Here is a 172,441-nt window from a genome sequence, read left to right on the forward strand (position 1 = left end):
GCGACTGCGACGAAGTGTTGAACACTTCCGTGGGCCGGCCGGTCTCCGAGCACGACGAGGTTCGCCTGGTCGTGCCGGGTACGCAGGACGAGGTGCCCGACGGCGTCGCCGGCGAGGCGCTGTTCCGCGGCCCCTACACCATACGCGGCTACTACAAGTCGGAAAAAGAAGACGCCGGCCGCTACACGGATGACGGCTTTTATCGCTCGGGCGACCTGATGATGTCGCGGATCATCGACGGCAAGCGCTACTACTTCTTCTGCGGGCGCATCAAGGACGTAGTGGATCGCGGCGGCGAGAAGATCAATGCCGAAGAGGTCGAGAACGTCATCAACCTGCATCCCGATGTACTGATCAGTGCGGTCGTGGCCATGCCCGACAAGGTCTACGGCGAGAAGGTGTGCGCTTTCGTGATCTTGCGCGCGCCCGAACGCGGCCTGGATCTGCCGCGCCTTTGCGCCTACCTGGAAGAGGCCGGCCTGGCCAAGTTCAAGTGGCCGGAGCGTCTCGAGATCGTCGCCGAGTTCCCCCTGTCGGCCGCGGGCAAGCTCAGCAAGGTCAAGCTGCGCCAGGCCATCAATCAAACGCTGGAAGCCGAACGGGCTGCCGGCACAGCCACGAGTGTAAAGCCATGAACACCAATGCCATGCCCATCCCCGTCGAAGTGCCCACGCTGCAACTGCATGGCGTGCACCATACCGCCCGTCCCACCTGGAAGCTGGCCGAAACCGTGCACTTCTATCGAGACTTGCTGGGGCTGCCCCTGGTGCACGCCATTTCCGCCAAAGGCTGGGGGCCGGACGACCACGCCGATTTCCTGCACTTTTTCTTCGACAGCGGCAGCCACAGCACCATCGCCTTCTTTTATTACCTGGGCACCGAGCGGCCGCAGTGGCTCGAACCGCGCGAACACTACCAGCAACGCGCCACGCACACCGCATGGCGTGTGCGCGACGAACAAGAGCTGCTGCAGTGGCGCCGGCGTGTCGAGGCGGTCGGCATCCCCTTGCGCTACCAGATCCGCCACGAAGTCATCGAATCGATTTATTTCAACGACCCCAACGGCTACCCCATAGAGATCACCTGGCAGTTGCGGCCCTTCGACCCCCGCGACGGCACCGACGCCCAGCGCACCCTGGAGGCGGCCATTGCGCTGGAAGCTGCCCAGAATGAAGGCACTCGGTTGGCCTCGATAGAACAAGTCTGGCGCGCCAAGGCCGAAGCCCTGGGCGATCCGGGTGCTTCGAAGCGCCGGGCTTCGATCTACGTGCTCGATGTGCCGGAGTTTTCGGCCCTGGTCGAGGCCGCCCGCGGCAAGAGCGGCTATGCCGTTTCCCAGGCGCATGACGGCTATGTGCGCATCGATGGCGATCCTGGCATTTCGTTCCAGCGCAAGGAACTCGGATTCAAGCCGGCCGTCTGGTACGGCGCGCTGACCGGCGGCCTGCTGGGGCGGATCGAGCGCTTCGACATGGATGCCCTGGTTGTTGCTGCCGAGGAGCGGGCATGAAGATAGCCATTATGGGGGCCGGCCCTTCGGGCCTGTTTCTCGCCATTCTGCTCAAGCAGGGACTGCAGTCCGCCGATATTCGCGTGTACGAACAGAATCCCCGCGACGCGACTTTCGGTTTCGGGGTCGTGCTGGCCGACACCGGGCTGGCCAATTTGCAGGCCGCTGCACCCGACGTTTGCCGCAAGCTTATCCAGGCCATGCGCTTCAGCGGCAAGCACACGGTGGCGACCCGCGATCATCCCATCGTCATCCAGCGGCCAGGGCAGGGCGGGGGAGCGATTCCGCGCATCGCACTGCTGTCCATATTGCAAGAGCAGGCCGAGGCCTTGGGAATAGACGTAGCTTATGACAGCCGCTGCACCGCCTACGATCACCTCGATGCCGACCTGATCGTAGGGGCCGACGGCGTCAATTCGCATTTGCGCGAAAGCCACCTGGCGGCATTCGCGGCCAGCCGCTATTATCTGAGTAATCATTTCGCCTGGTATGGGGTGGGCAAGGCCTTTCCCAATCCCGCCCTGGTGTTTCGCAAGTACCGCGGGGGATACTTCGTCGCTCACTACTATCCCTATTCCGAGAACATGAGCACCTTCGTGGCCGAATGCGACCACCGCAGCTGGCAGGAACTGGGCATGGAAACCATGTCCGAAGAGGCGCGTAAGAGCCTGTTCGAAGAAATCTATGCGCCGGAACTGGACGGCCATGCACTGGTTTCCAATAACTCCAGCTGGCGCCAGTTTCCGGTGGTGCGCGCCGAAAACTGGTATGTGGGCAACAAGGTGCTGGTGGGCGACGCGTTGAACAGCGCCCATTTCTCCATAGGCTCGGGCACTCGCATCGCCATGGAGGACTCGATCGCGCTGGCGCACGCGCTGCAGGCCTGCCCGGGCGATTTGCAGGCCGCACTGCAACGCTACGTGCGCAGCCGCAAGCCGCAAAAGCAAAAGCTCATACGCGCATCCGAGGCCTCATTCAATTGGTACGAAAATGTGCGCCAGTGGATGGACACATATACTCCGTACGAATTCGTGCTGAGCTTCATGACCCGCACCGGCCGCGTCGATGCCGCGCGGCTGCGCAAGCAGTATCCGGAACTGGTGCGCCAGTTCGCCGAGGCAGGCATAGGCGGCAATGGCGAGCTGCCCGCATGATGCGGGTTCGCGATCAAAAAGATAAGGAGCGCAGCCCGGGCATTCCGTGCGCACCTTGCCGGCCGGGCATACGGCATCCGGCGCGGCAATATTTGTCAGGGCCTTAATTAGGCCTTAAGATCCATTCTGGTTCCTGTCCAGAGTATTTGCATATGCCATCGTCTTCCGCCCGGGACAAGCCGCCGGCCAGGCGCCGCGGCCGTCCTCCCAAGGTCGAGTCCCCCATCAATGCGGAAGCAACCGTCAGCCGCGCGCGCATCCTCGAACATGCCATCCAGATGGCCAGAACCACGCCGCTGGATCAGATCTCGATGGTACAGCTGGCCAAGGACTTCGGCGTCGCACCCGGTCTCATCCATTATTACCTGGGGGGCCGCGACAACCTGGTGTCGGGCGTGCTGAACGACTACTACCGCGAGCGCCTGTACCGGCTGCCCGCCCTGACCGGGCGCTGGCGGCACGATATCGAGACCATAGCGCGCGTCAGCTTCGAAGTGGCGGCGGATCACCCGGGTGTCAGCATCTATGTGTCGTCTCATAACCGCTACCGCTTGTTCCAGGATGTGCAGCCGGGCGAGGTCGACTACGGCACGGCGTTTTTCAATCATGTGGTGTCAGCCTTCATGCAAGGCGGCTTCAGCGCCGAACAGGTCGCGCTGGCATACCACCTGCTGGCCCAATACTTGTTGTCCGCCACCGTCGCCGAGGCGGCGCGGCAGCTGCCTGCCTATCACAAAGATTTCATCCTGCAGCGCCTGGAATCGGCGCCGGCCGAGCAATACCCGGGGGCACGCTATGTCAGCCGCGCCTTTGCCAATCTGGATTCGTCCTCCACCTTCGGTGCGGGCCTGAAGCTATTGCTCGACGGCTTCGAGTCCTGGCGCCCGGAGCGTCCCAAAAAATCCCGCCAGGCCAAGCCCGCGCGCGATTGACTCATGCCCTGCGGCATGCCTGCCGCGTCCATTGGGGATCGGGTCATGGGCGGGCAGTGGCTGCTTCAGAATTTAATTGACACTATATCAAATAGAAATTTATAATATTGAGATAGAGTCAATTAATGCGGGCGACGGGCAACTGAAAAGCGCCGGCCCCAAGCAATGGCCATGCCCATAGGCGGCCGCATCCACGGAGGAAGCTATGAAGAGGCGGACAATATTCAAAGGAGCGGCAATTCTTGCCTGCGCACTAGGCGGTCTGCCTGCGTATGCGGCAGGCTATCCCGACAAGCCCGTGCACATGCTGGTGCCGTCGATCGCAGGCAGCGCGCCCGACATCATCGCGCGTCTGCTGGCCCAGAAGCTGACGCTGGCCTGGAACGAAAAGGTCATTGTCGAAAACCGGCCCGGAGGCAATGGCATCGTGGCCATGCATGCCATGAACCGGGCGGCGCCCGACGGCTATACGTTCGGCCTGTTCCACGCCGCCGCCGCGGTGGCCACGCCGTTCACTTATGCGGCCGCCGACTTCGACATCGAGCGCGACTCCGAAGTGGCCGCCACCGTGGCCTACACGCCCATGCTCCTGGTGACCAAGTACGCGAAAAAATACGGAACGCTGGCCAACGTCGTCAAGGCCGGCGAGCCCGGCAGCGGGCAGGACATCGTCATCGGCAGCCCCACGCGCGGCTCGGTGCCCAATCTCACCATAGAAATGCTGCAGCAGCTGACCCATACCAAATTCCGCCAGGTCAGCTTCAGCGGCACCAGCCAGGCCATACAGGCGGCGGTAGAAGGCGACATTACGCTATACATCGACGGCTTCGCGCCGCTGGTACCGCTGATCAAAAGCGGCCGGCTCAGCCCGGTGGCGGTGACATCCGAGTCCCCCATCCCCGAATACGAAAACATTCCCCTGGCCAAAAGCGCGGTGCCGGGGCTGGTTTCGCTGGGATGGTTCGCCTTGTTCGCGCCCAAAGGCACCCCGGCCCCGATCCTGCAAAAAATGAACACCGAGGTGCGCAACATCCTGGCGCAACCCGACTTCATCGCTCGGCTCAAGGCCCTGGGCACTTATCCCATGGTGCTAAGCAGGGACGACAGCCGCAAGTTCGTCGATTCCGAAAAACACCGCTGGGAAAAGGTTATTACCAGCGCCGGGCTGAACATGCATCTTAAAAAGACCGCAGCCCAATAAATGGCGTAGCGGTAAATGGCGGGACGGGCAGCGATGGCTAGAACTGCGGCCCAGGGTTCGAGCGGCCTCGGAGTTCGAGCCGCCCGGGCGCAAGCCCGTCCGCGCCCGGGCCCGATCACCGCTTCGGCATGCTTCTGGACGGCGCGCAAGGCACAGGGCAGGTATTGTGTTCCTTTTCCTTCAGTCGGCCTGCCCGATAAAGCCGAACTGCACCGGCACCTTGGAATAGAACAGGCGCAGCTCGGGTTCGGCCTGCAGCTTCTGCATGATGGCGTCGCATTCGCTTTCCGAGACCACCATGGTGATTTCTAGCGGCTGGTCGGCAAGCTCGAAGAAGCGTGCGGAATGCACGCGGTGCTTGCTGCCCAGCCCTTCCTGCGCCGCGATGAGGGTGGCGCCGCGGATCTGCATCGATTGCGCCAGATCCAGCAGCCATTGGTGCAGGGCCTTGCCTTTGTGGCTGCGGCTTTGCTGCATGAAAAAGCTCAATTGATAACCGTTCATGGCGTTCCCCTTCAGGCCTGCGATGCGACGTATTGCACGATGAAAATGCCCAGCAGTGTAAGCGCCACGGAGCCTACGACATGCAGCCCGATCTCCAGCGCGGCTGCGCCGATCTCCCCGCCCTGTATCAAGGTGGCGGTCTCCAGCGAGAAAGTGGAGAACGTGGTCAGGCCTCCCATGAAACCGGTGATCACGGCCAGCCGCCATTCGGGCGGCAGGCCCGCGTGGTTGCGGAAGAATTCATTGGCGACCCCGATCAACAGGCCGCCCACCAGGTTGGCGACCAGCGTTCCCAGGGGGATGGTGGGCCACAGTGCATTCAGCGATATGCCCAGCACCCAGCGCAGCAGGGCGCCCAGCGCCGCGCCAATGGAGATGACGACGATCGCAGCGTTCATGGCAGCCTCCGGCCGGCGCTGCGCAGCATACCTTGCGTGCCGGGGTAGGGTGTCGAACGTGAAAATGCGCAACGACTATACGGGGTTGCGGGGAAAGGCCGAGGGAGCTGCCGCCCGAGCGTGGTCATGAAGCAAGATCCTTGTAAGTGCGGATCCCTGCCACGGTTCGGATTGGTGTGCATGCGCGCCCACAGCCCCTGTGGCCAGGAAACCTGTAGGCATCATCAGCCGGCGTACCGGCGGTTCAAGGAGGAATGCCATCTCCGTTGCGCGCAAAGTGTAGCAAGCGGCGCCATGCCGTGCAATTGCTCGGCCCGGTAACTCCAGCCTGTCTGGCTTCCGCACGGCCGGCCATCATATCCCGGCCGGGGCAACCCGCGCACAAGCCTGGCATCCGAAGGCAGGCCGTTCCATGGTTCCACATTGCGGATAGGTGACTACCCCAATGCCCGGCCATTGCTATTGTTGCCGGATAGCCCTTGTTTTATCATCGAGCCCGGATATGCGTCGGCACGCGATCGGGGTTCGTATCATGAACCCATGGCATGAACCGCGCCGCGGCGCCGTATCCGGCCCCACGCCCGCCCAGCCCACAAAGCCGGCGCTGGCGTTTTCCAGAAATCGAAGCGCAGTGAGCCAAAAGCCACTGTCTCTTTGCGAGGATTTACGCCATGAGCAGCAGAATCCTGGCGGTCGACGATATCGAGGTCGACTGCTTTCAATTGCATATCGCGGCAGGGCAGAGCATTTGGGCCGGTGTACACCAGGCCCTGCAACAGGCCGGCATCCACTGCGCGCAGATCGAATTCGCTTCGGCCTGGCTGCGGGCATCGGTCTACCATACCGCGCCGCCTGAAGCTTCGGGCACCACATTGGTCAAATACGGCGCCGGCATCGATGCCGGAGCGGCCTTGCTGCTGTCGGCCAATGCCACCTATGGCTACGGCAACGGCGGTGCCTCGCTGCTGCATTGCCATGGCCTGCTGCTGGCCGCCGACGGCCGCATGCATGGCGGGCACCTGGACACATCCCGCTGCATCGCCGGCACAGAGGGCCTGCGCGCCCAGCTCATGGCTACCCGAAACAGCGGTTTCGAACTCGGCCTGGACTGCACATCGAACATGCGCGTGTTCCATCCGGTACGTTGGCCGGAGGCGCGTCATGGAATCTAAGCTCGTCGGCGGCCGCTACGGCCGTGTGTTTTCCGCCAGGCTGCTGTGCAACGACGATCTGGTCGAAAGCGTGGAAGAGCTGTGCGCGAGCAATGGGGTGCGCAACGCCATCGTCAAGGGCGGCCTGGGCAGCTTGTTCAGGGCGCGGCTCGAGCAGGCCGCGGCCGATCCGTCCAGAACCGTCGACGTGCAGGGCTATGCGGTGGAATTGTTGTCCTTGACGGGCAGCGTGGCCATCGACGCCGACACGGGCCGGCCCGCGGCAGCGTTGTTCGGCATCGTGGCGGACAACAGCGGGGCTTCTTATGCGGGCAGATTCGTGCGCGGCGCCTCGCCCACTTGCGTGACGATCGAACTTACCGTGCAGGAATGGCTGCCCGAATCCGGCCCGGAAATGACTTCCATGCAATAGTGGCGCGCCGTCGTCGCGTACACGCCCCGGGGGCCGGCCGGCTCAGTTCTGCGACGCTTCCAGCTGGTCGAGATATTCCGGCAAGCCCTTGAGCGTGGTGGCCGTCTTGCGCGGCGGAGAATCCAGGCGTTCGATGGGCATGGCCTGGCGATTGACCCAATAGGGGCGGAACCCGTACCAGCCGGCGCCGGCGGCATCCCAGCCGTTGGCGGACACGAACACAATGCGTTGCGGCGGCAGATCGAGGCAGCGGCTGGCCAGTTCGTAGACGGCGGGGGCAGGCTTGTATTGCCGCACGGCGTCGACACTGAGCACGCGCGTGAACAGGTTTTCCATGTGCGCATTGGCGACCAGCGCCCGCAGCATGGCCGGGCTGCCGTTGGACAAGATGGCCAGGTGGCGCTGCGATTCGCGCAAAGCCAGCAATACTTCCATGGTTTCGGCAAAAGGCGCCAGCTCGTTGTAGGCCTGCATCAGGCGGTGCCGGGCACCGGGATCCAGAGGCAGCATCAGCGCGTCGCAGGCGTATTGCAGCGACGATTCGGTTATGGACCAGAAATCGACATAGCGCTCGCCGATGGTGCGCAGGAAGGTGTATTCCAGCTGCTTGCCGCGCCAGAGCTGCGAGAGTTGCGAGCCGCGTCCGGGGAATAGTCTTTCTATGGTCGATGCGGCGGAATGCACATCGAACAGAGTACCGTAGGCGTCGAAGACTACGGCGTATAGTTGTGCGGACGGCATGAAGCACCTTCGGAACTGCAGCAGAGCCACCATATTGCCTCAAGACGGCAGCCTGAGCAATCCCAAATGGCCGATCCCAAACGGCCGATCACCGTGCAGGCCGGGGTGGCCGGTCGCTGGGCCAGGCATGGCACCCGGATTGCGCTGGAAAATGGCCGCGGCATGACTTATGCTTTGAATAATGTCCGCCACGCTTGGCCGCCGGCCGGCCCGGCATGTCTGGCCCGGCCGGGCGGCTCTGGCCAGACATGCCGGCAAGAGCGCTGGAAATTTTTCCGACCTGGAGATAAACATGAAGTCGCATACCCAAACCATACAGGAGCTGTATACCCGCAAGGTCGGAGGGGAAATTTTTCGCTATGAACTGCGCTATACCCACGGCCATAGCGTCAAATGGAGCGCACACGTCTATCAAGACGAGATCCTGAAGGGAACGCCCCAGGGTGTCATCGAAGACCACGACATGGACGAGGCCGCCCTGCGCCAGTATCTCGTCAGTTATGTCGAGGGCGTAATAGAGCGGGGCATGGGTATTGCGGAATAAGGCGCCGGGCGCGCCTGCGGCAGGTCGATTCTACGGCGCGCGGCCGGGTGTGCCGGCCCGCGCCGCAGCCCGGCCCAGCCTTCGGGGCTCGGGTCTTAGTGGCCCGCCGGGTGTGCCTGCGCCCATTTCTTGACGGCCGCCATGGTATTGGCCACATGGCCGTCAGGGTTGGGGCTGCTGTACTCGTAGTAGACCTTGTGGTCGGGCGTGATCACATAGGAAATCCGGCTGGCCCTGCTGGCGTCGAACGCAGCTTTGGCGTCGTAGGCGGCAATGACTTTGGCCTGCGGGTCGGCCCCCACCGGAAACTTGCTGCGGCACTCGCTGACCGAGAACTTGCGCAACTTGTCGAGATTGTCGGCCGACACCCCCATTACTGTCGCGCCATAGCGCTTGTATTCGTCGACCGCGTCGGCGAAATCGTGGGCCTCTATGGTGCAGCCCTTGGTGAAGGCGGCGGGGTAGAAATACAGCACCACCGGCCCCTTGCGCAGTGCCTGGTCGAGCGAAAAGCCGAAAACCTTGCCGCCCAGCGTGGCCTGGACGTCGAAGCCGGGCGCCGGGCTGCCTACCGCCAGGGCGGCCTGGCCGGCCAGCGGTAATGCCAGCATCAGGCCGCAGGTGCCGTAAGCCGCAATGCGGGATAAACGTAGCGATGTCATGGTGTGCCTCGTAGCAGAAACGGGCCGGCCGATGCAGGCCGGCCCTGTACTGGATTAAAGCAGAGTCACGCGGTTCAGGGTGCGTTTTTTGCACTTTGGTTACAGCTGCGGCCGACGGCCATGGCCTATACGGCAACGGCCGATGCCGCACGATCCCCGGGCCGGGGTCCAGGTAGCGGCTACATGGGGCGTGCCAGCATCCGGGGCCGCGAATATCGCCGACCCCGGATCAATGGGCGATCTGCAGCGCCCTGAATTTCTTGCCCGCCAGGCTGGCCAGCAGTACCAGGCCGGTGGATATCAGGATCATGACGATGCCCAGCGCCGACAGCTTGCCCCACAGGCCGTCGTCGGCGAAGTTGAGGATCTGCACCGCCAGCACCTCGCTGCCGGGCCGCGACAGCACCACCGACACCGTCAGTTCGCGCAGGAACATCGTGGCCATCAGGATCCAGGCCGAGACGATGCCGGGTATCAGCAGCGGCACGATGATGCGCCGCAGGGTGGTAAGCCCGCTGGCGCCGCACACCAGCGACGATTCTTCCAGGTGCGAGTGCAGCTGCACGAAGGCGCTGGCCAGCGGCCGCACACCGTAGGGCAGATAGGTGGCGATATAGGCCAGCAGCAGCGCCGACAGCGTGGCGTACAGCGGCGTCTGCACGAAGAACCACATATAGCCTATACCGATGACGATGCCGGGAAAGGCGAAGGACAGGAAGCTGAGCGATTCCAGCAGGCCCGAGGCGCGGGTGCGCACCTTGACGATTACATAGGCCACGAAAATCGACAACAGCACGCCCAGCGTGGCGCCCACCACGCCCAGGAAAACACTGTTGCGCAGCGCCAGCAGCGACACCGGGTCTTCCAGCACCTCGGCCCAATGCTTCCAGCTCATAAGAGAAAACGCGTGGGCGCTGGGCACCATGGCGTATGGCACCAGCGAGGTGTAAAGCAGCACCAGCACGGGCAGCACCGCCATGATCAGGCTCAGCAGCGCCACCACGCAGAACAGTGGCCCTTTGGCACGCTTGAGCTCGATTATGGCCGGCCGGAAACCGCGGCCGGCCACCGTCACGAACTTGCCGCTGTCGGCGGTCAGCGCGCGGTACAGCACGATCAGGCCGATGGAGGCCGCCAGCACGCTCATGCCCAGGGCCGCGGCGCGGCCGTAGTCGGGCGCAAAGCCGGTGGAGATCATCTGGAACAAATACGTGGCCAGCACGTCGACCCGGCCGGGCGTGCCCAGCACGCGCGGCACGGCATACGAAGCCAGGCTGCGCACGATGCCCAGCACGAAGGCCGCCAGGATGGCGGGCCGCAGCACCGGCAGGGTCACGCGCACCAGCGTGCGCCACACGCCCGCGCCGAACACGCGCGAGGATTCTTCCAGGGCGATGTCGAAGGACGACAGGGCGGGGGCTATGATCAGATAGGCGATGGGCATGTTCAGCAGCCCCTCGACCAGAACCATGCCCGAAAGGGAATAGATATTGAATGGCGCGTGCTGCAGGCCCAGAACGTCTTTCAGGAAGCTGTTGAGCATGCCGTTGGACGGGTTCAGCAGCAGCGCCCAGCTTACTGAGAACAGCACGTGCGGGATCATCATCGGCACGATGGACAGCACCGTGAACAAGGGCTTGAAGGGGATGTCGGTGCGCGTGTTCAGATACGCCAGGAACAGCGCCAGCACCGTCGCCAGCAGTGACGAACCAAGCACGAAGACGACCGTATTGAACAACACGCCCAGCAGCGCCGGGTCGGTGTAGGCCGCCACGTATTTCATGTAGGTCAGCTTGCCGAAGGCCGTCAGGCCTTGCGAAAAACTGCCCGCCAGCAGCATGGCCACGGGACACAGGGTCAGGAAGCCGACGATGGCAATGAGCAGCCAGGTCAGTTTGGTGCGGGATGGGTTCATACTCAGGCCGAGAGCAGCATGCAGTGGGCGGGCGCTACGCTCAGGTCGACCGTGTCGCCTTCGCGCACCGGCACGTCGGGGTCGATGCGCGCCAGCAGAGTCTGTTCGCCCACGCGGATCTCGGCCTCGTAGACCTCGCCGACGAATTCCATGGACTGGATGCTGCCCTTGAGCGGATTGCCATCCGGGTCATGGCCGTCGCGCGTGACATGCAGGAATTCCGGCCGGATGCACAGTGTGGTTTCGCTGCCCGGCGGCAGGTCGCGCGGCTGGCAGCGCAGCACGCCCAGGCCGGATTCGACCACGGTGTGGCCGTGCTTGTGGGCCTGCACGCGCGCCGGCATCAGGTTGGCCCGGCCGATGAAATCGGCCACGAACTGGTGTTCGGCGTCGAAGTAGATCTTTTGCGGGCTGCCGATCTCGACGATATGCCCCTGCCGCATGACCGCGATGGAATCGGACAGGGCCAGGGCTTCCACCCGGTCGTGGGTGACGTAGACGGCCGTGATCTCGAGCGAGCCCAGGAAGCTGCGCAATTCCTTGCGGGTTTCCTCGCGCAGCTTGGCGTCGAGATTGGACAGCGGCTCGTCGAACAGAATCACCTTGGGCTCGCCCACCAGGGCGCGCGCCAGCGCGACCCGCTGCTGCTGGCCGCCCGACAGGCGCGTGGCCGAGCGCCGCTCGTAGCCTTCGAGCTGCACGAAGCGCAGTGTCTTGGCGACCTTCTCGCGTATGACGTCTTTGCTCAGCCCGCGGATCTGCAAGGGGTAGGCCACATTGTCGAAGACGCTCATGTGCGGCCAGATGGCGTAGGTCTGGAACACCATGCCCAGTCCGCGCTTCTCGGGCGGGACGGCGATGCCCTTGGCCTTGGACCATACGATGTCGCCGCCGATGCGGATCTCGCCCTCGTCGGGCGTTTCCAGCCCGACTATGCAGCGCAGCAGGGTGGTCTTGCCGCAACCGCTGGGCCCCAGCAGCGTGAAGAACTCGTTGGCAGGAATGATCAGGTCGACGCCGTCCAGCGCCTTGACCTTTTTGCCTTCCGAAACATAATGCTTGGTCAGGCCTTCGATGCGGATTTCCATGCTTATTTGGCGAAAATCTGGCCGAACTGGTGGCCCCATTTCTCGATTTCGGAATCAGGCAGGTCGCGCACCGGCAACACCTTGACCTTGTCTATGCCTTCGATGGGCGGATATACGCCGGGGGCCAGCACGTACTCGCCGACCTTGCTGGCCAGCAGCCCCATGGCCTTCTTGGACAGCCAGAATTCCAGGAACGCCTTGGCCGCGTTGGGGTGCGGCGGGTGCTTGGGCATGCCGATGGCACGCGGCGTGCCCAGCAGCGGCTGGCCCGAACGCGGCCCCCAGGCCAGCGGCGCCGGCGCCTTGGTGACGATGTACTTGGGCATGGAAATGCCGATCAGCTTTTCGCCGCTTTCCACCGGAGCAGGGGTTGGCCCGAACGAGGCCACGAACATGGGCTTGTTGGCTGCCAGCCCCTTCAGGTACTGCATCCAGTCGGATTCGGACTTGAACACCAGTTCTTTCAGGCCCACCAGCCACGAGATCGTGGACGAGTGGGTGGAAGGGTCGGCCATGACGATCTTGCCTTTCCATTTCGGATCGGTAAGATCTTCGTAGCGCTTGGGCGCATCGGCGTCCTTGACGTGGTCTTTGTTATACAGGTAGGACACATATTCGATGCCGAACATCGTCATATGCGGGTCTTTGCGCGCCCACTCGGGGTAGCCGGCGGCCGACGGCGGCTGGTAGGCGTCCAGCACGCCTTGCGCATTGAGCAGTTCAAGCATGGGGCGCGGCGCCTGCACCACGTCGGCCAGCAGCTTGCCGGCCGTGAATTCGGTAAGTATGGTGGGGATGAACTTCGAGCTGGAAATCCGCGTATATACGCCGTTAATACCGGTGTCGGCATCGAAGGCCTTCATGACGGACGACACCGAAGTAATGTTGGCGTAGAACACCGCCTTGCCTTCGGCCTTGCCCTTGGCAATGACGTCGCTTTCCGCGGCCAGTGCCGGCGTCAGGCCCGGAATGCCGGCCAGCCCGGCCGCACCCGCGAGTTTCAGGAATTCCCGGCGATCGATCTTGTTCATTGTCCTTTACCTCTTTGGTGGTTTTGATGGGTTTTGTCTCGTGCGGCGGCGCCCGTACCCAGGGCCGTCTTGGGCGAATCTTAGCCTGTAGAGCAGGTCGATACAAGAAAATACCTGGCCGCTCGCCGCTGTTGCCTTTCTTCGCATGGCGGCTGTGGCGGCGGAGCGGCCGGCGACTTGCCGGCCCGCGGCGCGCTTGCTCTCAGGCTGGCCGGCTGCGGCGCCGGGCGAGCCGGCGCACCGGCACCAGCAGCACGACGGCGGCCAGCTGTGCCAGCAGGCAGAAGGCGACGGCGGCGTATATGGAATAGTCGTAGAGAGCCCCGATCGCCACGCTGCCGGCGAACCAGAACACGCCATAACCTGCGGTGAACAGGCCGAAGGCTGTAGCGCGCAGGTGTGACGGCACCATCGGGGCAACCGCCGCGGGAATGATGGATTCATGCACTCCCATGCCCAGGCCCCACAGAATGGCGCCCGGCAGCACCAGCCAGAAATTCCCCAGAAACACCAGGGGCGCGAAAGCGGCGCACAGCGCGCTCAGGGCGATCAGCACCACGAAGCCGTAGCGGTCGAAAAGCAGCCCGAACAGCAGCGAGCCGGTGCCGCTGGCGGCCATGGCGATCGCGTACAGGGCCGCGACCCACATGCCGGGCGCCACATGGCTGCGGCTGAAGTGATAGGCAAGCAGCGGGTAGTCGGCAAAGCCGGCGGCCATCAGTCCGGCGGCAAGCAGGTACAGCCAGAACAGCCTGGGCAGCTGCCGGCGAGTTCCGGACTCGGCCGAGCCCGCGGCCATGTCCTGCGGCTGGGGATACAGCGTCCGCGCCAGCGCCAGCACGCACCAGTTGAGCAGCGCCGGAACCGCCAGCACTGCGAAGGCCACGCGGTAGTCGCCATGGCGCGCAAGCATCCAGGCCACCAGCAGCGGCCCGCACAGCGCGCCGAGCTGATCCAGGGCCTCGTGCAGGCCAAAAGCCCAGCCATAGCCGCCGATGTGCTGCCCGGCATACGAAAGCATCGCATCGCGCGGCGGGTTGCGCACGGCCTTGCCGATGCGTTCCAGGACGATCAGCGCCGCGGCTTCGGGCCAGGTGTGCGCCAGGGCCAATGCAGGCACGGCAGCCATCTGTACGAGATAGCCGGCGATGGTGATCAGCCAGAATCTACGGGTAGTGTCGGCGGCGCGCCCCGACACCCAGCGCAGCGCGTAGCCGGCCAGCTCGCCAAAGCCGGTCACCGCCCCGACCACCAGGGCGCTGGCCTGCAGGCTGGCCAGAAACGGGCCGAGTATGCTGCGCGCACCTTCGTAGGTGAAGTCGGCAAAAAAGCTGAGCACTCCGATCAGCAGCACGAACCGGTAAGCCAGCCGGCGCGCGGCGGCCTGGCCGGCACGCGGGTCGCTAGGCATCGGGATCCAGGCCTTCCAGATGCGCCGTATCGTTGATGCCGCGCACCTGCACACGGCGGCCCTGGACTTCGATGTAGTTGATGCAGCAAGGGCTTTGCGCCAGCAGCCAGTATGCCGACAGCGGCTGATCCAGCAACTGCAGCAGCAGCGCGCGGTTCACGCTGTCGTGGCCGACCAGCAGCACGACCTCGGAGTTGCCGGGGTGGCGCCGCAGCACCTCGCGCAAACCGTCGGCCGTGCGCGCCACCAGATCCTGCAAGGATTCGCCGCCCGGAAATCGGATCAGTTGCGGAGTGCCGCGCCAGCCCGCGTATAGATCGGGCCAGCGCTTCTTGACCTCTTCGTGGGTCAGGCCCTGCCATAGCCCGTAGTCCAGATCCTGCAGGCCGTGCAGCGGCTGTGGCTCTGTATTCAATAGCCGGGCCAGGGGTTCTGCGGTTTGCTTGCAGCGCCCCATGGGGCTGGTGTACAGCGCGGCGGCGCAGGAGAAGCGCTTCGCAACGCGGCTCGCCAGCCGCTCGGCCTGGCGCCGCCCCAGTGGACTGAGATCGAGTTCGGCTCGCCCGCGAAAACGCGCCGGAAGTATGCCGGCGACATGGCCGTGGCGCATGAGAATCAGTGTGGCCATCTTAGTCTTCCGGCTGCCCTATGGTGCCGAACTGCACCGGCGTCTTGGCATAGAACAGCCCCATCTCGGGCTCGGCCTGCAGCCGCTGCATGATGGCGTCGCATTCTTGTTCGGACACCACCATGGTGATTTCCACCGGCTGCTCGGCCAGGTCGAAGAAGTGCGCGGAATGCAGCCTGTGGTGATGGCCGACGCCTTCCTGGGCGATGAAAACCGTGACCCCGCGTATCTGCATGGACTGCGCGAGCTCCAGCAGCCACTGATGCATCGGTCGATGGTTATGAACCCGGTTCTGCTGGGTGAAGAAAGTAAGTTGGTATCCCTGCATCATGATGGCTCTCCCTTCTTTTATGGTTTACGCATCCGTTACCGGTGGTGGATCGGCTAGATGATGGACAGGCCTGGCGGCCTGTTGCGACGGCGCCGGCCGGCAGGCGCGGCGGCCATTCAGAAGCCGCGCGCCAGCAGGCGCACCAGCACCACGCCCAGCAGGGTCAGGCACACCGAACCCGTGACATGTATGCTGATTTCGAACGCCGCCGTGGCCAGCTCGCGGCTCTGGATCAGCGTCGCGGTTTCCATCGAAAACGTGGAAAACGTCGTGAGCCCGCCCATGAAGCCGGTAATGACGAACAAGCGCCATTCGGGAGCCAGCCCGCCGTAATGGCGGAAGAATTCGTTGGCCACCCCGATCAGCAGGCCGCCCACCAGATTGGCCGCCAGGGTTCCCAATGGGATCACGGGCCACACGGAATTCAGGGCCATGCTCAGCACCCAGCGCAGCAGGGCGCCGCAGGCGGCGCCGATGGCAATCGCAACGACGGAACTCAGCATGGCTCAGCCCCGGGCGCGCGATTTTTCCAGCACTAGCCAGGTAGGCGAGGCGCGCAAGCGGCAGGGCGATGAAGCAGAAGAGGGAAGGGCGGAAGTAGGGCTGCACGGTGTCATGGGGCCGGTTGTTTTCAACTTGACAATACAAACCGGCCGACACCGCGAGGCAAACAGTTTCCTGCAGTTCCGCACCGGGATCATGCAGGCATCATCATCCGGCTGAGCGCCGGCGTTTATCGGAGGAATGCCATCTCCGTAAGCAATTCATTGTATCAACGTGACTATGGCAGCGCAATTTGAAAATGCACGCACGCATGCCACTGTTGCGCAGATCTGTCGCAGCGCCTGCGACGCGCTTACAGCGCATTGCGCAAACGCAGACAGCCCTGTAAACTTGGCCGCAAAGGAGATGGCATTCCTCCTGTAAACCGCCACCATACCGGCTAATGATGCCTACCTGTTCTTGCCTCCCATACGGGAAAAGGATTGGTCATGCCGGTGTTCAATGTCCCCATAAGTCCCCAGTCTCCATGCCCACGCAGCGCTCGTCCGCGCGGCGTATTGCGCGGCAGCGCGTATTTGCGGCGCATGCCCTAAGCGGAGTTGCGGCATGGTACGGGACGTCTTGCTACAGATTGCTCAGGTTGCCACCGTCTTCATTTTCGCCCCTTTGCTGCAGGGCCTGATCCTGCAGTGGCAGGAACGGGTGCAGCGTGCGCAGGGGCCCGGCATCTGGCAGCCTTACCGCGATTTGTGGAAGCTGTTCCACAAGGAAATCGTGGTGCCGCAGACCGCCGGCTTCATCTACTGGCTGGCGCCGATACTGGCCTTCACCTGCATGCTGACGGTGCCGATACTGATACCGGTGCTGACCAATTACCCGCTGCCGCAGTCCGATATGGGCGACCTGCTGGGCGGGGGCTTCGTGCTGACGCTGGGTGCGTTCATGATTTCGCTGGCGGGCCTGGATTCGGGCAGCGCCTACGGCGGCATAGGCTCGTCGCGCTCGGTCATGCTGGGCATCCTGGCCGAGCCCACGCTGATCCTGGTGTTCGTCGGTATTACGCTGCTGGCCAAGTCCATGCTGCCGTTCGTGGTCAACCACCTGCTGGTGCAGCAGCCCGAAGTCTACTGGGGCCCGGCGCATCTATTCCTGGTGGCCGCCTTCTTCATCCTGCTGCTGGTCGAAACCGACAGGTTGCCCATTCATTCCAGTACCCACATCGAGGTCTACATGATCGAGGAGGCCCGCATCCTGGAGTATTCCGGCCCGCTGCTGGCGCTGCTGAAATGGGGCTCGATGATGAAGCAGTTCATCCTGTACACGATATTTTGCAATGTGCTGGTGCTGCCCTGGGGGCTTTCATACAAGGGCGAGGCGCTGGGCGTGCTGGGCGCGCTGCTGGCGCTGGGCCTGAAATTCATGCTGGTGTCGCTGGTCGTGGTGTTCGTCGAAACGGCCCAATCCAGGCTGCGCTACTACCGGTACCAGGAACCCTTGGCGGCATCGTTCCTGCTGGCCATACTGGCCATCGTCGCCAACCAGGTGAGGTGAAGCCATGCTTGCCGCCCATTTGCCGCCCCTGGCCGAATCGCTGTTCAGCCTGTTGGCGATCTGCAGCCTGCTGTTGGCCTTCGTCATGCTGGGGTCGCGCTGGCTCAAGGACTACCTCATCGCCTTTGCCGCCGAGTCCTGGCTGATCGCGATTCTTTCGGCGGCGGTGGGCTACTACGGGCATTACACCGAGCTCTATCTGATCGCCGTGCTTACCGCGCTGTTTCGCGGCGTGGTACTGCCGTGGATGATCCTGCGCGTGGTCGTGCGCCTGGACGTCGACCGTGAACTGCACGAACGCCTCTCGCCCAGCAAGAGCCTGGTCATAGGCGGGTTGTTGACTCTGTTCGCCTTCGTGGTGTCCAACCACCTGGCTCTGGATCTCGGCGTGACCGGCACGATCGCCGTGCTGGCCCTGACCGTGATGCTGTCGATGAAGCTGATCGGCTTCCTGATGCTGAGCGTGCGCGGCGAGGCCATCAGCCAGGTGCTGGGGCTGCTGGTGCTGGAGAACGGCATATTCCTGGGCAGCCAGATCCTGGTTCCGGGCATGCCTCTGCTGATCGAGCTGGTGATTCTGTTCGACCTGCTGGTGGTGGTGGCGTGTTTCGGCATTCTGGTGCGCTACCTGGCGGCACACGCGGGCGCCACCAATGCCCGCGCCTTGCGCAAACTGGTGGGGTGAAGGCCATGGGCATCGGGCTTTGCGTCGCCGTCATCCTGCTTGCACCGCTGGCCGCGGCGCTGCTCTGCACGATCGTGCGCCATGCCCGTGCCGCCGAGTTCATCAACCTGGCGGCGGCGCTGCTGGCATTCGCAGCCACGCTGCGGCTGCTGCCGCTGAGCCTGGCGGGGCCGCACTATCTGCTCTCCCGCTACATCGTGGTGGATCCCTTGGGCGCCTGGGTGGTGCTGTGCGTGGCCAGTGTGTATCTGCTGGGCTCCATCTATGCCATCGGCTACATGCGCAATGCCGGCGAAGACGCGCGCCTGCACCGCTTCTATGCGCTGTATGCCGGCTTCGGCCTGACCACGCTGGCCTGCCCCTTCATGAACAACGTCGGGGTGTACTGGATCGCCATCGAGCTGACCACCTTGGTGTCCACCTTCCTGGTGTGCTTCGAGCTGGACGGCGAGAGCATAGAGGCCGCCTGGAAGTACATCGTGGTCGTCTCGGCCGGCATCAGCCTGGCGCTGCTGGGCACTGTGCTCTATTACTGGGGCGGCAGCCTGGTGCTGGGGCCGACCTACGACATGACCTGGCAGGCCCTGCGCAGCGCTGCGCCGCATTTGAACCGGTCGATCGCAACGGCGTCGTTCCTGCTGGTCACCATAGGCTTCGGCACCAAGGTCGGGCTGGCCCCCATGCACACCTGGCTGCCGGATGCCCACAGCGAAGGCCCGGCGCCGGTTTCCGTAATGTTGTCGGGTGCGCTGCTGAACACCGCCATGATAGGCATCGCCCGCTACCTGCAGATCAGCGACGCCGCGCGTCTGGGCCCGATCCCCAGAACCGTGGTGGTCGTGCTGGGCGTGGCCTCGCTGTTCATCGCGGCGCTGTTCATCGTGCGCCAGACCAATGTCAAGCGCCTGATGGCCTATTCCAGCATCGAGCACATGGGCGTGCTGGCGCTAGGCTTCGGCTTCGGCGGCCCGCTGGGTGTGGCGGGCGCGCTTTACCACATGCTGAATCATTCGCTGAACAAGTCGCTGATGTTCTTCGGCGCCGGCAACGCGGTGCAGTCCTGGGGTACGCTGGACATCAAGTCCATACGCGAGGTGCCCAAGCGCTGGGGCGCGCCGGGCTGGCTGTGGCTGGCCGGTGCGGTGGCCATCACCGGCGCGCCTCCTTTCGGCCTGTTCCTGAGCGAGATCGTGATATTGCGTGCGGGCCTGGCAAGTAACAACGGCTGGGCGGTGTTCGCCATGGCGGTGCTGCTCATCGTGATCTTCGCCGGCTTCCTGAACCATTTCCGGGCCATGTATTTCAGCCGCTCGGCGCCCGGCCAGGCCGTATCCGGCCAGACTCTTGCCGCGGGGTATCAGTCCCGCGGCGCCCGCCCGGGCGGCGCGGGCAGCGGCGGGGCGCTCGCGCCGCTGCGCCTGTGGTGCGTGGTGCCGATGTGGCTGGCATTCGTCCCGCTGCTGGTCTTGGGGCTGTGGTGGCCGGATGCGATATTGCGCTTTTTCGCGGCAGCCGCGGCGGGCCTGGGAGCAGGGCCATGAACCCGCCGCGGATCGAAGACGTGGACACAGGCGAACTGACGGCTCGCTGCAAGCTGCTGGTGGAGCACAGCGGCACCATGCTGTTCGCCTATGCGTGGCTGCCGCCGCAGCGCGGCGGCCGGCCAGAGCTGCGCTATGTCGTGCAGGAAAGCACCACGGCGCCGCTGCGCATCTGGCGCTGCTGCCCGGATGCCCGCGGCGTGCCCAGCCTGGCAAGCCTACAGCCGCTGATGTCGTGGTACGAGCGCGAAATCACGGACATGTGTGGCCTGGCTTTCGAGAACCAGCCGCAGCCCGAGCCTTTGCTATTCCTGCCGGGCGCCAAGGTGGACGGCCCACCGCTGAATCCCTCGGGCCGCGAGCCACAATTGAGCTACCGCGCCGTGCCCTATGAGCTGCCCGAGATGTCGGGGCCGGATCGCGACGACATCCAGCAACTGCCGTTCGGGCCGGTGCGCGCGGGCGTCATCGAATCTGCGCAGTTCGTATTTTTCTATATTGGCGAGGCCATATTGCATTATCACGCCCAGCTGTTCTTCAAGCATCGAGGCATGGAAAAGCGCTTCGAAGGGCAATCGCCCGAGCTTGCGGTATTGCTGGCAGAGCGTGTGTCGGGCGTGGGCTCTGTGGCCCACGCCCTGGCCTACAGCCAGGCGGTGGAGGCCGCGGCCGGTTGCGTAGTACCCGAGCGCGCGCAGGCCCAAAGGCTGATTCTGGCCGAGCTGGAACGCCTCTACAACCACCTGCATTACCTGGCGCACCTCAGCCACACCACCACGCTCAAGGTGGGCGAGGCCGAAGGCCTCTACCTGGAAGAACTCGTCAAGCAGATCAACGGCAGGGTCTGCGGCAGCCGCCTGCTGCGCAGCGTGATTGTGCCCGGCGGCCTGCGCCGCGAGCTGTCGCTGCGCAACCTGGAGTCCGAGCTCGACGCGCTGCATAAACAAATTTCCACTTACACGCACATGCTGGAAAGCAGCACGCCGCACCTGGATCGGCTCATTACCAACGGCATCCTCAGCGGCCGGGCCGCCTACGACCAAGGTGCCACGGGACCCATAGAACGCGCCAGCGGGCGCGAACGGGACTTGCGCAGCGACCAGGCCTATGGCGGCTACGAGTATTGGCCGGTACGCGTGGCCAAGGCGGCCGCCGGCGATGCCCACGCCAGGCAGCAGGTGCGGATTGCCGAGATCGAGCACAGCCTGGAAGTGCTCAGCCACGCGCTGAACCAGATGCCGCGCGGGCCCGTGCGCAATCTGTGCGAGGCGCAGGCAGGTTCGGAAGGACTGGGCTGGGCCGAGTCGCCGCGCGGCGGCCTGTTCTACGCGGTGCACGTGGGCCGTGGCGGCCGCCTGGCGCGCGTCAAGATCAAGTCCCCCAGTTTTTCCAATTGGCGCGTATTCCCGTTTACCGTGCACGACAGCAACATGATGGATTACGCAATCAACGAAGCGAGCTTCGGCCTGACCATGGCCGGATGCGATCGCTGATTCGCTGTATCGGTGTGGCAGCGAATCACGAGACGTCGGCAGGGAAAAAGCGGGGCGCATTCCACACCGGCGGGCTCTGGACTACAGGAGAATGTCATGCCCTTGTGGACACTGTATGGCCTGATGCAAGGCAAGGCCAGCACGGCCTGGCCGCACTCCGGCGACGAAGGCCAGGAGGGCGTGCTGGGCATGCCGCGCTACGACCCCGCGCTGTGCGAGGACGGCTGCCGGCGCTGTGTGGATGCCTGTATGCCGCACGCCATCAGCTTGGCCGCCGATGGAGCGCAAGAACGGCTCGAGGTGGATTACGGGCGCTGCATCGTGTGCCAGGCCTGTGTCGAGGCCTGCCCCAGCGGCGCCTTCAGCGCTTCGGGCGACTGGGCTTTCGGCGTGCGCCGGCGCGCCGACCTGGTGTGGGCGCAGGCGCTGGCCTCGCACGAGGCGGGACAGCTCAGGCATGAGATCCGCCGCGTCTTCGGCCGCAGCCTGCACGTACGCCACGTCGATGCGGGTTCCTGCAATGGCTGCGAGTCGGAACTGCAGGCCTTGAACAACCCTTTCTACAACTTGCACCGGCTGGGCATCTTCTTTACGCCTTCGCCGCGCTTCGCCGATCTGCTGCTGGTGACCGGGCCGGTTACCTATGCCATGCGCGATCCCTTGCTGGAAACCTACGAAGCCATGCCGGCGCCGAAGTTCGTCATGGCCATGGGAACCTGTGCGGTGTCTGGTGGCATCAATGGCGGCGGCTATGCCTGCGGCAATGGGCTGGAAGGCGTGCTGCCCGTCGACATCTATCTGCCGGGCTGCCCGCCCAACCCGGCCGCCATCATCCAGGCCTTGCTGCTGCTGCTCGGGCGCGGCGCGCAGCAGGTGCATGCGGGCCGCATGGATAGAGGAGGCCGGGATGGCTGAAGGGTTTTTTATTATTTTCGTCCTGCTGGCCGCGGGCCTGCTGGCGGCGCTATGTAGCCAGACGACGGCGGCCCGCTGGCTGATCGCCGCCGGCGCCGCCTGGGCCGCGATTCAGGCCGCCTGGGCGCTGCATGCGGGCGCGCAGGGGTTCAGCCTGCCCATGGCGCTGGCCGGCCAGCCCCTGCGTTTCGCCTATTCCACCGATGCGCTCTGGCTGATGCTGTTCGGATTCGCGCCGGCCGCGCTGGCCGCGGCCTTGTGCACCCCGGCGCGGCAGGGTTCGGCCGGATGGCTGTTCGGGGTCGCCGTGTCTTTGCTCGGCGCTCTGGGCGTGTATGGCGCACAAGACGCCTATGCATTCCTGATCGCCTGGGAGCTCATGAGCCTGGGCGGCGCGGTGATGCTGCTGTCGGAATCGCTGTCGGCCCAGTCCGGGCAGGTCAGCCTGTTCATGCTGGCGCTGCTGGAAGTGGGCGCCGTGGCCTTGCTGCTGGCCTGCCTCATCCTGGGCCGTGCCGCCCATGGCGGCATGGACTTCGCGCAATTTTCCGCGGCCGCGCGGGGCATGTCGGGCGGCCTGGAGCTATTCGTGGGCCTGCTGCTGCTGGTGGGCTTCGGCGCCAAGCTCGGCCTGCTGCCATTCTATGAATGGTTCGCGGATGCCTACGCCGCGGGCAGCGGCGCCTCGGGAGCCATATTGTCGGGGGTGGTGCTCAATGCCGCCTTCTTCGCGCTGGCGCGCGGGCTCGTCCAATGGCTGCCCGGCAGCGGCCTGTGGCTGCTGGTGCTGGGCGCAGTGGTAACGGCGATCGGTGTGCTTTCGGCCATTTTTACCGTGCTGCACGCGCTGCAGCAAAACGATTGGCGCGCGCTCTTGTCGTTGTCCACGGCGGAGAACGCCTCGGTTGCGGTAACGGCCCTGGGAGCCTGCCTCATATTCCGCGAAAACGGCCATGCCGATCTGGCGGCGCTCGCCTGGACGGTCGCCTTTCTGCATCTGGCGGGCCACGCGTTGGCCAAGGGCGGGCTGTTCCTGTGTGCCGACGGCATATACCGTGCGGTCGGCCACTACACCATCGTGCAGCGCGGCTGGCTGCGCCGCGCCGGGCTGGCATTGGGCGTGGGCGCGCTGTGCTGCGCGATGAGCCTGGCCGCAATACCTCCGCAAATGGGCTTCGTCAGCGAATGGTTCGCGTTCCAGACCGTATTCCAGGGCTTCCATCTCGACGACTTGGGCAGCAAGCTGATCCTGGCACTTGCCGGCGCCGGGCTGGCTCTTACCGCGGCGGTAGCGCTTGCTACTTTCATTAAGCTGTTCGGGGTCGGCCTGCTGGGTGCGCGCCCGGCGGAGGATCGGCAGCCGTTCCCCAGGCGCTACGGCTGGTGTGTGCTGGCGCTGGGTCTGGGCGTGCTGGTATGCGCCGCCGGCCTGCCGATCTGGATCAGGGCGCTGGACGACGTCGACTTCGCGATCTTCGGGGCCCATGGCGCCGCGGCCATGGCTGACAACTGGATACTGGTGCCGCTGACCAATACCTTCGCCTTTATATCGCCGTCGAAGCTGGTGGTCGCCATGCCGCTGCTGGCCATCATCCCGCTGCTGTTGCTGTGGGTCGGCTGGCGCCGCAGGCCCAGGCAGGCGCGAGTCTGGTACGGCGGCATGATCGAAGACCCACAGCGCGCCGCCACCACTTCGCTCAGTTTCGCCAATGCCTTGCGCAACTATTACAGCTTCATATATCGCCCGGTGCAAAGCGCCGTGCGTACGCACGGCGCCAACATGTACTTCCTGCAAAGCCTGGATTTCCACCACGACGTGACCAATATGTTCGAAACATCGCTATTCGATCCGGCACGGAATTTCGTCTGGCGTCTGGCGGGCGGCTTGAGGCGCTTGCAATCCGGCGACTTGAATTTTTATCTATCGTTCATCGGCATCTTGCTGGCGGCGATACTGTTTCTGACTCTGTGGCAGTAGCTTGCGGCGCAAGGTTGCTGCGAGGGCCATTTCAGCGTTCATGCAACGGCGGCGCGTCGGGCTACGGAAGCAGCACTGTTGCGGCAGTATCTGGGTGCCGCAACAGTGCCATTTGGGTGCCATATTATCGACGGCGATGTAGATTCAATGTTAAAATGCGCACAAGGAGATGGCATTCCTCCTTCAACCGCTGATCCCATCGGCTGATGATGCCTACGAAGCTCTGACCAGGAGATCGTAATGCTTCATGCAGCCAGTCAATTCCAGTTCCTGTCCCATTCCCCATCGATTTTGTTCGGCTCGGCCTTGCTGCTAGTGGGGCCGTGGTATCGGCTTTTCAAATACTCCAGAACACGCAACTCCAAACGAGCATAGTGAACATGCCGTTCGCGTCGCCAAACCGGCGATTCGAGGGTTCGCGGCTGCGGCGTACTGCCTGTTTGCAGGGCGGGGCATGCCAACGTGTGTCGCCGACCTGGGCCTGAAGGGGAAAGGCTATGGATTTCAACAGCATACTGTTCCAGCAGGCTGATGCGGGCCTGCGGCTGCAGGCTTTGCCCGTGCCCGACTTTTTTACCGATCTGAGCTTGGACAAGATCGTCGCCACGGTGATTGCCGGCAAGGAAGCATACGACCTCGCGCCCTTTTTCCGCGCACCGCTGGACGACCTGGCGGCCATACGCTATCGCAACGAGATCATGCGGGATCTCGATGGCGGCGTGTTGATCGATCATGTACGCACTTTCGCGCAGGCGATGCGCGACATGCGCGAGCGGCTGCTGCAGGCCGAGAAGCTCTACTACAAGTACCAAAAGCAGTGGTGGTTTCTCGATGCGGTACGCGCATACTGCGACGGCGTTACCGCCTTCGCCCGCGATGTCGAAGCTGCGCAGCCGCAGTCGGCGGGCATGTCGGCCTGGCGTAATTACCTGGCCTCTTATGTGCAAGGCCCGGTCTTCCGATCCTTGCAGCAGCAGACGGCCGCGCTCATGATCGATCTGGCGGCGGTGCGCTACTGCATGCACATTCATGGCGATACGATCGAAGTCCTGCCTTATGCCGAAGAGCCCGACTACAGCGCAATCGTCGAGCAGACCTTCGAGAAGTTCAAGCTGGGCGCCGTCAAGGACTACCGCGTCAAGTTTCCCGCCTGGCCCGACATGAACCACGTGGAGGCGCAGGTGCTGGATCTCGTGGCGCAACGCAATCCCGAGGTGTTCGCGCGGCTGGATGCGTATTGCGAGTCGAACAAGGGCTATCTGGATGCCGTGGTTGCGCGCTTCGACCGCGAGGTGCAGTTCTATGTGGCCTGGCTGGAGCACCTCGCCCGCCTGCGTGGCGCCGGCCTGAAGTTCTGCTATGCCGAGATGTCCGACACCGATAAGTCGCTGCGCAGCGACGAGGGCTTCGACATGGCGCTGGCCTACAAGCTGGTGCAGGACGGCACGCCCGTGGTGTGCAACGACTTCCACCTCGAAGGCATGGAACGCATCTTCATCGTGTCGGGGCCCAACAACGGCGGCAAGACCACGTTTTCCAGGACATTCGGCCAGCTGCACTACCTGGCCAGCTTGGGCTGCATGGTGGCGGGTAGCCGCGCCAGGCTGTTCCTGCCGGATCGCATCTACACGCACTACGAACGGGAAGAAAACATCAAGAACCTGCGCGGCAAGCTACAGGACGACCTGGTGCGCATACACGGCATCCTGCAGAAGGCGACGCCGCGCAGCATTGTGATCATGAACGAAATCTTCACATCGACCACGACGCAAGACGCGCTGGCCCTGAGCCGCAGCGTGCTGGAGCACCTTATCGAGCAGGACATCATCGCGGTCTGCGTTACCTTCCTGGACGAGCTGGGCGCACTCAGCGACACCATCGTCAGCATGTCCAGCACGATCGTTCCCGACAACCCCGCGCAGCGCACCTACAAGGTCGTGCGCAAACAGCCCGACGGGCTGGCCTACGCGCTGTCCATCGCCGAAAAGTATCGGCTGACCTACGCCTTGCTGAAAGAGCGGCTGCCATCATGAAAGCCTTCCTCATGTACAAGGATCGGGACTTCGATCCGAACCAGAAGCTGCCGGCCAATGAATGGATCCTGACCCAGGATCTGGAACTCAACACGCTGTTCAGCGCCATGGCGCGCGACGACAAATTCCTGTTCGACGTTTCCCGGCATGCGATCCTTTCGGCCATGTCCAACGGCGTGGACACCATCCTGTATCGCCAGGCCGTGCTGCGCGATTGCCAGAAGAACGCCGAACTGGTGAAAAGCATTTACGCCCTGGCGCTGGATACGATCGAAAAAGAGAAAAAAGTTTATTACGGCTTTTTCGGGAAATATCCGGCGGCGGTGCTGAGCCGGGCCATCGAGGTGCTGCAGATGTTCATTGCTGCACTGAAAAGCCTGCGCGCGACCGCCGAACAGCATGCAGGCGAGTTCGAGTCCGAGGGTTTCAGGAACTTCTTTGCCATGCTCAAGCGCGAGCTCAGCGATGAATATTTCGAGGAGATCCAGGGGCACCTCAAGACTTTGAAGTTCCGCAACGGCGTGCTGGTCAGTGCACAGCTGGGGCAAGGCAACAAGGGCACGCATTATGTGCTGCGCCAGCCGGCGCACGACCGCCACGGCTGGCTCAAGCGGCTGCTGCCGCGCCGCAAATCGGCGTTTTCCATCACCATCGCCGAGCGCGACGAAAACGGCGCGCGGGCGCTGTCCGAACTCAAAGACCGCGGCATCAACATGGTGGCCAATGCCCTGGCGCAGTCCACCGACCATATCCTGAGCTTCTTTACGCTGCTGCAGGCCGAGCTGGCGTTCTACATAGCCTGCCTGAACCTGCACGACACGCTGTCGCGCAAGCAGGAGCCGCTGTGCCTGCCCATACCCGTGGGCAGCGCGCAGCACGTGCATGGCTTCCGGGGCCTGTACGACGTCTGCCTTTCACTGCACATGTCCAAGAGGGTGGTGGGCAACGATTTCGAGGCCGATCCGGAACACCTGTTAATCGTCACTGGCGCCAATCAGGGCGGGAAATCGACCTTTCTACGCAGCATCGGCCTGTCGCAGCTGATGATGCAATGCGGTATGCACGTGCCGGCCGAATTCTATACCGCCAATGTCTGCGACGGGCTGTACACCCATTACAAGCGCGAAGAGGACGCCACCATGAAGAGCGGCAAGCTCGACGAAGAACTGAGCCGCATGAACGACATAGTCGAGCAGATCACTCCGCATGCCATGGTGCTGTTCAACGAATCCTTCGCCGCGACCAACGAACGCGAAGGCTCGGAGATTTCCAGGCAGATCACCCGGGCTTTGCTGGAGCAGGGCATCAAAATCGTCTTCGTCACCCATATGTACGAATACGCGCACGACTTCTACGAACGCCGGCTTCCGGGCTCGTGGTTCCTGCGCGCGCAGCGCGAATCGGGCGGCGCCCGCAGCTTCAAGCTGGAACCGGGCGAGCCCTTGAAGACCGGCTATGGCGAGGATCTCTACAGCAAGATATTCAAAGCACCGCCATTGACGGCCGACACGGCGATGGCAGACACCGGAGATACAAATGGCTGAGCACAATCTGGCCAAGGACGGCACCCGCATTTTGTTCCTGGTGGCCCAGGAGATTCTCGATTCCCGCGGCTACCCGACGGTGGAGGTCTGTGCCGGCCTGCGCGACGGCACGGTGGCGTCGGCCGCCGTACCTTCTGGCGCATCGACCGGCCGATACGAGGCGGTGGAATGCCGCGACGGCGATCCGAACCGCTACGAGGGCCGCGGGGTGCTGGACGCAGTGGCCAATGTCAACGACACCATTGCCCCGGCGCTGGCCGGCATGGCCGCCGACGACCAGGCAGGCGTGGATGCGGCGCTGATAGAACTCGACGGCACCGAATACAAGCAGCGCCTGGGCGCGAACGCGATACTGGGTGTTTCCTTGGCCTGTGCCCGCGCCGCGGCGCAATCGCACAATCTCGGCCTGTATCGGTACCTGGGCGGTGGCGAAGCGCGCGTGCTGCCCGTGCCCATGTTCAATGTTCTGAATGGCGGAGCCCATGCACCCGGCGGTTCCGACATCCAGGAGTTCAAGCTGATTCCCGTGGGGGCATCCAGCTTTTCGCAGGCGCTGCGCTTCGGGGTCGAAACCTATCATTGCCTCTATCGAGTCCTGCAGGATGCCGGGCTGCCGACCACGGTCGGCGACGAGGGCGGATTCGCCCCGACGCTGAAGTCGAATGCCGAGTCGCTGGAATTGATTCTGCGCGCCATCGAGCGCGCCGGCTACCGTCCGGGCGAACAAATCGCCATCGGTCTCGATCCGGCAGCCAGCGGCATGCTCAAGGATGGCCGCTACCTTCTGAAACGCGACGGGCTGAGCCTGTCCAGCGATGAGATGACCGACTACTGGGAAGACTGGGTTGCCAGCTACCCCATCATTTCGCTGGAGGATCCCCTGGCCGACGACGACTGGGACGGCTTCAGGAACCTTACCGCCCGCCTGAAAGACAGGGTGCAGGTCATAGGCGACGACTTGTTCGTCACCAACCGCAAGTTCCTGCAGCGCGGCATAGACAGCGGGGCCTGCACCAGCGTGTTGATCAAGCCCAACCAGATCGGCACGATCACGGAAACGCAGCAGACCATCAGGCTGGCGCAACAAGCCCGCTACACCTGTCTGATGTCGCATCGTTCCGGCGAAACCTGCGACACCTCCATCGCCGACCTGGCGGTGGCCATGGACTGCAGGCAGATCAAGGCCGGCGCACCGGCACGCGGCGAGCGGGTCGCCAAATACAACCGGCTGCTGCGCATCGAGCGCGAACTGGGCGAGAAGGCCATGTATGCCGGCAGGTCGGCATTTCCTCATCTGAGCGGCACCTATACAGGGGCGCCGTGATCGGCCGACAACTGCGGGCCAGAACAAGCAACAGGGAAACACCACGCCATGGAAGATGGGCCAACCGACATCGAGACGCGGCAAAAGCGCAGCGGCTCGCGGGCGGCGAGCAGCAGCCCCGGTTCGGGCTGCGAAGTTTGCAGGCAGATGAGGGAGGCTCACGACAAGTACCTGGCACGCCTGCGCCGCGATGGCCGCGTGCGGCGCGGATTGACCCGGGCGTTGGTGTCCAGTATGGGATTCTGTCCCGGCCACGAGCAATTGCTGCGCAGCGATCCTGAATTGTGCGACTGGGTCGGCCTGCGCATCGACGAAGCCCGCAAAGAGTTCGCGCTGCTGCTGAACCGGGCTCGCCTGCAGGACGAGGTGCTGCAGGAAATTGTGTTCGGTGCCCGCAGACACTGCCCCGCGTGCCTGTATTGCCGGCGCTTCGCGGGGCAGTGCATCTCCCGCAAGCTGAGGGATATCCAGTCGGGGCGGGCAAGGGTGTCGACCCTGCTGTCCGGGCAGCTATGCTTCGAGCATGCGCGCCAGCTGGTTCAGCGCTGCGATAATGGTGACCTCAAGAAGCGCCTGTTACGAGCCTTGCGCCGCAAAGGCAAGGCCATAGTCGAGCGCATGCGGGCCGCTGAGGTTAGCGGAGCAGATGCAGGCGGCGGCCTAGACGGTTCGACGGTGGCATTGGTGGAATATGCGTTGGATACACTGCGAGCCGTGCCCGGTGCAACACAAGAGCCAAGTGCGGCCATGGCATCCAGCCAGAGCGAGGCTTTGGGCGAAGGCGGGGCGCCTGCGCCTGGCGGCGTGCCTATGTGGAAGCCCCCGTGCCCGATCTGCTGTGTGCTGTGGCACGCCCGGGCAAGCTGGCTGGACGCGGTGAGTTCCACCATACATCTGGAGCAGCCAGCATGGTTGGCGCTACCGACTTGTGCCGAACATCTGGAAATCTGCCTGCCCAGAGAAACGTCGGCCGGCCAGCTAATGCTGGTTCGTGTGTATATGGACGCTGCTTTCGCTGCCTGGCGCAAGCCAAAGACCGTCTCGGCGCCAGTGAAGAAACGCCCGCGCAGCTCCCTGCGCTGGTTCGACCCTCCTGCGCGACCTGGTGCCGAGACATCTGCCAGCACCTCTGTTGCGCAGAATGCGCCGCGGCCAACAGATGAGCGTGAAGAGCCTTTTTCCGACATGAGTTTGCGTTGCCCGGCTTGCCGGATCATGGACATTGCCGTACGTGGCGCCGTGGCGTCATGGCTGAGCACTTTCGCTTCGGCCTCGTCGGCAGGGCAGAGCGATCTGACGCGGCAGTTGTGCTTCAAGCACTTGGCCGAGGTTTTGATCTACGCGCCACAGCAGAGCCTGCAGACGCGCATTCTTTCATATTTGTGAGTGCTTTACGAAAGCATTGTTGCCACAAAGGGTGAGCCGGCACATTGGTTCGCGGCGCGGTTACATCGCGTGGAGCCGCTATGTGCCTCTGTCGGGCTGGGCACCCTGCGCGCGGCAGCGACGCCGCGCCAGTCCGCTCAGTGAATGATCAGCACTAGCGCCCCGATCGCCCAGCAGTAGAAAGCGAAGGGCCGCATGGCGTCGACTTCGTTGCGCTTGAACCAGCTCATCAGGGCCCAGACGCTCAGATACGCGACCACGCCGGCCACCAGCGCGCCGAGCAGGGCGGTGTACATGACCTGCGCGCCGGCCTGGTGCGCTAGCTTGGGAATTTCCAGGATGCTGGCCCCGGCGATGATCGGGGTGGCCAGCAGCATGGAGTAGCGGGCCGCGGCGCCGTGGTTCAGGCCGGCCCAGAAGCCGGCGACCATGCTGGCCCCCGAGCGGGAAAAGCCCGGTATCAGCGCGAGCGACTGGGCCAGGCCTATGCCCAGGGCCTGCGGCAGGCTGAGTTCGGTCAGTTCGCGGGTGCCGCGGCCGCGCACCTTTTCGCCCACGAACAGGATCACGCCGTTGACGATCAGGAACACGGCGGCGGAAGTCACGTCGGAAAATATGCCTTTCAGGGCTTTCTCGAAGATCAGCCCGATCAGCGCGGCGGGCACCGTGCCCACCACCACCAGCAGCAGTTCGCGCCGCGCCACGGGGTCGCGCCCGCCCAGGACGCTGCGGGCGAAGGCGATCCAGTCCTTGCGGAAGTACAGCAGCAGGGCGACGGCGGTACCCAGGTGCAGCATCACTACCACGGGCAGGAAATGCACCTTGAGAAATTCGGGCGTGAGATTCCAGCCGAAGGCCCAGGGCGTCAGCACCGCGTGGGCCACGCTGGAAATGGGGAACAGCTCGCTGATGCCTTGCACGATGGCGAGCAGAATGATCTGGAAATGGGACATGGGGCGGTCGGATGGATTCGGGTTGCGGCATTGTAGCGGCCCCGGGCTTCGCCAATTATTGCCGAAAGTAAATGGGTTGTTTCCCGTGGCCGGGTGGTCGATTTCCATCTGTGCGGCAGTTCAGGCGGCGTGTGCAGCGCTCGAGAGGCGCATACATATATAGATATATAGGCGTCGGCGGCCGCCCGTGCGAAGACTCGAGGCCGCAGGCCCGGCCCATGAGTCCCCTCAGGGTGTAAACGTACCCGTGTTTACCCTAGGGTTGGGCTTTCGCCGCACGCCTGTCATTTTTGAAGGCTACCCTGCTAAGCCGCACGGATATTGGCTCCGGGCAGTTTCCCACGTTTTCGCACATAATTTCACTAATGTTGCACGGATGTGCAATATCTCGTATAGTCGCCATGCGATTTTGCACGGTCATTTCCGCAAGAGCCCGTCGTTCCATGCCATGAGGGGGGCACGGGTACCGTTATTTCACTTACTGCCGGCGCACCCGGCCGCGTTGCGGAAGGGCGGGCCGGCGGCGTATGCGGCCCAGCCGCAAGTCACTCGCTACGCGCCGCCGCATCCTGGCGGGACTAGGCACAAGGAGACCTTCATGCGTTTCAATTTCAAACCCCTGGCAGCCGCAACACTGATGATGGCAGCCGCGGGCTCCGCACATGCCACCACCGAAATAACCTGGTGGTATTCGAACACCGGTGCGCTGAGCGACCGCATCCAGAACATGGTTGCCGATTTCAACAAGAGCCAGTCCGACTACAAGGTCAAAGCCATTTACAAGGGCGGCTACGACGAATCGATGTCGGCGGCAATCGCGGCCTACCGGGCCGGCAACGCGCCCAACATCCTGCAGGTGTTCGAGGTCGGCACCGCCACCATGATGCACGCCAAGGGCGCCATCGTTTCCGTCACCAAGCTGATGAAAGATGCCGGCGAGAAATTCGACCCGAAGGCTTATGTGCCGGCTGTGGCCAGCTACTACACCACCAACAAGGGTGAAATGCTGTCGCTGCCATTCAACAGCTCGACCACGGTGTTCTTCTACAACAAGGATCTGTTCGCCAAGGCCGGGCTCGACCCTGAAAAGCCGCCTGTCACCTGGAAGGACGTGGAGGCCGATGCCAAGAAGCTCAAGGCCGCCGGCGTCGAATGCCCGTTCACCACTTCGTGGCAGTCCTGGGTTCAGCTGGAAAGCTTCTCGGCCTGGCACAACGTCGCCTTCGCCAGCAAAGACAATGGCATGGGCGGCCTGGATGCGCGGCTGGAATTCAACAGCCCGCTGCACGTGCGCCATATCCAGAACCTGGCGAACTGGGCCAAGCAGGGCCTGTTCGTTTATTCCGGCCGCAAGACCGAGGGCGATTCCAAGTTCTACACGGGCAAGTGCGCGATGCTGACTTCGTCCAGCGCCACTTACGGCAATGTGGTCAAGAACGCGCAATTCAAGTTCGGCGTTTCGCCGCTGCCGTACTACGCCGACGTCAAGGGCGCGCCGCAGAACACGGTGATAGGCGGCGCCTCGCTGTGGGTCATGAGCGGCAAGAAGCCGGATGAATACAAGGGCGTGGCCAAGTTCTTCGCCTACCTGTCCAAGCCTGAAGTACAAGCGGCATGGCACCAGGGCACGGGCTATCTGCCGGCGACCATTGCGGCCTATGAGCTGACCAAGGAGTCGGGCTTCTACAAGACGCACCCGGGCACCGACGTCGCGGTCAAGCAGATGATCGTCAAGACCACCGACAAGTCGCGCGGCATCCGCCTGGGCAACTTCGTCCAGATCCGCGGCATCATCGACGAAGAGCTGGAAGGCGTCTGGGCCGGCAAGAAGACCCCCAAGCAGGCGCTGGACAGCGCCGTGGAACGCGGCAACAAGCTGCTGGTGCGCTTCCAGAAGGCCAACCAGTAAGCTCCGCGCCGCAGGCGCCGGCCACCGCCCCGCGCCGCCCATCCGGGCGGCGTGGCGCGCGCGGCGGCCCGGCGTCCGACGATACTTCGCGTCGCCGCGCTTTATTGAATATTCGCCATGGAAAAACGCGCCCGCTTCAAATCCCACTGGCTGCCGTACGCATTGGTCGCTCCGCAGATCATCGTATCGCTGGTGTTCTTCTTCTGGCCCGCTATCGAGGCCTTGTACCAATCGGTGCTGATGCAGGATGCGTTCGGGCTTTCCTCGCAGTTCGCCGGCCTGGATAATTTCCGCGACCTGCTGCAGGACAGCAGCTACCTCGCGTCGTTCAAGACCACGGCCATTTTTTCCGTATGCGTCGCATTTCTCGGCATGACGCTGTCGATGATCCTGGCGGCTTTCGCCGACCGGGCCTTGCGCGGTTCGGCGTTCTATCGCACGCTCTTGATCTGGCCCTACGCGGTGGCGCCGGTGGTAGTAGGGACGCTGTGGGCCTTCATGCTGTCGCCGGGGCTGGGCATCATCGCCGTGGCGCTGGAACACATCGGCATCCATTGGGACAGCGTGCTCAACGGCACCGATGCGATGATCCTGATCGTGATCGCCGCCATCTGGAAGCAGCTCAGCTACAACTTCCTGTTTTTCCTGGCGGGCCTGCAGTCGATTCCGAAGTCCCTGGTCGAGGCGGCGGCCATCGACGGCGCGGGGCCGGTGAAGCGCTTCGTCACCATCGTCTTCCCGCTGCTGTCGCCCACCACCTTCTTCCTGCTGGTCATGAACGTCGTCTATGCGTTCTTTGACACCTTCGGGATCATCGACGCCACCACGCAGGGCGGGCCACAGAAAGACACCCAGATCCTGGTCTACAAGGTGTTCTTCGACGGTTTCCGCGGCGGCGACATCGGCAGCTCGGCGGCGCAGTCGGTAATTTTGATGGCCGTAGTGATCACGCTGACGGTGCTGCAGTTCAAGTACGTCGAACGCAAGGTACAGTATTCATGAGGAATCGAGTCATGAAATTTTTATCGGTTCCATGCGGCGGCAAGGGGCTTGTGCGCCGCGCCGCAGGGTATGCAAGGCGGTTCGCCGCGCAGGGCAGGGCAGCATGATCGAACGCCGCCCCGTGCTCGATTTCGTCGGCCATCTGGTGCTGCTGTGCGGCGCCGCGCTGGTCGCGTTCCCTCTGTATATTGCATTCGTGGCCAGCACCCAGAGCGCCGAGCAGGCGGCCCAGGCGCCTTTGTCGCTGATACCGGGAACCCAGCTCATCCACAATTACGTGCAGGTGTTCGTCAGCGGCTCGTCGGGACACGTCGACGTGGGCTCGATCGGCCGCATGATGTGGGTCAGCCTGGTGTCGGCCCTGGGCATCGCGTTCGGCAAGATCGCAATCTCGATGCTGTCGGCGTTCGCGCTGGTGTATTTCCGCTTTCGCGGGCGCAGCGTGGTGTTCTGGCTGATTTTCCTGACCCTGATGCTGCCCATCGAGGTGCGCATCACGCCGACCTACCAAGTGGTGTCCGACCTGGGCATGCTCAACAGCTACGCCGGCCTGACGATACCGCTGATCGCCTCGGCCACCGCCACCTTTTTGTTCCGCCAGTTCTTCCTGACCGTGCCGGAAGAGCTGGCCGAGGCCGCGCGCATCGACGGCGCGGGCCCGATGCGCTTCTTCAAGGACGTGCTCTGGCCGCTGTCGCGCACCAATCTGGTGGCGCTGTTCGTCATCATGTTCATCTATGGCTGGAATCAATACCTGTGGCCGTTGCTGGCGACCACCGACCAGAGCATGTACCCCATAGGCGTAGGCATCAAGCGCCTGATCTCGGGCGGCGACTCGGCGGTGGAATGGAACGTGGTGATGGCCACGCTGATACTGGCGATGCTGCCGCCGGGGCTGGTCGTGGTGTTCATGCAGAAATGGTTTGTTAAAGGGTTGGTCGATTCCGACAAATGACATGGCACAAGTACATCTGAAAAACGTCACCAAGTCGTACGGCAAGGGCGACAAGGCGCTCGAGGTCATACACGGCATTTCGGTAGATATCGCCGATGGTGAATTCGTCGTGATGGTGGGCCCTTCGGGCTGCGGCAAATCGACGCTGCTGCGCATGGTCGCCGGCCTGGAAGAAATCACCGGCGGGGAAGTCCTGATCGGCGAGCGCGTGGTCAACGAGCTGGAACCCAAGGATCGCGACATCGCGATGGTGTTCCAGAACTACGCCCTGTATCCGCACATGAGCGTCTACGACAATATGGCCTATGGCCTGAAGATTCGCCGCTTTTCCAAGGCGGACATCGAGCAGCGGGTGCGCAAGGCCGCGGAAATCCTCGAGCTGGCCACCTTGCTGCAGCGTACGCCGCGCCAGCTGTCGGGCGGCCAGCGCCAGCGGGTGGCCATGGGCCGCGCCATTGTGCGCGAGCCGGCAGTATTCCTGTTCGACGAACCCTTGTCCAATCTGGATGCCAAGCTGCGCGTGCAGATGCGCCTGGAAATCCAGAAAATGCACCGCACGCTGGGCACCACCAGCCTGTACGTGACGCACGACCAGGTCGAGGCCATGACGCTGGGCCAGCGCATGATCGTCATGAATGCCGGCAACGCCGAGCAGATCGGCACACCGGTCGAGGTCTACGACAAGCCCACCAGCACCTTCGTGGCGGGGTTCATCGGCTCGCCGCCCATGAATCTGCTGAACGGCAAGGTCGAGAGCGACGGCAGCGGCTTCCTGGCGGGCGAGGGCAGTGTGATCCCGCTGGCGGCCGGCAGCCGGGCGCCACGGGGCCGCGAGTGCATACTGGGCCTGCGGCCCGAGCATCTGGTGCTGGGCCGGCCCGGCATGGCGCTGGTGGTAGAAATGGTAGAGGCGCTGGGCTCGGAACTGCTGGTGTACGGCAGGACGGGCGGGCAGTCCGTGGTGGTGCGTACCGCGGCCGGCACCCCTGTGGCCGTAGGCGACAAGGTTACGGCCGGTTTCGAACCCGCCAGCGTTCACTGGTTCGATCCGCAGACGACGCGCCGGCTGGGCTAGGGCCTGTTCACACTAAAAGGGGAGCCGCATGGCCACAAAAAAGCCTGTCCATCAAGGCGCGAAGCGCAGCCGTGGTGGTTCCACGGCGAGCATGAGCAACGCCGAGGGGCGGGCTTTTTTGTGGCCACCCTTCGGGCTGGTGGGCAAATGGGCGCCATGCGTCGTTGCAGGCTCGTTGCGTGGAGCGGCCACGCGGCCTCGCCCGCGCCTAGCCTGGCGCCCATTTGCTCACCAGTGCGGCTCCCCTTTTAGTGTGAACAGGCCCTAATCCTGCCGTCCGTATACGCGTGAGCACCCGCGAACACCAGCGCCGAAATCCGCCCGGCATACGCGCGGGCACCGGCAAACGACAACGCGACACGAGGCTGCTATGAATCGTCCGATACGCCACCTTACCCGCATCGGGCTGAGCCTGCTGGGCGCCCTGGTGCTTGGCGCCGGCGCAAAGGCGGCCATTCTGGGCACCGCGCCGACATACATCGCTGCCCAGGCCAGCGCCGTGCCCAATTCCCAGGCGATCACTACCATGATCTGGGCGCCCGGCCTGAACGACGGCTACGTGCCGCAAGGCATCACCTATGCCGATGGCCAAGTGCTGGTTTCCAGCTACCAGAGCGACAACCCGAAAGTCGGCGGCGGGCCCAGCCGGGTGTACCGGCTGGATCCCGCCAGCGGCCGCAGCACCGGCCAGTTCGACCTGCCGCCCACGGTCAGGCACGCAGGCGGCATGGCCTACGCGGGCAAGGGCATGCTGATCGTCTCCGACACCCGTCGCCTTTACCGCATCGACATGGCACGGGCATTTGCGGACGGCAATTCGGATCGTGCGCTGCGCGGCACGATCTCGCTGACGGGCGCGCTCAAGGGGTCTTTCGTCGATTTCCGCGAGGGCTCGATCCTTACCGGGGCCTACGACAAGCATGCGGACGGCTCCAGGGTATTCTATCTGCCATACAAGCTGTTCGACCGCGCCAGCGACGCCACGATCGACGAGCACGCCGCCACGCGCAGTTTTGCCGTTACCACCTTGGCGCAGGGCGCCGCGTTCGATGCGCAAGGTTATCTCTGGCTGGCCTTCAGCAATAGCAAGCACGGTCTGTTGCAGAAGGTCGACCCGGTGTCCGGCAAGGTACTGCAGCAGCACGCCATGGTCGACGGCATCGAGGACATGGGTTTCGATCCGCAGGGCGGCCTGTGGGCGGTATCCGAGGCCGGCTCGCCGCGCTGGACGAAATGGAAGACCGTGTTCCCTATCGTATTCAGAATGGACGTGAGCAAGCTGCAGTAGCGCCGGGCGGCTCGGGCCGGCCTTGACTGCCCGGACGAATATGCGAATATGCTTAACTTGAAGATACCCGCCTGCATGGGCATGCCCGAGCGTGGCGGGACGATGGGCGGCGCTACACTGCCGCGCTGCCCCAGGCGGCATGTACCTGCCGCGCCGTACCCAGCCCGGAGTTCTTTATGGATTCGATGACGCAAAGCGAGGCCGCGGCGGGCCGACCGGCCGACGAGACTGGCCTGTGGGCCAGCGCCATTACCGTTGCGCGCCTGTATTACTACCAGCAGATGACGACCACCGACATCGCACACGAGCTCGGCCTGTCGCGCTCCAAGGTGTCGCGCCTGCTCAGCTTCGCGCGCGACAATGGGCTGGTCGAGATCCGCATCCACGACCCGCGCGAACACCCCGGGCAGCTCGAATCGATGCTCAAGCAGCGCTTCGGCCTGCGCCGTGCGCAGGTGGTGTCGGTGCCCGAATCGGCCGGCGAGCTGGAATGGCTGCAGCGTGTCGCCAGCCATGCCGCGGCCTATCTGAACACGGTGGTCGGTTCGAACATGGTCATCGGCCTGGCGTGGGGCAACACCGTCAATGCCATCGTCGAGCGCCTCACGCCCAAGGCCACGGTCAATGTCGACGTGGTGCAGCTCAACGGGTCGGGAACGACGCAAAGCATGAGCAATGCGTTCAGCAGCAACATCATCATGCAGTTCGCGGCGAACTACGATGCGCGCCCGCAACCCTTTCCGGTGCCCGCCTTCTTCGAGTACCCCGAGACCAAGAAGGCATTGTGGCGCGAACGCAGCGTGCGCCGCCTGCTGGAAATGCAGCAGCGCGCCGACATCATGCTTTTCAGCATAGGGGCGCTGTCGGCCGCGGTGCCCAGCCAGATCCACAGCGGCGGCTATCTCGAGCCACAAGACCTGGAATCGCTCGCCGCCGACGGCGTGGCCGGCGATATCGCCACGGTGTTCTTCCGCGACGACGGCAGCTATCGCGACATTGCGCTGAACAAGCGCACCAGCGGCCCCGATCTGGCCCTGTTCCGCAAGGCCAGGCACTCCATCTGTGTGATATCGGGGCTTAGCAAGATAGACGCCATCCGCGCGGCGCTGCGCGGGCGCTTCGTCAACGAGCTGATCATCGACGAGCCCACGGCGCGGCTGCTGGCGGCTTCCACGCCGCAGCCCAAGTGATACGGCAGCCATGATGCAGGGCTATCGCTTCTTTCCGCCTGGTGCGGCCGGCCCGGCGGCAGCGGGTTCTGCGGCGGTGCGGCTTCGTGGCCGCTGCGCCGCGTGGTTTTCAGCGGTCTCTGGCCGCGGCTTGCGCGGCTTCGGACTTTCCTCCAACATTCTTTTTCCGGTTACCTATCATGTGGCCTTTTCCCAGGATCATCGCGCATCGGGGCGGCGGCACGCTCGCCCCTGAAAACACTCTGGCCGCCATGCGCTGCGGCCTCGAACACGGCTTTCGCGCCGTCGAATTCGACGTGATGCTGGCCGCAGACGGCATACCCGTGCTGATGCACGACCCGGTTTTCGGCCGCACCATCGCCGCCACCGGCAGCGTGCCCGAATCCACTGCGCAGCAACTGGCCGCCATGGACGCGGGAGCATGGTTCGATGCACGCTACGCGGGCGAACCGGTGCCGACCTTCCTGCAAGTCATCGATTACTGCAACGCCAACGGCATCTGGATGAACGTAGAGATCAAGCCCGCCCCGGGCTTCGAGGCCGAAACGGGACGCGCCGCAGCGCAGCTGCTGCGCCAGCACCTGCCCGAGGGCGGCCGCACGCCTTTGTTTTCCTCGTTCTCGGCCGATGCCTTGCGGGCGGCCAAGCAGGCCGCACCCGAGATCCCACGTGGCTTCCTGTCCAGCACGGTGCCCGACGATCTGGCAGCAATCATGCAGGACCTGGGCGCGGTGGCGCTGCACACCAACCACAAGCACGTGACGCCCGAGCAGGTGCGGGCGATCAAGACCCAGGGCTACGGGGTGTTTTGCTATACGGTGAACGAGCCCGAGCGGGCGCGCGAGATATTGTCATGGGGCGTAGATGCGTTCTGCACCGACCGCATCGACCTGATCGGGCCCGATTTTTCCTGATGGCGTGAAAACGGCACGCCCGACGTTGCCGGGCGCGCCGCTGTGGGCGATACCGGCTTTCAGCCGGCATGGCACTCATATGAATTCGCGATCAAAAAGATAAAAGTGCTGCCTCGCCTTGCCATGCTATTTGCCTTGTTCTACGGCTACGTGTCTTGTTTTCTCGATGCGCTTGCCGCTTTGATCGCAAACCTGCCTGTCAGCCTCGCGCGGCCAGCAGGCGGCGCGCCACTTCCACGAAGCCGTCGCCGCAGCGCCCCTGCGTGACGTAGGCCGGCGGGTGTGCGATATCGGCGGCGAACTCACCTACGTTGGCCACGCCGATGGACTTCGGAAAATAGCGGAACATCGGCGCATCGTTGGGCGAATCACCCACGAAGACATAGTCGCCGCGAGCGGCGTTCAGGTCGATGCCGTAGCGCTCTTGCATGAAAATGCGCGTCATCGTCAGCTTGTCGTACTGGCCGAACCAGCCATTGACGTGAATCGAGCTGACTTTGGCCGTCATGCCGGCTTCACTCATCAACTGCACGATGAGTTCCACGCTATGGCGCGGCAGCGGCGGCACGTCTTCGCAGAAGTCGATGGCGATGTCCGCGATCCGGCAGAATTGATCCGAGGCCAGCGCGCAGCCCGGCACCTCGGCAAGAATCTTCGCCGAGACCTCGGCCAGGCGGCGCGCGTTCTGCTCGCGAGTGGCGGCATCGGCCAGGAAGCGCTGGCGCAGCTTGCGCGCAGGCCCGTCGTAATAAAAATAGAAGGCGCCGTTCTCGCCGACGACGGCATCCACCGGCCACATCCGCGCGATGTGATCGCACCAGCCGGCCGGGCGGCCGGTGATGGGAACCACAGCCAGGCCGCTTTCGTGCAGCGCCTCGAGGGCCGAGTAGGTGGCGGCCGGCAGCTTGCCGCCAGTGGTCAGCGTATCGTCGATGTCGGTGAAAACGCCTTTGACGCCGGCCAGCGCAGCGTCAGACAATTCGCTTAGTGGAAGCATGGCCGAAGCAGGGGAGCGGTCGGAGGAGGCGTTCATGCGTACGCCTGTTCAAGTGCCGAGTCCTGCGCCTGCAGCCCCGGCATGCCGGCCAGGAAGTCGCCCAGTTCGGCGCGCTGCTGCGCATTCATGTGCAGCCCGGTCTTGGTGCGGCGCCACAGTATGTCGTCGGCCTCGTAGGCCCATTCGTGTTCGATCAGGTAGCGTACCTCGCGCTCGTACAGGCCGCCGCCGAAATCGCGCCCGAGATCGTCGGGTTCGCTGCTCTCGCCCAATACGTCATAGGCCAGAGACCCGTAGCGCCGCACCAGGTCTGGCAGCAAGGCCGCAGGCAGGCGCGGGTAGCGTTCGCCCAGGCGCGCCAACAGCCCAGCGGCTCCGCCCTGGCCCATGTCCGCGCCTGGCAGGCCTTCGGTTCCGGTCCATTTGCCGCGCCGCTCGCCCAGCCAGGGCTGCAGCTTGTCCATCGCCGATTCGGCCAGCCGCCGGTAGGTGGTGATCTTGCCGCCGAATATCGACAGCTGCGGCACGTTCTGGCCGCCGTCGTCCAGCACTAGGGTGTAGTCGCGCGTGACCGCCGAAGGGTCGCCCTTGCCGTTGTCGTACAGCGGCCGCACGCCGCTGTAGCTCCATACCACCATGTCGGGCGTTACCGCGTGAGGCGTATAACGGCTTACCGATGTGCATAGATAGTCGATTTCTTCGCGGCTGATGCGGACGCCGTCTGCAGCCGCGTCGACTGCCACGTCGGTCGTGCCTATCAGGGTGAACTCACGCTCGTAGGGGATCATGAAAATAATGCGCTTGCCGGCGTCTTGCACGATGTAGGCGTGATCCCCCTGGTACAGCCTGGGCACGACGATGTGGCTGCCTTTCACCAGCCGCACCTTGGCCGGGCCGCCGCCCTGGCCCAGCGTGCCGGCCACCTGGCTGACCCAGGGGCCGGCGGCATTGACCAACATGCGTGCGTGAAGCTCATGGTGTTCGCCGCTGCGCAGGTCTTCGAGGCGGGCGTGCCAGCGGCCCTCGACGCGCTCGGCGCCGCAGAAGCGCATGCGCGGCAGGATGTGGGCGCCATGCGCGGCCGCCGAACGCAGGTTCAGTATTACCAGGCGCGCGTCGTCGACACGGGCGTCCGAGTAGACAAAGCCCTTGCGGTATTGCGGCTTCAGGCCTGCGCCTAAGGGGCTACCCGGCAGGCGCACGGCGCACGATTTCGGCAAGGTGCTGCGTCCGCCCAGGCGGTCGTACAGGAACAGGCCGAGGCGGATCATCCATGCCGGGCGCAGCCCCTGCACGTGCGGCATGACGAAGCGCAGCGGATGCGCGATGTGCGGCGCGATGCCCAGCAGCACCTCGCGCTCGGCCAGCGCTTCCGCGACCAGCCTGAATTCGTAGTATTCCAGGTAGCGCAGGCCACCGTGGATCAGCTTGGTGCTGGCCGACGAGGTGGCGCCCGCAAAATCATTTTGTTCGCACAAGGCAAGCGACAGGCCGCGGCCGGCGGCATCGCGCGCAATGCCTGCGCCGTTGATGCCGCCGCCGACGACGAGTAGGTCAACTTCCGAGGGGACTTGCATTTTTGATATTGGTGCCTTTCGTGGCTAGGCCGCGCCGTGCCGAGAGCTGTGCGCCCGCCTCGACGGCATACCTGCCCGAAGAAATGTCGACTGGAGCAGGAAGGACTATAAGATATTTTGCACAAATGTTCAATTGCCTTGAATAAATGTGCAAAAGCCCAAAGCATGGGTGCCATATGGGTGCCTCAAGAAAGCAATAAGTCGAAAGAGTTGGCAGACGGCGAAACCCCCATACGGCTCAAAGTCATTCTTGCAGGCTGTAATGGGCTCAGATCTGGCTTAATTCAGATGTTTTCAAAATTCTGGAATTCTTGCTTCGAATTTGCCCAATTGCCTTACGTACGGGCCGGACTATAGACTTGTTCAGCAGTCTTGAGGAGCGTTGAAGCAGCCCCAAACCGCTGTCGTTGCGGCACTGCCGGCAGCGGGCGGCTTCGGGCTCTGAAGCAGTGAATGACCAAGAAGGGAGAATCGTGACGGTGAAGGTATATGACAAGCTGTTCATAGGCGGGAAGTGGGTCGTGCCATCGGGTTCGGGGTCGATCGATGTCATTCATGCGGGGAATGAAACGATCGTCGGCCAGATTCCGGATGGGTGTGTATCGGATGCCGAAAGCGCTGTTCACGCGGCCCGCAACGCCTTTGATGGCTGGTTCGCCACCCCGCCAGGCTTGCGCGCGAAATACATTCGAAGTATTGCCGATGGCCTGAAAGCGCGCAACAAAGAGTTGGCTCAGTTGATCGCATGTGAAGTGGGCATGCCGATCAAGCTGGCGCGTACGATTCAAGTTGATGGCCCCATCCAGAATTGGTTGCAGACCGCCCGCTTGGCGGAAGAGATTTCTTTCGAAGAAAAGGTGGGCAATTCGATTGTCTTGCGGGAGCCCGTCGGTGTCGTGGCAGCCATCACGCCATGGAACTACCCGCTATACCAGATCACGCTGAAGCTGGCATCGGCGCTCGCTGCAGGGTGCACTGTAGTGCTCAAACCTTCGGAAGTGGCGCCGCTGAACGCGTTCGTGCTGGCAGAAATCATTGAAGCCGCCGGCTTGCCGCCCGGGGTATTCAATCTCGTTGCTGGATATGGGGGGATTGTCGGCGAAGCATTGGCCGGCCATTCCGATGTTGACATGGTTTCGTTCACAGGCTCGACCCGGGCTGGCAAGCGAGTAGCCGAGCTGGCTGCGCAAAGCGTCAAGCGAGTTGCCCTGGAACTGGGAGGAAAATCTGCGTCGATCATTCTGGACGATGCCGATCTGGTGGCAGCGGTCAAAGGCACAGTCAGCTCATGCCTGCTAAATTCCGGACAGACTTGCTCCGCCCAAACCCGCATGCTGGTGCCCCGAGCCCGCTATGGTGAAGCCAAAGCCATTGCCAGGAAAATCGCCGAAGGTTTTGTGGTTGGCGACCCGTTGCAGGATTCCAGCCGCCTGGGCCCACTGGTGTCGGCTGCACAAAAAACTCGGGTAATAGACTACATCAAACGTGGAATCCGTGAGGGTGCCGAACTGGTCGCGGGCGGCCCCGAAGATCCGGAAGGTCTTGAAAAGGGTTTCTTCGTCAAACCCACAATACTGGGTGTGGCCGATCCAGCAACATGCATTGCGCAAGAAGAAATATTCGGCCCAGTACTTACGATCATCTGCTACGACACTGAAGACGATGCGATACATATTGCCAACAATAGTATCTATGGCCTTGGTGGCGGAGTGTGGTCTCGTGACGAAGCCCATGCCATAGAGGTTGCACGGCGGATCCGAACCGGACAGGTCGATATCAACGGTGGCCGTTTCAACCCTCAAGCACCGTTCGGCGGCTACAAGCAATCGGGCAACGGGCGCGAAGGAGGCAGATATGGCATTGAAGAGTTCCTAGAATATAAATCTCTTCAATTGAAGGACTCCGCGGTTTGACAGGCGATTTTCACTTGCACCGCATGGGCCCAAAAGAACTGATCCAGCCTTTTGCCTATCTGTCATACGCGATCAAGCCGCGATCAGGCAACTTCCGGAAACCCAAATGATTCCACTTTCCTCCATGCCCGGCTGCGGCCCGCTAGCTGGACTGAGAATTCTCGACATGGCCACTGTCTTGGCGGCACCGTCTGCGGCAGCTCTGCTTGCAGACTATGGCGCGGAAGTCGTCAAGATAGAGCTGCCCGGGGCTGGTGACACATATCGCAATCTGCCTCCATTCAAAGACGGCAAATCGCTTTGGTGGAAAGTCACCAACCGCAACAAAAAGATGATGAGTCTAGACGTGCGTAAACCCGAAGGGCTGGAGTTGTTCAAGCGCATGTTGCCCAACTTCGATGTGGTGATTGAGAATTTTCGCCCGGGGACGCTTGATAAATGGGGCCTCGATCTTGGCACGTTATGGAAAATCCAACCGGGGCTGGTGATCTTGCGGGCAACTGCCTTTGGGCAGACGGGGCCGTACCGGAGTCGTCCCGGGTATGCCCGAACTTTTGAGGCTATGGGCGGTTTGACCTACATTACCGGCGAGGCAGATGGCACGCCCATGCACACCGGCTATCCGATCGGAGACGCCATTGGCGGCCTTTTCGGTGCCCTTGGTGTTTTGGCTGCGTTACTCAAGCGGGCACGAGATCCCGGCGCGCCCGGCGAGGAGATCGATCTTTCGCTGACGGAAGGGGTTTTGAAGCTGCTGGAATTCCTGCCCATCAAGTATGCGATGCTGGGCCAGTCGCACGAACGATCTGGCAATTCCAGCCAGACTACCGCCCCGGCCGGGGTGTTTCTCACCCGAGACGCAAAATGGATATCGTTGGCGGGCAGCACCGATGCCTTGTTCGCTTCGAATTGCCATGCCATCGGCCGTGAAGAGCTCATCAAGCATCCGAAATTCTGCAATAACCGAGTACGTTGCGATCATGCCGAAGAGCTGAATCTGGTATTCAAAAAATGGTTCTCGGAACACGATCTGGAATATGCCCTGGCTAGCTTCGAGCGACATGGCGGTACGCTCGCGCCGATATATTCCGCAGAACAAATCTTCAAGGACCCTCACATCCAGGCGCGGGAATTCATCCGAACCGTGGCCGATCAGGACTTCGGTGAGGTTCCCATTCAGGGAGTAGTACCGCGCTTTGCACGCAATCCGGGATCCGTGCGCGTGCCGGGAGGCAGCGTGGGGCAGGATAACGATGAAATATTGGGAGACTGGCTCTCTCTCTCGGAGAAAGAACGCGAGGATCTACGGAACAAAGGCGTCATTTGAATGACGCGCAGTGTCGCAATTCTATAAACCCAGACATGGCCTCAGGCCAAAAAACCCAAGGAGATAATATGAATCGTCGCAAGTTCTCAGAAAAGACTATCCATGCAGCGCTCGGCCTGGCAGCCTCGACATTGCTGCCGACGGCAGCGCGTGCGGCTTCAGCATCCGGCCCCGCCTATCGCTATCCCGAGCATGTGATCCGGGTGATCGTCCCTTATCCGGCCGGTGGCATCGCCGACGTCGTGATCCGTGCCGTCACGAGCAAAATGGCCCTCATGGGCTCGCAGGCCATTGTTGTGGAGAATCGTCCGGGCGCCGACGGAAGAATAGGTGCGGAAGCTGTAGCGCGAGCCCAACCTGATGGCTACACGCTGCTCGAAGCCACACCGGCCCTGGCGGTCAACGAGACTTTGTATCCCGCTTTCAAGACCAGGGCCAGGGACTTTCGGGCAATTGGCGCTGTCGGTTCCACCTCCTCGGTGTTCGTAGTGAATAAAGATGTGCCAGTGAAAACCTTGAAGGAATTCGTTGCCTGGGCGAGGGGCCGGCCAGACAAGGTCAACGTGCCCAATCCCGGATCCGGCACGACCATGTACCTAGGGCAGGAGCTTTTCTTCCAAAAAACCGGATTGCATTTGACTACGGTGGGCTACAAGGGCCAGCCCCCGGGCGCCCTGGATCTCTCTCGGGGCTTGCTGCAATTTGCGCTGCTATCGGAAAGCATTGCGTTACCGATGATTCATGCCGGAAAATTGCGGCCACTGGCGGTCAGCTCAGACAAACGAACCCGCTCGCTGCCAGATGTGCCGACAGTCGTCGAGGCAGGGTTTCCTGATGTGGTGGTTCAGTCCTGGTATGGACTCGTCGCGCCTAAATCCATACCCGTAGCTGCACTGAAATACTTGAAGACCGTATTCGCGCAGGCAATCAACAGCCCCGAAGTTGGAAAGCAACTTGAAAGCTTGGGGTGCCAACGTTGGGCTATCGATGCGAGCCAGTTCGATCGATTCATAGAACAAGAGCGCGAACGCTGGGCGAGCTTGATGAAGTCTCGGAACATCGCGGCCAGCAGTTGAACGAGTGTATGGCACCCGCCCTTGGCGCGGCCGGCAATGTACATGCGCTACCGCCACGCGGCCAAATGGGTAAATCAAACGAACAAGGAAATATGATGACAAATCCGGCACTTCCTGCCACAAGAGCTGCTCAGTCGGCGGCCAGGAATAACCTTCCTCCGGAAGATGGGCAGGATGAACTGGACGTACGACGCGGGTTCATTGCGACATTTCCCGATGCAGAGATCCGCGATAGCAATGGCGAACTGGTGTGGGGGTTGTCGGACTACGCGTTCCTTGGGGTCGAAGAGGCTCCCGACAGTGTTCATCCCAGCCTTTGGCGCCATGCGCGATTGAACATGGCGCACGGTTTGTTCAAAGTGACGGAGCGTATCTACCAGATACGCGGATTCGATCTCTCGAACATGACCATCATCGAAGGGGACACCGGGTTGATCATTATCGACCCGCTGACTTGCTCGGAAACGGCAGCGGCCGGCCTGAAGCTGTACCTGAAACATCGCCCCCGCAAACCCGTCGAGGCCGTGATATACAGCCATAGCCATATAGATCATTTCGGCGGCGTCAAAGGGGTCATCGACGAGAGCGATGTCGAATCGGGTAAGGTATGTGTCATCGCGCCGGCAGGTTTCATGGAACATGCCATCTCGGAAAATGTGCTGGCCGGGCCAGCCATGACGCGGCGACTGCAGTTCCAGTTCGGCAATACACTCGATCGCAATGCCTGCTGCCAGATCGATAGTGGGCTGGGCAAGAACGTGCCTCGCGGGACGGTCACGCTCATAGCGCCGACCCGATTGATCGAAGACGAGGTCGAAAGGCACACCATTTCCGGTGTCGAAATCGTCTTTCAGCTTACGCCCGAAAGCGAAGCTCCGGCCGAGATGCATTTTTTCTTTCCCAAACTGCGCGCTCTCAACCTGGCTGAGAACGCCACGCGTACGCTACATAATTTGTGCCCGTTGCGCGGCTCCCAGGTTCGCAACGCCAAACTGTGGTCGCATTATCTCAATGTAGCTCTGGAGCGCTATGCGCGGGAAGCTGACGTGGCCTTTGCACAGCATCACTGGCCGACCTGGGGAACCGAGAGAATCTCCGGCTATCTTCGGCAACAACGCGATCTTTACAAATACATACACGACCAGACTGTCCGTCTGATGAATCATGGCTGCACAGCCATCGAGATTGCCGAGACCTTGCGCCTGCCTGAAAGCCTGGACAAGCAATGGCACGCGCGGGGCTACTACGGCACACTATCTCACAATGTGAAGGCGGTCTATCAGCATTACTTGAGCTGGTACGACGGAAATCCATCCAATCTGCATGCGCTGCCGCCTGAAGCCGCCGGAAGAAAGTATGTCGAATATATGGGTGGTGCAGAAGAGCTGCTAGAACGGGCCCAGGCTGATTTTGCCAAAGGCGAGTATCGATGGGTGGCCCAGGTAATGAATCATCTGGTGTTTTCCGACCCGTCAAACTCCGAGGCGCGCGAGCTGGGTGCGGCAGCGCTCGAACAGATGGGCTATCAGGCAGAATCGGCGACATGGCGTAACGCATTCCTGCTGGGAGCTCGCGAGCTGCGCATTGGAGCAAGGGGCAGAGAAGTCAAAGTGTCCCGGGGCGCCGATGTCGTACGCGCCATGACTGAAGAAATGTTTTTTGACTACTTGGCCGTCCGGATCAATGGCGAGAAGGCCGACGGCTTGTTTGTGCGCCTGAACTGGAATATTGAAGATACCGCAAGGCGATATGTACTGAACCTCGAGAACTGTGCTTTGACCGTCCGTAGCGGATCGGAAGAGGGTACGCACGTAACGATACATATGACGCGAGCCGTGCTGGAAGAAATTCTCACGCGCAAGACGGATCTTGCCACGGCCGTGGCCGAGCGCAAAATCCGTATCGAGGGCGATGAAAAGAAGTTCCAGGCATTCCTGGGTACGCTCGACGCATTCAGGCCCATGTTCAATGTGATAGAGCCGTGATCCTACGGCCTTTCAGGGCGTCGAAGAGGGGAACTCTGGCTTGCTCGGCAAGTTCCGCGATGACGCAATTTCAGGAGAAGCCATGAAGGCTGCCGTGTTGCACCAAGCTAATACATCTTTGGCCATAGAAGAAATTTCGATCGGCAAGCCAGGCCCGCATGAAGTACTGGTGAGAACGGTGGCCGTGGGGGTCTGCCATTCCGACTTGCATTTCATGAATGGCGTCTATGCTTACCCGATGCCGGTAGTGCTGGGGCATGAAGCAGCCGGGGTCGTCGAACAGGTGGGCTCGGAGGTGCGTACGGTCAAACCGGGTGATCACGTGATCAGTTGCTTGTCCGCCTTTTGCGGCCACTGTGAGCACTGCTTGACGGGCCGTTTGTCATTGTGCACTTCGAAAGACACCCAGCGCAAGAGCGGCGAGGCACCGCGACTACACTCGCATGGCGCGGCAGTCAACCAGTTTGCGAACCTTTCAGCTTTCGCTGAACAAATGCTGATCCATGAGCACACCTTGGTAGCCATTCGCCGCGACATGCCGCTTGATCGCGCGGCTCTCATAGGCTGCGCGGTGATAACCGGATTCGGTGCGATCATACATACCGGAAAGGTTCAGCCAGGCGAAACCGTGGCGGTCATAGGCTGCGGCGGAATCGGGCTGGCGGCCATCAACGGTGCGGCCATCGCCGGAGCCGGACGTATCATCGCAGTCGACCAGGTTCGGGGGAAGCTGGATCTGGCGAAGGCATTCGGTGCAACCGACGTCATCGATGTCAACAGCGGCGACCCCGTCGAGGCTGTTCGTACTCTGACTGGCGGTGGCGTGCATCATGCCTTTGAAGCCATTGGCCTGAAAAAGACGACCGAGCAGGCGTTCGGAATGTTGCGTCGAGGCGGGACGGCCACCATTATCGGGATGATCGCCCCGGGCACGAAGATCGAATTGAAAGGCACCGACTTTCTGGGCGAAAAACGCATTCAAGGCTCGATGATGGGGTCGAATCGGTTTCCGGTAGATATGCCCAGAATGGTCGATTTTTATATGGCCGGCAAGCTGAAGCTGGACGAACTGATATCGCGGCGCATGCCTTTGAAAGACATCAACGACGCGTTCGATGAACTCAGGCGCGGAGAACTGGCCCGATCCGTGATCATCTTTGAATGAACGGACGCAGAGCAGGCTCTGTTCAAAATTTCCAATCCAGGTTCCGGAGAAATCATGCTTTACGATGCATTGCGCGGTGTCAAGGTTATCGATCTGTCGCGCATACTGGCTGGCCCTTGGTGCACCCAGAATCTTGCCGATCTGGGAGCGCAAGTAATCAAGATAGAACACCCAGAGCGAGGAGACGATACACGCGGCTGGGGGCCTCCCAACCAGAGCTCGGCGGACGGCCAGATACATATGTCAGCCTACTTTATGGCCTGCAACCGAGGCAAGCAATCGGTGGCCATCGATTTCGCCAACTGGCAGGGCGCAAAGCTGGTGCGCGAACTGGTTGCCGACGCCGACATTCTGGTCGAAAACTACAAAAGCGGCAGTCTGAGCAAGTATGGCCTGGATTATGCTGCGCTGTCGGAGATCAACCCCAGGCTGGTGTATTTGTCCATCACCGGTTTCGGGCAGACTGGCCCGCTGGCAGGAAGGCCGGGTTATGACTATGTCTTCCAAGGAATGGGGGGACTCATGAGTTATACCGGCCAGCCTGCCGGAACTCCTGGAGCGGGGCCGTTGCGTACTGGTGTCGCGGTGGTAGACTTGATGACGGGCATGTACGCCACCTCGGCGGTGTTGGCGGCATTGCACCAGCGAGACCGAACCGGCCGTGGCATGCAACTGGATATCTGCCTGCTGGACGTGGCCGTGGCTCTCAACGCCAATCAGGCGGCCAATTACCTGGTTTCGGGCCACGTTCCACAGCGTACTGGAAATGCACATCCGAATTGCGCTCCGTACGAAGTATTTGCATGTGCCGACGGTTATTTCATTTTGGCTATTGGCAATGATGGCCAATTCGGGCGCTTCTGCACAGTTCTAGGCCACCCTGAATGGTCGTCGGATGAGCGTTATGCCACCAACAGCGCCAGGCTGAGCAACATGCAGAGTCTGCGGCCCCTGATTACCGGGATCCTGGCAGTTGAATCGCGCCGGCATTGGGCCGACATGTTCGACGCCGCCGATGTGCCCTGGGGACCTATCCATACCTTGGACGAAGTCTTCACACATCCCCAAGTTCAGCACCGGCAGCTGCTGCAGATTGTGCATCACCCGCTGCTGGGGGATATCAAGCTCGTCCGCAATCCTCTGCTCGCGGGTACGCCGCCAGAGGCACTGGCCACCGCCCCTCCATTGCTGGGTGAACACACCGCCGAGGTGCTAGCGGGATGCCATAGCTCAACAGCGACACAAGGGGCACGGCCATGAGCGAATCCTTCAACGTCGGGCTTTCTTATGCCCACATCGAAGTAGACGCGGATGGTATCGGCGTACTGACGATCACGGCAGCGGGCGCTCTGAATATCCTGAGCACGCCGGTGATATCCGATCTGCGCATCGCCCTCGAGCGCTTGGCCTGCAATCGGGAGCTGCGTACGCTGATTTTTCGAGGCAGCGGAGATAGGGCATTCGTGGCGGGAGCCGACATTGCCGAAATGGCGACGCTCAATGAACCGCGTGCCCGCCTATTCATTTCCAATCTGCGTGACTTGTGCAATGCAGTACGTCATTTTCCAGTGCCAGTGATCGCCCGTATCCCCGGCTGGTGCCTGGGAGGGGGCCTGGAATTGGCGCTAGCCTGCGATCTTCGTATTTGTACCGACCACGCGCAATTCGGCATGCCTGAGGTAAAAGTCGGCATACCATCTGTTATCCATGCGGCGCTCATGCCGCAGTTGATAGGTTCCGCAAGGAGCGCCTGGATGCTGCTTACCGGCGGCCTGATCGACGCACCTCAGGCATTGGCCTGGGGGCTGGTCAACGAAGCCGTACCCGTCCAGGCTCTGGATGAAGCGCTGCGCCAACAGGCCTTGGCATTGGCCGCATTGGGATCTGCTGTGATGCGGCAGCAGAAAAAACTGCTGCGCCGTTGGGAAACCAAGGACGTTGATGAAGCCATCGCCGACAGCGTGGCCGAGTTCGGGCTGGCGTTCAATACGGGCGAGCCACAGCGCTACATGAACGAATTTCTGGAGCAGAAGCGCGCTAAAGGCATGGCGGTAAGTTAGCTGGGGTCGCGGGTCGCTGCCACGATGGGGTCATCGAGCAAGTATTGAACGACTTGCTCGACGAAAGGCGATATTGGGGATTCGGCCCGCGACACCAGGGTCAGTTCTCGCAACGCCCACGGCTCGCTCAGTGACACGGCGGCGATGCGTTGATTCTGCATGGCCTTGGCGGCAACGCTGCGTGGCGCCAGGCATACGCCCACGCCTGCTTCCACCATGGACAGTGCGGCGTCGAAAGTGTGTGCATGAATCCGTATCCTGGGCATCCTCCCAGCCAACTTCGCCATATCGCGCAAGAACACGTAGTTGCTGCTGCTACGGCTTACACAGACGAAATCCAGATCCAGCACAGCCGGAAAGCGTACCGCCGCGTTTTCCGTGATGGGGTGATGCAGCGGAGCAATAATTACCAGTTCGTCCACCGCATAACGGGCCGCCTTGACGCTGGCTGATGTAGAAGAGCCGGCAAAGATGCCAATGTCTGCTTCTTGCCCTGCTATCGCAGCCTCGATTGTGTTGCTGGAGCGTTCTTCCAACTCGATATTGACATTAGGATTGGCGCTCAGGAACCGGCCTAGGCTGGGTACGATAAAACTATTCAGTGAACTGCTATTGGCCAATAGCCTGATATTGCCTGTTAGCCCGTTGGCGAAGCCGCTGACCTCGCCATGCATTCGAGTGACGCCGGCCAACAGTGAGCGAACGTGCTTGAGCATAAGTTCGCCTTCGACTGTCAGTTCCATGCCTCGGGACTCACGCTTGAAAAGAGAAACCCCTAAAGCAAGTTCTAGATTCTTGAGCCGATAACTGGCTGCAGAAGCAGTCAGATGCACTGTGTCTGCGCCGCCGGATAGGCTTTTGGCTTCTGCAATCGCCAAAAACAGCCTTAGGTCAGTGAGCTCGTAACGCATGGAGGTGTTCATTGGTGCATGGTATGCATGAATTCTAGCCGACCGAAATCAATCGCGCTCAGATGATAGTGCTCTGGTTGCTCCGCATTTGTGCCGTCCAGAGGCGCGGTGGCCTCTGGAACTTTCGTTGGCCGGCAAGGTCAACTTACCTTAATACGATATGCAATTAAGGTGCCAGCCATGAGTGTACATATTCGAGATTCTTCCCAGCTTCCTATAGATCCCGACGCTCGCCGCCGAATTCTGCTGGGCACCGCGGTGACCATGGGAACCGTGGGCGTCGTGGCCACGGCCATCCCGTTCGTGGATTCCATGACGCCCAGCGCACGCGCCAAGGCCGCGGCCGGCCCGGTGGAAGTCGACGTCAGCAAGCTTGCGGTCGGCGATATGATGACGGTGCAGTGGCGCGGCCGGCCGATCTGGATCGTGCACCGCTCCAAGGAAGAACTCGCCACGCTGCCGAAGATGGTGCCCTATCTGGTGGATCCGTACTCGCATCAGTCGCAGCAGCCTCCGGACATGGGCAATCTACACCTGCAGCAGGGCATACGCGCGGTCAATCCCGAGTATCTGGTACTGGTGGGCATATGCACCCACTTGGGCTGCATCCCCAGCTACATGCCCGAACCCGGTTCGGTGAGCGCACGCTGGCCCGGCGGCTTCCTATGCCCCTGTCACGGCTCGCAATACGATCTTTCGGGCAGGGTGCTGGCGAATTTCCCGGCGCCGCTGAACCTGCCGGTGCCGCCTTATTATTTCGAGACCGATACCTTGATCAAGATCGGCGTGCTCAAGGACGGCAAGGGCAGCGAGTGGCAGCCTAACACATGGTAGCGGAGTCGGGCCGGGCGGCCTCGCGCGCGCCCGGCTTGGCGCCTGTTTGCCTACTAGTGCGACATCTCTTTCAGGGTAAGCGGGCTGCGGGACTAGAACGCGATGGTCGTGCGCAGGCCCACCACGAATGCATGATTCAGTCCTTGTGTGGGGTCGTCGGGGTTCTGGCCGCCGTTGGGATGCATGATGTATTGCAGATCTGGCTGGATCGTCCACCATGGCGTGATGTGCGCCGTGTAGTTCAGTTCCAGCACGGTTTCGCTGCTGCGCACTGCATAGGGGGGGCCGCTGATCGCCAGAGCGTCCCGATCGGCGTTGACGGCGTCGTCGCTGATTTTGGCATAGGCCACGCCGAACGTCAGGGTGTCGTCGGGGCGGCCCGCAAACGGCCCCTTCCAGCCCAGGCCGCCGTCCACATAATAAGAAATGAGGTTGCGGTTGGACGGCGAAAACCCGCCGCGCACGAAAGCATTGACGCTGCTGTCGTGTCCGCGCCAGATCATCTGGTCGGCGACGCCGTACAGGCCCCAGTCGCCGCGGTGATTTTTAGCGCTGTCCAGCGACGGATCGGCAAGCGACACCGTGGCGCCGGCGGCATCCAGCCCGTAGCGCTGGTCGGCAAATTTGTTGTCCGAATACCAGGCACCCAGCTTGTAGGTGCCGGGCAGGCCCGTAGCGTCCTTGGCTTGATTGGCGCGATATTGCAATTCTCCCATCAACAAGGTGCCGCCATCGAGGGGAAACTTGGTGCCGTGCCGGTTGCACTTCTGCGGGTCGTCGTCGCAGTCTTTGCCCGCGGGGTCGCCGTTGAAGACGCCGACCAGTGCCGAGACCTGGTCGTTGGCCTGGAATTTCAGCCTTACCCCCGGTGTCGCGAGAGGGTAGGCCGGCCCGCCGTTGGTCATGTTGGCGGCCATCAAGCCCGCCCAGCCGAACGTTCCGTTGATCAGGCCCCCGGCCGTATCGCTGGTCAGAAATTCGTCGTCGGCGGCGAGCTGGCCCAGGCGTATGGAAAAACGGTCATTGAACAGGCTTTGTTCCAGCCATGCCGTGAACAGCCGTGTGGTGCGATACGCGTCGATATTGCTCGGATCGGCAATCGAGCCCACGTTCTGGGCGGCGTTCCTGCCGCCGTTGTTGATGTTGTAGATGGTGAAGTGCGCTTTGCCGCCTTCCCAGTTCATGAGCTTCTGCAGATCGGCGTCCACTGACAACTCGACGCGGCCTTCGTAGCTTTGCTCGCGACTGAGCCCGCCGGACAGCACGCCCAGCGTTTCACCGATGTAGTTCAGGGACAGGTCGACGCCGTGATCGGACAGGGCAGTGCGGGTGCCACCCCAGTCGCCCGTCAAGGTGCTTCGTTCCCAGATGGAAGGGGTGGAGGCTGCGGGCTGCCCGGAGCCCCCGGAGTCGGCCGCGAGCGCCGGCGCCGCGGCGCCGACCATGCCCGAAAGCGCCACCAGGGCGGCCGCGGCCGATCGATACAAGCTGGAGTCGTTCATAGGTTCACCTGTTTTTCAATCTATTTGTGCTTATTTCAGGCCCAGGATCCCGCGTAGTTGGGAAAGGTCTTCGGCAAGCAGCTGCACCGGGCCGACCAAAGCCTTCTTGTCCGATTCGGTCAGTTTGTCGTAGGTTTCGAAACTGCCATCGGGCTTGCGGTATTTGGCCAGGATCTTGTCTACGGTCGCGAAGTTGCTATTGACCTTTTCGAGAAAGGCCGGCTTCTCGCGCTTGATCAAAGGGGCGAGCAGCTTGACGATTTTCTGGGAGCCGTCGACATTGCCCTGGAAGTCGTAGAGATCGGTGTGGCTGTAGCGATCCTCTTCCCCCGAAACCTTGGTGGCCGCGACTTCTTCCATCAGGCCGGCGGCGCCGCCTACTACTTTCGAGGGAGGAAATACCAGCCCTTTGACCTTGCTTTGCAGATCGAGCACGTCCTTCATCAACCTGTCGGCAAGATCGTCCAGGCCCTTGGTGGTGTTCTCGGTATAGAGGGCGTATTCGATGCGATGAAAGCCCGTGAATCCGGGGTCTTTTTCGCGCTTCTCGTGGTCGTCGGCGCGCGAGTCTATGGAGGCATCCAGGTCGGAGAACAGCTCCGCAATCGGCTCTATGCTTTCATAGTGCACGCGAGTGGGCGCATACAGCGCTTTGGCCTGGGCGAGGTCGCCGCGCTTGATGGCGTCGGTGAATTTGTGCGTGCCGGCGACGAGCTGATCGACTTCGCTGATTACATACACTTTGTAGTCGGCAATCGGCTTGACGAGCTCGAGCGGCGTGACGGCTGCATGCACCGAAGGGACGAGCAGCGCGGCGCAAAGTGTGAATGCCGCAGACGAGAATTTGAAGTTCATGGGTTTCGCTCCAGGATATGGCGATTCGATTGGGATCAATCCGGCCCCTCGGCCGGATTTTCAACAGGCTGGTGAACTGGCGGTCGTGGCGATATTCGTGAATGAGTTGCCGGCGCATTGCGCCTCGGCGCTCGAAGCGGCTCGGCCATGCGAGAACCGGCGCAGCCGGCGGCGCTGAGTCCACGAGCAGGGCTGTTTTGCTGGGTCGATGATCTTCAAAGCCCCTCGTATTATTTTCAAAAGTGCAAATAGCAATGATTAGCAGTTCGAGACTCTACTCGCCAAAATAGTAGTCTGTCAAGTTCTACTATTTACTGATTTATCAATGATAAATAATTGATTTATATGTATTTATTATTTATTTCGATGAAAATAAAATGCGTGCTTTATGAGCGTATTTAGGGAAAACCCGCTGTCATGCTCGAGGCGGGCCCAAAAGCTTTACGACTCGGATTCCAGTACTATTCCCGCTATACGACAGCCCTGAATCCCTGACATGCTCGATTCCCTCATCGTGTTGACCCGCGAGACAGCCGAAGCATTGTTCATCATCGGCACCGTGTGCGTAGAGCTGCACAAGGCAGGGAAGGGCAGGCTCTTGCCCCTGGTGATCTATGGCGTGGTCGCCGGAGGCCTGGCGAGTCTGGCGCTCACCCTGGCGTGGCCGGGCAGGGCCCTGTCGGGCGAAGAACATGCGCTGCTGACCATTTTTGCGTCTTTGGCCATAGGCTTCATCATCATGGAATCGGTCGGCTCGGCCGCGGCCATCCGCAGGCGCACCTCGCGCGCGCTGGACGCCTGGGTGGACAGTGCAGCGCTGCCGGCAGCCCCGTTCGTTTTTTCGGCCTTCGTGGTTCTGCGCGAGTCGATGGAGGCGGTGTTCTTCCTGAGCCTGATCGCCGGTTGGGACGGCGCCTTCGACGCCTGGGCGGGGAGCCTGCTTGGCGTCGGAGTAATGGTCGGGCTGTGCCTGCTGTGGGCTATACGCAAGCGCATGCGCAGAGGCATGCAACTGGCCTTCCAGCTTTCATCGTGCCTGCTGGTGTTGATGTCGGTGCAGGCGCTGCTTACGGGCCTGGAGCATTTGTTCCGCAGCTATGCGGGCGCGCATGCCGACGCTCAGTGGGCAATGGCCGTCGCCCAGCTCTTGTCGAACCACATCTGGCATCTCGGGCTCTTGGCGGCCCTGGCGTTTGCCCCCCTGTTCCAGCTGGCTACGCGCTGGCGCAAGGAAGTATCTATATTCCGTTGATACGGCAGTAGTGTGCCAAGCACGGGGGCTCAGTGTGCCTGGTTTCAGTGTGGCTTGTTTCAGGGCGACTTGTCGACGCGCGGGCTGCGCACGCCGCCTATCTGGCCGCGCACCGCCTTCCAGAAATTGCGCGTGCCTTCCACCAAGCGCCAGGCGTCGGATCGGTGCGCCAGCATGCCCACTTCGGGCAAGACATCTTTAAGAGACTTGAGCCCGAGGATCTTCTGGTATTTCCTGACCGTATTGGGGCTGTGCACCAGCAGCAATACGCGCCAGCCATAGTAGCGCCCCAGCATCAGCATGCCGACGGCGCTTTCCAGCTCGTCCAGATTGCCGTCGTACTGATCGACGACCCGGTCGACGAGCCGCAATAGTTCTTCATCGCTCAAGGCCACACAAGGCTCCCGTTACTGTACCTGTTTGTCGGCATGAGGCCCGGCGGCAATCCCCGCAGATTGCTTGGACGGGCTCAAAGGCTCGCCGTGCGGCGGCCTTCGGCCAAACTATACTGCATCGTCCGCCGGTACCGTGTGCGGCATGCGCCCATCATCTCTCGAGGCCGGGTTCTTGCTTGTTTTTGGCCGGCTCCTTGCAAGACAGACAAACCCCGAGCATGCGAAGCACGCCAACAGGCTCAGTGGTAGGTGGCTTTCATGATTTTCTGTGCGTTCGACACATCCTGTTCATAGGTTTGCCGGAAGGCCTGCGGAGACTGAAGCTCTGGGACAATGCTGAGATTGGCCATGGCCTGTTGCGTCGACGGCGCGCCGAACGCCTGCTTCGTTGCCGCGTACAGTTTGGCCAATGTCGGCGCGGGCAGCTTGGCCGGTGCGAAAAAACCGTACCACACCACCGCAAGAAAATCCTTTTGCCCGGTTGCCTCTATAAGAGTGGGTACCTCGGGCAGCTGTGCAACGCGAACCGCCGAACCCACCGCCAGAGGCCTGAGCTTGCCTGCCTGCAGCAAAGGAATCGCCGCGGGAACCGATGCGAACGCCGCCAACACATTGCCGGCGGAAACGTCGATCAGTGATTGCGGAGTCGACTTGTACAGCACTTCTACAATCTTGATGCCCTGGCTGGTCTTGAGCCGTTCCATGGCAAGGTAGCCGGCCGAGCCGCTACCGGGCGACGCATAGTTTGCTATGTCAGGGTGGTTCTTGATGTATTCCTCGAACTGGGCAAAGTTCTTGATGCCGCTGCTGGCGGAAACGACCAGCACCATCGGTACGGTTCCCACCCGAGCGATGGGGGTGAAATCCCGCAAAGGGTTGTACAGCGGCTTTTTTTGGGTCAGCGGGTAGGTAATGAACGGAGGGTTTGCGTTGAGCATCAAGGTATGGCCATCGGGTGCCGCGCGGGCAACTGCCATCGAGCCAATAGCGCCATTTGCGCCTGCGCGGTTTTCCACGACGATGGCCGTGCCGAGCGCTTTTTCCAGTGCAGGTGCGAACCCGCGAGCCACGCCGTCCACACCGGTGCCGGCGGCGTGCGGCACCACCAGCGTAATGCTGTGGCCGGAGGCCTGCTCTGCCGCCTGTGTGCTGCTGCAAGCCAGCAGTGCCGGTAATGCCAAGGAGTAAATGGCCTTTTTCATCATTATGCTGTCTCCTGTCGGATCATGAGTCTTATTTGCGTACTCTCGCGTAGGCGGAATGCCAAGCGGGAAGAGGGGAAGTGGTCAAAATTGCAATACTTCTGCGAGAGGTTTAACGTCCGCTTCGTCGGGATTGAAACCCAGCGGGGCATACCAGGATCGCTCGAATTCAATGCGCGGCTTGCTGGCGTGGATGACGGTGCGTTCTACTTGAGCGCATACGGGCTCCGGCAGCGCCGAGGCTGCGCGGATGAAGGCACAGACCGATTCCGCCAGTGCCGCGCCGGCCTCGCGCAGGCGCGGCAAGGCGGGCGCCCGGCCCAGGGCATCCTGGCCGGCTTGAACCGCGCCAGACAGGCTCTGAAACTCGGATGACGCGCTTGCGCCGGCAACGGCCAGCAGCGCCTTGCCCATGGCAAGATGCTGGCGCAATTCGAACCGTTCGCGATCATAAAGATGGTCGATGCGTCCGGCCACGAATTCGATACAGTCTATGGCCAGCCGCAGTTGCTCTTGCGCCTGCGCATTGTGCCGATCCACGGCGGGCGCGACCACATCGGACAAGGCCCTGGCCACGGAACGCAGACTGACTTTGGTCTGATCCATCAGATGTGCTCCTCGAGCAGGTCGCTCAGTTCTTTGGCGATGACGGGAGCAATGCCCTTCAAGCGCGCAAGCAGGACATCCTGGTGGGATTTTCCCAGCTTCGCGACCCGGTTGGCCGTAGCCAGCACCGTCGTGATGATTTGATAGCAATTCAAGATTCGGTAGAACGTCAGCCGGTCTTGCAAAATAGGCAGCCCCGACGCCTTTGCATAGCGCTCGTTGAACTCGTCCAGAGGAATCAGGCCGCACACCAGATAGGTCTTCCCGTCCTCCGACACATGCCCTTTTTCTTTTTGTGTCAGCCACGCCAGGTCGCGATGGCGGTCGCCCAGATGTCCTCGCTCCCAATCCAGCCAGGCCGTTATCTTGCCGCTGGATTCATCGAACAGAAAATTGCCGCTGCGGTAGTCCCCATGAACCACGCTGACCCGATCCAGAATAGGCAGGTTTCGTTCCAGCCAATTGGCGGCAACTTCCATCAAGGGAAACGCTTCGGCGCGGTCTTCTTCCCATACCCGCCGCGCCCGGTTCAATTGCAGGCGGGCGCATTCATCAGTATTGACGGCAGGCGGCGCCATGGTGGTGAAGCTCATACGGGCCACATCGGCGGTATGAATGGCGGCCAGATGCTGAAGGAACTGCGGCGCCAATGTCTCGCGCAACGCCGGCCCGAAATTCGTGCCCAGCCCGACGATGCGCCCCGCTGTCCCGTGGCGTGGACGCGTGACGCCATGCACGAACGAATAGATGATCGCAGGCTCTGGAAACCACCTGCCTTCGGCGTCCAGCCAGAACACCTTGGGCACGGGCAGGATATCCTGGAAGGCATCTAGCAACTCGGCCTCCCTGACTCGGCTGGTCGTATTGGATGCCTCGGACGGATCCATGCGGATCACCAGATGGTCGTTGCTCGGGCCTCGAGCGGGATCCGTCCAGTTCAGCTTGAAGGCCATTTGCACTTTCGAGGCCCCGCCCGTGAGCCATTTCGGCTCCGCGATCTCGAACGCGCCGTGAATCACATCGGCCAGCATGTGCCGCAGACGCCCGATCATCTCGTCCAGCGTGATGTACTGGTATGGCGGGCCGCTGCGCCGCCGCATTTTCCTGACCAGCAGTGCGTCCGTTTCCGGGTCGGTCGGGAAGCGGCGCCTGAGCGCCTCGATGAATTCCGGCGTGGGATTGTCGCGCAGGTCGGCAGGCGCACTAGCGCCGCCGGCATGAATGGAAGAAATCATTGTTCTGCCTCCGCGCCCGACATGTGCCGTCCAAGATAGGTCTGGCCGAACAGCTTCCCGTGGCCGCCGTGGCCCACCTTGCCCCGCCATTGATAGCGCATCAGGGACAGGAACGCGGAAATCGACGGATTTACCGAGCCCATGGGACGCGTGCCTATCGCGCTGCCGTACAACTCGAAGCGACGGCCTTTGGCATCGACCACCACGATATGGTCATTCATGGCCAGCATGTCGACGGTGGTGGCGCGAACCGCGGCTTCGACGATAGGGGTGACCACACTGCCTTCGACGATGAATCCGCTGCGAGGCGTGTCGTAGGAAACTTTTCCGCCCGATGAAATGTTCAGCGGCATGGTCAGCCACATCGCCATTTCGTCACCAAAGTTCGCCGAGATATAGGCCGATGCCCGGTTGGGCGTTTCGTTGCGCGGGCCCCAACTGCGATCCATGCCTTCGTGGCAGTCTATCTGGTACGACTTGCCGTACAGCTCTAGGCTGCCGGTAATGCGTCCTTTCAGATCGAAGTGGCCGTTCGACCAGGCGTCTCCTACGCGCGGATCGGTATGCGGCGTGGCGCCCGACAAAGGATTTTCTGCGGGATCCGCGGCGTCGTAAGGGCGATGCGCTCCATTTAGTGTCAGGTCGAAGCGGCATGCGCCCAGCTGGTGCTCGTACGTGAAATGCCAGTCGGTCAAAGAGGACGCCTCCAGCGCCAGCCCGTTTTCCAGCTTGAAGCGCGAATAGGCAGCTGGGCAGGGCAGGTGGATCTGCGGGTCGCAGAAATCCACCTCGTGCGGATGCCGGCGGATGCCTCTGGCGATCACTACGGAAGACAAGGCAACCCCCATATTGGGGCGGGCCAATACGTAAAGAGTGCCTTGCAGGGCTGCTTCCGGCACGTTGAAAGCCAGATAGGTAGTTTCCGTCCAGAGGCGATTCGTCGGGGCATTGGGGTGAAACTCAATGTCATCGCTGGTAATCATGTTTGTGGTGTCTCCTGCTTGTGACTCTTTACGTTCATTCCGCGGCCGGGGCGGGCTGCAGCGCCGCTTTTGCCGGCGGCGGCATTCAGGGCATACCCGGGGCGGAAAGCCGCGGTGCGGCGTTCAACGGCGTCTGGCGCGAGCGGGCCGTGGCGCCGTCATTTGGCGCGCAAATTGGCTTGTTGCACCAATTTCTTGGATATTTGCAGTTCGTGCTGCATCGAGCTTGAGAAGTGCGCGGAGTCCTGCACGTCCCGCACCATGAACTGCCGGTGCAGGAAGTCCTGGATCTTGGCGCTTTCCGCAGCGTGCGCCACCTGGCGGTTGAGCATGGCGATTCTATCGCCAGGCGTGCCGGCCGGCGCAAGAAAGCCATACCAGACGCTCGCTTCGAAATCCTTCCGGCCCAGGGCTTCAGCCAGCGTCGGGACGTTCTGGAATCCGGCGATTCTTTGTGTCGATCCCACCGCCAAGGCTCGCAGCTCGCCATTCTCGATGTGTGACGCCGCCGCCGACATGGAAATAAGGCTCGTGAGCACGTTGCCGGCCATCACATCCAGCAGTGCCTGCCCGGTGGCCTTGTAGCGGATTTCTTGCATCTTTATGCCCATGGCCTGATTCAGCAGCTCGCCGTAGATCTGACCCGGAGAGCCTATGCCGGCGGACGCGTAATTGGCTTGCTGCGGATTTTTTACAGCGAATTCCTTGAGCTGCGCCACGTCGTGGATCGGTTGCTTGCTGCTGACGACAAGCACCAAGGGCGCGGTTGCGACACGGGCCACCGGAATGAACGACTTCAGGGGATCATAAGGCGGCTTCCCCACTGCAAGCGGTGCGGTCAGAAAAGGCGGGTTGGCGGTGAACAGCAATGTGTAGCCGTCGGCTTTTGCCCGCGCCGCATGCAGCGTACCGATGGCGCCGGCGGCGCCATCGCGGTTTTCCACGATAAACGGAACGTTCATCTGCTGCCTGAGCGCCTCCGCGAACTGGCGGCCCAGAAGATCCAGGCCGTTGCCTGGAGAGTAGGGGATGACGACCGTGATCTTGTCGGACGGGTAGGCATTTGTTTCTGCGGCTGTAGCGGTAGCGGCGACCGCGGCGCAGAACAATGGACAAAGCAGGAATTTCGATAGCGATTTCATGTTTTCTCTCGAAGAGCAGGCAATAACGCATCTTCGCTACTGGCGGCGCCGATGCCATGGATTCTATTGCGTGGCGGATAGCGGAAGAAATGACGCCACGCGTTTGTCTTTCATCGCCGCTACGCCTTCGCGGCAGTCGGGGTGCTTGAGCAGTTGCGCGGTAAGTTCTCTCGATTTTTCGATCGCGGCACCTGGCATGAGGTGCAGTTGTTCGGCATAGATTTGCCGTTTCATCGTCTTCACTGCTATCGGCGAGACCGCGGCGGCCATTTCCCTGGCCCTGGCAAGTACCTGCTGTTCAAAGTCTTCGCGCGGCAAGACGCCGTGCAGAAAGCCCAACGCGTGCATTTCTTCTGCCGGCACCACGCGCCCGGTGAGCAAGATGTCGACGGCTGGCGCCAGGCCGATAAGCCGCGGCAGTATCCACGACAGGCCATACTCGGCCGGCAGGCCCAGCCTGGCGGTGGAGGTGGTGATCTTGGCGCCCGCAGCGGCAAACCGCAGGTCGCAGAAGGCCGCCAGCGCCACGGCAATGCCGGCGCATGCACCATTGATGGCGGCGATGACCGGCTTCGAAAGGCCCCAATGCCAGATCAGTTCGTGGTCGAACTCGGGGTGTATGCCATGGCCGGGCGTCGCCATCTCGAGTTCGGCCGACGCCTGGATATAGTCTTTTTTAGAGTCCTGGTGATGCTCGAGCGCGCGGAAGTCGGCACCCACGCAGAACGCCCGGCCGGCGCCGGTCACCACGATGACGCGGACTGCGGGGTCGCGCTCGAACGACTCGATGATTTCTTTGTATTCCGCATTCATACGATGCGTCCACGAGTTGCCGCGCTCTGGCCGGTTCAAGCGCAGCAAGCCCACGCCGTCCTTGATTTCATGCTGGGTGACATGCAGTTCCATCTTTGCGCCTCTCAGTTCTTGAAGTGCTTGTCGCGTTCTTTGAAGGTGGCCGTGGTGCCTTCCAGGCTGCGTTCGCGCACGAAGTTGAATTCGTCGGGCTCCAGGCGCAGGCTGGTGCCCAGCGTGTGACCCACGTAGCCGCGGCCGAATTGCTCGGCGGCGCCGAGATTCTCCATGGCCATCTGGTGCATGGCCTTGCCGGTGACCAGCGCATCGCGCGCGTGCCGGGATATTCGCTGTGCCCAGTCTTCAACTGTGTCTTCGAGCTGCTCTGCCGGCACGGAACGGTTGACCAGGCCCAGGGCTTCGGCGGCCGGGCCGTTGAACTCATCGCCCAGCAGCATGAGCTCGCGGGCCTTTTTCGCCCCGTACATCAGGATCTGGCTGTTCATGTGCCAGGTATTGCCCGCCAGGCCCAGGCGCTGTTCCGCGTGGCTGAAGCGCGTGCCGTCTTCGGCGATGGCAAGGTCGACCAGTTCGACGATGTACATTCCGACCCCTGTGCAGTGGCCATGCACCTGCGCGATGATGGGTTTCATGGAATTCTGGAATGCCATGTAATTCATGCCCAGCTTGCGATCCCGCAGCAGGCGGGAACGAATACTGGGCCTGCGCGGCTTCGCTTCAGACCGCGCGGCGTCCAGCCCGTACAAACGCAAGGCGTCGTTGTAATCATGGCCGGCGCAGAAAGAAGGGCCGTTGCCCTTGAGGATGATTACTTTGATGTCGTCGTCGTCTTCGGCCGAGTGCAGGGCTTCGACCAGCTTGTCGAGGTCGTCGAAGCGCAGTGCATTATGTTTTTCCGGGCGGTTGAGAATCAAGCGGGCAATGCTGCCATCTTTCTCGACAATCACGCTGTCGGTCATGGGGCTGTACTCCGGATCTTAATGGATGACCCATTGTCCTCTCTGGCAAACTGGATGTCAATGCCGATATGCGGGGATTGTGCAATTCGGCGCGTATTTCCGACTGTCCGGAATTAAGGCGATAGGGAGAAATGAGGGTGCGCCCGATGCGGCAGGTTCGGGCCGTTGAAACCTGTCCGGCAGCCCGGATCACAACCCGCTGCAATGGTTTGCAGTGGGCAGGCAATGCGCACTTAGAGCAGCGCGCCGTCCGGTTCGACAGCGTCCCGCGGAAGCTTCGGGGGAAAGGTTTGCCGCGTCAGCGCGGCGCGGATGTCCGCGCCGGACGGGAACGAGGGCGCGAGCGGGCTGTAGCCTCTGCCAAATAGATCTTCTGTAGCCTGAGCAGGTGTTCCCGCATCTTCTCTGCCGCGGCGTCGGCGTCCTGAGCTTTCAGATCGGCCAAGAGTTTGTATCGAAATGGCATGACGGTGGCATCGGTGGTGCGCATGAATTCTTCTACGAATCGTTGCGTCATGGCCAGAACCGCATCGGTGATGATTTCCAGGAGAGGATTGTGCGTCATGCGCGCCAAGACCTGGTAGAACTCGAGGTTCACCTGAGTGCGCCGCTTGACGTCTCCGGCCTGCACCGCGGCTTTAGCCGCCCGCACATTGGCTTCGAGTTCTTCGAGTTCTTCGTCGGTGCGGCGCTCGCATGCCAGGCGGACGATTTCGACGCCGATGAGCAGGCGCGCCTCGGTAAGGTGGGTCGGCTGGATCGTGCCCAGCGAGTACAGATCCCCCAGGCCGGCTCGAACCGCGTCGCCGCCTCCATCCCTGATGAAAGCGCCGCCGCTGGCGCCTTTTTTTACATCGAGCAGGCCGCTGTCGGTCAATGAGCGCAGCGCCTGGCGTACAGAATTCCGGCTGACGGAAAATTGTTCGGCGAGATCTCGCTCGGAGGGCAGGCGGTCGCCGGCTTTGAGCGTACGCGAACTGATCATGCCGCGTATCTGTGCCTGAATGGCATCGGCGGGGCGGATGCCATCGTCGACCGGTTTGAACGCAATATGCTTGGTCTTGCGAACCCTGGGAGTGGCCCTGGTGGAAGAATTGCTCATGGATGATCTCTGCACGCTGTAGCTCAGTTTTAGGCCGGGTACGCTTGCGAAGTGTACTATGAGACACCAGCAGGTTCGGGCGGGCCAGGCTCCGTCTGCATGTGTACCGGCAAGCGTGGGCTCGTCGCGGCCCGATCCATGCGTGGCGTCAGTCCCCGGCCCAGTTCGCCCGCAGTTCCGACTTGGCAATCTTCCCAGAGGCGTTCGTTGGCAGTGCCTCGCTGCGCAGCCACCAGCGGGAAGGCACTTGGAATTTTCCGAGCCGGTTCAGCGCATACGCAGTCAACTCTTCTATGTCGGCACTGCATCCTGGGCGAAGCGCGACGACCGCCGCGACTTCTTCCCCGAGGTCGGCATGCGGCATCGGGATGACCGCCACTTCGCGAACGGCAGGGTGCCGGGCAAGGCATTGCTCCACATGCGCGCATGCCACGTTTTCTCCGGCACGGATCACAATGTCTTTCGAGCGGCCGCTCAGGTATAGAAAACCGTCCTGCAGCCACCCCAGGTCGCCGGTGCCGATCCAGCCTGCCGCATCCGCCACCGGCGTGGGGTCTGCCCAGCAGCCCAGGGTCGCGGTCGGCGTGCGAACTTTGATTTCTCCGATGCCGTCGGCATTCGGATTGGCAATCTTCATCTCGACCACGGGCAATGGCCTGCCCACGCAACCGGGGCGATTCTGCAGGTCGGTCGCGGAGCCGGCGGCGACGACACCGCCGGCCTCGGTGCAGCCATACAGGCTTCCAACGCTTTTCTTCACGCCCGGGAAGGCACGTTGAACCCGCTCGCGCAGGGTAGGGGAGATCGCCGCGCCTCCCATGGGAATCGATCGCAGCGTCGATACATCGAAGCGTTCGAGTTGTGGATGATCCAGGACACGCGAAACCATGGTAGGGATGCTGCCCCACACTCTGACGCGTTCGCGCTCGACCAGCTTCAGCACCGCCTCGGCCTCGAAGCGGCCTTCCAGCAGCACCAGCTTGCCACCCGACAACAATGTCGAGATACTGACCTGGACGCCCGCAAGATGGAATAGCGGTACGGTAAGCAGACTGACCGTGCCGGTCGCGTCAGCGGGCAGCTCATCGGGCAGCCGGCCCGTCAGAACGAGCAGGTTCTGGATATTCGCGATCAGGCCGCGATGCGACATCAGCACGCCCTTGGCGCGTCCGGTAGTGCCGGAACTGAACATGATGACCGACAGCGAGTCTTCGTCAACCTCCTGCGTGGAAAGCGGTTCGGGCTGCGTTGCGGTGTCGGCTGCAACGCGTAGCATTCCGATGTCCAGCACTGCGTCGGCTGGCGCAAGGCCGCGCTTGCCGGGTTGGTCGGCTACCACCAGGGCCGGCTCGATTTCTGTCAGCGCTGCCCGCACTTCTTCTGCACTCCACCAGGCGTTGGCGAGCACCGCTACACCGCCCAGCTTCTGGATCGCCCAGAAGGCGGCAAGCCACTCGATGCTGTTGTAGGCCAGCAGCACCACCCGGCTTTCCGGCCCGACGCCGCGGCTATGCAATACCCCAGCTGTTCGATCCACCGCGTTGGAGAATGCAGTAAAGCTCAAGCGGCGCCGGCCTTCGACGACGAATTCACGCGTGCCCCAGCGCTGGGCGGCATCCGCCAGCAACTGCGCGACGCAATGCGGCCGGTTTCGATATACCCGGCATGGGTTGCCACGCACTTTGGTTTGTTCAATTTCGCGGCCCCAGATGGAGCGATGGGCTTGTGTCATGCTTCACCTTCTTTGGATACCGCCTGCGCCAGCAATTGCTGGATCGTTTCTTCGGGGAGGCCGAATTCGGCCAGAACCTCGGCCGTGTGCGCCCCGGTGGCTGGCGCCCCTGGCGCACGCGAACGGCGGGCGAGATCGAAGCGTAGCGGGTTGTCGACGGATTTTTCTCCGTCGACTTCCACCCAGGCTCCAATTGCGGCGGCTTGCGGGTCGGTCAATACTTCTTCGGGGGTTTGAACCGGCGCCCACCAGACCTGATGCTCGTCGAACCGGTCTTTCCAGTAGCTCAGGGTCTGGCCGCCGAACGCCTTGTCGAGCAGCCGGATCAGTTCGCTGCTATGGGCGGCGATCGAACGGGGCGACTGAAACCGTACATCGCCGATCAGGTCTTCACGGCCGATGGCCTGCAGCACGTTGGGCAGGTGCCGCCGCGCTTCAACACCTACGAGAAAGAACCAGCGCTTGTCGGCGGTGCAGTATGAGTTGTACATCGGGGTTCTCGACTGCTCGCGCGGCCGGGGCGGCCGGGGATGTCCCCCAAGCGCCTGCTGCCCAAGCTCGCTGCCCAGCGCCCACATGCCGGTACGCAGCAGCGAAGCCTCGACGAAGCGGCCGTGGCCTGTCTTCTGCCGTTCGAGCAACGTGGCAAGAATCCCGGTTGCAGCGCTGAGCGCGGTGAAGGCATCGCCAATTCCCTGCAACAGGGCGGGCGGGGCTGTGCCCTCGGTGGTGATTTCGTGCGCGATGCCGGTTCTGCCGAAGAAGGCGGCAATGTCGTAGCCGGGACGATCCTGGTCGGGCCCGCCCCAGCCGTATGCGCTGACGGTGCAATACACCAGGTGGCCGTGGCGATTGCGTACGGCATCCGGGCTCAGGCCCAGTCGCTCCAGGGCATCGGGCTTCAGGTTGGTCAGCAATACGTCGCTGCCTTGCAGCAGCGTCTCGAAGGCCTGCCGGCCCTGTGGAGCCTTGATGTCGATGACGACCGACCGCTTGCCCCGATTGGCGAGCGTGAAGGCGGCGTTTGGCGTTCCATCACGCGCGCCCATGCGCGCAAAAATCGTGCGCATCGGCTCTCCGCCGGGTGGTTCGACCTTGATGACGTCCGCCCCCCAATCACACAACAAGCCGCCGGCCAGCGGGCCCGCCATCCAGTGGCCGAATTCCACCACCCGTACACCATTGAGCGGGCCGCCAGTTTTGTTCTCCCGGTGCGGCTCGGTTGAGGTCTTTTGCATTGTCGAAGTCCTTTGTGTTGCTAGCGGCAGGCTGCCATCCGGTTCCGATTGCCGCATCGTTGCGCGGGTTGTCGCTCCCGGCGACAACCCGGCGTTTTGCAGGCTAGCCTTGCTTGCATATTTGGGTCACCCATTAATTATTGCTTAAGCACATATGCTGCGTCAAACAAAAAAAATTTCGACAGACATGGTTGACTTTGTGCGCTCCAGCCTTGAAAATTGGGTGACCCATTTAAAAGACAACCTGTCAACTACATAGAACTCCAACGATGCAAGACATAACACTGACCAGCTCATACTGGGCATCCGGCGATCAACCGCCGCTATGGGAACTCAGCTTGGGCGAGCTGCTGGAAACGCTTGCGCGCGAGTGTCCCGATCGAATCGGCTTCGCCGAATCGCTGCCTGAAAAGACGCGTCGCTGGAAGTACAGCGAGCTGCTGTTGTGCGGGCAACGCGCCGCCCGGGCGCTGCTCGCGCATTTCAAGCCGGGCGACCGCGTCGCGGTCTGGGCGCCGAACAGCGCAGAATGGGTGCTGCTGCAACATGGTGCCGCACTGGCGGGCATAATCCTGGTGACCGTCAACCCCGCTTATCTGGAAGCCGAGGTCTGCCATGTCCTGCGGGCATCCGGTGCCGTGGGGATTTTTCACGCGGCCCAATACCGCAACACGGACATGGCAGCCATCGTCCGTAGGCTGCGGGCCCAGATCCCCAGTCTCGGGTATTCCTTCGATCTGGCGGACTGGGATGGCTTCCTGAACCTGGAAAACCCCGATTGCGAGCTGCCCCGCGTGGCGCCGCGCGACATCGTGCAGATCCAGTTCACGTCCGGAACCACGGGCAAACCAAAGGGGGCCCAGCTGCATCACCTGGGAATTATCAACGCCTCTCGCTTTGCCGCGCAGCGGGCACGATTCCCCGAAGGCGGCGTGTGGGCGACCGCCATGCCGCTGTTTCACGTCGGCGGCTGCGCCGGCAGTCAGCTGGGCGCCATGACTTCGCGGGGCACGTTCGTGCTGCAGCCGACCTTCGACGCCGCAGACATGCTGCGCATTATCGAACAAGAGCAGGTGCAGCACCTGCACGCCGTTCCCACGATGGTGATCCGCATCCTGGAACACCCCGACCGCGGCAGGCGCAATCTGGCCTCGCTGCGCACGCTGATGAGCGGCGGCTCGCCCTTGCCGGAATCGCTGGTGAGGCGTGCGCGTGAAGAACTGGAGTGCCGATTCACCATTACCTTCGGCCAAACTGAACTCAACGGCGTCGTATGCCAGACCTCTCCCGACGACACCGTCGAGCGCCAGACCAGCACGATCGGACGGCCTTCTCCCCGGATGGAAGTGAAAATCGCCGACCCGGCTTCAGGCGCAGTGCTGCCGCTAGACCAGCCCGGCGAAATCTGGGCCCGGGGCTACCAGGTCATGCATGGCTATTTCAATCTGCCTGAAGGATTGGACGGTTCGATCACCGAAGACGGATGGCTCAAGACTGGCGATGTCGCTTCGATGGATGCGTCCGGTTATTTGCGGATTCGCGGCCGCCTGAAAGACTGCATCATCCGTGGCGGTGAAAACATCTACCCCAGGGAAATAGAAGATGTGCTCGCCGAGCACGCTGCCGTGAAAGAAGTGAGCGTCGTCGGGGTTCCGGATTCCCAGTGGGGCGAAGTCGTGGCCGCCGTCATCAGATTGAACCCCGATGTGGCCCGCCCCGACGTACAAGAGCTGTTTTTTTATTGCCGCAGCCGGCTGGCCGGCTACAAAGCTCCCGTGCAATGGTTCTTCATCGAGCAAATGCCCACTACCACCTCGGGAAAGATCCAGAAATTCGCGCTCCGCGAAAAAATTTGCAGCGCCGGGCTCAGGCCCGAGCCGTTCGAAAAGCCGTCGCGCATACCCGAACCCTGACTTCGCAAGGCGCTGCCGGCAATCGGCAGCACTGACGTCCGAGGCCGCGTTCATGCGTAACGTGTCGTGACGAAGTGCCGCGTCCGTCTCCTGAAATCTCTCGAGTGACAAATGTATATGTGATGTTATAACATTGCATTTTCTACGGAGATTGCAATGAATCGATTCTGGATGCGAGTTGCGGCGCTCGTGCTGACTGGCCTGCCTTTACTCCCGGTCGGCGCCACGGAGCCGATCCGGATCGTGGCGGCCGAGAATTTTTACGGCGACATCGCCCACCAGCTCGGTGGCCCGCATGTGCAGGTCACCAGCATCCTGAGCAATCCCGAGCAGGATCCGCATCTGTTCGAAGCCAGTGCATCGACCGCCAAGGCGCTGAGCGGGGCGCGACTGGTGGTGTACAACGGCATCGATTACGACCCGTGGATGCACAAGCTGCTTTCCGCGTCCCCGAGCCCGGAGCGCAAAGCCATCGTGGCCGGACAGCTGCTGGGCAGGAAATCGGGCGACAACCCCCACTTGTGGTATGACCCGGCCACGATGCCCGCGGTGGCCAAAGCGATCAGCGCACAGCTGGAGGCCGTCGACCCGGCCAACCGGGCAGACTACCGCCGGCGCCTGCATGCCTTGCTGGAGTCATTCAAGCCCATGCGCGACAAGATCCGGGAGATCAAGGCGCGATATGCCGGCACTCCGGTGACCGCCACCGAACCGGTATTCGGCTATATGGCCGATGCATTGGGCCTGTCCATGCGCAACAACGGCTTCCAGCTGGCGGTCATGAACGATACCGAACCCAGCGCCAGCCAGATGGCGGCGTTCGAAAACGATCTGGCCACCGCCCGCGTAAAGATCCTGTTCTACAACAGCCAGGTGGTGGATCAGGCCGCTGAACGGGCCAGGCGCATCGCGCAACAGCATCATGTGGCGGTGGTGGGGGTGACTGAAACCCAGCCGGCCGGGAAAAGCTATCAAGACTGGATGATGAGCGAGCTGGCCGCGACTGAACGCGCCTTGTCCGGCAAATAGGCATCAGTCGCGATGGCTGCGCTTTCATTGACACACGTTTCGATCTCGTTCGGCGCGAGAGCGGTCTTGTCCGACATCTGCATGCAGATCGAGGCGGGGCGCTTCGTGGGAGTGCTGGGGCCCAACGGGGCGGGAAAAAGCACCTTGATGCGGGCGATCCTGGGGCTGGTGCGCCTCGAGCGCGGCGCGATCCAGGTGCTGGGGTGCGCCGCCACGCGCGGCAACGCCGCGATAGGCTATGTTCCCCAGACACGCAGCGCCGCGGCGCGCCAGCGATTGCGCGGCTGGGATCTCGTGGCCAGCGCCAGCAATGGCCATCGCTGGGGCTTGCCGATACTGGGCAAGGCGGCGCGGCGCGATGTGGGCCGCGCCCTCGATGCCGTGGGCGCGACGGATCTGGCGCGGCGGCCGGTATGCGAGCTCTCCGGCGGGCAGCTGCAGCGCCTGTTGATTGCGCAGGCGCTGCTGGGCCGCCCGCGGCTCCTGCTGCTGGACGAACCTCTCATCAGCCTGGATCCGCAACACCAGCGCAGCGTGGTGGAACTGGTCAAACACGTACAGCAGGAAACCGGCATCACCGTCTTGTTCAGCGCTCACGACTTGAACCCGCTTTTGGGCGCGGTGGATCAAGTGCTGTATTTGGGCGGCGGCCGCGCCGCGCTGGGTACGGTGGAAGAGGTCATCACGGCGCCGGTGCTGTCGCGGCTGTATGGCTCGCCGATCGAAGTGCTGAAGATCGAGGGTCGGATTTTCGTGCTGTCGGGCCGGATCGAGGTCGAAAGAGGCGCCCATGTCCACGATGCTTGACTATGACTTCATGCGTAATGCTTTTGCGGCCGGCGGCGTGGTGGCGCTGTTGTCGGGCGTGGTGGGCTATTTTCTCGTGATGCGCGGCCAGACCTTTGCGGGCCACGCCTTGTCGCATGTCGGCTTTGCCGGCGCGACCGGCGCCGCTTTGCTCGGGCTGACACCTCTGGGCGGGCTGATCGGCGCGACCCTGCTCGGCGGGATCGCCATGGGACTCATGGGAGACAGGCTGCAGGGCAGTGATGTCGCCATTGGCGCGATCCTGGCCCTGTCACTGGGGCTGGGCATGCTTTTCCTGCACTTCTACACGTCGTATGCCACCCGGGCGACGGCCTTGCTCTTCGGCAATGTGCTGGGGGTCGGCCTCGACACGGTACGAGCCTTGTTCGCCATTGCGGCGCTGTGCCTGGTACTGCTCGCTCTGATCGCCCGTCCTCTGGTGTTCGCCAGCCTGCAGCCGGAGCTCGCTGCAGCCAAGGGCGTGTCTACGCGGTGGATTTCGGTGCTGTTCCTGGCCGTTGTCGCGCTCGCTACGGCGCAATGCATTCAGATCGTGGGCGTCCTGCTCGTCTTCACACTGATGGTCGGGCCGGGTGCGGCCGCGCAGCGCCTGTCGAGCCGGCTCGGTTTTGGTGTCGCGCTGTCGGCCGGCCTGGCCGTCGCCGAGGCCTGGCTGGGCATCGCGCTCGCCTATTACACGGACTGGCCGACGAGCTTCTGGATTTCGGCGCTCAGCGCCGCAGGCTACCTGCTGGCCGCCTCGATGGGAAGACACACGTTTTTTTCCTTCAGACATATCGACAAGTTATGAAACCTTCCTCTATCGATTTTCCCCGCGCGGTGGCGGCGCTGCCTCGCAACATGCCGCGGCTTGCGGCGCTCGCACCCCTGACGCTGGCTATGGCGCTGGCGCAGTCCGCCCAGGCGCAAACGGATCCGGACGAGAATCGGCAGCCGGCCGTGCTCTCGCCGGTCGTCGTTACCGGCAATCCGCTGGGCAGCGACACGCTTTCCATGCCCTCGACCATACTGGATGGCCGGGATCTGGAGCTGCGCCGCAGCGCCACCTTGGGCGAGACCCTGAATGGCCTGCCCGGAGTGGCAAGCACCACATATGGCCCCATGGTCGGCCGCCCGATCATCCGCGGCATGGACGGCGACCGCATCCGGCTGCTGCAGAACGGGGTGGGCACGCTGGATGCGTCCTCGCTGTCGTATGACCATGCCGTGCCGCAGGATCCGCTGTCCACCGAGCGCATCGAGATCCTGCGCGGCCCGGCCGCCCTGATGTACGGCGGCAATGCCATAGGCGGGGTCGTCAACACCCTCGACAACCGGATTCCGCGCGAACCCATTGAGGGCGTGCAGGGAGGAATCCAGGGCAACTACGGCGGCGCCGGCAACGATCGCGACGGCGCGGTTCAACTGGAGGCGGGCAATGGGAATTTTGCCTTGCACGCGGACGCTTTCGGGCGCAAGACCAGCGAGCTGCGCATCCCGGGCTATGCAAGGTCGAGCCAGCAGCGCGCCAGCGACGGCCCCGGGGTCGAGCAGCCGCGCTACCGCCTGCCCAACAGCGACGGCAGCGACAGCGGCGGGGCACTGGGCATGTCATGGACGGGCGAGCATGGCTATGCGGGCCTGTCCTACAGCGGCTTCGACGCCGACTATGGCTCCGTGGCCGAAGACAGCGTGCGCATCAGGATGCATCAGGAACGCTTCGGCGCGGCCGGGGAAATCCGCGATCTGGCGGGGCCCTTCAAGAGCATCAAAGGCAATTTCGCCTATACCGACTACGAACACAAGGAAGTGGACGACGGAGAAGTCGGGACGATATTCAAGAACCGCGGCTACGAAGCCCGCATAGAGGCGCGCCACGCCGATATCGGGCCATTGCAGGGCGCCTTGGGTGTGCAATTCGGCAGCACGCAATTTTCCGCGCTGGGCTCAGAAGCGCTGGTACCCACGACGACCACCGATACGGCCGCCTTGTTCGCCCTGGAAGAGTGGCCCGTCGACGAGCGCTTCAAGCTCAGCGCGGGGGCTCGCTTCGAATACACCCGGCTGTCGCCATCGCCAGGGGGCAACGAACGCTTCAGCGGGTCGGACAAGGCCAGTTTCACCGCGAGCAGTTTTTCGCTGGGCAGCATTTATAAATTGACCGGCATCTGGACCCTGGCGGCCAATGCCTCATATACCGAGCGTGCGCCGACCTTCTACGAACTGTATGCCAACGGGCCGCACGAGGCCACCGGACAGTATCTGGTCGGCGCCGCCAACCTGAAAAAGGAGCGGGCCTATTCCGGCGACCTGGCCTTGCGCTTCAAAGACGGCCCGCACCGAGGCAGCGTGGGTGTGTTCTACAGCCATTTCACCAACTACCTGGCGGAGTTCAATACCGGCAGGTTCCGCGACGACGACGGCGATCTGGTCAGCGCCGACACCGACGATGCCTTGCCCGAGGCGCAATACCGGGCAGTGCCGGCGGACTTTTTCGGCTTCGAGGCCGAAGGCAGGTTCCGGATATTCGAGCGGGGCGGGCATTTGGTCGATTTGAATTTGTCGGGCGACTACACCAACGCGCGCAACAGCGACACGGGCGAGCCGCTGCCGCGCATCCCGCCATTGCGTCTTACCGCCGGACTGGGCTATACCCTCGGGCCCTGGGGCGCCGGTGTCAGCGCCACGCGCGCATTCGCCCAGCACCGCAAGCCGGACGACGATACGCCGACCAGCGCCTATTACAGCCTGGACGCCAATGCCACCTATCGTTTCAAGACAAATGGCGTGCAATGGCTGGCCTACGTACGCGGCAACAACCTGACCAATCAGACCATACGCTACGCGACCTCGGTCTTGAGAGATATCGCGCCCGAAGGAGGGCGCAGCATCATGGTCGGGATGCGCGGCCGTTTCTAGGCTTGTGTTTCCAGGCTTGTGTTTCCCGCGCCAGCCGCGCGGGCCGCCTGCGACGGCGTGGCCGCGGGCCGGCTCGGCCCGAGCACCCGCGTGCCGGGAAATCGTGGCAGGCAAGGGTTTCGCCGGGTGCGCGCAAGGGCGTCGCGCGTTGTAAACTGTGCGCGTGGCCAGCATATCCAAACCGACTTCCAAACCGTCAGGCTCCAAGGTCGCCTCGCAACTGGAGGCGGCCCAGGCGCATTGCCGCGTCCAGGGAAGCCGGCTGACGGCGCAGCGCAAAGAAATCTTCGAACTGCTGCTGCGGCGCGGCGGATCGGCCAAGGCCTACGACCTGCAGGACGACATGCGCGCGCGCCACGGGCGCGTTGCGCCCTCGACGGTATACCGCGCCCTGGAATTCCTGATGGCCCAGCACTTGGTTCATCGGGTCGACGCCCTGAATACATTCGTGGTGTGCACCGCCGAACACTCGGCGCATCATCCTTTGCTGCTGGTGTGCTCGCGCTGCCAATCCGTAACCGAACTACAGGACGACGCAGCCTACGAGGCCGTGCGCAAGAAGCTGCGGCAGGCCGACTCGGGCTTTGTGGAATCGGACATCGAGGTGAAGGGCGTGTGCGGCAAATGCAGGGCCCAGCTGCCCGCCGTCGAACAGTCCGCCACCGCACATATTTAAAGGCGCAGATACATGAACCACGCCGAACGGACGTCGAACCAGGAACCGATCGTCGAGTTCCGCGGGGTATGGAAGCGCTTCGGCGCGCTGGAAGTGCTGAAAGACATCAATCTGGCGGTCGGGCGCGGCGAGGTGGTCGTGATCATCGGCCCGTCGGGCGCCGGCAAGTCTACTTTGTGCCGCACCATCAACAGGCTTGAGATCATCGATGAAGGGTCGATACTCGTCGACGGCAAGCCCCAGCCGGTCGAGGGCAAGGAACTATACAAATTCCGCGCCGGCATCGGCATGGTCTTCCAGTCGTTCAATCTGTTTTCACATAAATCGATTCTGGACAACGTGACCCTGGCGCCGCGTAAAATCCTCGGCCAGGACAAGGCCCGGGCGCGGGACAACGCCTACCGCCTGCTGGACATGGTCGGCATCCGTTCGAAGGCGGACGCCATGCCGGCGCAGCTTTCCGGAGGCCAGCGCCAGCGTGCGGCCATCGCCCGCGCCCTTGCAATGGATCCCAAGGTCATACTCTTCGACGAGCCGACTTCCGCGCTGGATCCCGAATCGACGCAAGAGGTTCTGGCAACCATGCAGCAACTGGCCGGGCAGGGAACCACCATGATCGTCGTCACGCATGAAATGTCATTTGCCCGATCGTGCGCCGACCGGGTGGTGTTCATGGCCGACGGCGCCATCATCGAGACGGCAGGCCCGGAAGCCTTCTTCACCGAGCCCGAAAGCGAGCGCGCCCGCAGCTTTTTGGCCTCGGTGCGCTGAAAGACTTCGATTTCTTCAGCGGCCGTGCGCAGGTGCATGGCCGCTGCATCACAAAGCAGGTAAAAGGAGTGTAGAGACATGAAGTTCATAAAACCATCAAGAATCTTTCCTTGTCTGGCCGTCGCCGCGGCGTTGGCCCTGGGCGGCAGTGCCGGCGCCTTCGCCGCCTCGGCCGTCAAGCAGTATCCACCAGACACCACCATGGGCAAGATACAGAAGCGCGGCAAGCTGATCGTGGGCGTGAAGGTCGACTTTCCGCTGTTCGGGCTCAGGAACCCGGTAACCGGCAAGCTCGAAGGCATGGACATCCAGCTTGCGCACGGCATCGCCAAGGATCTGACCGGCAGCCCCGACAACATCGAGTTCGTCGAAGTCAATAGCGGCAACCGCGAGGTATTCCTGCAGCAGCACAAGGTGGACATCGTCATCGCCACTTATCCGCCCAACGCGAAACGCGTGAAGGCCGTCGATTTTGCAGGGCCCTACCTGATGAGCCCGATCGGCACCATGGTGAACAAGGACAACACCAGCATAAAGCAGGTGTCTGACCTCAACGGCAAGAACATCTGCGTGACCAAGGGTTCGGGCTCGGAAACATACGTACCCCTGAATGCGCCCAAGGCCAAGCTGACGGTGTTCAGCTCGATGACGCAATGCATGGAAGCGCTGGCGCAGCGGCGGGTCGACGGCGTAACCACCACGCAAAGCATACTGCTGGGGCAAATGAGCCAGAACCCCGGCAAGTTCAAGCTCGTGCCCACGGAATTGCTGAATACGACAGGCAAGAAGGCCTCGGACAATGATTCCATCGGCCTGCCCAAGGGCGACAAGGCGCTGCACGATTACCTGGATTCGTACCTGAAGAAAATCGCCGCCAACGGCGAATGGAAGAAGATCTACGACAGCACGCTGGGCACGGTGATGCCCGGCAATGTCAGCCCGCCTCCCATCCTGTACTAAGAAAACCCGCGGCCAGCGAGGCGACTGATGTCGGTTCTGCTTACTCACCTGGGTGAATTCGCATGGGGCGTCGCGTTCACCGTAGGGCTCGTGGTGCTGGGCTGGGTCGGCGCCCTGATCCTGGGCACGGTGCTGGCGATGATGCGCGTCAGCCCCATACGCACGGTGCGGGTCGTGGCCGCGGCCTATATTCTGGTGTTCCGCAATGTCCCCATTCCGGTGCAGATGGTCTTGTTCGTGTTCGGGCTGCCGCTGCTGGGCATCGTGTTCTCGCTGTTCTCCTCGGCGGCCATCGTGCTGGTCACCTACCATGCGGCATTCGTCTGCGAGACGCTGAGGTCGGGCCTGAATGCGGTGGCCATAGGCGAGCTCGAGGCGAGCCGCTCGTTGGGGTTCGGGCCGTTCGGCACGATGCGTAATCTGGTTCTGCCGCAGGCTTTTGCAGCCGTGGTTCAGCCCATGGGCAATGTGCTGATTCTGCTGGTGAAGAACTCTTCGGTGGCCGCCATCGTCGGGGTCGCCGAACTGACTTTCGTCGCGGACAAAGTCGCCATCGAGGAAGTGCAGGCTTTCGTCGTGCTCGGCGGGGCGGCGATCGCCTACGTCGTGATTTGTCTGGTTCTCAAGCGTCTCGTGGCCATGCTCGAGCGCAGGGTGGCTTTCAGCAAATGAATACCAGTCCCTTATTCGAAGAGCCCGGCCCGCGCGGCCGGCGCCGCTACCGCATGTTCGAGGCCCTGGCCTGGGCGGTCATTATCATCGTCGCCGGCCTGGCCGTCTGGACACTGGACAGGAACGGTGCGTTCGATGCCGCGGCCTGGAAGCCTTTTGCGCTATGGGGCGTGTGGCGGCAATTGGGCATAGGGCTGCTCAACAACATCCGGGCGGCCGTCGTCGGCATGCTGCTGTCCATGTTCTTCGGCTGCTTTCTTGGGTGGGGGCTGCTCTCGAAGCGGAAAATAATCCGCTACCCGTGCCGGGTGTTCACCGACGTGTTCAACGGCATTCCCGTACTGCTGCTGCTGTTCTTCACCTCTCTGGTGCTGCCCTCGTGGGGCCTGCCGCTGCCGGATTTCTGGTTTCTGGTGATCGCGCTGTCGCTCTACAGTACCGCCGTGGTCGGGGACCTGGTGCGCGCGGGCGTCCAGGCCTTGCCGCTGGGCGAGTCCGAAGCCGCCGCGGCGCTGGGGTTCTCCGGGCTGCAAAGCATGTGGCTGATACTGCTGCCGCAGGCGCTGCGCATGATGAGCCCGGGGCTGGTCAGCCAGATGGTGATCGTGCTCAAGGGCACTACATTGGCTTTCGTGCTGGGCGGCTACTTCGACCTGCTGCGTGCGGCGACGGTGCTGGGCGCCTATTTCAGCCGTTCATTGCTGCAGGTTCAGGTCATTGCCGCGATCGCATTCATGCTGATCAATATCGGCTTGTCGCAAATCGCCTCGGCCATCGATCGCAAGGAAAAGCAGCGCTACGGGGTTCAGCCCGTCGCGCTGGATGAATAATACGGGCCTATCAGATCAACGTAAACCCAGCGACGTAAACTCTGCATCATGCCGGATACCGAACTGCCATTGACCGACTTTGCCTCGCTGCTCGCGGCCGCGCGCCAGCAGGACGAACCACAGCGTTTGCTATTTGTATTTGCGCAGAAAGAGCTGCCCGACCAGCCCACTGCGCAGCAGCGGCGACGCTTTGAAAGCGGGCAGGGGGGTAGCCTGCGGCCTTGCCTGTGTGTAGACAAGGCCCCGGAAGACCTTACCAGCTTCGCGGCTTTGGCGGCTGAATCGGCGGCCACCGGGTTAGCATGGGACGTCGTATTCATCAGCAGCCTGGCCGGCCGCGGCGGCATTGCGCCGAATCCCGACCAGGCCGACCAGCCCCTGCACTTCATGGTGCAGGCGATCAACGACGGCCGCGTGGATGAATTCATAGCCTTCGATCGCAGCGGGAACACATTGAAATTTATTTGACAGCGGTTCCAACTGCGCGCTTACAGTTATATGATATTGCCAGAGCAACGCTGATCTCGACGTCTTTCATCGAGATCTCGGCCGGAAATACGGCTAGGCGAATCAGGCCGCCCGGCCAGCAAGTTCCCTGTTGTACGGATTTGCAATCAAAAAGAGCAAGGCGTAAAGCCGCAGGCAGTACAAACAGTGCGGCAAGGCAAAGCAACACCCTTGTTTTTTTGATTGCGGATCCGTGTCAGGCATACTATGCAGCACATAGGAGCGAGTCATGGGCCAATTCCTGGAGCGCTTGCGGTACTTCTCTCGGCCGCGCCAACCGTATTCCGAAGGCTGGGGCGAAGTGCGCAGCGAGGCGCGCCAATGGGAAGACGGCTATCGCAATCGCTGGGCGCATGACAAGGTGGTGCGCTCTACCCATGGTGTGAACTGCACCGGCTCCTGTAGCTGGAAAATCCATGTCAAGCAGGGCGTGGTCACCTGGGAAACCCAGCAGACCGACTACCCCCGCACCCGCCCCGACATGCCCAACCACGAGCCGCGCGGCTGTTCGCGCGGCGCTTCGTATTCGTGGTACCTGTACAGCGCCAATCGCCTGAAGTACCCCATGATACGCGGCCGCCTGCTGCAGCGCTGGCGCGAAGCGCGCAAGACGCTCGAGCCGGTCGAGGCCTGGGAAGCGTTGATGCAGGATCCGGATGCCAAGAGCTACAAGGCGGTGCGCGGCATGGGCGGCTTCGTGCGCGCGAAGTGGGACGAGGCCCTGGAACTGGTCGCGGCAGCAAACGTATACACCATCAAGCATTACGGGCCCGATCGCATTGCGGGCTTCTCGCCGATCCCGGCCATGTCCATGGTGTCTTATTCTTCGGGCACACGCTATGTCAGCCTGCTGGGCGGATCGGTGCTGTCGTTCTACGACTGGTATTGCGACCTGCCCGCCGCCAGTCCGCAGGTGTGGGGCGAACAGACCGACGTGCCCGAATCGGCCGATTGGTACAACTCCAGCTACATCATTGCCTGGGGCTCGAACGTTCCCCAGACCCGCACGCCCGACGCCCACTTCTTCGTCGAGGCGCGCTACAACGGCACGCAAACCGTCGCCGTCAGCCCCGACTATTCCGAAGTTTCCAAGCTTTCCGACATCTGGCTGCACCCCAAGCAGGGCACCGACGGCGCCATGGCCATGGCCATGGGCCACGTAATATTGCGCGAGTTCTTCCTCGACCGCCAGGTCGACTACTTCCAGGACTATTGCCGGCGCTTTACCGACTTGCCCATGCTGGTGACCCTGCGCCGCGACGGTGACCGCTGGGTGCCCGACCGCTACCTGCGCTGCAGCGACTTCGCCGATGCCCTGGGCACGCCCGAACGTGCCGAATGGAAAACCGTGGGCTTCGACCAGCAGGGCGTGCCGGTGGCGCCCAGAGGCTCCATAGGCTTTCGCTGGCCCGGCAAAGACAGCCCCGGCCAAGGCAAATGGAATCTGGAGCAGGCCACCGAAGACGGCACCGAAATCCGGCTGGAGCTCAGCCAGATCGATCACCGCGACGATGTCCTGGACGTGGCCTTTCCGTACTTCGGCGGGGTGGTTCACGAACATTTTCCGCACAACGAACAAGGCGACATATTGTTGCGGCGCGTGCCGGTGCGCAAGCTGGCGACACGCCAAGGCGAAACATTGGTTGCCACGACCTTCGACCTGCTTTGCGCGCACTATGGCCTGGATCGCGGCCTGGGCGGCACATGCGCCCGGGGCTATGACGACAACGTACCCTACACGCCCGCGTGGCAGGAATCCATCACCGGCACGCCCGCGGCCCAGATGATCGAGGTGGCGCGAGGCTTTGCCGACAACGCCGAGAAGACCCAGGGCCGCTCCATGGTCATCATCGGCTCGGGCATGAACCACTGGTTCCACCAAGACGTCAGCTACCGCGCCATCATCAATATGCTGATGCTGTGCGGTACGGTCGGCAAGCCCGGCGGCGGCTGGTCGCACTACACCGGTCAGGAAAAAGTACGCCCGCAAACAGGCTGGGCGGCGCTGGCGTTCGCGCTCGACTGGGTGCGCCCGCCGCGGCAGATGGCGGGCACCGATTTCTTCTATCTGCATTCCGACCAATGGCGCTACGAAACCCAGCACATCGACGACCTGCTCTCGCCCCTGGCCGACCGCAGCCGGCACACCGGCAGCGTGGTCGATTGCAGCGTGCGCGCGCAGCGCATGGGTTGGCTGCCTTCTGCCCCGCAACTGAACCGCAACCCCCTGGATATTGCGCGCGAAGCGCAGGCGTCCGGCAGCGATCCCAAGCAATACGTCGCCGACGCACTCAAATCCGGCCGGCTCGCGCTGGCCTGCGAAGACCCCGACAACCCCGACAACTATCCACGCAATCTGTTCGTCTGGCGCTCCAATCTGCTGGGCTCGTCCGGCAAGGGGCATGAATATTTCCTCAAGCATTTCCTGGGCACCGGCTGCGGCCTGCAGGGCAAGGATCTGGGCGAAGAGGGCGGTGCCAAGCCCGAGGAAATCACCTGGCGCGACCCGGCCCCCGAGGGCAAGCTCGACCTGGTGGTCACGCTGGACTTCCGCATGTCCACCACCGCGCTGTATTCGGACGTGGTCTTGCCGACTGCCTCGTGGTACGAGAAGCACGACCTGTCCACCACCGACATGCATCCGTTCATCCACCCGTTCACGGCCGCGGTCGACCCGGTGTATGAATCTAAAAGCGACTGGGAAACCTTCAAGGCCATTGCCAAGAAGTTCTCGGAACTCGCGGCGGGCAAGCTGGGCACGGTCAAGGACGTAGTGCTCACGCCTATTCTGCACGACACGGCGGCCGAACTGGCGCAGCCCTTCGAGGTGCGCGACTGGAAAAAGGGCGAGTGCGATTATGTGCCCGGCGTAACCGGCCCCAACATCAGCTTCATCGAGCGCGACTATGCCGCAGTGCATGCGCGCTACACTTCGGTCGGGCCGCTGCTCGACACGCTAGGTAATGGCGGCAAGGGCTTGCGCTGGGACATGCATCACGAAGTCGAAGAGCTCGCCAAGCTCAATTACACGGTGGCTGATGGGCCGGCAAAAGGGCGCCCGCGGCTCGCCAGCGACATCGACGCCGCCGAAACCATACTCATGATCGCGCCGGAAACCAACGGCGAAGTCGCGGTTCGGGCCTGGAAAGAGCTGTCCAAATCCACCGGGCGCAGCCACGCGCATCTGGCCGCCGCCCGCGAAGACGAAAAAATCCGCTTTCGAGACCTGCAGGCGCAGCCGCGCAAGATCATCAGTTCGCCGACCTGGTCGGGCATCGAAAGCGAACAGATCAGCTACAACGCCTGCTACGTCAATGTGCACGAACTGGTGCCGTGGCGCACGCTCACCGGCCGCCAGCAGTTCTATCTGGATCACCAGTGGATACGCGACTTCGGCGAGGCGTTCGCCATTTACCGCCCACCGATCGACACCCGCACGGTCAATCCCTTGCTTGGCAAGAAAAGCAATGGCCAACCCGAAATCGTGCTGAATTTCATTACCCCGCACCAGAAATGGGGCATACACAGCACCTATACCGACAACCTGATCATGCTTACGCTGTCGCGCGGCGGGCCGATTGTCTGGATCTCCGAGGTGGACGCCAAGAAGGCCGGCATCGTGGACAACGACTGGATCGAGTGCTTCAACCTGAATGGCTCGCTGACTGCCCGCGCGGTCGTCAGCCAGCGCGTGCACGAAGGCATGTGCATGATGTACCACGCGCAGGAAAAAATCGTCAACGTGCCGGGCTCCGAAATCACCGGCATGCGCGGCGGCATCCACAATTCGGTGACCCGCATCGTGCTCAAGCCCACACAGATGATAGGCGGCTGTGCGCAGTTTTCCTGGAGCTTCAATTACTACGGCCCGGTGGGCTCCGATCGCGACGGCTTCGTGATCGTGCGTAAGATGCAGAAAGTCGACTGGATGGATCGCGTCCAGCATGCCGCCCGCGAGGCGGAGCTGGGCGCCAAACTGGCATAAGGTGCACAAAGCCATGAAAATACGCGCACAAGTCGCCATGGTGCTGAATCTGGACAAATGCATCGGGTGCCACACCTGTTCGGTCACGTGCAAAAATGTCTGGACGTCCCGCAAAGGCATGGAATATGCCTGGTTCAATAACGTCGAGACCAAGCCCGGCCTGGGCTATCCGAACGACTGGGAAAACCAGGAACGCTGGAAGGGCGGCTGGGAACGCAAGGCCAACGGCAAGCTGGTGCCCAAGCAGGGCGGGCGCTTCGCCGTGCTGGCGCGCATCTTCGCCAACCCCTTCCTGCCGGAAATCGACGACTACTACGAGCCGTTCACCTTCGACTACGAGAATCTGCAGACGGCGCCCGAGCTGCCCACCGCGCCCGTGGCGCGGCCCATATCGCTGGTGTCGGGGCGCACCATGGACAAGATCGAGTCGGGCCCGAACTGGGAAGAAATTCTCGGCGGTGAATTCGACAAGCGCAGCAAGGACTACAACTTCGAGGCGATCCAGAAAGACATATACGGGCAGTTCGAGAACACCTTCATGATGTACCTGCCCAGGCTGTGCGAGCACTGCCTCAACCCCACCTGTGTCGCCTCGTGCCCGTCGGGCTCCATTTACAAGCGCGAAGAAGACGGCATCGTGCTTATCGACCAGGACAAATGCCGCGGCTGGCGCATGTGCGTATCGGGCTGTCCCTACAAGAAAATCTATTACAACTGGGTCAGCGGCAAGGCCGAGAAGTGCACCTTCTGCTATCCGCGCATCGAGGCCGGCCTGCCCACCGTGTGCTCGGAAACCTGTGTCGGGCGCATCCGCTACCTGGGCGTGTTGCTGTACGATGCCGACCGCATTTCGCAAGCCGCCGGCACCGAAAACCCGCAAGACCTGTACCAGGCGCAGCTGGACGTGTTTCTCGATCCGTTCGACCCTGAAGTCCAGCGCCAGGCCCAGGCGGACGGCATCCCGGCGGAATGGGTAGAGGCTGCGCAAAAGTCGCCCGCCTACAAGATGGCCGTGGAATGGAAAATCGCTTTCCCGCTGCACCCTGAATACCGCACGCTGCCCATGGTCTGGTACGTGCCGCCGCTGTCGCCCATTACCGCGCATGCCAATGCGGGCGCCATAGCCAGCAGCGCCAACGGCCTGCCGGATGTCGGCTCGCTGCGCATACCCGTGCGCTACCTGGCCAACCTCCTGACCGCGGGCAACGAGCCTCCCATCGTCACCGCTCTTGAACGCATGATGGCCATGCGCGCCTGGTTCCGCGCGCGCCAGCTGGGCGAGCCGCCGGCCCCCGATCTGCTGGCCAGCGTCGGGCTCGACGAGCCGACCGCCAAGGACATGCACCGCTACTTGGCCATCGCCAACTACGAAGATCGTTTCGTCATTCCCACCGCGCACCGGGAAGAGGCCGAGAACGCCTACCAGATCCGCGGCGGCTGCGGCTTCACCTTCGGCAACGGCTGTGACGGCATCGACGCCAAGGCCGGCCTGTTCGGCGGCAAGATGGGGCGGCGCCGTGTCGTGCCCATCCGCGAACTCGACGAGCAAGAGTGAGGCCGCCGATGTCCCGCAACCCGACCCTGCTGCTGCGCGCCTTGTCGGCCTTGCTGGCCTACCCTGACGCCGAGCTGCGCGCGGCGCTGCCGGAAATCGTCGAGGCCATCCGCGACTCGCGCGCGCTCGACGCGCAACATAAAGGCCAGCTGATTGCGCTGGCGGATGAAATTTCCAACAGCGGGGCGCTGGATGCCGAAAGCCGCTATGTCGAATTGTTCGATCACGGGCGGCGCACTTCCTTGAACCTTTTCGAGCACGTCCATGGCGACGGCCGCGAACGCGGCTCGGCCATGGTGGCCTTGCGCGAACGCTATCTAGCCGCCGGCATGGAGCCTGCCAGCAACGAACTGCCCGACCATCTGCCCCTGCTGCTGGAATACCTGAGCTGCCGCGACCTGGCCGAAACCAAAGACACCATCGGCGAGATCGCCCACATTCTGCGCCAGCTGGGCAACACGCTGCTCGCACTGAACAGCCGCTATGCGGCGGTCATGGCGGCGCTGCTTGCCCTGGGGCGCGAGAAAGGGCTCGACACGCATGCCGCGGCGCCACCGCCCGAAGACCTCGATGCCGCCTGGGAAGAACAGCCCGCATTTGCGCCGCCGGCCCCGAAGCCCGCGGCCCAGCCCATTACCTTCCATCCCCGAAGGCCGCAATCCGTCAATCCAAGCCGTTCCACAATCTTGCCGGAGGTGCCGCAATGACTCTGCCTGCGCCCTTGAACCAATTCCTGTTCGGCATCTATCCCTATATCTGCCTTACCGTACTGCTGCTGGGCAGCCTGATACGCTTCGACCGCGAACCGTACTCGTGGAAAAGCGACTCGTCCCAGATACTGCACAAGGCGGAACTCCGATTCGGATCCAATCTGTTTCACTACGGGGTGATCGTGGTCGTGCTCGGCCATTTCGTGGGGTTCCTGATGCCGGAACCGCTGGTGCTGTGGCTGATGAGCCCGACCCAGCACCAATTGCTGGCCATGCTGGTCGGCGGCGTCGCCGGAATCGTCGCCATCATAGGCCTTACCGTCCTGATACACCGCCGCCTGGCGTACCGCCGCATCCGCAGCAACAGCCGCAAGTGGGACATCACCATCGTCATCATGCTGTGGCTGCAGCTGGCGCTGGGCATTCTGACGGTGCCGTATTCGGCACAAGACATGTCCGGCGCGCACTTCGAGGTTCTGGTTCATTACGTGCAGGGCGTCGTGCTGTTCCATAATTCCGCGGCACTGCTGCAAGGCATGCCCTGGGTCTATCAGCTGCATATCTTCCTCGGCTTCACCATATTCCTGGTCTCGCCGTTCACCCGCATGGTGCACATCTGGAGCGGCGTCGGGTCGCTGGCCTACTTGTTCCGCCCCTACCAGCTGGTGCGCAAACGCGGCCGTTCGGAGGCCCGATGAACGTCACGGTCAATGACATTGAAGTCGATGTGGATGCATGGCCCACGCCGCAGCTGGCCGCCGTGCATGAATTGCTGCGGCAACGCGCCTGCGAGCTCGGGCTTTTGCCCGACGGCGCCGGTGAAATCGAGGTAGAAAGGGCGATAGAGCGCACGCTGGCGCAAGAGGTGGCGGTACCGGAACCCACGGACGAAGAATGCAGGCGCTGGTACGAGGCCAATGCGCAGCGCTTTCGCAGCGGCGACCTGGTTTGCGCGCGCCACATACTGTTCCAGATAACCCCGGGCTCGCCGGTGCCGGCAGTGCGCGGGGTCGCGGAAGCCGCGCTGCACGAAATCCAGGCGGATCCGGCTCTATTCGAAAAACACGCCCGCGAACACTCCAACTGCCCATCCGGGGCCAATGGCGGCAACCTCGGCCAGCTGCAGCGCGGCGAAACCGTGCCGGAATTCGAAAAGGCCATCTTTGGCGACGCTACGCTGGGGGTGCTGCCGCAACTGGTCACCACGCGCCACGGCTTTCATATCGTCGCGATCGACCAGCGCATAGAAGGCAGGCAGGTGCCTTATGAACTGGTAAGCGCAGAAGTCGCCGCTGAACTGCGCAAACGCAGCGAGGCCCGCGCCTTGTCGCAATATGTGCGCGTGCTGGCCGGCGGCGCCGACATTTCGGGCGTCGAACTCGATGCGGCGGCCTCACCGCTGGTGCAGTAGCGCGCGCCGGGTACAAGCCTGTTACTTCGGAAAGGCCTTTTGTTCAGGGCGGGTTCGTTCCAACAAGAGCGATTGCCCTTTTCATACGGCAGCCAGACTCTTCATGTAGACGTCCACAAACAGGTTCAGCGCTTCGGTGGACTGTGTCATGCGAGCCCGCATCACAGCCCCTTCCCAGCCTAGCCAGAAATAATGCGCGTAAGCATGGCAGTCTATGTCCTGTGCTATTTCCCCGCTTTGCTGTGCAAGAAGCAGGCACTGGGCTATTTTTTCAGACCAGCCTGAAAAAATATTATTGAGCAGCTCGCGATAATTGGGCGGAAGGACACCGAGTTCCTGGCCGAAGCTTCCGACCAGACAGCCACGGGTAAATCGATGTCGCGCCATACCCCGCGCCGCATCCATGACAAAATTTCGGATACGCATTAACGGGGCAGCAGACTCATCCAGCAGCCAACGATCCAGCTTGCGCTGGAAATAGTCGTCATATGTCGCCAGCACGGCCACACCGAAAGCGTCCTTGTTCCGGAAGTGGTGGTAGAAGGATCCCTTCGGAACTCCCGCTCGCTGCAAGATGGCATCCAGGCCGGTTGCGGCAAACCCGCGTTCGGTCAGTAATTCCATGCCACAACGAATCAGCACATCGCGTGTGCTGACATAAGGCAGGCCATGACCTTGGCTTGCCGCCGGGATCCTCTCGCCTGCAGAACGTTTAATGCCCATGTCGCCTCTACATTTGCGCTAGCGAGCCAAATTATACAGATCGGGCAGAGTGGTTTCTGTGTGCTGGCCGAGCGATATAGGGTGTCATATTAGACTCATATGACATGTGATGAAACCATTGCTCCTGCATTCCGGAAGCTGCTTGAGCCAGGTATCGCCCATAAGGTGCTCATGAAATCGACCTCATAAGCCGATTTGGCTTCGGTGGCGATCTTTGGCTACGGCTGCCAATCGGCAGCAGTTTTTTCCGAAAAACGCCGAGAAGCCATGGTTTTTATAGACCGATTAGTCTAGAATTTGCGGCAACCTGGCTATATGGTACCGCCCGCAGGTCCGATAGTGGGTATGGGATTAAATTGGAAAAGGATGGCTATGACGTATCGAGTCGCGGATGCGATTGTGGATAGTATGGTCGCGCATGGCGCGGATCGTGGGTTCGGCGTTCCCGGAGAAAGCTTTCTGGCGCTACTGGATGCGCTGTATGCGAGAGAAGACTTTGACCTGGTCACATGCCGACACGAGGGTTCCGCCGCCTTGGCGGCGATTGCGGACGCCAAGTTGACGGGGCGTGCCGGGATTGTCATGGCAAGCCGCGGGCCTGGGGCGTTCAATGCCGCGATTGGCGTACATGTGGCTGCCGAAGAGGCGATCCCGTTGATTCTCTTGATTGGGCAAGTGGATGCGCCGAGTTTGGGCAGAGGCGCGGTTCAGGAAATCGATTCCGCAAAAGCATTTTCGGGCCTGCTGAAATGGTCCGGGTGCATTGATAGAGCCGTCCAGGCGCCCGAGATCATGGCGCGGGCTTTTGCGGCTGCCTCCTCGGGGACGCCCGGCCCCGTCATCGTGGAATTGCCCGAGGACGTTTTGACGGAACCTGCGGAAGCGCAGCCGGCACGTGTCCACGGTGTGGCGCTTGCTCAAGCGAGAATCGAAGATGCGGCCCGTGTCTACGAGCTGCTTGCCAAGGCCAGCCGCCCGATCTTGATCGTAGGGGGGGAATGCCGAAGCGATGAGTTTCGCAAAGATCTTCAAGCGCTCGTCGATCAATGGGACATTCCCATCGCCTTGACCAACAAGAATCAGGATCAGTTTTCGAATTCAGACCCTCATTGGCTTGGTCAATTGAGCTTTTTTACTTCTCCGGCGCATACGTCTCTTTTTAGCGAGGCAGATCTGTTGATCTCGATCGGCAGCCGTATGGGCGATCTGTCGTCGCTGGGTTTCTCGTTTCCGCGGCAGGGAACCAATCCGCAGACACTGGTTCACGTGTATCCGGATCCAGCAGCGATTGGCCGCCACTTTCAGACCCAGCTGCCAATAGTTTCCACGGCGCACAGCTTTGTCCGCGCGGCGCTGCAGCACGGCCGGACTGCGGCGGCATCCGGGTCATGGCTGCAGCGTGCGCAAGCAGCGGCCAAACTGACACATGGCTGGGAGCCCAGGAACTTGGCACCAGAAGATGTCATGGGGCATACGATCGCGGCGCTCGCTCAAGTCGCCAAGCATGATGCGATCGTGACAACGGATTCCGGCAACTTCGCCTCCTGGGTTCATCGCATTTTCAAGATGACTCCTGCCAATCGTCTACTCGGTTCCGCCTGCGGTGCCATGGGATCGGGCGTGCCCGCCGGTGTGGCCGCCGGCTTGCGCTACCCGGGGCGGGAAATTCTCGCTTTTGCGGGAGACGGCGGATTTCTCATGAATGGCAATGAATTGGCCACTGCGGTGGGTAGAGGGCTGAATCTGCGGGTAATCGTGTCGAACAATGGATCGTATGGAACAATCCGTGCGCACCAGCAACGTCATTTCCCGAATCGTGTCAGTGGCACTGATTTGACGAATCCCGACTTCTGCATGCTTGCGCAAGCATTTGGCGCGCATGGGTTCAGGGTAGCCCATTCGGGCGAGGCGCAACGAATTGTGGAAAAAGCGATGAGCGTTGACGGGCCGGTACTCATTGAAGTACGCAACGATCCCGATGTCTCAATCGGATCTTCCCTCAAACAGAATTGAGCGGCGTCGGCTATCGCCTGTGGCGAGGGGAGGCGGCCGGCGGCGCGCACCCCGCGGCACTGTGGCCGACGGGGCGCGGCGTGTGTTGCCTATGCGTGTGTTGCCTATCCGCCTATATAACGTACAAATCCACGTACTCATGCACGGGCATGGCCTCGAGCGTCTTCTGGTCGAGCGAGGCCTCCAGAATGCGCTGCTGCTGGCGGGCCGGGAACTGGCGCGCCAGGTTGGTGCGGAACTTGGCCTCCAGCAGCGGGATGCCCTCTGCGCGGCGGCGCTTGTGGCCGATCGGGTATTCGCAGACGATCTCCTCCAGCTGGCTGCCGTCCTTGAACTCCACGGTCAGGGCATTGGCGATCGAGCGCTTGTCCGGGTCGTGGTAGTCGCGCGTGAAGGCCGGGTCTTCGACGCAGATGATTCTGTCGCGCAGCGCGTCGATGCGCGGGTCGGCCGCTACCGAGTCTTCGTAGTCGGCCGCGGTCAGCCGCCCGAACAGCACCGGCACGGCCACCATGTACTGGATGCAGTGGTCGCGGTCGGCGGGGTTGTTCAGCGGCCCCTTCTTGTCGATGATGCGGATGCAGGCCTCGTGCGTGCGGATGGTGATTCTCTCGATGTCCTCGGCCGACTTGCCCGCCGCCTGGAGCTGGCCGTGCAGCTGCATCGCGCATTCCACCGCGGTCTGCGAGTGGAACTCGGCCGGAAACGAGATCTTGAACAGCACGTTTTCCATCACGTAGCTGCCGTAGGGGCGCTGGAACGTGAAGGGCTGGCCCTTGAACAGCACGTCGTAGAAGCCCCAGGTCTTGGCCGTCAGCACCGACGGATAGCCCATCTCGCCGGTGCGCGCCATCAGCGCCAGGCGCACGGCGCGGCTGGTGGCGTCGCCCGCCGCCCAGCTCTTGCGGCTGCCGGTGTTCGGCGCGTGGCGGTAGGTGCGCAGGCTCTGGCCGTCGACCCAGGCCAGCGACACGGCGTTCAGCGTCTCGTCACGCGTCAGGCCCAGCATCTGCGAGACCACCGCGGTCGAGGCCACCTTGACCAGCACCACGTGATCCAGGCCCACTTTGTTGAAGGAGTTCTCCAGCGCGATGCAGCCCTGGATCTCGTGCGCCTTGATCATGCCGGTGAGCACCTCGCGCATGGTCAGCGGCGCCTTGCCCGCGGCCACCGCGGTGCGCGAGAGCCAGTCGGCCGTGGCCAGGATGCCGCCCAGGTTGTCCGACGGGTGGCCCCATTCGGCGGCCAGCCACGTGTCGTTGAAGTCGAGCCAGCGGATGATGGCGCCGATGTTGAAAGCGGCCTGCACCGGGTCGAGCTGGAATTGGGTGCCCGGCACCTTGGCGCCGTGCGGCACCACCGTGCCCGGCACGATGGGCCCGAGCAGCTTGCGGCAGGCCGGGTATTCCAGCGCCTCCAGGCCGCAGCCCAGGGTGTCGATCAGGCAGTTGCGTGCCGTTTCATAGGCCAGATCGCTCTGGATCGTGTAGTCGAGAACGTAGTCGACGATGTCGACCAGCACCTGGTCGGGCGCGGGCCGAACGTTCGAGATAGGCGAGGACATGGAGCAGGTTTCCTATTATTTGCGCTTTTCGATGGGCACGAACTTGCGGTCTTCCGGGCCTACGTAGTTGGCGGTGGGGCGGATGATCTTGTTGTCGGCGCGCTGCTCGAGGATGTGCGCGGCCCAGCCCGCGGTGCGCGCGATCACGAACAGCGGCGTGAACATGGCGGTGGGCACGCCCATCATGTGGTACGACACGGCCGAGAACCAGTCCAGGTTGGGGAACATCTTCTTGGCGTCCCACATCACGGTCTCGAGCCGCTCGGCAATGTCGTACATCTTGGTGCTGCCCTGTTTGCGCGAGAGCTTGCGGGCGACTTCCTTGATGACCTTGTTGCGCGGGTCGGAGACGGTGTAGACCGGGTGGCCGAAGCCGATGACCACTTCCTTGTTCTCGACGCGCCGGCGAATGTCGGCCTCGGCCTCGTCGGGCGAGTCGTAGCGCTTCTGGATCTCGAAGGCGACCTCGTTGGCCCCGCCGTGCTTGGGCCCGCGCAGCGCGCCGATGCCGCCGACCAGCGCCGAGTACATGTCCGAGCCGGTGCCGGCGATGACGCGGCAGGTGAAGGTCGAGGCGTTGAATTCGTGCTCGGCGTACAGGATCAGCGAGGTGTGCATGGCGCGCACCCAGTCGCCGCTGGGTTCGGTGCCGTGCAGCAGGTGCAGGAAGTGCCCGCCGATGCTGTCGTCCTCGGTCTGCACGTCGATGATGCGGCCGTTGTGGCTGTAGTGGTACCAGTACAGCAGCGCCGAGCCCAGGCTGGCCATGAGGCGGTCGGCGATGTCGCGCGCATCCGGCGCGTTGTGGTCGTCCTTCTCGGGCAGCACGCAGCCCAGCACGGAAGCCGCGGTGCGCATCACGTCCATGGGGTGGCTGGCCGCGGGCAGCGATTCCAGCACATTCTGCAGCTGGGCGGGCAGGCCGCGCAGCTTGCGCAGCTTCTGCTTGTAGGCGGCCAGCTCGGCCTTGGTGGGCAGCTTGCCGTGGATCAGCAGGTGGGCGATTTCCTCGAATTCGCAGGTGTCGGCGATGTCGAGGATGTCGTAGCCGCGGTAGTGCAGGTCGTTGCCGCTGCGGCCCACCGAGCACAGCGCGGTGTTGCCGGCCGCAACGCCCGACAGCGCCACCGATTTCTTGGGCTTGAAGCCTGTCGGCGCAGAAGATTTAGCCATGGCGAGTTTCCTTCACTTTAATTGATGCTCGTTGAAGCAAGCATGAAAGGATTCGCAGTCTACGCAACATAGCGCAGCTTGTCATGGGAAACCATGCGAATCTCCGTGAATTGCTGGTTGCTGGTTTGCGAATTTTGCGAATAACATGAGGCTCCAGAACTCCAATATCCGGGACTTTCCATGCGCAAGATCTTCATGGGCGTGAGGCTGCGCCGGCTGCGCGAGGAGCGCAAGCTGACACAAGTGGCGTTGGCCCGCCTGCTGGGCCTGTCGTCCAGCTACCTCAATCAGCTGGAACAGAACCAGCGGCCGCTGACCATGGCCGTGCTGCTGCGCTTGAGCGAAGTGTGTGGCGTGGACATACAGGCATTCTCCGACGATGCGGAAGCACGCATGGTGGCCGCGTTGCGCGAGGTCATCACGACTCTTCCGGCGTCCCCCGTGGGCGGGCGGGAGGAAGGGCGTATTTCGCAAGCCGAAATCCGTGAAATCGCGGCCAGCATGCCGGCCGTCGGACGAGCGTTGATCCAGCTGCATCGCCGGCATCGGGAAGCGGTCGAACGCCTGGAAACAATGGCGCAGATGGCCGACCAGCACGATGAGTCGCGACGCGGAGACCCCTTGGAGGCGCCCACCCAGCCATATGAAGAGGCGCGCGACTTCTTCTTCACGCACCACAATCACTTCGCCGAGCTCGATGCGCATGCCGAACGGTGCCATACGTCCTGGGGCCTGGCCGATGCTGCGCCGCCGGGCCTTGCGGATCGGCTGGCGCAGCGATTGTCCGAACGGCACAAGGTTGTCGTCGAAACGCTGCCTGTAGAGACGAGCCTGCAGCGTGTTTATGATCCCGCCCACAGGCGGCTCGGCATGTCGCCGCATCTGGAGCCAGGCCAGCAGGCGTTCCAAATGGCCACGCAACTGGCCTTCCTGGAATCCAGCGCCATGCTCGACCACATGGCCGACGCGCCGCGTTTTTCGAGCGATGCCGTACGCCGCCTGGTGCGTATCGGGCTAGCCAACTATTTTGCCGCGGCATTGATTCTTCCCTACAAACGCTTCCTGGAGGCGGCCGAGGCATTGCATTACGATGTCGACCTGTTGGGCCAGCGCTTCGGCGTCAGCTTCGAGACGATTTGCCATCGCTTGAGCACGATGCAGCGGCCCGAGGCCCAGGGCGTGCCATTCTTCTTCATCCGCGTGGATAGGGCGGGCAATATTTCCAAGCGCCAGTCCGCCGCGCATTTCCATTTTTCGCGCGTGGGCGGCGCCTGCCCACTATGGAACGTGTACGAAGCCTTCTCTCAGCCCGGGCGCATTCTGCGGCAGCTGGCGCGCATGCCGGATGGGCGTGTCTACTTGTGGGTGGCGCGCACGGTTTCGCACCAGGTAGGCGGCTTCGGCCAGCCAGGCAAAGTGTTCGCCGTGGCGCTGGGCTGCGACGTCGAGCACGCTCATCGGCTGGTATACGCCAAGGGGCTGGATCTGTATGATCCGGGCGCGCCCACGCCCATCGGCATGGGCTGCAGGGTGTGCGAGCGGCCGCAATGCCCCCAGCGCGCCTTTCCGTACATCGGCCGGAGGCTGGACGTGAGCGAGGACGTGAGCGGTTTTGCCCCTTATCCGATGGCTGGCTGACGCCGCATACTCGCGACGACGCCTGTCGAGATCCCTGCGTCGGCTTGAACCCATTGTGCGGCGGGGCGCGGAGAACGGAAGCGGCTCACTGCGCCCCGTGGGTTTGGCGGGCCCAGTAGTCAAACGTCGCCTTCACAATGGAGCGCTTGAGCAGATAGTCGTGCGCCTCGCTTGCCAGCTTATCGTCGACGGGAGTAAGCGGCCCGAATGCCTGGGCTCGAATTTGCATGCGTGCGGCGCGCTCCAGATATACGGAGAGGTAGGTGGCTTCTTCACAGGACGTGCCGGCTGTGAGGTAGCCGTGATGGGCGAGAATGATGGCGCGTTTGTTGCCTAGAGCCTCGGAAATAATGACCCCTTCTTGATCGGCGATCGGAACGCCAGGCCAGTCACCCAGGAAGGCGCAGTCATTGTGCAGGGGGGTCATGTCCATTTGAGCAATTACCAGCGGCTGTCGCGCCGCAGCCAGCGCAGAAGCCCACGGAGAATGGGTATGAATGATCGAATGCACATCGGGGCGGGCGTCATACACCCAGAGATGAAAGCGCGTGGCCGGATTGGCCATGCCGTCTCCGCTCAGGGTATTCAAGTCTCGGTCGACCTCAATGAAGTCCTCCGGCTTCGCCTCGTCGAAGCCAAGCCCGAACTTGAGCGTCCAATAGGCGCCCGGGCGCTCTGAACGCACGCTGATCTGGCCAGCCAGGCCAGCTTCTTGTTCCGTCATGGCGAGGATTCGGCATGCATAGGCCATGGTCTGCTGCGTGCTTCGTTCTACAGCCTGCAGGTGCTGGGCCATTTCCCGAGTTGCGCGCTGATCGAAGTAGGATTTTTCTCTAAGAGGTGTGTTCATACTGTTCTCCGGTTGTTTGCTTGTTGTGTTCACGGATCGCTTTCATTCGATCCCTGGCGGGCGCAATGGCTGCACCGATGCCTTCCGGCCCCATTGCATCTGGCATGCAAGCACGCTATGGCTCGATGAGAGATGCGGGGACGAGCAAACCACCGTGTTTTTGCCCGCCAGCCTGAAGAGGTGATGTGGAATCGACCCGATATCTGCAATTCTAGACCAATAAGTCTGTTTTTGTTATGAGTAATTTGGGAAAAAATTCAGACCAGAAAAACTTGAGAGCTTCGGGGTTGTATTTTATATATCATTGATATGTATGATAATAATCTAGAATAACGCAAACCTGCGTTATGGGCCTGATGCTTTCTCCCCATCATTTTTAGGGTTTATACTAAATGACATTTTGTGTCATATGAGAGCATTCTCTATCCCGTCGCGGACAATAACGATCCGCGAAGGAAAGGAAGAGGTGACATCTATGCAATCCAATTTTTTGCGATGCGTGTTCCTGGCGATACTGCTGTTCGCAGGAACCGCGGCTTCTGCAGCAGAGAGCTATCCCGACAGACCGATACGCTTGTACGTCGGGTTCCCGCCCGGCGGCCCGACTGACATCATTGCCCGCATCATAGGCAGAGGCCTGTCGGAAAAACTCGGCCAATCCGTCGTAGTGGAGAATCGCGGCGGGGCCGGCGGCATGATCGCGGCGCGCGCGGTGGCATCCGCGAAGCCCGACGGCTACACATTATTCGTGAGCGTGGAATCATCCCAGACTCGCGGAGCCGCGCTGCACAAGTCCCTGAGCTATGATCCGGTGAAGGACTTCACCTATATTGCGAAGATCGCCAAGCAGCGCAACCTGCTGGTGGTCAATCCAAGATTTCCGGCTTCCAATGTCGCTGAATTCCTGGCGTACCTGAAGGCGAACCCCGGCAAGGTGAACTTCGGGGGCACTTTCGGTGCCACGAGCCACATCGGCGGCATACTTTTCGATCTCGAAAACAAAACGCGCATGTCCTTCATCAGCTATCAGGGCGGAGCGCAGCCCATAACCGATCTGATGGCGGGTGTAACGCAAGTTGGTTTTTTCACCGAAGCCACTATTGCTTCTGCCGTCAAGGCCGGAAAACTCAAGCCCTTGGCAGTCTGCGCGCCGGAAAGGTCGCCCGAGTTTCCAAACCTTCCGACTATCGGAGAGGCCGGCGCCCATCCGATGGAACTGTCTCCATGGTTCGGGCTTGCCGGGCCGGCGCACCTGCCTCCTGCCATCGTCTCCCGGCTTGAACACGCCGTCGAGCAGCTGGTTTCCGACAAAACTTTCAACACACAACTCCAGCAGATCGGTGCGGTGTCCATCGTAGGCTCCAATGCAAAGAGCAACCAGAGCGATGTGGTTCGCGAGATCGCATACTGGAAGAAGTTCGTCGCAGATGCGAAGATCCCGATCAACCCGTAAAAGCCTTGTTGCGCAATTTCATTCAGCCTGGTGATCAAAGTATGTTCTTCGCCCAGATAGATCAATTGCTGTCGTCACGTGAACTCGAGCTGGTGCATCGCACGCGTGAATTCTGCGACGGCGCATTTTCCCTCGAGCTTCAAAGGTCGTTCATAAAAGGTGCGCCGTTTTCGGCGGACTGGATCGCCCAGTGGGCCGAACTGGGCATGCTCGGCCTTCAGGTGCCCCGGGAACTGGGAGGGCAGGGCGCTACCTTTGCGTGCAAGGTACGCATCGCTCAAGAGCTTGCCTTGCATGGGTTCGGCGCCGCTTTCGCCTTGAACAATCTGCAGGGATCCGTTACACGGCTTGCGCGTCACGGTACGGGTGAACAGCGCAGCCGGCTACTGGAAAAAATGCTCAAGGGGCGGATACTGGGCGCGCCCGTCATGACCGAGCCTACGGGCGGCTCGGATCTTGGTGCCCTGCGCACCACTGCGACAAAGGTCGACGGCGGGTGGCTGCTCGACGGCAGCAAAGCGTGGATAACGAACGGAACCCTCATAAATTGCCCACTAGTCCTGGCGCGAGTTGGCGAGCAGCCGGGTGCGGCCGGCATCGCGAGCTTCCTGGTGCCGATAGCCACCGACGCGACGACGGTAGAGCGCATCGCAATAAATGCCCCCGGGGCGCGATCCTTCCGTTCCGCAGCGTTGCACTTCCGCGGCCATTTTGTGCCGGACTGGTGTCTCTTCAATGCGGCCGGCGAAGCCTTCAAATTCAGCCTGGCATCCATCAATGCCGCCCGGGTTCATGTGGCGGCCATGTGCGTAGCTACCCTTTATGCGTCGCTGTGCGAGGCGGTTCAATATTGCGGCGAGCGCGTAGCCTTCGGTAAAAACCTTCTCGCTCACCAGGGGCTGCGGTGGGAGCTGGCCGAAGTCTCCACCCGGCTGGAGGCCGCATCCGCGCTGGTCGCTCACGCGGTAGCCCTGGCGCAGAACAGTGGATTGACTCCCGGCCTGGCCGCACAAGCGAAGAAGTTCGCAATCGACACCGCGGTATGGGGCATCGAACAATGCATCAGGGCCACCGGTGCCGTGGGCGCGACGCACGAGCTGCGCCTGGCCATGCATTATGAAGAAGTCCGGCTCGCCGCTTTTGCCGACGGCACCAACGAGATTCTGCAAGATCGTATCGGGCGGGGCCTGCAGGCCGCCTACACTCCAGAAGCCATTCAACCCAAAGAGGTCTTGCCGTGAGGAATGTCGTAGTCGATGGCGCGCAGTCGGCCGTGGCCGCGCTGCGCGATGGGAATACGGTCATGGTAGGCGGCTTCGGCGGGGCCGGATTACCCCGCACCCTGATCAAGGCCGTACTGGAGACCGGCGTGCGGGACTTGACCGTGATTTCCAACAACGCCGGTTCGGGCGGAGACGATCTGACGCTATGGTTCGAAGCCAGGGTCGTAAGAAAGGTCATATGTTCTTATCCACGCAGCGCCAAGGCATTTGCCGAGCAATACCGCGCCGGCGAGGTGGAGCTGGAGCTTGTTCCGCAGGGCACGCTGGTCGAGCGCATTCGTGCCGCGGGAGCGGGTCTCGGCGGCTTTTTGAGCCCTGTCGGCGTCGGTACGGTTTTCGAGCAAGGCAAGCGCAAAATAGAAATCGACGGCAAGGCGTATCTGCTGGAATTGCCGTTGCGTGCCGACTTCGCCTTTCTCAAGGGAAGGCGCGCGGACACGCTCGGCAATATCACCTACAACAAAACGGCACGCAATCACCAGCCCGTCATGGCCACGGCGGCCGCCACGGTGGCAGTGGAAGTCGATGAAATCGTTGCGGCAGGGGCTCTGGATCCCGAGGCCATCGTCACACCGTGTGTTTTCGTCGACCGTGTCTTCCTCTCAGGTGCCCTATGACTGCTTTGACTCGAGACGGGCTGGCCAGACTGGTCGCCCGCCAGCTCCCTCGCCAGGGTTTCGTCAATCTTGGAATCGGCGCGCCTACGCACATTGCCGATTACCTGCCTGCCGATACATCGGTAATACTGCACAGCGAGAATGGTATTCTGAACGTCGGGCCCAAGCCCCGCGAGGGTCACGAGGACTACGATCTCATCAATGCGGGCAAGAGCCCGATCACGATCGGTGTCGGCGGGGCGTTCTTCGATTCCAGCCTTGCTTTCGCGATGATGCGCGGAGGCCATCTGGACGTCGCGGTACTGGGTGCCTTCGAAGTCTCGGAGCGGGGCGACATCGCCAATTGGACCACGGGGCGCAATGATGGAGCCCCGCCCGCCATCGGCGGGGCGATCGACCTGGCCGTAGGGGCCAAGGAAATCTGGGTCATGATGGAGCACGTCACGAAAACGGGCGCTCCGCGCCTGGTTCAGCGCTGCACGTATCCCTTGACGGCCGCTGGCGTAGTCAAGCGGGTCTACACCAACCTGGCTGCCCTTCGCGTCAGTGAACAGGGCTTTGTAGTTGATGCCATGGTGGAGGGATTGTCGCTGCAGGAACTGCAGCAGCAGACAGACGCGCGTTTGTCACCCGCGGCCCATCTGGCTACGCTCGAACTCGAGTAGATCGGGGCATAACTGTCTTTTCGCCGAAGACGATTGAACGTGTGATCGGATATCGGCCCCTGTTTCCTGGCCGGCCCGAACGTAAAATTTTCAACTGAAGCACTCACCTAATATTCCGCCATGACCAAATCCGATACTTTTCAGCTCGACAAGGCTACTCTGGTTTCGCAGTCCACCAGCCAGATGAATCAGCAATTCCAGGACAGCTCCTATTCGTTACGCCAGAAGTTGGCGTTGACATGCAGAATCCTGTTCGACAACGGGCACGACTCCGGCCTTGCCGGACAGATCACGGGCCGCGCCGAAAACCCCGGCCAGTTCTACACCCAGCGGCTGGGCCTGGGTTTTGACGAAATTGCCGAGGACAATCTGCTGCTCGTGGACGAGGACTTGAACGTGCAGGAAGGCGACGGTATACCCAACCCCGCCAATCGATTTCATTCCTGGGTCTATCGGGCTCGGCCTGACGTGAACTGTATCGTGCATACACACGCCGTACATACTGCGGCTTTGGGCATGCTTGAGCAGCCGCTGATCGTGTCCCATATGGACAACTGCGTGCTATACGACGACGTGGCTTTCGTGGAGAAGTGGCCGGGCGTCCCGGTAGGAAACGAAGAAGGAGAGCTCATTGCCGGGGCGCTGGGCAACAAGCGTGCGCTGATGCTTTCGCATCACGGCCTACTCATCGCCGGCTCCACGGTGGAAGAGGCCTGCGTGCTGGCTATTGCCTTCGAGCGAGCCGCGCGCATGCAACTCCTGGCTAGCGGCGCCGGCCAGATCGAGCCTATCGAGCCGGCATTGGGCACCGAAGCGCATGACTGGATCTTGAGACCAAGGCGCAGCACGATCGCATTCGAGTATTACGCCCGGCGGTCTTTGAAAAACCCCAAAAACGCCGACTGCCTGGCTTCCTCCAGCTGAAGGGAGCCACATGGCCTATGCCGGCGAATTACATATCTCCGTCTTTCGAGGCAATCACCACCAGCACGGCGCTGGACGTGCCACCTACAGCGATGAGTTTGTGCGGAATCTGTGAGTCGAAGTGAACACAATCGCCCGCCGACAGGAACTCTTTTCTTCGGGCCAGGTGTAATTCGATTTCCCCTTCCAGCACATATAGAATCTCTTCGCCTTCGTGGTGGCTCATCAGCCTGCCCTGGCTGGCTCGACGGCTCGGACGAATGACGAAAGCCCGCATTATGCGACCCGCGTTTAAGCCGGCCACCATGTCCATCCCGTCGGGGGAGGCTCTCAGGCTTCTTTCAGAGGCTTTGGTAATGGTGATGGGCTCGCGGCCCTGTTGCTCGCGGCCGAACAGCTGATCGACACTGACGCCCAGCGCCTTCGCTATCGCCAGCGCAGACTCGATCGATGGCGTGGACAAATATCTTTCGACCTTGGACAAATAGCTGCGTGTCAAACCCGTCTGCTGCGCTAATTGTTCAAGAGTCAACCCGTTCTCGATACGGAGAATCTTGAGGTTGATGGCCAATGTCTATCCTAGTAAAGGTGAGCTCCAAGAGGCCCGGAAGCGCCTGGCGATCGGAGCCGAACACATGCAAATATAACCTGACTTTTTTTGCAACTGCTGGAGCTGTTCGGCAATAGCGGCGCGGCCTCATCCCGATTAGGGTGGATGCAATGGTCGCTGCGGGCTCAAAAGAGCAAGGAACATCGAGTCTAGGCCAGGGCCGCTGCGGCCTCCAGTTCCGATTTCAGGCCACTAAGAAAGTACCGCTTCAGCAGGAAACGCGGCAGAGCGCGCATGGCGCTGTTGCGCAGGGCGAACCCCCACGCCGAAGCGGGAACGTATACGGGAGCGAGTTTGCGGCTGCGCTGCTGCAACTGCATGATGATGGGGCGCAGGCGCGCTTCGTGTGCGCGCAGCGCGTGTTCTATATCCATAGGCCGGCGCTGTAGTTCCTGGGCCAGCACCGAGGCCGATGCCATGGCCATGCCCGCCCCTTGGCCGGATATCAAGGAAAGACTGTGGGCGGCGTCGCCCACCAGCGCGACGCGGCCTCGATGCCAGTTCGGCATGCGGATCATTGCCAGATCGTCCAGCGCAATAGGCGTATCCGTGGACACACCGGCCAGGATGCGCGCGGCGTCGGGATGGGTGCGGCCGGCGATGCCGGCAAGAAGCTCGCGGCGCATGGAGCCCGGCACCGATCCATGTTCGGTGCTGCGCCATACGTGCAGCGCCGCCAGGCGTCCGCCGCCCAGGCCGTGGTATTCCACCTGGTGGCCTACGGCTGCATAGGATACGAAGTTTTGCGTCAGACCCAGCGTGTCGTCGGCATCGTAGGCGGCATAGCGATAGCCCAATTGCTCCATGCGCCTGGATTCCGCATCGGCGCCGAATACGCGTTCGCGCAGTTCGGAGTGCACGCCGTCGGCGCCGATCAGCAGGTCGGCGCGCAGGGCTTCGCCGTTCGAGAGCGCAACTTCCACACCCTGTGCCTCGTTCCGGCAGGCGACAAGGCTAACGCCCAGCCGCAGTTCGCAGCGTCCGGCCACGGCTTCATGCAGGACCTGCACGAGATCGGTGCGCTTGAGAATGATCCATTCGATCTCCTTGAGCAGTTCGCGGTAGCGGATGCGCATCAGTTCGCGGCCGCGCCGGTCGCGGTAGACGTTCTCGCCGATTTCGCGTTCGACCGCGCGCAGGGCCGGCACAAGCCCCATGCGCCGCGCCGTATACAAGCCGGGGCCGGACAAGCCCATCATGTAGCCACCGTCGCGCAGGTGCGGCGCGCGTTCGGCCACGATGACGCGCCAGCCCGCGTTGGTCAGCCACCATGCGCAGGACAGGCCGGCCACGCCGGCACCTATGATGACGGCCAGGGGGCCGGCAGACGTGCTCATCGAAAATCTCCTGCGTGTGTCACATGCCGCGTGTGGTTCGCCGGTGCCTGCATGGCGTGTGCAAGCCACGGAAGCAGGGCGCAGGCGGCCAGCGCCAGCACCGCCGCCAGCCCGAAGCTGATCCCGTAGCCATAGTGCTGCGCCACGATGCCGGCGCCCAGGCCGCCCACGGCCGCGGTCGCCGCATCGGCGCATTGGAAGAGGGTGAAATCCACGCCGGCCTGCAGGGGCGAGGCGTAATCCATGAGATAGGCATAGAGGCTGACGAATCCCACGGTCGCGGCGGCGTTCTTCAGCAGGGCGCCGGCAAGCAGCCAGTCGGATGTGAAATGAGCAGCCGCGACGAGCCAGAACCCAAGCAGGCTGGCGGCCTGGAGGACAGTGGCGGCAAAGAGCGCGCGGCGCGCGCCGTATCGCTGCACCAGCCAGGCCCCGGCCATGGTGCCGGCCAGTCCCGTCATGACACCGCCGGCGCCATTGAGCCAGCCTATGGTCGTCAGGCTGACGCCCCGGTCGATGAGCAGCGGCCCGGTCATGCCGTAGGCCAGGCGCGAGCCCAGCTGGAACACGACCGTCAGCACCAGTCCCCAGCGGATCGCCTTGCGCCGCCATGCGGCGGCCAGGGACGGTCTATGCGCGGCGGGCGCGGGCCGCAACCCTTCTCGAACGGCGGCAAACGGCAGGGCGAATAGCAGGACGAGTATCGCCATGCCCGCCGCGGCCACAGCCCATCCATGGACAGCCAGAATCATGAGGAACAACCCCGCGCCGGCGAACATGCCCAGATAGCTGCCGCCGACCTGAAGCGCATTGCCCCAGCCGCGCCGCGCGGGCGGCAATTGCTCGACGGCGTAGCCGTCGCACGCCACATCCACGCTGGCGGCGAGCAGGGCGAGCACGGCAAGCAGGCCCAGCAGCGGGGCGGGCGAGAGCCGGGCGCCCCAGCCCAGCATCAGCAGCATCGCCGCCATGAGCAGTTGGCCCGGCACGACGATGCGCCGGCTGCGGCGCAGCGGCGAGCCGATGGGCAGGCGCACGCGTTCCAGCATGGGCGCCCAAAGGAATTTCAGCGCCCAGGGCAGTATCGCCAGGGACATCAGGCCGATTTCCTGGAGCGGGCGGCCGGCATCGCGCAGCACGGCGGGAATGGCCTGCAGGGTGATGCCGCCAATCACGCCCTGCGCGGCATAGACACCGCCCATCGCCAGCAGCGCGAAGCCGGTGCTCGAGCGCCTCACCTCAGTATTCGTAGGCGACATTCAGGCCCACCGTGCGTCCGGCATCGACCTGGGCATAGTTGCCCAAGGGGCCGAAGGCAAAACCATAAGTACGGTAGCGCTTGTCGGCCAGGTTGTTCACATAGGCGCTGATTTCCACGCGTGGACGAGGCCGCCACGCGAGGCCCAGATCGATCAGGGTATAGGCGTCCTGGCGCAGACTGTTGGCCACATCGAAGTATTGCGATCCCGTGCGGCGCACCGCGAGCGTGGGCCGCCATTGCCCGGCCGCAGTGTGGAAATTCCCTTGCGCCCGGGCGGTGAGCATGTACGCGGGCGAGAAGGGCACCCGGTTGCCGCTGCAGCCGGCGCAGACCCCGGCATCCAGATCGCGGAACTTCGCCTGCGTGTAGGCGCCTTCCAGGCCCAGCGTCCAATGCGGCGTGACATCCCAGGCGGCGTCGAACTCGATGCCGGTCGAACGGGTCTTGCCCACGTTTTGTATGTGCTGATAGCCGATCTGGTTGCTTACGTAGAGCTGCGCGTCGCGCGTCTCGATCCAATACACGGCGGCGCCCAGCCGCACGGTGTCGCCAGTGTAGCGGGTGCCGATCTCGTAGCTGATGGATTTTTCCGTGCCGAAGGGTTCGGCATCGGCGGCGCTGGAAGGCGCCAGGTTGTAGCCGCCCGGCTTGTAGCCCTGGGCGACATTGGCATAGACGCGCCAGGCGTCGGTCAGGTCGTAGCCCGCCGACAGGCGTCCCAGCAGGGTATTGCCGTCGACACTGCCGCGGCCGGCGAAACTATCGTAGCCGAAGGTGGAATAATTCAACGAGCGCCCGTCGAAACTGGTGCTGGCTTTGTCGTGCGAATAGCGCAGGCCGGCCGACAGATCCAGGGCCTGCGTCGCATGCCAGGTAAGGTCGCCGAAGGCGGCCAGCGATTCCGTTTCGTTGCGCGATTGTGTCGTCAAGGCGTTGACGCTAAGCGGCGCGTACAGATCATTGATGTAGTCGCGCGACTGGATGACGCGCTGGCGGTACAGGCCGAAGGTCGCGTCCACCGCGTGCCTGCCGGTCGTCGCCAGGCGCAGTTCCTGCACCTGCTGATTCCAGTGTTCCGGCTGTTGCGTGTAATAGGGGCCAATGGGGTATTCACGGCTGATGTGCAGGCCTTGCCAGGCGGCCATGGCCGACAGCCGCCAGCCGTCCAGGTCGTACTGGCCGGTCAGCGACTGGCTGTTGCCGCAGAGGCGTTGATAGAAATCGCTGCGGTCGGCCGGTATGCCCGGCATGATCACCGCCTGGCGGCTGTCGATGTCGTCGAACGGCACGTAAGCGTCCTGGCTGGCGCGCGTGCATTCGCCCGATACCGACAGGCCCAGTTCCCAAGGCTGGCCTTTGGGCGCCAGGCGCAGGTGTGCGGCGCCGGCATTGGTTCGAGAGCCTCCGATACCGTCGGCGCCGGTGACCGGATTGGTCAAACGTCCCGGGCTGTCTCCGGCGACCGCCGCGACCGACCCATAGAGCAGATCCTGCACCAGCGGCCCGCTGGCGCCGGCCTTGAACTGATAGCCGTCGCGGCTGGATACGCCGGCGCTGGCGCGAAAGTGCGGATCGTTGCCGGGCTGGCGCGAAATGATGTTGAGCACGCCGCCCTCGGCACTCTTGCCGTAAAGCGTGGACTGCGGGCCTTTGAGCAGTTCCACGCGATCGACGTCTACCAGTTGCTGGGCCGCGAAAGTCGGCAATTGCGACACGCCATCCACATAGACCGTGAGCGCCGGATTATAGAAATCCTGCGCGGACGTGATGCCGCGTACCGATACGACGGGAAACAGGAAGGAGCCGCTCTGCTCGAATTGGACACCCGGAAGCACACGCCCCAATTGCATTGTGTTTTCCACTTGCGCATCGCTCAGGGTCTGCGCCGGAACGACGTAGGCCGCGCCGTTGACGCTATCGAGCGCCTGATCCCGTTTGGACGCGGTTACCACGATAGGGGCCAGCTCGGCGGGCGCCGGTTCGGCGGGAGTTTGCGCGACCGCTAGGTTCGCGTGTGCGCATAGCAGCGTCAAGGCGGCCAGGCTGAAAAATCGGGCATCGGGATATTGCATATGGACGCGTGAGTTCAGGCTCGGTTAGAATACCAAATGAGAATGATTGCTATTAAATATTTAAATACTCGAAACGGCTAACGGTTTCGGGGCGGAAATTAGCGATTTCGGGGCTCAACTTGCGCAACATCACATCCGCGCCATCCGGCGCCATACACCTGCAGGGGCATCCTCTTTTGCCCGATGTGATGCTGCCCCTCGCCTGGTCGGGGCTGGTGAAACACGAGGACTTCGACGAAGACATCACGCTGACGGCCTGGCGCGGCACTCCCGCGGCTGCGCTGGACGTGCAGGCCGAAGGGCCGCCGATGCTGTGCATCGCCGTGTTCCTGGAAGGGCGGGCCAGCATGGCCATCGATGGCGGGCCGCCGCTGCTGGCCGAGCCGGGCACTGCAGTGATCCAGACGGGCGATCGCCCGGTGCGCGGCCGGTTCCAGATGGAGGGTGGCCAACCGGTTCGGTTCGTGGACATCCGCTACACGCCTGTCGGGCTGCTGCGTGCGGGCGGGCATCCCCTGGTGGCGCTGCAGGGCGATTTTCTGCAAAATCGCAGCGTGCCGGCGGCCGGCTCTTTGTTGGCGGGGTTCCCAGCGCCGCCGCCGCTGCTACGCGCTGCGCGGGATATTCTGGAATGCTCTTATCGGAATCAAATGGTTCGCCATCTATATTTGCGGGCCAAGGCGCTAGAGGCGCTGGCCGTGGTGCTGCAAACCGTGCAGCAAGCCGCCGATGCCCCCGTCGGCCCACGCGAGCGGCGCCAGCTGGCACAGGCGCGCCAACTGATCGACCAGCGCTATGACGAAGCCTGGACTGTTGCGCGGCTGGCGCGCGCCGTCGGGCTAAGCGAGAAAAAACTCAAGGCGGGCTTTCGCGCTTTGGCGGGCCACTCCGTGCACGCCTATCTGCGCGAAGTCCGGCTGGATGCCGCCGCGTCCATGCTAGCCGCCGGCCACAGCGTCACCGAGGTCGCGCTGGCGGTCGGCTATTCGAACCTCAGCCATTTCAGCAAGAGTTTTCGCGACGCCCATCGCATGCTGCCCAGCCAATGGGCCAAACGTTCGAGCCTGCCGTGCGCACAATGACCCCGCTGGAACGGCTCATGCTGGTAGGTGTGATCATCGTGCTGGCATTATTGATGGTGCCGTTGACGCTGCTGGCGCTGACCGAGCCGCTGGCATGACTTTGTAGCCACGCCTGATGGGCGAGGGCGCATTCATGAGGGCGGGAACCTGACCACCGTGCCTTAGCCGAGCCCTGCGGCTTCGGCTCGAAGGGCAGACTTGGCCCGATAAGAGACGATGGCGAGCGCCACTGCCGCGGCCAGCCCCAGCGCACCGGCAAGCGCAGCCGCAATGCCGAAGCCGTGTGCGTAGGCATCTTCGAGCAGTCTCTTGAACAGATCCGGCGCCAGGTACAGTGCCGCGGGCTTTTCGTGACGATGAACTGCGATGCCGGCGAGTGCGGCGGCATTGGCAATGCCCATTCCGGACAGCACGCGCTCCAGCGATGCGACGGCCCGCACGCTCATGAAGGTTCCCAGCAGCGCGATGCCTATGGTCATGCCGCCTTGCCGCAGCGCATTCATGGTTGCCGACGCGGCACCCGTGCGCTCGCGCGGCGCGCTGGCCATCGCGGCGGCCCCCGTCGCCGGAACCGTCAGGCCGAGGGCAATGCCCAGCAGCGCGAAGCAGGGGGCGACGATAGAGTAGGGCGTAGTGGACGTGAACGCGGCCATGGCCAGCATCGACATACCCAACAGGACATAGCCGATGAGCATCAGCCGGCCTGTGCCATAGCGCCTGGCGAGCCTGCCGAAAAACGGAGAAACGATCCCCATCGCCAGGAACACCGGCGCCATGCGCCACCCGGTTTGCGTTGCCGACCAGTCTTGCGCCTGCTGCAGGAACAGCGAAAAAAGGAAGAGGCTGCTGTAGCCCGAAAAACCGAGCACAAAAGAGGCGAAGTTGATGCAGGCGAAATCGCCGCGCCGGAACAGGTCGACCGGCAGCACCGGGCGGTTGGTGCGCAGCTCTACGACTATGAACAGCACGAACGCCACCGCGGCGCCAAGCAGCGCCGTGACCGTCGGCCCCGCATTCCAGCCATCGTGGCCGGCGCTGATCAGGGCATAGGTCAAGACGCCCAGGAAAACGACGGATAGCGCCTGGCCCGCGGGATCGAGCGCCGCGTGATCGGGATTCGCGCTTTCCTGCACGCCCCAGAACCCCAGGCCCATCGTCACGGCACCGATCGGCAGGTTGACCAGGAAGATGCTGGGCCAGCCGACATGATCCACCAGCAAGCCGCCCAACATCGGCCCGAGTATCAGTGAGATCGCGCTGAAAGACGACCAGCCACCGATGACGTGCGCGCGTTCGGCCGGATCCGGAAAGGCCTGCGTAAGGATCGACAGCGCACCGGGAATCACCAGCGCACCGCCGACCCCTTGCAGGGCGCAGCCGGCAATCAGTACGGCCAGCGACGGCGCGAGCGAGCAAATGGCCGAGCCGAAGGTGAACACCGCGACGCCGCTGAGCCAGATTCGCTTGCGCCCATACCGATCCGCCAGCGGCCCGGCTGAAAGCATGAACGCCGAAAGGCATAGCGTATAGGCGCCGACCACCCATTGCAGGCCGGACAGACTGACTCCCAGATCCGCCTGAATGGCGGGCAGCGCGACACTGACGATGCTGATGGCCAGCGAGGCCATGAAAGTGCCGAGATAGACGGCGGCGACGGCATACGGGCGGCGTGTAGTCATGAGTCGGCTTTCTGATTCCTGATGTCTGCTTGTCAAGCATCTTAGCTTTTAGACCGACCGTCGGTCAATAACTATAAGTGCTTGAAATAATGCTGTAACATCAACAAGATTGACTCAAGATCGAAATACATGGAGAGGGCCGGGAAAATGGTGGCTAAGGCAAAAACGGAAGGGCTCGCGCAAATTCGCCGCAGCCGAACCAGGCGCGTTCTTCCTGCAGAAGTGCGGGTGGGCGACCTGATGTCAGCGGCCGCGGCATTGTTCATTGCCAAAGGCATCGAGGCCACGACCGTCAACGACATCGTCGAGCGGGCCGGTGTCGGCAAAGGCACCTTCTATCATTATTTCGAAACCAAGGAAGATGTCATCGTCGCGCTGCGCGAGCGCTTTTCGCGGGATTTCACGGCTGAAGTGGCGCAGGCGGTCGCGTCCTGTCCCACGGACGACCATCGCGCCCGTTTCGCTGCCTGGCTGCGAGGCACGGTCGAAGCGTATATCGCCAATTACAAGCTGCACGATGTTGTGTTCCACGAGTTCCGTCCCGGCAACCGCAACGTGAAAGACAAGGAAATCGTCCTTGCGCAGCTCGGAGAACTTCTGGCTGCAGGCGAGGCGGCAGGCGCGTGGAAGCTGCCCGATGCGCGTACCGCCGCGATCGTGATCTTCGACGGCATGCATGGCGTGGTCGATGATGCGATTGCGGGCGACCAACGAGAGGCCGAGCCGATTTGCCGCCGGCTGTCCGAATTGTTCAGCCGGATGCTGTCGGGCTGACCGGCGATCCCATCAGGTTCAATCGGGCGCTGTTCCTGTGGCGCGCCGGTAAAGGAAGAAGGCCATAGCTCTAGGCGCCTATAAACTGTACTTTACATAATATACATTATGCGAATACTTAATACGTCCGCGGCCGCGCTTTCCCGGTTTCTAAGTACTTAGTGCTCGGAACTAAATTCTGTGTCGATTCGGAGGCTAAATTCGGTTCATGGGTGCTCTGCATCAACGAACTGAATCAAGCGCAGGCTGGATGCGCTCACATTGGTCACCGCCCGTCATCGTCTGGCGCTGCTCTCGGAGGCTCATAAGGCTCAGGAGTTGCCGAACCCATGCCGCAGTCGTGCCGTACAACTCGTTATGGAACACGCCCAGAGCTCCTACGTCAAACGAGGTATACGGCCCAATGCGGATGCATTGACCAGAGAGCCTATGTAGCAACTGCCGGCCATCTGCGATGATTCGCCCATTGGATTGCGCGACCGCGCCCTCCTCCTCTTTGTCTGGGCTAGTGATGGACGTCGACACTCCGAAGTCGTGCGAGCCACAACGGAGCAGCGTGGCGCTGAGGCAGGCCGCAACACTCTGCCTCAGGGCTGAGAGAACACCACTGAATCGACCGTCCCAAACGAGCAGAAGCGGCCGATGCTGCTAATGGAATTGGCATGCTCTTGTGCACTGTGCGCCGCACAGGCATCCTCCAGCACGATCATCTCATAATCCCGGTCATGTCCATCGCGCACCGTTGCCTGAACTACGGCCTGCGTAGATACTCCCGAGCAATAAATGCGCTGCACATTATTGGCACGCAGTTGCGTCTCCAGCGTGGTTGAATAAAATGGGCTGACTCGGTGCTTGACGACCTGAATGTCGCCCACCTGCTGCTTTAATTCCGGGTGAATTTCAGTCCCCCAGGCGCCCAGCCTGAACAGACCGGCCTTGGGTGCGCCAGAAAATACTTGCGAGTTTTCCGGACACTCAGGATAGCCCTCTGAAAAGCCTACCCGCACAAAGCCCACCAGCAGACCGGCAGCGCGTGCCTTGGCAATCGCATGCACAGTCCTGTCGATCACTTGACGCTCTTGCACCTGTTCACCTAAAGGCCCTTTGCCACTGGGGCCATCGGGATGCACGAGATCATTCTGCATGTCCAAAATAAGATAAAGCGAGCGAGGAGATTTCACGTTACACATCCGTATCCGATGTTCAAGGAAACAATCATTCAAATTAGTCGCACCAGCTGCCGCCGTTGATGTCAAGTACTTCGCCGGTAATGAATCCGGCTTGTGGTGACGCCAGAAACAGTACGGCTGCCGCGACTTCTGCCGCAGTCCCCATGCGTCCGACAGGAATCAAATCCCGGAGAGTTTGGGGGAAATTCGTCGTCATGGAGGACGCCACCGGCCCCGGTGCCACCGCATTGACCGTGATCCCGTAAGAGGCCAACTCTTTGGCCAAAAATGACGTCATGATATGAACACCAGCCTTGGATACGCCATAAGCCACATTGCTGGCCTTGTCCTGTTCAGCTGGGCTCAGCCAAGGGCGGGGATTACCCCCGTTTTTGCCGATAATCGAGCCAAGATTGATGATGCGTCCGCTTTTTTGCCGCTTCATGGGTGCAATGGCAGCCTGGCAGCACAGGAAAGTGCCTTTTAAATTGACGTCGATGACACGATCCCATTCAGCCTCAGACAACTGCTCGGCGTTCCCCATCGATACGATGCCTGCCACATTCACTAAAATATCCAGGCGCCCCAGAGCACTGGCAATCTGACCGAAACAGCGCAGCACATCATCTCGCTGGGTTACGTTCAGTCGCACAGGCTGCACTCCCGTGGCCGATGGATCCAGCCTATCCGGCCCTTCCATATCGGCAGCCACGACTCTCGCCCCGCAGGCTGCCAACGCATCCGCGACAGCAGCTCCAATGCCGCCTCGCCCTCCTGTGACAAGCGCCACCCGGCCGGCATAAAGATCAGAAACGTACATGCAGAACTCCGTTTAGCGACGATATGGATATCTGATCCAATTGCACCTGCAGACTGGAAATGGATATCAGCCAGTCCGTGCTGCAGCCGCTGGCGGAGCTCCCAGCTGTTCACTGATAAGACCTGCCGTGGCTCTCACTTTTTCAACGTAGTCATCAATATTAGCGAGCTGTATACGGGAGGCTGAACCGGCTATTGTGAGACTGGCAACCGTGCGCTCGTCATGGCTGAAAATGGGTACCGCAATGCAGCGCAGGCCAATCTCTAACTCTTCGTCATCCAGCGCATAACCACGGGAGCGAACCTTGGCCAATTCGTTCTTCAAAGCATCTAATGTCGAGATGGCATTCGGCGTGGGGGTTTCCAGCTTTTTCCCCCGATACAGCATATCGAGAGAGCCTTCAGATAATCCAGCAAGCAGCGCTTTACCCATGGATGTCAGGTGCGCCGGGCTTCTTTTACCCACCCACGAATGCAGCCGCAAGGAAAAGGAACCTTCAGCTAAATTCACCGTTACCGCCTCAGTTCCTTCCAGCACGCCCAGATGGCAGGTTTCACCTGTTTCCTCCGCGAGCTTCTGTATGAACGGCTCAGCGACGCCAGTGAGAGACGTATAAATTACCGCTAGATTGCCCAACCTTGCCAGCTTTCCACCAAGTTGGAATCCCGAGGAGTTAGGTGCAGGCCGCAAGTAACCTAACGCCACCAGCGTTGCCGCGATTCTGGATGCACTGGATTTGTGCAACTGGAGATATTTGGCAATTTCACTGACTGTTACCACGCTGTGATCGCGGCTGAACATGTCGAAAATTTCAAATCCTTTTTGCAAGGATCCGATGAGCCCAGATTCACGTGGCGGGTGCACAGTTTCCATTTCTAAAGGTTTTTTATACATAAAAAACGCCAGTTTTTATTATTAATTCATATTTCATTTATCTACACCTAAGTGATACAGAATTATTTGCATGATGCGCAGCGATGAAACCAAACGTCAAAGCGGGCCCCAGAGTAAAACCGCCCGCGGGATAATTTCCCGCTCCTATACTAGCCATATCATTGCCTACCGAGTACAACCCCGCGATGGGATTGTGCTGATTATCGAGAACACAGGCATTGGCGTCCGTGACCAGTCCGGCAAAAGTGCTCAGACAACCTGGAACTATTCTCAAGCCATAAAACGGAGCAATCTGCAGTGGCCCAAGGCAAGGGTTGGGCTTTCGAGACGGATCACCATAACCGCGATTGAAAGCCACTTCTCCCCGATGAAAGTCTGTATCCACCCCTACCCGGGCGCCCTCATTGAAACGCAAGATTGTTTGTTCGAGCGATGCCGTCTTTATTCCACATTGCCGCGCCAGATCGGCAACCGAATCCCCTTTTTTCAAGTACCCATTACGCAACCAGGGGCCAATTGGAGCCGGTGCTGGCAGGACACGCCCCAAGCCCCATCGGCGCAAAGCAGCGTGGTCACATATCAACCATGCCTCCGGCTGTTCCCCCTGTGGGGTTGCATTGAATAGTGCAGTAATCACATCGCTATACGAATCCGCTTCGTTGCAGAAACGCTCGCCATTGGAGCGCACCATGATCGTGCCGGGTTTCCCTCGATCGATGCCTAAATGCGGATAATGTCCGAAGGTTCCATCGGGCCGCGGAACCAGGGATACCGGGGCCCAGCCCGCCGGCGACTTGCCGTCCATGCGTACACGCCCTCCGGCGCTTTCCCCCAAACGGAGCCCATCGCCCGTGTTGGTCGGGGGTGCGGCAGACCAATGTTCCTGGCCTGTGGGCGTGTGTGGGAACATCTGCGCCCTGCGCGCCGTATCCCATGGGAAACCGCCCGTAGCCAATACGACACCGCGAGCCGCCCGGATCTCGGTTTCACGGCCTGGCTCGCCTACGCGTGCGCCGACCACGGCACCCTTTTCCATGATCAGCGATTGTGCCGGAGACGAAGTCAAGAACCCGACACCCAAATCGAGTCCCGTCTTCAACAACCGGGCAGCCAGTGCATTGCCATTGACCAGATACAACCCCCGCCCGTACAACATGCGATCCCACCAGTGACGCAGGACTCTGCGAGCGACATGTAAGAACGAATGCAGCTTTCGAGTGTAATTGAAGAAATGCGACAGTTCCAGCGTGGCAATTCCCATTCCGAAAGGCGAAATGAGATCCAGCGGCGGCTTGAGCAATCGGATCTGCCGGCCCAACTGACGCCCATCGAACGGCGCGGCACCCACTGCCCGCTGGCCGGTCGCGGCGCCGGGAGAATGGCCGTGAAAGTCCGGTATCATAGCGCCATTGATGAATTGCAGGCTGGTCTCCTTCTGAAAGAATTCGACCATTTCCGGGCCTTTCTTCAGATAGGCCTCGATCTTGGCCTCGTCATACCAGGCCCCCAGCTCATGCCGAAGATAGGTGCGACTCGCCTGTTCGTCCTCGACGCCGGCAGCCCGGGCAAGCGCGTTGCCGGGTATCCACATCCAGCCACCGGACCATGCGCTCGTTCCGCCGATATGCGTGTCTTTTTCGACAACGACTACGCGCAAACCCAGCTTCGCGGCAGTGACAGCCGTCGCTAATCCTCCGGCCCCCGAACCGATGACTAACAGGTCGCAATCCATGGCTACGCCTCGCTCAGCAGGCGCCCTGGACCAATCGGGCCGGAATAGCTCAGCAGCCTCAACATATGCCACATGGCTGCCTGGGTGCTGGTGACAACGGGCAAGCCAGTCGCGCGCTCCAGAGGCTCGATGATTTCGAGCGTACGCAAATTGGCACAGCTCAGAAAAATGGCTTGTGCATCCGGCCTCACCACGCTCATGGCCAGTTCCAGCGTTTCATGGGGTGAACACTTGGCATGCTCCTGGGTGCCAAATCCGGCAATATCCGATATCGTGAATCCCCGGCCTTCCAGATATCGACGCAAATGCGCGTTAAGCCAGGGCTCGTAAGGGGACGCCACTGCAATTCGCCGCACATCCAAATGTTGCAGCGCGCGAGCCACGGCATCGGACGTCGCAATCACGGGGATTCCCAGCAAGCTCGACAAGGCCTGGGTCACTTCTTTGTCGCGATCCACGCCGGACTGTACAAACCCGCTGGCGGTACAGCCAAAGCAGATGGCATCGACACGGGCATGTTTCAACAGTGTGGCTGCCGGCTCCAATTCGTCGAGCATATGAAGCAGCGTCGGTTCGCTGTCGCAGGTATGCGCGATACGGGTCGCATGCAACGACATGCCCTTGGGCAAAAGACGTTCGAACTCGTATTCCATGACCGTGTTCCATGACGGAACCACGACGCCAAGACGCATACTCCACTCGGCAATCTGGAACGGCTCGGATATCGCTTTATTTTTGCTATCCATATCAATCCACTCCCATATAGGCCTGGCGCAGGCTATCGTCGCTGGCAAGCTCGACGGTACTGCGTTGCTGTACAACCCGGCCGCCTTCCAGCACATAGCCGCGCTGGCACAATTCAAGCGCATGCTGGACATGCTGCTCCACTAAAACAACGGTCGCCCCGGTACGGATGATGCGGCCGAGGGCGGCATACACCTGTTCCACGATGACCGGTGCCAAACCCAGCGAAGGCTCATCCAGCATGAGCAATTTGGGCAAGCCCATCAGCCCGCGTCCTATTGCCACCATCTGCTGTTGACCGCCGGAAAGCGTGCCGGCCAATTGGCCAAAGCGTTCGGCAAGAATCGGAAACAGCTCGCATGCGAAGGCCAGGCTGTCCTTCATGCGCAGCCGGGCTTCTGGTGTCACGGCGCCCAGCTCCAGGTTTTCCTGCACCGTCATAGTCGGGAACAGCTCGCGGCCTTCGGGCACATAGATCATGCCTCGGCGGGTCATTGCGACTGCAGGTAGGCCTGTCGTATCCTCTCCAAGAAACCGTATCCGGCCGCCGGCCATCGGTAAAGCGCCCAGAATCGCGCGCAGGCTGGTGGTTTTACCGGCGCCATTGCTGCCAAGCAGGCAGATGGCCTCGCCGGCGCCCACGTCGAGCGACACATCGAATACAGCTTCAAACAAGCCATATCGCACACGCAGATTTTTAACGGAAAGAACCGGATCGTTACTCATATTCATGGATCAGTTCCTCACGCCGGGACGGCAACAGGCACATGAGCCAACGATCGACCCAAATAGCAGTTGACGACTTTCGTGTTTTCGGCAATTTCAGCCGGCAGCCCGGTAGCGATCACCTTGCCATGGTCGAGCACGACAATCCGGTCGGATAACCGCATCACCGCGCGCATGGCATGCTCCACCAGCAAGAAAGAGATTCCCTCATCGCGAATCTCCAGGATCTTGTCGGCAATTTGCGACTGCTCCTGCGGCGTCAAGCCCGCCATCACTTCGTCGAGCAGGATCAGCTTGGGCTCGGTCGCCAGCGCCCGGGCAAATTCCAGCATCTTGCGATCCTGCAGGGTGAGGCTGGCTGCCGCCTGATCACGCTTTGCATACAGATTGACCTGTGCCAGCGCCGCCAGGGCCGCTTCTTGCGCCTGGGTCTTGTTCGTATGGCGCGACAGAGCCCCGATCAGCGCATTTTCCATCACCGTCATGCCGCCAAACGGCTGAACCACCTGAAAGGTGCGCGCCACTCCGCGGCGGCAGACCTCGTGCGGATGCAGGCCGGACAGAGGCTCCTGTCCGAACCGGATGCTGCCATGATCAGGACGGAAGATCCCCGAAATGACATTGAACATGGTCGTCTTGCCTGCCCCGTTGGGGCCGATCAAGCCAAGGATTTCGCCACGCTTCAAACTGAAACTGACATCGGACAACGCGACCAAGCCTCTGAAGGACAACGTGACATTATTCACCTGGAGATAGTCATCGATTTCAGTCGACGCTACGGCGGCTCTCACTCCGGCACCCCCTATTTCGACGCGGTGTGCAGGCACGGGCATCGCTTGGGTATCGGCAACCTTCGGTGCAGTGGCATCACTGCGCCGACGAGCGTGCAACCACTGCGACACCTTCGGGACAATCCCTTCCGGCATCGTCACCACTACCACCATGAGGATCGCACCATACAGCACTTGCTGCAGGGAATAGATACCCGAAGAGCCAAGCGATAATGCGGCACCCAAATGTGCAATGGCTTCACGCAACCCGAATAACAAGGCAATGCCAACCGGCGGGCCCAATACGGTTCCCATTCCTCCCACGAATGTTCCAAGCAACAGGTTAAGCGACAGCATCAAGCCAAAATCCGATTCCGGCTCGACAAAATACAGCAGCACCACATTCATCGCCCCGCCGATGGCAGTCAGGGCTGCGCTCAACAGCGTGACCGTCAGCTTGACGCGAAATGTCTGTACGCCCAATGCTTCCGCAGCATGCTCGTTCTCGCGCACCGCGCGTAGCCGATAACCCAGTGATGAACGCAGCAAGTACCATGTACCGACCGCCGTCAGCGTCAATGCAAGCAGCGTCAGGCCATAGAGCAAAAATGGCGGAAGGCGCAGACCGGACAGTTCCAGGCCCTGGGACCGGCCGAGAAACGGTGCATTGACGGCGGCGAATCGCAAGGCCTCTGCCAACACCAAGGTCAAACCGCTGAAGTAAATGCCACGCAGCCCGGTGCGAAACACCATCCAGTACACGATGGACGCCAGCAGCATCGCGATCACCGCGCCCGTGAGAGCCCCCTGTACAAGAGGCACCCCATGTGCGATGAACAACCAGGCTGCCGCGTACCCGCCCACACCGAAAAACGCTGCGTGCCCCAGCGAGATCAAGCCGGTGAGCGCCATGAAGTTCCATGCCAATGCGAGAAACCCAAAAAGGAATATCTGCGTCAGAAGATTGATCGTATAGCCACTGCCCCAGAATGGAACCGTGATTGCCAGCAGGGTGAAAATGCCGATGACCTGCAAGGACGGTGCCGTCTTCATTTAGCCCTCCTGAGCCGTCCAAGCCCTTCGGGGCGAACGAGTAACACGATGAAAATCATGGCATAGATGCCCAGCTGAGCAACTGATGGGCTGAAGATCAAAGTACCCACGGCCTCAAATATTCCTATCAGAATGCCGGCGAAGAAAGAGGCAAACACATTCTGCAATCCTCCCAGAACCACGATCACGAAGGCCAGCAGGGCCAGCTCCATACCACGGCCGGGATACAGAGTCGTGATTGTCATCAGCATCACACCGGCCAGAGCAGCCAAGGCGAAGCTCAGCGCCATGGTCACTCGGGACAGGCGCCCCACATCCAGTCCGATCAAAACAGCGCCCTTACGGTTGTCGGCGCTGGCCCGGATGGCCTTCCCCAGCCAGGTTCGCGAAAGAAAGACATGCAGCAGGATCACCGCGACCAGGGCCAGCGTACTGGCCACGACCGTTTCGGATTGCAGCACGACACCGCCAAACTCGATGGATTCTCCAGACGAAGGAAGGTAATGAACATCAGGGCCAAAGAAAAAACCAGCTATATATATCAGCACCAGCAACAACCCGAAGGTGTAGATGATCTGCATATCTTCAGACATGCTTCCCAATCGGGCCATGACCGTATATTGCATGAGATAGCCAAGCCCATAGAACAGTGGCACGGCAATCACGGCGGCCAGATAGGGATGCATCAGGCCACTTTGCGACACCAGCAGAACGCCGTACATGGCCCACATCACGAATCCGGCATGAGCGAAGTTGACCACCTTCGTCACACCGAAGATCAGTGAAAATCCCATGGCAACGGCACCATATATGCAACCCATCATGGCGCCTGTGAGCAGCATCTGAACAAGAATCGAGGGAGACAACAACTCCATGTCCGACGCTCCTAGCTACGTTTATCCCATGTGGGAGGCGGCACCACCGGACTCTTCGACGCCATTTCCTTGGGAGCGACCACCGTCAGCTGTTGATCAAGGATCTGGGCAACCACCGGCTGTGCTTTCACGTTGTCGTGCTTTTCTCCCCACTTGACGCCAAAGGGGATGATCACGTTCGGGTCTTCCCCGAAGGTCAGATCGATGTCGTTGATGGCATGCCATAGCGCTGCACGGTCTGGAGATTTGATCTTTTCCAATGCGGCAACCATGGCCGCAGCGGCGCTGAGCGAGTAACCCGCCTGATCTTGGACGGCCACTTTGAATCGAGCCATATAGGCGTCAACCGTCGCTTTCGCGCCGGCAGGCAGCTTCTTGACCATGCTCGGCGTCCAGCCCAACGTGGTCAGCACGTAGTTGGCATCCTTCTTGAGATTGCCGACAAATTGCAAATTGGGCGGTGCGCCTGCCGGATGGATATTGGCGAACAGATTCAGGCGCAATTGCTTCATGGCACGCTGGATCAGTACCCCATCGGCCGGATACGAGGCCTGGAAAACGACATCCACTTTCTCTGCCTTGAGCTTGTTCACGATGCCTGTGGCTTCGGTCAGCCTGGATGCCGTATAAGCGATTCGATCCACAAGTTGCCAGTCACTGATTTTTCCAATGGCACTCTTGAACAGATCGCCCGCCCCTGTCCCATAGGCTAGATCTTCGTGCAGAATGGCTACCCGCTTGACTGGACGACCGCTGGCCTGCTCCATTTCACGCACGAACTTGACGGCCCGTTCAACCGTCTGTCGGGTATTGATCGCCGCGCAATAGAAATACTTCAGATTGCGCTCGGTGAGCATGTAATCCACGCTGGTGTCGATCGCAGGTACCTGGTAGCGTTCGCTGACTTCGCTGCCGACACGGGCGGGGCCGCTGGCTGCCCAACCCAAAATGCCCAGTACATTCTCACGCGTGATCAGGCGTTCGGTTTCCGATGATGTGACGCGCAGATCGCTCTGATGGTCGGCCACGACGAGCTTGATCTGGGCTCCACCCAGGGAACGGATGCCGCCCGACTGGTTGACGCGGTCGACAACCACCTGGAAGGCGCGATGCGCATCGCGCCCATAATCGGCGCTGGAGCCAGTCAGGCCGACGACAACTCCGATAGGAATTTCTTTCGGAGCAGCCCTGACGAAACCAGGAGCCAATTGTGCAACTACCGCACCCGCGGTGGCTTTGAGCAACGCGCGCCGACTGAATACGCCCTTGCTCTGATCAAATTTTCCATTCATGTCTCTCTCCTCATCTTGCTGGGTTTACTGCTTGATCCACGATGTTTTCTACACCCTTTTCCTGCCCGAATTCTTCATTCCGGTTTGACCATAACTTACGCTAGAACCATACCGTTCCTTGCATGATGGTGCGCGCCGTTCGTTCGACCTCGGCCGAAGCAATACCACCGTCGGGCTTGGGCTGCGCAAATGCCGTCATCTTCGTACCGGAAGAAACCACCGTCAGTGCCTTCGCACGATCGGCGTCCGCACACACTTCTGCCACCAAACTCGCAGGCAGCAATCTGGCGGCAGCCAGGCACATCGCTGCAGTCACGGGGACGGTCTGAATGACCCGCCCCATTGACACCGCCGAAATTCTGACCTGCTGCGCATGACTCTCTTTGCGATGCAGCAGCACGACCCGCGGGCATGCCGGCGCTTCCGTGTTTGCACTGGCAGGCGAGGTAGCCACACCTAAGGCTACACTGCATTCGCCGCGAATCCGCTCGATCAGCGCGACTTTTTCCGGATCATCCAGAGAGTCATTGCCAATAACTTCGTCATACAGCAGGAAAAGATAGGGATGCGTCACGTCCACCAGGCTCGACTGATAAGTATGACCGTCAACGACCATATGATCTCGTTCCGAACCGGTGGGCAGCAGCCTTCCAAGCACGGCTCCTTCGGGTTCTAGATAACGCGTTTTGACCGTGGCCGGCTGGCCGCGCTCATGCGACTGCATGTCGGCGATCTCGGTTTCGACCAGCCCGCCCGTCGAAAGATTGCGCAACCGAATGGGGCCATCCCAGGATGCGGGGATCATGCCTTCTTCAAGCGCATAAACGGGAACCGACGCAGTCATGTTTCCACAGGTACCGCTCCAGTCCACCGAGTTCTGGCCGCAAACGATATTGCCAACCGCATACTCGATCATGACGCCGGCCGGGTTGTCCGGGGCAGGCCGAAGCACCACGACTTTGCTCGTCGTGGGTGTGCCCCCGCCCAACGCATCGGTCTGCACCACTCCCCCGCCGACCAGCCGTACGACTGCAGCATCGCGTGCCGAATCTTCTGCTGGCAGGGACTCAGCCAGCAGCACAGGGCCGCGACTCGTTCCCCCTCGCATCAGTATCACTTTGGCACACAGGATGTTCATGTCAGTTTTTCCAGACCAGGGAACGTGAAGTATCGTCGAGCGCACGCAGAGTGCCTCCCCCACTCGGATGAGTCGACGTAATCTCCGAACGGATATCCAATACGCAAGGGCCGTTCTGCTGTGCTGCCCATTGGAATGCGGCAGCCAGCTCGGCGGGATCGGTCACAGTCCGACCCGGAATCCCGCAACCTTGAGCCACCGTCTTGAAATCCAGGCGGTAATCAGGATTGGCACCCGAACCGTCAAACAGCGCATAGGAGGTTCTGCCCACCTGCGCCATCTGCGTATTGCGCACGACACCATAGGCAGCATCATCGATTACCACGAGCGTGATCGGTAAGCGATATTCCGCCAGAGTAGGCAAGGCCGACAAGGACATCGCCAGCCCGCCGTCACCCACCCAGGCCACCGTACGCGCCTCGGGGCGCGCCAGGGCAGCACCGACGGCGCCGGCCAAGCCGATGCCCATGGCTGCTCCGCCCATGCTGCTGACAATATAGTCATCGGCACGTGCCTCGAACTGCTGCACGATCCACTTGTGGTGCTTGCCGCAGTCATTGACGAGATTAATCGGCCCCTCGACGGAGCGACGCAATGCCTGAACGACAGCCCCTGTCCCGATCGCCCCTGTGGAGCCGGGTGCTTGGGAGGCCAGGGCGGTTTGTTCCCATGCCTGCCGTACCTCCTGCAAATGGGCGAACCAGGCGGACAAGTCGGGATTCTTGCTGCCCTTTTGCGCTGTAGCCAGATCTTCGAGAGCGGCACGCAGATCGCCGACAAGCGCCTCTTCGACCGGATAAGTATTGGCAATGCCGCTCATGCAGATATCCGCCTGGATAATCCGGCACTGGGGGCTAAAGGTAGCGTTAGGTGTGCACGAACTGGCGGTGGCTTCCGCCAATCGCGCCCCTAGCACCAGGATGAGATCGGCAGAGCGAGTCGCTTCGTTAGCCGTTGCCGTCCCCGTCCATCCCGCCACCCCGACTGACAGAGGGTGGTCTTCCGGGAAACACCCTTTGCCCGACGCAGTGGTGGCGACCGGAACCTGCAGTTGTTCCACCAGGATCCGCAATTGCGCGCGAGCTCGTCCTAGGTTCACACCATTACCGGCCAGGATGACCGGCCGCTTGGCTGATGCCAGCATGGCAACGGCACGCTCCACACTCCGGGCATCGGGGCGCGGACGGGCATCGAAGGCGAATTGAGCCAACTGAGCCGACGGCACTTCGACCTCCTGATCCCATATTTCCTGCGAGACGCACAGTGCAACAGGCCCCGGGCGGCCGGATGTGGCTACTCGTAGCGCTGACACTGCGTGATGTGCAAGATCGGCTGCCGAGCGTGGCTGCCAGAGCCGCTTGACCGTCGGCCGGATCAGTTGCGGCAGATCGTCATTGATCTGGCGCGAGAGTTCTTGATAACCCCCGCGTCCCATGCTGGCCGATGCGGTATTTCCAGCAACGAACAACATGCTGGAATAGTCTGCATAGGCATTGGCTACTGCGGTCAGCGCGTTGCCAGCGCCCGGAAAAGCATGAGTAAAAGCGGCCATAAGACGCCCGCTTACGCGAAAGTATGCATCTGCCGCAAATGCTGCGGTCGCCTCGTGCCGCGGCAAGATCGTCTTGAACCACGGATTGTCGCCCACCTCCAGTGCGAAGTTGCTGATGGTATGCCCCGGAATGCCGGACACGACACTGATGCCTGCCTGCTCCATCACGGTGGTCAGAACTTTTGCTCCTGTCATTTTGATCATGCCGCACCCTACCTTTTCTATCTGACGTGTATTGTTTCAGTGCTGGTTGCGTATTAAGCAACCGGTTGCGTAAATTAAACATTACAGCCAGATTGAGTGTCAAGCTTTTATTCATGGCGCACCGCACAAGTAAAGACCGAGGCCTGTCGACCACCAACTGGCAGATATCGAGTAGATCCGGCACAACTGTCATTCGCTTCAACGACCCGCGATGGCTCGGCAATGGCCGGATCTACCCATGCAGGCGGCGGCGTGCACCCGGGCGGTTCGACAATCGGTATAGAGGGGTGTTCTTGAGAACAGCGTCTGCCACACCACCTTGCATGTTTAAGTTCCCGTCACAGAAAGACGTTGGGGTTCGAGATCCCGACTGAAGCGTTGGACGAGGTGTTGCACTAATCGTCCGAATCCGCAGAAGTCGGAAGTCGAATTCTTCTCATGGGGGAGTTCTAGAACATGAGGGAATCGAGGCTCATGGATAGATAGCCAGGCCAAGGCCCGGCCCGCTTCATGACGGACTCAAGCCTTGCAGCGTGACGCAGACGCCTCCCGACGGGCTTTCGCTGATTGTCAACGTCGCCCGGTGATGCGCTGCGATTTCACGCGCGATGGCCAGCCCCAGGCCGCTGCCGTGTTGCTGGGTGCCGGCAATCCGGTAGAAACGATCAAATACGCGATCCCGGTCTTCGGCGGCAATGCCGGGGCCGTTGTCCTGCACGCTGACGTGGGTTCCGCCCGAACCGTATCGCAGCATTACATCCACTTTGCCGCCATTCGGCGTGTAGCGTATGGCATTGTCGACCAGATTTCCGAGCAGGATTTCGATGCCATTCGGATCCGCCGTCACCGTGAAAAGATTGCTGGAGGCGGCTCCTTCGAACTCGAGGCCGAGATCGATCTGCTTGGCGTCTGCAAGCGGCATGTGGTTGGCGACCACACGCTCGCACAATTTGCGCAAGCTGAATGAAGTAAATGCCGGGACGTGCCGGGCATCTTCCCGAGCCAGGGCCAGAATCTGGCTGACCAGGTGGATGACGCGATTGAGCCGCCCCTCGATCCGCGTCAGGGTTTGCCTGCCTGCCGACAAGGCCTCGTCCCGCCGGGCGGCCTGTACCTGCAGCTTTAGCGCGGTCAGCGGCGATCGCAGCTCATGCGCAGCATCGGCGATGAAGACACGCTGGGCTCTCGATGCCGCGTCGAGGCGCACGAACAGGTCGTCCAGCGCGTCGACCAAGGGCCTCAATTCGCTTGGGCTGCCTCCGTCCAGGTTCAAAGGCGCCAGGGAATTGAAGGAGCGCGTCTGCAAGCTACGCGAAATGCCGTTCAAAGGGGCCAGGCCGCGCCTGACGACCAGCATGACAATTACGATGATCGCGGGGATGAGGAGCCCTAATGGCCACAATGTACGCAGGGCCAGCTGCAGCGCCAGGTCGTCGCGCACGGATACGGGTTGCGCAACCTGGATGTAGCGGCCGCCCTGCTGTGCTCCGTATACCCGCCAGTGGTATTCGTCGTGCTCTATGGTTCGTATGCCCGGCGGGAAGCGCGGCAGTTCGACGCCTTCAAGAGAGCGGTAGATGGCGCTGCCTCCCCTATCCCAGATTTCAATGAAGAGCCGGTCTTCCGACAAGCCGCGGAAATCCGGCATGCCATGCGCGCTGGATGCGGCCCCTTCGATATCGGCCGGCAAAGACAGCGCAACCGTCCTGAGTTCGTAATCGAAAAGCTCATTGGCTTCGCTGCGCGCTGTGTGGAAGATGCCGAATCCCGCAGCCAGCGCAGCAGCCCCCAGGCCGGCGATCAGCCAGCCCAGCAGCCAGCGGCGTATGGACGTCATGCCAGCCTCTGCAATCGGTACCCGACTCCGCGCACGGTTTCGATCCGCTCGGCGCCGAGCTTGCGGCGCAGGCTGTGAATGTGTACTTGAATCGCATTGCTGCCCACCTCTTCTCCCCAGCCGTACAGTTTTTCTTCCAGCTCCGAGCGGGTGTAGACCCGGGCGGGCGCTTCGATCAATATTTGCAGAAGACTGAATTCACGCGGTACCAGGGAAAGCGGCCGGCCTTCGAGCGTGGCCTCGTGCGTGATGGGGTTCAGAGCCAAGTCGCCATGGGTATACACGGGATTGGCTTGGCCGATGCGGCGCCGTAACAAGGCGCGTATGCGCGCGGACAGCTCATCCAGGTCGAAGGGCTTGACCAGATAATCGTCGGCGCCGGCGTCCAGGCCGTCGATACGGCTTTGCACCGCATCGCGTGCGGTAAGAATGATGATCGGTGTATTGCCGCCCCGCCGCCGATAAAGATCCAGCACCTCCAGTCCGTCGCCTTTGGGCAGGCCCAGATCCAGCATTACCAGATCGTAGAGATCATGCAGCAATGAAAGCTCGGCCTGACGGGCATCGCGGGCCCAGTCTATCGCGTAGCCAGTCTGGTGCATGGTCTCGACGATGGTCTCGCCGATCATTTCATCGTCTTCAACCAGCAATAGCCGCATGTAGGCTCTCCTGTCAATGCCGCCATTCTGGCCGGGCAAACATTAAGAGAGCCTTAAACCCGCGGCTTAAGCATCTCTTAATCATGACTTGAAGACAATGCCCCCTGTCGCTGCAAGCAAATATTCGCGCGAGCATTACCACCCGGAGGCATTCCTTTGTTTTTGAGTGCGGTTTCTTATTTTATTCGCGGCTCGTACGAGCCGCGCTGGCTACGCCGCGCCCTGCTGGCCGGGCTGTGTGCCCTGCCCTTGCTGTCGGGCTGCGCAAGCTACCAAAGCCAGCCCTTGCCCGATCGGGCGGGCGGCTTGTCCCGCGCGCAGCTTGCCCACATCCGGGTCGACCGGCGCGAAATGCCGCTGCCCGAACTGGCGGCGCATCGCTTCGATCCTTCCAATGGACTGGACATCGAAGAAGTCGCCATGCTTGCCGTGGTCGGCAACCCGGCCTTGAGGCTGGCTCGCGACGATCTGAAAGTCGCTCGCGCCCAATCGTTCGCGGCCGGCCTGCTGCCCGATCCGCAACTGGGCTTCTCCAATGACTTCCCAGGCGCGGCCAGCGCGACATCCTCCGCCTTCAGCGCCGGCCTGAGCATGGATCTGATGGCGCTGTTGCGGCGCGGCACGACAAAATCCGCGGCCAACGCCGAGACGGCCAAGATCGACCTGGGGCTGCTGTGGCAGGAATGGCAGACAATCGCCCAGGCGCGGCAATTATTCATCAAGACGCGGTTCCAAACCGATACCTTGCCTTTGCTCGAGCGCCAAAGCGATCTGGCAGAGGCTCGGTACGCCCACATGGCGAAAGCGCTGCGGCAAGGCAACCTGACGGGGGATGCGTTGACCGCAGCCCTGCTGGCACAAACGGATGCCCGGAAGCAATACACGGACGCGCAGCGCGCGGCCCTGCAGACCCGGCACGCCCTGAACGCGCTGCTGGGCTTGCAGCCGGACGTGGCATTGCACCTGACCGGCGACGGCGGGCAGGTGCCGCTGGACGACAAAACCGTCGAGCATTCACTGGCCGGCCTGCCCGCGCGCAGGCCCGACCTGCTTGCGCTGCGGGCCGGCTACGTCGCGCAGGATCAGAAGTACCGGGCCGCCATCCTCGATCAATTCCCCAGCCTGTCGGTCGGCTTTGTCAGGGCGCGAGACACCTCGTCCGTGTATACGAGCGGCTTCCAGATCAGCCTCAACCTGCCGATCTTCAACCGCAACCGTGGAAATATTGCGATCGAGAAGGCAAGCCGGCGCCGCTTGCGCGACGAATATCAGAACCGGCTCGACCAAGCTTATGCGGAAGTCGCCCAGTTGCGCGAGGACTCCGCGCTGCTCGAACGCCAATTGACGGAAGTCGAGGCGGCGCTGCCCGGCATGGCGGCACAGGCCACGGCGGCGGCGCGGGCTTATGCAAGTCACGATCTGGGCATGAATGCCTATGTCGATGCGCAAAGTGGAGAAATCGCCAAGCGTATCGAGGCGGCATCGCTGCGTGAATCGATCGCCGAACAGCGGGTCGGCATGCAGGCCTTGCTGGGCGGAGCCATACCCGATGCATTTTCTTCTGATGTCGAGCTTATCCGTGCCCATGAGCATTAAACCTTTGCGGCCGTGCATCGGCCGAATTCGCGCTTACCTGGTGGTCGCCGCTTTTGCCTTCGGCGCCCGCACCGCGGCCGCCGATGCGCCGCCGACCGTTACAGTACTGGCCACGGCTCCCCGATACGGCGTCATCTCGCAGCCCTTGCAGGCCTATGGCACGATCGGGACAGCCCAGGCCACCGTGGCGGTGAACCTGCCCTATCCGGCCAGGCTGCTCCACGTATATGTGCAGAATGGGCAATCGGTCGCGCGAGGGGCCCCTCTTTTCGTAGTGCAGGCCGACCCCGCCGCCTTGTTGGCAAGCAAGCAGGCGGCGACGGCCTATAGGCTGGCAAAAGACGATCTGGCGCATACCCGCGCCCTGTATGCCCAGTCCTTGGCGACACGCTCGCAACTGGAGACGGCGCGCAAGGCAGCGCTCGATGCCCAATCGGCCCTCGACGCGCAGCGGGCGCTGGGCATCGGCAACGGGACAGTGACGATCGCGGCGCCCGCCGATGGCGTCATAACTCGACTCGGCGCCATTCAGGGCGACCAGGTGCCCGCGGGTGCGGCGATTCTATTACTGGCTCTGCATGCCTCCGAACCCAAGGCCATGCCGAACGTGATGCTGGGCGTGGATCCCGCCACTGCACGCTGGATCCGCGCCGGCGACCCGGTTACCGTTAGCGGCTTGTCGCCCGAAGAGGACGGGATCTCGGCGCGGGGCCGGATCGTGCTTGTTGGCGCCGCGGTGGATCCGCAAAGCCAACTCGTCGATGTGGGCGCTTCCGTATCCCTGGCCGGAGCAGGACTGCTGCCCGGCATGCATGTGAAGGGCCGGATATCGACGCGGGCGGGCAAGCACTGGATCGTTCCCCGCAGCGCCGTGTTGCGCGACGGCCAGGGGGCATACATATATCAGCTAGGGAAAGACCTGCATGCGCACCGGGTCGACGTCAAAGTAAGAATCGAGAATGGCAATACCTACGGGATCGATGGCGCACTCGATGCCGCACGGCCGTTGGTCGTGACCGGCAACTACGAGCTGCACGACGGCGACGCCGTACATGTGCAGGCAAGAGGCCAGGCCGGAAAGCGGCCAGGGATGGCGCAATGAGTTTCGGATTGTGGATGCAGCGGCACCGCCGGTCGCTGCTGTTCGTCGTGGCCTTGCTTGCGCTGGCGGGCGCGCTGGCGGCGTTTCGCATGCCGATCTCGCTCTTTCCGAACGTGGCATTCCCACGCGTGGTGGTGTCGCTCGATGCGGGCGACCAGCCCGCCGAACAGATGGCGTCAACGGTGACCATGCCTGTCGAAGAAGCATTGCGGCGCGTGCCAGCGGTGCGTGACATCGAATCGAGAACCAGCCGTGGATCCGCTGAAATCTCCGTCAACTTCGATTGGGGCACGGATATGGCCCGAGCGGCCCTGCAGGCGCGCTCCGCGATCGGCGAGATCATGTCCGCCTTGCCATCGGGTACCACAATGCAGGTTCGGCGCATGGATCCCACCGTGTTTCCGGTACTGGCCTATAGCTTGACCTCTACGCGGCAGCCGCAAACCGCACTGCACGATATCGCGCAATATGAACTACGGCCCCTGCTTTCGTCCGTGGCAGGCGTTGCTCGCGTAGAAGTCATTGGCGGCGCGCAGGAAGAACTCGAAGTGGATGTCGATCCCGCCCGGCTGGCGGCCCACGGGCTGTCCCTGTCCGATGTGTCCAGGGCTGTCGGCACCAGCAACATTTTGATGGCGGCCGGCCGTATCGAAGACCATTACAAGCTGTATCTGGTCATCGCCAATACCGCATTTGCGGGCATCAGAAACCTGGCGCACGTCGTCGTGTCCGCGAAAGGAGCGGGGCAAGTGCTGTTGCGCGACGTCGCCACGGTGCGGCAAGGCGCCGTGCCGCAATGGATGCGGGTTACGGCCGACGGCAAGGACGCCGTACTCATCAATATCTATCAGCAGCCCGGCGCCAACAGTGTTGCCATGGCGCGGGACGTAAAGACGAAACTGGAGGAATTCCAGCACCAGTTGCCGCCAGGCGTGGCCTTGGCGAACTGGTACGACCAAAGTGAACTGGTCACTGCATCAGCCACGAGCGTACGCGATGCCATTCTCATTGGTGTCGTGCTGGCTGCCTTGACCTTGTTCCTGTTCCTGCGCAACTGGAAGATCACCGCGATAGCGGTCGGCATGGTGCCGGTCGTCATGGCCGCAACCGTGCTGATCCTGTATGTCTTCGGCATGGGCTTCAACATCATGACCCTGGGGGGCATGGCCGCCGCGGTGGGCCTGGTCATCGACGACGCCATCGTGATGATCGAGCACATCGTACGCCGCACCAAGGAGGGCGGCGTTCATGCCTTCAAGGGCCGGGTCATGGGGGCCGCACTGGAGTTCACCAGGCCCCTGGCCGGCTCATCGGCCGCAACGCTGATCATTTTTGTGCCGCTGGCCTTCTTGTCCGGCGTGACCGGAGCTTTCTTCAAGGCGCTGTCGATCACCATGGCAAGCGCGCTGCTTATTTCTTTCCTGTACACCTGGCTCGCCATCCCGATACTCTGCGACCACTGGCTGAATGAAAAAGATGCCGAAGAACATCGAGAATCGCGCTTCGCGCTATGGCTGCGGGATCGCTATGTGCGCATTCTGCGCAAAACCATCATGCGCCCTGCCCTCGCCCTGGCCGGCGTCATACCTTTGGCCATCGCGGCAAGCCTGGCTTTCACGCACGTAGGCAGTGGCTTCATGCCGACAATGGATGAAGGCGGCTTCGTCCTGGACTATCACACGCGGCCCGGCACTTCGATTTCCGAAACCGACCGTCTCATCCGCCAGGTAGAGGCCATCGTCCAGGCGAATCCCAACGTGGCGAGCTATTCCCGCCGCACCGGAACCGGTCTGGGCGGCGGGTTGAGCGAGCCCAATACGGGCGATTTCTTTATTCGCCTGAAGCAAGGCAAACGGGAGCCCATCGATGCCGTCATGAGCGAAATCCGCGGCAAAGTGGAAGCCGATGTGCCAGGCGTGAGCATCGAACTGGCCCAATTGATGGAAGACTTGATCGGTGACTTGACGGCCGTGCCACAGCCCGTCCAGATCAAGATCTATTCGGACGATACTGCGGTGCTCGAGGCCGTTGCGCGCAAGGTTGCCGGCCGCATCGCCAAGATCGACGGCATCGTCGATGTGAACGACGGGATCAATCCGGCCGGAGACGCAATCGAATTGCATATCCGCCTCGATGCGGCCGCCGCCGAAGGCATGGACGCGCAATCCATTGCGCAGTCCGTATCCGACATGCTGCAAGGCTCGGTTGCCGCGAAATTCCAGCAAGGCCCCAAGATGGTTGGGGTGCGCGTGCGTGTGGATCACGCCGCGACGCTGACAGACACGCAGCTCGGCCAATTGCTGGTGCGCGCGCCCGATGGCCACTTATTCCCGCTCGACCGCGTCGCCGATCTGGTCAAGGTAAGCGGCCAGCCCGAGATCGGCCGAGACAACTTGAAACGCATGGCGGCAGTCACCGCCCGCATCGATGGACGCGACCTGGGCTCGACCATTGCCGATGTACAAAAAGCGCTTGCCGGCCCGCAGATGTTTCCCAAAGGCGTGTACTACGAACTGGGCGGTCTCTACCAGCAGCAACAAATTGCCTTCAAGGGCCTGCTGGCCGTGTTCGGCTCCGCGATCGCGCTGGTGTTCGGGCTGCTGCTTTTTCTTTACGAACGTTTCCGTGTCGCGCTGGCGTTGCTGGCGATGCCGCTGCTGGCGGCGGGCGCCGTCTTCATCGGGCTCTGGATAACAGGTATCGAACTGAATATTTCCGCCATGATGGGCATGACCATGATCGTCGGTATCGTGACAGAGGTGGCAATTTTCTATGTCTCGGAGCTTCAGGGGCTGCTTGGCGAATCGGGCATGCCGCTGCAGCAGGCGCTGGTGGAAGCCGGGCGCAACCGCCTGCGGCCGATCGCCATGACGACCGTCGCGGCCATTCTCGCGCTGCTGCCCTTGGCCTTCGCCCTGGGCCAGGGCGCGGCGATGCAGCAGCCGCTTGCCGTGTCGATCATCTCGGGGCTGGTCGTGCAATTGCCGCTGGTGCTGCTGGTATTGCCTGCCCTGCTTCGGGTTCTGCTGACTGACGAACCCCGCCACCGCACGGGGCTGGATACGGCCGTAAAAGGATGACGCCCATGGCGAGCTAATGAAGTATAGTTTGGCCAGGATCAGCCGCACGATGAGGCCGTGGGCCGGCCGCTGCGGCCCTCGAGAACTGTCTTCCGGGCCGTGTACCGCCAAACTAGAATCAGGAGTCCAGCGTGCCCTTGAGCGATGAAGAGCTTCTTCGGCTTGTCGATCGGATTGTCGATCAGTACGGCGGCAAGCTGGACGAACTCGAAAGCGCCGTCGGCATGTTGATGCTCGGCCGATACTACGGCTGGCGCGTGCTGCTCCTGGTTCACAGCCCCAATACCATCAGGAAATATCAAAAGATCCTGGGGCTCAAGTCCCTCAAGGATGTCTTGCCCGAAGTTGGCGTTCTAGCGCATCGATCCGATGCCTGGCGACTGGTGGAAGGTACTCAGAATTTCTGGAAGGTGGTACGGGGACAGATAGGCGGCGTGCGCAGCACGCGCGTGGACAAGCCTTCCTAAACATTATTGCAGCAGCGCCGGAACCGGTCTCAATGCAGGATGGATATTTCCTTGCGCCACGCAGCGGCCAACTGCAAAAGGGGCACGATCGCCACCGCCGCCAGCAGCCATATGTGCCAGGCCGATAGCACTTGCGCAATGGCCGCGGCCCACTGAGCATCGGGATGGCCGGCTCCGTAGTCGACGAACAAGCGCTCGAAGCCGGTGAGCAAAGCCTGAACCGTCATCACGACCAGCAAGCACGACGATAGCTGGAATGCGATCTGCAAACCCCTGCGCATTCGCTTGCGCATTACCCATAGAATGGCTACGGCGACGATGGCCAAAACGCCGAGCAGCCCTCCTGCCCATGTTTCGAGCACGCTGTTCCAGCTTGCTATGAGCCGAAGGAAGAACAGCGTCTCCATCGACTCCCGAAAAATAATGAGGGCTGAAAAAACGAAGATGACCGCGGGCAGCGCCGCGCTGTCCAGCCAAATATCGAGCGCACGGGACATCCGGCGGCGTATGGACGCCGCGGAGCTGACCGCTTCAGTGATGATGAAGCCTATGGCCAGCGAGGCGAAGATGGTCAGCAGCGCGCTTACTTCGCCTGACAATCTCCTGCCCGGCCATGCCAGGGATAAAGCAACGCTTGCAAAGCCGCCGGCGGCTACCCCATAGGCCACCATGGGCAGGTGCCTGCTCTTTCCGGCCTTGTGCAGCTCCACGCATACGGCGCCGATGATAAACAATGCCTCGGCCGTCTCGCGGATCAGCACAATGAGCGAATCGAACATGTCAAGAATTCCTGAGCGGGTGGCGTCGCACCAGAAATAGTACTGGATGCTTGGTGGTTTGCTTGGCGGCTCGCTCGATCGTGAGCGTCACAAACGATCGCCCGCCCATTTGGCCGCTACTCGCCTGGTGCCGTGTTGGAAGCCCATAAAAAAAAGCTTTTTATGAACTACTGACATCATTAAATATCCATCGTCATTTTATTTTAAATCATTTGCTTAGTGGCTTATCTCTAATCAATAGTAGAACTTGACAGTCTACTAATTGATGACTAGAGTTCGGTATCGCTAATCATTTCCATTTGTGCTTCCAACTTTAGGATCCAGGCCCATACCTGACATAAGGATAATGTTTGTCCCCTTTTTAATCATGCTGCGCGAAGGGATAGAGGCGGCCCTCATCGTGGGAATCGTCGCCGGCTATCTCAGCCAGACCGGCAGACATCAATGGCTGCCGTATGTATGGATCGGCATCTTGTTGGCCCTTGGCTTTTCCTTGCTGACGGGAGCCGCGATCCAATACGGAAACGCCGAGTTCCCGCAGAAGATCCAGGAAATCTTCGAAGCCGTGATCGGATTCGTCGCCGTCGGCGTGCTGACATCCATGGTTTTGTGGATGAAGAAAGCCGCGAGATCCATGGCCAAATCCCTGCGCGTATCCATCGACGAAGCGCTGGCGGCACGGTCTTCCGCAAATGGACTGGGGCTCATCGCCCTGGTGTTTTTCGCCGTGGCGCGGGAAGGCGTCGAGTCGGTCTTTTTCCTGCTTGCCGCGTTCCAGCAAAGCCACAGCGCCGAGGCGCCGACAGGCGCGCTGCTGGGCCTGCTCTGCTCGGTGGGTATCGGCTATGGCATCTACGTGGGTGGGCTACGCCTGAATCTGACGCGTTTTTTTCGCTGGACGGGCATTTTCATATTGGCGGTTGCCGCCGGCGTCCTGTCCAGCTCGATGAAGTCGCTGCATGAGGCAGGCATCTGGAATTACGCGCAGGCCGTTGTGTTCGACTGGAGCAACACGCTGCCCGTCGGCAGCCCTCTGGGCGTTTTTCTGTCGGGCATCTTCGGCTACCAGGACACGCCGACCGTCAGCGAGATCACCGTCTACTTCGCTTATCTGGCGGCCACGCTCTATGTGTTTCTGTGCCCGTCGCGCAAGTCTGATCCTGTTAAAGACAAGATCGCGCAGGGACAGGCATGAGCCAGGGCAACGTTACGACCAGCATGCCCCGGAAAGAGAAAACAGCTCCCGCCCTCTATGCAACGCTGCCAGACGGCAAGAACACTTATCGCATAGAGAAGACACACCGGCTTCGAGCAGGGGGCAACTGTGCACCACACCTGTCTATTTATGAAAATGAAAAGTGAGAAATCGATGAAATCCATATTGCCTGTATTCGCGGCCGCCATGATTGCGTCGGCCTCGCTGCCGTATTCCGCATCGGCGCAGGACGCGAAAGGCGCCATCACTGTCTATAACGCCCAGCACCGCACTTTGACCAAGGCCTGGGTGGCCGAATTCACGCGTGAAACCGGCATCGAGGTCGTGCAACGCGATGGCGAAGACGATGAAATGGGGAATCAACTGGTGCAGGAAGGCGCCAAATCGCCCGCCGATGTGTTCCTGACGGAGAATTCGCCGGCCATGGTGCTGGTCGACAACGCCAAGCTGCTGGCATCATTGCCTGCCGATGTTCTGTCCCAGGTGCCGCAAGGCATACGTCCCTCTTCCGGCCACTGGGTTCCCATCGCGGCGCGCAGCACGGTGTTCGTCTACAACAAGGGCAGGCTGGCCGACGACAAGCTGCCGAAGTCGATCATGGATCTGGCCGAGCCGCAATGGAAGGGCCGCTGGGGGGCTTCGCCGGCGGGTGCCGATTTCCAGGCCATCGTCAGCGCCCTGCTGGAACAAAAGGGCAGCCGGGCCACGCTGGAATGGCTCGAGGCCATGAAGGCCGGTGCCGTCGCCTATCGGGGCAATGGCGCAGTGCTGAAAGCCGTGAATGCCGGCCAGATCGACGGCGGGGTCATCTATCACTACTACTGGTTCGGCGACCAGGCCAAGACCGGCGAAAACAGCAATAACACCGCACTGCACTATTTCCGGCATCAAGACCCGGGCGCATTCGTGAGCCTGTCGGGCGGAGGCATTCTGGCATCCAGCAAGCACAAGGCCGAAGCGCAAGCTTTCCTGAAATGGCTGACCGGCAAAGCGGGGCAGAAAATCTTGCGCACCGGAACCTCGTACGAATATGCAGTGGGTAGCGGAGCAAGCTCCAATCCCAAGCTTGTTCCGCTCGATGAATTGCAGGCCCCGACTGTCGACCCGTCCAAGCTGAACAGCCGCGCAGTCACCGATCTGATGACCCAGGCCGGGCTGCTTTGATCTTTGCATCGGCTTTTCGGGCGGCTCGCCGCACGGGCGCCCGAAGCCTCGTATCCGTTTCCATGCCGGAGCCCGTCCGCAGAGGGATCGGTCTGCGCTGGATGGCGTCGGCGGCCTTGCTCGTGTCCATGGCGGCGCTTCTGCCGCTGGGGTTCATCTTGTGGGCCGCCATGGCGGCCGGCTGGCCGACTGCACTGGCTCTGGTCATGCGGCCCCGCGTGGCGGAACTCTTGGCCAACACCGCAGCGCTGGTCGCCTGTACCGTGCCGCTGTGCGGCCTGCTGGCCGTTGCGCTTGCGTGGCTGACCGAACGCAGCGCTCTGCCCTTTGCCCGCGCCTGGTCGGCCTTGATAGTCGCACCTCTGGCGGTGCCGGCATTTGTACAAGGCTATGCATGGATAACGCTGTTTCCCGCCATGCATGGCCTGGCGGCCACAGTACTCGTGTCCGTCATTGCATATGTCCCGTTTCTTTATCTTCCGGTCGCGGCAACGCTGCGCAGGCTCGACCCGGCGCTCGAAGACGTTGCGGCCTCGCTGGGACAGGCGCCATGGCGCGTTTTCCGCAGAATAGTGCTGCCGCAGCTGCGCATGGCGCTATGTGGCGGCGGGCTTTTGATCGGCCTGCACCTGCTGGCGGAATATGGGCTATTCGTGCTGATCCGCTTCGACACCTTTACTACCGCGATCATCGACCAATATCGATCCACTTATAACGGGCCCGCTGCAAGCATGCTTGCCGGTGTGCTGGCGGCCTGCTGTGTCGGCCTGCTCGGGGTCGATGCCGCGATGCGCGGCAGGCGGCGCTTTGCACGCCTCGGTTCGGGCGCCGCCCGTACCGCCCCGCGCGTCGCCCTTGGCCGACTGCATATACCCGCATTGCTCCTGTGCGGCGTTTTGGTGGCGATCAGCCTGGGGGTGCCGGTGGCGACTCTGGGGCGGTGGCTGGCCAGGGCCGGGGCCGGGGTCTGGCGATTCGACGACATCACCTCGGCTTTTGGCCAGACGTTCTATCTCGCGGTAGCGGGAGGACTCGCGGCGATCATCGCGGCGGCGCCCATGGCGTGGCTGTCCGTGCGCGCACCGGGCCCGCTGCAACGCACCGTCGAGGGCTGCAATTACGTAAGCGGCGCGCTTCCCGGCGTGGTGATCGCACTCGCCCTGGTGTCCATCACCGTGGGCCTGCCCATCTATCAATCGGCCATCACCGTGGTTTTTGCCTATGTGTTGTTGTTTCTGCCGCGCGCGATGCTGAGTCTGCGGGCCAGCATCGCGCAGGTTCCGGTCGAGCTCGAGCACGCGGCAGGCAGCCTGGGGCGATCGCCGGCGCGCGTGCTGTGGGCCATTACGGCGCGGCTCGCGGCGCCCGGCGCCTCATCGGGCGCCGCCCTTGTCGCGCTGGGCATCATGACGGAACTGCCCGCCACGCAGATGCTCGCACCAAACGGCACGTACACGCTCGCCACGGCGTTCTGGGCCTACAGCAGTGAAATCGATTATGCCTCCGCCGCTCCCTACGCCCTCATCATGATTCTGATGTCCATACCGCTTACCTGGCTGCTCTACATCCATTCACATTATCTGGCCGGGCGATGACATTCCTGACGATAGCTGCGGTTTCCAAGCGCTACGGGCCTGTTGTGGCGCTCGATGGCGTGACGCTGCATATCGCGGCGGGCGGGCGGACTGCAGTGGTCGGCCCTTCGGGCTCGGGCAAGACCACTCTGCTGCGGCTGCTTGCGGGCTTCGACACCCCTCATTCGGGCCGCATCACCATGGACGGGCGTGTGCTCGCCGACGGCACGTCGGCCATACCGGCCCACCGGCGCGACATCGGTGTCGTGATGCAGGACGGCGCCCTCTTCCCCCACCTGAGCGTTGCGGACAATATAGCCTTCGGCCTGTGCGAAAGCGCCTCGCGCAAAACATCCCTGGTACATGAATTGAGCGACCTAGTCGGGCTGGAACGCGCCATGCTCGAGCGCAAGCCGGACGCGCTGTCCGGCGGCCAGCAACAACGCGTTGCCCTGGCCCGCGCGCTGGCCAGGCGCCCGAAGCTCATGCTGCTCGACGAGCCTTTCTCCGCCTTGGACACGGGCCTGCGGGCCAGCACCCGCAAGGCGGTCGCCGCACTGTTGCAATCCGCCGGGGTCACCACAGTACTCGTGACCCACGATCAGGCCGAAGCGCTTTCGTTCGCCGACCATGTCGCGGTCATGGGCTCGGGCAGAATCCTTCAGGCAGGGCCGCCGCGCGAGCTCTACCTGCGGCCGCGGTCGGCGACGGTCGCGACATTCCTCGGCGAGGCCCTCATTTTGCCGGCTGCCCTGTCAGGCGGCAAGGCGCATTGCGCCCTGGGAGACATCGAGGCCGACACACCCAGCCGCGCCGGCCGCGCCGACATCATGCTGCGGCCCGAGCAAGTTTCTCTTTCCCTTCACGGGCCCGGCACAGCTTGCAGGATCCTGGACGTGGAATTCGCCGGGGCCACTTCCATCGCCACATTGGCGATAAGGGGCCTGGAAAATTCTCCGATCGCATTGCGCCAGCCAAGTGATGCGGGAATGGTCGCGGGAACCGTTGCGCGGCTGGCCGTCTCGGGGCCCGCCCACGTGCTGGAGGCAGGCGGAGGAATGCCCGCAGGCGAAGGCGGGTTGCCCGGAATCGCTTGAGCCGGGGCCTAGTGTGCCACGGAAAGTACAATCGGATCCGACTTTCAAATGACCAGGGCCTGTGCACCCTAAAAGGGGCACCTCTTTTAGAATGCACAGGCCTGGCTACGATTATCAACGATCGAGACCGGATACGCATGACAGACGCCAATTCCCAGGAACTACACCGGGTGCTGACCGCCCTGACCTTGAATCGCCAGCCGGGCTGGCATTTTCCGGGGCATTTTTTCGATGTGTCGTTCGACGAGCTGAACCCCGGGAATGCCAGCCTGAGCATATTGCCCGACAGGCACTGCGAACTGGCCGATGGCCAGTCACATATGGCGGCGCTGAGCATTCTCGCCGACCTTGCCATGAGCGCCGCCATGCGCGGGCTCACCGATTTCGCCATGCGCATGGCCACCGTCACCATGTCCCTGCAGTTCACCGGTGCGTCGCGCCGCGGGCTGCTGCAGGCACGCGGACATTTCGACGGGTTCGTTCAGGGGCCGTCGGGGCCGCGCGACCAGGGCTTGTGCCGCGCCGAGATTCATGCCGGCAACGCGCTGGTTTGCACGGTCACGGGAAGCTTCCTGGCCATGCGCCGGCAAACCGGTGCGCCCATGCTGCCGCGCAAGCGCGAGGAATCGGCTGCGGTCGAGGCCTTGTCGCCCGAGGCCTTGACCGAGGAAGAGCGTGTCCTGTATGAGCGCGCCCGCGAAGCCCTGAAGCCCGGGCCCGATTCGTTCATCGAACGGTTCTGGGACTTGCGGCCGCAGCGGGACGGGCAAGGAGCCACGTGCCGCCTGGATAATGGCATGCATGTCAGCAACCGCGTCGGGCACACCCAGGGCGGCATCACTTTGGCGCTGGCCGCATTGACCGCCAATGCGGCGCTGGGCGAGCAATGGCAGTTGGCCGGTATTTCCTCGTGGTACGTGCGGCCCGGCACAGGAACGGGGCTACAGGCTCGGGCGACAGTGATGCATCAGGGTTCGTACACTGCGGTGGTCGATGTCGACGTCACCGACGACAAGGGCGAAACCGTGCTGCGGGCGCTGAGCAATCACACAAGCCTCAGGTAAGCGGCACACACATTGCCGGATGCTCGCGAGCCTGCGCCGAACCGGGCCATAGCCGACGACCCGTCGGCTATCCGTAGACGGGATTGCAAGCGCCGCAATTCGCCGCTCTCACAAAGCCCAGACAGGGCGGGCGGGGCATTCCGCCCTGCCCGCCCCGCTGCTTATGCCGGGGCCTTTTACTGGATTTCCAGTATCTTGGCGCCGTCGCGGCCCGACTTCTTGGGCAGCGTCAATTCCAGCACGCCGTCGGCATACTTGGCCGTCGCGCCCGCGTCATCGATGTCGTGCGGCAGAGAGAAGGCCCGCGACTGTACGCCATAGTAGCGTTCGCGCCGCAATACAGCGTCGCCCTGCTTGTTTTCGTTGTCGCGGCGAGTTTCGACGCGTATCGACACCGTATTGCCTTCGACCGAGACCTTGACGTCTTCCTTCTTCGCGCCGGGGACTTCTGCAGACACCACATAGGCCTGGTCGTTCTCGTTCACGTCCAGCGTGATGCGCGGCGCGTTGGCTTCGGCCGAGGGAACGGCCAGCCGGAAGTTCCTGAACACGTCATCGAAGTCGCGCAGCGCATCGAAGCGGGCCAGATCGCCAAAGGGATTGAATCGAGTGAGATGGTTCGCCATTTTCCAACCTTTATCCATGAAAGTTACAGGGAGCGGGCTCGGGGCCTTGCTGAGCCCTTTACGCGCCCAGGCATTGCCTGTTCGCGGCACCCGCGCCTTGCGGCAGCGAACGCGGCCGGCGTGCCGTGGCGTGTGCCACGCTGCCAGCGTGCGCGCTGCTCGCCGTTGATATCCATATGGGTGCGGCGCCGCAATAATCAAGGCCTTCGGGATCGAGCCCTTAATGTGAAAGAAGCCTCTTTCATCCTCGGGGGTGGCCGCAACTGCCATCCTCGTTAGGCATGTGCGCGGCTGCCGCACAGTCCGGCCATCGGCGAGCCGGCACCCGTAAAGGAGTACTCGCAAACAGGCTTTCTGCCGTCCTCGCAGCGGCACTGGCCGCGGCGTGCGCCATGCCCTAGAATCAGGCCTACGGGCGGTCGACGGCTGCGGTCTGCTTCAGGTTGAAGCCAAGGTGCCTACGCGGGCACTTCCGTGGTGGAGGCTCTCGCTGCCCATAAGGAAAAAGCGCGATGAAATATGTCGACTATTACAAGGTTCTGGGCTTGGAGCGCGACGCCACGCAGGCCGACATCAAGAAGGCCTATCGCAAGCTGGCCCATGCCTACCATCCGGATGTCTCCAAAAAACCGGATGCCGAAGAAAAGTTCAAGGAGGTCGCCGAGGCTTACGCCACGCTGAAAGACCCTGAAAAGCGCGCCGCCTACGACGAACTGGGCCGCCACCCGCAGGGCGAGGATTTCGTGCCCCCGGAACAATGGCAGGAACAATTCCGCCATTCGGGCGCCGATTTCTCGGATGTGGATCTGGCCGACCTGATGGCGGCCTTCGCCGCCGCGCAGCGCTCGGCGGGCGCCGCCGGCCAGGGAAGACGCCACCAGCACGCCCCTCCCCCGCTGCGCGGCCAGGACTTCGAATTCACGCTGCCGGTCACGCTCGAGCAGGTGTATGCGGGCGCCGAGACCGAGGTCAGCCTGCAGATCCCGGAATACGATGCGCAAGGCCTGTTGCATCAGGCCGCCAAGACGTTCCGCATCCACATTCCCAAGGGCGCGACCGACGGGCAGCGCCTGCGCCTGCCCGGCAAGGGCGGCGCGGGGCTCAATGGCGGCAAGCCCGGCGACCTGTACCTGGCAATGCGGCTGCAGCCGCACCAGCTGTATCGAGTCGACGGCAAGGATCTATATATGGATCTGCCGCTGGCGCCGTGGGAAGCCGTGCTGGGTGCCAGCGTGCGCATCCCCACGCTGGGCGGCACGGTCGAAATGAAGATTCCGCCCGGCACGGTGGCGGGCCGCAAGCTGCGCCTGGGAGGCCGCGGCCTGCCGGCGGCCTCCGGCAGCCAGGGCGATCAGTACGCCGTGGTGCGCATCGACGTGCCGCGCACGGTGTCGGACGAAGAACGCGAGCTGTACACCCGACTGGCCTCGGTATCGGGCTACCAGCCGCGCAGCCACTTTGATGCAGGAGCATGACCATGAGCACAGACATCACCGAATGCATATGGCTGAACGCGACGGAAATCTGCTCGCTGGATCACCTGGTAGAGGTTTCCGGGCTGGGCCGTTCCGACGTGCTGGATCTGGTCGAGGCCGGGGTGCTGGAACCTTCCACGCATGGGCCCGACCCGCAGCAGTACCTGTTCGAGGCCAGCTGCATCGTCACCGTGCGCACGGCCCGGCGCCTGCGCGACGACTTCGAGCTGGACGCGCACGGCCTGACGCTGGCCTTGCGCCTGCTCAAGCGCATCGAAGGCCTAGAGGCCGAACTGGTGTCGCTGCGTGCACGCTACGGTGGCGGCCCGCCGCACGGCGACCGATAAAGGCCGATACCGCCTGGGCCGGCCCGCCGCCAGGCCCTTACCCTTTCTCGAGCAAATCGGCCATGTCGTGGGCGTGTTCTTCTTCCATGGCCAGGATGCCCTCTATCATGCGGCGCGTGGTCGGATCCCGGTCGCCCAGGTAGGTCACGAACTGGCGGTACGAATCGACCGCGATGCGCTCGGCCACGAGGTTCTCCTTGATCATGTCGCGCAGATCCTTGCCTTCGACATATTCGGAGTGGCTGCGCGCCGTCAGGCCCTGGGGTGAAAAATCGGGCTCGCCGCCCAGTTCTATGATGCGCGCCGCGATCAGGTCGGCGTGCTGCTGCTCTTCGGCTGCATGCGTGGCGAATTCGGTTGCCACGGGCTCGGAATGGATGCCGCTGGCCATGTACTGGTGGCGCTTGTAGCGCAGCACACAGATCAGTTCGGTGGCCAGGGATTCATTGAGCAGTCTCAATACCGTGGGCAGATCTGCGCCATAGGTTTCGGTGACGGGCCCGTTATCGGTGTTCTGGCGGGCCTTGGCCCGGATCTTCTTCACGTCTATCGAAAACTTGCCCGCAGGGCTCTGTTTTTTTACGCTGGTAGCCATGCGCATCTCCTGTGTGGGTCTATAGCATCGCGAACCGACGCGGCCCGCGTCCGTATGTCCGCGCAGGCGCGGCACAGGATTATTCTGCTCTCATCCATACTGGCAGGAGGCTCGGCGAGAAGATGTTTTTCCAACCGGAGTTTTATGTTACAAGAGGATCAAGGGTCGAACTCTCGGTGGCCGCGGAAGGTGCTGTGCACCGTAAAACCCGCGGTTCCCCACAGCCGGCGGCCTGCAGCCTGCCCGCAGCGCTTGTCCGCCTGCACGCCCACGTCTCTTGCGCCATCGCTGGCACTGACGCCGCAATGGCGCGCCGCGCGGCAGCCATACACGCCGGACGATACATGCAAGCGCAAGTGCGGGTATGCGACGGCCGCGGTTCAAAAATTAACCGATTGAAACTATGCTGGCTGCGGGTTCGGGCTTATGTCCAAAATAGAAGGGCATGGCCGGCTTGACGCTGCGCTTCGCGCCTGCCCTGGACGCCGCATCCATCCGACTTTAAGCTCATGGCCTGGAGCCTGTTCACATCAAACAGGACACCGGGCAGCAATTCAAGGAGATAATCAAAATGCAGTTAGGCATGATCGGACTGGGGCGCATGGGGCGCGACATGGTGCGCCGCCTCATGGAAAAAGGCCATCAATGCGTGGTGCATGATTCCCGCGCTCAGGCCGTCGACGAATTGCGCAGCCAGGGCGCAGCCGGCGCTACCAATATGCAGGAATTCGTCGCCGCGCTGAAGGCGCCGCGCGCCGTCTGGCTGATGGTGCCGGCCGCCGTGGTCGACGAGGTGCTGCAGTCGCTGCTGCCGCTGCTGGCCGCTGGCGACATTGTCATAGACGGCGGCAATTCCTACTACCACGACGACATCCGCCGCGCCGAACAGCTCAAGTCCAAAGGCATCCATTATGTGGACGCGGGAACCAGCGGCGGCGTATTCGGCTACGAGCGCGGCTATTGCATGATGGTGGGCGGCGAAACCGAAACCGTGCAGCACCTGGCGCCGATATTCGCCGCGCTGGCCCCGGGGGATGCGGCGGTTGCCCCCAGCCCCGGGCGGGCGGGACACGCCACCAGCGCCGAACAAGGCTATCTGCATTGCGGCCCGCATGGCGCCGGCCATTTCGTGAAGATGGTGCACAACGGCATCGAGTACGGCATGATGGCCGCCTACGCCGAGGGGTTCAATATCCTGCACCACGCCAATGTCGGCAAGCAGGAACACCAGAACGACGCCGAGACCACGCCGCTGCGCGAACCGCAGTACTACCAATACGACTTCAACCTGGCCGAGATCGCCGAGGTCTGGCGCCGCGGCAGCGTCATCAGTTCGTGGCTGCTGGATCTTACCGCCCGGGCGCTGGACGAGGATCCGGTGCTGGATCGCTATGCCGGCAATGTGTCCGATTCCGGAGAAGGCCGCTGGACGGTCAAGGCGGCGATCGACATGGCGGTGCCCGCGCCGGTGCTCAGCACCGCGCTGTATGAACGCTTCAGCTCGCGGCACATGGGTGATTTCGCCGGCAAGGTGCTATCGGCCATGCGCCAGCAATTCGGAGGCCACGTCGAAAGAAAGAACTGAATCGGCGCTGGCGGCAAACCCGGAGAACAAAATGACTGAAACTCCACGCTCGGACGCATTCGTCTTTTTCGGAGCCACGGGCGATCTGGCCTACAAGCAGATATTCCCGTCGCTGTATGCCATGCAGCGCCGCGGGCACTTGAACATGCCCGTACTGGGCGTGAGCCGATCTTCATGGGACAAGGGCAAGCTGGTGCAGCGTGCGCGCGACAGCATCGCCGAGCACGGGCAGATCGATGAACACGTGTTCGCCGGGCTGGCCGAACACCTGGAATACGTCGCCGGCGACTATCAGGACGAGGACACTTATCGGCGCCTGCGCGCCGCCTTGGGACAAGCGCGCAGGCCCCTGCACTATCTCGCCATCCCGCCGGGCATGTTCGACGTGGTGGCGCGCGGCCTGGCGCAGTCGGGTTGCGCGCGCGACGCCCGAGTCGTCGTGGAAAAACCCTTCGGGCGCGATCTGGCCTCGGCGCGCAAGCTTCAGGCGATGCTCACCGAAACGTTTGCCCCCGAATCGATATTCCGTATCGACCATTACCTGGGCAAGGAGCCGGTACAGAACCTGCTGTATTTCCGCTACGCCAATGTGTTCGCCGAGCCCATCTGGAACCACCGCTACATAGATAGCGTGCAGGTCACCATGGCGGAAGCCTTCGGCGTACAGGGCCGCGGCAGCTTCTACGACGGAGTGGGCGCGGTGCGCGACGTGATCCAGAACCACATGCTGCAGGTGGTTTCGCTGCTGGCCACCGAGCCGCCGCCGGCCGGCCACCCGGATGCCGCGCGCGATGCGCAATGCAAGGTGTTCCAGGCCATGTGCCCGGTGCTGCCGCAAAACGCGGTGCTGGGACAGTTCCAGGGCTATCAGTCCGAGCCGGGCGTGGCGCAGGGTTCGAAGGTCGAGACCTATGCCGCCCTGCGCCTGGACATCGACAACGAGCGCTGGACGGGCGTGCCCTTTTTCATACGCTCGGGCAAGTGCCTGCCGGTCACGGCCACCGAAGTGCTGGTGAAGTTCAAGCCTTTGCGCCATGCGGTGTTCGACACGGCAAGCGCAAAACAGGCCACGGGCGCCGCGGCGGGTTCCCAGGCGAATTACTTCCGCTTTCGCATCAGCCCCGATGTATTGTTGTGCGTGGGTGCGCGGGTCAAGCTGCCGGGCGAAGCCATGGCCGGCGAAACCGTAGAACTTGCCGCGCATCACCAGGCGGCCGACGAAATGTCGCCCTACGAACGCCTGCTGGGCGATGCGCTGCGCGGCGACCCTGCCCTGTTCGCACGCTACGAAAGTATCGAGGCGGCGTGGCGCGTGGTGACCCCGCTGCTGGAAAGTGGCACGGCCCCCCTGCCCTACCAGCCCGGCAGTTGGGGGCCGCAGCAGGCCGCGGGGCTTACGGCCGCGGCTGGCGGCTGGCACGATCCGCAGCCGCCGGATTCCAAGCCTTAGGGCCGGTTGGCGCCGACGCTGCCTGGCGACGCCCCGGCCTCCAGGGGCACCGGGCCGCAGTGCACCGCCGGCAGGCGCGGAACCTATAGCAGACACAAGAGTCTGAAAAAACTGGAACGCACAGAGACTAAGATAGAGACGGAAACAGCCATACGAGGCAGCCATGAACACCAGCAAAGCGAGCACTGTCAACGCAAATACGCGACGCCTGCACAAACTCGGCCAGAGCCTCTGGCTCGACAATATCACCCGGGACATCCTGGACTCGGGCCAGCTGCAGCGCTACTGCCAGGAATTTTCCTTGACCGGGTTGACTTCCAACCCGACGATATTCGACCAGGCAATCCGCAAGGGCCAGGCCTACGACGAAGATATTCGCAGCAAATCCGCTGAAGGCGGCTCGGCCGATTCGATCTTCTTCGAACTGGCGATAGCCGACCTGAAGCGCGCCGCCGCCCTGTTCCTGCCCGCCCACCAGGCCAGCGATTCGATGGACGGCTGGGTGTCGCTGGAGGTGTCGCCGCTGCTGGCCTACGACGCCCGCAGCAGCGTGGCAGAGGCCACGCGCCTGCACGCGCAGGCGAACTGCCCCAATCTGTTCATCAAGATACCCGGCACCCCCGAAGGCCTGCACGCCATAGAAGATTCCATATACGCCGGGATCCCGGTGAATGTGACGCTGCTGTTTTCCTGCGAACAATACGTAGCGGCGGCCGACGCCTACTGCCGCGGCATACGGCGCAGAATCGAAGCGGGGCTCGATCCCAAGGTGCATTCGGTGGCGTCACTGTTCATCAGCCGCTGGGACAAGGCCGTGGCGCAGACCGCGCCCGAGGCGCTGCGCAACCGCCTGGGCGTCGCCGTGGCCGGGCGCACCTACCGCAGTTATGTGCAGCGCATGGCCTCGCCCGAGTGGGCGCGGCTGGCCGCCGCCGGCGCCGTGCCGCAGCGGCTGCTGTGGGCCAGCACCGGCGTGAAGGACCCGGCGCTGCCGGAAACCTATTATGTCGAGGCCTTGGCCGCGCCTGAAACCATCAACACCATGCCCGACAAGACCCTGCATGCTTATGCCGACAGCGGCCAGCTGCGCGGCGAAATGGCGCGCGACGGCGTCGAGGCCGAGACACAGCTGGCGGAATTCGCCCGCGCCGGCGTGGACGTGGCCGCCCTGGCTCTGCGCTTGCAGCAGGAAGGCGCCCAGGCCTTCGAGAAATCCTGGAACGATCTGATGAACCTGATCGCGCAAAAAGGCGGCACGGCGCAACCCGGCACGGCTCCAGAAGGCAGCGCATCATGAACACCCCGGCCTGGACCGCGCTGCCAGAGCGCCCGGCCTGGAAGGCCTTGCACGCGCATTACGAAAACATGCGCGGCCTGCACCTGCGCCAGTTGTTTGCCGACGACCCGGGACGCGGCCCGCGCCTCACGGTACAGGCCTGCGGCCTGTACCTGGACTATTCCAAACATCGCGTCAATGACGAAACCATGCAGCTGCTCATCGAGCTGGCGCTGGCCTGCGGCCTGCGCGAGCGCATCGAGGCGATGTTTTCCGGCCAGAAAATCAACGTCACCGAGCATCGCGCGGTGCTGCACACCGCCCTGCGTGCGCCCGTCGGCGAGAAAATCATGCTCGACGGCGTGGACGTGGTCGCCGAGGTTCATGCCGTGCTGGACAAAATGCGCGATTTCACGCGCCGCGTCCACGACGGCAATTGGCGCGGCCACACCGGCCGGCCCATACGCAATGTGGTCAACATCGGCATCGGCGGCTCGGATCTGGGGCCGGTGATGGCCTACGAGGCGCTGCGCCACTACAGCCGGCGCAACATGTGTTTCCGTTTCGTCTCCAACGTCGACGGCAGCGACTTCGCCGAGGCCACGCGCGACCTCGATCCGCAGGAAACGCTGTTCATCATCTGCTCGAAAACCTTCAAGACGCTGGAAACACTTACCAACGCGCACAGCGCCAGGCAATGGGTGCTGGCGGCCCTGGGCGACGAAAGCGCCATCGCACGGCACTTCGTGGCGGTCTCGACCAACGCGGAAGGCGTGCGCGAATTCGGCATCGACGCGGACAATATGTTCGGCCTCTGGGACTGGGACGGCGGCCGCTACTCGATGGACTCGGCCATCGGCCTGTCGACCATGCTGGCCATCGGGGCCGACAACTTCCAGGCCATGCTGGACGGCTATCGCGCCATGGACCTGCATTTCCGCACCGCGCCGTTCGAGCGCAACCTGCCCGTATTGATGGGGCTACTGGCCGTCTGGTACAACAATTTCTTCGGCGCGCAGAGCGTGGCCGTGCTGCCCTACGACAATTACCTGAAGCGCTTCCCGGCCTATCTGCAGCAGCTGACGATGGAAAGCAACGGCAAGCGCGTGACCCTGGAAGGCATACCGGTGGACTACCAGACCGGCCCCGTCTACTGGGGCGAGCCGGGCACCAACGGGCAGCACTCCTTTTATCAGCTGATACACCAGGGCACCAAGCTCGTGCCCTGCGACTTCATCGGCTTTTGCCAGCCGCTGAACCCGCTGGGCCGGCACCACGAGCTGCTCATGGCCAATCTGTTCGCGCAGACCGAGGCGCTGGCCTTCGGCAAGACGGCCGAAGAGGTGCGCGCCGAAGGCACGCCCCAAGAGCTGGTGCCGCATCGCGTCTTCGAGGGCAATCGGCCCACCACCACGATACTGGCCGAACGCCTCGACCCGGGCACGCTCGGCCGCCTGGTGGCCCTGTACGAGCACAGCGTCTTCACGCAAGGCACCATCTGGCACATAGACTCGTTCGATCAGTGGGGCGTCGAACTCGGCAAGCAGCTGGCCGACCGAGTCATTCCCCAGCTCGAGCATCCCAAGCCTGATGCGCTCGCGCACGACAGCTCGACCAATGCCTTGATCCGCCATTACCTGCAACACAGGCAAGGCTAAGGCAACGGCAGCGCTGCGGCCGCGCCCGTGCGCCGCAGCGCCAGGCATGGCATTATGGGCAGCACAAGAAACAAGGAAGCATTCATGAAGCCCTCGGCACCCGACACCCCTGAAATCAGCCCTCTGGCCGGCAAGCCGGCGCCGCCGGAAATTCTCTGCAACATCGCCCGGCTGGTCACCGCCTACTACAGCGAAACACCGGATCCGGACGAGCCCCTGCAGCGCGTGGCCTTCGGCACATCGGGCCACCGCGGCTCGTCGCTGGAACGCAGCTTCAACGAGGCCCACGTACTGGCCATCACCCAGGCCATCTGCCTGTACCGCAAGCGCCACGGCACCAGCGGGCCGCTGTACCTGGGCATCGACACCCACGCGCTGTCCGAGCCGGCCAGCGCCAGCGCCCTCGAGGTGCTGGCGGCCAACGGCGTGCGGGTCATGATCGCGCCGGGCGGCGAATATACCCCCACGCCGGCGGTGTCGCACGCCATCCTCACCTACAACCGGCGGCGCCGCAGCGGGCTGGCCGACGGCATCGTGGTAACGCCTTCGCACAATCCGCCCGACAACGGCGGCTTCAAGTACAACCCCGCCAACGGCGGCCCTGCCGATACGCGCGTCACGGGCTGGATCGAAAACAAGGCCAACGAGATCCTGCGCGGCGGCCTCAAGGCGGTGCGCCGCATGCCGCTGGCGCGCGCCTTGCGCAGCGGCGCGGTGCGCCGCCACGACTTCCTGCGTGCCTACGTCGAAGATCTGAACCAGGTCGTCGACATGGATGCCATCCGCGGTTCGCGCATACGCATGGGCGTCGATCCTTTGGGCGGCGCCGGCGTGCATTACTGGCCCGCCATCGCCGAACACTATCGGCTCGACCTGGACGTCATCAGCCAGACGGTGGACGCCACCTTCCGCTTCATGACGGTGGACTGGGACGGCAAGATCCGCATGGATCCGTCCTCCCGCTATGCCATGCAGGGCCTGATCGGGGCACGCAAGCGCTACGACATCGCCTACGCCTGCGACACCGATCACGATCGCCACGGCATCGTGACCCGCTCGGCCGGGTTGCTTGCGCCCAACGACTACCTGGCGACGATGATCGGCTACCTGTTCAGCTATCGGCCGAACTGGAGCGCCGCCGCGGCCGTGGGCAAGACAGTGGTCAGCACGCAGATGATAGACCGCGTCTGCAGCCGGCTGGGCCGCAAGCTGTACGAGGTGCCGGTCGGCTTCAAATGGTTTGCCGCCGGGCTGCAGGATGGCTCGCTGGGCTTTGGCGGTGAGGAAAGCGCGGGCGCCTCGTTCCTGCGGCGCGACGGCTCGGTCTGGACCACCGACAAGGACGGGCTCGTTCCCGCCCTGCTCTCGGCCGAGATGACGGCGCGCTGCGGGCGCGATCCGGCGGAACTCTACCAGGCCATCGAACAGGCTTGCGGCAGGCCGTATGCCGACCGCCTGCAGGCACCCGCCACGCCGGCGCAAAAAAGCCGTCTGCTCAAGCTGGACGCGCGCCAGGTGCGTTCCACGACGCTGGCCGGCGAGCCAGTGCAGGCCGTACTGACCCGGGCGCCGGGCAACGGCGCGCCCATAGGCGGGCTGAAGGTGGTAACCGGACATGGCTGGTTCGCCGCCCGCCCCTCGGGCACCGAGGACATCTACAAGATCTATGCCGAGAGCTTCCGCGACAAGCGCCATTTGCGGGAAATCCTGCACCAGGCCCAGGACATCGTCGACCGGGCATTGCGCGGCAAAGCCTGAGGGCAGGACAGATTGTCGGCCACTATGATGTCGCCGAGTTGTAGCGTGGGCACAGGTAGCTCCGAAAATAGGCCAGAAATGCGGTGCCCTTCATCGGGTCGCCCAGAATCAGCGGGGTGGTGATTGCGTCCAGGCGCGAGCCGGCAATGAAGGCGGCGCTTTTCCAGCGGCTGTGCGAGGCGGAGACCATGGCAACGCTGGTTTCGTAGCAAACGCCCTCTGAGTCGTGTCATGTTAGTGGCCTTGGCCGTTTCGATTTGAATGCCATCCTCGGCCAGTCGCGATTTGTTGTCACGGAGCAAAATTAAACGGCCACAGCTCTACCGCGTAAGGTTCCCGCCGCGACACAACTCCGGATCTCATCCCCCAGAAGGGACAAGAATGCTTGCATTGCTCGAGTGATTGGTTGCCCCGTCGCAGTCGCTGTCACAAGGTTCGCACCCATAATCTCAAGACTAATGGGGCGCGCGCTCAGATAGCGGTTTGCCACTTCGCGATGGATCGCGCCGTAAGGTAGTATGGTGCTGCCAATACCCCTTTCCACTAGGTGCTTGATAACAGTAACCGAGTGCATGTCCATCAGAATATGTGCCTCGATATCGTGTTGCTTAAACGCCGCATCGACGGCTCGTCGCATCCCGCTTTGGATGCCAGGCAGCAATAGTTGGTGACGCGCCAGCTCAGGAATTGTCACTTCGCGCAAAAGGTTGCTGGTTTTGGGCCACGCTGTCACTAGATAGAACTGCTCGACAAGTAAGGGAGTTACGACCATGTTGGGGCCGCGTCGCGTGTCATACAGCACTGCTGCGCCAATAAGGCCACTCTCCAAGCGATCGACGAGCAATCCACTCGACCCCTCATACAAATGCAGTGAGGCCTTCGGGTAACGGGCGAGAAACTGCTGAGCACAGGAGGCGCCGATGGTTCCCATCAACGACGACGGCATGCCGACGATCACCGCGCCGGTTGGCTCTTCAGATTTCTGAAGCAACTGCTCCTTGACTTCGACAAGTTGCTCCAACAGTGGCTTGATTGCTGTGTACAGGGCGCGCCCAGCCTCAGTTAGTGCCACGCCACGCCCGTGCCGATAGAACAGCCGCGAACGAAATTCCGCCTCCAGGCTTGCGATTTGTCGGCTAGCAGCTGATTGGGAAACGCCCAGCTTTACGGCTGCCCGCGAGACTCCACCTGCATCTGCGGTTTTCTGGAAGACACGCAACTGGTCAATATTCATAGCGTAGGGGATGCGGAAAGCCAGGCAACAACAATAACACGGGAACCACCCAGTTAGCTATGCGATATAGGCATTGCTGAAAGTCGGTTGTGTGAGCGTCATTTTTCCCTCACTGAAATAAACTCATTTCCGCTTCCTTGAAGACCAAAGCCCCTACTCGTAGTCCTTGATTAGAACGATGGCACTCTTACCTTCCTCTCCTCTAAATGCTGCCCCAGTGGCGTTTCTCGAGGACATCCACGATCGCTGGCAACAAGACCCAGCCTCGGTTGATCCTAGCTGGGCGCGGGTGTTCCGGATGGTCGACGACCTATTGGGCGGCAGCCCCATGTCAGGGAATGTCGAGGAGGTTGGTTTGATCACCATGTTGCGTCAATTGGGCCATTTGTTCGCCAACATCAACCCGCTCGAAACAAAGCCGCCCGTGACTCTAGATTTGATACGCGCTGCCAACATTCGGCTTCTAAACAAACGCCCCCCTTCAGCTGTTACGCTGCTCGAGCGTTACTGCGGTACATTGGGGGTCGAATCGTCCCACATAGACGACGACGAAATACGCAACTGGATCCAGGACGCCACGGAGAACGCTACTGCCCCAGAAACCGACACGCTGCGTCGCGCATACGGCAAGCTGGTGCAGGCGGAAGAGTTCGAAGCTTTCCTAGACAAAAAATTCCCGGGTAAGAAGCGTTTCGGTTTAGAAGGCGGCGAGGCGCTATTGCCGATGTTGGATCGAATCCTGCAAAACGCAGCTGCGGACGGCGTCCGCAGTGTTGTCATCGGGACTATGCATCGGGGGCGTCTCAATATTGCCGCGAATATTCTCGGCAAGCCGCTGGAAAGGCTTCTCGCTGAATTCAAGGGCGCCTTTCCTTTCGGCTCGGAAAAAAGCTGCACCGCCGACGTTGCCTACCATCTAGGCTTCGACACGATCCTTCCCGAAACCGGCCTCGCAGTCACCTTGCAGCCGAACCCGTCGCATCTTGAAGCAGTAGATCCAGTGGTGATTGGCCGTGTACGTGCACTGCAGGAACAGCTGCCTGTGATTGCGCGCAAAAGTGTACTGGGTATCGTATTACACACGGACGCTGCGGTTATCGGGCAGGGCGTGGTTACTGAAACGCTGCAGCTTGGGATGCCCGCCGGCTTTACTGTGGGCGGAACCCTGCATATCGTCGTCAACAATCAACTAGGCTTTACCACCGAGCCCGAAGAAGGCAGGAGCTCCCGCTACTGCACCGGCCCCTGGAAAGCCATCGACAGCCTGATTCTTCACGCCAATGGCAACGACGTCGATGCAGCTATTCGCGCAGCTGACTTGGCTACGAGATTCCGAAAGGCCCATGCACGAGACGCTGTCATCGACTTGGTGTGCTTTCGGCGCAATGGCCACAATGAGATGGACGAGCCACGCTATACCCAGCCGGTGCTCTACCGACGGCTCGACAAAATGATAGGTGTCCGCCATCGACTGGAAGAAAAACTGCTGGATGCCTCCATTCTGAATGTCGAAGAGATCAAGGCTGCAATAGAAAGCTGCCACGCGTCGCTTAACGCAGCCTACGCCGTATTGCCGACATGGCGCGCTCCGACTCCTACCATGCTGGCTCCGGCATCAGGCTCTTCTATCGTGCCACGGGTAGCGCCTGCGACAGTACAGCGCATCCTAGAACACATCGCCACGCCACCGGCAGGGGTAAAGCTCGACCCTCGCCTGGAGCGCCAGGTGCGCCAGCGGATGACGGAACGGAAGGTGGCTGTTTGGGCCGTGGGCGAAGCCTTGGCGCTGGGCAGCCTGCTACTTGAAGGTATTCCTGTGCGTCTTAGCGGACAGGATACTGTTCGTGGCGCGTTTTCGCACCGCATCTTCGCGCTCACTGATGCCGAGGACGGCAAACGTCACATTAGCTTGCAGCAGTTGAGCCCCGAACAAGCCCCGTTCAGCGTGATCAATAGCACCTTGTCGGAATATGCAGTGCTTGGTTTCGAGTATGGCTATAGCCTTGGTCACCCACGGGCTCTAACTCTGTGGGAGGCACAGTTTGGCGACTTCGCCAACAGCGCCCAGGTACTCATCGACCAATTCATTGCCAGCGGCGAGGAGAAATGGCGCTTGCGGTCTTCCTTGGTGATGCTTTTGCCTCATGGGCTAGAGGGCCAGGGGCCTGAACACTCCTCGGCGCGCATTGAGCGGTACCTACAACTGGCAGCTCAGGAAAACATCATAGTCGCCATTCCGACCACACCGGCTAACTACTTCCATTTACTGCGGCGCCAGGCCCACAATGCCACGCGCAAGCCGCTGATCATCTTCACCCCGAAGACACTGCTTCGCTTGCCGGCAGCGGTGTCCCCGCTGGAGGATTTTTCTTCAGAACTCCAGTTCCAACCGGTGCTGGTGGATCGGTCTACGGCAGCAGAAAATAGTGGCTCAGCCATTAGGCAGATCCTGCTGTGCTGCGGGAAGTTGGCCTATTCCCTGATACAGGAGCGCGACCGCCGGGGTGCTACGGACACGCTGATCGTCCGTTTGGAGCAGCTTTACCCATTGCCCATGGGCGCGTTAGCGGAAATTTTTCGCACCTATCCGGACACAACTCTCGTATGGGTGCAAGAAGAGCCCGCCAACCAGGGGGCCTGGAGCTGGCTTGATCGGAGATTGGAGCATCTAGCGAAAAAAAGTGGCCACACCAAACCTCGCTGGTACTACTGTGGGCGACCCGAATCCGCTTCACCTGCCGGAAGCTTTCATGAAGATCACATCGCCGACCAGCAAAAGATTGTGATGGCGGCTTTCACCCGACCACCCTTAAACACTGGAGTGAACACATGAGACAAGATAAGAATTCAAGTGCTGCCCCACGCCGTGCTGACGCCCGGCGGCGTACCGTCCTCAAGGCTGCCCTGTTGCCGGCTCTGGGCCCGGTAGCTCGGGCCGCCCGAGCTCAGGGCAGCAATTTGCTCAAGATCGTGGCGCCTTACGAGCCTGGTGGCTCGGCCGACATCATTGCCCGCGGCGTGAGTAAGTGGTTGACTGAACAGACAGGACGGACGGTCATAGTTCAAAATCGCAGTGGAGCAGGTGCCGCATTGGGCACCCAGATTGTGGTGAACTCTCCGCCTGACGGCAACACCCTCCTAATGCATACCGGGACTTTAGCTGTGGAAGCGGCCGCGGGCGAAAAGACAGCATACGACCCTCGCAAAGATCTTGCGCCGCTATGCATGGTAGCCAAAGGCGCCTTCACTCTGTTGGTCAACCCGAAGTTGCCGGTACACAATGTCCGAGAATTGATCGCCTACTGCCGCGCTCGCCCCGGTAAGCTCAACTACGCTTCATCTGGCATCGGTACTTCGGTTCATTTGTCAATGGAACTCTTCAAGTCCATGGCGGGCATTGATGTAGTGCATATTCCCTACCGTGGCGGTGCGCCCTCGCTCAATGCCGTGTTGGCTGGCGAGGCAGAACTCATGATGAACCCGATCGTCACTGCGAAACCCTTCGCTCAAGCCGGCAGGGTTCGCGCGCTGGCGGTGACTACTAACACCCGCAGCTCTCTATGGCCTGAGCTGCCAACCATAGATGAGGCGGGCGTACCAGGCTACAACACGGCAGTCTGGTACGGTCTGTCGGTTCCTGCTGCGACGCCTGCCGATGTCATGGCCAAACTGTCGGCCGAGCTGCGCGCAGCCGTCGCCCTGCCCTCTTCCAAGACCTGGCTGATGAGCAAAGGAGTTGAAGCAGTGGGAGACACACCTGCCGAATTCAAGGCTAAGTTCAACGAAGAAATCGATATTTGGGCTGCCCTCATTAAGAAGTCGCACCTAGTGCTTAGGTAAGAGACAACGAGGCGTGGCACCGGCCACGCGTAGAGAAAGGGAACCCCAAATGTCAGATCTACCGAAAAGCGTGACTATTAACGAGGAAGGCCCGCGTGAAGGCTTCCAGATCGAGCCGGGCCCGATTGAGACTGCCCGCAAGATCGAGCTGATCGACGCACTGGCTCAGACGGGGCTCCGTCAGATACAAACGGTCTCCTTCGTTCCCCCAAAGAATGTTCCGGGAATGGCTGATGCAGACGCCGTTGTGGCTGGGATTCGACGCCGGCCGGGTGTTGCCTATACCGCGCTTTGGCTCAACGAGCGCGGCCTTTTACGGGCGCTGGCCTCTCCCAATCTAGATGTATTCGGCACTATCAGTCTGTGCCCGTCCGCTGCATTCCTACAGCGAAATCAGAAACGTACTCTGGGCGAGAACTATGAGGCGCAGCGGTCTATCCTGCAGACGTACAAGAAAAGTGGCGTGAAGGTGCGCCGCGGCGGACTAATGGCTACCTTCGGCTGCAACTTCGAAGGTGACATTCCTGTCGACCACGTGGTGGGCATGGTCGGTCAATTGCTGCAACTGGCCAGCGAAGCTGAAGTAACGCTCGATTTTGTCAGCTTGGCAGATACCATGGCCTGGGCTACACCTACCTCGATCCAACGAGTCGTCGGCAGCGTGCGCGAGCGTTTCCCTGGGCTGCGGCTCTCACTCCATCTCCATGACACTCGTGGTATGGGTATTGCCAACGCATTCGCCGGATTGCAGATGGGCGTAGACATCTTCGATGCCGCGGTCGCCGGGCTTGGTGGCTGCCCTTTTGCCGGCCATCGCGGCGCGGCAGGCAACGTATGCACCGAGGATTTGGTGTTCCTATGCGAGGAAATGGGAATTTCCACCGGTATCGACTTGGACAGCTTGGTGGAAACTGCCCGTCTGGCTGAGGATATAGTCGGCCACATGCTTCCCGGTAGCGTGAAGACGGGGGGAACGCTGTCCAAGTTCCGCAATGCTCAACGGGTGGCAGTATGAGCGGGCTGGCAAAAATATTGGCTCCCTACATCGGCTTGGAGAGCGAAATTAACGTAGCCTGCGATCGAGTGGAAGCAGGTGCAGTCCGCCGGCATGCGCAAGCGATCATGGACGAGCATTCTATGTATGGAGCGGTCGAGGCCGACAGCCGATATGGGGGAGCAGTGGCACCAGCGCTGTTCCCGTCGATGATGTTTCGAAGACCTCTGGGTTCGGTGGATCCTGTCCAGGAGCATGCTCAAGACCCTGACTATGACGGCAATGTTGCGTCTGGTGCAGCTGGCTTGCCTCCGATCGAACCGCTGCGAGATTACGCGACACTCAATGGCGGCGCTGAGGTCGAGTTGTTCCGCTACGTACGGCATGGCGAACAAGTGCAGCTGAAGTCACGATATCTGGACATTCGCGAGACAAACGGTCGTAGGGGGCCGATGGTAATCGTTGTTGTGGAAAGCGAGTACCGCACGTCCGAGGAGGAGCTGCTGCTTCGCATTAAACGAACCTACATCCGGAGCCGTGTGTGAAATTCGAAGATGTTGAACTTGGGATGGAACTACCCCCGTTGGCTAAAGGGCCGTTGGGGCCCGTCCATCTGATGCGCTGGTCGGCTGCTATGGAGAACTGGCATCGTATCCATTTCGATCGGCCGTTTGCCATCGGACATGACGGTCTGCCAGACGTGCTGATCAATGGCTCTCTAAAGCAGCAGTTCTTGATCCAATTGTTGCGCGATTGGGCCGGCCCGGAAGGTTGGGTGTGGAAGGTCGACTTCCAGTTCCGGGCAAAGAATCTGGTCGGTGAGACATTGTATGCTTGGGCGCGGGTAGTGGATATCCGGGGCGGCCCAGATTTTGGGCTGGTGCACTTACATATCGGAATCAGTAACGATGCAGGCCTACAGTCAACCCCCGGCACCGCCGTAGTGGCGTTGCCGTACCGAAACGGTGCGCCCGTACCCTATCCTTTCGTAGCTCCGAAGGAGCCGGTATGACCGTCGCACTCACTCGCGATCTGGCTGAATTTGTTGTTACCTTGACATACGACCGACTTCCGCCTAAGGCGATCGCTATAGCCAAGCTTGGCTTCATTGATGCAACTGCAGCTCTCCTCGCGGGTAAACACGAGCCTTGTGTCGCCATCCTGAAGCGCACGCTGAACCCCGTGCCAGGCGACGCCACGCTTCTCTGGGGCAATACTTGTGTGCGGGCACCTGATGCCGCCTGGATTAATGCTGTAGCAACGCATGCTTTAGACTACGACGACGTGGCATTATCTGCCCACCCCAGCGCGGTGCTGGTACCCACGATCTTGGCCGAAGCCCAGCATCTCGGGATGTCGGGCCGAGACATGCTCTGCGCCTATGTGGCAGGGTTCGAGGTATGGGCCGAATTGCAGCGCCGTGACACTGGCCAGCATCATACAAAGGGCTGGCATCCAACCGGAATTTTCGGGTCGGTAGCGGCGGCGGCCGCTTGCGCGCGGCTACGGTGCCTGAGTCTAGAGCGGACTGCGGCGGCCCTGTCGTTGGGTGCATCACAGAGCGCTGGTATCACGGCCAATTTTGGATCAATGGCTAAACCTTTACACGCGGGGCACGCTGCACATGCAGGTGTAATGGCGGCTCGCCTTGCAGCAGAAGGCTTTACGGGCGCGTTAGATGCGCTGGAACATTTCTCTGGACTCCTTATGGCAGTATCCCCGTCTGGGGCGGTCGACCTGGAGTCACCAGTCGATGCGCACCAACGGTGGCGCCTAGTGGCCATTGGCTTAAACATCAAGAAATACCCAGTCTGCTACTGCGCGCACCGCCCTATCGATGCCATGTTGGATTTGCGCGCAGTGCATCCCAATCTGGAAGCCAAGGATGTCGAACGCATCACCGTTTCGATGAGCCAGCGCAACGCCAACGTGCTACGCAATGCACGGCCTACCACTGGGCTTGAAGCAAAGTTTAGTATCGAGTTCGCCATGGCCGCCGCCCTGACTGTGGGCCGGGTTGGGCTCCGAGAACTTGATGATACCTTCGTGCAGCGCTTATCGATCCAGACTCTCATGAAACGGGTGCATGTCATATTTGATTCCCGTGAAGATCCTACGACCGGTTACGCGCCGTTCGACCAGGTCACCGTTACTTTACGCAACGGCGATACCATCCAAAGTTCGCAGGTGGCCAAGGCCCGGGGCTCCGCGAGCCGCCCCCTCAAAGAGGAAGAGATCAGAAGCAAATTCATGGACTGTGCTGCTCGATCGCTAGACGAGGCCGCCGCCGCAACCTTGTTCGACAAGCTGCAAGGCTTGGAAGAAATAACCAACATGGCTTTTGTTCTCCCTGCCCAACAAGTATCTGGCGCGGCCGCCATTCCATTGCGATAGAAGTTTCCGAAAGAGCTATTCAATCATGAAAACTATGACAATTCCCCCACAAAGTATCGCGGCGCGCGGCCCTCTTTCTGGGATCAAAGTCGTCGAGATCGGCATGTTGTTCGCCGGCCCTATGGCCTCCGCCTATCTTGGTGATTTAGGCGCTGATGTCATTAAGATCGAGCCGCCCAACGGCGACGAGGTTCGTCGCATGGGACATTTCAAAGAGGGCGAACCGCTGTGGTGGCGTGTCACTAACCGCAGTAAGAAGTTGTTGGCAGTCGACGTAAAGACTCCGGCTGGTGCCGAGGTTATTCGACGCCTTGCTGCCACAGCCGACGTTTTTGTCGAGAATTTTCGCCCCGGAAAACTCGCTAGCTGGGGACTGGACTATCAGACCTTATCCGCGATCAACCCGGGCCTGGTTATGCTACACATAAGTGGATACGGACAAACCGGCCCATATAGCGCCCGGCCTGGTATGGGAACCCTAGCAGAAGCATTCAGTGGTTTCGCCCATACTACAGGAGAGCCCGGTCGCCCTCCTACGTTGCCTGCATACCCTTTTGCCGATGGTGTGGCTGCGATGATGGGAGCACAGTCGATCTTGGCGGCATTGGTAAATCGAAGTCGTAATGGCGGCATCGGCGACGAAATTGATATCAGCCTGTACGAGCCGATTCTATCTTTGCTCGGTGCGATGGCGATCGACTACGACCAGTTGGGTGTCGTTGGTAAACGCCGCGGTAACCGCTCCACTTGGTCGACACCTCGAAATACGTACGAAACAAAGGATCACCGTTGGATCGCTGTATCCGCGGCAGCGAACTCTGGCGCTCGACGTCTGTTCAATGCCATCGGACGACCCGATTTAGCGGAACGCCCGGATCTACAGACCAATCCACAGCGGATGCTTAGGCTCGAAGAGTGTGACGGTGCAGTGGCGGATTGGGTGCGGGAGCACGATCAGGAGGAAGTGCTGAAGGTCTTCGAACAGGCCGGCGTGGTGGCGGGCCCGGTCTATGACGTCGCACAGCTCTTCGTGGATCCACACATCAAGGCTCGCGGGACACTGGTAGATCTCGATGATCCGATTCTGGGCAAAGTACGTATGCAGGGTGTGGTGCCCAGATTTCGACGAACGCCCGGCGAGGTACGTTATCCCGGCAAGGCCGTCGTTGGAGCCGATACTCGAGAGATTCTTACTAACCTCGACTACAGCAGTGCGGACATAAAGCAGCTGGAACAGGCAGGGGTAGTGAAGCTGTGATTGGTCTGGCCACAAGAAAGGAGAACGTGTGGTGAACTTCTCATTCAACGACGAACAACAAGAGCTGCGCGCCAACCTGCAGGCTTTCATTTCCGAGCACGTCACGGACACGGTTCGTAACGAATTGGCAGACGCTCACGCCGGAAATGGCAAAGGGCCACATCTCCGTGCGCTGCACGAAGATATATTCCGGCGCGGCTGGATGGCAGTCAGCTGGCCAAAGGAGTATGGAGGCCAAAGCGGTGAGACCATCACCCAGTTCATTGTGGAAGAAGAGTTTCTCCGTGGCTGCGACATGCGCATGGGCGCCGGTGGTACGGGAGGCCCAGCGATTCTGGCCTCCGGCACCGAAGAGCAGAAGAAAAAATACGTACCGGGAGCCGCGCGTCTAGATATCACATTCTGTCAGGGCTACAGTGAGCCCCATTGCGGCACCGACTTGGCGGGCATACGCTGCCGAGCAACGCGTGATGATGACAAATATGTCATTAATGGGCAAAAGATCTATACCACGAATGCTCAGAATGCGACCCATATCTTCTTGCTGGCACGCACCGATCCTGAATCGACGCGGCAGGCCGGCTTATCAGTACTGCTGGTTCCGATGAACACCGCCGGCATCACGGTTCGACCCTTGTGGACCATCCAGCATGAGCCACAGGCCCCGTCAAATACTACCTATGGTGAAACCCGAACTAACGAGGTGTTCTTCGACAACGTGGAGGTACCGGTATCCTGTTTGCTAGGTAAGGAGGGCGACGGCTGGAATGTCACGAAACGTGGATTGAATCTCGACCGCGTCGGCGCTTGGCGTTATCTCATGTCGGTGCGCCGCACCGAGGACATCGTCAATCTGCTCAAGAGTGACAACGAGGCCGTTGTCGGCTTACGCGACGACCCTGCTGTCCGTGACACCATCGCCGACCTGTGGATCGAGGCACAGATGTGCCGTCTGATGACTATGCGCAGCCTGTCCATCGCAGGCCGCCGTGGCGAGTTCGTCCACGAGGGCTCTGGCGAAAAGGTGGTAGGCCCCGAGCATGGCGTACGGGCCACTGAAGCCATCAGTCAGATCCTTGGCCCGTACGGCGCCCTCCTCAGCAGTTCACTCGAAGCTATTGAGTCTGGTGTCTATGCGCATAACTTGCTCGGCGCCTTCCAGTCGACGGTGAACCACGGTAGCGTCCAGGTTATGCGGGATCAGATAGCTCGCAAAGGCCTTGGGATGCCTAAGCCAGCTGGCAGCCCGAAAGCTCGCAGCTCAACCCTGACTACGAGCTAGTATGGTGAGCTAGAAGTTCGCAAAAAAACTTTTGATGACTGCGTGGATATCATCTGCCGGTTCAGATCAAACGGAAGGCTTTGGGTTGGCGTCGTGAATGCCTAGATATGGCTTGAGTGCCCGCTCTGGCTACCGAGTAGATCGGTAAAGGCTTCTGCGGATACTTTTTCCGGTCGGTGTGATGGGCCGGCTGTCAACCCGGTTCAGTTAGAGCGATGAAACAACTCAAAGTGAACATGACAGTGAGGATGATGAGCAAACCGAGCCGTGATTGAAAACGTTTCGCGCATAGCGTAGCTGCCCGCCCGGGCACTGCCTGATCGAGCGAGCTCGCTGCCTAGATATTAAATATGGTTCGCGGTGTGACACGCTAGCTCACAGTAACAATGCTCTTCTACGCACAGGCAAGCACAATGCGTGCCCGCAAGGCCAACGCTTGTATCGTTTTACGATGCATCGCCAATGCCATGAGTCGGTGGTACTGGGATTCGTTCAACAGCAGCTGCGCATTTGGTCTCTTTCGCCGCTGCCTTCTCTGTGTTTAGGTACTTACACAACAGATTAAGCAATTAACAGTTAGTTCAACGCATTTCTAACCCGGCACACTAGGAAAGTACATATGGATGTCTTGTTGGATGAGCAAGAGGCCTTGATCCAAGGCGCTATCCGCGATTTCCTCGCGCACGAATGCATGCCGCTTGTAACTCGAGCAGCCGAAAAAGAGGCCAGTGGCTACTCTCAGCCTTTGTGGCAGAATTTCACTGCGGGGGGCTGGATGGGCCTGTCGCTGCCCGAGACCTATGGCGGACAAGGGCTGCCGCTGCCGTATCTGTCACTGCTTTTTGAAGAACTCGGGCGGCATATCGCCCCGCTTCCGGTTCACTCGACGCTGATGCCGGCGTTGATCATTGCCAAATACGGCACTGAGTGGCAGAAGCAGCAGCTTCTGCCTGCGGTCACGGAGGGAAAACTGATTTTGAGCTTCGCCGTTCAGGAACAAGGTGGACGGTGGTCGGCAGACGCGATCAAACTTCTGGGCCAATACAAGCACGGTGGCATAGTGCTGACCGGCCGAAAGCTGTTCGTCACTGACTTCCGAAATTCAGGTCAGTGCCTAGTAGCGTTTCGCTGGGCAGACGGCCCCGAGAAAGGCACCGTGGGGCTGGCTCTGGTTGATGTCGCAACCGCTGGCATCACTGCCCGCAACTTGGCGCCACTAGCCAAAGACCAGGAGTGTGATGTCACCTTCGACGGCGTATACGTTCCCGTTGATAAGATTCTAGCAGGCGGTGCTGCTGCGGTCGATGACCTCATGGACTATGCAGCGGTTTTCTTAGCCTGCCTGATGCAAGGTGCCGCCCGCAAAACTATGGAGCTCTCCGCGATCTACGTATCACAACGTGATGCATTCGGCCAGCCGATCGGCGCATTCCAAGCGATCCAACACCTGGCTGCCGATATGCTCAACGCCGTTGACGGTATCGAGTTGCTCAGTCGCGAAGCGATTTGGCTTCTAAGCGAGAATTTGCCCGCACGGGTCGAGGTAGCCCAGGCTAAGGCCTTCGCCAACGAAAAATCCCTTTTTGTGTGCCGATCGTCGCAGCAAATGCATGGTGGAATAGGATTTATCGCTGAGTGCGACATTAATCTATGGTATCGCAAGGTGGCCTCCTGGGGGCTGCGCGGCGGCACAAAGTATGAGCACCGGCGCCTTATTGCCCGTGCGTTACTCGACACCCATCAAACGGTTCGTTTGGGGGACACGCAAAGCTTGCACGAGTCCTCATTCGGGCCAATTCGCGTACCGGATTGAGATGTATGTCCAGGCGGATTTTGGGAATAGCCGCACGATGTAGAGTATTTCGCCGCGGTATCACCATTTTGGAGGTATGAACATGGCTAGAATCAATAAGATCCTACCGGCACATCCATAGAAAGGTCATATCGGAAGTTTCTTCGACGGGTTTTACGTGGGCATTTAAGTTGTTCATGCCTAAGTAATTGTGGCATTGGCCAACGTATTTCATAAAATTGGCTTATAACGAAACCCGATGCATGCCGCAAAGCGAGAGCATACAGACTGACTCCGTTCTCGCATATATATTCACCTCCGACCAGCCGTGAGTAAAGTGAGTCTTCCGAGTATTAAGAAGACTCTAATTACTGAAAGCTGACAGAATGGGAGCTTGAGCAATCGAGCTGCGTTTTCTCCATAGTTTCGCGAACGCGCAATTCGTTTGGAGCAGCGGCACTTGCTGCGAAACTTACTTTACTTTGCTTTAATCAATAAGCCTCCACTCCGCGGAATCCGAGGTAGGTCACTACAGCCAGCCGCCGGTGAAACCGGCGCGCTTCAGGCCTGCGACGATATGCGGGCAGGCCTTCATCCATTCCCACAGCTTGCCGCTGCGGTAATTCTCGATCATGAGCACGATGGGGCCCTGGTTCAAGCCGTAATGCCAGCGCGATACCCAGCCATAAGGGCTGCGGATCTGCTCGGGGTGCGTCGGGTTGAAGGTGGCCTTGAAGCCATAGGGATTGCCGACCTTGAGCTTGACTTCATTGATGAAGTAATCGATGGCCGGCAGCACGATATCGGGCGCAAACGGCAGCGAGGCGACCACCGCCCAAGGGGCCAAGGTGCCGTCGTCGGGGCCCTCGGGCACGCCGCGGGCAATATAGTCGTAGAACTGGCAGTCCACCCCGTTGATCTTGCGCACATCGGGGCCCGGGCCGTCGCTGGCGGTAATGCCCCAGCACTTCCTGCCGTAGCGCTTGAAGCCGTGCGGATTGTCGATGGCATAGCGATGCTGCACATGGGTGGCGCGGCGGCTGTTTTCAAAATAATCGATACCCTTGCCGCGCATGTATTCGTCCTGGATGCCGCGAAAGTCGATCCATATGTGCGAGAGCTGGTGCGTGAACAAAGGGCCGGCATACAGATAGTCGAGCCCGTAGCTGTGTTTCCATTGGTAAGTCGAGGCCCATGCCGCGTAGCTGCTGGCAGGCAGCGCATGCGTGGGCGAGCCCAGGCCCAGCACGTACATCAGCAGCGCCTCATCGTAGCCTTCCCAGCGGTACTGGATGAAGCCGCTTTCAGGGTGCCAGCCGTGCGTGACTGTCTGGCCGCCGTTCTGCGCCCACTGCCAATCGGCGCGCTCGTAGAGCCGCAGCGCCAGGTCGCGGATCTCGCGTTCGGCGGGTGTGGCCGCGTCGAAGTACACCGCGGCGGTCAGCCCGCCGGCCAGCAGGAAGGCGCTGTCGATCGTGGACAGTTCGCACTTCCAGGCACGGCGCCCGGTCTGCATGTCGAGGAAGTGGTAATAGAAGCCCTTGTAGCCGGTGGCGTCGGGCTCGGGCCCCTGTGGGCTTTGATGGAAGAAGCGCAGCGTGGTCAAGGCGCGCTGTGCAGCATCGCTGCGCGCGATCAGGCCGGCCTCGACGCCGACCGGATAAGCCGCCAGCGCCAATCCAGTGGCGGCGATGCTGCACGGCCATCCCGGTTCGGTTTTGTCCAGCACCAGGCCGTTGGCCGGGTTCGCTTCATGCAAAAAATAACCGAAGGTTTCATGTTGGAGCAATCGCAATTCTGCGTCAGTGGATAATCGCACGTGTATCATCTCCTGGACTGCTCTGTTGGAAACTACAGTACAGAGTACAGTACAGGTTAGCGCCGTATCGCGGCTCTGCGCAACATTGCGCAGCTTTCCGTAACGCCCTGGGGTCAGCGCGCGCCGAACCGGGTCGGGCCCATCGCGGCCTGTTCCGCTGCCGGCCCGCTGCGCGGCGGTCTTGCCCAGGGCTGGGGTCTGCTCACACTAAAAGGGGCTTCCCTCCTTTAATGCGAGCAGGCTCTAACTCAGGCGTGCAATCACGCATCTGCGCGGCGCAAGGCCGCGGCCGGACAACGCATACCAGCATTCTTGCGCGGGCCGCAGACGCCATACGCTGTAGGCAGCCGGCCGACAAGGAGCAACAACTGCATGAAGCTGGGTTCAAGCATCGTGAACATACTCGAGAGGCGGCACACGGACGGCGGGTTCGGCCCGTTCGAAGCGCCCGTGCGCGCCGAACTCTTCAGCCAGGAAAGGCTGGAGCAGCATGCGGCCAGCCTGGCCAAGGCACAGGCCATCGCACACAAGCCAGGCCTGAAGCGTACGCTGGTGCGGCGCATGGCCGAAAACGAAAAAGTTCTGTTCGAATGCTTCGATGCGATCGCCCGCGCCACGCGCGAGCGGCGCTCTATTACACCCGCCGCGGAATGGCTGCTCGACAATTTCCGCGTGATCGAAGACCAGTTCAAGCAGACCCGCCGCGAACTGGCCAGCGCCACGTACAGAAAGCTGCCGCGGCTGGCCGAGGGCCCGCTGCGCGGCCATCCGCGCATCTACGGTGTTGCCTGGGCCTTCGTGGCGCACACCGACAGCCGCTTCGATGCGGCATTGCTGCGCAGCTTCATGCTGGCCTACCAGCGGGTGCAGCCCTTGACCATAGCCGAGCTGTGGGCCCTGCCCCTGGCCCTGCGCTGCGTGCTGATCGAGAACCTGCGGCGCATCTGCGTGTATGTCGCCGGCTCGCAGCACATACGCCAGCAGGCCGACGAGCTGGCCGACGATCTGCTGGCGCTGGACAAGCAGGCGAGTACCGGCAGCATGGACGATGTGCTGCGCGAGCGCGTGTCACAGCCGCTGCAGCCGGCCTTCGCGGTGCAGCTGATCCAGCGCCTGCGCTATCAGGACGTGTCGCTGCAATGGCTCAGCCGCGAGCTGGCGCGTTCGCATCTGACGGTGGACGGCGTGGTTCAGGCCGAACACGCCGGCCAGGCGGCGGCCAACATGACGGTGCGCAACATCATCACCGGCATGCGCGACATGTGGGCCTTCGACTGGCAGTCGCTGTTCGAAAGCGTCAGCCTGGTCGACGCCAGCCTGCGCCGCGGCGCAGGCTATGCCGACATGGACTTCATCACCCGCGACCGCTACCGGCATGCGGTCGAAGTCCTGGCGGCACGCAGCCCGCTTACCGAGCTCGAAGTCGCCGAGGCCGCCATGGCCAGGGCTGCGGCCGAGGGCACCGAACACCAGGATCCGCGCCACGGCGACCCGGGCTACTACCTGATTTCCAGCGGCCGCGACAGCTTCGAGCACGAAATCGGCTTTCAGCCTTCGTTGAAACAGCGCTGCATGAAGATCTACGCGGCGCATGCAAGCATCTACATCGGCCTGATCCTGCTGCTCAGCGCGCTGCTGCTGGCCGTGCCGCTGTGCCTGAGCGCCGCGGCCGGCGCGGATGCGCCGGCGCTCTGGCTGCTCGGCCTGCTCGGTTTCTTTCCGGCTTCCGATCTGGCGGCCCTGCTCGTGGACAAGGCTGTCATGCGCCTGATCGCCCCGCATCATCTGGCGCGCCTGGAGCTGCGGCACGGCATACCGAAGCGGCTGCGCAGCTTCGTGGTCATGCCTACGCTGCTGACTTCCGAAGCAGACATCCGCTCGCAAATAGACCACCTGGAAGTGCACTACCTGGCCAACCCGGACGGCGAGGTGTACTACGGCCTGCTGTCGGACTGGGCCGACGCAGATACCGAGGTTCGCGAGAGCGACGTGCCGCTGCTCGAGGCGGCCAGCCGCCTCATCGGCGAGCTGAACCGGCGCCACGGCCGGATGCCCGACGGCAGCTTGCGCTTCCACTTGTACCATCGCCGCCGCTTGTGGAACGCCGCGCAAGGCAAATGGCTGTCATGGGAACGCAAGCGCGGCAAGCTGCATGAATTCAACCGCCTGCTGCGCGGCGCCGCGGACACCTCTTTTCTGACGCGAGACGGCAAACCCGCCTGGGTGCCCGAGGGCGTGCGCTACGTCATCACCCTGGACAGCGATACCCGGCTGCCCATCGGCGCGGTCAGGCAGCTGGTGGGTGCGGCCGCGCACCCCTTGAACCGCCCGGGCATCGACCCCGATACGCAACGCGTCACCGAAGGCTACGGCATACTGCAGCCGCGCGTCACCCCGACCCTGCCCTCGACGCGCGAAAGCTCGATATTCCAGCGGCTGTTCTCGGGCCCTTGCGGCCTGGATCCATACGCCGCTGCGGTCTCCAATGTCTATCAGGATCTGTTCCAGGAAGGCAGCTACACGGGCAAGGGCATTTACGACGTGGATGCCTTCGAAACCGCGCTGGCCGGCCGCATTCCGGAAAACGCCATACTCAGCCACGATCTGTTCGAAGGCATATTCGCGCGCTGCGGCCTGGTCACGGATGTCGAGTTTTTTGAAGATTTTCCCTCCAACTACCAAGTGGCGGCCGCCCGCGGCCACCGCTGGATGCGCGGCGACTGGCAACTGCTGCCCTGGATACTCGGCCTGCGCGGCGACACCATTCCCGCCATAGGCCGCTGGAAGATGCTGGACAACCTGCGGCGCTCGCTGTCGGCGCCGGCGACGGTGGCGCTGCTGCTGGCAAGCTGGCTGCTGCCGCATGCCGCGCCGGCTGCCTGGGCCGCGGCCGTGATGCTGGTGCTGGCGGCGCCCGCCATTCTGTCCGTATGCCACGGCCTGCTGCCTACGCGCTCCGGCGTATCGGCGCTCAGCCACCTGCATGCCGTTGCATACGATCTGCTGCAAGGCTGCGCCTATGTGGCCATCGCAGTGACGCTGCTGGCGCACAAGGGCTGGCTGGCATTGGACGCCATCGGCCGTACGCTGTTTCGCCTGATGGTCAGCCATCGCCTGCTGCTGGACTGGGTGACCTCGGCCCAGTCCAGGCTGCGCGCCAGCCTGTCGCTGATGCACTTCACCTGGTCGCTGCGCGCGGCGGTACTGATCGCCGTAGCCGGCGCCATTGCCGTATGGCGCAACGATCCGCTGAATCTGCGCGTGGCCGCGCCGTTCCTGGTGCTGTGGGGTTTGTCGCCGTTTTTTGCGCACCTGATCAGCCTGCCGCCCGAATCGGCCAAACCTCGCCCTGCCACGCCCGAAGAGATACCGGCGCTGCGCGAAGCGGCGCGCCGCATCTGGCGCTACTTCTCGACCTTCGTAAGCGCCGAAGACCACGCCTTGCCGCCGGACAACTTCCAGGAAGACCCGCAGCCCGTCATCGCGCACCGCAGCTCGCCGACCAATTTCGGACTTTACCTGCTGTCGATCGTGACGGCGCGCGACTTCGGCTGGATCGGCCTGGCGGAGACCATCGACCGGCTCGAAGCCACATTGGGCACCCTGCAGCAGCTGCCGCGCTTTCGCGGGCACTTCTATAACTGGTACGACACGCGCGACCTCAGCATCCTGGAGCCGCAATACATTTCATCGGTGGACAGCGGCAATCTGGCCGGACACTTGCTGGCGCTGGCCAGCGCCTGCACGGAGCTGGCCGGCAAGCCTGTATTCGACGCCCGGCACCTGCAGGGCATCGCCGATTCCGTGCGCCTGATGCGTCGCGCCATGCCCGAGGAGCGCAACGACCGGCGCACACTGACGGTGAACCCCAGCCAGCTGCATGAGGGCCTGGACGAATTCGAGCGGGCGCTGCTGGCCTACACGACAACGCATGTCGCGGATTGGCCGGCGCTGTGGCGCGAGCTGGACGAACGCGCCGCGATCCTGCTGGATCTGGCCCAGACCAACGCGGAAGAACGCGGCGACTCGGAACAGAGCGAAGCGCTGGCCTGGGCCAGGGCGATACGTTCCGATGTGGCCAGCCACTTGCGCGACATCCCCATGCAAGAGCAGGCGCTGCAGCAATCCCAGCCGTTGCAGCAACAATACGCAGCGGATGCGGACGCACATGTGGGCGCGGGAGCCGCTGCGGATCCGGTGCAAGAGCCCGCAACGGGCGCGCGCGACGCGGCCTGCGCCAGGCTCGAGGCCCTGGCCGCCCTCAGCCTGCGGCTGTTCCGCGCCATGGATTTCGGCTTTCTGTACGATGCCGACCGGCGTCTGTTTTCCATAGGCTATCGCGTCAAGGACGCCATGCTGGACAACAGCTACTACGATCTGCTGGCGTCCGAGGCGCGGCTGGCCAGCTACGTTGCCGTGGCCAAGGGCGACGTGCCGCCCACGCATTGGCTGCGCCTGGGCCGGCCGATGACGCGCCAGGGCTGGGGAGCCGTGCTGTTGTCCTGGTCGGGCTCCATGTTCGAATATCTCATGCCCTCGCTGGTCATGTACACGCCCAGCCACAGCCTGCTCGACCAGACCTGCCGCCTGGCCATTGCCCGGCAGATCGAGTACGGCAAAGAGCTCGGCATCCCCTGGGGCATCTCGGAATCGGCCTACAATGTACGGGACAGATCCCTGACCTATCAGTATTCCGACTTCGGGGTGCCCGGGCTGGGCCTGAAACGCGGCCTGGGCCAGCAGCTCGTCACGGCGCCCTACGCCACCGTGCTGGCGGCGATGTACCAGACCGCCGCCGCGGTGCAGAACCTGGCCCGCATCGAAGCCGCCGGAGGCCGCGGCATTTACGGCTACTACGACGCCGTCGACTTCACGCCGTCGCGGGTTCCGGAAGGCCAGCACGCGGCGCCGGTGCGCGCTTACATGGCGCATCATCAAGGCATGTCGCTGGTGGCTCTGGGCAATGTGCTGTTCGATGGCGCGATGCGCCATCGCTTCCATCGCCAGGCCATCGTGCGCGCCGCCGACATGCTGCTGCAGGAGCCCCGTCCGCGCGAAGTCAGTGTGGCGCTGCCGCGCCGCGATCCGGCCGTCGCCGTGCTGTCCAAGGAGACCATCATGCCCGTGTCACGCAGATTTCGTTCCGCCAGGCAGCCGGTGCCGGCGACCCACCTGCTGTCCAACGGCCGCTATACCGTGATGATCACTGCGGCCGGCTCGGGCTACAGCATGTGCGACGGCATGGCGGTGACGCGCTGGCGCGAAGACAGCACCTGCGATGCCTGGGGCAATTATCTGTTCCTGCGCGATACGGCCAGCGGCGCAGTTTGGTCGGCGACTCAGCAGCCGGTGGGCGTCGAACCCGAACGCTACGAGGTGGTCTTCTCGGAAGACCGGGCGCGCATTTCGCGCCAGGACGGCGCGCTGTCCACCACTCTGGACGTGCTGGTGTCGCCCGAAGACAATGCCGAGATCCGCCGCTTGTCCATCACCAATTCAGACCAGCAGGCGCACGACGTGGAACTCACCTCGTACGCCGAGGTGGTGTTGGCCCCCATGGCCGCCGATGCGGCGCATCCGGCATTCTCCAATCTTTTCATCGAAACCGAGTATCTGCCCAATATCCGCGGCCTGGTGGCCATGCGCAGGCCGCGCAGCGCGAGCGACCCGCAACAATGGGCCGCGCACATACTGGCGGGCGGCGCCCAATTGGAAAGCGTAGGCTACGAAACCGATCGCGCCCGCTTCCTGGGCCGCGGGCGCAGCGTGCGCACGCCGGTGGCCATACTCGATGGACGGCCTCTTTCCAATACCGTGGGCTCGGTGCTCGACCCCATTTTCAGCCTGCGCACCCGGGTGCGCGTCGAGCCGGGCGCCACGGCGCACGTGCTGTTCGCCACCATGACGGCGCAAAGCCGCGAAGAGCTGGTCAATCTCGCCGACAAATACCACGACCCCGCCAGCTTCGAGCGCATCTCGACCCTGGCCTGGACCGAAGGCCAGGTGCGCCTGCATCATCTGGGCATCGACGCCGACGAGGCGCATCTGTTCCAGTTGCTGGCCAATCGCGTGCTTTATATGGACGCGTCCCTGCGCCCGGGCAGCGAGGTGCTCAAGCGCAATACCCTGAACGCCACGTCCTTGTGGCGCTACAGCATTTCGGGCGATCTGCCCATCGTGCTGCTGCGCGTGGACGAGCAGGAAGACCGGGAAATCGTGCGCCAGATGCTGCGCGCGCACGAATACTGGCACGGCAAGGGTCTGTCGGTCGATCTGGTCATCTTGAATGAAAGAAAGGCCTCGTACATCCAGGATCTGCAGACATCCCTGGAAACCATGGTTAGGGACAGCCAGTCCGCTCCAGCGGATTCGGGCCGCGGCGGCATATTCGTGCTGCGCTCGGATCGCATGGAGCTGGCCGAAATCGACCTGCTGCAGTGCGCCGCCCGCGCTGTGCTGGCAGGCCAGAAGCAAGGCAGCCTGGAAGAACAGCTGGCGCGCCTGAAGCGCCGCCCGACCAAGCCCACGCCAGCCGCTTTGCCGCATCGACGCGGTTCCGAGGCGAGCCATGCGGCCACGGCCGAAGCGCTGCCCGAGCTGGAATTTTTCAACGGCCTGGGCGGCTTTGCCGAACACGGGCGCGAATACACGGTCGTACTGGGGCAAGGGCAGCGCACCCCGGCGCCTTGGATCAACGTGGTGGCCAATCCCGGTTTCGGCTTCCTGGCTTCGGAATCCGGCTCGGGCTACACCTGGGCAGGCAACAGCCAGGAGAATCAGCTCACGCCCTGGTCCAACGACCCTGTCAGCGATGCGCCTGGCGAAGTCTTCTACCTGCGCGACGAAGACAGCGGCGCATGCTGGACGCCCACTGCCCTGCCCATACGCCTGGAACAGGCACGCTACATCGCCCGCCACGGCCATGGCTACACCCGCTACACGCATACCTCCAACGGCATCGCGGCCGAGCTGCTGCAATTCGTGGCGCGGCAGGATCCGGTCAAGATCTCGGTGCTGACACTCGAGAACCGTTCCACACACACGCGCAGACTCAGCGCCACCGCCTACGTCGAGTGGGTGCTGGGAACCTCGCGCGCAGCGGGAGCGCCCTTCATCGTTACCGAGATGGATGCCGACAGCGGCACCCTGTATGCGCACAATCCCTGGAACATGCAATTCGGCGGCCACACGGCCTTCGTGCACTGGACAGCGGAACTCGACTCCTGGACCGCCGACCGCGGCGAATTCATCGGCCGCAACGGCAATCTCGAGTCGCCGGCGGCTCTGGCGCGAAGCGCCAAGCTTGGCGGGCGCAGCGGCGCGGGCCTGGATCCTTGCGCAGCCTTGCGCACCGGCGTGCAGATCCGCCCCGGGCAGCAGTTGCGGCTGGTGTTCGTGCTGGGACAGGCCGACGACAGACAGTCGGCCGCGACGCTGGCGGCGCGCTACCGCGACATCGATCCCGATGCCTTGCTGGGTGAAATCACGCAGCAATGGGATCGCATCCTGGGTACCGTGCAGGTGCAGACGCCCGATCGTGCCGCCGACCTCATGCTCAACGGTTGGCTGCTATACCAGGTGCTGGCCTGCCGCATGTGGGCTCGCGCCGCCTTCTATCAGGTCAGCGGCGCCTATGGTTTCCGCGACCAGCTGCAGGACAGCATGGCGCTGAATCTGGCCCGCCCCGACCTGGCGCGCGCGCACATTCTGCGCAGCGCGGCCCGCCAGTTCCCCGAGGGCGACGTGCAGCACTGGTGGCACCCGCCCGGCGGCAGCGGCGTGCGCACGCACATTTCCGACGACCGTCTCTGGCTGCCTTATGTGGTTGCGGAATACGTGGCCACCACGGGCGATGCCGGCGTGCTGGACGAGCAGATCCCGTTCCTGGAGGGCGCGGCCGTCGAGCCGGGCCACGACGACGCCTACTACCAGCCGGCCGTCTCGGCACAGACGGCGAGCCTGTACGAACACTGCGTGCGCGCCATAGAATGCAGCCTGGCGCGCGGTGCACACGGCCTGCCGCTCATGGGCACGGGTGACTGGAACGACGGCATGAATCGCGTCGGCCACGAGGGCAAGGGCGAAAGCGTATGGCTGGGCTGGTTCCTGCACACTACCTTGTCGAGCTTCTCGCCGCTGGCGGCGGCGCGCGGAGAACACGATACCGTGCAGCGCTGGAAGCACTATGCGACAGAGCTGCGCGCCGCCATCCGCAAAGAAGCCTGGGACGGCGCCTGGTACCGCCGGGCCTACTTCGACGACGGCACGCCGCTGGGCACTTCCGCCGACAACGAATGCCGCATCGACTCCCTGGCGCAGACCTGGAGCGTGATCTCGGGCGCAGCCGAAGCCTCGCGCCAGCGCCGCGCCATGCAATCGGTCGAGGAATACCTGATCCGCCAAGGCGACGATCTGGTGCTGCTGCTGGCCCCGGCATTCGACAAAATGCAGCGCGACCCCGGCTACATCAAAGGCTATCTGCCCGGGGTGCGCGAGAACGGCGGCCAGTACACCCATGCGGCCGCCTGGTGCCTGATCGCCTACACGCTGCTGGGCGACGGCAATCGCGCCGGCGACCTGTTCCGTATGCTCAATCCCATCCACCATGCATCAAGCCGCGCCGGCGTACACGCCTATAAGGTCGAGCCCTACGTCGTGGCCGGCGACATCTATGCCGCGCCGGCGCACGTCAGGCGCGGCGGCTGGACCTGGTACACGGGCTCGGCCGGCTGGCTGTATCGAGCCGGCACCGAATGGCTGCTGGGCCTGCGCAAGCGCGGCGAGACCCTGCAGATCGACCCCTGCATCCCCGCCGACTGGCGCAATCTGCGCCTGCAGTATCGCCACGGAGCCTCTCTGTACACCATCGAAATCGAGAACCCGCAAGGGGTGTGCCGCGGCGTGGCGCAAATCGAATTCGACGGCGCCCCCCTGCCCCACGGCAAGAAGCGGGCAATACCGCTGGTGGACGACGGCCGGCCGCACAATGCGAAAGTGGTGCTGGGCGAGACGGCACGGCCGGTGGCCGAGTCCGATTGAAGGCCCGGCAAGAAGCTGATTCCGCCGCAGGAGAAAGCTGCGCTGTCGATAGCATTGCGCTATCGACAGCTGCGCCCGGCGTGCGCGCCCGTTGACGGAAGTCGATGACGGAAGTCGATGACGGAAGTCGATGACGGAAGTCGATGACGGAAGTCGATGACGGAATACGAGCGACAAGCAAGCAGGGAACATTAATATATAATCATTATCATTTTTA

At 62.0% G+C, this 172,441-nt stretch carries 144 protein-coding genes and 4 riboswitches (1 of these 148 running past the window's edge); of the genes, 86 read left to right on the forward strand and 58 right to left on the reverse strand.

All coding sequences use genetic code 11. The features are described from left to right. The 5 genes from CEY11_RS00775 to CEY11_RS00795 all read left to right on the forward strand — a co-directional run. Positions 1–635, forward strand: the end of a protein-coding gene (locus tag CEY11_RS00775) for an AMP-binding protein (protein ID WP_088601576.1). 1,066 nt of this gene lie to the left of the window's left edge; the window shows 635 of its 1,701 coding nt (coding positions 1,067–1,701); the start codon falls outside the window, past its left edge; its stop codon occupies positions 633–635. Then, entirely contained in the window at positions 632–1,510 is an 879-nt protein-coding gene (locus CEY11_RS00780) for a VOC family protein (RefSeq protein WP_088601434.1), read from the forward strand. Before CEY11_RS00775 ends, CEY11_RS00780 begins: the two co-directional genes overlap by 4 nt. Further along, the gene (locus CEY11_RS00785; RefSeq protein ID WP_088601435.1) at positions 1,507–2,664 is read left to right on the forward strand and encodes an FAD-dependent monooxygenase; all 1,158 of its coding nucleotides are present in this window, start codon (positions 1,507–1,509) and stop codon (positions 2,662–2,664) included. The genes CEY11_RS00780 and CEY11_RS00785 overlap by 4 nt, the downstream gene beginning before the upstream one ends. A 152-nt stretch (positions 2,665–2,816) precedes the next feature. After that, positions 2,817–3,596, forward strand: coding sequence for a TetR/AcrR family transcriptional regulator (locus CEY11_RS00790; protein WP_088601436.1), 780 nt, complete (start codon positions 2,817–2,819; stop codon positions 3,594–3,596). 205 nt (positions 3,597–3,801) lie between these two features. Further along, positions 3,802–4,797, forward strand: coding sequence for a Bug family tripartite tricarboxylate transporter substrate binding protein (locus CEY11_RS00795; protein WP_088601437.1), 996 nt, complete (start codon positions 3,802–3,804; stop codon positions 4,795–4,797). Positions 4,798–4,977: 180 nt separating this feature from the next. Here the strand turns inward: CEY11_RS00795 and CEY11_RS00800 are convergent, their stop codons facing one another. Together CEY11_RS00800 and crcB (CEY11_RS00805) are read right to left on the reverse strand one after the other, a co-directional pair. Further along, positions 4,978–5,301 (reverse strand): DUF190 domain-containing protein, encoded by a 324-nt coding sequence (locus tag CEY11_RS00800; protein WP_088601438.1) that lies wholly within the window; start codon positions 5,299–5,301, stop codon positions 4,978–4,980. 11 nt (positions 5,302–5,312) lie between these two features. Next, on the reverse strand, positions 5,313–5,699 hold the full coding sequence (crcB, locus tag CEY11_RS00805; RefSeq protein WP_088601439.1) for a fluoride efflux transporter CrcB: 387 nt from the start codon (positions 5,697–5,699) through the stop codon (positions 5,313–5,315). Between the two features lie 208 nt (positions 5,700–5,907). Further along, positions 5,908–5,973, reverse strand: a riboswitch (Fluoride riboswitch). A gap of 397 nt (positions 5,974–6,370) precedes the next feature. On the opposite strand from crcB (CEY11_RS00805), the gene CEY11_RS00810 reads away from it, so the two are divergent. After that, entirely contained in the window at positions 6,371–6,871 is a 501-nt protein-coding gene (locus CEY11_RS00810) for a PPC domain-containing DNA-binding protein (RefSeq protein ID WP_088601440.1), read from the forward strand. Then, positions 6,861–7,283, forward strand: a complete 423-nt coding sequence (locus tag CEY11_RS00815) for a PPC domain-containing DNA-binding protein (RefSeq protein WP_088601441.1) — start codon at positions 6,861–6,863, stop codon at positions 7,281–7,283. The genes CEY11_RS00810 and CEY11_RS00815 overlap by 11 nt, the downstream gene beginning before the upstream one ends. Before the next feature lie 42 nt (positions 7,284–7,325). Here CEY11_RS00815 and CEY11_RS00820 read toward each other — a convergent pair whose 3' ends face one another. After that, the gene (locus tag CEY11_RS00820) at positions 7,326–8,024 is read right to left on the reverse strand and encodes a haloacid dehalogenase type II (protein WP_158215153.1); all 699 of its coding nucleotides are present in this window, start codon (positions 8,022–8,024) and stop codon (positions 7,326–7,328) included. Positions 8,025–8,316: 292 nt separating this feature from the next. On the opposite strand from CEY11_RS00820, the gene CEY11_RS00825 reads away from it, so the two are divergent. Beyond that, positions 8,317–8,568, forward strand: coding sequence for a hypothetical protein (locus tag CEY11_RS00825; RefSeq protein ID WP_143322638.1), 252 nt, complete (start codon positions 8,317–8,319; stop codon positions 8,566–8,568). Between the two features lie 95 nt (positions 8,569–8,663). On the opposite strand, the gene CEY11_RS00830 is transcribed toward CEY11_RS00825, so the two are convergent. The 8 genes from CEY11_RS00830 to crcB (CEY11_RS00865) form a co-directional block, all read right to left on the reverse strand. Continuing rightward, the gene (locus tag CEY11_RS00830; RefSeq protein ID WP_088601444.1) at positions 8,664–9,179 is read right to left on the reverse strand and encodes a peroxiredoxin; all 516 of its coding nucleotides are present in this window, start codon (positions 9,177–9,179) and stop codon (positions 8,664–8,666) included. 280 nt (positions 9,180–9,459) lie between these two features. Next, positions 9,460–11,145, reverse strand: a complete 1,686-nt coding sequence (locus tag CEY11_RS00835) for an ABC transporter permease (protein WP_088601445.1) — start codon at positions 11,143–11,145, stop codon at positions 9,460–9,462. A 2-nt stretch (positions 11,146–11,147) separates the two neighbouring features. Further along, positions 11,148–12,233: an ABC transporter ATP-binding protein gene (locus CEY11_RS00840; RefSeq protein ID WP_088601446.1), complete on the reverse strand. Its 1,086-nt coding sequence runs from the start codon at positions 12,231–12,233 to the stop codon at positions 11,148–11,150. Between the two features lie 2 nt (positions 12,234–12,235). Further along, positions 12,236–13,264 carry an ABC transporter substrate-binding protein gene (locus CEY11_RS00845; RefSeq protein ID WP_088601447.1) on the reverse strand — a complete coding sequence of 343 codons (1,029 nt, stop codon included), beginning with the start codon at positions 13,262–13,264 and terminating at the stop codon, positions 12,236–12,238. A 202-nt stretch (positions 13,265–13,466) separates the two neighbouring features. Next, the gene (locus CEY11_RS00850) at positions 13,467–14,675 is read right to left on the reverse strand and encodes an MFS transporter (RefSeq protein ID WP_088601448.1); all 1,209 of its coding nucleotides are present in this window, start codon (positions 14,673–14,675) and stop codon (positions 13,467–13,469) included. Continuing rightward, a complete protein-coding gene (locus tag CEY11_RS00855; protein ID WP_088601449.1) occupies positions 14,668–15,303 on the reverse strand; it encodes a histidine phosphatase family protein in 636 nt (211 codons plus the stop codon). Before CEY11_RS00855 ends, CEY11_RS00850 begins: the two co-directional genes overlap by 8 nt. Position 15,304: 1 nt before the next feature. Beyond that, positions 15,305–15,634 carry a DUF190 domain-containing protein gene (locus CEY11_RS00860; protein ID WP_332888349.1) on the reverse strand — a complete coding sequence of 110 codons (330 nt, stop codon included), beginning with the start codon at positions 15,632–15,634 and terminating at the stop codon, positions 15,305–15,307. Positions 15,635–15,750: 116 nt separating this feature from the next. Further along, positions 15,751–16,137, reverse strand: coding sequence for a fluoride efflux transporter CrcB (crcB, locus tag CEY11_RS00865; protein ID WP_088601450.1), 387 nt, complete (start codon positions 16,135–16,137; stop codon positions 15,751–15,753). Here crcB (CEY11_RS00865) and CEY11_RS00870 point away from each other — a divergent pair. The 11 genes from CEY11_RS00870 to CEY11_RS00920 all read left to right on the forward strand — a co-directional run bounded on the left by CEY11_RS00870 (position 16,136) and on the right by CEY11_RS00920 (position 30,588). Continuing rightward, positions 16,136–16,357 carry a hypothetical protein gene (locus CEY11_RS00870; RefSeq protein ID WP_088601451.1) on the forward strand — a complete coding sequence of 74 codons (222 nt, stop codon included), beginning with the start codon at positions 16,136–16,138 and terminating at the stop codon, positions 16,355–16,357. The genes crcB (CEY11_RS00865) and CEY11_RS00870 overlap by 2 nt on opposite strands. Then, positions 16,330–16,398, reverse strand: a riboswitch (Fluoride riboswitch). (Overlaps the previous gene by 28 nt.) 132 nt (positions 16,399–16,530) lie before the next feature. After that, positions 16,531–16,597, forward strand: a riboswitch (Fluoride riboswitch). A 147-nt stretch (positions 16,598–16,744) separates the two neighbouring features. Continuing rightward, positions 16,745–17,689: a respiratory chain complex I subunit 1 family protein gene (locus tag CEY11_RS00875; protein WP_088601452.1), complete on the forward strand. Its 945-nt coding sequence runs from the start codon at positions 16,745–16,747 to the stop codon at positions 17,687–17,689. A gap of 4 nt (positions 17,690–17,693) precedes the next feature. Continuing rightward, positions 17,694–18,374 (forward strand): hydrogenase, encoded by a 681-nt coding sequence (locus tag CEY11_RS00880; RefSeq protein WP_088601453.1) that lies wholly within the window; start codon positions 17,694–17,696, stop codon positions 18,372–18,374. A 5-nt stretch (positions 18,375–18,379) separates the two neighbouring features. Next, positions 18,380–19,915, forward strand: coding sequence for a proton-conducting transporter transmembrane domain-containing protein (locus CEY11_RS00885; protein ID WP_088601578.1), 1,536 nt, complete (start codon positions 18,380–18,382; stop codon positions 19,913–19,915). Then, on the forward strand, positions 19,912–21,408 hold the full coding sequence (locus CEY11_RS00890) for an NADH-quinone oxidoreductase subunit D-related protein (RefSeq protein ID WP_198958801.1): 1,497 nt from the start codon (positions 19,912–19,914) through the stop codon (positions 21,406–21,408). Before CEY11_RS00885 ends, CEY11_RS00890 begins: the two co-directional genes overlap by 4 nt. A 96-nt stretch (positions 21,409–21,504) precedes the next feature. Next, positions 21,505–22,323 carry an NADH-quinone oxidoreductase subunit NuoB gene (gene nuoB, locus CEY11_RS00895; protein WP_088601454.1) on the forward strand — a complete coding sequence of 273 codons (819 nt, stop codon included), beginning with the start codon at positions 21,505–21,507 and terminating at the stop codon, positions 22,321–22,323. Further along, positions 22,316–24,301: a proton-conducting transporter transmembrane domain-containing protein gene (locus CEY11_RS00900; protein WP_158215154.1), complete on the forward strand. Its 1,986-nt coding sequence runs from the start codon at positions 22,316–22,318 to the stop codon at positions 24,299–24,301. Before nuoB ends, CEY11_RS00900 begins: the two co-directional genes overlap by 8 nt. A gap of 156 nt (positions 24,302–24,457) precedes the next feature. Continuing rightward, a riboswitch (Fluoride riboswitch) is annotated at positions 24,458–24,524 on the forward strand. Positions 24,525–24,798: 274 nt separating this feature from the next. Continuing rightward, positions 24,799–26,334 carry a MutS-related protein gene (locus CEY11_RS00905; protein WP_088601456.1) on the forward strand — a complete coding sequence of 512 codons (1,536 nt, stop codon included), beginning with the start codon at positions 24,799–24,801 and terminating at the stop codon, positions 26,332–26,334. Next, positions 26,331–27,878, forward strand: a complete 1,548-nt coding sequence (locus tag CEY11_RS00910; RefSeq protein ID WP_088601457.1) for a MutS-related protein — start codon at positions 26,331–26,333, stop codon at positions 27,876–27,878. Before CEY11_RS00905 ends, CEY11_RS00910 begins: the two co-directional genes overlap by 4 nt. Continuing rightward, on the forward strand, positions 27,871–29,202 hold the full coding sequence (gene eno / locus CEY11_RS00915) for a phosphopyruvate hydratase (RefSeq protein ID WP_088601458.1): 1,332 nt from the start codon (positions 27,871–27,873) through the stop codon (positions 29,200–29,202). Before CEY11_RS00910 ends, eno begins: the two co-directional genes overlap by 8 nt. 48 nt (positions 29,203–29,250) lie before the next feature. Then, positions 29,251–30,588 (forward strand): hypothetical protein, encoded by a 1,338-nt coding sequence (locus CEY11_RS00920; protein ID WP_088601459.1) that lies wholly within the window; start codon positions 29,251–29,253, stop codon positions 30,586–30,588. A gap of 137 nt (positions 30,589–30,725) precedes the next feature. On the opposite strand, the gene CEY11_RS00925 is transcribed toward CEY11_RS00920, so the two are convergent. Next, positions 30,726–31,541 (reverse strand): undecaprenyl-diphosphate phosphatase, encoded by an 816-nt coding sequence (locus tag CEY11_RS00925; RefSeq protein ID WP_088601580.1) that lies wholly within the window; start codon positions 31,539–31,541, stop codon positions 30,726–30,728. Positions 31,542–32,139: 598 nt separating this feature from the next. Here CEY11_RS00925 and ugpB point away from each other — a divergent pair. From ugpB to ugpQ, 7 genes are all read left to right on the forward strand, one after another. Next, the gene (gene ugpB / locus CEY11_RS00930; protein ID WP_088601460.1) at positions 32,140–33,450 is read left to right on the forward strand and encodes a sn-glycerol-3-phosphate ABC transporter substrate-binding protein UgpB; all 1,311 of its coding nucleotides are present in this window, start codon (positions 32,140–32,142) and stop codon (positions 33,448–33,450) included. A 117-nt stretch (positions 33,451–33,567) separates the two neighbouring features. After that, entirely contained in the window at positions 33,568–34,452 is an 885-nt protein-coding gene (ugpA, locus tag CEY11_RS00935; RefSeq protein ID WP_088601461.1) for a sn-glycerol-3-phosphate ABC transporter permease UgpA, read from the forward strand. Between the two features lie 103 nt (positions 34,453–34,555). Further along, complete coding sequence (gene ugpE / locus CEY11_RS00940) at positions 34,556–35,407, forward strand: sn-glycerol-3-phosphate ABC transporter permease UgpE (RefSeq protein WP_088601462.1); 852 nt, start codon at positions 34,556–34,558, stop codon at positions 35,405–35,407. Position 35,408: 1 nt separating this feature from the next. Further along, positions 35,409–36,482: a sn-glycerol-3-phosphate import ATP-binding protein UgpC gene (locus tag CEY11_RS00945; RefSeq protein WP_088601463.1), complete on the forward strand. Its 1,074-nt coding sequence runs from the start codon at positions 35,409–35,411 to the stop codon at positions 36,480–36,482. 370 nt (positions 36,483–36,852) lie between these two features. Beyond that, the gene (locus tag CEY11_RS00950; RefSeq protein ID WP_088601464.1) at positions 36,853–37,770 is read left to right on the forward strand and encodes an NHL repeat-containing protein; all 918 of its coding nucleotides are present in this window, start codon (positions 36,853–36,855) and stop codon (positions 37,768–37,770) included. 176 nt (positions 37,771–37,946) lie between these two features. Next, positions 37,947–38,960: a sugar-binding transcriptional regulator gene (locus tag CEY11_RS00955; protein WP_233154655.1), complete on the forward strand. Its 1,014-nt coding sequence runs from the start codon at positions 37,947–37,949 to the stop codon at positions 38,958–38,960. Positions 38,961–39,139: 179 nt separating this feature from the next. Next, positions 39,140–39,874 (forward strand): glycerophosphodiester phosphodiesterase, encoded by a 735-nt coding sequence (gene ugpQ / locus CEY11_RS00960; protein ID WP_088601465.1) that lies wholly within the window; start codon positions 39,140–39,142, stop codon positions 39,872–39,874. A gap of 199 nt (positions 39,875–40,073) precedes the next feature. Here the strand turns inward: ugpQ and CEY11_RS00965 are convergent, their stop codons facing one another. Together CEY11_RS00965 and glpD are read right to left on the reverse strand one after the other, a co-directional pair. After that, the gene (locus CEY11_RS00965) at positions 40,074–40,871 is read right to left on the reverse strand and encodes an HAD-IIB family hydrolase (RefSeq protein ID WP_088601582.1); all 798 of its coding nucleotides are present in this window, start codon (positions 40,869–40,871) and stop codon (positions 40,074–40,076) included. Positions 40,872–40,903: 32 nt separating this feature from the next. Next, positions 40,904–42,448, reverse strand: coding sequence for a glycerol-3-phosphate dehydrogenase (gene glpD / locus CEY11_RS00970; protein WP_088601466.1), 1,545 nt, complete (start codon positions 42,446–42,448; stop codon positions 40,904–40,906). A gap of 479 nt (positions 42,449–42,927) precedes the next feature. Here glpD and CEY11_RS00975 point away from each other — a divergent pair, with 479 nt between their 5' ends. From CEY11_RS00975 to CEY11_RS01005, 7 genes are all read left to right on the forward strand, one after another. Further along, a complete protein-coding gene (locus CEY11_RS00975; protein ID WP_088601583.1) occupies positions 42,928–44,361 on the forward strand; it encodes an aldehyde dehydrogenase family protein in 1,434 nt (477 codons plus the stop codon). Positions 44,362–44,467: 106 nt separating this feature from the next. Beyond that, positions 44,468–45,688: a CaiB/BaiF CoA transferase family protein gene (locus CEY11_RS00980; RefSeq protein ID WP_198958802.1), complete on the forward strand. Its 1,221-nt coding sequence runs from the start codon at positions 44,468–44,470 to the stop codon at positions 45,686–45,688. Between the two features lie 68 nt (positions 45,689–45,756). Beyond that, the gene (locus CEY11_RS00985) at positions 45,757–46,764 is read left to right on the forward strand and encodes a Bug family tripartite tricarboxylate transporter substrate binding protein (RefSeq protein WP_088601467.1); all 1,008 of its coding nucleotides are present in this window, start codon (positions 45,757–45,759) and stop codon (positions 46,762–46,764) included. Between the two features lie 8 nt (positions 46,765–46,772). Beyond that, positions 46,773–48,749: an alkyl/aryl-sulfatase gene (locus CEY11_RS00990; protein ID WP_233154656.1), complete on the forward strand. Its 1,977-nt coding sequence runs from the start codon at positions 46,773–46,775 to the stop codon at positions 48,747–48,749. An 82-nt stretch (positions 48,750–48,831) separates the two neighbouring features. Next, a complete protein-coding gene (locus tag CEY11_RS00995) occupies positions 48,832–49,914 on the forward strand; it encodes a Zn-dependent alcohol dehydrogenase (RefSeq protein ID WP_088601469.1) in 1,083 nt (360 codons plus the stop codon). A 54-nt stretch (positions 49,915–49,968) separates the two neighbouring features. Further along, positions 49,969–51,174, forward strand: a complete 1,206-nt coding sequence (locus CEY11_RS01000; protein ID WP_088601470.1) for a CaiB/BaiF CoA transferase family protein — start codon at positions 49,969–49,971, stop codon at positions 51,172–51,174. Continuing rightward, positions 51,171–51,974 (forward strand): enoyl-CoA hydratase, encoded by an 804-nt coding sequence (locus tag CEY11_RS01005; RefSeq protein ID WP_088601471.1) that lies wholly within the window; start codon positions 51,171–51,173, stop codon positions 51,972–51,974. The genes CEY11_RS01000 and CEY11_RS01005 overlap by 4 nt, the downstream gene beginning before the upstream one ends. Here CEY11_RS01005 and CEY11_RS01010 read toward each other — a convergent pair. Then, positions 51,971–52,885 carry a LysR family transcriptional regulator gene (locus CEY11_RS01010; protein ID WP_088601472.1) on the reverse strand — a complete coding sequence of 305 codons (915 nt, stop codon included), beginning with the start codon at positions 52,883–52,885 and terminating at the stop codon, positions 51,971–51,973. The two genes, CEY11_RS01005 and CEY11_RS01010, sit on opposite strands and share 4 nt — an antisense overlap. A gap of 180 nt (positions 52,886–53,065) precedes the next feature. Here CEY11_RS01010 and petA point away from each other — a divergent pair, with 180 nt between their 5' ends. Beyond that, on the forward strand, positions 53,066–53,719 hold the full coding sequence (gene petA / locus CEY11_RS01015) for a ubiquinol-cytochrome c reductase iron-sulfur subunit (RefSeq protein ID WP_088601473.1): 654 nt from the start codon (positions 53,066–53,068) through the stop codon (positions 53,717–53,719). Between the two features lie 92 nt (positions 53,720–53,811). Here petA and CEY11_RS01020 read toward each other — a convergent pair whose 3' ends face one another. Beyond that, positions 53,812–55,221: a carbohydrate porin gene (locus CEY11_RS01020; protein ID WP_088601474.1), complete on the reverse strand. Its 1,410-nt coding sequence runs from the start codon at positions 55,219–55,221 to the stop codon at positions 53,812–53,814. A gap of 30 nt (positions 55,222–55,251) precedes the next feature. Next, positions 55,252–56,076: an iron uptake system protein EfeO gene (gene efeO / locus CEY11_RS01025; protein WP_088601475.1), complete on the reverse strand. Its 825-nt coding sequence runs from the start codon at positions 56,074–56,076 to the stop codon at positions 55,252–55,254. A 496-nt stretch (positions 56,077–56,572) separates the two neighbouring features. On the opposite strand from efeO, the gene CEY11_RS01030 reads away from it, so the two are divergent. Next, entirely contained in the window at positions 56,573–57,328 is a 756-nt protein-coding gene (locus CEY11_RS01030; protein WP_088601476.1) for an FTR1 family protein, read from the forward strand. Between the two features lie 59 nt (positions 57,329–57,387). Here the strand turns inward: CEY11_RS01030 and CEY11_RS01035 are convergent, their stop codons facing one another. The 11 genes from CEY11_RS01035 to CEY11_RS01085 all read right to left on the reverse strand — a co-directional run bounded on the left by CEY11_RS01035 (position 57,388) and on the right by CEY11_RS01085 (position 68,735). Continuing rightward, positions 57,388–57,723, reverse strand: a complete 336-nt coding sequence (locus CEY11_RS01035; protein ID WP_233154657.1) for a hypothetical protein — start codon at positions 57,721–57,723, stop codon at positions 57,388–57,390. Between the two features lie 239 nt (positions 57,724–57,962). Continuing rightward, positions 57,963–58,826, reverse strand: coding sequence for a tripartite tricarboxylate transporter substrate binding protein (locus CEY11_RS01040; protein WP_158215155.1), 864 nt, complete (start codon positions 58,824–58,826; stop codon positions 57,963–57,965). Positions 58,827–59,009: 183 nt separating this feature from the next. Beyond that, positions 59,010–59,531 carry a hypothetical protein gene (locus CEY11_RS01045; protein ID WP_088601478.1) on the reverse strand — a complete coding sequence of 174 codons (522 nt, stop codon included), beginning with the start codon at positions 59,529–59,531 and terminating at the stop codon, positions 59,010–59,012. After that, positions 59,531–60,766 (reverse strand): phosphotransferase family protein, encoded by a 1,236-nt coding sequence (locus CEY11_RS01050; protein ID WP_088601479.1) that lies wholly within the window; start codon positions 60,764–60,766, stop codon positions 59,531–59,533. Before CEY11_RS01050 ends, CEY11_RS01045 begins: the two co-directional genes overlap by 1 nt. Beyond that, positions 60,763–61,749: a DUF7065 domain-containing protein gene (locus CEY11_RS01055; RefSeq protein WP_088601480.1), complete on the reverse strand. Its 987-nt coding sequence runs from the start codon at positions 61,747–61,749 to the stop codon at positions 60,763–60,765. Before CEY11_RS01055 ends, CEY11_RS01050 begins: the two co-directional genes overlap by 4 nt. Positions 61,750–61,907: 158 nt before the next feature. Next, the gene (locus tag CEY11_RS01060) at positions 61,908–62,891 is read right to left on the reverse strand and encodes a Bug family tripartite tricarboxylate transporter substrate binding protein (protein WP_088601481.1); all 984 of its coding nucleotides are present in this window, start codon (positions 62,889–62,891) and stop codon (positions 61,908–61,910) included. A 63-nt stretch (positions 62,892–62,954) separates the two neighbouring features. Then, on the reverse strand, positions 62,955–63,797 hold the full coding sequence (locus tag CEY11_RS01065; RefSeq protein ID WP_088601482.1) for an enoyl-CoA hydratase-related protein: 843 nt from the start codon (positions 63,795–63,797) through the stop codon (positions 62,955–62,957). A gap of 11 nt (positions 63,798–63,808) precedes the next feature. Then, positions 63,809–64,663, reverse strand: a complete 855-nt coding sequence (locus tag CEY11_RS01070; RefSeq protein WP_088601483.1) for an enoyl-CoA hydratase/isomerase family protein — start codon at positions 64,661–64,663, stop codon at positions 63,809–63,811. Positions 64,664–64,961: 298 nt separating this feature from the next. Beyond that, a complete protein-coding gene (locus CEY11_RS01075) occupies positions 64,962–65,765 on the reverse strand; it encodes a FadR/GntR family transcriptional regulator (RefSeq protein WP_088601484.1) in 804 nt (267 codons plus the stop codon). 148 nt (positions 65,766–65,913) lie between these two features. After that, positions 65,914–67,497, reverse strand: a complete 1,584-nt coding sequence (locus tag CEY11_RS01080) for a class I adenylate-forming enzyme family protein (RefSeq protein ID WP_088601485.1) — start codon at positions 67,495–67,497, stop codon at positions 65,914–65,916. Continuing rightward, a complete protein-coding gene (locus CEY11_RS01085; protein ID WP_158215156.1) occupies positions 67,494–68,735 on the reverse strand; it encodes a CaiB/BaiF CoA transferase family protein in 1,242 nt (413 codons plus the stop codon). Before CEY11_RS01085 ends, CEY11_RS01080 begins: the two co-directional genes overlap by 4 nt. Before the next feature lie 269 nt (positions 68,736–69,004). Between CEY11_RS01085 and CEY11_RS01090 the strand changes: the two genes are divergently transcribed. The 11 genes from CEY11_RS01090 to CEY11_RS01140 all read left to right on the forward strand — a co-directional run bounded on the left by CEY11_RS01090 (position 69,005) and on the right by CEY11_RS01140 (position 79,780). After that, positions 69,005–70,648 carry an AMP-binding protein gene (locus CEY11_RS01090; RefSeq protein WP_088601487.1) on the forward strand — a complete coding sequence of 548 codons (1,644 nt, stop codon included), beginning with the start codon at positions 69,005–69,007 and terminating at the stop codon, positions 70,646–70,648. Positions 70,649–70,804: 156 nt separating this feature from the next. Further along, positions 70,805–71,677, forward strand: a complete 873-nt coding sequence (locus CEY11_RS01095; RefSeq protein ID WP_088601488.1) for a metal ABC transporter solute-binding protein, Zn/Mn family — start codon at positions 70,805–70,807, stop codon at positions 71,675–71,677. A gap of 12 nt (positions 71,678–71,689) precedes the next feature. Next, positions 71,690–72,484, forward strand: coding sequence for a metal ABC transporter ATP-binding protein (locus CEY11_RS01100; protein ID WP_088601489.1), 795 nt, complete (start codon positions 71,690–71,692; stop codon positions 72,482–72,484). Continuing rightward, positions 72,477–73,295: a metal ABC transporter permease gene (locus CEY11_RS01105; protein ID WP_088601490.1), complete on the forward strand. Its 819-nt coding sequence runs from the start codon at positions 72,477–72,479 to the stop codon at positions 73,293–73,295. Before CEY11_RS01100 ends, CEY11_RS01105 begins: the two co-directional genes overlap by 8 nt. Then, the gene (locus CEY11_RS01110; protein WP_233154658.1) at positions 73,292–75,403 is read left to right on the forward strand and encodes a TonB-dependent receptor; all 2,112 of its coding nucleotides are present in this window, start codon (positions 73,292–73,294) and stop codon (positions 75,401–75,403) included. Before CEY11_RS01105 ends, CEY11_RS01110 begins: the two co-directional genes overlap by 4 nt. A gap of 163 nt (positions 75,404–75,566) precedes the next feature. After that, positions 75,567–76,079 carry a Fur family transcriptional regulator gene (locus CEY11_RS01115; RefSeq protein WP_158215157.1) on the forward strand — a complete coding sequence of 171 codons (513 nt, stop codon included), beginning with the start codon at positions 75,567–75,569 and terminating at the stop codon, positions 76,077–76,079. A 48-nt stretch (positions 76,080–76,127) separates the two neighbouring features. Then, positions 76,128–76,850 (forward strand): amino acid ABC transporter ATP-binding protein, encoded by a 723-nt coding sequence (locus CEY11_RS01120; RefSeq protein ID WP_233154671.1) that lies wholly within the window; start codon positions 76,128–76,130, stop codon positions 76,848–76,850. A gap of 78 nt (positions 76,851–76,928) precedes the next feature. After that, on the forward strand, positions 76,929–77,810 hold the full coding sequence (locus tag CEY11_RS01125; protein WP_088601493.1) for a glutamate ABC transporter substrate-binding protein: 882 nt from the start codon (positions 76,929–76,931) through the stop codon (positions 77,808–77,810). A gap of 27 nt (positions 77,811–77,837) precedes the next feature. Continuing rightward, the gene (locus CEY11_RS01130; RefSeq protein WP_088601494.1) at positions 77,838–78,482 is read left to right on the forward strand and encodes an amino acid ABC transporter permease; all 645 of its coding nucleotides are present in this window, start codon (positions 77,838–77,840) and stop codon (positions 78,480–78,482) included. Next, on the forward strand, positions 78,479–79,312 hold the full coding sequence (locus CEY11_RS01135) for an amino acid ABC transporter permease (RefSeq protein ID WP_088601495.1): 834 nt from the start codon (positions 78,479–78,481) through the stop codon (positions 79,310–79,312). The genes CEY11_RS01130 and CEY11_RS01135 overlap by 4 nt, the downstream gene beginning before the upstream one ends. Positions 79,313–79,360: 48 nt before the next feature. Next, the gene (locus CEY11_RS01140; protein WP_233154659.1) at positions 79,361–79,780 is read left to right on the forward strand and encodes a ribonucleotide reductase subunit alpha; all 420 of its coding nucleotides are present in this window, start codon (positions 79,361–79,363) and stop codon (positions 79,778–79,780) included. Between the two features lie 102 nt (positions 79,781–79,882). Here the strand turns inward: CEY11_RS01140 and CEY11_RS25320 are convergent, their stop codons facing one another. Then, on the reverse strand, positions 79,883–80,050 hold the full coding sequence (locus tag CEY11_RS25320) for a hypothetical protein (RefSeq protein ID WP_158215158.1): 168 nt from the start codon (positions 80,048–80,050) through the stop codon (positions 79,883–79,885). Here CEY11_RS25320 and CEY11_RS01145 point away from each other — a divergent pair. The 5 genes from CEY11_RS01145 to CEY11_RS01165 are packed head-to-tail and all read left to right on the forward strand — an operon-like array spanning position 80,049 to position 87,480. Then, positions 80,049–83,804 (forward strand): nitrate reductase subunit alpha, encoded by a 3,756-nt coding sequence (locus tag CEY11_RS01145; RefSeq protein WP_088601496.1) that lies wholly within the window; start codon positions 80,049–80,051, stop codon positions 83,802–83,804. The two genes, CEY11_RS25320 and CEY11_RS01145, sit on opposite strands and share 2 nt — an antisense overlap. Before the next feature lie 13 nt (positions 83,805–83,817). Beyond that, a complete protein-coding gene (gene narH / locus CEY11_RS01150) occupies positions 83,818–85,359 on the forward strand; it encodes a nitrate reductase subunit beta (protein ID WP_088601588.1) in 1,542 nt (513 codons plus the stop codon). Positions 85,360–85,367: 8 nt separating this feature from the next. After that, entirely contained in the window at positions 85,368–86,066 is a 699-nt protein-coding gene (gene narJ, locus CEY11_RS01155; RefSeq protein ID WP_088601497.1) for a nitrate reductase molybdenum cofactor assembly chaperone, read from the forward strand. Next, the gene (gene narI / locus CEY11_RS01160; protein ID WP_408608091.1) at positions 86,063–86,767 is read left to right on the forward strand and encodes a respiratory nitrate reductase subunit gamma; all 705 of its coding nucleotides are present in this window, start codon (positions 86,063–86,065) and stop codon (positions 86,765–86,767) included. The genes narJ and narI overlap by 4 nt, the downstream gene beginning before the upstream one ends. Beyond that, a complete protein-coding gene (locus CEY11_RS01165) occupies positions 86,764–87,480 on the forward strand; it encodes a peptidylprolyl isomerase (protein WP_088601498.1) in 717 nt (238 codons plus the stop codon). The genes narI and CEY11_RS01165 overlap by 4 nt, the downstream gene beginning before the upstream one ends. Positions 87,481–87,561: 81 nt before the next feature. Here the strand turns inward: CEY11_RS01165 and acuR are convergent, their stop codons facing one another. Beyond that, positions 87,562–88,203 (reverse strand): acrylate utilization transcriptional regulator AcuR, encoded by a 642-nt coding sequence (gene acuR / locus CEY11_RS01170; protein ID WP_088601499.1) that lies wholly within the window; start codon positions 88,201–88,203, stop codon positions 87,562–87,564. A 372-nt stretch (positions 88,204–88,575) separates the two neighbouring features. Between acuR and CEY11_RS01175 the strand changes: the two genes are divergently transcribed. Continuing rightward, the gene (locus tag CEY11_RS01175; protein WP_088601500.1) at positions 88,576–90,216 is read left to right on the forward strand and encodes a thiamine pyrophosphate-dependent enzyme; all 1,641 of its coding nucleotides are present in this window, start codon (positions 88,576–88,578) and stop codon (positions 90,214–90,216) included. A gap of 112 nt (positions 90,217–90,328) precedes the next feature. Here CEY11_RS01175 and CEY11_RS01180 read toward each other — a convergent pair whose 3' ends face one another. Together CEY11_RS01180 and prpC are read right to left on the reverse strand one after the other, a co-directional pair. Then, the gene (locus CEY11_RS01180; protein ID WP_088601501.1) at positions 90,329–91,780 is read right to left on the reverse strand and encodes a bifunctional 2-methylcitrate dehydratase/aconitate hydratase; all 1,452 of its coding nucleotides are present in this window, start codon (positions 91,778–91,780) and stop codon (positions 90,329–90,331) included. A gap of 15 nt (positions 91,781–91,795) precedes the next feature. Then, the gene (prpC, locus tag CEY11_RS01185) at positions 91,796–92,953 is read right to left on the reverse strand and encodes a bifunctional 2-methylcitrate synthase/citrate synthase (protein WP_088601502.1); all 1,158 of its coding nucleotides are present in this window, start codon (positions 92,951–92,953) and stop codon (positions 91,796–91,798) included. A gap of 180 nt (positions 92,954–93,133) precedes the next feature. Here prpC and CEY11_RS01190 point away from each other — a divergent pair, with 180 nt between their 5' ends. Beyond that, positions 93,134–94,591, forward strand: coding sequence for a short-chain fatty acyl-CoA regulator family protein (locus CEY11_RS01190; RefSeq protein ID WP_088601503.1), 1,458 nt, complete (start codon positions 93,134–93,136; stop codon positions 94,589–94,591). An 85-nt stretch (positions 94,592–94,676) separates the two neighbouring features. On the opposite strand, the gene CEY11_RS01195 is transcribed toward CEY11_RS01190, so the two are convergent. After that, complete coding sequence (locus tag CEY11_RS01195; RefSeq protein ID WP_088601504.1) at positions 94,677–95,441, reverse strand: aldolase; 765 nt, start codon at positions 95,439–95,441, stop codon at positions 94,677–94,679. A gap of 409 nt (positions 95,442–95,850) precedes the next feature. Here CEY11_RS01195 and CEY11_RS01200 point away from each other — a divergent pair, with 409 nt between their 5' ends. The 5 genes from CEY11_RS01200 (at position 95,851) to CEY11_RS01220 (ending at position 100,383) form a co-directional block, all read left to right on the forward strand. Continuing rightward, a complete protein-coding gene (locus CEY11_RS01200) occupies positions 95,851–96,894 on the forward strand; it encodes a Bug family tripartite tricarboxylate transporter substrate binding protein (RefSeq protein ID WP_198958803.1) in 1,044 nt (347 codons plus the stop codon). Positions 96,895–96,935: 41 nt separating this feature from the next. Beyond that, positions 96,936–98,135: an acyl-CoA dehydrogenase family protein gene (locus tag CEY11_RS01205; RefSeq protein ID WP_088601506.1), complete on the forward strand. Its 1,200-nt coding sequence runs from the start codon at positions 96,936–96,938 to the stop codon at positions 98,133–98,135. Further along, positions 98,132–98,794: a 3-oxoacid CoA-transferase subunit A gene (locus tag CEY11_RS01210; RefSeq protein WP_088601507.1), complete on the forward strand. Its 663-nt coding sequence runs from the start codon at positions 98,132–98,134 to the stop codon at positions 98,792–98,794. Before CEY11_RS01205 ends, CEY11_RS01210 begins: the two co-directional genes overlap by 4 nt. Next, positions 98,791–99,459, forward strand: a complete 669-nt coding sequence (locus CEY11_RS01215) for a 3-oxoacid CoA-transferase subunit B (RefSeq protein ID WP_088601508.1) — start codon at positions 98,791–98,793, stop codon at positions 99,457–99,459. Before CEY11_RS01210 ends, CEY11_RS01215 begins: the two co-directional genes overlap by 4 nt. A 120-nt stretch (positions 99,460–99,579) precedes the next feature. Beyond that, positions 99,580–100,383, forward strand: a complete 804-nt coding sequence (locus CEY11_RS01220) for an aldolase (protein ID WP_088601509.1) — start codon at positions 99,580–99,582, stop codon at positions 100,381–100,383. A 28-nt stretch (positions 100,384–100,411) separates the two neighbouring features. Here the strand turns inward: CEY11_RS01220 and CEY11_RS01225 are convergent, their stop codons facing one another. The 4 genes from CEY11_RS01225 to CEY11_RS01240 form a co-directional block, all read right to left on the reverse strand. Then, a complete protein-coding gene (locus CEY11_RS01225; protein ID WP_088601510.1) occupies positions 100,412–100,954 on the reverse strand; it encodes a helix-turn-helix domain-containing protein in 543 nt (180 codons plus the stop codon). Between the two features lie 188 nt (positions 100,955–101,142). Continuing rightward, a complete protein-coding gene (locus CEY11_RS01230) occupies positions 101,143–102,330 on the reverse strand; it encodes an FAD-dependent oxidoreductase (protein ID WP_088601511.1) in 1,188 nt (395 codons plus the stop codon). Further along, entirely contained in the window at positions 102,327–103,568 is a 1,242-nt protein-coding gene (locus CEY11_RS01235) for an MFS transporter (protein WP_158215159.1), read from the reverse strand. Before CEY11_RS01235 ends, CEY11_RS01230 begins: the two co-directional genes overlap by 4 nt. A 1-nt stretch (position 103,569) precedes the next feature. Then, the gene (locus tag CEY11_RS01240; protein ID WP_088601513.1) at positions 103,570–105,663 is read right to left on the reverse strand and encodes a TonB-dependent receptor; all 2,094 of its coding nucleotides are present in this window, start codon (positions 105,661–105,663) and stop codon (positions 103,570–103,572) included. 119 nt (positions 105,664–105,782) lie between these two features. On the opposite strand from CEY11_RS01240, the gene CEY11_RS01245 reads away from it, so the two are divergent. Further along, positions 105,783–106,745, forward strand: a complete 963-nt coding sequence (locus tag CEY11_RS01245) for a helix-turn-helix transcriptional regulator (RefSeq protein ID WP_233154660.1) — start codon at positions 105,783–105,785, stop codon at positions 106,743–106,745. Between the two features lie 161 nt (positions 106,746–106,906). Here the strand turns inward: CEY11_RS01245 and CEY11_RS01250 are convergent, their stop codons facing one another. Beyond that, the gene (locus CEY11_RS01250; RefSeq protein WP_088601514.1) at positions 106,907–108,424 is read right to left on the reverse strand and encodes an MFS transporter; all 1,518 of its coding nucleotides are present in this window, start codon (positions 108,422–108,424) and stop codon (positions 106,907–106,909) included. A gap of 147 nt (positions 108,425–108,571) precedes the next feature. On the opposite strand from CEY11_RS01250, the gene CEY11_RS25895 reads away from it, so the two are divergent. After that, positions 108,572–109,198 (forward strand): TetR/AcrR family transcriptional regulator, encoded by a 627-nt coding sequence (locus CEY11_RS25895; RefSeq protein ID WP_088601515.1) that lies wholly within the window; start codon positions 108,572–108,574, stop codon positions 109,196–109,198. 587 nt (positions 109,199–109,785) lie between these two features. Here CEY11_RS25895 and CEY11_RS01260 read toward each other — a convergent pair. The 13 genes from CEY11_RS01260 to CEY11_RS01320 all read right to left on the reverse strand — a co-directional run bounded on the left by CEY11_RS01260 (position 109,786) and on the right by CEY11_RS01320 (position 124,663). Further along, positions 109,786–110,379, reverse strand: coding sequence for a cysteine hydrolase family protein (locus CEY11_RS01260; protein WP_233154661.1), 594 nt, complete (start codon positions 110,377–110,379; stop codon positions 109,786–109,788). A 43-nt stretch (positions 110,380–110,422) separates the two neighbouring features. Continuing rightward, positions 110,423–111,187: an SDR family NAD(P)-dependent oxidoreductase gene (locus CEY11_RS01265; protein ID WP_088601517.1), complete on the reverse strand. Its 765-nt coding sequence runs from the start codon at positions 111,185–111,187 to the stop codon at positions 110,423–110,425. Between the two features lie 66 nt (positions 111,188–111,253). After that, positions 111,254–112,081 (reverse strand): IclR family transcriptional regulator, encoded by an 828-nt coding sequence (locus tag CEY11_RS01270; protein WP_088601518.1) that lies wholly within the window; start codon positions 112,079–112,081, stop codon positions 111,254–111,256. A gap of 37 nt (positions 112,082–112,118) precedes the next feature. After that, entirely contained in the window at positions 112,119–113,813 is a 1,695-nt protein-coding gene (locus tag CEY11_RS01275) for an FAD-dependent oxidoreductase (protein ID WP_088601519.1), read from the reverse strand. Between the two features lie 2 nt (positions 113,814–113,815). Beyond that, positions 113,816–114,559 (reverse strand): maleate cis-trans isomerase family protein, encoded by a 744-nt coding sequence (locus CEY11_RS01280; protein ID WP_158215160.1) that lies wholly within the window; start codon positions 114,557–114,559, stop codon positions 113,816–113,818. 1 nt (position 114,560) lies between these two features. After that, a complete protein-coding gene (locus CEY11_RS01285; RefSeq protein WP_233154662.1) occupies positions 114,561–115,289 on the reverse strand; it encodes an ABC transporter ATP-binding protein in 729 nt (242 codons plus the stop codon). Between the two features lie 11 nt (positions 115,290–115,300). Beyond that, entirely contained in the window at positions 115,301–117,106 is a 1,806-nt protein-coding gene (locus CEY11_RS01290) for a branched-chain amino acid ABC transporter ATP-binding protein/permease (protein ID WP_088601521.1), read from the reverse strand. After that, a complete protein-coding gene (locus CEY11_RS01295) occupies positions 117,103–117,981 on the reverse strand; it encodes a branched-chain amino acid ABC transporter permease (RefSeq protein ID WP_088601522.1) in 879 nt (292 codons plus the stop codon). The genes CEY11_RS01290 and CEY11_RS01295 overlap by 4 nt, the downstream gene beginning before the upstream one ends. An 11-nt stretch (positions 117,982–117,992) precedes the next feature. Next, on the reverse strand, positions 117,993–119,273 hold the full coding sequence (locus CEY11_RS01300; RefSeq protein ID WP_088601523.1) for an ABC transporter substrate-binding protein: 1,281 nt from the start codon (positions 119,271–119,273) through the stop codon (positions 117,993–117,995). Between the two features lie 100 nt (positions 119,274–119,373). After that, positions 119,374–120,411: a PrpF domain-containing protein gene (locus CEY11_RS01305; protein WP_088601524.1), complete on the reverse strand. Its 1,038-nt coding sequence runs from the start codon at positions 120,409–120,411 to the stop codon at positions 119,374–119,376. 1 nt (position 120,412) lies between these two features. Further along, positions 120,413–122,167 carry a thiamine pyrophosphate-binding protein gene (locus CEY11_RS01310; RefSeq protein WP_088601525.1) on the reverse strand — a complete coding sequence of 585 codons (1,755 nt, stop codon included), beginning with the start codon at positions 122,165–122,167 and terminating at the stop codon, positions 120,413–120,415. A 508-nt stretch (positions 122,168–122,675) separates the two neighbouring features. Further along, positions 122,676–124,004, reverse strand: coding sequence for an ATP-binding protein (locus tag CEY11_RS01315; RefSeq protein ID WP_088601526.1), 1,329 nt, complete (start codon positions 124,002–124,004; stop codon positions 122,676–122,678). Further along, positions 124,001–124,663, reverse strand: coding sequence for a response regulator (locus CEY11_RS01320; RefSeq protein WP_088601527.1), 663 nt, complete (start codon positions 124,661–124,663; stop codon positions 124,001–124,003). Before CEY11_RS01320 ends, CEY11_RS01315 begins: the two co-directional genes overlap by 4 nt. A gap of 156 nt (positions 124,664–124,819) precedes the next feature. On the opposite strand from CEY11_RS01320, the gene CEY11_RS01325 reads away from it, so the two are divergent. The 4 genes from CEY11_RS01325 (at position 124,820) to CEY11_RS01340 (ending at position 130,908) form a co-directional block, all read left to right on the forward strand. After that, positions 124,820–126,259, forward strand: coding sequence for a TolC family protein (locus CEY11_RS01325; RefSeq protein ID WP_233154663.1), 1,440 nt, complete (start codon positions 124,820–124,822; stop codon positions 126,257–126,259). Continuing rightward, on the forward strand, positions 126,249–127,361 hold the full coding sequence (locus tag CEY11_RS01330; protein ID WP_158215161.1) for an efflux RND transporter periplasmic adaptor subunit: 1,113 nt from the start codon (positions 126,249–126,251) through the stop codon (positions 127,359–127,361). The genes CEY11_RS01325 and CEY11_RS01330 overlap by 11 nt, the downstream gene beginning before the upstream one ends. After that, on the forward strand, positions 127,358–130,441 hold the full coding sequence (locus CEY11_RS01335) for an efflux RND transporter permease subunit (protein WP_088601529.1): 3,084 nt from the start codon (positions 127,358–127,360) through the stop codon (positions 130,439–130,441). Before CEY11_RS01330 ends, CEY11_RS01335 begins: the two co-directional genes overlap by 4 nt. A gap of 137 nt (positions 130,442–130,578) precedes the next feature. Continuing rightward, the gene (locus CEY11_RS01340) at positions 130,579–130,908 is read left to right on the forward strand and encodes a hypothetical protein (protein ID WP_088601530.1); all 330 of its coding nucleotides are present in this window, start codon (positions 130,579–130,581) and stop codon (positions 130,906–130,908) included. Positions 130,909–130,937: 29 nt separating this feature from the next. Here the strand turns inward: CEY11_RS01340 and CEY11_RS01345 are convergent, their stop codons facing one another. Continuing rightward, positions 130,938–131,669 carry an FTR1 family protein gene (locus CEY11_RS01345; protein ID WP_143322642.1) on the reverse strand — a complete coding sequence of 244 codons (732 nt, stop codon included), beginning with the start codon at positions 131,667–131,669 and terminating at the stop codon, positions 130,938–130,940. Positions 131,670–132,033: 364 nt separating this feature from the next. On the opposite strand from CEY11_RS01345, the gene efeU reads away from it, so the two are divergent. The 5 genes from efeU to CEY11_RS01370 all read left to right on the forward strand — a co-directional run bounded on the left by efeU (position 132,034) and on the right by CEY11_RS01370 (position 137,802). Further along, complete coding sequence (efeU, locus tag CEY11_RS01350) at positions 132,034–132,882, forward strand: iron uptake transporter permease EfeU (RefSeq protein WP_088601532.1); 849 nt, start codon at positions 132,034–132,036, stop codon at positions 132,880–132,882. A gap of 174 nt (positions 132,883–133,056) precedes the next feature. After that, positions 133,057–134,067: an iron ABC transporter substrate-binding protein gene (locus CEY11_RS01355; protein ID WP_088601533.1), complete on the forward strand. Its 1,011-nt coding sequence runs from the start codon at positions 133,057–133,059 to the stop codon at positions 134,065–134,067. A gap of 62 nt (positions 134,068–134,129) precedes the next feature. Beyond that, entirely contained in the window at positions 134,130–135,662 is a 1,533-nt protein-coding gene (locus tag CEY11_RS01360) for an ABC transporter permease (protein WP_088601534.1), read from the forward strand. Continuing rightward, positions 135,659–136,738 (forward strand): ABC transporter ATP-binding protein, encoded by a 1,080-nt coding sequence (locus tag CEY11_RS01365; RefSeq protein ID WP_088601535.1) that lies wholly within the window; start codon positions 135,659–135,661, stop codon positions 136,736–136,738. The genes CEY11_RS01360 and CEY11_RS01365 overlap by 4 nt, the downstream gene beginning before the upstream one ends. Before the next feature lie 137 nt (positions 136,739–136,875). Continuing rightward, a complete protein-coding gene (locus tag CEY11_RS01370) occupies positions 136,876–137,802 on the forward strand; it encodes a hotdog family protein (protein WP_088601536.1) in 927 nt (308 codons plus the stop codon). A 176-nt stretch (positions 137,803–137,978) separates the two neighbouring features. On the opposite strand, the gene CEY11_RS01375 is transcribed toward CEY11_RS01370, so the two are convergent. Further along, positions 137,979–138,428 (reverse strand): Hsp20/alpha crystallin family protein, encoded by a 450-nt coding sequence (locus tag CEY11_RS01375; protein ID WP_088601537.1) that lies wholly within the window; start codon positions 138,426–138,428, stop codon positions 137,979–137,981. Positions 138,429–138,940: 512 nt separating this feature from the next. On the opposite strand from CEY11_RS01375, the gene CEY11_RS01380 reads away from it, so the two are divergent. After that, on the forward strand, positions 138,941–139,903 hold the full coding sequence (locus CEY11_RS01380) for a DnaJ C-terminal domain-containing protein (protein ID WP_088601538.1): 963 nt from the start codon (positions 138,941–138,943) through the stop codon (positions 139,901–139,903). A gap of 2 nt (positions 139,904–139,905) precedes the next feature. Beyond that, positions 139,906–140,250 carry a chaperone modulator CbpM gene (locus tag CEY11_RS01385; protein WP_088601539.1) on the forward strand — a complete coding sequence of 115 codons (345 nt, stop codon included), beginning with the start codon at positions 139,906–139,908 and terminating at the stop codon, positions 140,248–140,250. Between the two features lie 37 nt (positions 140,251–140,287). Here the strand turns inward: CEY11_RS01385 and CEY11_RS01390 are convergent, their stop codons facing one another. Beyond that, positions 140,288–140,845 carry a ferritin-like domain-containing protein gene (locus CEY11_RS01390; RefSeq protein ID WP_408608092.1) on the reverse strand — a complete coding sequence of 186 codons (558 nt, stop codon included), beginning with the start codon at positions 140,843–140,845 and terminating at the stop codon, positions 140,288–140,290. A gap of 158 nt (positions 140,846–141,003) precedes the next feature. Next, a complete protein-coding gene (locus CEY11_RS24960) occupies positions 141,004–141,201 on the reverse strand; it encodes a hypothetical protein (protein WP_143322644.1) in 198 nt (65 codons plus the stop codon). A gap of 215 nt (positions 141,202–141,416) precedes the next feature. On the opposite strand from CEY11_RS24960, the gene gnd reads away from it, so the two are divergent. The 5 genes from gnd (at position 141,417) to pgm (ending at position 148,572) form a co-directional block, all read left to right on the forward strand. Continuing rightward, on the forward strand, positions 141,417–142,430 hold the full coding sequence (gnd, locus tag CEY11_RS01395) for a phosphogluconate dehydrogenase (NAD(+)-dependent, decarboxylating) (RefSeq protein ID WP_088601541.1): 1,014 nt from the start codon (positions 141,417–141,419) through the stop codon (positions 142,428–142,430). A 31-nt stretch (positions 142,431–142,461) separates the two neighbouring features. Beyond that, entirely contained in the window at positions 142,462–143,880 is a 1,419-nt protein-coding gene (gene zwf, locus CEY11_RS01400) for a glucose-6-phosphate dehydrogenase (RefSeq protein ID WP_088601542.1), read from the forward strand. Between the two features lie 163 nt (positions 143,881–144,043). After that, the gene (gene tal, locus CEY11_RS01405; RefSeq protein ID WP_088601543.1) at positions 144,044–145,177 is read left to right on the forward strand and encodes a transaldolase; all 1,134 of its coding nucleotides are present in this window, start codon (positions 144,044–144,046) and stop codon (positions 145,175–145,177) included. Further along, the gene (pgi, locus tag CEY11_RS01410) at positions 145,174–146,814 is read left to right on the forward strand and encodes a glucose-6-phosphate isomerase (protein ID WP_088601544.1); all 1,641 of its coding nucleotides are present in this window, start codon (positions 145,174–145,176) and stop codon (positions 146,812–146,814) included. The genes tal and pgi overlap by 4 nt, the downstream gene beginning before the upstream one ends. An 84-nt stretch (positions 146,815–146,898) precedes the next feature. After that, complete coding sequence (gene pgm / locus CEY11_RS01415; RefSeq protein ID WP_088601545.1) at positions 146,899–148,572, forward strand: phosphoglucomutase (alpha-D-glucose-1,6-bisphosphate-dependent); 1,674 nt, start codon at positions 146,899–146,901, stop codon at positions 148,570–148,572. A 22-nt stretch (positions 148,573–148,594) separates the two neighbouring features. On the opposite strand, the gene CEY11_RS25325 is transcribed toward pgm, so the two are convergent. Together CEY11_RS25325 and CEY11_RS01420 are read right to left on the reverse strand one after the other, a co-directional pair. Beyond that, positions 148,595–148,762, reverse strand: coding sequence for a hypothetical protein (locus tag CEY11_RS25325; RefSeq protein WP_158215162.1), 168 nt, complete (start codon positions 148,760–148,762; stop codon positions 148,595–148,597). Between the two features lie 114 nt (positions 148,763–148,876). Continuing rightward, on the reverse strand, positions 148,877–149,806 hold the full coding sequence (locus CEY11_RS01420; protein WP_088601546.1) for a LysR family transcriptional regulator: 930 nt from the start codon (positions 149,804–149,806) through the stop codon (positions 148,877–148,879). A 178-nt stretch (positions 149,807–149,984) separates the two neighbouring features. Between CEY11_RS01420 and CEY11_RS01425 the strand changes: the two genes are divergently transcribed. The 9 genes from CEY11_RS01425 to CEY11_RS01465 all read left to right on the forward strand — a co-directional run bounded on the left by CEY11_RS01425 (position 149,985) and on the right by CEY11_RS01465 (position 161,387). After that, a complete protein-coding gene (locus CEY11_RS01425; protein ID WP_088601547.1) occupies positions 149,985–152,639 on the forward strand; it encodes a 2-oxoglutarate dehydrogenase E1 component in 2,655 nt (884 codons plus the stop codon). Next, the gene (locus CEY11_RS01430; RefSeq protein ID WP_088601548.1) at positions 152,636–153,646 is read left to right on the forward strand and encodes a tripartite tricarboxylate transporter substrate binding protein; all 1,011 of its coding nucleotides are present in this window, start codon (positions 152,636–152,638) and stop codon (positions 153,644–153,646) included. Before CEY11_RS01425 ends, CEY11_RS01430 begins: the two co-directional genes overlap by 4 nt. 49 nt (positions 153,647–153,695) lie before the next feature. Beyond that, positions 153,696–154,661, forward strand: a complete 966-nt coding sequence (locus CEY11_RS01435) for a hydroxymethylglutaryl-CoA lyase (RefSeq protein ID WP_088601549.1) — start codon at positions 153,696–153,698, stop codon at positions 154,659–154,661. Beyond that, entirely contained in the window at positions 154,658–155,185 is a 528-nt protein-coding gene (locus CEY11_RS01440; RefSeq protein ID WP_088601550.1) for an FAS1-like dehydratase domain-containing protein, read from the forward strand. Before CEY11_RS01435 ends, CEY11_RS01440 begins: the two co-directional genes overlap by 4 nt. Further along, a complete protein-coding gene (locus tag CEY11_RS01445; RefSeq protein WP_233154664.1) occupies positions 155,182–155,652 on the forward strand; it encodes a hotdog family protein in 471 nt (156 codons plus the stop codon). The genes CEY11_RS01440 and CEY11_RS01445 overlap by 4 nt, the downstream gene beginning before the upstream one ends. Further along, positions 155,649–157,034, forward strand: a complete 1,386-nt coding sequence (locus tag CEY11_RS01450) for an MmgE/PrpD family protein (protein ID WP_088601551.1) — start codon at positions 155,649–155,651, stop codon at positions 157,032–157,034. The genes CEY11_RS01445 and CEY11_RS01450 overlap by 4 nt, the downstream gene beginning before the upstream one ends. Before the next feature lie 25 nt (positions 157,035–157,059). After that, complete coding sequence (locus CEY11_RS01455; protein WP_198958804.1) at positions 157,060–158,292, forward strand: CaiB/BaiF CoA transferase family protein; 1,233 nt, start codon at positions 157,060–157,062, stop codon at positions 158,290–158,292. A 31-nt stretch (positions 158,293–158,323) separates the two neighbouring features. After that, positions 158,324–159,574, forward strand: a complete 1,251-nt coding sequence (locus CEY11_RS01460) for an acyl-CoA dehydrogenase family protein (protein ID WP_158215163.1) — start codon at positions 158,324–158,326, stop codon at positions 159,572–159,574. A gap of 619 nt (positions 159,575–160,193) precedes the next feature. Continuing rightward, the gene (locus tag CEY11_RS01465; RefSeq protein WP_088601554.1) at positions 160,194–161,387 is read left to right on the forward strand and encodes an acyl-CoA dehydrogenase family protein; all 1,194 of its coding nucleotides are present in this window, start codon (positions 160,194–160,196) and stop codon (positions 161,385–161,387) included. A gap of 508 nt (positions 161,388–161,895) precedes the next feature. Here CEY11_RS01465 and CEY11_RS01470 read toward each other — a convergent pair. Continuing rightward, on the reverse strand, positions 161,896–163,194 hold the full coding sequence (locus CEY11_RS01470) for a glucoamylase family protein (protein WP_088601555.1): 1,299 nt from the start codon (positions 163,192–163,194) through the stop codon (positions 161,896–161,898). A gap of 363 nt (positions 163,195–163,557) precedes the next feature. Here CEY11_RS01470 and CEY11_RS01475 point away from each other — a divergent pair, with 363 nt between their 5' ends. Then, positions 163,558–172,224 carry a GH36-type glycosyl hydrolase domain-containing protein gene (locus tag CEY11_RS01475; protein WP_088601556.1) on the forward strand — a complete coding sequence of 2,889 codons (8,667 nt, stop codon included), beginning with the start codon at positions 163,558–163,560 and terminating at the stop codon, positions 172,222–172,224. Positions 172,225–172,441 lie beyond the last annotated feature (217 nt).

The organism is Candidimonas nitroreducens (assembly GCF_002209565.1).
In the GTDB taxonomy this organism is placed as follows: domain Bacteria; phylum Pseudomonadota; class Gammaproteobacteria; order Burkholderiales; family Burkholderiaceae_B; genus Candidimonas; species Candidimonas nitroreducens.

Bases quoted from the DNA above. Each gene is read 5' to 3' on its own strand.
- CEY11_RS01315 (WP_088601526.1), bottom strand. From the start codon at position 124,004: ATGACGTCCATACGCCGCTGGCTGCTGGGCTGGCTGATCGCCGGCCTG.
- CEY11_RS00800 (WP_088601438.1), bottom strand. From the start codon at position 5,301: ATGAACGGTTATCAATTGAGCTTTTTCATGCAGCAAAGCCGCAGCCAC.
- CEY11_RS01305 (WP_088601524.1), bottom strand. From the start codon at position 120,411: ATGAACATCCTGTGTGCCAAAGTGATACTGATGCGAGGGGGAACGAGT.
- CEY11_RS01060 (WP_088601481.1), bottom strand. From the start codon at position 62,891: ATGAAATCGCTATCGAAATTCCTGCTTTGTCCATTGTTCTGCGCCGCG.
- petA (WP_088601473.1), top strand. From the start codon at position 53,066: ATGAGTGTACATATTCGAGATTCTTCCCAGCTTCCTATAGATCCCGAC.
- CEY11_RS01240 (WP_088601513.1), bottom strand. From the start codon at position 105,663: ATGCAATATCCCGATGCCCGATTTTTCAGCCTGGCCGCCTTGACGCTG.
- CEY11_RS01100 (WP_088601489.1), top strand. From the start codon at position 71,690: ATGGCTGCGCTTTCATTGACACACGTTTCGATCTCGTTCGGCGCGAGA.
- CEY11_RS01110 (WP_233154658.1), top strand. From the start codon at position 73,292: ATGAAACCTTCCTCTATCGATTTTCCCCGCGCGGTGGCGGCGCTGCCT.
- CEY11_RS01285 (WP_233154662.1), bottom strand. From the start codon at position 115,289: ATGAATATGAGTAACGATCCGGTTCTTTCCGTTAAAAATCTGCGTGTG.
- CEY11_RS25320 (WP_158215158.1), bottom strand. From the start codon at position 80,050: ATGACTCGCTCCTATGTGCTGCATAGTATGCCTGACACGGATCCGCAA.
- CEY11_RS01455 (WP_198958804.1), top strand. From the start codon at position 157,060: ATGAAAACTATGACAATTCCCCCACAAAGTATCGCGGCGCGCGGCCCT.
- CEY11_RS00850 (WP_088601448.1), bottom strand. From the start codon at position 14,675: ATGCCTAGCGACCCGCGTGCCGGCCAGGCCGCCGCGCGCCGGCTGGCT.
- CEY11_RS01375 (WP_088601537.1), bottom strand. From the start codon at position 138,428: ATGGCGAACCATCTCACTCGATTCAATCCCTTTGGCGATCTGGCCCGC.
- CEY11_RS01385 (WP_088601539.1), top strand. From the start codon at position 139,906: ATGAGCACAGACATCACCGAATGCATATGGCTGAACGCGACGGAAATC.
- CEY11_RS01355 (WP_088601533.1), top strand. From the start codon at position 133,057: ATGAAATCCATATTGCCTGTATTCGCGGCCGCCATGATTGCGTCGGCC.
- CEY11_RS00785 (WP_088601435.1), top strand. From the start codon at position 1,507: ATGAAGATAGCCATTATGGGGGCCGGCCCTTCGGGCCTGTTTCTCGCC.
- glpD (WP_088601466.1), bottom strand. From the start codon at position 42,448: ATGCAAGTCCCCTCGGAAGTTGACCTACTCGTCGTCGGCGGCGGCATC.
- CEY11_RS00825 (WP_143322638.1), top strand. From the start codon at position 8,317: ATGAAGTCGCATACCCAAACCATACAGGAGCTGTATACCCGCAAGGTC.
- CEY11_RS01370 (WP_088601536.1), top strand. From the start codon at position 136,876: ATGACAGACGCCAATTCCCAGGAACTACACCGGGTGCTGACCGCCCTG.
- eno (WP_088601458.1), top strand. From the start codon at position 27,871: ATGGCTGAGCACAATCTGGCCAAGGACGGCACCCGCATTTTGTTCCTG.
- CEY11_RS01275 (WP_088601519.1), bottom strand. From the start codon at position 113,813: ATGGATTGCGACCTGTTAGTCATCGGTTCGGGGGCCGGAGGATTAGCG.
- CEY11_RS01130 (WP_088601494.1), top strand. From the start codon at position 77,838: ATGTCGGTTCTGCTTACTCACCTGGGTGAATTCGCATGGGGCGTCGCG.
- CEY11_RS01215 (WP_088601508.1), top strand. From the start codon at position 98,791: ATGACTGCTTTGACTCGAGACGGGCTGGCCAGACTGGTCGCCCGCCAG.
- CEY11_RS01450 (WP_088601551.1), top strand. From the start codon at position 155,649: ATGACCGTCGCACTCACTCGCGATCTGGCTGAATTTGTTGTTACCTTG.
- pgm (WP_088601545.1), top strand. From the start codon at position 146,899: ATGAAGCCCTCGGCACCCGACACCCCTGAAATCAGCCCTCTGGCCGGC.
- CEY11_RS01380 (WP_088601538.1), top strand. From the start codon at position 138,941: ATGAAATATGTCGACTATTACAAGGTTCTGGGCTTGGAGCGCGACGCC.
- CEY11_RS00945 (WP_088601463.1), top strand. From the start codon at position 35,409: ATGGCACAAGTACATCTGAAAAACGTCACCAAGTCGTACGGCAAGGGC.
- CEY11_RS00905 (WP_088601456.1), top strand. From the start codon at position 24,799: ATGGATTTCAACAGCATACTGTTCCAGCAGGCTGATGCGGGCCTGCGG.
- CEY11_RS01465 (WP_088601554.1), top strand. From the start codon at position 160,194: ATGGATGTCTTGTTGGATGAGCAAGAGGCCTTGATCCAAGGCGCTATC.
- CEY11_RS01250 (WP_088601514.1), bottom strand. From the start codon at position 108,424: ATGACTACACGCCGCCCGTATGCCGTCGCCGCCGTCTATCTCGGCACT.
- CEY11_RS01140 (WP_233154659.1), top strand. From the start codon at position 79,361: ATGCCGGATACCGAACTGCCATTGACCGACTTTGCCTCGCTGCTCGCG.
- CEY11_RS01105 (WP_088601490.1), top strand. From the start codon at position 72,477: ATGCTTGACTATGACTTCATGCGTAATGCTTTTGCGGCCGGCGGCGTG.
- CEY11_RS01430 (WP_088601548.1), top strand. From the start codon at position 152,636: ATGAGACAAGATAAGAATTCAAGTGCTGCCCCACGCCGTGCTGACGCC.
- CEY11_RS00955 (WP_233154655.1), top strand. From the start codon at position 37,947: ATGGATTCGATGACGCAAAGCGAGGCCGCGGCGGGCCGACCGGCCGAC.
- CEY11_RS00830 (WP_088601444.1), bottom strand. From the start codon at position 9,179: ATGCTGGCATTACCGCTGGCCGGCCAGGCCGCCCTGGCGGTAGGCAGC.
- CEY11_RS01265 (WP_088601517.1), bottom strand. From the start codon at position 111,187: ATGTACGTTTCTGATCTTTATGCCGGCCGGGTGGCGCTTGTCACAGGA.
- ugpA (WP_088601461.1), top strand. From the start codon at position 33,568: ATGGAAAAACGCGCCCGCTTCAAATCCCACTGGCTGCCGTACGCATTG.
- CEY11_RS01145 (WP_088601496.1), top strand. From the start codon at position 80,049: ATGGGCCAATTCCTGGAGCGCTTGCGGTACTTCTCTCGGCCGCGCCAA.
- CEY11_RS01085 (WP_158215156.1), bottom strand. From the start codon at position 68,735: ATGCAAAAGACCTCAACCGAGCCGCACCGGGAGAACAAAACTGGCGGC.
- CEY11_RS00910 (WP_088601457.1), top strand. From the start codon at position 26,331: ATGAAAGCCTTCCTCATGTACAAGGATCGGGACTTCGATCCGAACCAG.
- CEY11_RS00890 (WP_198958801.1), top strand. From the start codon at position 19,912: ATGAACCCGCCGCGGATCGAAGACGTGGACACAGGCGAACTGACGGCT.
- CEY11_RS01280 (WP_158215160.1), bottom strand. From the start codon at position 114,559: ATGGATAGCAAAAATAAAGCGATATCCGAGCCGTTCCAGATTGCCGAG.
- CEY11_RS25325 (WP_158215162.1), bottom strand. From the start codon at position 148,762: ATGGTCTCCGCCTCGCACAGCCGCTGGAAAAGCGCCGCCTTCATTGCC.
- CEY11_RS00845 (WP_088601447.1), bottom strand. From the start codon at position 13,264: ATGAACAAGATCGATCGCCGGGAATTCCTGAAACTCGCGGGTGCGGCC.
- CEY11_RS00795 (WP_088601437.1), top strand. From the start codon at position 3,802: ATGAAGAGGCGGACAATATTCAAAGGAGCGGCAATTCTTGCCTGCGCA.
- pgi (WP_088601544.1), top strand. From the start codon at position 145,174: ATGAACACCCCGGCCTGGACCGCGCTGCCAGAGCGCCCGGCCTGGAAG.
- CEY11_RS01045 (WP_088601478.1), bottom strand. From the start codon at position 59,531: ATGGATCAGACCAAAGTCAGTCTGCGTTCCGTGGCCAGGGCCTTGTCC.
- CEY11_RS00855 (WP_088601449.1), bottom strand. From the start codon at position 15,303: ATGGCCACACTGATTCTCATGCGCCACGGCCATGTCGCCGGCATACTT.
- CEY11_RS01010 (WP_088601472.1), bottom strand. From the start codon at position 52,885: ATGCGTTACGAGCTCACTGACCTAAGGCTGTTTTTGGCGATTGCAGAA.
- CEY11_RS01435 (WP_088601549.1), top strand. From the start codon at position 153,696: ATGTCAGATCTACCGAAAAGCGTGACTATTAACGAGGAAGGCCCGCGT.
- nuoB (WP_088601454.1), top strand. From the start codon at position 21,505: ATGCCCTTGTGGACACTGTATGGCCTGATGCAAGGCAAGGCCAGCACG.
- CEY11_RS01470 (WP_088601555.1), bottom strand. From the start codon at position 163,194: ATGATACACGTGCGATTATCCACTGACGCAGAATTGCGATTGCTCCAA.
- CEY11_RS00790 (WP_088601436.1), top strand. From the start codon at position 2,817: ATGCCATCGTCTTCCGCCCGGGACAAGCCGCCGGCCAGGCGCCGCGGC.
- CEY11_RS25895 (WP_088601515.1), top strand. From the start codon at position 108,572: ATGGTGGCTAAGGCAAAAACGGAAGGGCTCGCGCAAATTCGCCGCAGC.
- CEY11_RS01295 (WP_088601522.1), bottom strand. From the start codon at position 117,981: ATGGAGTTGTTGTCTCCCTCGATTCTTGTTCAGATGCTGCTCACAGGC.
- CEY11_RS00815 (WP_088601441.1), top strand. From the start codon at position 6,861: ATGGAATCTAAGCTCGTCGGCGGCCGCTACGGCCGTGTGTTTTCCGCC.
- CEY11_RS01020 (WP_088601474.1), bottom strand. From the start codon at position 55,221: ATGAACGACTCCAGCTTGTATCGATCGGCCGCGGCCGCCCTGGTGGCG.
- CEY11_RS00920 (WP_088601459.1), top strand. From the start codon at position 29,251: ATGGAAGATGGGCCAACCGACATCGAGACGCGGCAAAAGCGCAGCGGC.
- CEY11_RS01125 (WP_088601493.1), top strand. From the start codon at position 76,929: ATGAAGTTCATAAAACCATCAAGAATCTTTCCTTGTCTGGCCGTCGCC.
- CEY11_RS01080 (WP_088601485.1), bottom strand. From the start codon at position 67,497: ATGACACAAGCCCATCGCTCCATCTGGGGCCGCGAAATTGAACAAACC.
- CEY11_RS01175 (WP_088601500.1), top strand. From the start codon at position 88,576: ATGACGTATCGAGTCGCGGATGCGATTGTGGATAGTATGGTCGCGCAT.
- CEY11_RS00835 (WP_088601445.1), bottom strand. From the start codon at position 11,145: ATGAACCCATCCCGCACCAAACTGACCTGGCTGCTCATTGCCATCGTC.
- CEY11_RS01070 (WP_088601483.1), bottom strand. From the start codon at position 64,663: ATGACCGACAGCGTGATTGTCGAGAAAGATGGCAGCATTGCCCGCTTG.
- CEY11_RS00880 (WP_088601453.1), top strand. From the start codon at position 17,694: ATGCTTGCCGCCCATTTGCCGCCCCTGGCCGAATCGCTGTTCAGCCTG.
- CEY11_RS01365 (WP_088601535.1), top strand. From the start codon at position 135,659: ATGACATTCCTGACGATAGCTGCGGTTTCCAAGCGCTACGGGCCTGTT.
- CEY11_RS01300 (WP_088601523.1), bottom strand. From the start codon at position 119,273: ATGAATGGAAAATTTGATCAGAGCAAGGGCGTATTCAGTCGGCGCGCG.
- CEY11_RS00870 (WP_088601451.1), top strand. From the start codon at position 16,136: ATGGCTCAGCCCCGGGCGCGCGATTTTTCCAGCACTAGCCAGGTAGGC.
- CEY11_RS01335 (WP_088601529.1), top strand. From the start codon at position 127,358: ATGAGTTTCGGATTGTGGATGCAGCGGCACCGCCGGTCGCTGCTGTTC.
- CEY11_RS01440 (WP_088601550.1), top strand. From the start codon at position 154,658: ATGAGCGGGCTGGCAAAAATATTGGCTCCCTACATCGGCTTGGAGAGC.
- CEY11_RS01420 (WP_088601546.1), bottom strand. From the start codon at position 149,806: ATGAATATTGACCAGTTGCGTGTCTTCCAGAAAACCGCAGATGCAGGT.
- CEY11_RS01230 (WP_088601511.1), bottom strand. From the start codon at position 102,330: ATGAGCACGTCTGCCGGCCCCCTGGCCGTCATCATAGGTGCCGGCGTG.
- CEY11_RS00965 (WP_088601582.1), bottom strand. From the start codon at position 40,871: ATGCTTCCACTAAGCGAATTGTCTGACGCTGCGCTGGCCGGCGTCAAA.
- CEY11_RS01200 (WP_198958803.1), top strand. From the start codon at position 95,851: ATGAGAGCATTCTCTATCCCGTCGCGGACAATAACGATCCGCGAAGGA.
- CEY11_RS00885 (WP_088601578.1), top strand. From the start codon at position 18,380: ATGGGCATCGGGCTTTGCGTCGCCGTCATCCTGCTTGCACCGCTGGCC.
- CEY11_RS00820 (WP_158215153.1), bottom strand. From the start codon at position 8,024: ATGCCGTCCGCACAACTATACGCCGTAGTCTTCGACGCCTACGGTACT.
- CEY11_RS01310 (WP_088601525.1), bottom strand. From the start codon at position 122,167: ATGATCAAAATGACAGGAGCAAAAGTTCTGACCACCGTGATGGAGCAG.
- CEY11_RS01390 (WP_408608092.1), bottom strand. From the start codon at position 140,845: ATGGCTACCAGCGTAAAAAAACAGAGCCCTGCGGGCAAGTTTTCGATA.
- CEY11_RS00840 (WP_088601446.1), bottom strand. From the start codon at position 12,233: ATGGAAATCCGCATCGAAGGCCTGACCAAGCATTATGTTTCGGAAGGC.
- CEY11_RS00875 (WP_088601452.1), top strand. From the start codon at position 16,745: ATGGTACGGGACGTCTTGCTACAGATTGCTCAGGTTGCCACCGTCTTC.
- narH (WP_088601588.1), top strand. From the start codon at position 83,818: ATGAAAATACGCGCACAAGTCGCCATGGTGCTGAATCTGGACAAATGC.
- CEY11_RS01205 (WP_088601506.1), top strand. From the start codon at position 96,936: ATGTTCTTCGCCCAGATAGATCAATTGCTGTCGTCACGTGAACTCGAG.
- ugpB (WP_088601460.1), top strand. From the start codon at position 32,140: ATGCGTTTCAATTTCAAACCCCTGGCAGCCGCAACACTGATGATGGCA.
- zwf (WP_088601542.1), top strand. From the start codon at position 142,462: ATGACTGAAACTCCACGCTCGGACGCATTCGTCTTTTTCGGAGCCACG.
- ugpE (WP_088601462.1), top strand. From the start codon at position 34,556: ATGATCGAACGCCGCCCCGTGCTCGATTTCGTCGGCCATCTGGTGCTG.
- CEY11_RS01475 (WP_088601556.1), top strand. From the start codon at position 163,558: ATGAAGCTGGGTTCAAGCATCGTGAACATACTCGAGAGGCGGCACACG.
- CEY11_RS00810 (WP_088601440.1), top strand. From the start codon at position 6,371: ATGAGCAGCAGAATCCTGGCGGTCGACGATATCGAGGTCGACTGCTTT.
- CEY11_RS01095 (WP_088601488.1), top strand. From the start codon at position 70,805: ATGAATCGATTCTGGATGCGAGTTGCGGCGCTCGTGCTGACTGGCCTG.
- prpC (WP_088601502.1), bottom strand. From the start codon at position 92,953: ATGGCTAAATCTTCTGCGCCGACAGGCTTCAAGCCCAAGAAATCGGTG.
- crcB (WP_088601439.1), bottom strand. From the start codon at position 5,699: ATGAACGCTGCGATCGTCGTCATCTCCATTGGCGCGGCGCTGGGCGCC.
- CEY11_RS01360 (WP_088601534.1), top strand. From the start codon at position 134,130: ATGCCGGAGCCCGTCCGCAGAGGGATCGGTCTGCGCTGGATGGCGTCG.
- CEY11_RS01000 (WP_088601470.1), top strand. From the start codon at position 49,969: ATGCTTTACGATGCATTGCGCGGTGTCAAGGTTATCGATCTGTCGCGC.
- CEY11_RS01425 (WP_088601547.1), top strand. From the start codon at position 149,985: ATGGCACTCTTACCTTCCTCTCCTCTAAATGCTGCCCCAGTGGCGTTT.
- CEY11_RS01195 (WP_088601504.1), bottom strand. From the start codon at position 95,441: ATGAACACACCTCTTAGAGAAAAATCCTACTTCGATCAGCGCGCAACT.
- CEY11_RS01165 (WP_088601498.1), top strand. From the start codon at position 86,764: ATGAACGTCACGGTCAATGACATTGAAGTCGATGTGGATGCATGGCCC.
- CEY11_RS01050 (WP_088601479.1), bottom strand. From the start codon at position 60,766: ATGATTTCTTCCATTCATGCCGGCGGCGCTAGTGCGCCTGCCGACCTG.
- CEY11_RS01005 (WP_088601471.1), top strand. From the start codon at position 51,171: ATGAGCGAATCCTTCAACGTCGGGCTTTCTTATGCCCACATCGAAGTA.
- narJ (WP_088601497.1), top strand. From the start codon at position 85,368: ATGTCCCGCAACCCGACCCTGCTGCTGCGCGCCTTGTCGGCCTTGCTG.
- CEY11_RS01330 (WP_158215161.1), top strand. From the start codon at position 126,249: ATGAGCATTAAACCTTTGCGGCCGTGCATCGGCCGAATTCGCGCTTAC.
- CEY11_RS01190 (WP_088601503.1), top strand. From the start codon at position 93,134: ATGCGCAAGATCTTCATGGGCGTGAGGCTGCGCCGGCTGCGCGAGGAG.
- CEY11_RS00980 (WP_198958802.1), top strand. From the start codon at position 44,468: ATGATTCCACTTTCCTCCATGCCCGGCTGCGGCCCGCTAGCTGGACTG.
- CEY11_RS00925 (WP_088601580.1), bottom strand. From the start codon at position 31,541: ATGTCCCATTTCCAGATCATTCTGCTCGCCATCGTGCAAGGCATCAGC.
- CEY11_RS01090 (WP_088601487.1), top strand. From the start codon at position 69,005: ATGCAAGACATAACACTGACCAGCTCATACTGGGCATCCGGCGATCAA.
- CEY11_RS01135 (WP_088601495.1), top strand. From the start codon at position 78,479: ATGAATACCAGTCCCTTATTCGAAGAGCCCGGCCCGCGCGGCCGGCGC.
- CEY11_RS01320 (WP_088601527.1), bottom strand. From the start codon at position 124,663: ATGCGGCTATTGCTGGTTGAAGACGATGAAATGATCGGCGAGACCATC.
- CEY11_RS01270 (WP_088601518.1), bottom strand. From the start codon at position 112,081: ATGTATAAAAAACCTTTAGAAATGGAAACTGTGCACCCGCCACGTGAA.
- efeU (WP_088601532.1), top strand. From the start codon at position 132,034: ATGTTTGTCCCCTTTTTAATCATGCTGCGCGAAGGGATAGAGGCGGCC.
- CEY11_RS01075 (WP_088601484.1), bottom strand. From the start codon at position 65,765: ATGAGCAATTCTTCCACCAGGGCCACTCCCAGGGTTCGCAAGACCAAG.
- tal (WP_088601543.1), top strand. From the start codon at position 144,044: ATGAACACCAGCAAAGCGAGCACTGTCAACGCAAATACGCGACGCCTG.
- CEY11_RS00985 (WP_088601467.1), top strand. From the start codon at position 45,757: ATGAATCGTCGCAAGTTCTCAGAAAAGACTATCCATGCAGCGCTCGGC.
- gnd (WP_088601541.1), top strand. From the start codon at position 141,417: ATGCAGTTAGGCATGATCGGACTGGGGCGCATGGGGCGCGACATGGTG.
- CEY11_RS01030 (WP_088601476.1), top strand. From the start codon at position 56,573: ATGCTCGATTCCCTCATCGTGTTGACCCGCGAGACAGCCGAAGCATTG.
- CEY11_RS00860 (WP_332888349.1), bottom strand. From the start codon at position 15,634: ATGATGCAGGGATACCAACTTACTTTCTTCACCCAGCAGAACCGGGTT.
- CEY11_RS00990 (WP_233154656.1), top strand. From the start codon at position 46,773: ATGGCACCCGCCCTTGGCGCGGCCGGCAATGTACATGCGCTACCGCCA.
- acuR (WP_088601499.1), bottom strand. From the start codon at position 88,203: ATGGGCATTAAACGTTCTGCAGGCGAGAGGATCCCGGCGGCAAGCCAA.
- efeO (WP_088601475.1), bottom strand. From the start codon at position 56,076: ATGAACTTCAAATTCTCGTCTGCGGCATTCACACTTTGCGCCGCGCTG.
- CEY11_RS01055 (WP_088601480.1), bottom strand. From the start codon at position 61,749: ATGATTACCAGCGATGACATTGAGTTTCACCCCAATGCCCCGACGAAT.
- ugpQ (WP_088601465.1), top strand. From the start codon at position 39,140: ATGTGGCCTTTTCCCAGGATCATCGCGCATCGGGGCGGCGGCACGCTC.
- CEY11_RS00900 (WP_158215154.1), top strand. From the start codon at position 22,316: ATGGCTGAAGGGTTTTTTATTATTTTCGTCCTGCTGGCCGCGGGCCTG.
- narI (WP_408608091.1), top strand. From the start codon at position 86,063: ATGACTCTGCCTGCGCCCTTGAACCAATTCCTGTTCGGCATCTATCCC.
- CEY11_RS00995 (WP_088601469.1), top strand. From the start codon at position 48,832: ATGAAGGCTGCCGTGTTGCACCAAGCTAATACATCTTTGGCCATAGAA.
- CEY11_RS00780 (WP_088601434.1), top strand. From the start codon at position 632: ATGAACACCAATGCCATGCCCATCCCCGTCGAAGTGCCCACGCTGCAA.
- CEY11_RS01180 (WP_088601501.1), bottom strand. From the start codon at position 91,780: ATGTCCTCGCCTATCTCGAACGTTCGGCCCGCGCCCGACCAGGTGCTG.
- crcB (WP_088601450.1), bottom strand. From the start codon at position 16,137: ATGCTGAGTTCCGTCGTTGCGATTGCCATCGGCGCCGCCTGCGGCGCC.
- CEY11_RS01065 (WP_088601482.1), bottom strand. From the start codon at position 63,797: ATGGAACTGCATGTCACCCAGCATGAAATCAAGGACGGCGTGGGCTTG.
- CEY11_RS01220 (WP_088601509.1), top strand. From the start codon at position 99,580: ATGACCAAATCCGATACTTTTCAGCTCGACAAGGCTACTCTGGTTTCG.
- CEY11_RS01290 (WP_088601521.1), bottom strand. From the start codon at position 117,106: ATGAAGACGGCACCGTCCTTGCAGGTCATCGGCATTTTCACCCTGCTG.
- CEY11_RS00950 (WP_088601464.1), top strand. From the start codon at position 36,853: ATGAATCGTCCGATACGCCACCTTACCCGCATCGGGCTGAGCCTGCTG.